Raw genomic sequence first — 230,686 nt, forward strand, 5'->3', positions numbered from 1 at the left:
TAAAAAATTTCGAGGGTGGGGCGGCAGACGCATGTAGACTGCCCTCAAACGGAGGGACGGAAATGTTAAAAAAGAGAGATTTTTCAGATTGTCATCCTCTTTTCGATTTAATGCAGCATCCAGATGTCTTCCCTTTCGTGCGCCATAAAGTACACTCGTATGAAGAGTATGTATTTATCACAAAGCAAACGATGGAAGCAGAGGAAGCAGGTAATCTAATATCAAGGACCATTACCGATGAATGGGGCAGTCCGATTGGAACCATATCATTATTTGATATTGATAATAACGCTGGATTCCTCGGCACCTGGCTTGGCAAGCCCTATCACGGAAAAGGATATAACATCATTGCTAAGGAAGCCTTCTTCAAAGAATTGTTCTTTGAGCTTGGAATAGAAACTGTTTTTTTGCGAATCCGAAAAGTGAATCATCGCTCTATTCGGGCTGCCGAAAAGCTGCCATATGCCATAAAGTCCAATGAAAGCAGACAGCAGATCTATGCTGAGATGAATAGCGAGGGAGAAATTTTCGACCTATACGAGATTCCTAAGGATCTTTTCACCTTATATATCATGAGGAAAGACAACGAGGACGACACCCAGGAGCTTATGGAAGCTTAGTATGAGGGCTGTACTTAACTAAAGTACAGCCCTTTTATTGTCCTCGTACATTTATTTTTAAAGCGCATGTCATATTCTGCTAATTTAACATTTTGTTTTCCTGTATGAATGGTTACAGTGGACTCTTCAAACAACGGCAGCATTATCCTTTTATGATCTTTGTTTTACTGATGTTTGGTTGCAACTTCTTGTTACAATTTAAAATCTTTGAGTGTTAGATAATGATCGGAACAGAGCCAATATACAAAACAGGCAGCCGCTTACCGGCTGCCCCGATTATTATTCATTGATTTTGCTTTTCAATGTACTGTTCATAGAGATTTCGGACAACAAAGGTTTTATAAAGCTCCAGTTTCCTCCTCTCTATTGGATGCTTAGAAATGCCCTCGTGCTTTAATTTTTGAATAAACCAGCCTTTAGAATATTGATAAGCCATTTTTCCCCCTCCTTATCGGTCCAATACACCATATGCCCAGGACTGAGAGGAAATGACTATTTGGCAGATTAATCTGCATTAAATACTACAGTATATGCATGGTCAGCCTTTATCTTTATGTTCTGCCATTATGTTCATGAGCAGTTCATACATCTCGGCCGGCTTTCTAAAAGGCCGATTTGCAGCCATTGCTTTCTTATAATCCTCAGAATGGTTCAGGAGCGTGGCTGCCTCTTTTGAAAAGTCGGTAAAATTTAATTCTTCTTCTATAATCACTCGGCAAAAACCCTGTTTTCTAAAGCTTTCCGCATTAAGTAGTTGATCGCCTCTTGAGGCCTTGGCACTGAGCGGTATTAACAGCATCGGCTTTTGCAATGCCAAAAACTCAAAGATGGAATTGGACCCGGCCCTCGAGACGACAATATCCGCTGCTGCGAGTAAATCAAACAGCTCCTCATGAACATACTCGACTGGGAAATAACCATTTTGGGTTAATTCGCTGCGAACATTCCCCTTTCCGCATATATGAATGATATTGTACTCCTTTAAAAGCTTTTGCAGGTTATCCGTAACCACATTATTAATGGCTACAGCCCCTAAACTGCCGCCCATCACCAGCATTACCGGCTTACGGCTGTTAAAGCCGCACATTCTTGTCCCGTTCTCCCTCTTCCCTTCAAATATCCCCGCCCGAAGGACTGCACCAATATACATCGCTTTGCCGGCTGCCATACCTGCTGCAGTCTCTTTAAATGTGGTAAGCACCTTCGATGAAAAAGGCATTGCAATCTTATTGGCCAATCCAGGCGTATAATCAGATTCATGGATGATGATGGGGATACGAAGCGATTTCGCAGCAATCACGACCGGAACTGACACAAAGCCCCCTTTCGAAAAAACGAATTCTGGTTTTTCCTGCTTCAGGATCTTTCGAGCTTCAAAAATGCCTTTTATTACTTTAAATGGATCCTTGATGTTTTCCAATGACATATACCTTCGCAATTTTCCAACCGACACCTGTTTGTACGGTATATCTGGGAATTCCTTTTGTATAATGGATTTTTCAATTCCGTTACGTGAACCAATATAAACGACATGCCATGAATGTTCCGTGAATTCAGGAATAACCGCGGAGTTAACGGAAACATGCCCCGCAGAGCCGCCTCCTGTGAAAATGACCTTCCGTTTCATAGATTTTACCTCCGCCAAATTGTAATTATTTATACAATTTTACCATATTCATTGATTGCCTAAGTTTGGCAAAAATAGAAATATTCCTTAGTTGTGACAGGCTTCCGAAGGATATGTTTACCAGCAAGAAATATATGGCTCTGAATCTAAGAATTTGTTATTCTTAAAATTCATTAATTTTTATATACAGGAGGTTAACATTTTGCAAAATGTAACAGACTTCATGGACCAAGCCAATTTTTGGCTTCAGCTTGGAGTTTCCATAGCGATCTTTCTTCTGTTTATTTTATTGCGCAAAGCTTTTACAACATACATATTCAAATTCTTATTAGGTATTGCTGAAAGAAGGAAGATTCAAACAGCAGCAAACATACTCCTCGCATTGGAAAAACCATTTCGCTGGCTGATCATTTTGATTGGAATCATGGTATCACTTTATTTTTTCCCGATTGATTTTCTATCAGCGGATATACAAAGGAAAATCTATCGATCAGCATTTATTTACCTCATAAGCTGGGGGTTAATTAATCTAAGCTCCATTGCAAATCTTTTGTTTCCAAAAATAATGCAAAAGCTTGATGTCGATGTCGACCAGATTGTTATGCCTTTTTTCACTAAAATTGCGAAGTTTATTCTTTTCATGTTAAGTGCCAGTATTATTGCCGAGGAATGGGGTTTTAATGTAAATGGTTTTATTACAGGTCTTGGATTAGGTGGTTTGGCTTTCGCCCTTGCTGCGAAGGATACAATCGGAAACCTGTTTGGCGGTATCGTGATTGTCACCGAAAAGCCCTTTACTATCGGGGATTGGATCAAAACTCCAAGCGTGGAAGGCACAGTTGAGGACATATCCTTCCGAAGCACGAAGGTTCGTACGTTCGCACAGGCGCTCGTAACAGTGCCAAATTCTACGCTGTCAAATGAACCAATCATTAACTGGTCCAAAATGGGCAAAAGGCAGATTTCATTCCATCTCGGTTTATCCTATGACACACCGAAATGGAAGCTTGAAAAAGTTATATATGAAATTGAGGATATGCTTATTAACCACGTGGATATCCATCCTGACACAATCCTGGTCAAATTTGACCAATACGGGGATTCCAGCCTGAATGTGTATTTATATTTCTTTACGAATTTAACCGATTTTGCAAGCTATCTCAGAACCAAAGAGGAAGTAAATTTCAATATTATGGAGATACTTGAAAGAGAAAATGTCAGAATTGCGTTCCCTACCCGCACTCTGATCGTACAGCAGGAAAACCAGGAAACGAAAGATGAGATGCATTCCACATCCATCTGAAATTCATTGTAGATTATTTTATTCGGTACTGTGTTATAATGCATTCATCGTTTAAAACTGACTCTACGAGGTATATGATGAATCAAACTAACAGCATAAAAGAAAAGCTCAGACAATTTATGATTATCCTTTTGCCTATACTGGTAACCCAGGTCGGGCTTTTTTCCATGAATTTCTTTGATATTATGATGTCTGGAAAATACAGTACAGGCGATGTTGCCGGGGTTTCAATCGGAAGCTCCATCTGGGTGCCCGTTTACACTGGATTGAGCGGTATACTTCTTGCAATTACACCGATTGTATCCCAGCTGATTGGTGCGAAGAAAAGAGATTCCGTGCCATATTCCGTCATGCAGGGAATTTACCTGGCAGTAGCCATGGCAATAATTATCATGATCGTCGGCTCTTTTATTTTAAATCCTCTATTGAATGGAATGGACCTGGAGGGCAAAGTTCATCAAGTGGCACACGATTTCCTTGTTGCACTTTCTTTTGGAATGATTCCTTTATTTGTGTACAATGTACTTCGTTCCTTCATTGATTCCCTCGGTGAAACTAGGGTTTCAATGGCTATTACGCTAATATCGCTTCCGGTTAATGTATTGTTGAACTATTTGCTAATTTATGGCAAGTTCGGATTCCCCGAATTGGGAGGCGTCGGATCGGGCTATGCATCAGCCATTACATACTGGATCATCACCTTTATTGCCATATTTGTAATCAAACAATTCAGGCCATTTTCCAGCTATCACATATTCAGGACATTTTTTAAGGTATCATTTAAGGAATGGAGGGCGATCCTCAAAATCGGCGTTCCAATCGGCTTTGCGATATTCTTTGAAACAAGTATATTTGCTGCTGTCGCATTGCTTATGAGCAACTATAGCACAGTAACTATTGCTTCTCATCAAATTGCCATCAATTTCGCCTCGCTGTTATATATGCTTCCAATGAGTATCTCAATGGCATTGACGATTGTGGTTGGATTTGAAGCTGGAGCCAAACGTTTAAAGGATGCCCGGGAATATGCCAGACTGGGAATAGGAATTGCGGTAATATTGTCCCTTTTTTGTGCCATGTCCATTTTCTTCTTCCGGGAATATGTTGCCAGCGTTTATACCGATGATACAGAGGTAATGAGGATGACAGCACATTTCCTGCTGTTTGCACTATTCTTCCAGCTTTCCGATGCGATTGCTGCACCAATCCAGGGCGCCCTGCGCGGATATAAGGACGTCAATGTAACCTTTATCATGAGCCTGATTTCTTATTGGGTCATTGGGCTTCCAACCGGTTATGTTTTTGCAAAATATACCGATATGGGTCCTTTTGGCTACTGGCTTGGCTTAATTGCCGGTCTCGCAGTAGGAGCTATAGCCCTTGGAAGCAGACTGTACTTTGTTCAAAATATAAAATACCGGAAAGGCTATCCAAGCTGACAGAAGAGCGGTCTTTCCAATCGAAAAAATTCCCGGCCCATCCGGGAATTTTTTGTATATGCCAGCGTAAACTACCAATATGCTTTGTTTCTTTCAATGATGTGTTAGTTGTGCATAGTTCTATTTGCTTTAACGCAGGTAACGTGAGTCTGCCCCCTGCCGGGCTGTGCCATTCTAAAAGCTTGTACATTGGTTTCTATGCCAATAACACCTGTTTCTCCAGGCCAGAATTGAGGCATTTTGACATTTTGTATAAATACAGTATGGATTAAATAAAGATAAAGAAAAAGACCATACCTGATAGGTCTGGTCCCCTGTATCTTTGATTACTTACCAATGAACATTTGAGTCCAGTAGTTTCCTGAAGCAACATGTCCTACTCCAATGTGAGTGAAGTTAGGATTCATGATGTTTTCACGGTGCCCCTGGCTATTCATCCAAGCTTGTACTACCTGCTGTGGAGAAGTTTGGCCCATAGCGATATTTTCACCTGCATAGCTGTAGCTGATGCCAAATTTCTTCATCATATCAAACGGAGAACCGTAAGTTGGGCTGTTGTGGTCAAAGTAGTTCTTGTCTTTCATGTCCTGAGACTTAATTCCCGCTACTTTGCTAAGCTCATTATCTATTGTAAGTGCCTTAAGGCCTTGCTTTGTACGTTCAGCATTTGTTAAATCAACAACTTGCTTTTCAAATTCACTAACTACAGAGCTATTAGAAGCTTTTGGCTGTGCAGCTGGTGCTGCTGGTTGTTGTTGTTTAGCTGGAGCTGGCTGAGCAGCTGGTTTTTGTGCTGGCTGGGCAACTGGTTTTGCAGAAGCTTGAGGCTGTGCCTGTTGTGGAATACCGTACTGTTTAACTTGTACATTATATTTCGCAAAGAATTGATCTATAATTTTCTGGGCATCCTGTGGATTTGCAGTTTGGTATGTTACAGGCTTAACCTGAACACAATCCATAGAAGCAGCGTCTGCCTGCTTTGCACCTGCTCCTGTTAGAATAATTGCAGCAGCAGCTGCAGCTGATAGAAACATCTTCTTTTTCATTGATGTAATCCTCCCCGTAAATTATTATATAATAGTTTCGAACGAAACTATTTTGTATGTCTCTCTCTCTCTTACAAACTCATAGTAACATAGGTTTTTTGTAATAAAGCGCCCATATCTAACCAAAAGAGTTACCAAGCATCATTACGGGGAAGTTTGCTGCTCCTTCATTCTGGCATAGATGGGCTAAATCCCTGTCACCATTGAGTTCTCTTCCGGTTTGGAGAAAATTTCATTTATTAAGAGTATTTAACTATCATTGGAAACCCACGGTGAGGTTTCCATTACATGCTAGGAAACTACTATTGACAGTTTTTCAACAAGAAAACTTTTGTAATATATATTTCAATAGTGTTACAAGATGTAAGAGATTGTAAAACTCCTTTAATTTATTTCGCAGGTATAAAAGTTTTGGTTGGTCCTTCTGATTCCCTTGGTTGACGAACAAACGATGCATGGCAGGCAGACAGAATCAAATAAATCATGTATTTAATAAAAGGAAGGAGGTTTAGGTCGTCAATACTCCCTGTCCAAATTTGTTTCATTCCACCAAGAATAAGCTTATAATTATTGTTCCTTACCGCGGCGTAATTTCAGAAGAAGCTCCCGGCCCGCTGCAACCATTATCCTCCAATACGATCCCATTCCCAACCCGTTTTCTGATCCGAAATCCACAGACAAAAACGTTCGTAATTAAATGTACTGATTCAAAAAACCTTTCATTGCACATAGTTCTTAGTGGCTTGGCAAACAATAATGTTAAAAAGGAGTGAATATATTGAATCAAGTTTATCGTTGTCCAGCATGCAAGACAAACAGGTCAAAATTCAATATGATTCATCAGGTCGTAACACCAGTCAGAAAGGATCCCCAGACAGGCGCAATTCTTGAGGAATATACAAATGAATCATTGGGACCTTTACATATTCCATATAGAGGGCCAGAATACAGGGTTCAATGCGGAGTTTGCGGAATGGTTGATGAAGAAAGAAGCTTTGTAGCCTTTGGAGCTATGCGCTGACTTTATGTTATACATTAATTTTTCCTGCAGGCCTGGCTGATGGCCTGTACCACCTAACTTTACATAACAAAACCGGGATATATTGCCTTAAACTCTATTGTGACTGGCTCAAGTTCCCGCATGTATGACATCACGCTCTATCAGCGAACTAATTTGGAATAAAAAAGTCCCAGCTCCTCACAAGCTGGGTTTTGTGTTTTACGTTATAGCACATGATGGGCCGGCACATGATTGTGCGACAGCTTTTAATCAAACAAAATCTCTAGATGTTATTTTCCCACGCCTTAAAAATTCGCATTGATCGCAATGATAACAATTGTTGTTCCCCTATTGACCAGAGTTACTTGCTGAAAACTCCAATTGGCGCAGACTGTTAACGATTCCCTCTTGATCCAGATTTTCTCCAATAATGACAAGATTAAGGGGCATTTTCATCTGTTCATTTAAATAGAGCGGCATTCCATAAGTATATTGGAAAAGGTATGGATACTGGGAATGGGTAAATGAAATATATCCTTTCATTCTATAGATACTATCCGGAAGCTGTCTGAGCCAGTTTTCAAAGCCTTCCTGTGATACTGAATGATTAAAGCGGTGTACTATAGTCTGCAGATGCAAATGGTGAACATCCAGCTGGTTATGTACGGATTTTGGCACCATCTGCACTTTTTGTATGGTATTGAGCGATATTTTGGATTGAGTTGTCAGCACACTGAACGCTCTGCTATTGACCGACTGGATACTGTATTGCAGCTCTGCAGCCACTGTGGAAGTAACCAGGTCCTGCTTATTCAGTATTATAAAATCAGCGTGAAGGATCTGTTCCAGCAAGAGCTGCCTTAAATGAGGGCTAAGCTTATGCCTATCCTTCCATCTCAATAAATCAACTACAGTAATGATCCCCTTATATACCAGCCTGTCTGCAAACAATGGAGACATTATGCCATCCAGGACTTCGACAGGATGGGCTGCACCTGTCGTTTCGATATATATGGCATCAAGTTCATTATTTTCCAGCAATTCATGAAGCTGAACCTCAAGTTTGTCCTGGATCGTACAGCAAATACAGCCATCAAACAGTTCTTTTAGAGGGACACTGTCATCGATAAAGCCGCTGTCAATGGAAATGCTGCCCATCTCATTCAGCAGCACCGCTGTTCTCCTTTCAGCTGCTTTTTCCTGCTCCAAAATATTTCTCAGTAAAGTAGTCTTGCCACTTCCAAGGAAGCCGCCCAGAATGTAGATTTCTATCTTATTCATTCAATTTTCTCCTGTACATCCTATGTCTTGTTTTCAATGTTTTGCCTGATACATTTTACATTAGCTTGGATTACATAAATGGCGTTTTCATTATTTGTCGGACAGAAAAGCCGGCATAATGCTGATTCCTCAAAAGGAGGAAAGGAACCAAATCTCCTGGAAAACCCTATAGTTTTGACATGGCCCGCGGGCATTTTAAAAAGCCTCTTCAAATGAAGAGGCTTTTTTGCCGCTTTCTTATCTCCCAGCCTTTTAGGAAAGCTGCCAGAATTAGCACCGCGCCCTGCGGATTGAATCCGGCGAATCAATCGCCCCATCTCACAATGGTATTACGGCCGGTTGCCGGGCTTCATCGGGCTGTGTCCCTCCACCTGCTCACAATAAGAAAATGGATATGATATATATAAAGAAAAGTTATGTCGCAAGTTAGATATTACAGTAACAAATTACTTTGGATTATGACACCAATTCTTGCATCTGTCAATAGTTTCACATGTTTTGGAAAAACTTTCAACTCATAAGCTGGTATTAGGATTTATTGTAGCTAAATATCATCAAAATCCTGAGTTGCAACAACGCCTATGTTAGCACAACTATGTATTGATGTCACCTCGGAAATGAATGCCCTTTTATCAGGGCTAACTCTTAAATAACTCAAGCTTGCTTATTCGATTCACCGCTTCTCTCAAACGCTCCTCGGATGATAGAAGGCCTGCCCTGACATATCCTTCCCCATATTGTCCAAACCCATGGCCCGGAGCCACTGCTACGTGTGCTTTTTCCAGGAGCAAATCGGAAAACTCAGCGGAGGTATAACCCTTTGGAACCTTTAACCAAGCAAAGAATGAACCTGCCGGCGACGTTACATCCCAACCTATCGATTGCAGTCCGTGGATGAATACATTACGCCTGGATTCGTACATATCCACCAGTTCTTCGACACAGCTCTGAGAATCCATCAGGGCGGTCACCGCAGCTTCCTGCACAGCCGGAAATAAGCTGACATAAAGATGGTCCTGCAGCAGCTCTATTGCCTCTATGACGCTTCTATTTCCTACCGCAAACCCAATACGCCAGCCTGCCATATTATAAGTTTTTGAAAGCGTATAAATTTCAATCCCCACTTCCTTAGACCCTTTGGCAGAAAGGAAGCTAATTGGCTTTTCCCCTTCAAACCCTATGGCGCCGTATGCAAAATCATGGACTACACAGATATTATGCTCGGTGGCAATTTCTACTGTTTTAGTGAAAAACTCCTGTGTTGCCACAGCTCCAGTAGGATTATTAGGATAATTGAGGAACATCATTTTAGACATATCAAGGGTTTGTTGACTTAACTTGCTGTAGTCCGGAAGATAATTATTTTCTTCAGTAAGCGGAAGCATTTCCATATTTGCCTGTGCAAGCCCCACTCCGGACCAATAATCCGGGTAGCCAGGGTCGGGTACCAATACTGTATCTCCAGGATTAAGAAGGCATTGCGGCAATTCAACAAGCCCTGCTTTGCCCCCAAACAATATCGCTACCTCTGTTTTCGGGTCCAATTCAACTCCATACTCCCGCTTATAATAAGAAGCAGCGGCTTCCTTTAATTCTGGAAGTCCCTTGAATGGTGAGTATTTATGATTTCTGGGTTCTTCTGCAGCAGCCTGGAGGCTTTTTACTATATGGGAAGGAGTCGGCTGGTCCGGATTTCCCTGGCCGAGATTTATAACATCATTTCCTTCCTCAGAAATACGTGCAACTTTTGCAACAAGTGAGGCAAAAAACTGTTTTGGAAGACTTTTTAGGATCTCAGATTGTTTGAATTCTACCATAATGACACCTACTCTGAAATTTCTTGAAATTCTAGTTACAAATGATATATCGTTAGTTTAACAATGTAAAAGAAAGAAATAAATAATTATGGGACTAATCCTATTATAGCTTTGATTGGTTATAATTCTATTAAGAAATTGAAATCAATCAAAAAAATACGAAAGTCTAGCAAAACCCAATATTAAATGGTTTACCAGCTGCATTACATTTTTTCGCTGGTTAAAAAAGTAGGAGGCTAATAAAGTGAATTGGACGATTGCTTGTATTCAGATGGATATTGCATTTGGGGACCCCCAACAGAATTACAGGAGTGCTGCTGAAAAAATTGAAAAAGCAGCTGAAAGCAAACCGGATATAATTGTACTGCCGGAATTATGGACTACTGGCTATGATCTCGGGCGCCTGGATGAGATCGCGGATAATCAGGCACAGGATACATTGGCATTTCTCCAAGAGGCAGCTTTAAAATATAATGTGAATTTTGTGGGGGGTTCAGTAGCCAAAAAGACGCAAGCCGGTGTGTTTAATTCACTTCTGATTGTGAATCGCCAAGGCATGCTTATTAAGGATTATGATAAACTCCACCTGTTTCAGTTGATGAAAGAGCATCATTTCCTAAAGCCTGGCCAAAAAGATGGTTTATTCAGCCTGGAGGGATATGAATGTGCCGGCTTTATTTGCTACGATATCCGCTTTCCTGAATGGATTCGTTCCCATACCTCAAGGGGAGCAAAAGCCATTTTCGTTGTTGCTGAATGGCCCATGCCGAGGCTTGCACACTGGAAAGCTTTGCTGATAAGCAGAGCCATTGAAAACCAGGCTTTTGTAATAGGTGTTAATCGATGTGGAAGCGATCCTGATAACAAGTTTGCAGGGCACTCCATGATTATCGATCCTTGGGGAAATATCCTTCAGGAAGCAGGAGATTCAGAAGAAATCCTGGTTGGCACCATTGATTTGGCAATGGCGGATGCGGTTAGGAACATGATACCTGTGTTCCAAGATCGCAGGCCTGAGTTTTATTAAATTTTACAGGCAGGTATTAAAAATGCTGATGGCAATAAACATGAATATTACCTGCTTTTGAATGACTTGAAAAATTAATAGGCATGAGCAAACGGTTAACAAAAAGTAAAAAGGAACCATTCTTTACTAAATGAAACGCATCTCCCTAAAGGGCATACTTTTAACCATTCATCTCGCATGTGCCATTCAGCCCTTTGCTTAGGTTAATTTACTACCACTAAAACAGCCTGACAAAGCCATTTCTTTACGAAATGGCTTTATCACAGGTACAGAGAAATGTCTCTGCCTGTTAAACTACTAAATAGATGAACCTAATTTGATTCAGGTCAAAAACTTAACATTATGTCTTTCATGCGCTGGCAGTGCTTTTTTACCTTCATCGGCTCCATGAAGATACTTTGTACCGGACTATTTTTATACCTTGATCGTTATATCATGTCCATAAACGAATGTTTTTTCAGCGACTGTTCTTAGCATAGGGTGCCAGCAACCTGACAAAAAGCCATTCCTGCACGGAATGGCTTTTTTGAAAATTATTTTATCTGTTCATTCAGAACCTGTTCGGCCTTTTTCACTTGGGTATCATTATTAACGATTTTCTTTCGGAGCTCTTCCATCATATTCATGGTGGTGTCTCCTTTAATCGTACCTGAAACCTTAAGTTTATGGTCCTTCTGGAATGTGGACACTGCCTTTTGGGTTGACTCATCATAGAAACCATCTATCTTCCCTGGCTTGTATCCTAAAGCACTGAGCATTTCCTCTGCCGCTTTTACCTCTGATGAAGTAGAAGATACTTTCAATTCATGATCAGGGCTGATATACGGGAGATTTGCATAAGCCGGAAGCGCCACTTTGATATCAGGCTCTATTCCTTTTTTATGAATCCAATTGCCGTCTGGCGTAAGCCATTTGGCAGCGGTGTATTTAAAGTTGGAACCATCTTCAAAGTCCTCAGCCGTTTGTACTGTACCCTTTCCAAACGATTTTTCTCCAATTAACTGTATGCCTGCGGATTCCTTTACTGCGGCGGCTACAATTTCTGAAGCACTGGCACTGCCTTTGTCAATAAGCACAACAGTTGGGAGCTTCAGTTCTCCGTCATTCCTTGATTTAGAGACCTGCTTTTTGCCTTCACGGTCTTCCATCTGCATAACGATTTTCCCATTTGGAACAAACATGCTGGAGATATCTATTGCCTGTTCAAGCAAGCCTCCCGGATTCCCGCGCAAATCGAGAATTAAACCTTTCATTCCCTGCTTTTGCATTTCCTCCAATGCATCGCTTAATTCCTTGGAGGTATTTTCGGAGAAGCTCGTCACCTGAATCTTCGCAACACCATTTTTAAGCATCTCTGGATAGACCGTTTCAATTGGAATTGTATCGCGGACAATAGATACCTTGATTGGATCTGAATCAGTGCCCCTGGAAATGAGAAGTTCTACCTTCGTTCCTTTTTTACCCCTGATAAGCAAGACAGCCTCACTTGAGCTCATACCCTCCAGACTTTTTCCATCCACACTCAAAATAATATCGTTCGGACGAATTCCAGCTTTCTCAGCGGGAGAACCTTTGATTGGAGACACAACCATGATTCTTGAATTTTGCTCCTGAATCTCAGCACCTATGCCTTCAAACGATGATGAAATACTTTGATGGAAGCTTTGTGCTTCCTCTTCATTCATATAATCAGAATATGGGTCATCTAGGGATTCCAGCATCCCGTTGATTGCTCCATTAATAAGGATATTATCATCAACGTCCTTATAATACTGCTTTTTAATCGTATCGTACGTTGAGTACAGTTTATTGAATTCTTCGCGCTGATTGGAGACTGCTGGCGCAATGGATTGGACTTTCTCATCTCCAAATACAAATGCTGCCGTTGTGATTCCCGCGGTTACAAAGATGAGTAGAAAAACTCCCATGATAAACGGGAATTTTTTAATCTTAATAAATTTGGATTCATCACTTGGCTGCTGCTGATTTTCCTCTTCCACCAATATTTCACCACTTTCACAAACGGCTTGAAACAAGCTTGCTTTGAATTTATGTTTATTGTAACAGTTTTCTTTCTGGGTGGAAAATAAAATTTATTTGGGGCAGAGAGCCACCTGCTCTTTGCTATTAAAAAAACACAGCTGCAAAAAGTGTCCGCATCTCCCTGGCTTACAGCACGACTTCAGTCTAAGTTACTCTTTGATCGCCGCTTCCAAAGCAACCTCAATCATTTCATTGAATGTAGTCTGCCTCTCTTCGGAGGTTGTTTCTTCCCCTGTCAATATGTGGTCGCTGATTGTAAGGATAGATAATGCTTTACGGCCAAACTTGGCTGCAAGGGTATACAATGCCGCTGTTTCCATCTCGATGGCCAAAATTTGATATTTAGCCCATTTCTCCAATTCCGCATTATCATTGTAGAATTGATCGGCAGTAAAAACATTCCCCGCTTTTAACTGGAGTCCCTTTTTCAGGCCTGTTTCGTAAGCCTTCTGCAAAAGTTCAAAATTGGCTGTCGGTGCATAATCAACACCGCCGAAGGTCAGCCGGTTCATTTGTGAATCTGTGGAAGCGCTCATAGCGAGAATAACATCCCTTACTTTCACATCTCTTTGGATGGCTCCCGCAGTACCTACCCTTATGAGGTTCTGCACATTGTAGCTCTGCATAAGTTCGTTGATGTATATGGAAATCGATGGTACACCCATGCCTGTACCCTGTACGGAAATGCGTTTGCCCTTATATGTTCCTGTGTAGCCAAACATATTCCGCACTTCATTATATAACTTAGCGTCCTCCAGAAATGTTTCTGCAATATATTTTGCACGAAGCGGGTCGCCCGGCAGCAGGACCGTTTCTGCAATTTCATTTTCTTTTGCCCCAATATGTACACTCAAAGGATTATCCCCCTTAATTCTAATTGATTTCATTAACCGATCTACTATATCATAATGTACCCATAAATGGAAAAACGAACCGTACCGTACCAAGCTTCATTTCGTAAAATGTTACACACCGCTCCATCTGGAACGGTGTGTAACATAGGTTTTATCGATTATTGAAAATGTCAGTAAGGACGGGAACGATTTGTTTCTTTCTTGATACAACGCCTTTTAGCACTGCTGTGTTTTCGGAAAGTGTTACATCGTAGGCCTTTTCTACAGTGGAAGCAGCCTTTCCAAGTGCGAGTGCAGTTGAATCATTCGTAAGTATATCCGTAACTACAAAAAGGAATAAGTCAAGATTCTTATCGGCAATCACAGAGTTAATTTCATCTTCCAGTTCTTGCTTCCGGGAAAGTACTTCCTCAGGGTCGACTGAGTTAACCTGGGCAATTTCCACCTTGCTGTCACCCATTGGGAATTCCTTTGCATCCAGGCTTATTAGTTCTTTAATTGTTTTCTTGCTTAGATCAGCACCTGCTTTTAGCATTTCAAGGCCATACTTTTCACTGTCAACGCCTGCTATGTCTGCAAGTTCTCTTGCTGCTGCGATATCTTCATCAGTGCAGGTCGGCGATTTGAAAAGCAGTGAATCCGAAATGATGGCAGAAAGCATAAGCCCTGCTGTTTCCTTGCTGATCTCTACTTCCTTTTCTTTGAAAAGCTTGTTCAAGATCGTTGCGGTACATCCAACCGGTTCGGCCCGGTAATAAAGCGGATCGCTTGTTTCAAAATTTGCAATGCGATGATGATCAATTACCTCAAGCACCTGAACCCTATCTAAATCATCAGCACTCTGCTGGCGTTCGTTATGGTCAACGAGGATGACTCCCTTGACCTCTGAAGACACTGCTTCCACCAATCTGGGGGCGGATGTATTAAAGTGATCCAGCGCATATTGTGTTTCTGCATTGACTGAACCCAATCGAACAGGCTCTGCCTCAATTCCCAGCTTCTGTTTTAATTCTGCATAAGCAATCGCGGAGCAAATTGAATCTGTATCAGGATTCTTATGTCCAAACACTAAAACTTTTTCCATAATTCTCTCCTTGCATTTTATGTAGTTTTGTCCCTGACTGATGAAATCAGGCATTCTTGTATGCATCCCACTTCATGAAAGTCAAAATTGATGCAATTGTAAGCTTCCAAATGTGAACTGCATGTACCTCAATCACGGCCGCTTGCCGCGTTAACAATATTCTAGCACATAATTTGACAAGATTGTATTTCCGAGTGATTTAGGGAAGCTGCTGCAATTTATGAAATACTGCTGAAATACAAAAACAGCCGTCCTTCGGACAGCTATTTTTACATAAAATTACACGTAGCGGCTGATCAAGTTGTCCAACTTACCTTTTAGTGAAGGGATATCAGATGTATTTATGAAGCTTCTGACAAGTGTTTCATCAGCATCCAATGCCTCGGCGAACAGCCCGGCCAGTCCTTTTGCCCTTCTGTCAACTTCAAAAATAACCTCTGCTTCGTCCTTATTCTTTAAAAAGAACAGAACCTCAAGTTCATCCAGTCTGCCTCGGTAAGATCCCGAATAAGGAACAAATTCAAATTCCTGAACGAATGGCACTTTATTTCGGAAACGGTATGGAGCTTCCTCACAGTTGGCATTCCTTAGCTTGAATCCTAAATCTGCAAGGGCTGAAAAAGTCGCACTGACAAGCTGGTTCGGTTCTACCTTAATGAAATCCTCATCTGTGGGATCAACCGCATTTTTAATGTCAAGCCCCGTACTTACCCATACCTTGGTCTTTCCTGATGTCACTGGAGTCTCAAGCGGGAGAGTAAAAGTAAATGGGATATCCCGGTTCTCATTAGGCTGGATTTCGAATGGTTCATTGATTCTGATTCTATTTATGGCTGCAACCTGATTGAATTTCCGGTCATCATGTTCCTTTACATATGTGGTGTTGATAGTTAGGTAGATTTCATCGACCTTTTGCGGTACAGAACCTCCTTGAACCTTTACAGATCCGTTCACCGTATCACCGGGACGAAATGTGTCTTTCTCCAATACTGTATCAACGGTAGTGCTGCCGATCCCTATGCTAGCCAATACTTTATTGAAAACTGACATTACACTTCACTTCCAATCTTTTTTAAGTGGCTTTGTATGGCTTTAAGTGCCTCTTTGCTATCCTGAAAAGGAGTCTTCGCCTGCAACAACCGTTCAATGATTTCACAGGATTCAATCTGCAATCTTAGCTCTTGCTGCCATGGTCTTTCTTTTAAACTGACTGGTTCATATCCTGAATAAAGGAGGAATAACAGAAAATGTCCGAGCCCATACAGATCGCTCGAATAGTCTACGGGCCTCCTCGGGTCTTCATTCTCGGACACCATTTGTTCCTGTGTTTTTTTTCTGGCAAGCCCGAAATCAATGATATATATTTGTTCACCATCTGCCAGTATATTCGGAATCCTCAAATCCCGGTGAAAAATATTTTTCTCATGAAGTGCAGCAAGTTTAATAAGAAGTTTTTCGGCTATTTCAAAGGATTCTCTTTCATTAAAGGTTTTTCCTTCTTGAAATATCAATTCTTCAAACGTTTTTCCAGATTTATACTCCATAATGAGATAAGCAGTCTTTCCCCAATGGCCGCTTTCTGCAAGACGGGGAAACGCAGGATCGGTCAACTCAGCCAGGAGCTGCCGTTCCGCATTAAATCCCTCCCTTGTCTCTTGAGAATTCCTTCGGAAAAAATTGCTCCTCTTTAGCAAATAATTGCGGCCTGAGTTGCGTTCACTTATTATATAAGCAGTGCCAAAGCTTCCACGTCCTATTTTTCTAATATATTCCCACGGGCTGTTCCTAAAGAAAGAACGGACAAAAAATAAATCATATAAGGGTTCGAGCGGTCTTTTTACAGATATGCCGATTTCATTGAGCCATTGTAGAAACTGCATCGCTTACGAACTGAAGAAGCTGCCCCTGCTTGAGAAAAAGCTTTTCTTGTGTTTCTTTTTATAATGTTTATAACCATAATGGTGGCTTTTCGTATGTTTGTATTTCCAGTCGCTGCTCGAATGCCTGTGTCCATGCCTCCCCTTGCCCAATAACATTTTTAATATTTCTTTTAGCATCGTGCCCACTCCTTTTTTCCTTTGTATTTATCTACGCATACAAAGATAATTAGTTTCAATTTTTTTAAAAAATATAGTGCGTCAACTGTTTCAGAAACTAATCAATGCTGATTGTTTTTGGATTTTGCCAAATGAGTTTCTGTTCTATGGCTAATATAACGATCCATAAACAAAACGACGGAAAGACCCCGTCGTTTGAACATCCATTTTTCATTTTTGTAATAAAAGGGCAATATTCTCTGATTCTTTTATCAAGATGCGCACTACCCGTCAGATTCCTCATCAATGATGCACTTTTCAACGAGGTAATCAAAAGTAATATCGGCGAGGTCCTCTAATTCTACTTCTGTAGGAATATATCCCCGCTTCATCAGCTCTTGAAAAAAGAATTCGGCAATCTCCTCTGTATCTATAAATACCTCAATCTCCCGCATGACATCGCCCCCTTAATAAGGTGTATGAAATCCAAAAACTAAATATTCCATCTAGCTGGGAAAAGCTTTAGAAAGCATGTCTGCATTTTTTTCATTTGGCGTTTTCCGGATTGCCATATATCTCTTTAGCAGCTTTTCTTAATTTTATTAAAGCGAGATTCATGACATGCTTATATTCTATATCACCAAAAAACTCATATAAAATCTTGTAATCATTATAAAGGTCCAATAGACTGTCTATGATCCTCATTCTTTCTTCGAATGTGTAGTCCTGGATTTTTTTCTGTTTAGGTGCTGCCGGAACAGAAGCGGTTCCCGATTTTGCATTTCTTATATCATCTTGAGGCAAAACACCCTGTTTTTTCAAAAACTGCTCAGCTTTTTCGGCCTCCGCAACAAAGGTGAGTTCGTCCTCGTGAGCTTCCAGCCATTCCCCATCTGTTACCCTCGACAACTCATAAATAACATCTTCCCATGCATTCTCTTTATATCTCCAAATTTCCGTCCGGAATCCTACTACCTTAAAGTAATCTTTCCCATACCCCTCAACCTGCACCAGATCACCAAAGAAATACTTATACTGTATGTCTATAAGTTCTTTTTCGAATAGAACCTCTCCTTTATATTCGGATATATGCTGGAGAGTATTCTCTATATACAGGCCTTCGCTGTTATTTACTGCATATACATATGTCCCATCTATATACTTGACGTCGGTAATTTTTCCGACCGTTCCATACATTGTTATGACGACTGTATCACCCTTCTTAAATTTAGGCTCTTTTCTTTTCCCCAATAGAGACATCCCCTTGTTAACGCTCCTGTAAGTTTGATTATGATAGTATATGCAAGCGTAAATATGCAGGTTAATACTAAACTGCCGGCATGTACAATTGTCTAAATGCCAATATATTTACAGGCCTGAATTACCTGTAAAAACCTGTTTTTTGACTGAGAAATAACATTAATCCATATATGCTAAAAATAAAAAAACCGTTCCTCATGGAAACGGCTTACAGACAGTAGACGAACCCGATGAAAAATCGAGCTTGCCTGCTGTCTTTTTTATTTTGTCTGCTAACGATGACGACTATTGGCTGCAGTGAAAGGCGCTTTGGACCAGCTTGTCCCACAGGATCATTTGGTCCGTAAGATGGAAGCATTCCTTCATTTGATCTTTGGGTTTATGTAGGATGTCTGCTTGGCAATCAGTGCCGACCATGTCGTTATTAACTCGCCCCATGTCAAGGCAAGCACGAATAAAGCGCAGTTTTACTCTTCATTCTGAATATAAAGGTCCCAGGCTTTATCAAAAAGAGCCATTGTAGTTATATAATGGCCGTTCATTTCGAGGTACCGGCTTATTTCATCATAGTCTGTCGATTGCTTTGGAAACCCATGGTCCTCATAGGCATCATTGGCAAATGCAGTAATGTCGTCAAGTTTTTTTGGCTGTCTGTATTTCATTAAGAAATGATAAAAAGATTTCATCCCGTTCCTCCCATATTTGTGTATGGCTTTTAATATATCGGATTATAAAACCCTAGTCTAGAATAAACAGAAACAAAAAAATAACCCTGCTGCCGGGTTATTTTTTGCAACTGGCTAAAATATATGTTTCCAGGTTATTATTGCCATCGTCCTGATTTTGAAAGCTCCATAAGGGCCCAGATAATGTTAAACATAAGGACAGCCACCATGATTGGTACTGCCTGCAGCCAATTCTTCCCGTATTTCTCCTTAATTACCCCTGAATAGAATCTACAAAAGAACAAGGTAAACATGGAAGTTACAAGCATAATGATCAGGACCATATAAGACATCCTTCCCTATTTTATCCCGCAACCTCATTGTAATCCATAATAGCGGATATGGAAGCGGGAAAGGATGACTATCTGTGAATCGTTCAGCTAAAATCAAAGTAATTTCGCTTCAGTAACCTTTTTGCAGCCATCAATTCGGCAAAAGTCACCATTTTATTTAGCTTAGATACATCAATTAAGAATAATTGATCTTCAATTCGCTTCACTATCGATTCCTCTTGGTATTCTGCACCGCATGCACGGCATTGAATGGTTGGGGAATCAGCTATTCCGATAGCTCTCGAGCCATCAGGCAGTTCCCAATATACCGTCGATCGTGTCTCGATTGCTTCTTCAGCACTGCACCACTCGCATTTCGGCATGGCGTTCACCCTTTATCACTTTGTTCCCCAGTCTGTGCCTCTTTATTTTGCTGGGCCAAAAATTTCTTTTCTTTTAATGCATCACGTTTTGCCCGCTGATCCTTTAAAGTGGAATGTTGCGGGTTAGTTACATAATCCTTTCGTTTATTCATCCGCTTCAATCCTTCAGGTACAAGATGAAAATTCACGTCATTCAATAAGCCTGATATTCCTGTATCGGAGTTTTTGGATTCCATATCATGATAAACCTTCTTAAAATACTCATCCCCTCTTCCTGGCACATAGTTTTCCGGCTCAGGGTATGTGGTGACCACCCCCTCGAAATTCCGAAGGACTGTCTTTGCCGGAGATTGCGAGATAATATAATTGGGCTGCAGCGAAATCTTTCCGCCTCCCCCGGGTGCATCCACCACAAATGCAGGTACTGCGTATCCTGATGTATGGCCTCGCAGACCTTCTATGATTTCAAGTCCTTTCGAAATCGGAGCGCGGAAATGACCGATACCCTCTGACAGGTCGCATTGATAAATATAATATGGCCGAATCCTTATTTTTACGAGATCGTGCATGAGTTTTTTCATTATCGCTACGCTGTCGTTGATACCCGCCAGTATAACGGCTTGGTTACCGACAGGCACCCCTGAATCCACCAGCATTTCACAAGCCTTTTTTGATTCTTCCGTTATCTCGATAGAGGTATTGAAGTGTGTATTGAGCCATACTGGATGATACTTTTTGAGAATGCTGCACAGCTTGTCGGTTATGCGCTGCGGAAATACAACTGGAGCCCGTGTCCCAATCCTGATTATTTCCACATGAGGAATTTCCCTCAGGTTTTTTAAAATATATTCGAGGATTGTATCATTGATTAACAGTCCGTCACCTCCTGAAATCAGGACATCACGGACAGCAGGAGTTTCCTTGATATAGCCAATTGCAGCATCAAGCTGTTTTTTCGGTACCCCCATGCCAATCTGCCCTGAAAAACGGCGGCGCGTACAATAGCGGCAATACATGGAGCATTGATTGGTAACGAGAAACAACACTCTGTCCGGGTAGCGGTGCGTCAAACCGGTAACAGGAGAATCCTCATCTTCATGAAGCGGGTCCTCCATATCGTATCTCGTTTTATACATTTCTCTTCCGATAGGGACAGATTGCATCCTGATCGGGCAGTTTGGATCATCAGGGTTCATAAGGGACGCATAATAGGGGGTTATATTAAGAGGGATGGTTTTCGTCGAAATCCTGACCCCCTCTTCTTCATCAGGTGTAAGGTTAATGACTTTTTTCAGGTCCTCAGCCGTGCGAATAGTATTTGTCAGCTGCCATATCCAATCGTTCCACTGTTCTTCCGTTACATCCTTCCAAAGCTCTATATTCTTCCAGTGGCGGTCCGGCTTGTATAAGACATGTGCCATTTCAGTTACCTCCCGTACATAGATATCAATATATAATGCAATTGCCATGCCAAAAATGCAGGCAGAATTATATATTATTCGGTTCGGCGAGGCCGGCTGTGTATCCCACTATCTCATTCTTTAAACAAAATGATTACTTAAATTCCTCCAAAAGGTGTTTTTTCATTTTATACTGAAGTGTTTGCCGTGGAATATCGAGTATTTTTGAAGCCTGCAGCACATTGCCAGCTGTCTGTTTCAGTGCTTGAAGCAGCAGTTTCCGTTCAGTTTGCCTTAAGGCTTCTCGCAAGGGAAGAATTACCGGGGGCTTTTTGCCTGATGCCTTGCCAGAAGCATGGAAGAATACAGGGAGCTCGGCTATAGTCAGGAGATCGGTTTCCGCAATATTCATCATGTATTCTATAGTATGTTTCAATTCCCTCACATTTCCAGGCCAATGATAGTTCAAGAAAATAGGGATCACCTGGCTATCCAGCCCTTTAACCAGCTTTCCAAGCATTTCGTTATAACTCTTAATGTAATAGGAAGCCATCAGCTGAATATCGTCTTTTCTATCCCTTAATGCAGGAAGCTCATAGCACATTATATTCAACCTGTAGAATAAGTCAGCACGGAGCTTGTTTTCCCGTAAGGCTTGCTCTGGATGGATATTCATGGCTGCAATTACCCGGACATCCACTGCAGTGCTTTTTGTCCCTCCAATCCTCCGGACAAGTCCATCTTCCAGAACACGCAGCAATTTCGATTGCAGCTCGATCGGCATGGATTGCAGCTCATCAAGGAACAAGGTACCCCCATGTGCCAGCTCGAACAGCCCCTTGCGGTCAACCGCGCCTGTATAGCTGCCTTTCGCTGTACCGAACAACAGGCTATCCAAGAGGGTATCAGGCAGCGCTGCACAGTTTTGGGCGATGAAAGGTGCCCTGCTCCTTAAAGAGTCATTATGGATGCTTTGTACAAACAGCTCTTTCCCGGTCCCGCTTTCACCGTATACCAACACGGAGGATGCTGATCGGGCGGCTTTCTTTCCTTGTTCGATGATCTGCAGAAAATGGGCATCTTTCGTAATGATGTCTGAAAATGTATATTTTGCACCATGTTGTACGAGTGACGGTTCTGACCTTTTTTTGATTGACCCTTCCAGTTCAAGCAGCCGCTTCGAAAGCAGCTTTAATGCGGAAATATCCTTGGCAATTTCGACAGCCCCGATCAGCCTTCCTTCCACATAAATAGGGAGAGTCGTATTAATGGTTTCCACCATTCGTCCGTGTAAATTAAGATAGTTCTGCTCTTTATATGTTATGGCCTGTCCAGTTTTGATTACCTTAAGAAGTGTCGAGGAATGTCCATCCAGTGACGGGAAAGCCTCGAGCAACGGCTTACCAAGTACCTCCTGAACTTCCACTCCATCATGCCTTGCAGCTACCTTGTTGTAAAAAATCGTCATTCCGTTTGTATCTATCACATGGATTCCTTCCTCAATACTCTCAAGGATCGCTTCCATTAATTCACGGGTCTTATTTAGTTCTGTAGGCACCTTTCCACCTCACTTAAAACCTTTTATTCATGTATATGATTAAGTGCCGGAAAGTTGCCAATACTTTGCCCGTTTTTAGCCATCATATATTATGCTTGACCCACACATTCATATCCTCCAATTTATCAAAGATAAAACAGTTATTTGCCAGCCTTCCGGAATATTCATAGCCTAGCTGATGGAAAGCAGCGTTCATGCCAAACGAAAGAGACCTGGCAATGGAATATAAGCAATAGATCTCTTGTTGGTACAAATGCTTCTCCAATTCAGAAATTAAATGCTTCATTAGACCGAACTGCCTGTGCTCCGGCAGCGTGGCACAATCTGTAATTTCTGCGTTATGGTAGCTTGAATTGATTTCAGCAGAGGCTGCACTAATAACTGACCCCTGACACTCGTATACATAAAAAACACTTCCTTGTTTCATACACTTTGTAACATAATGAGGATCATCCATCGGTACCGGATAAACTTGAAAAACTCTCCTATACAAGGAAGCGAGCTTACCGGCATCTTCTTCTTCCGCCTTTCTCTTTGTATACTGGGCAGGTACCTTTGAAAGATCCACGTGTTTTTTCAGAGCTAACACCCGGTCCAGAATTTCATCTTCCATTGCCCAATTTGTGCTATTTCTTCTTTCGTCCACAAAGTATCTGGCAAAGAAATAACAGCTGCTCCCGTAAAAATAATGCTGAATTTCTCCTTCCAAAACAAATCCCCTTCTAATCAAATCATCCACTTGTTCCCTTCGCGCCTTTACGATTAATTTTTCAGCCTTATGTTCCTCCGCGATTTGAACACAATAATTGACGATAAATTCAAATGTTCCATGATAATCATCCAGCCTTACACGCTTATTAAAGGCATCAATAGTTAGGGCCAGCGAAAAACCAGGTTCCTTTACCTGTATATTTTTTATCTGCTCCATAATATCCCCCAATGGCGGTTTTTATTGAAAAAGGGACTGACACTTTATCCCTGTCAGACCCTTCATGTACTTATTTAGTCAAATAGACATGCAGCATTCCACAATCGCTTCCTCCAAAACATCAAAACCTTCTTCAAGCTGGTCGTCCGTAACCACTAGCGGAGTCAAAAGTCTGATAATATTTCCGTATAGGCCTGCACTCAAAATAATCAATCCGTTTTGATGGCACCGTTGCAGAATGTTCTTCACGATATTGGCTGCTGGGCTGTTTGACTCACGATTTTCTACAAATTCCATCGCGCACATAGCCCCAAGGCTTCGGACATCTGCAATCTGATCAATCTGGGATTGGAGGGCCGTAAATCTCTCCTTGAATTTTTGACCGATGCAGTTTGCCCTGTCGAGCAGGTTTTCTTCTTGAATCATTTCAATTACTGCCATAGCTGCTGTACATCCTATCGGACTTCCTGCATAGGTACCCCCAATTTCACCGATGCCTGGGGCTTCCATTATGTCTTCCCTTCCTGTTACTGCGCTTATCGGGAACCCGGCAGCTATGGACTTAGACATGGTAATTAAGTCAGGTATAACATCAAAATGTTCCATGGCAAACATTTTTCCTGTGCGCCCAAAACCCGTTTGTACTTCATCGGCGATGAAAAGAATATCATATTTTTCGCATACTTGCTTTATTCCTTTTATGAAAACAGGGGATGGAATATTGAAGCCACCCTCGCCCTGTACAGGCTCCACGACAAGTGCAGCAACTTCTTCAGGGGATACTTCCGCAAGAAGGAAGGTTTCAAATCTGTTTAGCAGCTCCTCGTCATGTGCTTCTCTTGTTTTGCCGGCCGTTTGATAATTGGGATAGGGAAGCTTATAAGTCTCGGATGGAAATGGCCCGAATCCATATTTATATGGCTTGACCTTGCTGGTCAGCGACATAGCCATGTAGGTCCGGCCATGAAATCCTCTTTCGAAGGAAATAATGCCTTTTCGGCCTGTATATTTTCTGGCAATCTTTACTGCATTCTCCACAGCCTCTGCACCGGTCGATAGGAAAAACGTTTTCTTCCTGTGATTGCCTGGGGTGAGATGATTCAATTTTTCGGCAAGCTTGACATAAGGCTCATACATCATCACATGAAAGCAAGGATGAATGTATGCATCCAGCTGCTTTTTCACCGCTTCTACCACTTTTTTTGGGGCATGCCCTACGTTCAATGAACCGATTGCTCCTGCAAAGTCAATGAAGGTATTGCCGTCCACATCTGTAAGCAATGCGCCTTCACCTGACTCCGCAAACACCTTCGTCGTGTTAAAGGGTCCTCTTGGAATATTGGCATCCTTCCGTGCAAGAAGCGCCTGAGATTTCGGACCTGGTATTTCTGTTTTTATATCAACATATTTTCGTTTCATCTGACCACTCCCATTATGAAACCAGTTATCCCACACCGCACCAAGCAATGATGGTCATTGCAATCACTTCAGCAGCCTGCATCATTTTATCGATTTCAATGTATTCATTGGCATCATGGGCCATTTCCGTCTTGCCGGGACCGAAAACCACTACAGGAGTATTTCCGATATTGGAAAGGTATCCGCCATCCGTTGCCCAGGGCGATGCCTCAATAAGGGGTCTTTTACCAATGATCGCTTCATAATTCTTCGACAAAACCTCCAGTAAAGGATGATTCAGCGGGAGGACACCAGGCAGCCACCGTGCACCGAACAATTCCAGCTCCATGGGTTTTTGCCTGAACCATTCATGCCTACCATTCATCCTTTCAACGCACTCCTTCAATACTGCGATTGCCTGCTCCATACTTTCCTCCGGACCTATGCCGAACCTCCCTTCAATTGTAGCCGTATCAGGAACGGAAGAAGGCCAATCACCGCTTATCACCCGGCCCACATTGATGGGTATCGGCAATGGAATTCCATCGTAAAGCGGATGCTGAATCGCCTGATTTCTAAGTTTCTCCAGTTGCTTTATCTCACTGATTACCTCATAAGCTAAATCAATGGCACTTACCCCCTGATACCTCGTGCCTCCATGAGCGGATTTTCCCTTTACTGTTATCCGGAACCACATCGATCCTTGCTGAAGCGGGAATATTTTCATGTCCGTAGGCTCGGGAATCACGGCTCCATCCGCGGAGTAACCGCGTAAAACGGCTGCCAGCGTCCCAGCTCCCCCGCTTTCTTCCTCAATTACACTCTGGAAAATAATATCCCCTTTCAAAGATATACCGGCAGCTATAATTGCTTCTATTGCCAAAAGAAGGGAAACTGTGCCTCCCTTCATATCTGTTGTGCCCCGTCCGTACACCCTGCCATCTCTTATCACGCCGCTGTAAGGGTCAAACTCCCAATCGTCCAGGTTTCCTTCCGGGACGACATCAACATGGCCATTTAATATAATGGATTTTCCCCCGCCTGTTCCCTTTTTTACAGCCACCAAATTTGGTGTCCCGCTGAAATTTGTACGATCCGAATAAAAATTGGGATGGTTTCGCAAATCTTCATCGCCAATTTCCCATAAATCTATTTCAAGTCCTAATTGCCTGCACTTTTCTACAATAACCGCCTGAGCCTCTCCTTCACTGCCTCTCCTACTTGGCTGCTGGACTAATTTTTGAAGCAGTTCAATTCCTTTGCTCCGCTTGTTTGACAGCACGCTATGGATCCTTTTTTCCTGATCCAAGTACCCTACCTCCTAATCTATAACTTTAAGATTCTCCGATATGACGAAGGAGGCTTCAGTCGTCCTTGCGATATCATCCACGGTATTGGGCATAAAAATGTCAGTCAGGATGAGTCCGCTTGATGCTACAGAAAAAACTGCCTTATCTGTAATGACCATATGTACACACCGTTTGGCGGTCAAAGGCAGACTGCATTTCTTCAGAAGCTTCGGCTGGCCTGTTTTTTCGGTATGATTCATCAAAACGATTAACTTGCGGGCTTTTGCGGCAAGGTCCATGGCCCCTCCCATTCCCGGCACTCTCTTTCCCGGAACAATCCAATTGGCCAGATCACCTGTCTCGCTTACCTGCAAAGCACCAAGAATAGAAACATCGATCAGCCCTCTCCGGATCATTCCAAAGGCGACCGTACTGTCACAATAAGAGCCTCCGCTCCTGATTGTGACCGGAAAACCTCCAGCATTACACAGATTCGCATCCTCTTTGCCTGGTTCAGGGGTCTCCCCCATTCCTAACACACCATTTTCTGCATGGAGCATAATCAAATGCCCTTCAGGGAGATGATCTATAACGAGAGATGGAATCCCTATACCCAGATTGACGAGCATCCTGTCTTTTAACTCCTCGGCAGCACGGCGGGCCATTTTATCGCGCTCACCTATTCCCAGACCCATTTCCAATTGACCCCCTTGGATTCAACAATATAGTCGACAAACGCCCCGGGTGTAATAATTTCTTCAGGATGCAGATCGCCAAGAGGGACAATCCGAACGGACTCCGCTATTGTGATATTTCCAGCCATGGCTGCAAGAGGATTGGTGTTCCGCGCACTTTTATTGAAGACCAAATTCCCAAATGGATCGGTTTTCTCTGCAAAAACAATGGAAACATCTGCAGTCAGGGCAGGTTCAACCAAAAACGTTTTTCCATCAAGGACAACAGTTTGTTTGCCATTATTGACAATTTGCTCATCTATGCCAATATCCGTAAGAATCCCCCCCAGCCCCATTCCGCCTGCGCGCATCCTCTCGACCAGCGTTCCTTGCGGAGAAAATTCTACTTCAAGCTCATGACTGTTCATTAAATAGCCAGCATTGGGATTTGATCCTATATGGGAAACTATTATTTTTTTCGCCCTGCGATTGGTAATCAGCCTTCCAATTCCTATCTCTGGAAAGCCTGTATCATTTCCAATCAATATTAAGTCCTTTACGCCTGTTTCCAGAATGAAATCTATTAAACGAGGAGGATTTCCAATCCCTCCAAATCCTCCGAACATAATGGTCATGCCGTCATAAAACAGATGCTGTAAATCTGATATTTCACTAATTTTATTAAATGGATTTGTTCTCAATTTGTTCACATCCCAGGTCAATGACTCATAAAACTGGACAAATGTTTTGTGAATGCAGTGAGTGTTTGTTCCAGGCGATGTAAAAGGTCGTCTATTTCCTTCGTATTAATCGTTATCGGCGGCGAGATAATAATGGCAGATCCTCCGACGCCGTCTGGTCCTGCAGATGCCGGATAAACCAGCAGGCCGTTATCTGCAGCCATCTGTATAATCAGATTTGTCGCAGCCTGGCCATCATTGAATGGGCGCCTAGTGTCACGTTCCTGCACAAACTCTAACCCAAGCAAGAGCCCTTCACCTCTGATGTCTCCAATAAAAGGAAATCTCTTTTGTAATGTAAGCAGTTGTTCCCGGAGATACTTCCCGGCGATTGCGGCGTTATCTACTGCAGAATTTCTTTGAATATATTCCAGTACAGCAAGGGAAACTGCACAAGACTGAGGATTGGCACTGAAGGTATGCCCTGCCATGATTGTTTTTGACCCCTGCAACATTGGCTCGATTACCCTGTCTGTCACTGCTGCCGCAGCTATAGGTGTGTATCCGCCGCTCATCCCCTTTCCCAAGGCCATAATATCCGGTACAATACCCCAGTGGTCGCAGGCAAACATTTTCCCAGTCCTGCCGAATCCGGTCATTACTTCATCAGCGATAAATAATACATCATATTTTTCACAAATGCTTTTCAGTTTGGAAAAGTAACCTGGAGGAGATGAAATCGCAGCACCCGCCGCCCCAATGACCGGCTCCGCAACAAAGGCTGCCACATTGTCAGGACCGACGCGGCGGATGGCTGATTCTAGCTCATTGGCACAGGCAAGTCCGCATGATGTACTTTCCAATTGATAGGGACATCGATAGCAATATGGCGGGGATACAGCGGGGTATCCCTCCAGCAGCGGCACGAATCTTTCTCGGCGCTGCGGGTGCCCTGACATGGATAGTGCTCCAAGAGTAATACCGTGATAGCTCATCCACCTTGTGATGATCCGATTCTTATTATATTTTCCTTTTTCCTGCCAATGCTGAATCGCAATCTTCAAAGCGGTTTCTGTCGCTTCAGAGCCGCTGTTAACGAAAAAGCTCCATGTTAATTTGCCGTTAGATAATTCTTTAATTTTGGCAGCAAGTGATTCTGCAGCCTCGCTGGTAAATTGAGACCGGTATACGAATGAAACCTGATTTGCCTGCTTGGACATCGCACTGATTATTTCTTGTACGCCATGTCCGATATTAGCTGTTACCGCACCCGAGGAGGCATCCAAATATTCCTTATTTTCCTTGTCATATAAGTAAACCCCCTTTCCATGGCTTACCATAGGGTAGACTCCATCAATGACAGGCTTAATCAAAGAACTCCTGATGCTGGTCATCTGACACTCTCCTTTTTCCTGGAAACAAGCAATATAGTAAAGTGTATGAAGCACTTCTGCCAAACTTTCTTATAAATAAAATTAATGTAACAATTGCCAATTGAAAGCACAGCCTGGAAAGCCGATGTGCAATCATTAAGCTTATAAAAAGGTAATTGATCATTTTTACTTGCAGCATTTTGGACTTCAGTCAAGAAAGTGGACAATAGGCTTTGATTTTATTTTGTTCTAAATCTCTAGCGCATTTCGTTTGCTGAAGGTTTCTGAAAGTGATCAGTCAAAAACCTGACTGTTCACTTCATACCCAAATGGTGAAATTATTAGTTATAAACTAGCTTGCGAAACCCATATTTCTCTCGAATTGATTAGGTGAACAGAAGCCTAAAGTCGAGTGTTTCCTTCTTTGGTTATAAAAACTGCTGATGTAGTAATTGATTGCTTTTGTTGCTTCTGCCCGAGACTTAAAACGTCTTCTATAAATTAACTCTTTTTTAATTGTCGCATGAAACGATTCTATGCAGGCATTGTCGTATGGATTGCCTTTTCTGCTCATGCTGATTTTAACGTTAAGTTCCTGCAGCCTCTCCACATACTGGTTAGAACAATACTGGGATCCTCGGTCAGAATGGTGGATTAATTCCTTTGTAGGCTGCCGCGTCAGGAGCGCCATGTTTAAAGCCTGCAGCGGCAGTTCCTTTTTCATATGGGAATCCATGCTCCATCCCACTATTTTTCGGGAAAACAAATCCATCACGGTCGACAAATAAACCCATCCTTCCAGGGTCCAAATGTATGTAATATCTGCTACCCATATCCGATCCCGCGCTTGCGCACGAAATTCTTGATTTAAAAGATTAGGATAAAGGCGCAAATCATGATTGGAATCCGTGGTCACGACAAATCTTTCTTCCGGGATAGCACGCAAACCTAAATCCTTCATGATTCGGGCGACCGTTTTTTTTGAAATCGTATATCCCCATTCGATTAAATCATGATGGACCCTGGGACTTCCATAAGTTCCTTCACTTTCATAGTAAGATTTTTTTATTTTCTGCTGGATTTCTTTCTTGTAAGCCTCTCTTTCGAGGTCGACCCTATCTTTGTTATCTATCCACTTGTAATATCCACTCTTCGATACTTTTAAGACTTTACACATCATCACCACAGTATGTTCATCCCGATGAGCATAGATGAAACTGTAAATTATGCTTGGTTTTTTGTGAAGATGTGCATAGCCTTTTTTAGAATTTCATTTTCCTCTCTTAACTGCTGAATCTCTTTTTCATGCTGTTTTTGTAGTTTTTTAAGTTCTGCAGGTGTTATATATGTCTCTTTTTCTGTCCCGTTTCTTAATTTCTTCTTATATTCACTAACCCACCTGCGAAGAGTGGGATACGGCACTTCCAGCTCGTATGCTACTTCCCGGGCTACCCGGCCCTCCTCAACCACTAATTTAGCTACATATTCTTTAAATTCCGGATCACGATGTTTCCCCACTCTGAACACGTCCTTTTAATAATTATGTTTATTATAAGTTATCTTTTTTACGTGTCCACTTTTTAGACTAACTTGAATTTTGATATTTTTTTTGGTTTTACATTAATGATTGGTTATATTTCCATATCAGAAAATAAAAAATATACCGGCCTATGCTCCAGCAGGTATATTTCTCTTTCCTATTCAAGTTTCTTTATGCTAATTCAGTGGCGGCTCAAATGGTTTTTATCCGCAACATTACAATTGGATGCTCAGTTTGCGTAGCAGGCACCAATAATTATTAAAAGGATGAACAATACTACGATTAAGGCAAATCCATGACCAAATCCATGGAACCCGTATCCGTAAGCAGGGTAACCGTATCCATATCCGTACATACAATTCACTCCTCTTGCCGTTTTGTAATCTCTTTACATCCATACGATATGAGCAAACGTCTGTCCTGGTCTGTGTATTCGCCTATTTATTAAACATGAAAAAGAGCATCATTAAATCTTCCAGAAAAGGGCTTATAGGAGTATAATGTTTTACTAATGAAATAATTTTAATAAAAATTTAACAATGATAACTGGGGGAAAAAGTTTGAGAAAAAAGGCTATCAAAATTGTCCCATACATCTTAGTCACGTTACTGATAGTCATTTCGGCAATTTTTGCATTCCAAAAGAGCATAAAGACATATGGTTATGATCGAACACTGAACGTATATAAAAAAATAGAACAGCAAAGACCCCTAAAATATGTGGTGATTGGCGATAGTATTGGGAGGGGGGCCGGGGCGGAGCATCCTGACTTGCGCTGGTTTAAAATCCTGGAAAGGAAGATGTTTGCCGAAAGCGGATCGAGAATGGCTGGCGAATACTTTGTACAGAGCGGCGCGACCGCTTTTGAAGGATTGAACAAGCTTTCAAAAGCAGCAATCAATACAAAGACAGACCTTGTTTTTATTGTTTTCGGTGAAAACGACCGAAAGTATATGACTTCTTCCGATTTCAGTATTTTCTACGAATCCTTGATTAGAAAGGCCAAGAGTATTTATCCTTCCGCAGAGATCTTGACAATAACAGAAAGCTGCCTTAAGTACCCCGATTTTGCAAAAGTAATTGCAAGACTATCAGCACATTACCAGGCAGCACATGTAGACATGCGTCCGATTTTTCAAAAATCCGGCTTGCCAGAAAAGGCTCTCACTGCAGACTTGATTCATCCAAATGGAAAAGGGTATCAGTTGTATGCTGACACGGTTTATCGGCGTCTTATGGCAGGTTTAGCCAATCAAAAACAAATTGCGTCCCTTAAGCCATCGCTCAATATAGAAACATTTGAGAAATATGTAACCTCTAATCATTTTCACCTAAATAAGGGTTTTTCATACAAACACGGTTTATTCACGAGCAACCAAAAGGGGAGTGTGCTGGAGGCTGATTTTAACGGCAATATCCTCGGGGTAAAGGTACTGAGAAGCCCGAGTGGCGGAGTGGTGAATGTCTATATTGACGGAAGGTTTAAAACGAAATTGAATACCTGGTGGCCTTTTCCCAGAGAGAGACAGTTATACATTGCAAATGGCCTGTCTCCAGGCAGCCATACTGTCCGATTTGAATTCTTGGGAGAAAAAATGCGGGAGAATCATGCACCTGTTCCTCAAATAAATATTTCTTCTATCATTGTTAATAAATGATAGACCTTAAACTTCTTTCATTAATTTCTGTGCCATTGCCGTTTTCGCGCACTTCATATTTGATTTGATTAAACCCAAGATAAAAACCGCATTTGCGAAAAAACAAACTCCTGATCTTAGGATCAGGAGTTTTGTCTTTTATTTTACTTTAATTGTAAATAAGGTAGTTTCCCCTCTTACAGTCTCTGTTTCGTTCGATGGTGTCATAGTGTCGATCAAGTCCCCATTAGTAAGAATGATGGGAGTAACTGTACTGCTTGCCTTTTCCCTAATAATATCCAGGTTGAATTCCAGAAGCCTGTCTCCTTGTTTTACAGTATCTCCCTGGCTTACGAAGGCTTCAAACCCTTCACCTTTTAAGCCGACCGTTTCCAGCCCAACATGGATTAAAACTTCCAATCCGTTGTCATGTTTTAACCCTATTGCATGCTTGGTAGGGAAAACCTGGACTACCTTAGCATCAAATGGAGCAACGACTATGCCCTCCGACGGGTCGATAGCCAATCCATCCCCCATCATCCTTTGAGAAAATACAGGATCTGGCACATTTTCAAGCGGCACCAATTTCCCAGTAATGGGAGCTGCTATGATTACTTCTTTATTGTTTTTTCCAAAGAGTTTCTTAAACATTGCATTCACCTTTCCAATTCAACTTGTGGACCTCTTTCAATCTTATAATTCAAACAAGTGTTTGTAAGCTCCATACCCTTCTCTTTCAAGATCCTTTGCCGGTATAAACTTTAATGCTGCAGAGTTGATGCAGTATCGAAGCCCATTTGGCCCGGGTCCATCGTTAAACACATGGCCTAGATGCGAATCGGCAGTTTTGCTTCGTACTTCTGTCCGAATCATTCCGAATGATAGGTCAGTGTTTTCTTCTATTTCTTCCTCAGCAAGCGGCTTTGTAAAACTTGGCCACCCGCACGCTGAATCAAATTTTTCCTTGGAGCTGAACAAAGGCTCGCCTGAAATGATATCTACGTACAGCCCTTCTTCTTTATGATTCCAATATTCGTTCCTGAACGGAGGCTCTGTCCCATTATTCTGTGTAACCTCATATTGAAGAGGAGACAGTTTCTTCCGCAGGTCCTCCTTACTTATTTTGCTCATTTTTAGTTCCCCCAATGATTATCTATAAATGCTTGACGGCCTGAACCGATTCTATATCTATTATAATGTTCTGGTTCCTTCTTGTAGTAATCCTGATGATATTCCTCTGCCGGGTAAAACTCTTCTGCGGGCAAAACAGGTGTGACAATGGGCTTTTGGAAACGCCCGCTCAATTGTAATTCCAGCTTGGATTGTTCTGCTATCTTCCTTTGTTCATCATCATGTGCAAAGATGGCAGTCCTGTATGAACTGCCGCGGTCATAGAACTGTCCGCCTTCGTCGGTTGGGTCGATCTGCTGCCAAAATAGCTCCACTAGCTGCTTATAAGAAAATATTTCCGGATCAAAAGTAATTTGGACCGCTTCATAGTGGCCGGTCGTATCTGAGCATACTTGCTTGTAAGTCGGATTTGGCACAGTCCCTCCTGTATATCCCGAAACGACTGAAATGATTCCTGGCTCCTGGTCAAAAGGCTTTACCATGCACCAAAAGCATCCCCCTGCAAAAGTGGCTTTCTTAAGTTCCTTTGCCATTATTGATCCTCCTTTCGCTACTTCACCTCTGTTTTATGAATTTTATCTTTTTTTTCAGGACCTGTAAAATATTTTGCCGGTATTGCCAGCATTTAAACAGGATAAATAAAAAAGCCTCTGCTTTTACATATTATTTACTATACGGTATGTACCCAAGTTCATGGTCATATATTTGTATCATCGATGAACTGTTAGGAGCGAGCAGGCATGCCTTATCTGAACATTGAGAAATACTACCGTAAAGCCTTGGAATGTGATGTGCTGTCTGGCTATTATAAGTACAGCAACCCATCATTATCCCTGCATTATCACGAGAAGCATCTTGCATATTTAAAACAAGCCGCTAGGCAGGCAAGGCAGCAGGTTGCCAGCGGCAGGATACGAATATTGCACTCTTCAAAAACAGCTCCGGGCCAATTGGACATTTATGTAAATGGCAGCATCATGTTTAGCGGCATATCATTCAAGCAGATTACCAGCCCATTGAGCTTGCCAAGGGCTAATTATTTTCTGGAGGTATATGAGGCAGGACAACAAAAGATTAACCTGGCAGCCGCGGCCTTCACTATCCTTCCAGGACAGGAAACAACACTGGCTCTGGCCGGCCATTCAGCCAATTTCAGGATAATGCCGATACAAGACTCTTCAAATGTACCTGAAGGAGAAACAAGAATAAGATTTGTTCACCTGACGCCAAGGTTGGCCACAGTGGATATAGCAGTTTCCGGCGGGGATGTGCTTTTCCATGATATATCCTATAAAGATTGCACAGAATACATGGCACTTGTGCCAATGTCAGCCGATTTAGCCATGCGGCATACAGGGACCAGGGAGGTCATTCTTGATATACCGAGGCAATTATTTAGCCCAAATAAGTCGTATACCTATTACATTATTCCTTCTAATGAATCACCCATTAAAGCAGAAATGATTAAAGCAGAGGCATAATAATAAAAAGCCGGGCATCAAGCCCGGTTTTTCATTGATTCGTTCCAGTTGGCACGTACAACAGGAATCTTATGTCATCATGTTGTAAATCAAATTTTTCTGCCTTAACCCTGATATCGCTTTTCAGTTTCATGTTCTGCAGAGAAATATATACTTGTTCATCATTAGGATTGATATTTACCCAATCTGGCATTTTATACTGCTCATTGATAACCTTCATGACGAATGAGACCGGAATTTTCATCTGGCCGAGCGAAATGGATTTTTGTTTGAGTACCATATCCCCGTTCTTTAAGGCGCGGGGTTCAAAAGTAAGCTTTAAATCCATGTCTTTGCCGAAGGCAGGGATGGTTCCGTATAATTCTACATCATCCGTAAGGAATACTTCATAATGTATTGGACCGGTCATCCCTTCCTCTGCCAAATATTTATTTATCAGTCTGTTCAAGTCCTTTTTATTGGTTTGCACCTTAAATTCGATATCATTTTCCTTGTCAGGTGAAGATGAAATATATTTATTGTCAGCCGGCATGTAGACTAGGATCAGGATCGCCACGACAACCAGCAAATTGATTGAAACCAAAGCCCAAAAAAGGCGTTTCCAATTATGCGCCTTCATCCTTTATTCTTCATCCCCTTTTGCAGTTGCTTCCATCGCCTGCCCATATTGATTTTCATCCATCGCTGTATAAATCCGGCCGGCTATCATTTCATAACCGCGGTCGTTTGGATGAAAATAATCATCGGTAAATAAAAGGTCTTCATCATCCTTCTCGAATATATCGGCAATTTCAATATAATGGGCGTTTTCAACCGAAGAAACGATCTCCTCACTCGCACTGTTCCATTGTGCCATGATCGCATCCATTTCCTTCAGGGAGGACATCCATTTTGAGAAGGGATTGTATACTCCGATCAGGTAGATGGTTGCCCTGCTGTTATAAGAACGGATTTTATCCATGATTTCACTTAATCTTCGTTCATAAGCCACCTGAGCCTGTTCAAACTGTTCATTGGTCAAATTTGTGAAGTTTTGTTTTACGACTTTCATTATATCATTGCCGCCTATTGTAATAACGACAGAATCTGCCCGCCTAATATCTTCTTTAATTTTACTTTTTTCTAATCTGTCTAAAAGCTGACTGGTCGTGTTGCCGCGTACTCCATAATTTAAGAATTCCGCAGAAGCTATCTGTGGTTCTTTTTCAAGCTGTTCCTTAAGGTAAGGCAAATATCCGCCCGAATTTGTGCTGTCACCGACACCCTCTGTTAAAGAATCTCCTATGGACACCACCCGGACAGGTTCCGGAAAGAACGAGGCAGGTACTGACTCCTTCAAAACCAAACCAGTCTGGCCTTTTTTCAGAACGGCTGATTCCCCTGTTAAGGTTCCTTGGGTACAAGCCGAAAGAAAAAGTGTACTTAAAAGAAGATAAATGATTGCTTTTCCCAACTTATTCACCTTCCTTTAATAGTTATATTATAACACGAAATTACATGAAATAGCGGTCTGGATCACTCCATGACGACATAAATAAACAAGGGTTCCTCAAGGGAACATATTGTGATTTTATGTCCCCCTGCTTATCCAATATACAAAGTAAAAACAGGCCAATATTTAGGCCTGTTTTATTTTTGCAGTATATCTATATGTTTGATTATTTCTTCAAAAGGAACATCTTTATTGCCTGGAAAGGCCTTGATCAGCTTGCCGTTCTGGTCAATAAGAAAAAAGCTTGTGCCATGAATAACCTGTGTCTCATTTTCCGGCTTTTTTACGAGAGTCTCAAAGCTTTCTAGGGCAAATTGTTCAATATCCGCTTGCTGATATCCTGTTAGAAAATGCCATTTGGAAAGGTCAGCCTGGAATTTTGAACCATATTCCTTCAATGCTTTCGGAGTATCAATCTCCGGATCTACGGAAAACGAAACAATTTCAACATTCTTAATCCCTTTTTCTTTTAGCATGTTCTGAAGCTTGGCCATATTGGCCGTCATTGGGGGACACACCGTGGCACAGCTGGTAAATATAAAGTCGGCAAGCCATACCTTACCCTTTAAGTCTTCTTTTGAAAAGGAATTTCCATCTTGATCAGTGTATGTAAAATTTTGAATATCCTTATTTTTCGCATCTGGAATTTCATTCGAACCACAAGCCGTTAATAACAAACAGAGAACAATTATCAATGCCGGCATTGCCTGTAATTTATTCATTTTTCCCATCCTTTGCCGAATTATTCATACTTATAATATTCTAGCAGACAGAAGTTTGGGAGGAAACAATTTACTTACCAATTATAAGAATCTTGACAATTTTATTACAAATTTACGAGGTGTATCGATTCATTAAAATATGAAAAACAACATCCCAGGATCTTGTAACCCTCTGCTATTGATTTTTTGCCGCGTTTCTAACCGGTTGTGAAATAGACAAATCAGAGAATGTGGAGAAGGAGCATGCAGAGGAAGCGGATGAAGCGAAAAAGGGGAATGATTGCCATCTGAATGATCCAGCCAGCGACGATACCCAGGAGCTAACAGCATCTCCTGATTCTGTTGCTGCGATTTTTAATGGATAAACATAAAACAAATGGCCAGCCCTCTATGCTGAAGTGCCGAAATATTGAAGTCTTTTGGAAGCGATACCTTTTTATTGCGGATACGGTGATTCAACTTGTCATGGTAATCATTATGATTGCTTCGTACATGAAAGCAGGAAAAACGGTTCCATTGTCTGGGAGGGCCATGGAACCTGCTAAGCTTGCCTGGAGGCTGCGGCTGACGCCATCAGCCAATTCAACAGCGACAAGAGCTAGAAAGAAATAGGTGATTAAATCGTTTCAAAGTATGTAGACAGGTACGCCAGGCCTACACGAATGAAATAAGCGTGAAAAGAGCTTCAAAAAGAAGCACTCCTGCAACGGACAGGAGTGCTTCTAAAGTATTTCCTTTTTGTGCGCTTTATGTCTGATCAATCCCAATAATACATTAATGCCATGGCGCCTTCTCCTGCATGGGTGCTTACGACTGGAGTCGTTGTATCAATCGTTATTTCTAAACTGCCGCAGAATTCCTTTACTGCATCCTTAACCTTTATGGAAAGGTCATGTCCATTTGCATGGGCAATCCCAACACCGCTTACAGTCTTGCCTTTCGTATCTTCTACAAACCGTTTAACGAGAGATTTCACGATTTGAGATTGGCTTCTGGCTTTGGACACTGGATTGAGCACCCCATTTTCCAATGTGGCAATGGGTTTTATATTTAACAGTGATCCAACAAAAGCTGATGCTTTTCCAATCCTCCCTCCTTTCACAAGGTTCTCAAGAGTATCTATGACTATAACCAGGCTGGTCTGCTTCTGTATCTGAGCCAATCTATCAGTGATCTCTTTAACAGACTTACCTTCCTTTGCCATTTTCGCAGCTTCAATGACCTGAAATGAGAGTGCCTTGGAGATGAATTTTGAATCAATCACAGTCACCTTTGTCTCCGACATCGCTGCTGCGCTTTCTGCAGAACGTACAGTCCCGCTCATGCCGCCCGTCATATGTATGGAAATAACCTCGCTTCCATCCTCGCCAAGCCTGTTATATACATCTAAAAAAGTACCTGTCGCCGGCTGCGAACTCTTTGGAAGCTCCCTTGAATTCTTCATTCTTCGCAAAAATTCTTCTCCGTCTATTTCTACTTTATCTAAAAACACCTCATCATCAATAGAAATCGAGAGAGGAATCATTTCAATCTCATACTTTTCTAATTCTTCAAAAGACATGTCCACTGTCGAATCAGTAACGATCTTCACCTTGCCCATCTATGCTTCACATCCCAACTTTACAATTCTATTGTATTATACCTGTAACCGCTTTTATTTTAAACTAAATGTTTCACATTAATATGACGTTTCGCAACGGACAGCCAAGGAAACTATAATTGGGAAAGCCAGGCCCGGAAAGATTAAAAGCGCGGGAGGGAATCAAGGGCAGAAATGCGGCCTTTTCCACAAAAAAAGCCTTTAATGGCGCTGTAATGACAAAACGGTTATATTTTAGAGTCTATAACCGTTCCTGAACACCTTAAAGGACTTCTTATTCCTTATGCATTACCTGTGCGAAGCACCAGTTCAAAAAAAGTTGTTGAAATACCGGCCATTTTAATAAATTCAAAAGATGTTCCCGAAAAGAATACACCGTTATTGCTGAATGAGCGGACTTTTCGCATAGCCTTTTTAATGGTGCAGCTGTGCTTGTTAAATGTTAGTTTTATGCCATGTCCTGACTTTCAAATTCTGCTTCCAGGATGGCTTCACGCCGCTGCTTTCTTTTGAAGACTACCTTGGAAAGGGATATGCTAATTTCATAAAGAAGCAACAGCGGGATTGTGACCAGGAAATCGGACATAAAATCTGGAGGAGTGATTGTAATCGCAATCACTACCAGCACAAAATACGCATATTTCCTGAGTTTCTGCAGCACGAAAGGATTAATGATCCCAATGGAAGTGAGAAACATGGTAAGTACCGGGAGCTCGAACAAGACGGCAAAGGGAATTGTCATATTTAGGACGAAACGAAAATATCTGTCAACGGTGAAGGTTGTTATGAACATGTCCCTCCCAAGGTCCATTAAAAAGCTTAGTACTGTCGGAAATATAACAAAATAACCGAACGCAAGTCCAGCTAAAAAAAGAATAAATAAAGCAGGTATATAAGATAGCGTTGTCTTAATTTCTTTTGGCAGCAATGCCGGCTTCACAAAGAGCCATAACTGAAGAGCGAATACAGGAATAGTCCCTGCTACCGCGATAATGGAGGCAAGCATGAAATAAATCCAAACAATATCGCTCGGACCCAGGACGGTGAGCTTTACGTCCAAGTCACGGACAAACCAATTATAAATATCCTCCACAAATAAAAACCCTAGGATGAAAAAAATCACGAATGATACAGCCGTAATAATCAGCCTTTTTCTCAATTCATCCAGGTGGTCTATGACATTAAGCTCTTTATCTGACAAAATAATCAATCCTTCTCATTTGATACTGGCTTAGTACGAACTTGGATGCAAAAAGGTGCAAGATGGCATTCATCTCACACCCGACTTTTATTTTGCAGCTTTTTTCTTTTCTTCTTCTAAATCGTCCATTACGTCACTAGTAAGTTCACGAGTGGATTTCTTAAATTCCCGCAAAGTCTGTCCCATAGCACGCCCAATTTCAGGCAGTTTCTTAGGCCCGAAAATGATAAGGGCCAATACAAGAATTAATATTAGGCCTGGCACCCCGATATTCGATAACATCAAAACATCCCCTTAGCAGTTATAAATACTACTGTGATTATAATATCATGTGACAAAACAAAAAAGAATTTATTGGCATTTTTCATACAACATACATATTCTAGCAATATTTTCTACAAAATAAAATCCTTTTATCAGGAATGATACCATTATTGTAGCGTAAGGATGGCCAAAGTACCAGTTATATTAATAAATGGAATAAATTGCTGTCTTTGTTTACCTCTACAAACGGGAAAGCCTTTTTTTCCATTCTATTAATGAGCCCGGTATAATCGGAAGGATTTTTCAGTTCGATGCCAACAAGGGCTGGACCGCTGTCTTTGTTATTCTTTTTCGTATATTCGAAGCGAGTGATATCATCCTGGGGGCCAAGCACTTCATCCAAAAATTCTCTTAAAGCTCCTGCACGCTGCGGAAAATTTACTATAAAATAATGCAGCAGGCCTTCGTATAAAAGCGATTTTTCCTTAATTTCCTGCATGCGGCCGATATCATTATTCCCGCCGCTTATGACACACACCACTGTCTTCCCTTTTATTTTTTCCTTATATAGATCGAGGGCTGCCACAGGCAGTGTTCCCGCAGGCTCTGCCACAATGGCATGTTCATTATATAGCTCCAGGATTGTGCTGCAGATCTTTCCTTCCGGCACATCCACAATATCAGAAATATTTTCACGGCAAATTTCATAGGTTTTTTCACCCACACATTTAACAGCTGCCCCATCGACAAATGTATCGATATGGTTCAGCGCCTCAGCTCTGCCCTTTTGAAACGCATGTTTCATAGACGATGCACCGGCAGGTTCTACCCCGATACATTCCGTCTCAGGTGAAATCGCCTTAAAATACGTGGACAGTCCAGCCAATAACCCTCCGCCGCCGATGCCGGCAAAAACATAATCAATTTTTTCGTCACAGTCATTAATGATTTCAACTGCAGCTGTTCCTTGTCCTGCCATAACTTTTTCATCGTCAAAAGGATGGATAAATGTTCTATTCTCCTCTTCCGCGCATTGTTGTGCCTGTGCGAATGAGTCATCAAAGGTGTCGCCCGTCAATACAATCTCAACAAGATTCTTTCCAAATAATTCAACCTGGTTCACCTTTTGGCGTGGAGTGGTAGCCGGCATGAAAATCTTGCCGTGGATACCCAGATGGCTGCAGGCATAAGCGACCCCCTGGGCATGATTGCCCGCACTCGCGCAAACGATGCCTACTTCAGTCTCATTCTTTGTCAGAGAAATCATTTTATAATAGGCTCCCCTAATTTTGAAGGAGCGGACATGTTGAAGGTCTTCCCTTTTCAAATATACATTGCAACCATATTTTTCGGATAAACGATTATTCTTCTGCAACGGAGTATGAGTAACAATATCTTTTAGTTCCTTATACGCAATAAGGATATCTTCGATGGAAAGCCATTTCTTCACAGATGTAGTTTGGTTCATAATTTCCCCCCGGTACAAGATTTAGGATTCTTAATCCGTAAATTATAACACTTTACTCGCACGAATCAACTGATTTTTCTAAATATTCCAATGACACTCCGCTATTTTCCTGTGAAAGCGCAGGTCAAATGATTCAGCTGGATATTGTCCAGTTCCTTCCAGTTTACGCAATGCCTGTCAAAAAAAGAATCATATCCATGCATTAAGAGTTGCATTCCAAACACAAAAAAAGGGCTTATTTCCGGATTTTCAAGCCTGGAAATAGCCTGGATCTGCATGATGCTAGATTGCTTCATATACTATAAAATCGTGGTTATAGATATTCTTCTCATCCATAACACCGTGTACAACAGATTTCTTTACCCAATTCTGTTGATCAAACTCCGGGAAAAAAGTATCCCCCTCAAATTCATGGTGGATTTCCGTAATGTATAAGCGGTCTGCAAATGGAAGGACTTCCCTGAAGATCTCCGCACCGCCGATTACAAAAACCTCCCTGCCGGCTTTTTCAGCAAACAGCTTTATTTCCTCAGTAGAGTGGAGGATGGTGCATCCATCCGCTTTAAAATCTTGCCTGCGGGTCACGATTACATTTTCCCTGCCTGGAAGGATGCGCCCAATTGATTCAAAGGTTTTCCGTCCCATTACTATCGGATGGCCCATGGTTGTTTCTTTAAAATATTTCAGGTCGGCAGGAAGATGCCATGGCAGCTGATTATCCTTTCCGATTACTCTATTTTTATCCATTGCTACCAGCAATGAAATCATAGGCTCACCGCTCCTTTGTTATGACTTAAATTGAAAACATTGTACCATAGAGAACCCTATATTAAAATACGACTTGGAAACAACCAAGTAAGCAATACACGGATTTTGGCTATTCATACATACATTTGTCGGCAAATTTATATATTACACCTTCACCTAGTATGTTATGCTCAAAGCATTCTATTTTTAAGGGATTATTTTTGGCTTTTCCATAGTCACCTTCCCTTTAAAGGAAGGAGGAAAAAGTAATTTTCCATATAAGTTCGTTGCAGATACTTTTAGAAAAGTCTAAGGAATTCACTGAGACTGAAATTATGTACACGATTTCCAGTAATGATCAAAGTGTATTTATCTGCTATTCAAAAACCAACGATGCTTTTCTGATTGTACATCTTGAGAGCTTACAGAAACAAATACACAGCAATGTTGAATCTGCAGCATTAGCGATAGACAATATCCTGAATCGTACTGATTTTATTCATTAAACCTCAACTGGGGTCTTATTTTTTATCTGGAATTTTTTATTTTCTGTTATTTTGCCAGTAATTTTCACTTAAGTAACAGCTCCCCCGACAGGGTAAAAAGACGCTGCCGGGAATTAATAGAGCCCCTCATGTTCAGAAGCTATAATTGACAAAAGACTTTGGCCAAGAACATTGACCATGAGGCATTTTTTTGCTATAAACGAATTTTGCACTTTACCTGCTTATTGTGGAGAATGGGTCCACCATTCCTGTTACAAGCAGCCCGGATACAAGTATCATGAAAATGCTGAAGACGATCATTCCATAGCCAATTCGTTTGTTTGTTTTTAAGGTAAATGCCCCAGCTCCCAAACAAATCAATGCAATCGCAAGTATGATATACTCCAGCTTAATACTGCCATTCGTCAAAGAATGATCAGCTCCTGTATGTTCATTTCCATTCCCCGAAATTTGATTGTCTATAATTCTCGTATTGGCATCGCCGTATAGTTTTATGGCTTCACTTTTATTATTGGTAATCTTATTTTCTTTGAAAACATTATCGTTCACACCGTTCAAAGCATGAATCCCATATCGATAGTTTTGATCTATATCATTGCCGGCAATCGTATTTTCGGAACTATAATTCAGAAACACACCGCTCCCAAAGTTTTGAGTTGCATCATCCTTTATCTTTGAGCCATTTCCCGATATGACGTTGTCACGGACAGTTGTCTTATTCGCATTTCCCAGGAAGACACCGCCTTCTTTATTGTTTCTGATCTTATTTCCGCTGGCATGGATCGTATGGCTATCAACATAAACAAATGCCAACCCATAACCTTCATTGTTTTCCAGAACATTGTTTGTAATGGTTACATTTTCTAGCCTCTTGTCATACGGCGGGTCACGCTCCAGGTCGATGCCAGCGCTTGGCGGCGTTCCATTTGTATTCTTAAAAACACTGTTTGTAACCTGGATATTCCGGCCTGCAACGATGGAGAGACCCTGCCTCCGGTTGTTATCCGCGGTAATTCTATTAATTTTTACACCATCAGGAACATTTGAATCCCGGCTGCTAATCTCAATTCCATCTCCCCAAAAATTTTTGAAGGTCATTCTGGAAATCTCTACATTAGTAGCATGGCCGTATATCTGGATACCGTGTCCCCATTCCCCATCAGTTCCTTCATGAGCAGACCTGTCGCCAACCAAAGTCCCCCCCGAAAATGCAACATTGTCCACATCCCCGAGGAAAAACATCCTGTAGATACCCTGATCATTGGGACGAAGTTCGATAACAGAATCTTCCGCAAGTCTAATGTGAACATTGCTTTTCATAGTCAACGCCGTACCGTCGGTGTCTACAGCAACATCATACGTTCCGGCAGGGATATCAACAATACCGCCTCCTGAACTGGCCACATCATCAATTGCCCTTTGAATGGCATTCGTATCCAACTTTCCATCATTTGGTATGGCGCCGGTTTTTGTAATATTTATATCTGCTGCGTTAACCACCTGGTCATAGGGAATGGCAAAACTAAGAAGCGCAAGACAAAGAGCTATAGGAAGCAGAAACCTATATTTCTTCTTCCTCATATTTTTCATTAATACCGATTCCTCCTTTTCACAGATATTATTTTCTATTATTTAATGGATTTCTATAAGGATTGAACATGAGGTCTTTCCTGAGGAGTATAAGTGATTTTTCCAGTATCAGTACTATTGTGGAAGATAGTTCCTTATGTCTATATTACTATTCTATTTAAAGGGATGAGTACAAAAAAGACTTGTAAACATAATGACCATAAGAAAGTTCTTTTTTTTGTCACATTTAGGTCAGAATCTTTTATAAATTGAAATCCCAAATAGAATAAATGCCTGCCGGATGGTTCCGACAGGCATTCGTTAACTGCTATTAAACTGCGACTGGAGCTTTTATGGGGGGATGAGGATCATAACCGATAACTTCAATATCCTCAATTTCGAAATCAAAAATACTCTTTTTCTCCGGATTCAGTCTTAAACTAGGAAGCGGCCGTGCCTCACGGGACAATTGAGTCTTAACTTGTTCAAGATGATTGGAATAGATGTGCACATCCGCACCTGTATAAACTAGCTCTCCAACCTCCAATCCGCATTCATGGGCAATTAAATGAGTAAGAAGGGCATACGATGCAAGATTGAACGGCAAGCCAAGAAATACATCGTTGGAACGCATATTGAACATACAGCTGAGTCTTCCCTCAATCACATAAAATTGGAAGGAGTAGTGGCAAGGTGGCAGTGCCTGGCTTTTTAGCAGGGATATATCCCAGGCATTGCATATTAATCTTCTTGAATCAGGATTTCGCTTAATTTCTTCTACAATATAACGGATTTGGTCGTAGACTTGTCCGTCCGCCCCTGCCCAGCTTCGCCATTGCTTGCCATAGACATTTCCAAGATCCCCAAATTTATTGGAGAAATGGTCGTCTGTCAGGACTTTCTTCTGATATTCTTCCATTTGTTCTATGTATAATTTATTAAAATCCTCGTCCTGTTGACTTCGGATACCGAAATTGCTCATATCCGGCCCGTCATATTCCTCAGATTCTACCCATTGCTGGAAACCCCACTCATCCCAAATATGGTTATTGTGTTCCAATAAGTATCTGATGTTTGTATCTCCCTTTAAAAACCAAAGAAGCTCAGTGAAAACCAATCGGTAAGCAACTCTTTTTGTAGTTAATAAAGGGAACCCCTCCTGTAAGTTAAAACGCATCTGATAACCGAATGTTGAAATCGTTCCTGTCCCTGTCCTGTCTTCCTTCCTCGTTCCTTTTTCCAAAATAAAACGGCATAAATCAAGGTAGTCTTTGTCTGCTCGATTCACAATAATCCCCCCATGTACATTAACTCAGGCAAAAACAGATATTCCCAATATCATTAAGCTGCTAACAGCTGTTAAAGCCAAACTTTTTTCATTCCTTATCCCTTTATTCCCCACATTATGGGGAATGTATAAAATAAACTTCAGGGACCCGGTCTGCCGGCAGGCGATTTCCGGCTAATCACTGTCAGCTGTTCACAAGGGAAACGCTACCTGACAGATCTTATCGGGTACCCATATCTATCCCTAGTTCAGTTAGAGATTTATTAACACAATAGTTATAGCTCGGTCACGGTGAACTGCTACAGAACGAATTCCAATTGATCCACTAGGGCCCAATGAGTTTCCGGCGCCGACCTAAGTAAACATGTAGTCAAGCTTTTATACTTACCTACGGAAAGAAGATTTTAAAATGATATATGTGGAAGAAACTACATAATAAATATAGCCTAAGAAATGGCTGCATTCAATTTTCTATCTTAAGCCAGCTATAAATGCGTACGTTTCTGGAGCCTTGGTCCGCAACAGTTTTTTAGACCATGGGTTTGCATAATACAGAGCGAAGGTTTCGGCAAAATACTCCTCCGGATAGTTTATAAAATACGTCTGATCAGGAAATAACAGCGGTGCTTCTTGTTGCCATAGTTTTGTAAATTGTGCCCCGCTGCTGATATTTTCATAAACAATACTATCTATCGAATGGGCAACTTCATGGAGTTCAAGCCTTTCTGAGCCATGGCCTTTTCCTCGTTCGCTGGCTCCATTTTTGACTAATACCAGCCTTGAACCGCCAAGTCCAGGCACATCATCCCATGTATGATTTTTTTGCTCGTATCCTCTTGGAATCACTCCTTTCAAATGCCTGGCGGTCCGGTTATCTGTCAGTGGCCCGGTGAAGATTTTAACCTTTACATGGCGGTGGTTCAATTTTTGAAGGAGTGTGGGCGGCAACTTTGAAATGGAATATGCAATGCCAAGGGCAGCTTTCGAATCAAAGGGTCCGCTTGGATATAAAATAAGGTTCTGCACCTGTTCATTATGCTGCAAAAAAGGTTCATTTTTAATCGGGTTTGTATCAGGAAGATTGCCGAAACTGATCCCTTCCTCTGACGCAAATGACAATGAATAAAAGGAAAACAAAACAGTTACAACAGCTATCAGAAACACAAACCTCTTCAAGAACATGGGTGATATACCCTCCCTTCAATTAAAAATGCAAATATAAGTACTTCTTTCAGTATATTAATATATTGATTATAGCATGGAATCTTCTTTTCTTTCGTTGCTGTTAAGACTTAAATTCTGCCATTTCAGACAATCCACAGATCCGCACGCAGTTTGGTCTTTCTTCATATACAATTAATAACCATTTTATTCTCTTGGCAGGTGAAGCATTATGCGATTTATTAATAGACAAAAAATACTGGATGAACATCCTGAGCTTCCTGATGAACTGCATGAGATATTTAGCCATGATGTATTTGTCTACCTGGATCTGCTGCTGTTTTCCCTTCTGCTCGGCTTTCTTTTATATTCTGTATCCCATTCCTTGTGGAAAGCGTGCACGATACCCATCCTGTTTCTGGCCGGCTTCTCCCTTTTGTATAAATCCATCTTTCATAAAAATAAGGGAACCAGCTGAAAACGCTGACTCCCTCTTAATCTCTAATTATGAAATTATTCCGGTTCCTCCCCATGCCGGCGGAGTATTTTTATCCCAATAAATCCTTCCAAGCTCATGATGGGCTATAAAGCCGTCATGATAAGTATGGTAATGAAAATTGAACCAATAACCTTGCTGAGGTGGATTTTCCTGCCTTACATGGAACCTGATCACATCTTCTTTAGTGTCTTCATTATAAATGTGGAAGATTTTTTCCCCGCGCCCTATAGAAGGCTTGGTTGAAATGGCAAGCCTGCTTACATTCTTTTCAGGATATTCTGCAGCAATATTTTCGATTGCTTCTTCCATTTTTGGTAAAATCACATTACGGAATTCATCTTCTATTTTTGGTTTTATCTTTTCGCCAAATTTACGGTAGGAATTTTCTTCCGCTTTCATTTTCATAGTGTATATGAAATGGCCGCTGTCAAAAATTTCCGATTCGAAAAGGCTTTTGTTTTCTCCACTTTGATAAGTCTGTGATAGGTGAGAGTCCTGAATGGAATCCTTTTTGGCGTTCTTGGGAGTTTGTGCTTCGGCAAACCAGTCAAAGTCAGAAGGAGTAACCAGTCCGAAGGTCAAAATTGATATAAGGACAACCAGGCTCTTCTTCCACCAATTTACTTTCTTCATTGCCATGCTCCCTTATTTATTAGTCCGTTCTTGGCCGTCACAGTCTGTTCCATATAACGGCCATTCCTATGAATCTAGTATACATACCTTCTGCAGAAATTACGAATTAATATTACAAAAGGTTTCAAAAAAATAGAAAAGGGATAAAAAAACTAATAGACTTCTTTCACAAGCCAGACTCCGGGACAATGGCTTTTTTACATGCGGGAATACTAAATCATATTCTCAAAATCGACTCTCGTTAAAAATCGGTTTAGTGCATGACATTATGTCATGACTTTTAAAAACCGTACAAGGCAGTGCACATGCATTCAGCAACATTACAATCTTCATCGCCATAACACATACCGCGAAGGAATTTGCATGCATTTTCAAGGACATTGAGTCAGCATTGTCGAATAACACCCCAAGGACATTCGAATACATATCACTGTCAAAAGAAACACCTCAAATCATTTTCGTCAATGTCGCGGCGCCAGCACATAGTAAAAAGTCAGCTCACCGATTAGCCAGCAAAATATTCTTTTTTTTAAGGGAGGGGCAGGAATGGATTGGTCAATCGCAATTGTAATTGGCATATTTCTTATGCTGATGTATTTTGTCTATCTATCGTTTGCCGATTAAGGCACTGTGCACTCAGATTACAGGCAAAAAAATTCCTTGTCATCCGGCTGGTGACAAGGTTTTGTTATTATGCCATCAATTATTCCGAAATTATAAATAGGAGCATAATGAATTTCGAAGTTCCACTTTTAAAATTTACACTTCAATATAGCCATAATGAAATTTGGAGGTTTTACGGACAATTACCTTAAATCCAAACTGATTAAATCTTTCACTTCTGAAGTGATCCTTCAGCACTACACGCTGTCTTGCTACCCTTCTTGCTTCCTGGATTATTTCATCCGTGATTTTGTGGAACGAGGCAAAATATGTAAGTGTCCTTATTCCATCAGATTCCGGTATATTCTCATCAAACATTGGGTCAAAGTATACAACGTCATACTCGTTTTTCCCGCACTTCTTTAGAAAATCCAAATGATTCTCCGCATGAATATGTATTTTTCTCATTGCCTTATCAATTTCCTCATTGCCTGAGCGAAACTCTGATAATCCTTTTTCGACAAGGAATGCGAGAAAAGGATTTTCTTCGACACCGTCCACGCGGCCGCTAACACCCGCAGCAAAGCTGGCCACCATGGCATCCGCCCCAAGCCCTAACGTGCAGTCAAGTACATGGGAACCTTCTGTGATTCCTGATGCCTCAATAAAGGGGTCATCTTCTCCCTTTATCAATCTTTTTATCCTGAGCATACCAATGTTAGGATGGAAGAAAAATGGCTGACTTTCATTTATCCTATATAATTCCAGCCTGTTCCTGCCAGCAACAAGACAATCCTCCTGCCGGCTGCTTTGCAGCTCTTGAATAGATTTCTTATCACGGGGGACAAAATCCACTCCCAGTTTGATCGCTATTTCCCTCGCGGCCCTCATCCCAGCTTCGTCAGTTCGGCCGCCTGTTGTTACAAACACATCAGATCACACCCTGTTTAACTTTTTATAAAAATTGACGTTGGACGATGCAAATATAATCCTCCACATTCTGCCTGCTATTTTGGCCTTGATGTCGAATCCAAGCCTTTCACTGAATACAAAAATTGTGGGTTTCGTAAAAAAGAGAATGCCATAGGACATTCTCCCCTGATCGTTATTATAATTGTTGGAAGGCACTCTCTAGATTATCCATAATTTCTTCCATGGAATGGTCTTCAATATCATGGCGCGGAATGAAATGTACGACTTCTCTGCCTTTTAATACTGCCATCGATGGTGATGAAGGCTCAATGCCTTTGAAGTATTCACGCATTCTTGCAGTCGCCTCTTTATCCTGTCCGGCAAAAACCGTTACCAGATGTTCGGGTTTTTTGTCAGAACGAAGCAAGGCCTGTGTTACAGCCGGCCTGGCCAATCCTGCGGCACAGCCACACACAGAATTGACGACTACCAACGTAGTTCCTTCGGCTGATTCCATGTAATTCTCTACTTCTTCTTCCGTCTGAAGCTCCTTAAAGCCTGCCTGTACTAATTCTGCACGCATCGGCTTAACCATCTGTCTCATGTATTCTTCATATGCCATTGACATAATTATTACCTCCTGATTGTCAGCTTGTATTGATAGGATACTATATACAGGATTTATTGTGCAAAAAACGTGCTTATATTATAAAGGGGAATCTGCAGAAACTCACACTCCCAAAATGTATTGGTAAAACCACATTTGTAAGCCTGTCATGCAGTATCTACTATCTGGAAGGTTATTTTCAGGTCTTCATCAATACATTTAGCGTTTAATCAAAATTAGATATATGAGACATTGGTCTATCATAAGGAGAAAAATTAACACTTCACAGCAATAAAAATTAATATGGCAATCACATTACCGTCTCCCCTGTTCTTTAAAGTCAGCAGACAACAAATTCATATTAGACAACGCATATGCTATACTAAACAAAAAAAACAGGTGGATAATGTAGATGATTCAAAAAAGGCTATCTGATAGTGTAGCAGACGATATCATGTCGATGATTGCTATTGAGAAAAGGTTTCTTCCAGGTGATAAGCTTCCAAATGAAAATGACTTATCAGAGGAATTGAATATAAGCAGAACAACGCTGCGTGAAGCAATTCGAATACTGGTCACGAACGGAATGCTGGAAATTAGACGCGGCAAAGGTACGTTTGTAAAAAAAGATATCGATTTAAGTACTATGGAATCTTTTGATTTTGCTGCGGATGCCAAAATCAATGCAAGAGATTTGTATGAAATGCGCTTAATCTTTGAACCGGAAGCTGCTTATTATGCAACGATACGTGCAAGTGATGCTGAAATAAAGCGCATTCTTGGTTATGGATTACAAATCGAACAAAAAATTCAGCGGAATGAAGATCGGACAGAAGTAGAACAAAAATTCCATCAATCCATCGTAAAGGCCACCCATAATAAATTTATGGAAAAATTAATGCCAGTTATTTATCAAGCCATTAATAAGGGGGTTATCCTCTCAAAGAAAAAGGAACTAGCGATCCTAGATACGGTTAATGATCATAAGATGATTATGGAGTTTATGAGAAGCCGGAATCCTGAGGGTGCGAAAAGTGCCATGAAAATTCACATTTTGCACGCAATGACAGAATTAGGAATTGAATAAGTCCCAATTAAAAACGACATTCTGGTTTCAGCCAGGATGTTATTTTTGTCATACAACTATATTGACGGCAGACAACACACAATATAAAATACATTATACAAATAAAAATACGAGGGTGTGAGTTTGGATGAGAAGAAGTGATATGATTAAAATCGGGGTAGATCGTGCTCCTCATCGCAGCCTTTTATATGCGACAGGTAAAGTAAAAGCCAAAGATTTAGAAAAGCCGTTCATTGGGATTTGTAACTCTTATATCGATATCATTCCTGGGCATGTTCATTTGCGCGAATTTGCAGATGTTGTCAAAGAGGCCATCATCGAAGCAGGCGGTGTTCCATTTGAATTCAATACAATCGGCGTTGATGATGGGATTGCCATGGGTCATATCGGAATGCGTTATTCACTGCCAAGCCGTGAATTAATTGCTGACAGTGCTGAGACTGTTATTAATGCCCATTGGTTTGATGGTGTATTTTATATTCCAAACTGTGACAAAATCACACCCGGCATGTTAATGGCGGCTGTTCGGACAAATGTACCTTCGGTATTCGTTTCAGGCGGTCCCATGGAGGCTGGTACCAGCTCCAGCGGAAAACAGCTTTCATTATCTTCTGTCTTTGAAGGTGTTGGCGCCTATAAGTCTGGTAAGATGACGGAGGAAGAATTTAAAGATATTGAAAATAATGCTTGTCCAACCTGCGGCTCCTGTTCAGGTATGTTCACAGCAAACTCGATGAACTGCTTAATGGAGATGCTGGGTGTAGCACTTCCAGGTAACGGATCCATTGTGGCAACAAGTGAAAAACGTAAAGAATTGATTTATGAGGCAGCAAAACATTTAGTGCGGATGATCGAAGAAGATATCAAGCCCCGGGATATTATCACTAAAGAAGCAATTGACGATGCCTTTGCACTTGATATGGCTATGGGTGGATCAACAAATACGGTTCTCCATACATTAGCGATTGCCAATGAAGCAGAAATTGAGTACAACTTAGAGGAAATCAATAAAATAGCTGAACGTGTTCCTTATCTTGCAAAAATTATGCCTGCATCGGATTTCTCCATGGATGATATCAATAAAGCCGGCGGCGTCAGTGCAATTATTAATGAGTTAACAAAGATCCCTAATGCCATTCATCCAGATCGCATGACCATAACAGGCAAGACAATGGGCGAGTTGGTAAAAGGACATGAAATCACGAATGAAAATGTGATCCGTACAAAAGATAACCCGTACAGTCCAGTAGGCGGATTATCCATCTTATATGGAAATATCGCTCCAGAAGGTGCAGTTATTAAAGTAGGTGCCGTTGATCCTTCCATTAAAGAGTTTGAAGGGGAAGCAATCGTCTTTGATTCCCAAGAAGAAGCGCAGGAAGCAATTGATAACGGAGCTGTAAAAGAAGGACATGTTGTGGTCATTCGCTATGAAGGGCCTAAAGGCGGGCCTGGAATGCCAGAAATGTTAGCACCGACTTCCTCCATCGTCGGCCGTGGTTTAGGCAGTACTGTAGCTCTTTTAACAGACGGCCGTTTCTCAGGTGCATCCCGCGGTATCTCGATTGGACATATTTCCCCGGAAGCTGCAGAAGGCGGGCCAATTGCATTGATCGAAAATGGAGATATCATTGTAATCGACTTGCCAAATAGAACGATGAATGTAAAACTATCGGATGAGGTTTTAGAAGAGCGCCGCAAATCGTTAAAACCTTTCGAGCCTAAAATCAAACATGGCTGGTTAGGAAGATATTCTAAACTAGTAACAAACGCATCAAAAGGTGGTATTATGAGTATTTAAATTTCATATTTTCATATTCACTAAGACTATTAGAAGTGTTATAATGCCAAAAAGACTGCCTTATAGGGCAGTCTTTATTTACTTTCTAGGTGTGTACATTATAGAGCGGCTGGGACACGAGGATAAACATACACAAAAAATATATATTTAATTCGCCGGTTCAGGACTAAATTTCACAAGGGCCTATCTGACCGTTGTCCAAAGAAGTTATCAAGATATGCCAGTTAATTTAGATATCATATTAAAAAAGGAACTTGAACAGAATATCTTTCAAGTAATATCAGGATTAAATTTATGAACAGCTAAAAAAGATTGCCACCATGTTAAGTTGGATGATATACGGAGCTAATTCAATAAATAATATTGGTAATGTAATATGTCATTACTCGGGCGCCTTGTGAACCGCTTAAATGTACGGTTTTTAAGCTCAGGGATAATGGAATTTATGTCCCCTTATGCAAGAAAACAATTTTATCATCGGGATTGAGAGTTGGTTGCTGAGGAAAACGGAAAATTGCGCCGGATTAAATTCAAATATTATACAAAGGTGGATGGCGACCTCACCCGTTACATCCTTTAATGCCGAACATAAATTAGAAATGATTTTTCCGTGGTTGGACAAGAAATAATTACTGAATTTTTTTTGAAATAGTTTCATCAATATAAGGTTTCAATTTTTCTCTAAGAAAAAGACACTGCGAAAAAAAACAGTGTCTTCAACGTTCACATATCAAAAATTATGCTGCCAGGTTGCACCGCTATGGCCGACCCATACTAATCCCCCACACCTTGCATGCATTCTCGTCCTCTATATCCTTTAGGAATTGAACATAGGATTTGCCAATCTATTATTGCTCCTGTCTTGACTCTGTCATTTGTTTCCATACAGAACCTTTTGCTTCTTCCCCGGTTTCAATCCGTTCTATTGCCATCTTTATCTGCATGGCCACTTCAAACTCAGGGTCATTTTCAGCCTGTCTTAAGGCCGGCAGGACACTTTCATCTCCCGATTCATATAAAAACATGGCTGCCCTCCAGCGTACCAGCTTATTTTTATCTGAAAGAGCTCCTGCCATCTCATTCATTGCTTCTTCATAGCCAAGATCTGAGAGGCAATCACCTGCAGTCCGTCTTACGGCAGGATTTTTATCATTCAGTCCCTTATATAGGGCTGGCAGGACTTCTTTATCCTCGATCATGCCCAAATACACCACAGCCAGCCTGCGGATAGAGACCTTTGGATCGTCAAGTGCTTTCATAAGCAATGGTATATCCTCCACAATAGGGTCTTCCATCTGGTCAAGCGCCTGATAGCGTTTTTCCCAATCCTCCTGCTCGAGCAGGTCTGCCGTTAATTTGATCTTTTTGCGTTTATTGGGGACATCATTTTTTGACTTTTCCATTTTGGCCGCTTCAACCAGGGATTTCAGCCGCTCAACTGGATATGCAGCAGCCAATTCTTCTGTTATCTCTGTCCCAATTTCCTCCATATCTCCATATCGGACACCGTAATCCTTCCATTTTCTGAGAAGAACCACGTTGTCATCCTCAAGCTGGGCATCCCTTACAGCATGCAGAAAGTATTCCTGCAGACCGAAACGCTTTTCTGCAGATCCATCGTTCAGCTTGATCTGCATCGGAATCCCTTTAAATTGCTGCACCTGAACATAAACCTCTCCGTAATGGTCGAGCATGGTATTATCTGCGCTTTCCTCTGTTACTTCCCCGAAGCATCTGCGAACCTGGATTAGGATATCCTTCCAGTCAAACTTAGGGTTCCTTTCGACAGCAAGGAAATCCGCCACATGGTATACACCCTTTACACCGTCGATTTTCAAGATATCGCGGATAACAGGGGGAGCCTGTTCAGCCTGTTCCTTTTTGTAGTTATTGCTCTTCCCGGAAGGCAGCTCTTGGGTAAGATTAATCTTCATTGTATTTGGGCTTGGGGTTGGTTCAATTGCCTTGATTTTCAAATCCATTCTCTCCTAACTGCTTGCTTTCCTGTTATAAATAAGCTCGTTCGATAGTCTCATCTTAACATATCCTTACCGCAATGGCATCCTTTACGGCCCTGAAGAGGCAGGCTTGCGCTTCTTGGTACAGCTTTGTTCACCATTATAAATACCGGTCATCCTTCTGCTTTTTCAGCAAGTATCGTCCATCTTTCTATCATGTATTCCAGCTTTTCATTTAGATCCTGTTCTTCCTTCATCAGTTCTTGTGCTTTAGTGTAATCACTGCCCACAGCCGCCATCTCTACTCCAATTGCTGCCAGTCGATCTTCCACCTCTGCCATCTTTCCTTCAATTTCTTCCCACTCCCTGCTCTCATTGTACGATAACCTTTTCTTTTTCGGTTTCTCCGGGGGAGACTTCACAGGTTCAGCTTTCTTTACCGCTGGCTCCTGTGACTTTTCTTTCACTACTGTTTCCTCCAGAAATTCCGAATAGCTGCCATAAAAATGATCCACCTGGCCATGTCCTTTGAATACAAGAAGTTCCCGGCAGGTTTTGTCCAAAAAGTAGCGGTCGTGGGATACAGTAACAACGACACCCGGGAATGATTCCAAATAGTCCTCAAGCACAGTTAGTGTCTGGGTATCCAGGTCATTGGTAGGCTCATCCAAAAGCAATACATTCGGTGCGGACATTAATATTTTTAATAAATACAGACGCCGTTTCTCGCCGCCTGAGAGCTTGCGGATCGGGGTACCATGGCTGCTCATGGGGAACAGGAACCTTTCAAGCATCTGGGCTGCAGAAATGGAGGAACCATCCTTGAGTGAAATGGATTCAGCCGTTTCACGGATATATTCAATCATCCTCATATTTTCGTTCAAGTCTTCATTTTCCTGGGTATAATAGCCAAGCTTAACTGTTTGCCCCTGGTCAAATTCTCCATGGTCCATACTTTCCCTGCCTGCCAAAATATTTAAGAGGGTAGACTTTCCAGTCCCATTATTCCCAACGATCCCAATCCGGTCTTGAGGCTTGAACAGAAAAGAGAAGTGATCCAGGATTTTTTGGCTGCCATATGCTTTTGTCACTCCTGACAGTTCGATGACTTTTTTCCCAAGCCTTGAACCGCTTAGCTCGATATCCAGTTTATCCTGACTGTTTTTTCCTTTCAGACCGGATTCAAGTGTTTCGAAGCGCTGGATCCTGGCTTTTTGCTTGGTGGTCCTTGCTTTCGCCCCTGTTCTGATCCATGCAAGCTCCTTTTTATACAGGCTTTGCTTTTTACTCATGGCGTTCGACTCATTCTCTTCCCTTGCTGCCTTGGCTTCGAGAAAATCACCGTAGTTACCTTTATACTCATATAAGCTCCCCTTGGAAAGCTCCCAGATTTTACTTGAAATACGGTCAAGAAAATATCTGTCATGTGTTACAAATAAAACGGAACGCTGATATTTAGATAGGTAATCCTCAAGCCAGACAATGCTCTGATAATCCAGGTGGTTGGTCGGCTCATCAAGGATCAGCAAATCAGGAGTTTCAATTAGCGCCTTGGCTAGCGCCGCCCGCTTTTTTTGTCCCCCTGACAATTCAACAAGTTTTTTCGAAAAATCAGGTAATCCCAGCCTGGTCAGAATCGCCTTCGCATTGGCATTTACATCCCATGCGCCAGATTCATCCATATTCTGCTGAAGGGTCAATAAGCGCTCCTGGACTTGTGTGTTCTCTGGCTGCTGTTGAAGCTGTAAAAGCGTTTGTTCATAATTCTTTATCAACGAAAATATAGGGGTCTCACTTGCAAACAGGAATTCCAATACATTTAAGTTTTCATCAAATACAGGCGCCTGTGAAAGATAGGAAATCTTATAATCGTTTGGATGGTCCCTTTCCTCTCTATCCCCCTCATCAAGGCCCGAGATGATATTCAATAAGGTAGATTTCCCGGTGCCGTTAACTCCGACAATACCGATTTTGTCACCCTCTGTGATTGAAAACGCAATATCCTTAAACAAGGTTTTTTCCCCTTGTGTTTTTGTCAATTTATCCATGCTGAATACTTTCATAGACGAACATCCCATTCCTTATAAAATTGCTCTAAAAAATTCTTCATATAGTCATGGCGCTCGACAGCAATCTGTTTAGCTGATTCGGTGTTGAGCATTGCCTTTAATTTAAGTAATTTTTCGTAGAAGTGGTGGATTGTTGAGCTGTTGCCCGATCGATACTCTTCCTTCGTCATGTTCTCCCTTACCGGCAGGTCGGGATTATACATGAGATGCCCTTTTTTTCCGCCGTAAGCAAAGGTACGCGCGATCCCGATTGCTCCAATGGCATCGAGCCGGTCGGCATCCTGGACTATTTCAGCCTCTACTGTCGGCAAATCCGCATGCCCCGAACTAAATGAAATGGTTGAGATGATGTCTTCGATTTTTTTGCTGGACTCTACAGGAAACCCTTCACTCTCAAACCAATTCCTCAGCTTCCTCCAGCCGGCCTCTTCCGTTTCATTCAGTTTCCCGTCTGGAATATCATGAAGAAGGGCTGCCATTTCCACAATAAAGAGGTCGCCCCTCTGTTCATTTCGTGCAATATGGAGAGCCAATTTCCTGACCCTGTCAATATGATTCCAGTCATGTCCGCTCGAGTCCTTGCCCAGCTGTTCCTTTACAAACAACTCTGCTCTTTGTATGTAATGAATCATTGAAATCTCCTTTTCGCCATAATCCATATTATTTTACCATGACATACATGGTTTCGCAGAGTATCAAATCCTGGCTGCATATCTGCCGGGTTGGTTGATTCATAGCAGAAAGACGTTTTATGAAAAGATTGGGCTGCTGAAAGAGCAAGCACAGTCTTGCCTTTGTCTCCCTGCCTATAGGATGCAGCTAAAATGAAAAAAGGCATCCATATGATGCCTTTTTATCATGCTGCTACTCTGTGAACCAGCTCAGTCCTAATGTATGGCCGCCTGCGTGAACCCCAATCGCTGTGCCAAGCGGGGCTGTAAGAACATTTATCTCCGGCCTTGCTTTGGATATGGCTTCGCTCCACCTGGCGGTCTGGCCAGGATCCTCCCCGTATAAAAGCATGCATTCTGTGACGATCCCTGCATCGCAAGCATTATAAAGTTCCTGTAAAATAAATTGGCCGGCCTTCTTTTCACTTCTGACCTTTGCCTTAATCTCCAGAGCCCCATTCTCCAGGGCTATGATGGGTTTCATGTTAAGAATACTGCCGAGAAGGTATTTCGTCCCGGAAAGCCTTCCGCTTCTGTGGAGCTGTTCCAGGCTGCCGAACAGCACAAACGTCTTGTTCTTTTCCTTTAGCTGTCCAGCACGATTCAGGGCTTCCTCTACACTTGCACCGCTTTCCAGGTTTTTCATGATGTCCTTTATTAAATGGGTAACAGGAAATGAAATAAGAGCTGTATCCAAAACATGAACAGGTAAATTAACCATCTCCGCAGCCTGTGCAGCGGACACTGCTGTCCCGCTTAGCTTGGAAGATAGATGGACGGCGATGATCCTGTCGTAGTCAGGCTCAAGCTTCTTGTACAGTTGATAAAATGTTCCTACGGAAGGCTGCGAGGTAGTAGGCACGACCTTTTCCTGCCTCATCCTCCGGTATAGTTCATTCGGTTGTATGGTGACTCCGTCCAAATACTCCTTTTCGTTTATGATAATGACAATAGGAATAACATATACATCCTTATTATTTTTCAGATCATCATCCAAAAAACATGTACTGTCCGTAATCCAGGCTATTCGTTCTCCCATACTTCTCCTCCATGCCTAATATTGTCCCACTGATAGATTCTATAACAGTTATTGATTTTCCTTTTATGGCCACAAGAAAACCCACTTTTTGCCAAGTGGGTTAACATTACATATACATTACAACAAATTTTTTATATCATCCGCTATTTCAATAGGCTTAGTCTGGGGGGCATAACGTTTTACTACATTGCCATTGCGGTCCACAAGGAATTTTGTGAAATTCCATTTAATCGCTTTTGAGCCCATAACACCTGGAGCATGCTCTGTAAGATAGGTAAAAAGTGGATGGGCGTCCTTGCCCTTTACATCCACCTTCGCAAACATAGGGAAGGAAACGCCATAATTTAAACGGCAGAAGGCATCTATCTCAAGCTCATCACCAGGCTCCTGTCCCATAAACTGATTACAAGGAAAGCCGAGTACGGTAAATCCCTGGTCCTTGTACTGTTCATATAGATTTTGCAGCCCCATATATTGAGGGGTAAATCCGCACTTGCTGGCAGTGTTCACGATCAAGGCCACTTGCCCTTCGTAGTTCTCGAGGGATATTTCATCCCCATTTATCTTGTTTGTATGAAATTTATAAATGGACATCTTTGATCACTCCCATACACAGATAAGGACATTGTACATTGAGATAGGCATATGCTCCAATTATAAACACTTTCTTATCGTTTATGGAATGATATCCTCCATTGCCTTTAAGGTTTCCACCGTGATTTCGGCAATATGCAGGACATCATCCATCTGTTCCTCGGTTATGATCCTGCCAAAGGACACACTTGCCTTCGTGCAGGAATCAATATTGTTAGACTGATTACTAAATACTTTGTGATTATGTACCTCGACAATCCTCTTGCTCCCCCAAATTTGCTCCAGTAACGAAATAATGTGCAAAATATCCTGGTCATCTTGCTGAAAAGGGACATGAAAAATGATTGAAACCGTACATCCTGCCAACGGATCATGTCGTTCCGGCTGTTTTGACATCAGTTCAGCAGCTAGATTCTCCAGGGAAGCGTGAAGTATTATGCGAGCCTTCACCTGTGCTTGGTGCGCAGTTTTCGTAAGCTCAGCCTCTATCTCAAATGCTCTCGACAAATTGGAAAGGTCAACAATGTCCTTTCTGTCCGTGACAGTAATGTGACCGCCTAAATCCATATCATATACAGCGCCTTCTACGACAACCTTCATATTTTCAAAAGCGGTTGGATCAAACATAGTGGCTCCTCTTTCCTCTTATCGATACTTGTCATTTTTAAAAAAGGCCAGTGGCATTTCCTTGTTCGTCTACATTCATATTCATGGCAGCAGGCAGTTTTGGCAATCCAGGCATTGTCATGATATCGCCAGTTAACGCCACGATAAAGCCTGCCCCAATGGAAGGCTTCAGCTTTCTGACGGACAGGATGAAACCAGTTGGCTTGCCTACCAATGCAGGATTGTCGGATAAAGAATACTGTGTTTTCGCCATACAGACAGGCAGTCCGGACCAGCCTTCCTTATCAAATTGCTGCAGCTGTTTTTTGGCTTCTGGACTGAAATTCACATCCATTGCCCCATATACTTTGTTAGCAATTATCCTGATTTTTTCATCCAGCGGGATATTCAGATCATACAAAGGCTTATATTCAAGTGTATTATTTTCCATGGTCTCAAGCACCTTTGCCGCAAGCTCGATTCCGCCTTCTCCGCCTTTTTCCCACACCTCAGTCAGGGCAAACGGGATTCCATCAGCATTACAAAGCTTCTCAAACAGTCGCAATTCAGCATCTGTATCCGAAACAAACCGGTTCAGGGCCACAACAAACGGAAGGCCGAATGCCTTGATTGTTCCCACATGCTTTCTCAAGTTCTCAAAGCCGGTTTCTAATGCAGTTAGGTTCTCCTGTTTCAATTCTTCTTTATTCAGGCCGCCATGAAGCTTAAGAGCGCGTAAAGTCGCCACGATCACGACTGCCGATGGCTGAATGCCCGCACTTCTTGCTTTGATATGTAAAAATTTCTCCGCTCCAAGGTCAGCGCCAAAACCTGCTTCAGTTACTACATAATCAGCAAGTTTTAGAGCAGCTTTTGTCGCAATAACACTATTGCATCCATGGGCGATATTGGCAAACGGCCCACCGTGAATGAGAGCCGGTGTATGTTCAATGGTTTGTACCAAATTTGGTTTTACAGCATCCTTCAAAAGCAGTGCGAGTGCCCCTTCCACACCCAAATCCTTGACCGTTACAGGAGTTTGGTCATATGTGTATGCAATTACAATACGGGAAATACGGTTCTTTAAGTCTTGTAAATCTTGTGCAAGGCATAGAACTGCCATGATTTCGGAAGCGACACTAATATCAAAACCATCTTCACGCGGTATTCCGTGCACAGGTCCGCCAAGCCCTACAACCACATTCCGGAGAGCACGATCGTTCATATCCAGGACCCTTTTCCAAACAATTCTGCGCGGGTCTATATTCAGCAGGTTCCCTTGATGCAGATGATTATCTATCAGTGCAGCAAGTGCATTGTTTGCAGTCGTGATTGCATGTATATCACCTGTAAAATGGAGATTTATTTCATCCATAGGCAATACCTGCGCATACCCTCCGCCTGTAGCTCCTCCTTTTAAACCCATAACCGGTCCTAACGATGGCTCACGCATCGCAATGATGGAACTCTTGCCTATCTTTCGTAAGGCATCCCCCAGGCCAACCGTTACTGTAGACTTGCCTTCACCTGCTTTTGTAGGATTTATCGATGTAACGAGAATTAATTTCCCGTCTTTTTTTGTCATAAGTTTTTCAAGTGTTTCAGATGATAGCTTTGCTTTATACTTTCCGTAAAGCTCCAATCCTTCTTCATCAATCCCGAGCCTTTCGGCAATAAGCTTGATGTTTTCCATTGGCGAGCTCAAGGCGATTTCTATATCGCTTTTCATTGCAGAATGTAATTTCACTAGTTGAACCTCCGCTTCGTCTGATTTTATCACTTTTACCATTTTAACATGTTACGGCCATTCAAAAACTTAATTATTTTATTTTTGAAAACTGATGATATAACTGAAATTTTTCTATATAATATACCTAATTTATTTTTCTAATTATCGGACAAATCATGCTATTCATGATACAGTTTTGTCACACCGTAAAAAAGGAGGGCTTCTATGCCGATTAAAATTCCAAAGCTTCTTCCTGCCAGGGATATACTTGAGAGTGAAAACATTTTTGTTATGGATGAAGATCGGGCGGGCTCCCAGGATATCCGCCCTTTAAATATCATTATTTTAAATCTGATGCCCGAAAAGGAAAAAACGGAGGCCCAGCTGCTGCGTTTTCTCGGAAACACTCCCATACAGGTAAACATCTCTTTTATGAAGCTATCCACTCATCAATCAAAAAATACCAGCAAACTTCATTTGGACCAATTTTACAGAACATTTTCAGACGTACGGAATAACAAATTTGACGGTCTTATCATCACAGGAGCGCCAGTTGAGACACTGCCATTTGAAGAAGTAGATTATTGGGAAGAGCTTAAGGAGATCATGGACTGGTCCACACATAATGTGACGTCTACCCTACATATATGCTGGGGAGCTCAAGCAGCGCTTTTCCATCATTACGGCATCGGGAAACACGAATTGCCAGGCAAGTGCTTTGGTGTATTTGACCACATAATTCTTAAACCGAATGTCAATCTTGTAAGGGGCTTTGATGAGCAATTTCTTGCCCCGCATTCAAGGCACACAGACATCGACCTTGAAAATTTAAAAAATCACAGCGAACTGGAGATCCTTTCTGAGTCGGCCGAAGCCGGGGTACTGCTGATCGCGTCAAAGGACGGCAAAAGAATCATGATCACAGGCCACCTGGAATATGATGCTGACACTCTCGGGACTGAATATAGGCGCGATCTGGAAAAAGGGCTGCCGATAGAGGTCCCGAAGTATTACTTTCCTGATAATGATCCTGCCAAAAAGCCCATCTACAGATGGAAAAGCCATGCAAGCCTTCTGTTTTCCAACTGGCTCAATTACTATGTCTACCAGGAAACGCCTTATGATTGGAACTAATAAAAATGGCAGCTCAGGCTGCTCACAGAAATGGGAAAAGAGCCTCAAAACTCTTTTCCCGTTTTTAATGATGGACCCATTGGACTCTTTATTTTAATTATTAGGTCATTTTAAATTGTATTGACTGCACCTGAGCAATATCAGGAACCAATACGGCCAGCGCGCGGCAGGTTGATCCATTTTTCCAGGTCGTTTGTACAATCCATGGCAACCGCCGAGGTGCTAACTCACGAAGTTTATCAAGGGATATTATTATTTCGAAATATTTTTAAAGCCCTATCTGACCAAAGCGAGTGGCATTTTTTTGGTCCGCATTATCCTTGTGTTTCCACACGGTAAACTTCCTCAAATGGCTGGACAACCACAAAGCCGTTGCCTTCGAATTTCATTTGTACCGATTCCCCGCTTCCGCGTCCGAAGAATGTCTTAAGCGAAATATCAGTGACAAATTCAGGCTGCAGGCTGCCAGACCAGGCTACCGTCGCATTTGGGTCAGTATATACCGGCTGCCCAGGTTCAACAATAAGTGTCAAAGGCTCATAATGGGATGTAAATGCAACCATGCCTGTACCTTCAAGCCGTACGTTGAACAAGCCGCCTGCAAGCAGCCCTGCAACCTTGCGCATCAGCTTTATATCCCATTTGATACTTGGTTCGAAAGCCAGTAAATCGTTGCCGTTTATAGAGATTGTATCCCCGTTCATCATGAGAATCGAAATCTTCTTACCCTGGTCTGCAAGGTATAGTTTTCCTTTTCCGCTGGCCTTCATTAATGAAGTGCCCTCTCCTGTGAATGCCTTTTTGAACATTTTTCCAATACCATGTTCCAGGATTCCTTCACGTTCAAACTTAACATTCCCTCGATAGGATATCATCGTGCCCATTTTCGCCCAAATCTGCGTTTCCAGATTAACCTCTAAGATCCTGGCCGTTTCCAGTTCAAAAAGCCCCTCGCCTTTATCCTGCTGTTTTGTCTCTTCTATAAATTGTTCAATCCCATGTCTTTTCATGTTTCTAAAGCCCCCTTTTTCTGCAGCATAAACAGCCACATAAATGAAACTGATTGCTGAAGTTCCTTCGGCATAAAACCCAATTTTTCTAAATCTGCGCCATTCTTGCTGACACCTGAGTCACCAATAAGCCTCCAGCCATTTTCAAGTGCAAGCTGTTCAAATTCCCAGGGGAGCATCGAATTCATGATTACTTTCTCCCCATACAGGCGCGGATATCGGTACCTTTTTCTAGGTGCGGCAGTTGGCCCTAGGATGCCGAAACAAGCGTAGCCTCCAGGCTTTACTATTCTCTTAATTTCGCCCAGCGCATCAAGCGGGAATTCTGTCCATTCAATGGAATTGATGGCCATGACAGCATCATAGACAGCGTCTCCAAAGGATAGATGTGCAACATCACCCTGGATAAATGTTACTCCCTCCTGTTCCGCTGCCTTTTGCTTTGCTATGGATATCATTTCTGCTGAGATATCCACTCCCGTAACTTTATACCCCTTCTGTGCAAGCAGTACGGAACCGTAGCCATCGCCGCAACCCAGGTCTGCAACTTTAGCACCTTTTGATACATGCTGCGTGAATAAAGGAACAACCTTTTTACGACTCCCGCCTTCCCACATATCCCGTGAAGAACTGGACCATTTAGCCGAAAAAGAGTCCCATTCCTTTTCTGCTGTTTCATGCCAGTTTGAGCTCATTAGAGTACCTCCAATTATTTATAATATCAGTTGCCGCAAAATGATTTATTGCTGAAGTGACTGCAGCAAAAGTTTTCATCTCTTACACCCAGATGTTCTATGCTTAAAATACGAATGATTGAAACAGAAGTTTCACAATATATAAAAGAGAAAGCTTTTTAAATAAAATATTGAATAACTACAGTTTCGGACTTTTTGAAGATCACCCAGCAATTTTTTGATAGGTAATTCCCCTAGGTGTGTCCAGGCATTATTTTATAATTATATTCTATTAATATGGCGGGGTTTAAATGAAAATTGAAAAAGTGGAGACGTTTCCATTGCTTCATAAACTTTCGAAAGCATATGGAGATGCGAACGGATATAAAAAATATAGATCCTGCTACCTGATCCGCATCATCACTAAATCCGGGATAGATGGCTGGGGAGAATGCACAGATTGGCTTCCTGCAATCCATACCGGATTTCAGGACAGAATTGAGCCCTTCTTAATCGGAAAGCCGGCAACAGATCGCCTCTCATTAGTCGATACGATAAAAAAATGGAACCGGCGGGCAGCCTCAGCAGTAAGCATGGCTTTAACCGATATTGCAGCCAAATATGCCAACATGTCCGTATGTCAATTGTGGGGCGGAGCATACAGGCAAAGCGTTCCTGTGTATGCTTCCTTCCAATCGTACAGCCATAGTGACAAATGGATGACAGAATCTGTTCAGCATGCAGAAAAAAGCATTATAAAAGGTTTTCAAACTATCAAAGTAAAGGTTGGGGGCCGCAAGTTTCAGGAAGATTGTTCCCACATAAAATTCCTTCAGAAATGTGAAGGTGTTCAGCTCATAATAGATGCCAATCAGAGCTATGACATGTCCACAGCCCGGAAGTGGAACAGGTATCTTTCAGATTGGCAAAATATCCTGTGGTTTGAAGAACCGATCCCCATAGACAATGTTACAGAGTATCAGGCGCTCCGTTCCATTTTCGATGTGCCCATTTCAGGAGGGGAAAATGTGCTAAGTGCCAGAAAATTTATCCCGCTGCTACGGCAAAATGCCCTTGATATCATTCAGCCGGATATTGTGCATATGAAAGGAATTGATGACTTTCGTGATGCATTGCAATTAGCCCGCAATTTTGGAGTGAGAGTATCCCCTCATAATTATGACGGCGCCCTGCCAAGACTATATTCACTGTTCTGTATGGCATGCTTGCCGCCTTGGAGCAAAATGGATGGGGAGGATATAGAACCTATGGAGTGGGATGTCATGGAAAATCCTTTCACAAACCTTATTTCAATAACTCCACACAATGGCAGAATATATCTGCCTAAGGGGGAAGGGATAGGGGTTAAAGTAAATATGGACATCGTCAATGCCTATCGATGGGATGGCTCTTTGTATCAAGCATGAAAAAATTCAGAGAATAAGCCTCATGAAGCGCTTATTCTCAGGAATTAGTCCTGTTCCTCCTGGTTCCGCTTCTGTACAGCCTTCAATTCTTCCACTCTTTTGGAGTCTTCTTCAAAATATTGGACGAGGTCTCCGATTCGGTCTATGGCATCCCAACTGAGATGATGTTCAATGCCTTCCACGTCCCGGTATATATTTTCATCCTTTACACCAATCAACTTAAGCAACTGTTCAAGCAGGTCGTGGCGGAACACCAGCCTTTTCCCAATTTTCTTTCCTGCTGGAGTCAAAACAAGCCCGCGGTATTTTTCGTAGATCAAGTACTTTTCCTGGTCAAGCTTTTGAACCATTTTTGTGACGGAGGATGGGTGTACAGAAAGATTTTCCGCTATGTCTGACACCCTTGCGTATCCCTTTTCTTCTATCAATATGTATATTTGTTCTATATAATCCTCCATGCTGGGTGTAGGCATCCGGCATCCTCCATTCAAAACCATTCTTAAGAATCTTACTATATATATAAGCCGTGAACAAGAAGGGCCCGGAAGCCTTGCTGGATTGCCTGCAAAACCGCGCCCTCCCGAATTGTCCGGCATTAAACGAACTTAAATGTCATCCTTCGGGATTGTTCATCCCAGACTAGTGCAGCGTCAAAGGTCTTTTCGCCTTTTGTAAAGCCTTTTATCACATCTGTCTCTCCTGTGTCCAATAGCTTTTTTAGGTTAACCTGAGTTATCGCCTTATTCAAGATTTTTTTCGAGACAGTGAATCCGCATTGAGTTTTGCTATAGCCTGAGCAGCCATAAAATTTTCCTTTATCTATGACCCTGTCTCCGCATAAGCGGCATTTGCCGAAGGATTTATTGCCGGAGGACTTGCCTTTCGAAGATTTCCTCTGGATGGCTGCAGTATCCAATCCGTCAAAATTCCAATCAGAACATCCCTCTACAGCATCAGAAATGATTTTTCCAGCCATCTTTTTTACTGCTTCCATAAATGGGGCAGGAGAGGCTTTTCCTTCCCCTATCTCCCGAAGGCGCTGTTCCCACTTTGCAGTCATTTCAGGCGATGCAAGGATTTTATCCCCTATCGCGGCAATCAGCACCTTCCCCTTGTCGGTTGCGTATACCTGATTCTTTATTACGTTGATATATTTCCGCTCCTTAAGCATTGTAATGATGCCAGCCCTGGTTGCCTCTGTCCCAAGCCCTTCCGTTTTCATAAGGACTTTTTCAAGCTCCTCATTATCAAGATGCTTTCCGGCTGTTTTCATAAGGGTAATCAGCTGTCCCTCCGTATAACGCTTTGGAGGCTGGGTCTTTCCTTCCTTTACATTTACCTTAGCCACCTTGCCTTCTTCCCCATTATCCAAGATAGGCAGAATAATGTCGTTGTCATCCTTGTCTTCCTGGAAAATGACCTTTCGCCAGCCCTCCTTGATTTGCTGCTTTCCCTTTGATATGAATTCGGCGCGGTTTTCTACCAAAGTACTGATTGTCGTATAATCAAAGATTGCCTTATCGTAGTGTGCTGCAATAAGGCGCCTGATGACTAAGTCATATATTTTCCGCTCCTCGTCTGACAACCTGTTCGGATCGGTGACCTGTTCAGTTGGAATGATTGCGTAGTGGTCGGTTACCTTTTTTTCGTTAACAAACCTTTTATTAGTTATGATAGATGGTTGATCCAATGGAAACAACGCTTCATAGGCAGGCAGTCGGCTTAGTTTTTTCATGATTTCTGGGAAGGTTTCCGCTTCCCCTTTTGTCACGTAGTTGGAGTCGGAACGTGGATAGGATACAATCCCTTTTTGATACAGGCTTTGTAAAACGTCAAGCGTTTTTTTTGGAGAAAACTTATACATCTTATTAGCGACTGCCTGCAGTGATGATAAATTGAACAGCATGGGTGGCTGGAATTCTTTTCGCTCTGTAAACACATCGGCCACTTTAGCGTCTTTCCCCTTGCAGAAAGCAGCAATTTTATCGGCCATTTCTTTTGTATCTATCCGTGTATTGTTCTCCTTGTGCCATTTTCCCTCATATTTTTTACCGTTCATTGAAAAGGTTGCAGTAACCTCCCAAAAGGGCTCTGATTGAAACTCCTGTATTTCCCTCTCCCTTTTAACTATAAGTGCCAGAGTAGGAGTTTGCACCCGTCCTGCCGAAAACACATCTGACATGCCTTTGTCTTTTAATAAGATGCTATATACTCTGGAAGCATTCATTCCAACTACCCAGTCTGCGCAAGCTCTCGTATAGGCTTCATAGAACAAGCTCTTCGTTTCCTGCTCGTCCAAAAGGCTTCTAAAACCCTCATAGATCGCCTTTGGTGTGAGAGACGAAATCCAAAGTCTTTTCATAGGTTTATTCACACCGCAGAGATTAATGATATTGCGAATGATCAATTCTCCTTCACGCCCAGCGTCCCCGGCATGAATGAACTCAGAAACCTCTGGTTTTTTTATCAGCGATTTTACTATATTAAATTGCTTTGCTTTCGATTTGGTTACCTCATATTGAAACCGTTCAGGTATGATCGGCATCGTTTCAATCTGCCACTTTTTCCACTCAGGCCGATATGATTCAGGAGCTACCAGCTGGCAAAGATGGCCCACTGCCCATGTGACATAAGCCCCTTTAGGAAAGAGCTCGTTCGGCATGATTTCAATATACCCAGGATGCTTCTTTGTTTTGAACTGGGAAGACAGGGTAGCTCCCTGATCTGGTTTTTCGGCAATTATTAACTTCATCTAAAAATCACCTAATCTTATTAAAGATAAACTACTAAACTATTATAACCTTAAATGACAGGAAAGACTAAATTGATATTAATCCCAGTATGGCATTAGAAAACCGGAAACGCCGCTGTTTAAATGATCCCTCGGCCAAATTGCTGCACGCAATTCGGCAACGCTGAGTAACCCCACACTTGTGTGGCGTGCCCTGGCTTCGTCGGGACTCTTATATCGTTGCGTCGAAGCTAGACATCATTCAAAGTGAAAAGCATACATTTCCATAAAAAAAGAGATGGTCGCCCGTCCATCTCGCTGTGTCTTAAAAGGTGGACACAATTTTTCCTATCCTTAAACCTTTTCGATATGGAGTTCTTTTTCGTCACATAGGTTTACTATACCTCTTTTCGTCATAACAAGTGAGTTCAATGGATCATATCTATTGATCATGACAACTTTCGCAAATTGTCCATCCGTCAGGAGAACGGTTTTACCAACTAGAGTTTCCAGCATTTTATTCAGAAACACCAGCAAGATTCTGGGATCGAATTTCCCGAATGCGTCATTTTTCATTTGACTGATAACTTTGTAAAAAGGTAATGCGTGATGGTATATCCGTTCTGAAGACATGGCATGGAATGCATCTGCAATGGCAGTGATCTTAGAGAACAAATGCAGGTTATTTCCTTTTAGCTTCAATGGATACCCTTCCCCGTTCTCCCATTCATGATGCTGAAGCGCCGTAAGCGGAATGGAAAGCGGCAGATCCGGTTTTTGTTTAAGCAATTCGTAACCGTATATCGTATGCCGTTTCATGTCCTTATATTCTGAGTAGTTGAGCTTTCCAGGCTTTGTTAGAATATGTTGGCTTACTTGTGTTTTGCCAATATCATGCAATGTCGCAGCCAGGTTGAGGTCGGCAAGATCCTTTTTTCCGAGGCCGAGCCATTTGCCTATGAGTACAGAGATAATGCCCACATTGATATTATGACGGTATGTATATTCATCCTTCGATTGTACATGGCTCAACAAAAAGTAAATATGCGGAAGCTCTGCCGCTTCTTCAATAACTGGAAGGATATCGTTTTTGATATCGTTAACAGGAATTCGTTCCGTATCCCGGATTAAAAGGAACATTTCCTTCATGATCCTGACTGCAGCTCCCATTTTCGCACCGATCACTTCCATATTCTCATGCTGATTGGATAATAACTGGTCGTCTTTCAAATAGAATAACGTCTTTCCTTCATTCTCCTCTGCAAGCATGAATAACATCTGATCTATGTCTTCTATAGATAATTTGGAATACATTGTGTTGAAAGCTGGAGAAATTTTGTTCAATTTGTTTTCCCCCATATTCGTTTTTCTTCTTATATATTACCAAAAATACCCATCATTTGGTGATAATCGCTTGAAATATGTCCATTAAACATTCCTTCAAAAACTGACAAAAACAGCATTCCGGAAGTATCCGGAATGCTGGCTCTTACTGCTATTTCAATTTCATTCCTATTTCCTTAATCCGTTCCCCCACGGTACATTGTCTAATACAAAATTTATGCGCAAAACTGCGGCCATTTTCCTTTCTTAACGTACTGTATACGAAGCAGTCCTTGCAGTATTCTTCAAGCACCTGCTCGACTTCAGTCAAAATTAATTTACGGTCCATCTATTTATCTCCTTCTTCTTCGGTTAGGAGCAGTGCACTAGTAATGGATTCGCCATTCAGAGCCTGCGTAGCCAGTTTATCGGCTTCATGATTTTCTTTCCTTGGCACATGCTCGTACTCTGGAATAATGCCAAGCTGTTCTATTTTGGCTTCTATGCGGTCGAGCCACCTGTTAAGCTCCTCCTCAAAGCATGGCCATTCTCCGGAAAGCTGGTTCAATACAACCTGTGAGTCGCCTTTAATCCTCACCTTTTGATGATGCACACCAAGCTCTTGAAGCTGGTTAACCGCTTCATAACATGCGGCATATTCTGCTTCATTATTTGACAAGATCTCGGATAAACTCAGGTTTTTCCTGACACGCCATTCTTTTTTGCCCTGCCTGTAATATATGACTATGCCAATTCCTGTCCTTCCATTTTCCTTTTGGTAGCCGCCATCAAAGTAAACGGTCACATCCTGAGGTTCTTCTTCAATCTTCGTCAATAACTTTTTTAACTCTTTTTTATTCCAGGTTGTTCCTACTTCATCCTTAAACTCTATATTCTTTAGCCGCCCTGTCTTCTCAAGGTCGTCCGCGATCAGCAAAGCCTTTTCTGCCTGAATGAAGTCCGAAGTAAACGCCGCTTCAGGTCTTTTAGAACCCCCATATGTCCATAAGATTAAAACCTTCATATCAATCACCTACTGATAATAATTATCTAAAAAAAATAAAATATGCATTTTGATCGGAAGGACTATTTCAGTTACTCAAATGCAAACGAAAAGTTCCTGACAATAAATTTATAATGTATAATGGAAAGTGCGATTTTCTTTTTGGCGCCCTGCTTAACTGCCCTTATATAAAATGGCATATCAGTTATTCTACTGTTATAACCGATATGGAATGATTTAAAACCGCTTAGTTCATCATACTACTTTTTGATTTTTTGAGAAACGCCGAACCACAGATCAAACAGAAAATAACCGTGTAAAGGGGGACAAGGAATGATTGAAGTGTACATAGACGGAGCTAGTGCAGGAAATCCCGGGCCAAGCGGTGCAGGAATATTCATCAAGGGCAGCGGGTCTGTCGAGCGCCATTCCATTCCGCTGGGCACAATGGAAAACCATGAAGCTGAATATCATGCCCTCATCAAGGCTCTTGAGATATGTATAGAAAAGGGGTACCGCACCGTTTCGTTCAGAACAGATTCCCAGCTGGTCAGCCAGGCAATCGAGAAGGAATTCGTAAAAAACAAACGGTATTCCCCACTGCTGGAAAAAGCAATCGAGTTAAGCGGCAAATTTGATTTATTTTTTCTGAAATGGATTCCGGGCAGCGAAAATAAATCTGCTGATGAATTGGCAAGAAGGGCTATACGGCTAAATGAAGGTGAGCACTCATGAAAAGAACCTACGCTGCAGATCTGACTTTATTGTTTGTAGTATTTATTTGGGGAGCAACCTTTGTGATGGTGCAGAATGCGATTTCTTTTTTGGCACCTTTCACGTTTAACGCTGTGAGGTTTTTACTGGCGTTCATCCTGCTTTCAGCCTGGTATTTGTTATTTGGAAGAGGCTCTAAACCTGTCTGGACGAGAGATCTGGTGACCGACGGATGTAAAATAGGCATATGGCTTTTTCTGGGATATGCATTCCAAACAGTCGGCCTGCTTACTACTACCCCCTCTAAGGCAGGTTTCATCACCGGTTTGAGTGTCGTTCTTGTCCCTCTGTTTTCAATGATGCTGCTAAAACAGAAGCCATCGAAAAATGCACTCATAGGGGTAAGTGCTGCCACCACAGGGCTTTATCTGATGACGGTCGTGGAAAGCTCCACTTTAACCAGGGGGGATTTCTATGTATTTTTGTGTGCCATATCATTTGCACTTCATATCATCATGACTGCAAAATTTGCTTCAAAGCATCCTTCGCTGCCGCTGACCATGGTGCAGATTCTGACAGTTGCATTGCTTTCTGCTGTATCAGGGGTGATTTTCAATGAAAACACATCTGTTATTTTTAATGCCGAGGTCATGTTAAGGACGGAAGTATGGATTGCTTTGACTGTAACATCTGTTCTTGCTACTGCTTTTGCGTTCCTGGCCCAGACTTATTTTCAGGCATTTACTTCAGCCACCCGCGTTGCTTTGATTTTTGCGATGGAACCCGTTTTCGCTGCCATAACGTCGTATTTCTGGGTAAATGAACGACTAACGGCGGCAGCTATTATTGGATGCTTATTTATCTTCGCAGGGATGATCTTTGCCGAGCTGCCGTCAAAGCCGAAATCGAAGAAAAATACCGTACTTTCTAATGAAATATAAAATCAAATGACTCCAGCCGACAGGATTGGAGTCATCATCATTATATATAAGTCCAAAAATATTTAAAGCAGGTTGCGTTCCTTAGCAAATGATTCAGCCTGGGAACGGGATTTCACATTGCCGTGCTTCATGGCTTCGAGCAGTGATACATAAAAGCTGCCATCAAAATGCTTTTGTGCTTTAAGCGTCATTTCAATGGCCATATTCACCAGGAAGTCACTCGCATTTGTGTAATGCTTGCCAAAAAAAATAAACCCGATAGCATCCTCCCCAAAAGTAAAACCCTTGGATTCCAAGTACTCAATATATTCTTCCACTGTCTTCTCCACTGTCTTCTCCACTGTTGTTCACTCACCAGCCCTCATTGCCATTTCCCTCCTCCATATTACCGTAAATCGTACATTTTGCCCATAGCCTTTTCTACAAAACTTGCCAACATAGGTTTCAATTCTATGGCAAAAATTAAACATGGGAGGTGTTTTGAGATGAGCAAAAATAGAAATCGCGGGACAGCGGCCTTCAGCGGAGTTAACCCACAAGGATACACGAACACAACTGAAAGAGTGAGCAATCCAAAAAGCGAGCTGGAAAATAAAGCGAAGAAGGAAAACACACGAAAATAGCACTGGTAAAGGCCGCCAGTTCTCAACATGGCGGCCCAATTTTATATTATATGATTCTCTGCAAGCTTTTAAATTCGTACTCTTTAGCCATTTTTACAACCTTATCCCTGTCATATCTGTAAACAGCATTTTCCAGAGAACAAAAAATGGGTACATCACATTTAATTTCAGCAAGCTTCCTGGAGAGATGGAGCATTTCTACAGCCACTTCGATCTTTGCACGCTGGGCGTTCGATAAAGCATGCAAATTTTCGAGGATTCCATCAATGCTCTCGTACTGGATCAGCAGCTTCAGAGCAGTTTTTTCCCCTATGCCCTTTACACCGGGATAATTATCTGATGGATCACCCATTAGCGCTTTTAAATCGATCATCTGCCGAGGTGTTATTCCTTTCCACTCATAGAACGTATTCGTATCATGGATTTCGTAATTTCCGAACCCCTTTTTCAAGAGCACCACTGAGATGTTTTCATCTAAAAGCTGAAGCATGTCCTGGTCGCCTGTGAGGATGTGTATCTTGCTGTGTGACATGGAAGCCTTTGCGATTGTTCCAATACAGTCATCCGCTTCATATCCGGACAGACCGATATTCGGTATATCGAATGCTTCTACAGCTTCCTTTACCAGAGCGAACTGAGGAAGCATTTCCACAGGCGGCGTTGACCGGTTTGCTTTATAATCCGTAAACAATTCATTTCGAAATGTCTGGCTGCCCATATCCCAGCAGACGGCAACATGCGTCGGTTTAAAATAGTCAACAGCAGTAAGCATGTGTTTCAGAAAACCTTGTACCGCATTTGTTGGCAGACCCTTTGAATTAATCATAAACTGTCCTGTTACCGCCGTTGCATAAAAAGCTCTGAATAATAAGGCCATCCCATCAACGAGCATAAATGTCGGCAGCTGTTTTTCTTCACTCATAATTTCCACACCTCACGAAATACAGCCCGGCAGGCGGGCTGTTAAATGATCTATTTAATAAAAGGCTATTGATTGCAGTTAAAGGGGCTGCGAGCTCCCCTGCGGGGTCTCAAATGTCCCGCTGCCCTGGCAACACTCTTTGCGCCCGAAACGAAGATCAAAAATCATCAAATTGCCAGAAACACTATTACCTATTATATCATATATTCTATACATATAACAGAGCAACCTGGGGGCTTGGTCCAGCTTCCTTATGATGACTCGTTCCTCCCATCTACACTGGCTATTTCGTTTTCATCATGAGAAATCCAATCACTGAAACTTCCTATGTATATTTTCACCTTATCGAAGCCAGCTTCTTTCAGCGCCACAAAATTAGGAGCAGCCGTAATCCCGGAGCCGCAATATACCACAATTTCATTTTCGGCAGAAATATCTTTGAACCTGCCCTGCTGCTCTGATCCTCGTAAATAATGCCCGTTCTTTAGCCCTTGTGTCCATACCTTATTGACGGCACCAGGAATATGTCCTGCCTTTTTATCGATCGGTTCCTCGATTCCCAGGTATCTTTTTTCCTCCCGGGAATCAAGCAAAACCACATTGCCCGGACCTACCTGGCTGATTCGCTTTACTTCTTCATATGAAGCATAAATGGAAGAATCAATTCGAATATCATGTTTTGTGCTGGCATAAACTGGTCTATCATCGTCAGTCGGCAATCCAGCAGCTTTCCAGGAGGATATCCCTCCGTTCAGTAAAAAGCAATTTTTGTGGCCAATATAAAGAAGAAGCCAAATCAACCGGGCCGGACAAGTCCTGCTCCGTATCAAAATAAACCGCGCCTCTAATATGCTCCTTTTCATATTGCTCTTTGCCGAAATCCGGGTTGCCCAATAAAAATCTGCAGTCTGCGAATTTCAGATCGTTATGTGATTTCATTAACGAAACAGCCTCAGAAACTTCTATCAATAATCCCATTCCAGTGCTCCCCTTTCATCTACAAATCGAGTATGTTCCAAATAAGATCATTAAGTCGGTGTTCCATGCTGATACCTTCCGGTAAGTTATTTATTTCAGCCTTTATACCAGTTAAATGTTCTGCAATAATCGTAAAAGTCCTCCTAGAGAAGTCTGATCAGGAATACGATGGTTTCTTTTATAATGAAAATTCATATCCAGCAATTCGCTGATTGGCCCCTTGATCTCTACATGTGCCAGCAGGTCCCTCACCGACAGTGGAGGCAGCTTGCGATGCTGCAGAATGAATAGGCACATTAAGAAACAGCGGCCAGCCTGCACCAGAGTTTTGTGCGATTTTGGATCATTCATATCTTTCTTTTGTAAAAGGGCGATATTCCTGGCTGCCATATTAAAATAGTGCCTGCCAAGCGTCCTAAGAGAATAATGGTCATTGATTACCCCCTTTAAGGCAGCAGTGAACTCATTTTCCGGAAAAAGTTGCTTTGAAAAAAACCATTCATACAATGCAGGATTGCTTTTTTGAAACAGCCTTGCAGTCTTGAAAAGATCCCAGCCCTCTATCTCATGCAAATGATCTGTATAGCTTATTAATTCCTTTGGTGGGTTTATCGACAAATAGGAATGAAGTCTGTTGTATTTATAAATAAATCTTATGTCCTTATCAGACCTATCAGATTGCAAGTGAAAAGAATGGCTGCCGGTTTCAGCAGCCATCAAAATGGAAAGTTCATATTTTTCCTGCAACTCTAATAACAGCGTCTTTGTATCCTTCTTGATAAAGCATATCCTCCTATTCCAGCATCATTTCTATTTCCCGAGAAATCTTTTCATAAAAAGGTATGTCAATCGATTGGCTTAGAACGGAATGCAGGCCTTCGTATATCTCCTCCAGCTCAGCTTCGAAAGCAGACTGGAACCCATTCACATTTTGCGTATATCTTGAACAAAATTCAGTATACATCCTGTCAGCCTGTACAGCTGTGTAGTCCACAGCAGGTTCTTCGAGAGATCCCTGAAGTGCCTCCATCATGCGGATTTTTTCATTCTTTTCGAAAAAGGCCTTTGGGTTCTTAAATAGAGATAGCTCTCCCTTAAAATCTGAGTCGGTAAGCTGCTCAAACGCGGGTACAAATTCCATAGTTTTTTCACCTGGAATTTCATACTCCCGAAGATCAAGGCTGCTTCTGACTTCCTTCAGCTTTTTCAGCATTCCAACCTGTTTTTCCTGTAAAAGCCGTTTAGTGTACATTTCTGTTCTCAATGCGGTGGCCCTCATTTCCTGAGCGAGGTCAAAACCAATAGCCTTTAGGAAATCCATCAAGGCTTTCTTTAGTTCAATTTTGATATCTCTCCCATCGTCCTTTAAAACTGCTGGATTGAATGATTCCTTAAAGAAATCGGAAAACCTGAAGAACACCCTCTGCTTACTATAAAAGGCAAGCTCATCTACTTCTTTTCTGAGGCGCAGGAGATCTGGATCAATGACGATATTATTTACAATATCGCCGACATGTCCCCGCTCAATATCCAGATCCTTTATTGCCTGTTTCTTTTGCTCTTCATCCTGCTTTGCAGTCTTAACGAAATTATCAAGCAGAAGCCTTGTCCTATTTATAGCATTTCGGGCCGCTGTTATGGCAAGGTCTGTCAGATCATCCTCGATGAACCGGTTAAATTGCGACTGGAAGTCATGGATACCGCTATCGCGCAGAAAATGATGTTGGAAAGTTCCCTGTTTAGTTTTCTCCATGAGAGCCCCCTTGCTGGAGAGAGGGAAAAGCTTGGGATGCCTGATCCCAAAACCGCCCAGCTGGCTCTGTACATATTCATATACTTCCTGAAGCTCATCTTTCGTATTTGCAAGATCGACCGCATTTATGATGAAGAACATCTTATCCATTGCAAAAGAATCTTTAACACGTCCGAGCTGGATGAGGAATTCCCTGTCCGCCTTGGAAAATGGGTGGTTATAGTAGGTTACAAACAAAATCGCATCGGCATTCTTGATGTATTCAAAGGCTGCTCCTGTATGGCGGGCATTAATTGAGTCTGCTCCCGGAGTATCAACCAGTACCATCCCCTGCTTTGTAAGTTCGCAGTCATAATATAATTCAATAATGTCAACAAAACACGATTTTGTTTCCTCTGCAGCAAACGCCCTAAAGCCCTCCAGATCTACAATGAGCTCCTTGCCAAGAGAATCTTTCAATTCAGGCAGGCCATAATAAAATGCCTTTAAAAATGACAGGTGTGTTTTTGCCCTGTTTTCGCTTTCTTTGGACTTGATCACTTCTTCAGTCTTTTCCATAGCCCTTTCCAGTGTATCCGCTGACATGTCAAAGGCCGTCAATGCGATCGACGCATCAGCCAGGAGCATATCTGCTGTTTTCAATCTTACTCGTGCAGTTCCATGGCGGTTTTCGGAATCCGAGGCTTTGATGCGATTGATAGCAGCGGTAGTAGGATTAGGAGACACAGGCAACACACTTTCCCCCATCAATGCATTCGCAAAGGAAGATTTTCCGGCGCTGAACGCCCCAAACAATGCAACCGTAAAGGTTTGATTCTCTAGGCGGCTTGCTTTTTCAGACAATTCCTTAGTAAGTGACTGGAATCCCTTTAGTTCTTTAACCTTCAAAGATGTTTCTTTTAGAAGTGATGCTGTTCTTAGAAGCTTTTCTTTACCCGATAAGCCGACATTTTCAGAAGCTGTTTGGGGATTTTGCTTCATTTGCTCATGTTCGATGAACTGATCATCTTCATCATTACTGTGATGTATTTTTTCAAAAGGAAGATTGTCGGTTTTTTTGATAATGACATATTTTTCTTCATTCAGCCAATGGCTGACAAGCTTTTCCGCTGTGCCAGGATCCGTCCAGCCTTCCTCCAGCAGACTGAATAGTTCAGTTTTCGTCTCTATTATTTTGCTATTAAGTTTCTCAACCACTTCAAAGGATTCCTGATAGGAGGAGTAATGTAACAGCTGTTTTTCCACCTGCTGCTTAACCATATCAGCCTGATTTTCCAGGAATTCAATCACCATACCCAGGAATGTTGCTGCTCTGTCTCTAGCTATTCGTTTAATGGCAGTGGCCAGATCATTTGTATAGTTTAAAATAAACTCACCAGTAATATGTGTCTGTGCCTTGATGGAGCCTTCAAACACCGACGGAGAAATCTCAAGGGAAATATCCTGTGCAGCTTTTTCTAGAATCGGATCCTGAATATCCTGCTTTTTCAGGGTATTCACAGCCAGTTCCTTGAGATGCCATTCAAGCTGTGTTTTCGTCTTCTCCTGCAGGTCCTGCACCAATGCGTCCTGCCGTCGGCACCGTTCTTGCTCGGTCTTATTCTTGGAGAATAATAACCCTACTTTAAAGTCCGGCCTTAAAGATTCAAGATAATCTCTCGCTAAATCACGTGTAGCAGCTGGCATGATGTAGGCATTCTTTAAGATTGTTTCGAGCCCCGCTTCATATTCTACTTTCACTGATCCCGCCGCTGCTTCAGCTTTCTCTTGCTGTATTCTAAGCTCTTTCAGCTGAATCTTAAGCTCTGTTTTTTCGCCTTCGGAAAGTTCTGATAATATCCCAATCTTTGCGGCGTTTTCTTCATCCAGCTTTTCCCTCACCCATTGTAAGTGGTTATCAATCAGCCTTTGTGCAGCTAGCACGGCACCTGATCGGTTTTCTTCACGCAGAATGTTCGCTCTATTAATGATGAAATCCCGAAGTCCATTTATCTCATTTAATTCAGAATCCAGGTCTGTCAACGAAGTGTAGAAAATGCCATCTGGGTATACCTGCCAGTTGTGGAATGCCTCGATTACGGATAATCTGAAGTCATCGAAGCTAAGTTCGTTTTCATCGTGTTTATCAATCATATTAATTACTAAAAATACAGGCTTCTTCTCATCGATCAGCTGCTTAGTGAAATGAAAGTTAACTTCAGATTGGACATGATTATAGTCCATAACATAGAATACTGCGTCCGCAAGATGGAGAGTCGATTCCGTGGCAACTCTGTGAGCATCATCCGTAGAATCTATACCTGGAGTATCCAATACGGTGCAGTGTCCAGGCAAAGGAAAATCAGAGGAACTGATGGTTACCCCTGAAATATTCTCCCCATCCTTGCAATAGTTTTTTATCGTTTGAAAGTCATAGGGCGCCGGAAATAGGACTGTATTTTCCGTATAGGAATAAACCTTTGCGTAATCTTCCCCCTTTTGAAGCTTTACCGTATTCGCGCTGGTCGGTATAGGGCTAGAAGGTAGTATTTTTTTTCCCATCAGGTAATTGATCATACTGGACTTCCCTGCGGAAAAATGCCCGCAAAAAGCAATGGAATATTCTTCATTAAAGACCTTTAAGATGAGCTGTTTCATTTTATCAGCGTTATTGTGATCGCCGGCATCCATGAATTTTTGATATAGGTATGATAATTTGCCCAAAAGTTCTTCTTTTGTACTTATATTTAAAATCATTTAAGATATCCCCTTATTGTTCATTCATTGTCAGTACCCCACTATTGTAAACCAATTCTGAATTCTTCTCTATAATAAACGATTAAAAATCATTCCGTCCGTTCTTGTGTTAAAAGGACAAAAAAAATAACCAGGCAGTTCACCTGGTGGTTTGGACAGTCAAATATCTTTCACGCTCCACACTCTTACGTAAATCTGCATCTGCTGATTTGCGCACTGGCTGCTGAATGTTTGCGAATATATATTTTAAACAGAATAAATAGGAAACGACAGTTAATAGAACAAAAATCCATGCCATGTAAAACACCGTCCTTTACAGATCTGTTTCTTCTTGAGAATCGTTTTCATCTACAATTAGAATCATATCATCAATGATAATCATTTTCAATAACTAAACGAAAAGTTAAGATTTTTCTTTCAATTCGAAAATTGTCTCTCCTGCTGCCGTTCCTTCTCATTTGGGTCCATGGGGTTATTATTTTGGCGTTAGCTGTAATGAGGCATCTGTTAAAGCCGTCACTTGTGGAAAGTCAGCCAAATCCCTCCCGCCCTGTGCGCCTGACAATGCTGACGAGCCATGTCCTGTGGGCCTAACAATGCTTACAACCATGTCCTGTAGGCATAGGAAAGCTGATTGCCCGCGCTTCCTGCGAGTTCTGGCAACGCCGATGTTAGCACGTCCATGTGCGCAAAAGAGCCCAAACAATGTTGGACTCTTCAAAAGAAATCAAACGGATCACATATGAAAACAAATATCAGAAGCCGTGAATCGTCATTCCGCCATCGGCAAAAATTGTCTGCCCGGTTATATAACTTGACGCATCTGCAGCCAGGAATACAGCTGGGCCAACAAGTTCTGGAAGTTCTCCCACCCTCTTGAGAGGGGTAACCGCAAGAATTTCGCTGACATATTTTTCATCCTTAAGCAGATTTTCTGTAAGCGGTGTATTAAAGTACCAAGGCCCAATGCTGTTGACCCGGATACCATACTGTCCCCATTCCATTGCCAGAACCTTTGTCATCTGAATCATTGCAGCCTTGGTAGCTGCGTACACTACCCCTGTACGTAAAGCCACTTGCCCGGCAACGGATGCAATCGAAATGATGCTTCCTCCCGATTCTTGCTCTTTCATGACTCTTCCCGTTTCCTGTGACATCATGAAAGCAGATTTAAGGTTGGTATCCATGATGGTTTTCCATTCATCGTCAGTTACTTCCAGCGCTTTTGAGCGAATATTCATTCCTGCATTATTAACAAGGATATCAATTTTTCCAAAGTGCTCAGCTGTATTATGTACTGCAGCCTTTACCTGCTCCCTGTCTGTAACATCTGTCACAGCTATGTAAGCCCTTTGTCCAGCCTGTTCTATCAGGCGTGCTGTTTCTTCCAGGTCGGATTCAGTTCTGGCAAGTACAGCTACATCTGCTCCGGCTTCAGCGAGCCCGATTGCAATCGCTTTTCCAATCCCCTTTCCCGCACCGGAAACGATTGCTGTTTTTCCATCTAAACGAAACGAAGGCAAATACATCTTCAAAACCCCTGTCTGATATATAAATTATGAAACGTATCATTATGTTTACATGTAAAACAATAATTTTCAAACTTCACGTACTGCCCATTTCAAAAAGGAATTCCTAAACAAGAAAAAATTGCCCTCGAAAGGACAATTTTTTCTCTTAATCATTTGTAATATTCTGTTGATTCTGGACATTGATCTTGATCAATTGGAAGTCCTGTTTTCCGCAAATAGGGCAGACAGTCTCTTCATTGTATAAAGTCCTGCAATGCAAGCAATATTTTTTCTCCATCCTGTTCACGATCCTTTACTGGATATTATTTTTATTCTATTCAAGCAGGATGAACATTGTGCCAGTCCTTATATGTAAATTCAGAAATCGGGCATAATCGTAAAGCCTCTACAGCACGGCAAGTATTACTCCTCCTGCTTAATATCAAGCACCTTTCCATTCACATTTCCAGTCGCTCTAATTTATAGACTACTTCTTCTCGTTCATATCAGAGGATTCCTTCAATATTTATCTGATTTAGAAAAAATAAACCAGCCTTATATTGGGTAATATTTACGCTATTTTCGATAGCTGCCCCAAACTTCACAGATAATTCACAAGTACCTCGTCAACATTGTGATAAAAATCACTGTTATATCAATTTTTTACTATTATCATGTTGTTAACACAACGATTGAACAATTTGTGAAGTACAAAAAACCAGCTAGAAACCCGCAAATTGTTTTGTATTATGAGGATGTACTCATATCTTTCATTCATTTTAAGAAAGGAGTGAAACCAATGGCAAGCCCGAAATTAAAAACCAAGACCGCAATAAAAGAGGATGTTCATTCTTCCTTGAAAGGTACTCTTGCGTCTGTTTTTCTGTTAGGCACTATCCTGATTATTACGTGGGTGAGTGTCTACATCTTATTCTTAGATCGCTTATAGAAAGTAGAGGGGAATACTTATGCACATGCATAAACTTGAGAAACTATGGCTGATATTCGGAGTTTGTACGCTTTTGATATTTCTGACAACCCTTGGTGTAAGTGCCTTCTATATGGGAAATAAGCCACCCAGTTGTTTAACCACCATTGACCCTGCAAAGATTGACACGGCCAAGCCATTCGACAAACCGGGCTTGCACAAAGTGGAAGGAAAGGATTGGGAGTATGAACTGGTATTCGTTGCATCCGCTTTTTCGTATAATCCCGCAAAAGTGGAAATCCCAAAAGGGGCCAAAGTAAAAATATTAGCGACAACAAAGGATGTCATCCATGGTTTTGAAGTGGCGGGGACGAACATTAATATGATGCTTGAACCAGGGTTTGTGAGTGAGTATGTTACAACCTTCAACAAACCAGGTGAATTTCTACTATTATGCAATGAATACTGCGGTGTGGGTCACCATATGATGAATTCAAGAATTGAGGTGGTTGAATAATGCTTACATCTATCGCAGCACAAAAAGTTGACCACAAGGACGCCAAGCTTGCAATGGCCCATTTTTATGTAGCTTTCACAGCCCTGGCACTGGGAGGACTTGCGGGTCTGTTGCAGGTTCTGGTCCGTTCTGGAAGGTTCGAGCTTCCAGCTCATATTACCTACTATCAGGTTTTGACCGTTCATGGGGTATTATTGGGGCTTGTCCTGACGACATTCTTTATTCTAGGGTTCCAATTCTCTGCCCTCAGCAGGACTGTAGGATCATTGTCCAAAAAAGCACGCATGTTTGGCTGGACCGGGTTCTGGTTAATGACTATCGGCACAGCTATGGCTGCCGCAATGGTCCTGCTAAATAAAGCTACTGTTCTGTTTACATTCTATGCTCCGCTTCAGGCGCACCCTATATTCTACATCGGGTTGACCCTTATCGTTATAGGCAGCTGGATCGCAGGCGGGTCCATGATTTCTTCTTATATTAGATGGAGGAAGCATAACCCTGGCAAAGTAAGTCCGCTATTAAGCTTTATGGCCGTAGTAAATACTTTGCTCTGGATTGTGGCTTCCATTGGTGTGGCAGCCACCGTGCTATTTCAAATGCTACCGTGGTCACTTGGACTTGTAGACACCATTGATGTTCTGGTTAGCCGTACTTTATTCTGGTATTTTGGCCATCCTCTTGTATATTTCTGGCTGCTTCCAGCTTATATGTGCTGGTATGTTATCATTCCAAAAATCATTGGCGGGAAAATCTTTTCCGATTCCCTGGCACGAATGACGTTTATCCTGTTTTTACTATTTTCAATCCCAGTCGGCTTCCATCATCAGTTAATGGAACCAGGCATTGATCCGGCATGGAAATTCCTGCAGGTTATCTTAACCTTTCTTGTTGTGATTCCATCTCTTATGACAGCATTTTCTTTGTTTGGGACATTCGAAATGTATGGACGGCAACAGGGCGCCAGAGGGTTATTTGGCTGGCTGAAAAAGCTTCCATGGGGTGACGCTAGGTTTACTGTTCCTTTTATCGGAATGGCCGCATTTATACCCGCAGGAGCAGGCGGTATGGTCAACGCATCCAATCAATTGAATCAGGTGGTTCACAATACTATCTGGGTCACTGGACATTTTCATTTAACTCTTGCTACCAGTGTGGTATTAACTTATTTTGGAATTGCATACTGGTTAATCCCCCATCTTACTGGCAGGTTATTGACGAAAAAAATGAACAGGCTCGCAATCATTCAGGGCGTACTTTGGGCAATCGGAATGACATTCATGTCAGGTGCCATGCATGCGGCAGGCCTCCTTGGCGCACCTCGCCGTTCTTCATTCTCGACATATGGGGATTCTGGCCGGGCGCTGGAATGGATCCCTTACCAGATTGCTCAAGCTGTAGGCGGCACGATCTTGTTTATTGCTATAATACTTGTATTAATCATTTTCATTAATCTGGCATTCTTTGCACCAAAAGGCGAACAGGAATTCCCTGTTGGTGAAGCAGCCGATCATGCTGAAAAAACGCCATTAATATTTGAAAATTGGAAACTATGGCTCGGCATAACCGTTGTTTTAATCCTATTTGCCTATACGATTCCGTTCATTGATATGATTCAAAACGCACCGCCAGGTTCCAAAGGCTATAAACTTTGGTAACAAAATGGCTCCCGGATAATAAAATCTGTTGCTAAAATAGCAGCTCTGCTAAGTGAGATTTCTAAGGTATGTTCACCTGACACCAAGAGCATATCATGATGGGAGCTGCTATTCTATTATCTGATTCTGCGAGATAAAAATATCGAGTTACATTGATTGCAGTTAAACAAATCCTATTGTTCAATGCCTTTTTCATCAATTAGACGGTTACATTTTGAAGGTAAGACACTATATGCCGCAGCAGCAGCCAATATGATAATAGCCCCCAACAGCTGCGTTATGGATAGGGTCTCGCCAAATATACATATGCCTAACAGCATTGCGGTTACAGGTTCTACTGTTGATAGGACTGCCGCTTTGCTGCCCTCCAGCTGCCCGAGCCCCCAGGTGTATAGCAGATATGCAAAAACAGTGGAAATTGCCGATAAACCTACAATAGCGATTAAGTTTTTTATTTGGATTACTGCTTCAGCCTTACCCCATAGTTTTGTTAACGGGAGCAGAAAAATAGCAGCAGTAGTGAAAGTATAAAATGTAATCGTATAGCTTCCATACTTCCTTAATGCAAGTTTACCAAATATGCTGTATAGCGCGTAGCCAATTCCTGACCCAATCCCAATTATATAGCCCAGACCACTTCCTGTTGAAAACGGGTTCCCTTTTAGGCCCGCTATTAAAATGATCCCTGCTACAGTACAAGCTAATAAAATGCATTTCCTTGCCGTTACCTTCTCTTTAAAAAACAACGCTGAAAATAGCATGACAAATACTGGGGAAGTGTAGAGCAGTATAACGGCCGTTGATACTGACAGAAGGTTCATGGCGGTAAAATAACACCAGTTAAAAAAAACGATACTGACAATACCGGTCCCAAAAAATAAAGGCAAATCTTTATAGCTTACTTTTAAAACAGTATTCTGCCGGAATATCGATAGAATGAGCAGGAAAGCACAGGAAAACAATGTCCTCAGCGCCACAATTTCCAGCGACGAGAAACCTGCGGAAGACAGGCTGTTTACAAACAAACCGATTATGCCCCATAGGAACGCTGCTAATAAAACGGCTAACACCGGATAATATTTTCTCATATCTATGGCCTTTCTAACAGTAAAGGGGTGATTTCTCACCCCTTCCATTACTCGCTTCTATAATTGGTATACTTTTGAGTATTTGTCTTCCAGATAATCAATTAAGTATTTCGCGTTCAACCCTTCACCAGTAGTGGATTCCAGGATTTCCAGCGGCATTTTCGTTTTTCCGTATTTGTGAATTTTTTGATTGAGCCATTTTCGGATTGGCTCCACATTGCCATCCGCCAATAAATCATCGAAATTTGGCAGGTCCTTTATTATGGTATTTTTAATCTGTGCTGCATACATATAACCCAATGCATATGAAGGGAAATAACCGAAGCTGCCTCCAGCCCAGTGTACATCCTGCAGCACACCTGTCGAATTACTGTCCGGTGTGACTCCCAGATATTCCTGATATTTTTCATTCCATACTCTTGGAAGTTCCTTGACTTCCAATTCCCCATTAAAGATGGCCTTCTCGATTTCATAACGCACCATAATATGAAGGGGATATGTAAGTTCATCAGCATCGACCCTGATTAATGAAGGCTTAGATTCATTGATGGCTTTATAGAAATCCTCTACTTTTACATTTTCAAACTGGCCGGGGGCATATTGGTTGAGCAAATCATAGTTCTTTTTCCAGAAGCTGAAATTCCTTCCAATGAAATTCTCAAAGAAAAGAGATTGGGATTCATGAATTCCCATAGAAGTTCCGCTATCAAGAAGAGTTCCTGTCAGGTCCTTTGCAATATTTTGTTCATAAATGGCGTGACCTGCTTCATGGATCGTTCCAAATATAGCACCCCGGAAGTCATTTTCATCATAACGGGTAGTTACACGGACATCTCCAGGATTTAGTCCTGTTGCAAATGGATGTACCGTTTCATCAAGGCGGCCAGCCTCGAAGTCATAACCTAGCTGCTCCAGGATTTCCAGGCTGAAATTCACTTGTTTCTCCTTCGGAAAATGCTTGTACAAGAATGAAGTCTCAGGCTTGTGTTCGCTTTCTGCTATACGCTGAACCAACGGAACAATCCGTTCTCTCAATTCTCCAAATACCTGGTCTAAAACTTCAACAGTCACTCCGGGTTCATACATATCCAGGAGAGTGTTATATTTGTTACCTTCATAACCCCAATATTCAACAAATTTCCTTGTATAATCCACAATCTCTTCAAGGTATGGCTCAAATAAAGCCCAGTCATTGTTTGCCCTGGCTTCTTCCCATACACTCTCTGCCTTTGATTGCAGTATAACGAAGGCTTTATATTCATCAGCAGGAATCCGTTTATTTCTGTCATATTGTTTTTTGCATTCCTCAACCATCTTATTGGTGATTTCAGAAAGTGAACGTTTCGCCTCCACAGAAGAAAGATTGGCAATAAAAGCAGCCATATCCTCACTTGTCGACATATTAAATACCTCAGCGGACAGCATTCCCACTACTTCAGAGCGCTGTTCCACCCCTTTTTTCGGGGCACCTGTCCGTAAATCCCAATAAATCAAAGAAATCGCTTCTCCATATGCAGCGATTTTTCTTACATAATCAAGGAACTCTTTTTCTAGCTTTTGAATTGTGGCAGTCATAATTTACCCCCTTTTTGATTTCCGAACTTATTTTATCATATAATGAAGTAAATAGATTCCATTTTTTAAATAGTCCTATATTTCAAACAATGGAGGGCGAGTCAATGATTGAACATGTTGGCAGATGTTCAATATGTGGAGAAACCATATTTTGCAGAGACGGATTTCTCGACGGGGTGATAACAGAACAAAGCATCCTTTGTTTTTCATGCGCCGAGCACTCCGAAGAAACAGGGGGATAATGATCAGCAAACTTTGAAAGAAAAGGAGACAAAAAATGAGCAGTGTTATTCCATTGACTGAAGAGTATTTTCGTTCTGCTATAAAGCTGTCCGAATATGCCTTTCAATATTCAGTGCCAGAGGAAAAAATAGAAGAGCGGCTGGAACACCTCAGGCAGAACCACAAACTGTTCGGCGTGGTGCAGAATGGAGAACTGGCCGCTAAGCTTCATTTGATTCCTCTGGAAAGCTTCTTTGGCGCAAAAAAAATCAAAATGGGCGGTATTGCCGGGGTTGCAACCTTCCCAGAATATCGAAGAAAGGGCTATGTCAAGGATTTGTTGACGTATACATTGGAATACATGAATGATAACGGCTACTTAGTTTCCATGCTCCATCCCTTTTCCGTTCCGTTCTATAGAAAATATGGCTGGGAACTATACACAAATAAACTGATAGCAACCCTTAAAAAGCGGGACTTAATTCAAATGAAGCCAGTGAATGGATACATAAAAAGATTTCGAAAAGAGCAGCAGTCGAATGAAATGGAGGCTGTGTACAAGCATTATGCCGCTCAGTTCAACGGCATGCTCAACAGGACTTCTGAATGGTGGAAGAGATCAGTGTATGGCGACCAATTTGCTGCATTATACTTTTCATCAGAAGGTACTCCTACTGGATATCTTTTATATGAAATAAAAGATAACAAGCTTGTTATCGAGGAATTCGCGGCTCTCGATCCAGAAGCCCGTCATGGACTATGGAATTATATTTGTCAGCATGATTCGATGGCAGAGGAAGTCACGATTACCATGCACGAGAATGAGCCGTTGTTATTCATGCTTATGGAGCCTAGAGTGAAAGCAGAAGTGAAACCGTATTTCATGGCCAGGATTGTCAACATTGAAAAATTTCTGCAAGAATACGATTTTCAAAGAATTCATCTTACCAAAGAACTCGTCCTGAACATTACCGACTCGTATGCGGAATGGAATAACCGCAGCTTTGTAATAGGCGCAGGGGGAGTTGAAGTAAGTTTTCACGAAAAGCATCGGGACATTGATTTGGACATCGGGGCGCTGACAACGATTCTATTTGGTTACAAACGCCCATGTGAATTAGCGGCTGCAGGTTTGATTACAGGAGAAAAGGAAAAGATTCAACTCTTTGAGGACATCGTTCCTCTACGCAAGCCATTCATGTATGATTTCTTTTAAGGCGAGGATTAGCAAGCGCCATTTCTAAAAAGCAGGTTATTTTATAGTTACAGAAAAGCAGCAAACAGGATGGTTCAGCTGAAGTGATTCGATAAAGTTTGACACAGGTATTTCAGTAAGCGGCTAACTGGGCATGGACCCGAAATTGTACCGGGCTCATGCCCTTTAGCTTTGCTTTAATCCATTTTGGTTATAGTATTCCATGTATTTTTCCAGTTCCCGTAAAAAGGACTCTACGCTTTCAAATTCCTTGAGGTAAGGAAATTCCCATTGCCGTCATACCAAATAAATTTTCCATAACAGCGTTGTCGTACCTGTGACCTTTACGGGACCTGCTTTGTGTGATGCCCCGTTGATTTAGGGAAAGCTGGTTCTTCATCTGATATGCCAGCCCTGATTTGAATGAATCCGAAAGATCCCCCCACCCGTTAGCCTCTCAAAAGCTTGTTCCAACTTAGTGGAAACCAGTGACGACGTTGATCATGCTCCGATTGTGATAATTTCGCCATTAATTATATCCAAGCTTGGCAATAGGTATAGATTGAAGGATGTCCCATTTTCGTTCATATAATGAAGTACATCCAGTTTATATTGTACGCTGTAAGATGTATAGCGTTTTCCAAAAGCACCTCGCGATCGAACTCATATTAATAAATCCCATTGTGGAATACACCAGAATTAACACCAATTGATTTAGCCACCCATCTGACCCCTTCATTATCAGGTAGATGTCTGTTAACTGCTTGTAATTTTCCTTCCGAAGTAAGTTTGGCCATTAAAAAAACTGCACCCCAATTGTTAGACACATCTAACAATTGGAGATGCAGTTCAATCCCGGCTGTTGCCCTTTTTATTGCTGATTATAGCGATGTGGGGAGTACAGCAAGAATATGATCCAGAACATTTTGAGAAAGATTCTTCTCCGTCAAGATGTGCACGGTTCCTCGGTCCGAAGATGTCCGGATTAAGCGGCCAATCCCCTGCCGCAAACGAAGCAGCATATAGGGGAGGTCGACTTGCTCGAACGGCTGGGCCGCTCCTTGTCTTTTTGCCTCAAATACCGGATCCTTTGGAGGGAACGGCAATGAAAATATAATAACATTGGTAAGAGAATCCCCTGGAATATCCAGGCCTTCCCACAGATGATAAGACAGCAGCACAGATTCCTCTTGTGCCTGGAATTTCTTCACCAAGTCGCTGATTTCTGCCTCGCCTTCAAAATAAAACGGATAAACTGAGGCTGGCCTGTTGGCTTTAAACCATTCAAGGTCCTCCTTGGACTGGAACAGCACCAATGTCCTCCCTTGTGCTTCTTCGATACTGTTAACAGTATATTGCATTTTTGCGAGGCGGTCATTCCGTTCGAATACAGGCATTTTAACCGCCATGTTTTCTTCATAGTCGAATGGCGAATCTACCGAAAAGCTCGTATACGCCTTGATCCCCAGACTTTCTGCAATATAATCGAAAGATTTGTTCTGCGACAGTGTGGCCGAAGAGAAGATATAAGGGATTTTTTTAGAAAAGACCTCCTCAGCAAGAATATCCTTAACCAACCTTGGCATAATTACGAATGTTTTCGAACCTTCGTGATTTTCAAACCAGGTGACAGCCTGTTCATTTTTTAAGAATAGAGCAAGCGAGTAGCCAAGCTGTTCCAGATATTCCTCTGTCACCTTGAGGTCATATTCATTGATCGTATACATTTCCGCTTCAAAAACAAGGCTTTCTTCCAGCTCTTCTACTTTGTTATGAAGCTTTCTCACTGCCTGGATAACTTCTTGATTGACAGGAATCTGAGATCTGTTCGAACCTGACACTTCAACTGCATTCTTCTCCAGGGTATAAAATAAATCTCTGTTTATTTCGATAAGATCTTCAATAATATATAATGTTTCATCCCTGATATCATTTGCCGTCAATGATTCCAAAATTGCTTCAAGAGTCGCTTCACCAATTTTATAGGTAAGTGCCTTCTGTGCAGCAAATTCTAAGAGATGGCCTTCATCAAAAATTACACAGCTATGCTCTGGCAATAGCGGAAGCTGGCCTTCCCGCTTGCGTTTATCCTTTGTCCAAATATGTTCCATAAAGAAGTCATGCGAGCATATGATCAGATCAGTGGATTTACGGTAGTAGTCCCTGGATAATGTCTGACCGCACCGGTGCCGCAATTCGCATGTAAAACAATTCTGCAGCTGGTCCCATCCAACTTTTTCCCAGTCCTCATCACTCACATAAGGATATTGTTTCCTGTCCCCGTATGGACTGTAAGCGGACATGGAGGAATTATCATGGACGAACTTTGGAAGCTCATCATACAGCTGGTCAATAGCTTCCGAATCATAAGTGTTTACAGCATGATTCAGCTTCTGTAAGCAAAGATATTGATCATGATATTTGGCAAGGCGAACATCAACAGAGATGCCAAGAGCCTCTTTGATTTTTTGGATATCACCCTCTTCTTTGACAAGCTGCTCAATCAAAGTCTCATCCGCACAGGAAATTATGGCGGGTTTATTTGTATATCTTGCATAACTAATCGCATAAAGCAGGTATACAAGAGTTTTTCCTGTACCTACTCCTGCTTCGGCAAAAGCAATGTTTTTCTCTTTAAAGGCTTTCTCAAGCTGAAAAGCCATAAAAATCTGTTCATCACGTTCTTCAAAACCCTTTTCCGGAAGAATGTCATAAAAAACATCCCCAATCCACTCAGATAGTTTATCGTAGAAGGAATCTTCCTTTGTTACTTGAAAAGGCAGCGTTTGCAGCATTTATGTCTCCCCTTTTAATTGCATATAGAGCAGTATTCTAGTAAATCAAACCAAAATTTTATTATCTAATAATGACCTTATTATGTCAATACATACAAAAAAACGCCGGCTTTTTCTCAGAACATAGGAATGGATATAACATTCCTGTTCCGAGAAAAAGCCGGGATTTAAACTAGATTTTAATCATCAAGTCCCTTGTCTCTTTGGAGATGAAAGGACAAAGCATCAAAGAGGTTCTTTTCTGCTTCCTTTAATCCGTCCATCCCCTTTAGGTTTTCATCCGTTCGCAATGATTCGTACGATGTATAAAGGGCTCTGGTAATCATTTCAAAATCGAGTAATCTTATGTCCATTGATTTCATCCCCCTCCTATTCCTAAAACAAAGATAAATTTATTATATGCGGAACGGACTCTGGGAATTCCGTAAAAACAATGATAAAACCACTTAGTTGAACACAAATAGACTCAAATCGGCTGAAGCCATTATGCGGTACTCCGCTATCCCTATACTGGAGAGATAAACCGTCAAACACACAAAGCCGGTATGCAATATTAAAACAGGGAAATCATGATTCCAAGCCGGAATGCGTTTAATCCTGCTGAAGGCGCGGCGGCCGTTTTCCCCAGTACTGATAATAATCCGTCCTGATAAATCCGTTAAAGAGCTTACGTTTTTTAGTGGCTTGCTTGCCATAGTGGTTTTCGAATTCAGGGTGGGAGGTAATGATGTATACGGACCAGGTATCGAGCTTTGAAAAGGCTTGTCCCATATCTTTGTACATTTGCTCCACCGCTCTTTTCTCTCCCAACCTTTCTCCATAAGGAGGGTTCCCTACAATCACACCGTATTCCTTTTTGGACGTAATATCTTTGACCTGCATCTGTTTAAATTGAATCAAATCGCCAAGCCCTGCTTCAATGCTGTTTGCTTTTGCAATTTCCACCATCCTGTGATCTATATCATAGCCTGATATGTCAAGGGGCTGATCGTATTTAGCCAGATCCTCGGCTTCAATTCTTGTCTGTTCCCATATTTCATCATCCATCCATCCCCAGCCTTCAGACACAAATTCCCTGTTAAATCCTGGCGCAATATTTTGTCCCATTAAGGCTGCCTCTATTGCTATCGTTCCCGATCCTGTAAAGGGATCAATGAACGGTTTGTCTGGATGCCAATTTGTCAGCATTACCAGGGAGGCAGCGAGCGTTTCTTTCATAGGCGCTTCGCCCTGCCCTGTTCTGTATCCGCGGCGGTGCAATCCTTGCCCGCTGGTGTCGATTGTGATAGTTGCTATATCCTTTAGAAGAGAAACTTCAATTTTGAATAATGCTCCTGTTTCTTCAAGCCAGGATGTTTTTTTGTAAGATTTTTTCATCCTGTCCACAATTGCTTTCTTTACGATGGCCTGGCAGTCAGATACGCTAAATAATGCTGACTTTACTGATTTTCCGCTAACCGGGAATTCTGCATCCTCCGGCAGATAATCCTCCCAATTGAGAGCCTTGGTGTTTTCAAACAACTGATCAAAAGTTGTTGCCTTGAAGTCCCCGACTTTTATTTTTACCCGGTCCGCTGTCCTTAACCACATGTTTGAACGGGCTATGGCAGTGGCATCTCCTCTATACGTGACTCTTCCATTTTCAACTGTACATTCGTAACCAAGATTTCTTACTTCCTTCGCCACCAGCGCTTCCAACCCCATTGCTGATGTGGCTATTAGTTCAAATTGCTTCAAATCTGCACCTGCTTTCATTTAAAGAATGCCGGTTCCCATGAATGAAGTAATGTTGTCAATTCATTCAACGGCACCGGTCTTGAAATATAATATCCCTGTAAAGTATTACAGTTTTCTTGCTGTAAAAATATCATTTGTTTTTTGTTTTCCACTCCTTCTGCGACAACATCCATGCTTAGGCTCCTCGCCATGGTAATAATTGCTTTTGTAATTGCGGCATCTTCTTCATAATTTATGATGTTTTTGATAAAACTCTGGTCAATTTTCAGGCTATCGATTGGAAATCGGTTCAAATAACTAAGAGACGAGAAACCAGTGCCAAAATCATCAATGGCAATCTTTACCCCTAATTGCTTAAGCCTTACCAACCTTCGAACTGATTCTTCAGCATTAGGCATAATCATACTCTCAGTCAATTCCAATTCCAGATATCTTGGATTGATATTCGAATTCTGTATAATTTCACTAATACTCTTGACAAATTCATCCTGGCGGAAATGTATGGCGGAAATGTTTATACTCACCTTCAAGGAAGGAAATCCAGAATGATGGAGCTGACTCATATCCTCACAAGCTCTGGTGCATACCCATTCACTGATTGGAATGATCAATCCATTTTCTTCAGCGATATGTATAAATTCGCTTGGCGGAATAAATCCGTATTCAGGTTCATGCCAACGGATCAAAGCCTCGACCCCGGTTATTTCACCTGTACGGGCATCAGCCTGCGGCTGATAAAAAAGGCTTAATTGATTTTTATCTATAGCTGAATGCAGCCTATTTGCGAGTACCATCTTTCTTGTTTGGTTTCTTTCCCTGAGCCCGGCATGGTAAAATTCAAAATGATTACGCCCCAGCGCTTTGGCCTGGTACATGGCCATATCTGCATTCTTAAGCAAAGAGTGCTGTTCCTTTCCATCAAGGGGATATAGTGAAATGCCGACAGATGCCGAAGCATGGATTTCTTGCTCATATAGCAGAAAAGGAGCTTTCATGGAGTTAATGATTTCTGTTGCCATATTTGCTGCTTCTCTAACATGCTTAATATCGGGGATACAAATGACAAACTCATCTCCACCCAGTCTGCCAATGATACAATCTTCAAACATAGTCTCGAGACGCATGACAAATTGTTTAAGCAGCTGGTCTCCATAGTTATGGCCAAGCGTGTCATTAATTTGCTTAAACCGGTCCAAATCAATAAAAAGAATTGCAAACATCCGATTGTGTTTCTTTGAGTAATGAAGCAGCGCTTCCATCTTCTCATACAGAAAATGACGGTTACCTGCTCCAGTGAGAACATCGAAATGGGCAAGCTTCAGCAATCTTTCCTCTGTCGCTTTCCTTGCACTTATATCCGAAAACACCGCCATGTAATTAGTGTCTCCATCTTCACCGGTAACGGCACTAATGGAAATCCATTCAGGGTATACTTCCCCGTTTTTTCGCTTATTCCAGATTTCCCCTTTCCAGACGCCCTTATCTTCTATGACTGACCACATTTGCTTGTAGAATTCCCGGTCATGCAATCCCGATTGAAGAATTTTCGGTGTTTTCCCAAGAACTTCATGTTCACGATAGCCTGTAACGATTTCAAATGCTGGGTTTACTGAAATTATCCTTTTATCTTTATCCGTATAAAGAATGCCATCGTCAATTGTTTGAAACACCTGATCAGCCAGCCTGTGTTTGATGTTACGGCCAGCGTAATAGGGAAAGGTAGCCAGGTATTCAGTTGTATATGGCAATTCTACAGCCCGGATCGTAAATTGATATGTATATTCTTCCCCATCTAATCCATGTATAACACCAGGTCCTGTCCAATATTCATTCTTATGTATTTCTCCTTTAACTGCAGCAAAGTCAATTTTAAGTGTATCCATCTGCATTCCGGCAAGCAAACGGGCCCTATTTTCTATAATTCTGTTTGCGCCCTTGTTTATTTCCAAGATTATGCCATCGGCTCCTATGATAAAAGCACCTTGATCTATCTGCTGAAATATCACATTGAAGAATTTTAGTTCGCTTTGCCAGTTCAGATTGGGGTTAGCAATCTTCATGTCATGCACCTTCCCAGTTTTATTGAGATAGAAAGTTCTCATTTTATCATAATGTAATTATTTCTTAATCATATGTATAAATTTTGACAACTTTCGCCATAAACAATGAAAGTTCGCATTTATGACATAATTAGCGCAGCATATTGAGCGAATGTTAGAAAAAAGCACGTTCAGGTTTATTGTTGTACCATCAGGGTGCTGCTATGAAGTCAGCTAAAAAGTTTGCATAAACACAAAAAACTCTCCTGTTACAGGAGAGGTTACTTTGTCTTCAATGAGATTATGGAAACGTTCTGTAAGCCATGTTTTGTGCCGCAGTACTGCAAGCGATTTTCATCTCGTACTTTGGTGGTAATCATCTATCTACAGGAACAATTGTTCCTGTCCTTCTCCTCGTTCATTTCCAAGGAGGAAAGCGCCCCTACCATAATTTGGGTTTCTCGCTCGTGGGGTTTACCTCGTTCCACCCTTTTCATTTCTGAAAAGGCTCCGTCACTGTGGCACTTTTATAGGTTTCATGCCATATCCCTGGGGGACTTAGGCATTTTCCCGGCCGTCAGCAGGCTTAGCTGCTGCCCTAGCTTATTTTTTCGCCAGGCACGAACACTACAGGCATCTCAGCCTGTGCGAGCATGGACTTTCCTCTGCAATAAGGATACTGCAGCGATTACCCGAACGTCTGTCATAACATAACTCATTATAGCCGTTTCATTCGTACATAGCAATGGAAAATATAACAAATGCAATATCAATCATACAATTTGCTGCCGAAAACATGCTTCTCCAAGTTGGACAATCTTTTCAATATATCAAAATTTGTGGTACCAGGAGTGACACTTGACACAGGTTGGTTTGGCCTCCTGGAAGCTTCCTCAGCCTGTTTCCTTAAGCGCAGGTTTTCCTGTTTTAGATCCTCAATCTCCTGATGGAATGCTTCATAATCCTTTATAATCAAGTCTAAAAATTGATCTACATCTTCAGGTTTATATCCGCGCATTGCTGTTTTAAAGTCTTTTTCAAGTATGTCCTTCGCCGTCAATTTTATCTTATCAGATAGCATAAGATTCACCTCAATACTTTCACCAAACATTTGATATTATTTTTTCAAAATCTATCCCATTTGTCAATTATAGCTTTCTGTTCCTGCCTCAAAGCTTCAATCTTGCCATTCTTCGGCCTCTGATTCGACAGCCTGCTGTAAATCATCAAAGGTGATAGCCATGATAGGGTAATCATTGCTTTCCGCATATTTCCTGGCTTCTTCCATGGCGTATTTCGGCGACCCTTCTCTTTCATGATCGTAAACAATGATCATCCCGTCACTCTTATGTACCAAAAATACATTTTTTGCCCTCAGCTGCCATGGCCCTTCATATTCTTTTTTTGAAATGGAATCGACATAATCAGCATTGGACAAAATACTGTCATAGAATTCTTTGTTTAACTCGTTCCAGCTTTTTTCTTGCTCTAAGTATGGAGTGAGAACACCAAGCTTAAGTTGGCTGAATTCCTTCTTCAGTTCTATAGCGACCTCCCCGGCCCAAAGTTCCACGCCAAGCTGTCCGGATATAATGACCCATTCGGTGCCCTGTTCAATAAGAGGTACAAGCCTCTGTTTAATTGCTTTCACAATATACCTGATACCTTCATGTTTGTTATCAAAGATTCCTAACTCGAAGGGCTTATAGCCGGTTATATATACGACGTTCAAGTTAATCAGCTCCCCTTACGGATATATGAAAAAACAAGGGCTGAAAAGCCCTTGTCGTTGCTCAAAAGCCAAATGGCGGCCTTGGGCAGCAAGGATTAGCAATCGGTGCAGCTGGTCCGGGTCCTGGGCAGACAACATGTTGTTCATAGCATTCATTTACTACGGAAGCAGTATGCGGGAAATGATGCTGATGAGTGAATATTTGTTTATTTACATTTGTGGTGTGTGATGGATGGATATGCGGAACAACATGTGGGAAAATGTTAGTATTTACAAATTGCTGCGTTGGAGAGACTTGGGCGGGTAAAACCTGGGTTGGCGCTACATTGGTAGGGCCAGCTCCTGCCGGTGATACCATTGGACCTGGGCCAGGGCCAAAGCCTGCCGGTGACACCATCGGGCCGGGACCCATGCCTGCCGGTGACACCATTGGGCTAGGACCCATGCCTGTCGGACCCATCATCGGGCTAGGACCCATGCCTGCCGGTGACACCATTGGGCTAGGACCCATGCCTGCCGGACCCATCATCGGGCTGGGACCCATGCCTGTCGGACCCATCATCGGACCAGGTCCAGCTTGTGCACCCATCACTGACGGGCCTTTGCCAGCTTTCATTTTGGAATATTCCATTTTTAAAGCGTCCCCTTTCTTCATAATGAATGGTTATTACAGTATCAGACTATGAAACAAGGGGTACAGGTGTAATAATTAAATAACCTATTTTATTATAAAAGGGAATAAAAACTATCCCTTAGTGTAGAAAATAGAATGGCAGTGAGACAAACTACAACAAAAAACAAAAATAATATAGCCTTATACATTTTCTCCGCTCCGTTTACTATAATTCTCATACCATTGTACATTTTACACATTTTGTAACACGGATACAATAACACAATTCATCAAAATGATGAAAAAGAAATCATTATTTATCACGACAGGCAGACTACCATATATTCCTGAAATAACATCATTGCATCAAGCTCTAACAGATGTCGTATACTTGCGTTTAATGTGTCATCCCGGCACGGTTCAATTTTCCTCTTAGCCTTTCCATTCTTTTTAATAAATTCTGCTTTACAGAATCTGAAACGGCCTTATCATCTCTTATTTCCAAATAAAACCCGCATATGTTATGAAAAGCCTGCTCAAAGTTTCTGTATTGATGTTCTAAAAGTTTGGCGCATTCTATGATTGCCTCCATTCTCTCTTTTCCGTTCCCCTTTTCCGAAACTTCTTTCCAAATCGCCAGGGCATCATCATATTTTTTTTGCTTCTTGTGGTAGTAAGCCATGGCATGCTTTGCTGATAACCGTTCAGCTTCAGATCCGGCGGACAATACAGTGTCATAGGCATGGTAGGCTTCTTCCTTTTTCCCAAGGTAATCAAGCCACTTAGCAATTTTAAGTGTTTCACTGCCATATCCATCCACCTGCAAAATTTGTTTCGATAAATGGATATAGAGGGTGATTAAGGAAAGAATGTCAGTCTCATTATGCTGGAGAACTCCAAAGAGAATGTCTGGATCCTTCCGTTCCACAAAATCAAAATAGATCATTGGTGCAAGGTAGCCAGGGATGTCATTCTCTCTCTTTAATCCCAGAATTTCTTCTTCTACGGCAGAAAGCTTTACTTTTTCCAGCTGATCTTTCCATAATCTTCTCGAAGCGTGATATAAATCAAAATGACCGAATTCCGGGAGCTTTGGTATATGGTCCCTTATCAGGGTGTGCCTGGTTTTTAACTGCGGCCAATCGAACGCTTTCCCATTATAGGTAACGAGAGTATTATAATCTATTTTTTCAAGAAAGCTTTGATATAGCGGAATTTCGTTTCCGGGCTGCGGCAGCACATGCTGGCGCACAACTACTTCCTCGCCGTCAATAAAGGCATAGCCAAGGAGGAATATGGTATTTCCTACCCCTCCGCCAAGTCCAGTAGTTTCCGTATCAAAGAAAAATAGATCACCTGCTTCTAGCCCCCTTGCAGATAGGGGATGTGCCAGTTCCCCCTGATTCCATAGAGAAACTATATCAACAACTTCTTTAAAACTGTATATTCCATGCTGGTAGTCTAAAGGATAACGTACCTCTCTTATAAAACAGTGGCCGCCGTCAAAGTGATAAAGGGAAGTATGGTTCCTTTCCCATTTGTCAAGGAACGGAATGTTCAGCTCAGCTGACGGAGCCATTGATTCAGTTGTTTTCATTTCTTTATTGGGGTCAAGACTTAAATGGCTTTTCATTCTGCCAAGTTTATTTTTCAAGCTCATACTCCTGCCTCCTGTACCAACCCTACTTGACTGCTACGCCTCCTGTCAGGAAACAAGGCCATTTGCAAACATATCCAGAAGCTTTATAGCATCTTTTTTTGCAGACTGTGAAGCCGTGTCAGTTCCTATGCAAGAAGGGCAGCCGTTTTCGCATTGGCATCGTTCTACCATATTTTTTGTGTCATTCAGTACTGTTTCAACATTTTCATAGACCTTTTCGCTTAGGCCTATTCCTCCTGGGTAGCTGTCATAGATAAAAATGGTAGGACTTTCATTGTGGGCAGCCTTTACCTGGGGATACACATGGATATCATGGGGATCGCACATAACATGCAGAGGCACCATGTAATTCAGCGCATGCGCAGCACCTATGAGCCCTTGCTCCATTCGATTGTCATCCCATTGCAGAATATCTGGCTGAATGGAAAGCATAGCTGCGCTCGTATGAAGCTCGACCTCCGGGAGGGTAATCGGACCTGATCCTATATTATCGTGTGTTTCAAATTTGATCTTTTTGAAGATTGTGGCCATGGCCCGCACAGAAACATCTCCATAGGCGGCTTCATTTGAACGGAAGGATTTTTGTTTATCAACCTCCAGGACGGAAAGCTGCACGGCAAGATTGGCATCTGTGTAATAATCCACATTTACTTCCCGCACATATGCCTTTTTTTCTTCCCAGTCAAGATACTCCACCTGGAACTGGACGCCCTGGTGCAGATAGATTGCTTCATCATGGAGAAGTGTCATGGCACTGAACGTATCCATTTCTCCTATTACCTTATTATCTGGCTGATTTGTCTGGTCAATAATAACCACATTCTCCTGAGAAGCGGAACGCAGACTGATATTATGGGCTGGAAAGGCATCATTCATCCAGAACCACTTGTCCCCATTCTGATGCAGTACCCGCTCTTCAGTCAGGAATTCAAGTACATCCATAATTTCTGCAGTTCCAAACTGATCCCCCGTTTTGAAGGGCAGTTCATACGCCGCACATTTGATATGGTCAACGAGTATGACCAGATTATCGGGATTGATCCGAGCAGTTTCCGGATTTCTGGAAAAGAAATATTCCGGATTCTGTATCATGTATTGGTCGAGGGCACTGGAGCTCCCTACCAGAATGATAAGAGCTTCCCCATGCCGCCTTCCGGCCCGTCCTGCCTGCTGCCAGGCACTTGCAATCGACCCCGGGTAGCCCGTCATGATACATACCTGCAGCTGGCCGATATCTACCCCCAGCTCCAGGGCATTTGTACTTACCACTCCATAAATGCTTCCTTCACGTAGACCCTTTTCAATCTCTCTTCTTTGCTTTGGCAGGTACCCGCCGCGATATCCTTGAATTGATTTGGGACCAAGCTGCTTCGATACCAATTCCTGCAGGTAAGTAAGCAGAATTTCCACTCTTACGCGGGATCGGGCAAATACGATTGTCTGGATTTTATTGCGCAAGAATTCCGCCGCAAGCCTCCTTGCCTCGAGGACTGCACTTCTCCTGATATTTAACGGTTTGTTTACCACTGGAGGATTGTAAAATACAAAATGCTTTTTGCCGCTTGGGGCACCATTATTATCTATTAAAAGCATGTTCGTTTCGGTCAGATTCTCAGCCAGTTCCTTCGGGTTGGCAATTGTTGCAGATGTACAAATAAAGAGTGGATCACTTCCGTAAAAACGGCAGATTCGCTTCAGCCTTCGAATCACGTTCGCCGTATGGCTGCCAAATACGCCTCGATATATATGTAATTCATCTATTATGACGTATTTTAGGTTTTCGAAGAGCGATACCCATTTTGTATGGTGAGGAAGAATGCCTGAATGGAGCATATCTGGATTCGTTATCACAATATGGCCAGCCTTGCGAATTTTTTGCCGTATATTAGAGGGTGTGTCTCCATCATACGTGTAGCTATTTATCTGTACCTCCATATCATCTATCATTTCGTGTAGCTCACTTTTTTGATCATAGCTCAACGCCTTCGTCGGGAAGATATATAGCGCCCTTGTTTTCTCATTTTCCAAAATGGATTGCAGTACAGGCAAATTATAACAAAAGGTTTTTCCTGAAGCGGTAGGTGTAACCGCAACGAAATTTTGCCCGTTTGTAGCAGCCTGAAAAGCGCTCTCCTGATGAGTATAAAGGCCATTGATCCCCCTCTTTTTAAGCGCACCCTGAATACGGGCATCCATATTCGATGGAAATGGCCGCACGTTCGCCCCTTTAGCTTCGATCGTATGCCAATGGGCAATATTATATTTTAAATCTTCATTGGATTTTAAATCAGAAATTATTTCTTGCAGATTCTTTCTAAGCTTCATGTATAACTCACCTCATATCCTATATTTTAACGAATAAACGTTCGTTAAAAAAGCAAAACTTTATTTCCAGGTATTAGGAAACGGAGTTTTGCGACGGATTGATATATAGGCCCCCTACTCTTGGAACATTGTAGATTCAAGGGTACTAAGAACGAACTGCTTTAATGTCTCTGCGATGATCTGTGGTTGTTCCAGCATGCCTATATGGCCGCAGTCTTCCACCAGCACTTCCTGGATATGGTCCGCTTTGGCAGAAAAAGTTTTATCCGGGGATACCACTTTATCCTCTGCTCCGGCTATCAAGAGGAATGGAACAGCAGAATTTCTTAGGATCTCGTTACGGTCTTTCCTGTTTTTCATTGCTTCCAGTGCAGCTATGGCTGCATCGGCATTGGTGCCATACCCTATTTCCTTTGCTTTCGCCACTTTGTAAGCTGTCTCTGGATCATCGGCATTCGCAAATAGCTTTGGAATCAATGTATCAACGAATCTCTGGATTCCTTTCTCACGGATGGCTGCAATGGAATTTGTTCTTCCTGTTTTTGCTTCTTCACTATCAGGGTTAGCGGTGGAATGGACTAAACCTGCACCTTTTAACATATTCTGATATTTTTCTGCAAACGCCAATGTAATATAACCGCCTAATGAATGCCCAAACATAAACACTTTGCCGACTGAAAGCCTGTCAAGTAGCGAACATATATCATCGGCTAGATCTTCAATCTGGAACGTTTCGGACATAATAGGAGATTTACCGTGCCCCTGAATATCAATGGCAATAATCCGGAAATTATCGGTTAATTCGGGGATAACCTTCTCCCAATATCCACTGCTTCCACAAAATCCATGAACCAAAACCAGGGTCTCCCCATTGCCTTGATCAATATATGCCAGCTTCGTTTCTTCTGTCATTTTATCCCCCTCTTTTTACAATAATAATATATAGTTCCCTTACCATAAATCAAACAAACTAGAGTTTGCTCTTGCAAATATCCGATCCGAAAATTGGCCTAAATAGAATGAATGTAAGGTTTTCTGTAGAATGGCTGTTGATATCCTTTGCACCAAGGGTGCTTCTTTGCCATGAACCTCTCAGGAATGCCTGTCACGAGGCACCCGCTTTCCCGCGGAGGCAGCAGGAGCCTCGGTGCATGTGACACCTGCGGGGTCTGCCTATGCCTGCTTTTCCCGCAGGACTTTGAAACGGCTTCCTTGAATATGCCCACGCACGAAGAAAATGCAGCATCATTTACAAGTGGTCTCGCACCTCCTGCTCCAATCAACAGAGCGCAAAAATGTACAATATTTCTTATCACAATTGTAAGGAGCTTTTAAACAGCCATTCTTTAGTTCAACATATAGGTATGCCCTGATTGTAGCAGCGTATTGAAAATTGGATAGAAATTCTTCCTTTTCCGGTACCTGATACTGAATGTATTAATAAAAGCCATTTGCAACAAGGGTCATCCTTTTGCAGCAATCACCTTTTATTTCTGTTTTACATAGGCTATTACATAGCAGAAAATTTTACAGGGAGGAGAGTGCTCTTATGTCATCACCAGAAAAACATGACGGAGCAAAGGGAAGCCGAAAAGAATTAATTACGGAATTTATACAATCAATGGATAGGCTTTTTTCAGAAAGGCCATCTAAGGGTTTGCTTCAGTCTATGAATGACTTTTTTAGTGCCGCGCCGTTTGTAGGCGGGGGATTTTCTGTAGAGACTGAAGACAACCATAAAGAATTCATTATAAGAGCAATCGTTCCAGGTGTTAAAAGGGAACAAATTGAACTTGAGATGCTGCCGCAAGCTGTAAGGATCACTGTAAGCCATTCCGATTCAAATACATTGACTAATTCCGCTGCCGGGTGGACCCAGCATAGCAAAGCCCAATCACGATCATCCAGGATTATCCATCTCCCCGCATCAATTAATGAGAAAGCAATTTCCGCAGCTTTAAAAGACGGAATCCTTCAAATTAGAATACCTAAACTTAAAGGAAAACTGATTGAAATCGATGAATAAACATTTTTATGTTTTTTGGAAAAAATGATTTGTAAAAGCCCATCGTCCCCTTAACAGGGCTCGATGGGCTTTATCGCGTACTAGATTATACCTTTAATATTCCTCCCATGCCTTTGACCATAGCGGACACCTGGTTTACCGTATTCATCACTTGCCCGGCAGTATTAACCATTTTATTGATATCGAATGAACCGTCCTGCGTCTTGAATTGATTCAGGACAGATTGAAAACCACTAGGCTGCTTTTGCATGAACTGCTGCTTTGGATAAGGATTCATGCTCGTAAACGGAGGCCGTTTCTGAATGGGCTGCAGCGGGTTTTCAAATGGGTTAAAGCTATTGCTGGTACCCAATGGCTGTTGCATTGGCATTGGCTGCTGGTAATAAGCGGCTGGGTAGGGAATAGGAGCTGGTTGCTGATACGGCGGATAGGGCATTTGTCCAGCAATGGGATAAGCTCCTCCCATAAATGGCGAAATTTGATTAACACCCATTTGCCGCCATTCACCAGAAGGTCGGGACATAATCCAGTTTTGGTTTTGCGGGCCATGTGGGGGAACCGGATACTGTCCCAGCGGTTGGGCACCTGCCGTGTTCATATTGAACGAGTAAACATCCGGCCAGCCATATGGAAACGGCATGCTTTCATCTCTGGCGCCAGCAGAGTATTTTACAGAAGCACCATTCCCGCGCATGATTGCATCCTGTGTCCCATTTACATTCCCATAATAGTTTTCTTCATCATATGAGCTGTAGCCTTCTGCTTGAGGGTATCCTGATTGATTCATACTCATGAACTTATTCGTCCTCCCGTGACATTAGCTCATATACTATATGAATGGAGGAGAATTTTTGTGTAAGGTTCACGAACCTTGTTGGGCACTGCGCAGTTTCTTTCCTATTTCAATTTCCGCACTTTGCAAAATAAAGGATACTGACTGAACATGGCTTTTAAAACGTTTGTAGCTCGTTTTGGGAAAGAACGCCTGGACAGCCACATCTGAAAGATTTCCCACCGTTTGATCAATCATTTGTGGAAAAAGATGTGGGAATTTTTCTTCGTTTAACCACTCCTTCATATCCTTCCCCCATTGGGCAGCCTCCTTATGGACCTTGTCAGCAAACGGCTTAACTTCAGTATGGAAATCCTTTTCTTTTCCTTCTGTCCTTACGCCTTCATATATTTGATCGGCCTGTTTACAATAATTGATCAGGTTTATCGTTTGTTGATGAATATATGATTTGTCCTTCATTATGAACTCCTTGGCAGTGTAATACTTATAAGTATAAAATATATTATCCTAAAAATCCCTCTCGAGTCCATCTTTTCACATATGGCCCCAAAAACGATCTAATGTTGGGTAAATTAATATTGTTATTGAATCATAAGATTAGAATCCCAACTTCGGATTCAGCGGAATCGGAACTTGGGCAGTGTCATCTTTAAGCATGAACGAGTGTTTTTCAAAATCCTTGATCATCCAATCTGCTTCCGCTTTATCAAAAGATTCCTGCACCCGGTTCACCATCTGAAATTGCTGGCTCCACAATAGACATCGCTCTTGGTTAACAATTTCAACCATGGAATCCTCTATGTTTTCCATTATTAATGCCATTTCATTAAACAAAGCCAGAATTTCTTTATTCATTCCGTTTCCTCCTCTTCCGGTATGGTTAATACTGAACTATATTCTTTGTGGCGTGCATTTTACCTCCAGCGTTGACAAAACTAGAACCATATCAACAAAGAAAGTGATTATCAGATAAAATCCCCATTTGTTCGACAAAGGCATTCCAATATATCCATTTTAATGTCGTTATCCGCCAGACCTATGACTGGTTACCGAAGGACCCCCTTAATCCACTGGGCCGCCCTTATGGAAGCCTGAAGCTGTATTTGCTTCTTCCTATGCCAGGAGTTCAAGAGAGTATTTTTAGGGCATTCCGGAACACTGAACCATTCTGGTTTAATCTCCCTGATTAAATCCCATTGTCCAGATGAAGGAGCCGGATGATTCACGAAGGGATATGTGAGACGTAGAAAAGGGGTATCCCTCCTTTTATAGCAAGGGAAATATCGTTCGTAATCATAGCGTGAGCCCGTCGGTTCAGTTTCAGCTGCAAACTTACAGAAAGAAGGGAATAATTCAGGAGAGAATAGGATAAGCGCGAGCTTTTTACCAAGAGTGATCCTGTCACCAAGATTTTTAAAACGGGACGCTGAAATGCCATATAAATCACCATTTTTCGTAGGGAACAACACAGTGCTGAAATGGAGGTGATCCTGCAAACGAAAAAGCAGGCTTTCAAACACTTGTTCCTTATAAAAATTATTATGTAGAACGGGCTCTTCTATAAGATTTTGTTCATTTATGATCAGAGAATATAACAGCCGCTGTTTGTCCCTTGCTTCCCAAAATTTCTTCCATTCACAGACCATAAAATTTGTGACGGAAAAATATTTGTTTAAGTGAAACAAAGTTTTCCTAAATTTCGTCGAATAATGATAAAGAAGCAATTGCGGATACGCATCTTGGAAAATTAGCCAATTGGCGCGTTCGTATGTGAGAAATAGCCGTTGCCGAAAGTCCTTGCCCATGAGCTTCGGCATCCAGTCTCCTTCAAGGTCGCACATGTTCCATCCTGCATTGCGGGATACCATACCTGCCAAAAATGCCCACATAATTTCCGGATGCAGCTTGAAAAAGCGTTCATAGGCTTTCGTTCTTGAGATATTGTCCCTATTCCAAAAGGCTGTCTCGTCCTTTATCGTAATTATTATGTGTTTTTCTTCCATTGTTATCTGTTCCGCTTCAGAATGCATGCTATAGGTTTACACCGCTCTCACCACAAAATTATCACCCAGACTTTTCCTTAAATGTTATGGTTTAAAGAAAACATTACTTTTATTCACCCATTTGGCTATTTTTTTGCTATCATAGATGAGTGCAAAAAAGGAGGGGGAAAAATGGCTCTTCATTATCCAAATGGACGCAAGTTTGTTCAGGAGCGCACGAAATCCAATACCCAGCAAAACAAGAAAATAAGCTATAGCAACAGGGGTAAAACACTGGAGGACGATTTAAACGAAACAAATGAATATTATCTTGCAAATGGCGTTGCCGTAATCCACAAGAAACCGACACCGGTCCAAATCGTAGATGTGCACTATCCCGCAAGAAGTGCTGCAGTCATAAAAGAAGCTTATTTCAAACAGGCATCAACCACAGATTATAATGGCGTATACAAAGGAAAATATATTGATTTTGAAGCAAAAGAAACCCAAAGCACTACCTCCTTCCCGCTCAAGAATTTTCATGAACATCAGATTGAACACATGAAACAGGTAGTGAAACAGGGGGGAATTGCTTTTGTTATCATTAGATTTTCGGTTACTGATGACATATACCTTATGGAATCGGAAAAACTGAACTATTTTTGGGAAAGAATGTTAAATGGCGGAAGGAAATCGATTACTCATGAAGAAATCGGATCTTCTTCCATAAAATTGACTATTGGATTCCAACCGAGGATTGACTATATTAAAGGGATAGACTCAATATTATCTAAACTAGTCTAGTTGTTTCTTAGAAAGGCAGGTAGCTCGTATGGCTGATAATTACCGAACTAGAGAAGAACGACGCAAACAAGCCGAAGCAAAAAAGAAAAGTAATAAAAAAAGTTCACCAGGTTTATTCAGGAGGATCTTCCTCATTTTAATTACACTAGGTATAGTGGGCATGATAGCAGGCGGAGCAGCCTTTGCTTATTTTATAAGCGACTCTCCCAAGCTGGATGAAAAACTATTAAAAGACCCAGTACCTTCAAAGGTCTATGCCGATGACGGGAAGACCTTAATAGATGAATTAGGACAGGAGCATCGAGACTATGTCGCTTATGAGGATGTCCCTCAGCTGGTAGTCAATGCTTTCCTTGCAACTGAGGATGTCCGTTTCTTTAAACATCACGGAATTGATGTTAGACGCCTTGGCGGTGCGGTTCTAGCAAACTTCACAAGCGGATTTGGTTCTCAAGGTGCCAGTACCATCACTCAGCAGGTAGTAAAGCGTTCTTACTTAACGCCTGACAAAACAATCAAGCGGAAGGTCCAGGAAATGTGGCTGTCCATCCAGCTTGAACAAAAATATACCAAAGAAGAAATTTTTGAGATGTATGTCAATAAAATATTCTTTGCGAATCGCGCAAATGGAATTGCTACTGCAGCGCAGGTTTATTATGGAAAAGAGCTGAAGGAATTAACGCTGAATGAAGCAGCTACCCTGGTAGGATTGCCGCAGAGCCCGAGCAGATATGATCCGTTTAGATATCCTGACCGGGCCGAAAAACGCCGCAATGTCGTTCTTCATTTAATGAATAAACACGGGTTTATAACCAATGAAGAAATGGAAAAGGCACAGGCAGTACCGATTACACAGGGCCTTAAAAAGAAGAATACAGGCCAGACAGACAGCACTCCTTATGATACGTTTATCGACCAGGTAATCAAAGAAGTGGAAGAAATGGGCGATTATAACGTCTTTACGGACGGATTAGAGATTTATACCACTGTTGATGCAGACGCCCAGAAATACGTCCATAAGATGCTGACTACTGATGAAATAATCAAGTTTCCAAGTAAAGAACTGCAAACTGGTATTACTCTTCTCGATACAAAAACAGGAGAAATCAAGGCCATTGGGGGCAGCAGAAATAAAGAATTCAATGGCGGCTTTAACTTTGCCACTGATACGAAACGGTCTCCAGGATCAACAATCAAACCGATATTGGATTACGGTCCTGCTGTCGAATATTTAAAATGGTCCACAGCTCACCAGATTGTGGATGAGCCTTATAAATATGAAAATGGCCAGGAATTAAATAATGCTTCAAGACAGCACTATGGAAAAATGACAATCAGGGAAGCCCTTGGAAGATCCTTGAACATCCCTGCAGTCAAAACTTTTAATGAAGTAGGTGCCGAACGCTCACGGCAATTTGCTGAAAAGCTGGGCATACCTATTAATCCTAAGAGTTTCTTTGAATCGGCTGCAATTGGTTCAGGACTCGAAGTTTCCTCGATGGATATGGCAGGTGCCTATAGCGCATTTGGAAATGGCGGCATATATAATAAGCCCCATTCTGTCAGAAAAATTGTCTTAAGAGATAAAAATACGACAATCAAAAATAAGGTAGCTCCCAAGACTGTAATGAAGGAATCCACAGCATTCATCGTGACTGACCTTCTAAAAAGTGTATTGAAGGAGAGCTACGGAACTGGTGTAGCTGCTAATATACCTGGATTCCCAGTAGCAGGGAAAACAGGGACCACCAACTTTACAGAGGAAGAAAAAGCAAGGCTCAACGTCGAACCCGGTGGAGCTTTAGACGCGTGGTTTGCCGGTTATACGACTAACTATACAATTGGTGTATGGACTGGATATGAAAAGAAAAACAATTATCTTGGAAAATCCTCACAGGCCATACCTAAGCAGGTTTTCAAAAACCTGATGCAGCATGTTTCTGAAGGAAAAGAGACAAAGGACTTCAAGAAGCCTAGCAGTGTTGTAAAGGTCGGGATTGTAAAAGGCTCCGATCCAATTATGAAGGCTAGCGAATATACACCTCAAAACATGATTGCGGAAGAATATTTTGTCCGGGGCACGGAACCGACAAAGGTGACGAAGGAATATGATAAGCAGGAAGGGCCTTCAAACCTTCAGGCACATTACGACCAGCTTGCAGATCAAATAATTGTGAACTGGGAGTATCACGGTGATGGACAGCCTGATTTTGAAGTAAAACTATCCAAAGATGGCGGCCCTGCTGATGTTCTGTCGCAGTCAGCTGTCCAAAAGGTTACAGTTGGTCAGCCTGATCACGGCAGCAGCTATACATTTACCGTAACTGCCATCTTAGACGGCCAGAGAAGTGACTCAGCTACGGCATCGGTAGATATCCCTGCATCAGACACGGGCGATCCGGAAACTGGAAATGATACTGAGAATCCAGAAGACGAAAATTCCGAAAATGACGGAAGCACTCCAAATGATAACCAAAACGGGGATCAAAATGGGGACCAAAACGGTGACCAAAATGGTACTGGTGATGGACAAACAGACCAGAATCCAGGCGATGGTAACAATGGCAACGGAAATGGTAACAACGGCAACAATGGAAATGGTAACAATGGCAGCAATGGAAATGGTAACAACGGCAACAATGGAAATGGTAACGGCAACAATGGAAATGGTAACGGCAATGGAAGCAACAGCGGAAATGATAATGGGGCTGGCAGCGATACTGGGACTGGTGGTGACACCGGTACCGGAGATGGCAGCGGAAATCCTGACAGCGGAAATGATGGCAATCCATGAGACATCAATGGAAACGGCTAAATTGCCGTTTCCACTCCCCGTGTCAAACAAGGTTTATGTTTCTATAAAAAAACGTCCAAGCTTTTCGGCTTGGACGTTTTTTATACCCCTTAGACACGCTTCTTCAATTTTTGCAGTGCTAATGCTTTATAATATAATTTCTCGTATTCCGTAAACAATTCAGCTAATTGTATGAATGAGTGATAGCCAGACGGACGTGAGAGGATAAAGTTGATTCGTTCTTCTGCATTCATAGCCTGTATCTTCATATTGTTCAATTCCTCCTGCCAGAATGAAAGTTTGACAGGGCAGGAATTCATCCAAAATATCGCGGAAAACAGCAGGCTTAACGCATACGTAATGAATTCACGTGTTTGTGTGTTATTATTACGAGCTGAAACTTGTTCAATTCCCTTTTCCCTGGACTTCCTCCACTCATTGAACAAATGGTTAATATGCGTTTCAGGGTGTTCCCAGGGACGGTAAGCCTCTATATGATTCCAGTAAAGGCCTTCATAGGGAAAATAGTCTTCCCTATTTTTGCTTTCATCCCAGATTAAATATCGTTCGCGTGTAAATTTCATTTGAGTCCCCGGATAAAATAAAGGGTGCTTCAGACTATCGGGCACAGAGAAGGTTTCCATGTTACTCACTCAGCAGCCAGCCTCTTCATACGCTTCTGGCCTTCACGACAGAGCTCAAGTAATGGACATACCGTACATTGGGGGTTCTGTGCCTTGCAATGATACCGTCCGAAGAAGATCATCCTGTGATGAGTGATAGACCACTCTTCTTTCGGTACTTTGGCCATCAGGGTCTTCTCGACCTCAAGCACACTGTCTTTCCATCTGCAAATGGCAAGCCGCTTGCTCACTCTTTCCACATGGGTATCAACTGCAATCGCCGGGATTCCAAATGCAACAGAAACGACTACATTAGCGGTTTTTCTACCCACACCAGCAAGCTTAGTCATCTCATCCCTGTCTTGAGGTACTTCTCCTCCATATTCCTCAATAATCATCCTTGATAATTTTTGAATATTTTTAGCCTTATTGCGGTACAGGCCTATCGATCGAATATCGTTTTCCAGCTCTTCAATTGGAACACTGATATAATCCTCTGGAGTTTTATACTTTTGGAACAAATCCTTGGTTACTTTATTTACTAATGCATCTGTGCATTGAGCAGACAGCGCCACTGCGACCACTAATTCAAATGGATTCGAATGGTTAAGCTCACAATGAGCATCCGGAAACATTTCCGCCATCACATCCAGGCATTTTCGAATTTGAGCTTTATTTAACATGGTTGTTCTCCTTTAACTCACTGTTCAAGCCAATTATAGAAAGGGACCTCTTTTCCTGAAACCGCAGGTTCCAAGCGCTTTGTGCGTTTTTGATGCATTCTGAACTTTTGTCCATGGCTTTTAGCTTGTTCGAGCGTTTTAATTCCATTCTTCTTCCACTCAAATAGGATTCTATCGATATACCTAAAGTTAATTTTACCCGAAATCACAGCTTCCCGTAATGCAGCTTTTATAATATCGGGATGGTGGTTATCCTCCATCCACATTGCCAATGTCTCACACTCAAATGGGGAAAGTGGCCTTCCAAACTCACTTTCGAAAACTGTGTATAAGCTTTCCCCCTCAGCCTCGTCCTGAGTCTCCTGCTTTTCTTTTGTCACTTTGAGGAAGCAGTCTATCATTTTACTGTAAAATGGGTCAATTGAATATCTTTCGTGTCGGATGGAATCAGTATATTCCTCCTGGATTTCTATAAACCCTCTTTGTATCAAGCGCTGAATAATAAAAAGGCATTCGGTTTCCTGAAAAGTCATTACCGACGTAAGTTGCTGCGGAGTCGGAAAACCGTTGCCTTTGTCCGTAAAATTTTGTAATTGCAACAGCAGCATGACCTCCTGCTCGTTTAACCCCATGATTTTATAGTGGGATAAAAGGAAAGCCGGAATTGTTATGCTGCCTTCGTTTAACCAGGATAATAACTTGTCTTTCATCATATTATGACACCTCTATATAAGTATAACACGAAACCCTTGCTGGGATTAAGTTGATTTAAATTGAAAGTTTTTTACATCAATATCAAATAGGGAACGCCGGATAAGTGCCCCTTATGATCTTCACATTCCAAACATAAGGAAGGACGATATCCACTGTATGGCGGATACCGTCCCCCTTTTTGCTCATACTTACTTTAGAACACAGTCTGTTTAGAAGGCTCGGGAACGGGATAGTTTCTCGTACATGCTCCATTCCGCTGATCCAGGCCACAGTTCTTTCAAGTCCTAATCCAAATCCGGAGTGCGGTATTCATTCCAAATGCCATTTAAATGCGTCCAAGTTCAATCCATGCTCCTCGATACTCTGGCTCAGCAGGTCAAAATCATGGATTCTCTGTGATCCGCCAATGATTTCCCCTAAGCCTTCAGGAGCAATCTAATCGGCACCAAGCACAACCTCTCCCCGCTCGTCATCAGGCTGCATGTAGAAAGGCTCTAAGGAAGCCGGATATTGGATGATGAACACAGGCTTGTCAAAGCTCTCCGGCAACCGCAGTTTCATGCGGTGCACCGAAATCATCGCCTCAACTAATATCATTAAAACCTTTTTCATCAAGGAATTTACTCGCATCATCATAGGGAATCCGCGGGAAAGGCGCCTTGATATTCCCAAGCTTGGACATACTCATTCCTAACTTATTCCATTCCAGCCGGCATTTTTTTAACACTGACTGAACAATAAATGAAACAAAATGTTCCTGTACCTGTAAGTCTCTTAAATTCATTAAATGCCATCTCCGGTTCAATCATCCAGTACTCGATTAGGTGGTGCCGTGCCTTTGTCTTTTCAGCACGGAAGGTTGGATAGAACGAAAATACTATTCCTAGAGCCATAGCCACTGAGGCATGAGCCACGCTTACTGTCCCCGTCGCCTGGGGATTGACTAAGTTGGCACTTGTACATCGTGTGCGTCGAAGCTAGACTTCAGTCTAAGCTGAAAAAATTATACTTTCTTATCTAATAAAGAAAAGACGGCTTCTTAAGCCATCTTCTCTTTAACGAAGTTATGGATCCGTTTAACCGCTTCTTCTAGCTGTTCCAGCGAGGTTGCATACGAGAGTCGAACATAATCGTTAGCCCCAAAGCCCGATCCAGGTACAACGGCTACAAGAGCTTCTTCAAGCAATGCTGAAGAAAAGTCATCAACTGTTTTGTAACCTGTCATCTCAGCAGCTTTTTTGACATTAGGGAATAGATAGAAGGCTCCCTGAGGCTTAACACATGTAATTCCCGGTATGGAAACCAGCTTATCATGGATAATATTCAGCCTCTGTTCAAATGCGGCGCGCATTTTTTCTACTTCTGTCTGCGGTCCAGCGTATGCCGCAATGGCACCATACTGTGCAGTAGTGGTTGGATTGGACGTGCTGTGGCTCGCCAAATTGGTCATGGCCTTTATAATTTGCTCATCCCCGGCAGCATATCCGATTCTCCAGCCAGTCATTGAATGCGATTTAGATACTCCGTTAATAATGATGGTTTGCTGCTTCAATTCAGGCGATAGCTGGGCAATAGAGATATGTTTAGAATGTCCATAGACCAATTTCTCATATATTTCGTCCGAGATAATTAAGATGTCATGCTCCACACATAATTCCCCTATTGCGCGCAGCTCCTGCTCAGAATAAATCATACCTGTTGGATTGCTTGGAGAATTGATGATTAAAGCCTTTGTTCTGGCAGTAATGCTGTCTTCAAGCTGTTCTTTAGTCAGCTTAAAATCATTCTCTTCCTTACCTTCCACATATACAGGTGTCCCGCCGGCAAGCTTTACTTGTTCTGGATAGCTTACCCAATACGGAATAGGCACTATTACTTCATCATCTTCATCCAATATGGCCTGAAATAATGTATAAAGTGCGTGTTTTGCACCTGAGGCTACCATAATTTCTGAAGATTTATATTCCAGACCCTGGTCATGCTTAAGCTTGGAGGCAATTTCCTCCTTTAGCTTAGGCAGTCCTGCCGATGGAGTATATTTAGTTTTCCCCTCATTCATCGAGCGCACAGCGGCATCGATAATATGCTGTGGAGTGTTAAAGTCTGGCTCACCCGCACCCAGGCCAATGACATCAAGACCCTGTGCTTTTAATTCCTTTGCCTTTGCAGTGATTGCCAATGTTGAAGATGGAGTCAATGCTTGCACACGCCCAGCTAATTTCATAAGATTCGTCCCCCTAATTCTAAATGCTCCTGTAATACTTCAGCCATTCTCCCGATTTAAAATCATAATAGTCATAATTATACCTGTTGGATTTGTCAAGATACGTTACCTCCCAAAGAGGAACGTCCTGCTCCATACCAAGCTTTAAAGAAATAATTTTGGCAGGCTTTAGTTGTTTGTTCGCAATTCTGGTAATCTCAGATTTCGATATCCCGGTATCATAATTTTCAATCACCGGCTGGCTTCCCTTCTTGTTTGGGAGCCAAATGACCTTTTTGGTGCCTTTTTTTGTTTCTCCAACTACTACATTATAAGAATCTTTACCATTATAAACATAAAAATCGTCCATTGTGACAATTCCAGCGGCATCCTTAGCTTCCTTAAATGCTATGTCTGCTGCCTCCTTTTTTGGACCTAATGCATGTATATAAGCAGCGGCTGTGACGCCCCCTATGCAAATCACCAAAGCGGCTGCAAAAATCACCCATTTTTTCAAATTTTACTCACTCTTTCCTATGTACGGTAGATTGTAAATACTGCTTTTTCCTGATTCTCCTTATCCAGGGCAAGACCAAACATCAAATCGCGATCTTTCAGGCTGCGGTTTAATGCATCGACAATTTTGTACAGGTCAGGAGTATTTTGAATTTTTACCGTCGATATAACTTCAATTTTGCTTTCCATCAAAGACTCCCCCTAATTTGTTATGGCAGCAGCGGCTAGCTGTAGGCCTCGCAATGCAGGCTGTTTTCGGTTGGATCATGTGAAAATATTTATCCATCTTTTTCCGAAGATTAAAATTAGCCAACTTATTTTACCATTATAACAGTTTAGCAAGATTCTGATAATATTTTATTCAAGGATTATCTAGTTTATTTCTGCTGATACAAATGGTTATTTATCGGAAAAACCTCGTGGGTCTTTTCGGTAAATTTAGCGGTGATTGTACCCTGTTTGCTAAGCACGTAAACTTTGACCCATTGCTCATGAAGCTTTTCAAGCAGTCCAGCAGACTTCCTTGAATTCCGGTTCAACACCACTGTCTGCGGGTCTATTTGCTCGATTGTTTCCACTGTCAAAGAGCCTGGGTCTGCCTTAATCATATTCGTATGTTCATGAGCAACTCCCTCGACCAACTCAGCAGACACCTTTGCAGATGAAGTCAGATAAAGCAAACGATTTTCTGCGACCTTAATAATTAAATCCAGCCCGTTTTCCTGGCTGTCATCCTCATGGATAACCTGGAAACCCACCTTCTCAGAAAATATCTCCTGTGTTCCAGTTTTCCATATTTTCACCGATGTACTATTCAAGTCGTCAAAAAATCCTCGATTATTTTGGTACAGCGATTTTCCTGCTACTACAAAAGGTATATTATAATCAGAAACTGCCCATTTAACGTTATCCGCAATCGTCATGTTAAATTTTGTAAGGACCAAGACATCGATTTTTTCCACACCATAAAGCTTCAGCCATCTGGAAAGTTCCTTTTTCGACTTATCTGTTCCTGTATCTATCAAAATGGCGGTTCCATCCCCGCTCAGAATGAGGGTGGCTTCACCTTCCGATAAATCAAAAAAGGTAACTGAGTATTCCTGCTCCGATAAATTTAGATCTATCTTTTTAATTTCATCAGGAACCGAAGCCGTTTCATTAAGGGAAAATAAACTTAAAGCCAGCCATACCATAAGAAGCTTCACAATAAACCCTCCAAATAGAGCTATATTGTATATATTTTCCCTATCTTATCTGTTAATTATTCCCTCTGCATTTTTATTCTTTGGTCATTATATTTACTGATCATTCCGGTCAATCAAGCCACCTTTTAATAGTGTCTGCTAAATGATAAAGACCGACCTCTTCCCATTGCACAGCAGGTATAGCAGCAACGAATTCCTTTCCGTATTTGGCCGTGTAGATTCTACGGTCCAGCAATAAGAGCACCCCTTTGTCCTTATGAGTCCTGATCAGTCTGCCAAAGCCCTGGCGAAACCTTAGAATTGCCTCCGGGAGCGAGTAATAGGAAAATGCATTCTTTCCATGCTGTTCAATGAGTTTGTATTTCGCCTCAGCCACAGGTTCATCAGGCGGAGAAAACGGAAGCCGGACTATCACAAGGCAAGACAGGTCTTCTCCAGGTATGTCTATTCCCTCCCAAAGTCCAGCTGTCCCAAATAAGACGGCTTTATCGAGAGTGCGGAAATTTTTCAGCAGTCTCGCCCTTCCTCCCCCTGTTACCCCCTGGGCAAGTAGCGTGAATTCCTCCAACCCTCCGTCATCCTTCACATTTTGGTAGGTCATTCTAAGCAATTCATGTGAGGTAAACAAAATCATCGTTCTGCCCCGAGCTCCCCTTGCCGCCTGTACAATATGCTGTGCAGCTGCTTTTGAAAAGGCCTCCGGTGCAGCAATTTGTATATCAGGCATGTCTTTAGAAACAATCACTTTTGCCGACTTTGAAAAGTCGAAGGCCTCTGGATATACAACCTTTTTAATATGCGAATCTGAGATACCGAGCTCACTCATGAAATATCTGAATGAATTTTTGACACTAAGGGTTGCGGAAGTCATTACCACACTTTTTTGCCCGGCAAAAAAGGTTTCCCAAACAATCCTTCCAGCGGCAGCCGGCTGAGAGGAAATCGAGATGCCGTGATGGGGAGCTGCTCGCGTATATTCAAGCCAGTATACGGAACCACTGTCGGGACTAATAAAAAATTCATGTATTGTCCTGCTTATTTTCTCCATATGTCTTATTAGGGCTTCCACTTCATTAAGAAAGAACATTGCGTTTTTGCCCAGCCCATCTGCTTTCTTAAGAAGCACCAGTCGGTCATCCAGCCCTTGGCAAATGATGCCTATAAGCTCGACCAGCCTTTCTGCCATGATGGAGAGTGTACTCATGCCGTTGCCGAGTGCCTCTAACGGAATCCTTTGTGGAGCAGTGGAAGCGGTTAGTGCATCAGCCTTTGCCGCGAGTAAATAGAAGAATTGCTCAAATTCATAGTGAAAATCTGAAATGGACCTTTCGATCGACTTTATATTTAGGCCATCGTCAAGCTTGCGTTCCCGGCATATTTTTTCAATGCGGTACAGCATAAGCTTTTGTTCATATGTACCAATCCTATTAAATAAGGTTTTTACTGAAATATAATCCATCTTTGCACCCATGCTTCTTGCCGCTGCTCTTTCAAGCTGATGCGCTTCATCCAGCACAAGATATCCTGACTTAGGGATAATTCCTTCATTGGACAGGATATCGGCCATTAAAAAGGAGTGATTGGTTACTATGATATCAGCTTTATCGGCCACACCTTTTGCTCTTTCATAAAAATCGTAAGAAATCCACGGCTCTTGAATATCTGAAAACATTAATCTGTCACTTTGCAGCCGCTCCCAGAATAGCTGCCCGCCGCTTCCAAGGTTTAATTCATCCTTGTCACCTGTCTCTGTTTCTGTAAGCCATACCAGGATCTGCATCTTGGCAAGGGCGGTTTCATAATTATCCTCCTTTTGCCTTAGTGCCAGTTCAAATTTTGCAAGGCTGAGATAATTAGCTCTTCCCTTCAACAAAACAGCCCTAAATTCAAAGGGGACCATAGATTTCACCTTTGGAACCTCTTTATGGATCAACTGCTCCTGCAGCTGAAGAGTATATGTAGAAATCACTACTTTGGCTTGGTATTCCCTTGCAAAAAATACTGCCGGCAACAAATAACCCAGCGATTTTCCAATGCCTGTCCCTGCCTCGATCATTATCGGCTCTTTATTAATAAAAGAATCAAAAACCTTGTCCATCATGTCCAGCTGTGCCGGCCTGGACTCAAGGTCCGCATAAGCTTGTGTCATCAGACTCATTTTATCTTTGTGGTCATAGGGGTAAGGATATGAACCCTCACTATATGTACGATTGTTAGTCACTCTCCGTAATGCAAGCCCGCGAAATATTTCGATTTCCGGCCTGTGATATTCTGGTTGGCGCAGTCTTTCCGCAATACACTCATCGAGAAGGTCAGATATTTCACTCTTCAATGAAAAAGAAAGCTTATACAAACGCTTCAAGGTAATAAGAGGGAGCCGCAGCATTTTTTTCTTTAGCTCCATGAACAACAACGCTGTAACATACGCGTCGCTATCCGCGCGATGTGGCCTTTCATGCTGCAGATTCTCCTCCTTGGCCAGTTGATTTAATTTATATCCATCTGATGTCGGCTTCATTATTTTACTTAATTCCACCGTATCGATCGTAGAGCCATAAAAACCCTCAAAACCGCAGCGCTTTAGCTCTTCCTGCAAAAATGACAGGTCGAAAAGGACGTTATGAGCAACAAAACATGCATCTGCGAGGAATTCGGCAATCCTGGGAGCTACATCCTCAAACTGAGGTGCGTGCTTCACCATTTCATTATCAATCCCGGTAAGCTCTTCTATAAATAAAGGGATGTCCTGTCCCGGATGGATAAAAGTGGAATACTCATCAACTATCTTATCACCTTCAATCACGACCCCGGCGAATTGGATAATCCTGTCCCCTTTCTTAGGGGAATTCCCTGTTGTTTCTAAATCTATTACTACATAACGCTGTGACATACTGAAAACTCCTCAAAAATGCTTACTCTTCTTCTTAGCTTCTTATACCATAGCCTATTTTATGATTAAAATAAACAATGCGATTCAAAAGAGGGCTTTTGTACGTGAAAACCATAAATGGAGCCTTAATCTGTGCATTGTTTTAAAGCCTTAAAACGGCCTCTCGCACAAACAGAAAAAGCCCCTCGAATTAGGGGCTTATTGCTTTTACATGATAGTAGCCTCGGGCTCCTCGGCAATGAGTTCGACAATATTATTGAACTCATCCATAATCGCTACCTTCGGCTTATGCTCTCTTACCATATCCTCTGGAAGCATGACATAAGAAATAATTATAACAATATCGTCTGGCTGCACCAATCTTGCTGCAGCTCCGTTCAAACATACAACCCCGCTGCCTCTTTGGCCAGGAATGATATAGGTTTCAAGCCTGGCACCGTTATTATTATTAACAATGGCAACCTTTTCATTCGGAAGCATTCCCACGGCATCCAGGATGTCTTCGTCAATTGTGATGCTGCCCACATAATTCAAATTTGCCTCTGTCACACGGGCACGATGTATTTTTGCATTCATCATAGTCCGAAACATGTTTATTTTCCTCCTTGAATTTTCCAATCACTCATGATTGGACCGAACAGTTCTTGAAAAACTCTCCATTAATGTATTCCATCAATTAATTGTAAGCGTCATATTATCAATCAATCTGGCTCTGGTGAACTTCACGGCCAATGCGATGATGATCTTTCCTGTCAAATGCTTAAGCGGGCTTAATTCTGGATATGAATAAATTTCTATATAATCTATCTGGCCGCTTGTATGTCCTTCGATATATTCAGTCATTAGTTTGACAATTTCCACAGGGTTCCGGCTGCCTTTTTGGATTTGTTCCCTTGCAAGCTCCAAACTTTTGTAAAGCTCCTTCGCTTGATCTCTTTCTTCTTCCAGAAGGTATACATTCCGTGAGCTTTTAGCCAGGCCGTTTTCCTCGCGGACAGTCTCCACTGGAACCAATTGAATATTAAAATTAAAATCCCTTACAAGGGCGTCCACCACAGCCACTTGCTGGGCGTCCTTCATTCCAAAGTAGGCTTTATCAGGCGCAATGATGTTGAATAGTTTTGTCAGGACAGTGGCCACTCCGTCAAAATGGCCAGGTCGTTTTCTCCCGCACAATACATCAGTCCTGCTTTTCACACGAACAGAGACAGATGGTTCGTCATGATACATTTCCTGGACCGTAGGAAAAAAAATATAATCCACACCCGCTTCTGCTGCTATCTTCTCATCCCTGTCCATATCCCTTGGATACGTATCAAAATCTTCATTCGGGCCAAATTGGGTAGGATTAACAAAAATGCTAAGGACAACTATATCATTCTGCGCCCTGGCATTCATAAGCAGTTGCTGATGCCCTTCATGGAGATAGCCCATTGTAGGGACGAACCCAACTGTCTTTCCCTGCTGTTTCTGCTCGATGATAGTATTATGCATTTCCTTCACGGTTGTAATAATGTTCATGCTTTTCCTCCATAAAGTGCAGCAATTTCTTCTTCATTCATAGTAAAGGAGTGTTCCCGGCCTGGAAATTGTATGGATTTCACTTCCTGTACATATTGTCCGATTGCATTTGATATCAGACTGTTAGCATCACCATAGGTCTTAACGAATTTGGCTACCCGGTCCACGCCATAATTCACCAAATCATGGTACACCAGGACCTGTCCATCAGTACCGGACCCGGCCCCGATTCCTATCGTTGGTATCTTCAAGGCTTTAGTGACCATTTCAGCTACTTGATATGGCACACATTCCAACACCAGTGCAATCGCTCCTGCTTCCTCGCACTTGACAGCATCTTCCATAAGCTTTCGCGCTGCTTCAGCATTTTTCCCCTGAACCTTATAGCCACCAAGAACGCCCACAGATTGCGGAGTTAAGCCTAGATGGGCAACTACAGGGATGCCAGCTTTGGTCATGGCTGCTATTTTCCCGATAACATTATCTGCACCCTCAACTTTTACTGCGTCAGCTTGTCCTTCCTGAATAATTCTCGCAGCATTTTTTAGCGTTTCATCCATCGAAAGATGATAGCTCATAAATGGCATATCTGTAATGGTAAAAGTACCCTTGGCGCCACGAACCACAGCTTTCGTGTGGTGGATCATATCGTCTATAGTTACTGGTACAGTGGATTCGTATCCCAGTACCACCATTCCAAGGGAGTCCCCTACAAGAATCATATCCACGTCTGCGTGCTCTGCTAATTTTGCACTTGGATAATCATATGCGGTCAGCATTACGATCTTTTCACCGTTTTGTTTCATTTTCATAAATTTCCCTGACAATTTCATAGTTTTCCTCCTTTTTCATAGAGGGAGATGAAAAAATCATACCAATCCTATTATGCTGAAACGATTTGGGCTAAACCAGCTTTTATTTCACTAGTTTCTCTTGTAAATAATAAAAATATGATTGGTTCCTGAGAAAATGAAAAAAGGCCGGCCAAAATGTCGGATCATATTTTTAGCAGCATCGTTACTTAATTGGCTGTAAATGGTAGATCCTTTGATTGCCTGGCCGGCCTTTGTGCACATCTCTAGTTTTTCTCATCCCTCCGTCCCCGTCCGTATGGATCAAGGCAGAAATATATTTTTTAAAATTATAAAAGATTACAGGGTGCAGTTCTGTTCGATACTGCCCAAAAAGATTATAACAATTTCACCCTAAAAATACTATTACTATCTACTGTGAAGAACAAAATTATCATAAAAGGAAACTATTGAGGGATTTCAATATCGGCAGAATAGATGGAATGTACATGCCCTTTGCCGTCCTCCAAAAGCAGGACACCTTCGTCTGTAATTCCGAGGGCCGTGCCATATAGAGTTTCTGTCAGGGTAGAAGCCTTAATTTGCTTTCCAAGGCTTACTGCATAGCTCTCCCAGAGGAGCTTGATCGGCCCAAACCCTTTTTCTAAATAAAGATCATAAAGAGTTTCCATTTTTACAAGTGTCTGCTGGATTAACTCCGCCCTTGAAATCCGTTGGCCGCTTTCTATGAAGAGAGAAGAAGCTTTCTGATTTAGTTCCTCCGGAAAATCTTGTTCCTGCTGATTTACATTAATCCCGATCCCTGTAATAACCGAATGAATTCTGTCCGCTTCTGCCTGAAGTTCAGTCAGTATTCCCGTCACTTTCCGTCCATTTATTAAAATATCATTAGGCCATTTGATGCCTGGAAGGAGTGAGGTCACCTCTTCAATGGCTTGTACAACAGAAACTGCGGCCAACAGTGTAAGCTGGGGAGCCTGCTGAAAAGGTATATTAGGCCTTAAAATCAGGCTCATCCATACTCCTGTATACTTTGGTGAATACCAGGCCCTTGTAAGCCTTCCTTTTCCGAGTGATTGTTCCTCAGCTATTACAATGGTCCCTTCGGGGGCTCCTTCATTTGACAGCCGGTGGGCAATTTTCTGTGTGGAATCCACCGTCTCCTGATAATGTATCTTTTGCCCAAGCCGATGGGTTTTTAGACCCAGCATAATTTCGTTCGCAGTCACTTTTTCCGGTGCAGAAACAATACGGTAACCTTTTTTTCTAACTGCTTCTAGGACGTACCCCTCATTTCTCAGATTCTCGATATGTTTCCAAACAGCGGTTCTTGAACACCCGATGTGTTCAGCGATTTCCTGGCCGGATATAAATTCCCCTCCCGCATTGGTGAATGCTTGTAACAGCTTGCTTCTTACATCCGTCCGCAAAATGAAAGCCACTCCTTTATTTCCTCTTTTTCGTTGGATACCCTTGCATTTAAGATGCCTTCAATAATAAATTGAAGTTCGTCCTTTACCCATGGGCCTGGCTGCCTCTTATACCATGACAAAAGGTCCGAACCATTGACGGCTAATTCTGACATATTCTTTAGCGGCAGCCTGGAAAACCATTCCCTGACATATGTTTCGTTTTCCCTCGTATCTCCGCCTTGAACAAGATCGAATACTTTAGCTGATTTCACAGCAAGCTCCCCGGCATAAAACAGGGGATGCTTTTCCTTTAATGCAATTGGCCAGTTTCGGACTAATGTTGTGATGCTCTGGATTTCGCGAATCTGTTTCACGGGCATTTTCCAGGCTCTTAAAAATTTTTCGATATCCTGTTCCTCACTAAACACCATTAATAAGGCCCAGAGCTCGGTCGTACTACCCGCATTTTTCAATGGTAATTTGGCAAAGTTTTCGAGTGAGTCGCGCATACGGGCCAATCCGGGAAGGTACTTAAATAGGCCGCACTCTGCCAACAGATGAATTGCTTTATTTATGCTGATGCCAGTTAACAGCTTTTCAAATTCCGTGTAAATCCTTTCAACTGCTATGTTTTTCAGCATATAGCCATTGTTTTGCAATGACTCAAACGTCTCCTTATCCAGTTCAAAATCAAGCTGGCTGATGAAGCGGACAGCCCGCATCATTCGAAGGGCGTCTTCACGAAATCGTTCATCCGGATCCCCTACAGTTACAAGAAGGCGGTTGTGGATATCCTTTCTCCCATCCATCGGGTCAATCACTTCACCGTTCGATTTCATGGCTATGGCATTTATCGTAAAGTCCCTGCGTTTTAGATCTTCTTCAAGTGAACGGACAAACTCGACATGGTCCGGCCTTCTAAAGTCTGAATAACCACTTTCTGTTCTGAAGGTAGTCACTTCATATGATTTTCCGCGGTGTAAAACGATGACTGTCCCATGCTCAATGCCTACATCCACAGTTTTTCCGAAAATGGCTTTGACTTCCTGAGGGGTGGCGGAAGTCGCTATATCCACATCGTGAATAGACTTGTTCATTAGATAATCCCTTACAGAACCGCCTACGAAGTAAGCTTCATATCCGGCTTTCTCGAGTAATTTGATTATCGGCACTGCTTGAGCAAATAAATCATTCATACCGAAACCCCTTTAGTCCATTTGTGGAGTAAGCAGTTCATAATACAATGCTTCGTATTGCTGCCTTATAATATCTGAGCGAAATTCGGACTTGACTCTCTCTAATCCTGCCTTGGATAGCCTGTCATGCAACTGTGGATCCGTAAGAATGTCAAGAGCCCTTTCGGCCACTTGCTCAACATCCCCCAAATCGCATATAAAACCGGTGACCCCATCATCAATAACTTCCGGTATGCCCCCTATATCCGTTCCTACACAGGGAACACCGCAAGCCATCGCTTCCAAGAGGACCAGGCCAAAGCTTTCTTTTTCAGATAGAAGTATCATTATATCGCTAATGGAATATAATTCGGCAAGGTTATCCTGTTTTCCCAGAAATACAACGTGATCCTTGATCCCTAGCTCGTTCACCAATCTATTTACCAGTGTCATTTCCGGGCCGTCTCCGACGAGAAGCAGCTTGGAAGGCACTTTCTTTGAGGCAAGGTGAAAAGCTTTCACGACATCCTGTACACGTTTTACTCCCCTGAAATTGGATACATGGATAAACACCTTTTCATGGTCCAAAATTCCATATTCACTTCGAAGATGGTAGGAATCTTGCTTTTGATATACGCGTTCGTCGATAAAATTATAAACCGTCCGTATCTGCTTGTCCGGCGCTATGAGATCATTCGTCTGCCCTACCAGTGCCTTTGAAACAGCAGTCACCATATCAGACTTTTCGATGCCAAATTTAATCAGGTCATTCAATGATGGGTCATATCCAAGTACTGTAATATCCGTACCGTGCAGGGTTGTTACAATTTTTACGTTTGATTCTGCCATCTGCTTTGCCAGTATAGCACATACGGCATGGGGAATCGCATAATGCACATGGAGGATATCCAGCTCCTCCCTTTTGATGACATCTGCCATTTTACTCGCCAATGCAAGGTCATATGGAGGGTACTGGAATACCGAATACGAATTTACTTCCACCTGATGATAATATATATTTGGATACATCCTGTTAAGGCGGAATGGCAGGCTGGATGAAATAAAGTGAATTTCATGCCCGTTTTCAGCAAGAAGCTTTCCAAGCTCAGTGGCAATCACACCTGAGCCGCCTACAGTCGGGTAACACGTAATGCCGATTTTTAATTTCATATAATTTTATTCTCCTAATAAATCGCGCGAAAGAAGGATGGGTTTCTTGGAGAGGAAACCTTCTGCATACGAGACTCCTGCTTCAGTTCCAAACAGCCTCTCCCTTGCTTCCACTGTTTCTATGTAACCATTTACAAGCGGTGTATCGACACCACCCGCACTTTTAACAAACTGGCTCTTGTAAGCTCTTAGACTGTCCAGTTTTCTATCAATGGTCTCAGTAATATCAACTACAAAATCAGGTTTATGAAATCCATTGATCATATAATAATATAAGCCGTCCGCTTTATGGGGCTCCATGTCTCTACCCGTGCCATACTTGCGAATGCCCGCTGAAAATGCGGCTTCTTCCACGATTCTCGCACAATTGCCATGGTCAGGATGGCGGTCCTCTAAAAATGGGGCAAATAATAACCGCGGTTTATATTCCCTGATGACATCCACTACTTCATCGACTAACTCCTTTGAAAGGAATAGGCCCCTGTCAGGCATGTTTAGTGTCACCCGCTCCACACCCAGTATGTCTGCAGCTCTTTTGGCCTCTTCCTTCCTTAACTTCACAGTGCCGTTAGAAGATAGTTCAGCATTTGTAAGTTCACAAATCATAATTCTTTTTCCCATTGCCGCATACTTTGCAAGTGTTCCACCCATGCCAATTTCTACATCGTCCGCATGGGCGCCGAACGCCAAAATATCAGCCTTTTCTTCCATTATCTTCACCTTGTTCCCCGATGATTTTCCGCCAGTCCATCAATCCCTGCCCCATCCCTTGTACCAATACTTCTGCCGTCCCCATGTTTGTCGCCAAAGGAACACAATACACATCTGCCACCCTGATCAATGCTGACACATCGGGTTCATGAGGCTGTGCAGTGAGCGGATCGCGGAAAAATATAATAAGATCAAGTTCGTTTCTTGCAACCATTGCACCGATTTCCTGATCTCCTCCGAGCGGGCCTGATTTAAAACGATGGACATTCAATGAAACCTCATCTTGTATTCGTTTCCCTGTTGTTCCCGTTGCGAAAAGCTCATGCTGTGCAAAAATGCTCTTATAGGCCATTACAAACCTGATTAAGTCATCCTTCTTATCATCATGGGCAATTAAAGCAATTTTCATAGGCCCCTCCCTATCGTTTACCTTTTATGTGAAACTGGTGAATATGTAAAAAGCTCGGGATAGATCCAACTTTCTTATTCCATGATATTTTCCAGTCCATATACCAGCACTTGGAGTTTCACGACCGCTTCCACTGCAAGCTTAACCCCGGACATAAACGATGCACGGTTAAAGGAATCATGCCTGATTGTCAGCATTTGTCCATCTGCTCCAAACATTACCTGCTGGTGCGCAATCAATCCAGGAAGACGGACGCTGTGTATACGCATCCCGTCCACATTCGCCCCTCTTGCTCCGGCTAAAATTTCCTTCTCATTAGCATGTCCCTGAACCTTTGGATCTCTGATATTTTTGATCATATCCGCGGTTTTGACTGCAGTGCCTGATGGTGCATCAAGTTTTTGATCATGATGAAGCTCAATGATTTCCACATCCTGAAAATACCTGGCTGCCATTTGTGAAAATTTCATCATTAAAATGGCTCCTATTGCAAAATTGGGAGCAATGATACAGCCAATTCCTTTTTCCTCCGTCAATGCGGACAATGTTTCCAGATCCTCAGGTGAGAAACCCGTAGTGCCAACAACCGGCCGGATTCCATGCCTTAAAGCGGCCGTTGAATGAAACATTCCAACCTCCGGTGTAGTTAAATCGATAAGGACATCCGCTTCCACTGCAGAAAAACATTGTTCCGCATCAGTAAACACCGGTGCGTCAATTCCTTGAAAGCCCTCTATATTAGACAGATTCTCTCCCTCATATTTCCTATCCAGTACAGCTGCCAATTCAAAGCCAGCAGTATCCTGTACCAGTTTGACTGCCTCTTTCCCCATTCTCCCCCTAGGTCCTGCTACAATGATCTTGATGTTTTCCATTTTATTCTTCCCCTTCTGCATTATTAGAAATCTTGGTCCATCTATCTTTATCACGCGTTCTAAATTTTTCCATGACAGAATCATGAGCCTGCTGCAGGTCAATACCAAGAGAGTTTGCGAAACAAATGATCACAAACAGCATGTCACCGAGCTCTTCTTCAACAGTGTTTTCCTTCTCTGTATTCTTCTTGGGTTTTTCACCATAAAAATGATTTACTTCTCTTGCGAGCTCCCCCAATTCTTCTGTCATCCTTGCTAGCATAGCAAGCGGGCTGAAATATCCCTCTTTAAACTGACTAATGTATTGGTCCACTTCTTTTTGCAATTCCTGTATCGTTTTTTGATTGCTCAATATCATCATCCCTTTACTGATCTCTTTGTGCAATAAAAAGTTAGTCTTTTTGCCGACAAAAAATGCTCGGCCCTTTACAGGCCATCAAATGAAAAATAAACCCGTCACCCTGAGAATTTATTTTCTTCCTTTGTCCAAAGCCTATCCAGCGAAGTATTTCAATAGATTCGGAAAAACTCCCTAAGATTTCCGCGCCATCTCGATGTAACGCTGGTAAATTTCCTAGAGACTGTGTATTGTCAACGCAGCTGAACGTTTCGCCACAATGCAATGCAACAGATATAAGGTGTTATCGACAGTGTTAACAACCCAAAATGTAAAATCAATATGTATAGGCTGAAGAGCTACGCCAGACGAGCCAGTGTAATTAGGGAACTCTCTAGTCGTTATTCTCCCTCATGTTAGCTAAAACTTCAACGATTGACAAATTATTTACCCGGAATCGCTCTGTTGCGGCGGCATGTCAAATTCTTTATAATAATCTTCATTGAGGGTCGGGATTTGACAGCACGGCACAACATTGGGAGGTTTTAATAGAATGTTCTCAGAAATCAGACTAAAAAATGTACTATTCATCATCTTGGGTTCCGCGATTTTTGGTTTCGGGCTCATCCACTTCAATATTCAAAACGATCTGGCCGAGGGAGGCTTCACTGGTCTTACCTTAATCATTTATCAGCTGACCGGCTTGAATCCCTCGTACTCCAACCTGTTGTTAAATATCCCGGTGTTCTTTATCGGATGGAAATATCTAGGCAGGATCACCTTTATTTATACGATACTAGGGACAGTCGGCCTTTCCTTTTGGCTATGGATTTTTGAAAGATATCAATATAACTTTTCACTTGGACATGATTTGATGCTTGCCGCATTATTTGCAGGAGTCAGTATTGGAGTAGGACTTGGAATTATTTTTAGATTCGGCGGAACCACCGGCGGTGTAGATATCATAGCAAGGCTTGTCCATAATGCTGCTGGATGGAGCATGGGAAGGACCATGTTTTTATTCGATGCAGTTGTGATTACTCTTTCTATTATTACATACCTTAATCCTCGCGAGGCAATGTATACATTGGTGGCCGTTTTTATAGGGGCGAGAGTCATCGACTTTATGCAGGAAGGTGGCTATGCCGCCAGGGGAGCTATGATATTTTCTGATAAAAACACTGAAATAGCAGATAAAATCATTAAAGAGATGAACCGTGGCGTGACCGTCTTAAAGGGATATGGCGCATTCACCAAGACGGAACGGGAAGTCCTGTACTGCGTGGTTGGAAGAAATGAAATTGTCAGGCTGAAAAATGCGATTACCTCTGTGGATCCGCATGCATTCGTATCTGTCAGTGAAGTCCATGATGTGCTTGGTGAGGGATTTACATTTGATGAAAATAAAAATCCTATACAGCGATGAAAAAGCAGCTCCGGCTGCATTTCTTCAGAATGTAGATAAAAGGGATCCGGAATGAAACATTCCGGACCCCTTTTATGATTACAATAGTTATTTCAAGTAAAAAACCCCAGACTTCATTAGCAAATGAAAGCAAAAACTGTAGCAATTTGAGTTTTGACTACAGTCTGAATCAGCTCCTCATCGGGAGCTGATTTTTATTCGTTTAAATATGGCCTAATCTTCGTTTCTTGTCATGCCTGTATATATAAGAATAAGACGAACCAATTCCAGAACAGCTACTGCAGCAGCCGCTACATAAGTCATTGCGGCAGCATTAAGAACTTTTCTGGTCTCTCTTTCTTCATCCTGCCGGATAATGCCAAGTGAAACCACTTGGTCCATAGCCCGAGAAGAGGCATTAAATTCAACTGGCAAGGTAACAACTTGGAATAGAACAGCCCCCGCCATAAAAATTATACCGAGCAATAACATGCCTGACATTTGCGCAAATATGCCTATCATGATTAATACCCATGAAAGATTAGAACCAATATTAGCTACAGGAACAAGTGAATGGCGCAAACGCAATGGCCCGTAGTTCTGAGCATCCTGGATGGCATGCCCAACCTCATGTGCGGCAATCGCAGCACTGGCCAATGACTGTCCATGGAAGTTTCCTGAAGAAAGCCTAACCGTTTTGCTTCTTGGATCATAATGATCACTCAGAAATCCCCTGGTTTCTTCTACCGTCACATTGTACAGGCCATTGTCATCAAGAATTTGCCTTGCGGTTTGTGCACCGTTCCTGCCAGAAGCTGACGGCACTTGGGAATATTTATTATAGGTGCGTTTAACCCTGATTTGGGCGTAGATTGGAATTAATATGATGATCGCCATGTAGATAAGATACTGCATATCTTCCTCCTAGGTAGGTCTATTATTAGGGTTATATATGGACTTTCGGCATAACATTCCATTACTCAGCCTTTCCAATGCTCTTTTCCTTGTCACCTTGATATTTTCTCCAGCCAACATAAGATAAAGTCAATATGATAATACTCCCTGTTGAAATAATCATCCACCAAAGTGAAGGGTCTGCCTCATCTTCATTCATCTCATCAAAAATTGACTTCAAATCTTTTTGCAGAGCATACAGCTCAGACCGGCTATCCTTATGAAGGAACACCTCTTCACTGTTTTGGTTAATATATTCTAGCCGGGCATCAAGCTTTTGGATCTTTTCAGGTGCCAGGTCAATCATCAGGCTGGGATAAATCATCTCGTATTGCGACAAGAGTTTATTGAACCCGTCGTTAAACTTTTGGGGATCGTTATTCTGGACAGCTTCTTTAGTCTCGCTGAACGTGGACATAATCTGGTCCTCCATCTCCGTCCATAGCGGCTGATGAGTGGATTTAATCGCATCCATGACAAGCCTGAATTTTGTAACAGCATTGACCTTTTGCATTTCGGCAATCCCGTTGTTCTTTACTGCCTGGAGGGCGTCATTATGTGCAACTGTGATGATTCTAAGCTCATCCATATTAAATGCATGCTGTGCTGCCGAGACCTTTAAAAACCTTTCCGCAAAAAAATCCAGCATCTTTCCAGTATCTTCATATCTCTTCATTTTTGCCATCCGGAGTGCTTCATCAGAAATTTCATCCAGCTGTACTAAGATGGAAGAGGTTTCCGCATGAACTTTAACAAAAGAGAATGTAAACAAAACGATGGTAAATAAGAGAACCCTTTTAAACATACACTTGTCCCTCCCCATATCTCTACTACAAAATATGAGGAGCACACATACAGTAGACCAGTGCCAAGGAAATTTTTACAAGGACAGGGTCAAGCGTTTTTTCCTTATACCGAAGTAATACCCTAAAAATATAGAAATAATGCTAAGCCAGAAGGTAAAATACCCAATATTGTTCATATACTGCATCAAGCTGCCATACTGCGGCATCATTTTATAGACATAGTCTATAATATCATTATGCAGTGTCCAAACACCTGCCGCGGCTAAATGCCAGTATTTCATGCGGTAAAAAGGAGAATATAGCAGCCCCTGAAGAGCCATGGCCGCATGGGATGCGATCAGCATATAGCCTTCCCATGGCAAATAACCCTGTGTATACAGTGTTAATAGGTTCATCACAACAGCCCATATCCCATATTTAAATAAGGTAATAACCGCTAGGGCCTCTATAAGTCCCCAGCTTTTCTTCATCAGAAACGCACACACGACAAATACGAAAAATAGGCTGGCAGTCGGGCTGTCCGGTACAAAGGCCAAAAATATGCCGGGAGTTTCTTTCAATTGATAACCATACCAGTAATATCCGTAAATAGTACCTATGATGTTGACAATGAGAAGCAGCCAAAGAAAGCTGCGGCTAGATAGTGTAGCATATATCATTTTCATCTATGTCCCTCTTCTTTTTCAGCATAACTCCATTCTATCGATATAAGAGCCAATAACCAACTCTTTTTCACTTTTTGTATACGGAACGCCATAAAAATCAACTGGACAGCGCTCCTTTATAAGCTTCATTCCTTATTCTAACTAAAGGGTTAGCCAAAAAGGGATCTGCCCAGTTTAACTGGAATGCTTGAACTACTTTTGCAAAACGGAAGTGCCTTGGTCCGAAGGGCCCTCGGCACCTGGTGACGGGTAAGCTAAGTGTGTCACCTGAAAACCAGATAAACCCTTCATAAGTGGAAACTCGGCTATGTGCGCCACACGTGGAAGATTAGCTAAGTTCTGTACCATCCTGTGACAAGGCTGATTGACCCCGCCTCCGTGGAGTCCGGCAATGCACGACCTACATCTTTAGGCCTGGCAATGCCGACCTCATTTCCTGTGTGGCCTGTGACTGGCCATACATCCTGTGGGTCCTGTCGGAGTCGCCACTTGTTTTTCGTGTACGCCGAAGCTAGACTTCAGTCTAAGGGCAAAAATTATACTTTCTTATCTGACAAAAAAAACTGACGAAGAAACGTCAGTTTTTCTACCCATCATTGAGATTTAGCTCCAGAAATAAATTCAGCGAGTACTTTTAATTCTTCTTCAGTACCTTTAAAAACTCCTGGAGGCATGTTTCCTTTACCTTTTGTAGCAATCTCTGCTACTTCTTCAGGCTTCAGGCCATTATCTAGGAGCTTTGGAGCTGCGGTGCCACCAGTTAGCTCAGCACCATGGCATCCGGCACAGCTGGCTTTGTAAAGCTTATAGCCATCACTATTCTTGTCAACATTGTTTTTTGCAATGGCACCTTGTTTCTTCGCTGCCTCCCAGTCATGGTGAGCCACTGACTGCCATGTCAGGAACACGATTGCCGCAAGTGCCAAAAGCATGAAGCCTGTTGCAAACGGGCGTTTAGAAGGACGGCGATGAGGGCCCCGGTCTATGAACGGTGCCAGCAGCAGCGCTCCAAATGCTAAGCCCGGCATTACTAGAGCACCAATTGCATTGTATGGACCGGACGCATAAGTATATTTCAACAGCTGGTACAGAAACAGGAAGTACCAGTCAGGCAGCGGGATATAGCCTGTGTCAGTTGGGTCCGCCATCTTTTCAAGAGGCGACGGGTGGGCCACTGTTAAGCATAGATAGCCGATAAGGAACACCGCTCCAACCATCCATTCCTTTAAAAGGAAATTGGGCCAAAAGGCTTCCGTTTTACCTGGATATTCTGAATAATCCTTTGGAATATTAGGTTTGCGTTCCGCAGAAACACGTGAGTCCCCCACAAATTTCATACCTTTTCCACGATGCATCGAACGATTCCCCTCCTTTATGAAAAGGTTATTTAAAAGTTAGTATTTTACTAGATATTAAAGCGGTCCGGAAATACCCTGTTTACGGATCATTAAGAAGTGGGCCGCCATCAAACCGATTAACGCTCCCGGAAGGAAGAATACATGAATCGCAAAGAATCGTGTAAGCGTCTGCGCACCAACAATGGTTGGATCTCCGGCAAGGAGAGTTTTAATAGCAGTTCCGGCGAAAGGAACGGATTCAGCTATTTGCAGTCCAACCTTAGTCGCAAATAGCGCTTTCATATCCCACGGCAGTAAGTAACCAGTGAAGCCCAATCCAAGCATTACGAAGAAGATCAATACTCCGACAATCCAGTTTAGCTCACGTGGTTTTTTATATGCTCCCTGGAAGAACACGCGTAAAGTATGTAAGAACATCATGACAATAACAAGGCTGGCTCCCCAGTGGTGCATCCCGCGGACAATTTGCCCGAATGCTACTTCATTTTGTAAGTAATAGACAGATTGCCATGCATTTTTAATATCAGGTACGTAATACATGGTCAGGAACATACCTGATAAAATCTGAATGACTGTGATAAAGAATGTTAGTCCGCCGAAGCAGTAAACAAACGCTGAAAAGTGATGTGCCGGGTTTACGTGTTCAGGAACCTCATGGTCGGCAATATCCCGCCATAATGGGGTAATATCTAAACGTTCGTCAACCCAGTCATAAATCTTGTTTAACAATTATTACGCCCCCTTCTGCGGTTTTGCTGGACCTATCTGAAGAATCCCGTCTTTTACCTTGGTTTCGTACTTATCCAAAGGCGAGATTGGTGGAGTGCCTGGTACATTCACTCCATCTTTCGTATATCTTCCGTAATGGCACGGACAGAAGAATTGGTTAGGATTTTCCTTGTCGGCATTCCAGTTGACCGTACAGCCCAGGTGCTTACATACAGGTGATAAGGCTACAATGTTATCGTTATCATCTTTGTAAACCCAAGCAGAACCGGTTTGTTCCGACGTATACCATGCATCTTTCTGTTCGAAAGTGAAGTCTACACGTACAGGTTCCGAAGAAAGGTCGTCCACTTTCTGCTTGGTAGCAACAAAATCTCCACCGCCACCAGCCTTTAATACGGGATCGACCGCAAATCTAACCATTGGCATTAACATGCCGGCTGCCATGAATCCGCCTACACCGGTGAGAGTGTAACTAAGGAACTGACGTCTTGAAACATTATGCTTGCTCATGCATTTTCCCCCCCTCTATCACTGAACTGAGTCCAACCGGACAAATCATTTGACAAACACTATAAAACTAGGACATTACAATGATATATCAATATTTGACTAAGGTCAATATTCTGTTAATTCTAAAAGATGGCAACTATGTGGCATTTTTTATAAACTTCAACCATCAATTCATGTCATTTGCTCCACATTTTGGAGAATACATCAGATAGCTGCCGTACCTGATCATTTACCAATGTGCGTGCCTGATCATCAGCCAAATGTTCCAGCGGCATTGAGGGGATCCACAATAAAGAGCCGCCAAGCACGCCTTCATGCCTCTTCCATTCAATATCTGAAGTGATGAACAATACATGCTTAAATCCGGAGGCTTCCTGCTTCCAGCTGCGAACCAACCCCAACTTGTCCTCTACTGGACTGCTTGAAAGGTAGGATAGCTGGGGCATCAGCAGTATCCTTCCTCTGAATTGCTGTTCAACTGACATAGTCAGTATATTGATAAAATTATGGATGGAAGCTGACTGCTTCATATCCTGATCTATCGATACAGGGATCAGGGGAATCATTATTGTATCGATATATTCCTTTGCTTGATTGAATGCATCAATTTCCTTGGGTGTCCAACGCATTTGCTCCAACTCCTTCTAACTGCTTGTAATCCGTTTACATTTTACCATTTTTCCATCTTGAATAATAACTATCTATTAATCGAAGGGCCGCATTAGTTCCCAAATAAAAAACCTTCCCGAACGGGTAAGGTTGAAAAATCAATATTAAGATTGTTTTAATCTGTTCAGCTGCTCTGTCAGCTTCATGAATGCCTGCTCATCGTTCCTGTCCAACGCTTCGTCAATCTGCCCCATTATTTTATCCCTTTGATAGGTTTGCAGGGACTTAGCCAGAAATTGTTCAGCAATAATTTTATCCTTTTCATTGGTTCTTATGCTCTTCGGCATGAAAGGGTTCTCTTCCAATACTGCCGCATATTGATAGGATGCATATGCAGACTTAAAGTTTAATTGGATATAGATTTCTTCTTCGCGATTCAGCCTGATGTCATGGAATGACTTTTCTGCATCAGTCGTCATGATGTTCGATTTGTAAAATCTGAATGGGGCTTCGTCCACACAATGCGTAGACATGACCAATCCCCGCGGACAATATTGGGCATTCTCTACAAAATGCACCTTCTTCATTAATTGATCATGGCTCATCAGATAATTAAGTATCCAGACACATTCCCTTCTTTTCAACTGGTAATGATTTAAAAACCAGCGTATAAAATCTTTTTTCTCATTAACAGATACAGGGGCAGCCACCACGAGATCCCTCCTCTGCTTATTTTTTGTCCCTAGCGGCTCATAATGAAAGATTTGGATTTTCATCCAGACGTTCTAATACCAGGATATACTCTTCGTTTGCAGGATTTTCTTGGAGCAACTTACTAAATATTTCTCTAGCAGTATGTCTGTCTCCTTCTTCTAGAAGAAAGAAACCGTAATCCTCAAGAAATTCTTGGTTGTTGTTAAAAGAATTATATGCTGTTTGGTAGTGCTTTAATGCCTCTTCATACTGTTCTAATTTTTGCATGCTGACTGCGGACATCCATTCGAACTGAGGATCGTCTTCGCCGTATTTTTTGATATTGTCTATCGTTTCCAATACATCTTCAAATCTCTCCTCATGCATAAGGAGTTTCATAAGCGTAAGTGCTGCCTCTAGGTAGCCCGGATCAATCGCTAGGGCCTCCCGGAAAAATGACTCTGCTTCCTCGGTCAAGCCATGTTTCAGGCCAACCTTTCCGCCGTAAAAATAAAGCTCCTTGTTGTATTGGTCGTATTTAATGCCTTGTTTAACAATTTTCAAAGCATTATCCAGGTCCTCCAATTGCTCATGAGACCTTGCCAAATATATATACAGTGAATGATATTCAGGGTCTAATTCCTTTAATTCGTCAAATTTATTGATAGCAGTCTCGAATTTCCCCGCCTGATAAGCCGTCAAGCCATATTCAAACAAAGTATTTATTTCCAATTTCTCGTTTATTGCAGCTTCATAGTAGTCAAGTGCATCCTCGAATTGTCCTGAGGCACTAAGCGCTTCAGCAATTCTTTGATCCAGGTTTATCCCCCCGATCTCGCGATGCTCCATTCGAACTTTCTTATAGCTGCTGACGGCATCCAGATCTCTTCCCTGCTGGAAATATAGTTCCCCAAGAGCAAAGTCTATCAACAGCTCATCCGGCAATATATTTTTAGCCTGCAATAATTTCCTCTCACTGACCTCATCCATGCCCTGCATTTGGTATAGATCTGCTTCCAATAATAAAGCACTCGGGTACATATCATCTTCAGGACTGATTTGTTCCAGGGTCAGCATTGCTTCATCCTCCTGGTCCATGTCAATTAAAATTTCAGCCAGAGATAAAATTAACTCTCCTTCTCCCGGATACATAGCCAAAAGATGCTGGAAGAGATCTTTCGCCTCCTCCATAAATCCAAGCTGCATCATTTCCTCTCCAAGGAGCAGTATATCTTCTGCTGACTCAGAAGCTTTGACTCGTTTTATATGAATATTAGCCTGATCCAGATCACCTTTTTTAAGGTGCTCCAATGCCTTTTCTACCGTACTCATTTGGCCATTCCTTTCTGCCGTTATTGCTATCAAGTGTTTTCGGTGCTAAAAACCCGAATTCCATCTGTCCTTGTTTTTATGTTCTGGGCATTGTGAATTCTCCCAGAAAGCCTTGTTCTTCGGACAGTAACAATAAGTTTATCATATCCCAAGCAGTCTTTGCCATTAAGTAAACCTGCTGTGTTTTTTCAAATTATTAAGTTATAATTTATTTCTCCGCTGGCCTTCAAATCTCCTTTTTTTGATAAATTCCATAATTAATTTTAGCTATTCTTTATTCTTGTCTGTATCTGTACTCTACCTTATGCATAAGTTCCCTTTTATTCTTGTCTACCCTTCATAATAAATGAAGTGTTTTTAACAGAAGACGGCTGGAAACTTGGGTGCACGGATATGAATATTTAATCATATGAATAGCCAATGTTTAAACAAGCGTTAAAAGAACTGAAAACTTGAAGTTTGTTTACGGTGTCGAGATTAATCGATGTCCCTCCATTCTGACACAGCGAGTTTCAAAAACACATATCGGGCCAAGCTGGGTATTCTCACGCAAAGCTGCCCCGGAGCCCAGGTATAAACCAAGATTTCATCAGTGGGGCAGCTATGCTTTTTACAGCAGGACCTTCCATAAGATGACTTAAGAAAGCCTATGACACTCTGGCAAAATTATGTCCAAGATTACAACAGGCTGGAACAACAAAAAACCGGGATACCCCGGTTTATGATTGTGTCAGTATAGACAGATGTTCGAAGAATTCAGGATAGGATACGTCAATAGCAGAAGGATTTTCAAGCTCGATCTCTCCTTCGGCTACCAGGCCAGCAATTGAAAGCATCATACCGATTCTATGGTCTCCATGACTTGATACGGTGCCGCCATGCAGCTTTGTTTTTCCTGTGATAATCATACCATCATCTGTTCCTTCAATGTTCGCTCCCAATTTAGTGAGCTCATGGACTACTGTATCTATACGGTTTGTTTCCTTCACCTTTAGCTCAGCTGCATCGCGGATCACCGTCTGTCCCTCCGCCGCTGTAGCAAGAAGTGCAATGATCGGAAGTTCATCTATGAGGCGCGGGATTATATCTCCCGAAATTTCTGTACCTGTTAACTTAGAAGTCCTGACTGTAATATTGCCTGCAGGCTCGCCTTCAGTTGTCAATACATCGACTGTGATATCCGCACCCATCTGCTTCATGACATCTATGATTCCTGTGCGGGTCTCGTTTAAGCCGACATTAAGAAGTTTGACTTCACTATCAGGAGTGATCGCCGCAGCAACCATAAAGAAAGCTGCCGAAGATATGTCTCCCGGCACATTGATATGAGTTGCACGCAGTGCTTGTTTGCCTTTTACCGTAATGGTATTGCCCTGCCGTTCTATTTTTCCGCCAAAGGATTCAATCATTTTCTCTGTATGGTCCCTCGTTCTCGCTGGTTCAACTATGGTTGTTGCTCCCTCAGCCTGCAGCCCTGCCAGAAGGATGGCAGATTTAACCTGAGCACTCGCCACAGGCAATTCATAGCTAATCGGTTTTAATGTCCCGCCTTTAATTTTTAAGGGAGTGAATTCACCGCCATTTTTCCCGTCAATCTCGGCCCCCATTTCTCTTAATGGATGAACGACCCTTGTCATCGGCCGTTTCGCAATGGAGCTGTCACCCGCAAGGGAGGCCTCAAATTCCTGTCCTGCCAAGATTCCCATAAGGAGGCGGATTGTCGTTCCAGAATTCCCTACATCCAATACCCCGTCTGGTTGTTGCAAACCATGGAATCCCTTCCCTGATATACGTACAGTCGGTCCATCTTGACTTATATCGACTCCAAGCTGCTTAAAACAGGAAATCGTGCTTAAACAATCAGCTCCGGGAAGGAAATTACTAATGGTCGTTTCCCCTTCAGAAAGGGCCCCGAACATAACAGATCGATGGGAGATTGATTTATCCCCCGGTACAGATATAGACCCGTTCAGTGAGCTTATACCCGTTTGTAAAGCAACGCTTTCCATAAAATCATCCTCCGGTAACATAAAGTGAGCTGTCAAGAAATAACAGTTTCATATCTAGTATAATGTTTGATACATTCTTCAGCCTTGCTCCGATCAGCATCACTCTGGAAGCTGACCACCAGCACGCCGTATATCTCGTCTTCCCTTGTTTCCAAGATCCTTATATTCGTAATGCTAATTCCTTCTTTCGCAAAATATCCGGTAATTTCGGAAATAACACCGGGATAATCCGGAACGTCTATATACAAATCGTAAAACGCAGGTATTGCGCCTTTAGAGTGAACCGGCAGCCCATCCCTGAAATCTTTTGCACTTTGAAAGAAATCCAGAATGGCTTTGCTATCTTCTTCTGACATAATAGCCTTGATTCTCTGCATCTGGTCAATCCACTCGTCCATCAACGATATAAGTATTTCCTTATTTTGAAGAAGGATATCCTTCCACATTACCGGCGAGCTGGAGGCAATTCTGGTAATATCTCTAAATCCTCCGGCTGCCAGTCTGGGAATTAGCTCATTTTCGTTATTATAGAGTTTGGCCTGATGAACCAGGCCTGAGGCAATAATATGGGGAAAGTGGCTGACCACCCCCGTCATAACATCATGCTCTTCCGGTGTGACAATAAGGAAATTAGCTTTTGTCCCTTTCAGCCATTCTTTTAATATCTCTACATTTTGAGGGCTGGCCGCTCCATTTGGAGTAAGAAGATAAAATGCATTTTCAAACAAATGGGGCCTCGATGCACCTGCCCCGCTCTTATGCGATCCAGCCATTGGATGGCCCCCAATGAAACAGATACCCTTTTCCGTCAGGCAGTTCGCAGCATCCATAACGGTTTTTTTGGTACTGCCGACATCTGTGATGATCACTTCAGGCTTTAATTGGATATTTGATAAAACTGCCAGGACTCGCGTGGATTCATTTACAGGAACTGCAACGATAATTAAATCCGCATCCTGAGCTCCCTCTTCCACTGTAGGCACTGTAGACTCAACAATCCCCAGCAACTTTGATAATTGGACATTTTGTTCACTGATATCATAACCAATCAGCTGTGCATCTTTATGCGCATTGCGAATAGATAATGCAATCGAACCGCCAATCAAGCCAAGGCCTATGACAAAAACCCTTCCTTTCAATATGCCTCTCTCCCCGCAAACGGGCTGAATCTTAATTACAGTTCCACCCTTTGTTGTCTATTAACTTTTAGAAATTCTTTCATGAGTTCAATGATTCCGGCATTTTGTTCTTTAGAGCCGACTGTGACACGTACGCTCGTTGGAAACCCTAGCTGGCTTCCGGATCGCACGATATATCCTCTTTCAAGCAGGAATTGGAAAACAAGATTCGAATCCACTTTAAAATCAATCAGGATAAAATTCCCCTGAGATTCATAATAGTCCAGGCCTTCCTCTCTACAGAAGTCATAGTATTGGTTTAAGCCTTCTCTATTAGCTTTCTTTGCTTTTTCTACAAACGCCTGATCAGAGATGGCTGCTAATGCCGCCACTTGTCCCAGCGTGTTCACGTTAAATGGTTCCCTTGCAGGCTCTAGTTTCTGAATGATATCTTCACCAGCCGCACCATACCCCACCCTAAGGCTTGCTAATCCATAAATTTTTGAGAAAGTGCGCAGTACAATCAGGTTAGGATAATTGTTTAGCCAAGATATGGTATCCGGATGATCAGCTGCTTCGACATATTCATAATAAGCCTCATCCAGAACGACAAGAACATCATTGGGGACATTGTCGAGGAATCCGGCCAATTCCCGATTATTGATATATTTTCCTGACGGATTGTTTGGCGTACACAGCCATACTACAGCGGTGTTTTGATCAATAGCATCCAGCATACCGGCAAGATCGTGTGAACCAGCTACAAGTGGAACTTCCCTGACTTCGGCACCTTCTATCACCGCATTATGGCGATATTGAGGGAAAGTCGGAGTAGCCATTACCGTGTTAGTACCTGGTGACAAAAGACTTCGGGAAATAATCTGGATTAGTTCATCAGATCCATTTCCAAAAATCAGTTGGGTTTCTTTTACATTTAGATGGTCTGCTACACCAGTACGCAATTTTGCTGCATATCCATCAGGGTACAAGGCGAAGGAATCACCCACAGCAGCTACGGCTTCCTGTACCTCTGGTGAACATCCAAAGGGGTTTTCATTGGAAGCAAGTTTGGTAATATGCTCTAATCCGTATTGTTTTTTAACGTCCTGGATCGATTTCCCCGGCTGATATGGTTTTAATGTAAGAATGGCTTCTTTCCATTTCATCATTTTCACCCCTATTTGGATTCATCGCTTTAAAGCGGCAAAGTATATAATTGATTATAACATAATATTTCTTTATTTTCTGAAATAAGTACAAAAAAAAATTTTGATGGCACGTTTTATTTTATCATTATTCCGCATTTCGAATTGCACAAAAACCCTTCGGTTGGGCACTTTTCATTTTGCCGTTAGATCCGGCCTTAGAACCACAGCCCGCTCCTGATATACATGTTGTATGTCTATCTGAGATTTATCTGTATTTAAATGGAGCATGATGCGAATGCAGCCTGCAAGTGAACCAGGCACAGGGATTTCACGCATACACATCACCGGTACGTGAGTCCATCCCTCAATTTCCCGCAGCGCTTTTGCTGGAAAGACTGAGGTTAAATCTTCTGTTACTGATATAAATACTGAAGCAACCTGCTCGGGAATAATTTCATTTTCTGCAATTATACTGGAAAGCAGTATCCTTGTCGCTGAGACTATCTCTGCTTCTTCATTTTTTTCGACAGTTGTGGCTCCCCGGACTCCTCTGATCATATTATCCTCCATATCTAAACATTTTTCAGCTGAAAGTCTTCATAAGTACATCAAACGTAATACGTCCTTAATATCATGATCTGCAATCTCTGTCGTGATCGGCGCACCTATTTCCTTAAGAAGTACAAAAGTCACCATGCTGCCAACGGATTTTTTATCTTTCTTCATTAGTGAAATAAGACCATCACAATCTAAATCTTCTTTTATTTGAATATTATAACCCAGACTCTGAACCCATCCGGTAAACTTTTCCATATCAAAATCAAGCGAGCATTCTTTCATGCTAAGACGAAGAGCATAAACCAAACCGACCATTACTGCTTCCCCGTGCGGGAATTCACCGTATCCCATCATAGTTTCAACGGCATGTCCGAGTGTATGTCCGAGATTCAGATAGGCGCGTACCCCGGTTTCCCTTTCATCTTCGCTTACAATAGCCGCTTTAATTTCAATCCCCTTTTTAATCATATGAAGCAGATGGTTTTCGCTAAGCGCCTGTAAATCCTTTATATTTTCTAATAGCCAGCTGTAAAAGGCAGGATCCTGAATCAACGCTTCCTTGACAATCTCAGCGAATCCCGACCTTAGCTCCCTTGCGGGCAAAGTACGGAGGAAATTTATATCATAAAATACTGCTTCGGGCTGGTAAAACACACCTATCATATTTTTTCCTTCGGGATGGTTGATTGCTACCTTACCGCCAACTGCGCTATCATGTGCAAGCAGGGTAGTCGGAATTTGCAGGAAAGGAACGCCCCTCATGAAGGTAGCAGCGACAAAACCCGCCAGGTCCCCGACCGCTCCCCCTCCCAATGCCAATACCATGGAATTCCGGTTTAAATTCTGTGACAGAGCATAGCTATGGGTGTCATAAAACACCTGAAATGTCTTTGCATGCTCTCCTTCCGGGGTTATATACTCAATGACGGTCTTTCCCGTTTTTTCGAGCACATTCTTTACAGCGGGTAAATGGAGGGCTGCAACTGCCTCATCGGTAATGATTAGAATTTTCCCGATTTTTTCATACTGCTTTACTATAAAATCCGGCAGAGACTCTATGATATTCTTGCCGATGAATACTGGATAAGTTTTTGAAGCAGCGGATACACTAATCGTTTCCATTTTCTAAAACTCCTTTATATCTTCCCTGTAAGCACGCACAGCCTCCTGGAGCTTATCAAATTGATCTGAAGGGAATTGGTCAACGATGGCTGCCGCAAGTTCCCACGCTATTACTGCTTCAGCGACAACCGCAGCTGCAGGTACAGCACAGCTGTCCGAACGTTCAATGCTTGCAGAAAAGACTTCCTTCGTATCAATATCCACACTTTGCAGCGGCTTATATAATGTTGGGATTGGTTTCATTACTCCCCGTACAACAATCGGCATACCAGTCGTCATACCGCCTTCCAGACCTCCAAGGCGGTTGGTTTTGCGATAGTAGCCTCTGTCTTGTTCCCAGGCAATCTCATCATGCACTTCACTTCCGAAGCGTCTCGCAGCTTCAAAACCTATACCAAATTCAACGCCTTTAAACGCATTAATACTGACAATCGCCGCTGCGAGCTTTGAGTCCAGCTTCCTGTCATAATGTACATAGCTTCCTACTCCTGCAGGCATGCCCTCCACAATGACTTCGACAATGCCGCCGATTGAATCGCCATTTTTCTTTGCCTGGTCAATAGCATCCATCATTTCCTGTTCTACATTGCTGTCAAAGCAACGGACAGGTGAAGCCTCCGTTTTTTCCTGCAATTCTTTAATGGAGGTATATTCTGCAGCTGCGGCGTGGATACCGCCAATTTCCAAAACATGAGACGCAACCTCTATTCCCAGCAGAGAAAGAAGTTTTTTTGCCATGGATCCAGCTGCGACACGTACCGTAGTCTCTCTCGCAGATGAACGTTCCAGCACATTTCTAAGGTCCCTATGTCCATATTTCATACCGCCATTCAAATCTGCATGACCCGGTCTTGGCCTTGTAATCTTTCTTTTAACTTCTGCCGCTTCTTCTTCTGAAATAGGTTCGCTCCCCATCACTTTTGTCCAATGGGTCCAATCTTTATTTTCAACGACTAGAGCAACAGGAGACCCTAGTGTATAGCCATGCCTGATACCTGAAGCTATGAATGCCTGGTCTTTCTCAATCTGCATTCTTCTGCCCCGTCCGTGTCCCTTCTGCCTTCTTGCCAATTGCTCATTAATATCGTCGCTTGAGATTGGCATTCCTGCAGGCAAACCTTCTATAATTGTAGTAAGCTGCGGCCCATGTGATTCACCAGCTGTTAAATATCTCATATTCTCTGCCTCCGTTTAAACCATTAAAGGATTTATGTATCAATATACCATACATGGAACCTTTGTGGGTATAAGAAAAACAACATTGCAAGCCAAAAACTGTTACAATGCAAAAAAGCCCGCATGAAGCGGACCATCAAGACGATCTTATATAAGGAGAACCGTGTTACACTTTCTTGTAGAAGAAAGTATCTTCCGTCTCCAGGCTATACTGACCCGGGTTAAAAATTTGCTCCGTACTCCCTACAAAAAAAGCTCCTCCCTCTTTTAATGCGCCGCTGAACTTAAAATAGAGCTGGCTCTTTGCCTCTTCGGTAAAATAAATAAGTACATTCCTGCAGACTATTAAATCATAACTATTCTCATATTTATCTGCCAACAAATTATGCTTACGAAAATTGACAGTCCTTTTGATTTCATCTGAAAGCTTGAAGTAGTCCCCTTCTTTTGTAAAATATTTCGCTTTCATATCTGCAGGGACCTCATTTAAAGACCGTTCAGGATAGATGCCTAGCTTTGCTCTGGCGATTACATTCTCATCTATATCTGTAGCAAGTATTTCAATCTGGTTTAACGGAACGTGTCTGGACAGAATCATGGCAATAGTATAAGGCTCTTCTCCTGTGGAACACGCCGCACTCCAAATCTTCAGTCTTCTAGTGGATTTCAGCAGTCTAGGGAAAATTTTCTTCTCCAGTACTTCCCATCTGGAAGCATTTCTGTAAAACTCAGATACATTTATAGTCATCCTGTCCAAAAACTCATTCAGTACTTTATTGTCCTTTTCAATGGCCTTGAAATAATCCATAAAACTGCTGTAGCCTTTTTTTTCATAAAGTGAGGTAAGCCTGCGCTTCATTTGAGCTTCCTTATAAAGAGCCAAATCTATACCTGTAAACCGTTTAATTTGGCTAATGAAATTCTGATATTCGTCTTGAGGCATAAATACGTCTCCCATGCATTAAATTCCAAATAACTAAGCTTTCGATAAGTATATCGGAAAAATGGGAAATAAGTTTGCAATTTAATTAAAATTTTTTTTGGCTGTTTCATTTAATTAGAGAATGGAAGCAAGGCGATACTTACTTTCGCTGCTTTAAATTGAATAAGGTGGCCAATGGACCTGACGTGGGGCAACTCCCTGGTCTAAAAAATAATATGCTAAGGCTTGAATCCATACCTCTTTTGGCGCTACTAAACCAAAGGCGGACACAAAAGGGGTTCGGAATGCTCCCATTCCGAACCCCTTTTTGTCAACAATCTGAAACTCCCAATTCGCGAATTCTGCTATAAATCTTCTAAACTTAGTAAACCCATTCTGCGATTAATTTAGAATAATCCACTAACTCTTCTTCTTTAAAGAATAGCCCAATTTCACGTTCAGCACTTTCAGGTGAATCCGATCCATGAATAACGTTTTTTCCGACAGTTACTGCAAAATCACCGCGGATTGTAGCTGCAGCTGCGTCTTTAGGGTTTGTAGCACCCATCATTTGACGTGCAGTGGCTATGACATTTTCACCCTCCCATACCATTGCAAATACCGGTCCGGAAGTAATAAAGTCTACCAACTCACCAAAGAATGGACGTTCTTTGTGTTCTCCGTAATGTTGCTCTGCCAATTCTTTCGAAACAGACATCAGTTTTGCTCCAGCTAGACGGAAGCCTTTCTTTTCAAAGCGAGCTACGATCTCACCAATCAAGCTGCGTTGTACCCCATCAGGTTTTACCATTAAAAATGTTTTTTCCATTATGGCCCACTCCTACTGTAATTTATATGATTTACCTTATTAAGACAATCCTCAAAAATAGTACCACTATTCATGATATTTCGCAAGCAGCTATGAAAGGGTTTTCTTTTTTCATCACTTATAAAACCAGGGCACTTTAATAAAAATTTGCGTACACCTGAATTCGTGCCTGCAGCTGTGCTGGAGATATACTGTTAGTATTTTCTTTTCCCTATGAATTTTGCAATTTCATATAAGGTCTTCTTGGCTGAATTGGCCGGCAGTTCGTTTAATGCTTCAAAGGCCTTCTCCAAGTATAGTCCTCCAAGAGCTGCCGCCCTTTCTATTGCACCGCTTGCGGTAATATCCTGTATGATGGAAGCCATCTCATCCTTTGGTATATCCTCATGTACTTGTACAATTCTTGACTTTATTTTTGGGTCCTCCATTGAGTACAGAACCGGCAGCGTAATGTTTCCCTGTCTCAGGTCACTGCCAGCAGGTTTTCCCAGTTCCTTTTCGGAAGCAGTAAAGTCAAGGATATCATCTGTAATTTGATAAGTCATGCCGACATAATAACCAAATTCAAACAGCTTTCTATGTATTTTTTCATCCACTCCCACTGAAATGGCACCCAACTGGCAGCTGGATGCTATCAAGAGGGCCGTTTTGCGTTTTATTCTCCGCAAATAGGTTCTTAGATTCTGTTCAAAATTGTACTTATCCTTGATTTGCTCAATTTCACCCTTCGTAAGCTCCACCATCGTGTGTGAGAGGAGCTGGTGTGCCTGGGGGTCATTGATCTCCGTTATCACTTCAAGTGCCCGGGCAAAAATATAGTCGCCCGTATACATAGCAATCCTGTTGTCCCATTTCGATTTTATCGTTGGGGCCCCCCGGCGTAGATCTGAATCATCAATGACATCATCATGCACCAGTGAAGCCATATGAATCAGCTCTAGAGCAACCGCTGCTTTTTTTACAGCATGAATATCATATTGGCCAAACTTTGCAGCAAGCAACACAAGAACCGGGCGTATCCGTTTGCCCCCTGATTTCAGCAAATGGAGGGATGCTTGTCTTAGTACGGCTGAATCCGCCTGAATGGCAGCTTCCAATTCTTTTTCTATTAATTGCAGGTCTGTATTCAAGAACGAATACAACATTTTCAGTTTCATACAAATCCACCCAGCCTAGTTTGCGTTAATGATTATGGACGTTTGGCCTTCATGCCAAAATGCGAGGCTGCCACTCCACCGCTATGAGCTTTATAGCTTACATTATGGAAGCCGGCTTCCTCAAACATCAAAGCCAGCTGCTTCATGCCCGGGAAATCACGGGCTGATTCCTGAAGCCAGGAATATTCATCATAGCTTTTGGCAAAAAGCTTGCCAAACACTGGCATAATAAATCGAAAATAAAAGTAATACATTTGCTTAAATCCTACCAGGGTAGGCTGCGAGGTTTCCAGACAAACAGCCATGCCGCCCGGCTTTAATACCCGGTGCATTTCTTTTAAAACCTGTAAATAGTCAGGTACATTCCGCAGCCCAAACCCGATGGTGACATAGTCGAAGGAATTTTCCTCAAAAGGAAGCTCCATGGCGTTGCCATGAATGAGCGAAACATATTGATCAAGCTTTAATTCACGCACCTTTTCCTGCCCGATTTTAAGCATGTTTTTGCTGAAATCCAGACCGACCACCCTGCCTTCAGGCCCGGTTTTCTCCGCAAGCGCAATAGTCCAATCAGCAGTGCCGCAGCAGACATCCAGAGCGCTTGACCCTTTAGGCACATTCATTCTGCCCATGGTATATTTGCGCCATTTAAGGTGCTGTTTAAAGCTAATCACAGAGTTCATTTTATCGTAGTTGTCATATATTTTTTCGAATACTCGATGAACTCTTTCCTCTTTAGTTTGTTCCATTGTTCACCCTTCTTCCGCTAAGGAGTTGGCTGTCACTGCTGTGATATCCAAAACGCTTGAAATTCTTGATCGTAACATGCAATTTTGAAGCGGCATTTGCTCTAAGGCATTTTTCACAGAGTTTTGCGCATATAATATACATTGGTCCAGTTTATTCAGCAGGAAATCTATTTGCTCTTTGGATAATGCGACATTCTTGTCCTTCTTTGGAAAGGATATCTTTTTTAGTATTTCAAAAATAATGGATTGGCCGCTTTCCATGTATTGTACTTTTTCTGTATACAAACGATTCAGCAATAGAAGTTCGGTTGATATTTCCTTCCAGCCGGCCAGATTGAACCAGTCCGCCACGTGAAGAATCAAGGATGCTTCAATTTTGCGTATGCTGTCCATGACACTTGCCAACTCATCCATTGACTTTTGATACAATAAAATTTTATGTTCATTTATATCCTTAATGGCACTAGCCAGAACCCGAACCAAAGATATATTTCCTACCCTGGATAGCAATTGGTAATATAGGCCGCTATAGAAATCCCCAGCTAGCACTGTAAGCTGGAGGTCCTTCTGTTCATTTTCGTCTTTGCCTTCAAGCTCCAGATTATTGACGTTTTCATGGATATCGAGCGCCATCTGGATCAGCATGGTTGATAATATATATGTTTTTCGTTGTTCATCCGTAATCTCTAATTGATTAAACAAACTCAATAGAAGCAGCAGCTTATCCTCGTCAATTTTTGGGACCTCCAAAAATTCATTCAAAAAAGGATGAAAGGCACTGGTTTTTATCAATTCTTTTAATTCTGTCAAAGAAGTATTTTTGTTCATCAATTGAGATCACCCTTAAATACCCGTAATGGTTTACTTTTCTGCCCGTTTGGCAGATTCCCGTTTAAAAGCACACATCATTATAACATAAAAACACTGGGAGCGTACTACATTAAGGCTGCAATTAGACTTTTCAGTGCATATCCTGCCTAATCAGGCAGGAATTCTCACTTTTCAGCCTGTCCCTTTTTGGATGAGCTTTCTACCTCACCATAAGGGGAATATATTTTTGCATTACCCCGAATCTTAATCGCAGATGTATGCTCTGTAAATTGGGCAATCATGACCTCGCCTGCATCAAGCTTCTCAGAATGATGGAATCTTGTATCGGTGCCCCTGGTCAGCCCGATCACATTTACACCATCCTCCACGGCTTTTATTATTACAAAATCCCGAAAAATCTTTTCATCCATGCTATCACCCGTATTTTCATGTAATTAATGTTACAGTAATTATCCTTTAATAAAAGACAGGACTTCAGACCTGGTCCTTGAATCTTCTGCGAAAACGCCCCTTACTGCAGAAGTGACTGTTTTTGCGCCCGGCTTTTTGACCCCGCGCATTGTCATGCACATATGCTCTGCCTCTACAACTACCATTACTCCATGCGGTGATAGTTGCTCCATTATAGCATTGGCAATCGTGGAGGTAATTCTCTCCTGAAGCTGCGGCCTTTTCGATACAGCCTCTACCGCCCTGGCAAGTTTGCTTAAGCCCGTTACCTTTCCGTCTTTAGGAATATAGGCAACATGGGCGTTCCCATAAAAGGGGACAAGATGATGTTCGCATACTGAGTAAAAGGGTATATCTTTTACAAGCACCAATTCTTCATGATCTTCTCCGAATATAGTTTCAAAATATTCCTTCGGATCCTGATTCAATCCCGAAAAAATCTCTTCATACATTCTTGCAACCCGTTTTGGCGTATCCAGAAGTCCTTCTCTCTCTGGATCTTCGCCTACTGCTTCTAAAATCATTTTGACTGCTTCCTCTATTTTAGCATGATTCACCTGTGGCATTCATTTTCCTCCTAAGCAAGCCTACTCATGTATGTAAATTATATGGACATGTCTTTATATTAGCATATTTACTTCACAAAATCTCAATGGCTGGTCAATAAGGGCACGAAACAGCCAATTCGAGAGTGTAAGTGGAATTAGATTAATCGAATTACGTGAACGTAGAAATCTAAATAGGTTATTCCTGCTCCACCCTCAAGCAGAGGTCATAGTACCTTATCCCACTCGTGATGGTTAAGAGAAGGACTGAACAATTAGGAAGAACGAGAACTAGGCATATAATTCCTGGTAAGAAGCAGACAACCCATGAAGTCCCCAGTGGAATCCGACTTAGTTTTGTAATGTAAACTTATTCCAGGGTACCTAGCTTTATATGAAGTTCGTGTTCCTCAGACCGGAGTTTTGCCGCTCGCTTCCTTCAGATTCCGCGTCAGCACGGATTGCGTTAAGCTAACCACTACTACCGCCTTCATGGATCGCAACTTAGACTCTATAGAGTGCACCCATGCCGGGCCCACATTAAAAAAAGGCCACGCATAGCGTAGCCTTTTTGGTACTTTAAATCTTAAATGCTCTGTATGTATTACTTTACAGCATCTTTAAGTGCTTTACCTGGTTTGAAAGCAGGCACTTTGCTTGCAGCGATTTCGATTTCATCGCCAGTTTGCGGATTGCGGCCTTTGCGGGCTGCGCGTTCGCGAACTTCAAAGTTACCAAAACCGATAAGCTGTACCTTATCACCATTTTTCAAAGCGTCTAAGATTGTATCAAAAACAGCATCAACAGCTTTCGTTGCATCTTTCTTGGAAAGCTCTCCTGTTTCTGCAACTGCGTTAATTAGTTCTGTCTTGTTCATGCCATTCACCTCCTCCCAAAGGATTTTTTTATAAAAAATCAATATTACATACTTTATAATAGTGATTTGTTACCGGGGGGTAAAATTTTTTCTTTGTCCCAATTTGAAACGCGAAAATGTCCACCTTTTTACGAAAGGAAAAAATTTCTAAAAGGGTAAGAATGGCGTCACAATGCATTTTCTGTAAGTAGATTATCACAAAAGACGTTCCGTTAGCAAGAGAATTAAAAAAATAATGGGCATCATTTCTCAAAAAATACATATATTAATTAATTATTTTGCCTAAATAAGAAATATCATTGTTTTTGTAATGGCCTATCGCCAGCATTGCCTTTCCCCTCATTCCACTCACAATATCTTTAAACCTATATTATGATACAATAACAATCCAGCAGTTCTCTTCTTTACGAATAAAGGAAGATTATATTTGCTAACTGTTTGCTTCATGGATTTTTAACCATATTCCATAGTGGTCCACTCATAAGCACCGCAGAAGAATTGTTTTACGGCTGGATAGTAAGTTTAACACCCCAAAAGCTTCTATAACAGCGATAAACCACTATTTATGCACCCTATTCATTCCTTAGATCCAAAGGGCTTCACTGTAAATCAGGAATAAAATCCGCATCGCTATTCTCATATTTTGATAGATAGAGGCTCCCATGACATACACAAAAAAGAACCAATCCCCTGTTATAGTGGATTGGTCAAGGCATTCTATAAAATGATCGCGATTAAACCACCGGATCCCTCATTAATTATTCTCTCAAGTGTTTCCTTCAGCTTGTAACGTGCGTTTTCTGGCATCAGGGATAGCTTAGCCTGAATGCCTTCCCTTACAATTGAACTTAAGGATCGGCCGAAAATATCGGAATTCCAAATTGAAAGAGGATTATCCTCAAAATCCTGCATTAAATAACGGACCAGTTCTTCACTTTGTTTTTCTGTACCAATAATCGGCGCGAACTCAGATTCGACATCCACCTTGATCATATGGATGGAAGGCGCGACAGCTTTTAGCCTTACACCAAAACGGGACCCCTGCCGTATGATTTCCGGTTCATCAAGGCTCATATCGGCCAGGGATGGAGCCGCAACACCATACCCGGTTTGTTTTACCATCTTCAAAGCATCTGAGACCTGGTCGTATTCTGCTTTAGCGTGAGCGAAATCCTGCATGAGTGAAAGCAGGTGATCCTTCCCCCGTATCTCAACCCCTACAATTTCCTTTAATATTTCGTCATAAAGCTCATCTGGGGCATAGAGATCGATTTCCGCTACTCCCTGGCCCATTTCGATGCCAGCAAGGCTGGCTCGGTCGATAAACTCAAATTCATTAAAATGTCCTACTACCCTATCAACATCTCTTAGGCGTTTGATGTCCTTTACTGTTTCCCGCACAGCTTCCTGGTAGCTTTCACGAAGCCAATGGTTTTCCTTAAGCACCATTACCCAGCTAGGCAGATTGACATTCACCTCTAGAACAGGGAATTCATATAATGCTTCGCGGAGGACATTTAGAACATCGGATTCACGCATGCTCTCAACACTCATTGCGAGCACCGGTATATCATATTTTTCCTGAAGGCTATCCCGTAAGGCCAATGTATCCGGATGATGCGGCTGCACCGAATTCACAATCATGATGAATGGTTTGCCCACTTCTTTTAGCTCATTGATGACTCGCTCTTCCGCTTCGACATAGTCAGCACGTGGAATTTCCCCAATTGACCCATCAGTGGTAATGACCACCCCCAGCGTCGAATGATCTTGGATAACCTTGCGGGTCCCTATTTCAGCTGCTTCATGGAAGGGAATCGGTTCTTCATACCATGGAGTGTGAATCATGCGCGGACCATTTTCATCCTCATACCCCTTTGCTCCCGGGACGGTATAACCTACACAATCAACAAGTCTGATATTTACATCAAGCCCCTCAGCAACATGGATGGTAGCTGCCTGATTAGGGACGAATTTTGGTTCTGTAGTCATGATTGTTTTTCCTGCCGCACTTTGCGGGAGTTCATCCTGTGCCCTGGCACGGTCGGCCTCTGTACCAATGCCAGGAATGACAACCAATTCCATAAACTTTTTTATAAAAGTAGATTTACCGGTCCTTACTGCACCGACTACACCTAGGTATATGTCGCCACCGGTTCGTTCAGCAATATCTTTAAAAATATCTACCTTTTCCAAGGTATCCCCTCCCGATATTAGAGTTCCTGGGATAACATCATCCATTTTTTTGACTCTAGGACAATATATATTTATGATGTTGTCCTAAAAAAATATTCCTATTATTTTGTGCAGGTACCTCCTAATTTAGTTATCTTAAAAAATCTGCCGCACCGCCGGCAGCTGCTTTATATAAGGGCTGGTATTATAGAAGTTATGGATATTCAATGGAATAAAGAAATAACCCTTCCCCTACAATATATTTCGCAGGAAAAGGGTTATGACTATTTTATAAGGAATACAGGCATTTTGGTTTTTTCATCGACTGTATAAGGAAGCGAATAGGCTGGCACAAAATCCGAGCTTTCGGTAAGGAGTCGGCGAATATCCTCCCCAGGCTTGAACTGATGCTTTGTTTTCTTGAGCGCCTTCATGAGGTCGGGAGTATAGTCTATAAAAGCTTCAGCCTCGTTGTTCACCACTATATGAAGCATATTGTCAGAATATGGACTCCTTACTACAGGCGCGTCTTTTAAACCCAGCTTTTTATAATCCAGGGTGAAAACAGTATCCGCCAGCCGTTCCTTGAAAGGGGGGTAGCCGTTATTCTGTCTGTATGCCATTACACGCAAATTATAGTCCTGAAGCTGCTGTGCAAGCCTGATATCGAAAATCTTGACCTTCGGATTGGTCTCCTCGTCAATGATTACATATTGAAAGACACCCCCCGATTCATATGCGTTGCCAGGCGGCTCAGCCATATACCTTGGCGCTATCTTAGAGAAGTCTACCAAATGTTTTTGGTAATAAGGTGTATCTCCGGGCTTCGTCTTTATTGGGAGGATCCCCCCCTCTTCTTTCTGAAACTGCTCAACCGCATTTTGGACAGATTGGATTTGTGCTTTATAGGGAACCTGATTTTCCGCTTTCTGTTCCTTTGGATACATGCAGCCCGACAGGATAATGGCTAGGATTATATATAACGTCGCTAGTTGTATTTTTTTCATGAGAATCCACCGCCTACGAATCTGTTGGTCCGCTCATAACTACAAAAAAGATAATGAGGCCCGCCAATATCATTAATATGTATGCAATCACAGCGGTAATTGCTTTCAAAAAACCTCTTAATTTATATCTGCTAAGATAAATTGTGATAATCGAGATAAACATAAACGCCATCGCAGCCAGCGATATCCACATTTTTTGCAAAGCTGGTGTCAAAATAAGCACTCCTTTTTCTGTATAATCAAAAGAAAATAAAAAATCAGATGAATCCGACACATATTATAACATAAGCATGGAATACAATATATATAGCAATATACAGAAAAAGAAAACAATAAAAAAACAGAAGATACCAAAGGATATCTTCTGTGATTTTGACTAAATCCCCCAAATTGCCAGGTCAGATTACTAGTTTACTACATTGCATTTTATGCGGGCTCTGACCATCACGCATCGTCTAATGCCCAGTTTCTCAAAAAATAAGGCCATGGAAACGAAGCTGCCCATATCCAGCATATGCATACAATGGTGATACTGTGATTTCTGTATCAGTCGCTCATCCGTTCATCCAGGATATTGATGAGATCTTCCATTTCGTGTGTCTTGCCGCGGCTCATCAAAAGGTCAACTGAGTCCTTTACATTTTGTCCCTCAAATAATACTCCGTATAAGGCCTCTGTAATCGGCATGGTGACTTCATACTTTTTCGCCAGCTGATATGCAGCCTTTGTTGTTCTTACTCCCTCAACTACCATGCCCATCTTGTCCAGTACCTCTTCAAGCTTTTGGCCTTTTCCGAGCATATTGCCAGCTCTCCAATTACGCGAGTGGACGCTTGTACATGTAACAATCAAGTCGCCGATTCCCGTCAAGCCTGAGAATGTAAGCGGATTGGCGCCCATTGCTGTCCCCAGGCGGGCAATTTCCGCGAGCCCCCTAGTAATCAAGGCTGCTTTTGCATTGTCGCCGTATCCCAGCCCGTCTGTAATTCCTGCCGCCAATGCAATGATATTTTTCAATGCACCGCCAATTTCGACTCCGATCACATCCGGGTTCGTATAAACACGGAAATTTTGATTCATGAATAGATCTTGGATTTTTTCGGCCGCATCCATATCCCTAGCAGTAACAGTGACCGTTGTTGGATGTCTCAGGCTGACTTCTTCTGCATGGCTTGGGCCGGATAACACCACGACTTCCTGCAGCAGCTGCTTCGGCATTTCTTCTTCGATCAGCTCTGAAATTCTCATTAATGAGTCCGGCTCAATGCCTTTGCTGACATGTACAATCGTCAGAGGATTCTTTGCGACGTCCCTGATTGTACCTATTACTTGCCGGATTGCTTTTGTCGGCACCGCAAGAATCACAGTATATACTCCCTCGAGAGCCATGCCCAGATCAAAAAATCCTTTGATTCCTTCAGGAAGCTCTATGTCCGGGAGATATTTCTGGTTTCTATGTGTCCGGTTAATTTCATCTATTTGTTCTTGTTTATGTCCCCAAAGCCTGACATTATGGCCATTATCCGCAAGCACCATAGCCAAAGCTGTTCCCCAGCTGCCTGCTCCAAGAACCGTAATGGTCTGTCTATGTTCCTGCATACTTAGCATCCTCCCCTACTTTCTTTGTCTTCCGAAGATTTTAATCGGCGTTCCTTCAAAATTGAAAGCATCCCGGATCCTGTTCTCCAAAAATCTTTCGTAAGAAAAATGCAGCAGTTCAGGGTCATTGACAAATACCACAAATGTTGGCGGCTTTACAGCTACCTGAGTTGTATAGTAGATTTTCAATCTTTGTCCATTATGGGTTGGAGTTGGATTCATTGCTACCGCATCCATAATTACTTCATTCAGGACATTGGTTTGGACACGAAGTGCATGCGCTTCACTAACTCTGTCGATAACTGGTATCAATGTATGTACACGCTTCTTGGTTTTTGCTGACAAAAACACAATCGGTGCATAATCAAGGAACTGGAAGTGTGCACGGATGCTTTCTTCAAACTCTTTCATGGTTTTTTCATCTTTTTCGATTACATCCCATTTATTGACGACAATGATGACACCCCTGCCAGCTTCATGGGCATAACCGGCAATTTTTTTATCCTGTTCCCGGATTCCTTCTTCCGCATTAATCAATACCAGAACGACATCGGATCGCTCAATGGCACGCAAGGCGCGAAGCACACTGTATTTTTCGGTTGTTTCATAAACCTTTCCCTTTTTCCGCATACCTGCAGTGTCAATTATGACATATTCCCTGCCCTCAATGGTCAGCATGGAGTCGATCGCATCACGCGTGGTGCCCTCAATATCGCTTACTATAACACGTTCTTCACCGAGCAAAGCGTTGACGAGTGAGGATTTCCCCACATTCGGACGCCCAATCAAACTGAATTTGATTACATCCTCATCATATTCTTTTTCCTCATATTGAGGAAAATGCTTTGCTACTTCATCAAGCAAATCTCCCAATCCAAGACCATGAGAACCGGAAATGGGGAATGGTTCCCCGAACCCCAGAGCATAAAAGTCATAGATTTGATCCCGCATTTCTGGATTATCTACTTTATTTACAGCAAGAACCACTGGTTTTTTCGATTTATACAGGATTTTTGCCACTTCTTCGTCAGCACTTGTAACTCCTTCGCGGCCATTAGTCATAAAGATGATGACATTCGCCTCATCGATGGCAATTTCCGCCTGCTGACGAATCTGCTCAAGAAACGGCTCATCACCGATATCAATGCCTCCTGTATCTATGATATTAAACTCATGTGCAAGCCATTCCCCCGAACTGTATATGCGGTCTCTAGTTACACCGGGAACATCCTCCACTATTGAAATACGCTCCCCAACGATCCTGTTGAATATCGTGGATTTGCCTACATTCGGCCTACCAACTATTGCTACTACCGGTTTTGGCAATTTAGTCCGCCCCTTTTTCTTTTGTAATTCTATGGATACATGAATTCATTTATTTTACAATCTGATCAGCTGTATGAATAAGTATGTCATTTTTCCATAAAGGCATAGACAGCACGCTTGCTATCCTTCTTCGTCTGCACTGGCATGATCCAGCAAATAAACTTTATAATCTCCATGCGTAAAGTTTTGCCAAACAAAGCTTCTCGCGCCGCTAACTATCATATCGTACCAAATTTTATCACAATCAACAATGATTGTGTTATAGGGCTATTTCATTTCGACTGCTCTGTCCTTCCTCTGATATTCGTTTGAAATGCATGCCTTATTGATTTGCAGGAGACCAAGAAACTCTTGCCGTTTTTTAAAAAAATGGCAGCAGCATCATGCACTAATGTTTTACAATTATATAAACTTCTTCGCTCAAAAGGTGTGCGATTCCGTCTAAAATGGCTTCTAGACTGGCGGCAAAATGGTCCATCTCTTCCCTGTTATCGCAATGAAATACTCCGATTCCGGCAGGAACCTTTTTGGGATTAGTCGTTACCACGGCAAGAATAAATTTTTCAATATCCATCAGAATTTACCTTTCTTCTTAGCTTCACCCGGCATTCGGATAGCATTCTCAAGTGCAGGAACATTTCCAATCACATCGATCACGCGGTTAATATTCCTGTCCAGTGGCAGCACGAAAATTCCTGCCTTGCCATCATCCAGATCCAGCTTGGCTAACGGTACAAGGGACGGTGTACCAGAATCTCTTACAACCCCCATAGCGACGGTTACATCATGCAGGATAGCCTGGCGCTGGCCTAAATTTGAAATCGTTACACGCGCATTTTCATTTTTCGGTAATAATATGAATCCCATTCCATATTTCAGAACTTCCTTCCTTCTCTCCGGATGGCCAATATTCATGATATATATATTGCCGACGTATAATCCGGGACCATCAAATCGAGGCTCAACATATTCGATATCAACAATATCCTTGAGTCTGCTGCCAGCCATAAGCCATCGGCAGAGGAAAAATGCTCCTACGAAAACAAGCACTGCTATCCATTTATTTGCTAATATATATCCTGTCGTTACCAGAAAGGCCGTTAAAATCACCAAATAATTTCTGCCCTCGAATGCAATAGCAATCCCTTCAATGTATGTTTTCCCTCTTTTGACCAATTCAACTTCATCCAGTTCGGCCAATGTATTTCTCTCCATATTCCTTACATCCCTGAACTGTGAGGCAGCAAGTGCAAGAAAGGTGACAGCTGTATAGTCTTTTTCCAAAATGGAAGGAAGGACGATGGTTCCTAAACCTGCCGCGATAAAGCCCATTCCAATATGAATTATTTTTCCATGCAAATATGTCGGATACTGCCGATAGTCTGTACGCAGCATGACCAGCCTCATGATTGTGCCGGCAATTACACCAAATAATATGGGATAGGAATATTCAGTCATATTATACTTGACGCTCCTTTTGTCCAAATCTTAACAAAGCCTGTGTATGCAACACACGGCTCACTGTTTCCAAAGATGTCCATCCTACATTTATTAATATAGCCACCATGGCAGTATCCAGCCAGGCGTGAGAACCGGCTTCATAAGGCATGGAATTGAAAACCAAAATGCCGGCAAAAAGGCAATCTCCTATAATCAGAGCAATCAGTATGCCGGTGAACCGTGTTCTCCAGTTGTCAAATAACAGGACAGCAACATAATTTATTAGTACACCAAGCAAAGCTGCAGGGCTCACTACAAGCCATACCGGATCGAGCATTGAAAAAAGCTGAAAACTTGTGAGACCAAGGGCCAATATTGCACTTCCCAGAATTAAATACGTCAATTTCCAAACAGAAAGCTTCCGATGATAGTAGAAGCAGAAAATCAATGTATAAATGCAAGCTAAATTTATCTTAAAAGAAAATAGGTGCAGTTTATATGTAGAAAATAAAATGACAGCCAATATATGAAACAGAAAGGGATAACGGAATTCTGTCTCTTTTGGGACAAAAAACATGACAAGCACCCACGCAATCCATAATATCCAGTAAAAAAACAGTCCATCCATAATATGTCCTCCCAATAGAAACATTATGTCTGTTTTTTTCTGTAATTAAACTCACAAAAAAGTTCCTTTTAAATAACGACCCTCCATTTCCAAAAAATCAACAAAAAACCGCCTGGTTGAGAATGGCCAACCGGGCGGTTTAAGATGTATGAATTCATTTTAAAATTGGGCTGTCCTGCAGGGCAGCGGAAATGTGCAGCATATGAATAAGTTAAATGAAGCAGCGTCGGTTATTTAAATTTCTTCAATTGCTCCCCGATCATATCCCCAAGCTGGAATCCGCTTGTTTCTTCAGGAAGTTCATAGTTCGAATGATTGCTCGCCTGAGGTTCTTCAAGATCTTTCATGCTTAATGATAGACGCTGGTCTTCCTCATTGACATCAAGAACTTTGACTTTAACGGACTGGCCTTCCTTTAACACTTCTTGCGGAGTTGCAATATGCTTGTTGGATATTTGAGAAATATGGACCAGACCCTCTACTCCAGGGAAAATTTCCACAAATGCTCCAAAGGAAACCAAACGTTTTACAGTTCCCTCAAGTACAGCCCCTTTAGGAGCTTTTTCTGAAACACCAGACCAAGGTCCAGGGAGTGTTTCTTTGACAGAAAGTGATATTCTTTCATTGTCCCGGTCCACGGATAGCACTTTTACGGTCAGCCTGTCGCCTTCCTTAACTACGTCGGAGGCTTTTTCCACATGCTGATGGGATAGCTGTGAAATGTGGACTAGTCCATCTACGCCTCCGATGTCTATGAAAGCACCAAAATCTGTAATCCTCTGAACGGTGCCCTCTAGAACCTGGCCGGCTTGGATTGTATCAAGAATTTCAGCCTTCCTTTTGTTCTTCTCATCCTGTACAACAGCACGGTGTGATAAAATTAAACGATTTTTTTCTTTATCAAGCTCCACAATTTTGAAGGTCAAAGTTTTATTCTTATAATCTGAAAAATCCTCTACAAAATGATCTTCAACTAAAGACGCAGGAACAAATCCCCTGACGCCAAGGTCCACGACCAATCCGCCTTTAACTACATCTTTTACTTCTGCTTCAAACACTTCCTGTGTTTCAAATTTCTTTTCTAATTCGTCCCATGCCTTTAGTGCATCAATTTTACGCTTTGAAAGAATAAGAGCTTCCTCTTCCACTTTGATTACTTCGAGCTCAAGTTCGTCTCCTTCAGAAATGGCGTCCGAAGCCTTCTCTACATGCAGGCTGGAAAGCTCACTGATCGGGATGATCCCATCTGTTTTGCTATTCTCTACGTCTACTATTACCTGTTTTTCTTCTACCCTCGTGACTTTGGCCTTTACCTTGTCACCTACCTGATAATTGTTTACTTCCACTTGGTTCATGTCTTCTGTCATTACGAACTCCTCCTTAACCCATGACTGCTCGGCAGAATTTCTCTTTTTAACGGCACATTGCATCAGAGATGCAATGTATAAGCCTTTATAAGAGTGAATTGCTAATGGTTTGAATATTCATTCATAATTCGGAATAGTCCCCTTTTTAATAAATTCTAATAAATCAGGGAAATTGTCAAGCAAGAAGGATTATTTATTTCCATAAATTAACTTTCTAATTTCTTCCATTATTATTTTTGTCGCCTCATCCGCTGAAACCTTTTCTTCCCGGTACTTTTCAAAATCGATTGGGTCTCCATACACCACTTTTACTGTGCCAAAAAGCTTATAAGGACCAATAACCGCACAAGGGACAACCACCGCTTTGGACCGTAAGGCAAAAAAACCGGCTCCAGCAAGGCCCTCACCAAGTTCTCCCGTTTTGCTCCTTGTCCCTTCAGGAAACAGCCCCATAACATTTCCTTCTTTTAAGGCACTCAAGCCCTTCCGTAATGCTTCTCTGTCACTCATTCCCCGTTTAACTGGAAATGCATTGACCTTTGGCAGAATACTTTTCAATATAGGAACACGAAAAATTTCTTCCTTGGCCATAAAGTGAATATCCCTCGGGGATGTGATCCCAACCGCCAATGGATCCAGGTTATTAATATGGTTTGCGCAGATAAGGACAGGACCTTCTTTAGGAAAGTTTTCCCCTCCTATTCTTTTAACCCGGTAAAGAGGAGTTAAAACTCCTTTTACAATTCCTTTGGCAAATGTATAAAACTTCAATATTATCTTGTCCTTTCTTCTATCAATGACATGATCTTTTCAGCCACTTGTTGTATGGACAATGATGTTGTATCGATCTCGATCGCATCTTCAGCTTTCCTCAATGGGGCCACTTCCCTTTCGGAATCCAGCTTGTCGCGAAGTGATATTTCTTCTTTTAGCTTCTCTATATCAGCTGGGAATCCTTTATCGACGTTTTCTTGGTATCTTCTATGAGCCCGCTCTTCGACCGAAGCTATTAAGAAAACCTTTACTTCAGCATTTGGCAGCACATGTGTACCTATATCACGTCCATCCATTACCACTCCGCCTGATTCAGCAATGCGCTGCTGGCGCCTCACCATCTCCTCTCTAACGGAAGCATGCTTTGATACCTCAGAAACTGACCGTGTAACTTCATTATTTCTGATTTCCGTTGTGACATCTCTGCCATCCAGGAGTACAAACTGGCCTCTTTCACTTGGCAGAAGAGCAATGTCTGTGTTCTTCAGCAAAATATCCAGCCCGGATTCGTCTCCCAAGCTCACACCCTCTTGGATTGCCTTATATGTTAATGCCCGATACATAGCTCCTGTATCAACATATATGTAATTGAATTTCTCTGCTACAATTTTTGCAACCGTGCTTTTTCCTGCGGCAGCAGGTCCGTCGATTGCTACTGAAATCTTATTAGTCATACATCCTCCCAAACTTGACAATCCTATTATGCATTTCCTGTTTGCCACGCATTATTTAGCCTTGACGTTTCAGGAAGCAGCGGATATATTACGCATACCCGCTATCTCTGAATACAAGATTTGCATCTTACTTTTTTGCCTAATATATACTCTGTCGCCCTGGTACATTATTTAGACCGGTTCCTTTTTGTATACGGTTATAGTTTATCACAAAATACATCATTTTTATGAAAAAAAAGTTCATAACGGTAAGCTAATCTACTTTCAATTAAATACGTTCAAGCACCCTGAATGAGTGCTTTTAGGAATGCTGATTCTTCAATAGAAAGATAGAGAAAAATAAACTTCCTTTATTGAATCCGGCAACTTTACAGGATTAAGAGCTGGCGGCTCCCTCATCAAATATTCATAAATCGTCATCCATTTGAGTTAGAAGCGTTCGGCATAGCCTGCCATAAGAGCCCTGTATATCTTATCCAACATAAAAAAGCGGTGAATCACCGCTTCATGCTGTGGCCATTGAAGGTTTCGATAATTTTTGTATAATTATCGTCATTGACGCCCTCATATTGTGTTAGTTTTTTAAATTCAAACATAGTTTGATTGTGAAATATTATTTGGAAAATTACTAAACAAATAATCTGTATGACAACCAGCTTAATGATGATGCGTTCGAACGAGTCCATTTTAAGCCCTTCCTGTCGTTGTTTATGTAATCAGGATTCATTGTCCTGCGAATCCGGCCGGAAAATGATCCATTTAACATTATGGGAAAAATGGGCTGTTTTTAATCAGTGTAAGAAATCCTCTTTATCATTTCAAAGTACAATATTTTCACATTAAAGGTGAAAATCATTTACCAATGCCTTTTTTCTTCATATCAAGCTGCCTTTCAAATATTACTCTTATAAGCGCTTGGCGGTCTCCCTCACTCATTTCGAGAAATTGGACAGATAGCTTATTAAAACGATCCGTATGTTCACTGATTCTTATCACTTTACACTTTATTCGCTGATAATGTATTTCTCCTGTCTTAAGAGACAGAGCAAACCAAATATACAAATTCGATACATTGGATAAATCAATGTGAAGCGGGATTCTTAACGCTGCTCCTCCCGCACTGATATCCTCTGTTATTGCCCTGAAGGGAGTAAAATCATTGAAAATAGGATGTACAGCACTATCAATCGGTGTCTCAACTCTGACGAATTGCCGCCTTTGAATTTTCACAAAGGTCTCGATTGGAGGCAAGGCAAGCTGTACCATCGCAATCTCCGCCTTCACCCGCCCCAATACTTCAGTATCAAAAATATAGACGGCATGTTCTTCATCGAAATATGTAGCTTTTAATTGTATGCCATCCAGTAGAAAGGCTATTTTTCCCGTTTCCGTATTTATCGGATAATCAATAAAGATATTATTATGATCAGCCTCGACAACCATAGCTTTGTACTGTTCTGGTTTCGCTGAGTATTTTGCTTCAAGAAGCAAGGTGTGCCCCACTTTTATCATCGCCAACATCTCCAGGTGATATTTCCTATATTTTTAGGTGTCAAATTGCCAGCTTTTTTGACAAAATCTATATAATTTATATTATGACATGGAATAAAAAAAAGGAAAAGTACTATCATGTACCTTCCCTCTTCATTAAGAATTGATTGTCGGCTGGCCCTATAACATTCTATCGTATATGGGCTCAGACTCCTTAAGCTTTTCCACTTTTTCTTCCTGGCCAGTATTAGCGTCTATGAATATCCGGTATGTATCTTGATCGATCGTACCCAAATATTCATAGCATAGTACTTCTTCACCTGATTCGCTTCGTATCAACGCTTTTCTTTCTTCTTGAATATTCACCTTAGGATTGATTTTTTTCCTTGCCTCCTGGGAACTCAGCTTCGCCTCCCCAATTTTCCGCAGTTTATGGGACTTAAGAAATTCATCTGCGGAAAAACCGACTACACTTCCGTCATCAAGCGCAATCTGGACTTTTACTGCATCTGGATAAACCCTCACTCCATTTACCGTTGTAACAAAGTTGAAGAGACCGGTATTATCATACTGTGTGCTTTCAAATAAATCGAGGGAATCAAAATTATTCTTCTTCAAAAATGAAGCAGCCCTGTTTGAAGCTTCATTCAAGCTTATTTTTGCAGAACCAATATCTCTCGTATTTTTGTACCAGATTGGATAGCCCCCGACTTTGGTGATATCCATATTCACTTCACCATTTTGGCCCTTTTCGGACATACTGACGCTGTAAAATCCAAAGTCCGAACCTTTGCGGTTTGAGCTGGCTTTTACATTTTCGGGGTGCTGTATGCCGGCATATTGCTTCGCTTTTTGGATGGCTTGCTTCCTGGTAATTTTAGCTCCCTTTAGATTTTCATAATTCTCCTCTTTTTGTTGACCAGTAGTGAAACGAGGGTCACTATTTCTTGTTTCAGCGTAACCGCTAACCCTTTTCTCAACTGCCTTAAAGCCGTCAATAATGGTATTGTCCGAGTTTTGGTCATTTGCAGCTAAAGCTGTATCGACATCCATCCAGCGAAGATCGTTTTTAATGACCTGATATTGAAGCTGGCGCAAGTCATCCTGGACATCGGCAGACTGCTTATAAAGCTGCTGCAGCCTGGCATATTCCTTGGCGCTTAAGGGCTCCTTTTCCAGGTCCCTTACGGCTGTGTTATAACTAAAGTTTCCGATATCTGACAGAAATTCCTCCGTCTTATTGAACTCCATCAGTGCCAATGGCAGCTGTCCCACATCCATCCTTGCTTCGGAGGAAATCCTCCAAACATCCGTGAGAGCCGGGCTTAATGAATTTCTGGAGTTCATCGCAAGTGTGTTTCCTATATTGTCATGCAATACATCCATCTGGTAAGACAAGTCATGGAAGGCACGCTGATAATTATTTTCCGCCTGGATTAATACAGCGTTCTTTTCCTGACGTTCCTGATAACCCCAATACGAGGTGCCTATGACTGCCAATGCGAGCACGACTATTGCTATATTTCTAATCAAATGGGCTCACCCCTTATTCACAGAAAATATGTTTGCCGATTTTTTTTATTTGCGGCCTTGTCCAAATCCATCCGCTTGTTGCAGTGTCAGGGTTGAAATAGTATGTGGCATTACCGGTAGGATCCCAGCCGTTAATCGCATCTATCACAGCCCTCTTGGCCTTATCATTCGGTGTCAGCCAGATCTGGCCATCCGCCACTGCAGTAAATGCACGAGGCTCAAAAATTACACCCGATATCGTATTTGGGAATGATGCATGTTCCAGCCTGTTTAGTATGACGGCAGCTATAGCGACCTGTCCGATGTATGGCTCTCCGCGCGCTTCTCCGTAAACAGCATTCGCGAGTAAACGAATATCGTTTTGAGAATATCCTCCCGGAACATTTGCTGCCGTAACATTTCCTGCAGGCCTTCCGGTGCCAGCGTTGTTACGGGTGCGTGCTGCCTTTCTGCCAGCGGTCCTTGCCGGCTGCTTTCTTGGCTTTATTTGCTTGTTAATATCGACGCCACCATAATAGGTAAACTGATTCCCTTTACTAATTTGCTCATGTACAAATTTTGCGTTAAAATTTGAGGCGCGTGCCAATTTAATTTTTGTGCCATATCCAGCGAGTCCATCAACTGGAAGGCCAAAATCGTTTTGAAAATTGCGCAAAGCCCAATATGTGCCCCATCCAAAGACACCATCAATTCTGCCGTGATAGTAACCTATATTCTGCAGTCTGGCTTGGAGTTCTATCACATCATCACCAATCGCCCCTCTTTGGATTACCTGCGGGGTAAAAGCATGAGCTTCATTTCCAACAGGGATGACACACAATAAAGCACCTAAAATGACCGTCAAAAGTTTGTTTTTTGACGAAATCCCTTTCATCATAGACACTCCCTCTTTTCTTATATTGACATTATCCCTATTTTCTTCTTAATAGGTATTTTTATTCCACTTGGCTAAAAAATTTCGCTGTTCGCACCCTGCCAGAATTAAGAATTTCGAATCAAATCAAGCAAAAAAAAGAAGCCCGAAGGCCGCCCTCAATTTGCTACATTGTTTCTGATGCATGAAAATCTGATAAAATCCGAGCACTTTTAACTTTCTTTAAACCAAGCCACCACAGAAAGACCATAAAAGGCATGATCCAATAAAGCCAGAACTCCTGGGTTAATAATATATAATCATACACGCCATGCAGCAGAAAAGGAACAAACAAGGAAAGGAATACAAATTTATTTTTATTCTGCGTGGTAAACTTCCCTTTCCCCAGATAATATCCCATTATAACGCCGAATAAAGCATGGCTGGAGACAGGAAGAATGGCTCGTGATATTGCATGTTCTACCCCATTTGCGACTAAATACAGTATATTTTCCATGGTAGCAAAACCAAGCGATACGGCTGCTCCATATACAATTCCATCATATGGCTCATCGAAAGCGATATGGGGGTAGATGGCGAAAAACAAAAAGAACCATTTAAAAAATTCTTCCAAGAAGGATGCCCATAAAAAAGCATTCTCCCATTCTCCTTGAAGAATATGTTCAGTTTCTAAGACATATTGAAGGAACATAATTGGAAAGACGAGAAACACACCAAATAAGAACGCTTTTATAACAACTGAAACGGGTTCAGTTTGATAGTAGTCTTTTAGATAAAAGTAGCTGAGTAAGGCCAATCCAGGCGCAATACCAGCTGATAGTATGACCAGCATTGGCTGACCTCTTTTCTTTCGTTTTATTTAATCGTATCATGGAATTAGAAAAAAGGAAATGCATGAGTATATAAGTTATCCATTCTAACTACATCGGGGGTTTTTAAACTTGAAAAAGAGAATCTTGGTCATTCATACAGGGGGAACCATCTCCATGATGGAGGACAGGGTGAGCGGAGCCGTAAATACAGTTAAAGAGAATCCTATGAAGCATGTTACCGGGGATTTTGAAGATTTAGCAGATTTAGTCATTGAGGAGCCATTCTCTCTGCCATCTCCCCATATAACTGCTATAGAAATGCTTGAACTAAAAAAGATCATCGAACATCGAGCAACGAGAGAAAAAATCGATGGTGTGGTAATCACCCATGGAACCGACACCCTCGAAGAAACTGCCTATTTTCTTGATTTAACTTTGAAGACAGATATCCCGGTTGTAATGACGGGAGCAATGAGGTCCAGCAATGAGATAGGCTCAGACGGCTTATACAATTTTATTTCGTCCATTAAGGTTGCCTCAAGCGATGAAGCGAAGAACAAGGGTGTTCTCGTCGTATTGAACGATGAAATCCACACGGCTAAAAATGTCACAAAAACTCATACCAGCAATGTCTCAACCTTTCAAAGTCCTCAATATGGACCAATTGGGATTGTGACCAAAAGGGGCATCCTGTTTCATCACCTGCCAGTCACAGATGAACAATATGATATCGAGACCATCCAAAAGCATGTGGCCCTATTGAAGGCACATGCCGGGATGGACTCCTCGCTTCTTTTTGCGTTGAAAGAGATGAAAATAGATGGTTTGGTCATTGAAGCTCTCGGACAGGGCAATCTTCCTCCCCAGACAATTGATGGTGTAAAAGACCTGTTAGACGCTGGAATACCCATTGTCATTGTTTCTCGCTGTTTTAATGGAATAGCACAGGATGTATATGGCTATCTCGGAGGCGGAAAGTATTTAAAAGAGCTGGGAGTCATATTCTCCAATGGGCTGAACGGCCAAAAAGCACGGCTAAAATTATTGATTGCCCTTCATTCGACCCCTACTCAGCTAAGCTTACAGGAGGTTTTCTCCAAATAGGAAGTCCTGCATGCATTTGTAGGAGGAACGTAAAGAACCAAAGGGCAAAATATCTCAAAAACCTAATACACCCAGCTTATTGAAAAAGCTCATTCCTATGAAAAGGAATGAGCTTCTTTCATTATTGTTTCGATAAGATATCCTTAGCAATCAAGCCTCCGTGGAAACGGCCATTTTCGATGAATATTTCATTTGCATTATTTCCAGCCGCAATCACTCCAGCTATATACAAACCTTTCACATTCGTTTCCATGGTTTCCGGATTATAATGAGGTCTTCCTTCCTCTTCAATGCTCACACCCATTTGTTTCAGGAAGTTATGGTCAGGATGGTAACCAGTCATCGCAAAAACAAAATCGTTCTTTAAAATGTGTTCTTCATTGTCTGTGTGAAAAATTATGCTGTCCTCTGTTATTTCGTCAACCTCGGCATTAAATACCATATTAATGGTCCCGTTTCTTACATGGGACTCAAATTCAGGAAGGATCCAAGGCTTAATGCTTGCCGAATATTCAGATCCCCGATAGAGAACCGTTACCCGTGCACCCGCTTTTACCAGTTCCAAAGCGGCATCGACACTGGAATTTTTACCGCCTATTACGGTTACATCCGTATCAAAGTATGGATGCCCTTCTTTAAAATAGTGAAACACTTTCGGCAGGTCCTCCCCTTTTATATCCATATAATTGGGATGATCGTAATAACCAGTCGCAATTACGGCATGAGAAGCTAGGTATTCCGCTTTTGATGTAGCGACCAAGAAACGTCCATCTCCCTGCTTTTCTATTTTTCCCACTTTTTCAAATTTGTGTATACGCAGGGATTTTCGTTTGACAACCTCCCTATAATACGCCAATGCCTGGTTCCTTACTGGTTTTCTATTTTCTGTTATGAACGCGATATCCCCTATTTCAAGCTTCTCGCTGGAACTAAAAAAAGTTTGATGTGTAGGGTAGCGGTATATGGAATTAACAATATTCCCCTTTTCAATAATCAGTACATTTTTTCCTGCTTCCTGCAAAGCAATCGCTGCAGATAAGCCGCATGGGCCGGCCCCCACAACAATCACGTCTAACGTATTCATTATGACACTCCCCCTGGTCCGCCTTTACTGTTTAGTATTATAATCATTAGCTTCCTGTGTATATAACATCCATCAAAAACACTTTTCTGGGTTATTCATTCTTTTATATTAAAAATCTCCTATCAATAAATGATAGGAGATTTTTTTATTATATTCAATGAAGAAGCCTTGTTAACAGCCTATACCTAATTAAATCCATCCTCTAAATCGGGATGCTTCCGCCATTTTTCTGACACCGACCATATAGGCAGCCAGGCGCATGTCCACCCTGCGAGTCTGTGAGACTTCATAAATATTATTAAAGGATTTTACCAAAATTTTCTCTAGTTTATCTTCCACTTCTTCTTCAGACCAGTAATAGCCCTGGTTATTTTGGACCCATTCAAAATATGAAACAGTAACACCGCCGGCGGATGCCAGAACGTCAGGTACAAGAAGGATTCCCCGGTCGGTAAGAATTTTGGTTGCTTCAAGTGTTGTTGGTCCGTTTGCAGCTTCCACCACAATTTTCGCTTTTATGTTATGGGCATTATCTTCCGTGATCTGATTTTCTATTGCAGCCGGAACTAAAATATCGCATTCAAGCTCAAGGAGCTCCTTATTTGTAATAGTATTTTTAAACAGCTTCGTAACAGTCCCAAAGCTATCTCTTCGATCCAATAGATAATCAATATCCAAACCTTCGGGATCATGCAAGGCACCATAGGCATCGGAAATCCCTACGACTTTCGCTCCGGCATCATGCATGAACTTAGCTAGGAAGCTGCCTGCATTTCCAAATCCCTGAACAACTACCCGGGCTCCCTTTATCGGAATATTTTTCTTTTTAGCTGCTTCATTTATACAGATGGTAACACCTTTTGCCGTAGCCGTTTCCCGTCCATGTGAGCCTCCAAGTACAAGCGGTTTGCCCGTAATGAATCCCGGTGAGTTAAATTCATCTATTCTGCTGTACTCATCCATCATCCAAGCCATGATTTGGGAATTTGTGAACACATCAGGCGCAGGAATATCCTTTGTTGGCCCAACGATTTGGCTGATGGCACGGACATATCCACGGCTCAATCTCTCCAGCTCACGGAAAGACATAGTACGCGGATCGCATACTATACCGCCTTTTCCTCCTCCATACGGCAGGTCCACTATTCCGCATTTCAAGCTCATCCAAATCGAAAGTGCTTTCACTTCACGTTCAGTTACAGATGGATGGAACCTGATTCCACCTTTTGTTGGCCCGACCGCATCATTATGCTGCGCTCGATATCCTGTAAAGATTTTTACTGAACCATCATCCATTTTTACAGGGATTTTAACGGTCAATAAACGTAACGGCTCCTTAAGCAGTTCAAATACCTCTTCCGGATATCCGAGCTTATCCAACGCTTTATGTATAACAGTCTGAGTCGATTTCAGCACATCATGCTTGTCTTCTTGGTTAGTATGGTCAGTACCTTTTTCGGCTACCATCTGTGTACCTCCTAGAATTGTTAATAGGTTATGGGTCACCCTACCATGACATAGTATACACCCTTGATGCATATCTGGAAAGCAGAAATGTTGCAAAATTCCCTATTTATCATTATGGTGTAAGCGCTTTATTTACCTTCGGTGATTTGCCGTTAAAACAAGGTCTGTCCTCTGCTGGGGACAGACCTGAGCCAAATGCCCCGTCGCTGGCCCCTGGACTTTTACTTGGAGAAATGCATGGGAAGCAGGATGTGAGCTGTATCCTCAATGATTAAGCGGCCGTATTCATTCAGACGGTGTATGGTCAGAGTGGAAACCGAGCCGTATTCCGCAGCCAATGAAATAACCGCATCATACATTTGCTCCGAAACGCCGGCGATCAGCAAGTAATAGCTTTCCTCGTATCTATAAAGGGAAGACTTCTCTATTTTATATTGTTTTAAAGAATGGCATAGCTGAATCACATCTTCCAATTCCATAAATACATACAAGATGTGTGGATGATCACCAATCCTGACCTGTAAATCTAAAAATTCCTCATCAAGATCCTCAATGACTTCCTCTTCTTCTTTGGTAACAATAATGATGAGTCCCTGTGCTTGTAAAGAAAAGATTTCTATCGCAATGGAGCCGCTCATCTTAAAGCTCATTTCCGCACATGCTTCCTCTATCATTTCCTGGAAAAGCTTGTGCACCTTAAGCGAATTGCCTTTTATATCTTCTTTCGTTAGTCCCCTGTCAATTAAATCATCAAAGGTTAAGAAAATTTTTATTTTATTGTTGGTTAATCGCTCAAGCTTCATGAAAAAATGCCCCCTGGAAACCATCTTCATACATCATATGAATAGAGGTTTCCAGAGTGCATATCCTTTACAAACAGTATGAATACAAAATTGTATAATAGTAGGGATCACCAATTGCAGGAACGGCTTCAGTAGCCATAGATCCGCAGCCATTCCCTCCATTCGCGCTCAGTATTCCCTACGAAATAGCTGTCGTCTACGGAATATCGCTTTAAAGAATCCCCATCTATAGAAGAGCCTCCTATGCCAAATTCTACATCGGGATACTGGTACGCATGATTGGAAAGCCATTCACTGACTCGCCCAAGACTCTCCCTTAATGTACAGGAAAAAAACACAAACCCAGGTTTTACGGTATCTATTACTACATGGACATCCTCCTCAGCAATGCTTGGTCCTAAATAAATGACCTCCATCCCTTTCCTTCTTAGGAAAATCGTGAAGATGATAAGTCCCAATTCATGCCATTCTCCTGGTGCACATACCGCAACAGCTTTAGGCAGGAGATTGTTAGCTGGAATAGTATGCATGATAAAGCTTATGCGGGCCCTAAGAATGGATGTCGCGAAATGCTCATGTGCGCTGGTTATTTTTCCGGATTCCCAAAGATGCCCGATTTGAACAAGAATACTGCCGACAATATCGGTTACAGCTTTTTCAATTGTATAAAAACTAAAAGCTTGGTTAAGGAGCATATGGGCCTTTGTTTCATTAAATTGCAATAGAGATTCCAGGATTGCGGCGGCCAATTGGGCAGTCTGGTCCCCTTCTATATCGGTATTGATTTCATCCTCATTTTGATGATTACTGCTGCTTTCCAGCAAATTTACCGCCTGGCTGATCGTGAAACCCTGATTGATTTTATTGGTTAGCCATTTTAATGTTTTTACATGATCTTCGGTATATAGCCGATGCCCGGATTCATTTCTAACCGGAGCAATAATTTGATAACGCCTTTCCCAAGCCCTTAATGTACCCGGCTGTATACCAAGAAGTTTTGATACCGCCTTAATATTATATTTTCCTGCTTGCATTTTTTGATATAGCCTCCATTTACCGGCTTGAAACTATTGTTATTCTTGTCTTGCAAATTAATTTCCTTCTATATATAGGTAATAGTACCTGACTTAAATATTCCCATTGCGTTAAAAGACTAGTTCTTACTCTGAAGGACACTATTTTTCAATGTTATGATATGTGTTTCCGGAAGAGCCCCCAGCCGAAACGGCAATGTGGTAGTGCCATATCCGTTGCTGACAAGCTGAACGCTATTTTGCCGTTTTCTTATTCCCCCCAGGCTGTACGGCCCGATACCGAAAAATCTTATCTGGCCGCCATGAGTGTGCCCGCTTAATATTAATGGAATTTCGTGATTCACGCCAGCCTTGTGTATAATTGCCGGATTATGGCTTATAAGTATCCGAAAAGACTCCTCATCTGCATCTGCCACTGCAAGGTCAAGCCTGTCCCGTTCCAGGCCAAGGTCATCTATGCCCAGCAAAGAAATTTTTTCTCCTTGACCGGACTCAAACACAACTGCTGTGTTATCCAAAATCTTCACACCATTTTTTAACAGTATTGCATCAAGCATATGATAATCAGCTTCATAGTCATTATTTCCCCAAACAAAGTATACTGGTCCAATTTGTTTAAGTTTTAAAACATTCTGTTCAACTCTGTCAAGCGGAACCTTCTTTTCTGTTAAATCCCCGCCAACTACAACCAGGTCCGCCTTGCCTTTCGCTTCCTGTATTATTTGATCCGAAATGGAGCGTTTGTGGATATCCGAAATAAAGAAAATAGTAAGTGTGCCGAAGCTTTCGGGAAACTCATCAAAAAATAGGTCATGATCGATAACTCTATTAAGAAAAGCGTTCCTTATCATAAATCCTATAAATAAAAGGCCAGACAAAATGATAACGGCTAATATAGTAACCATTGAAACCTCCCAGGGCCGGCATTGTTTTTTACTAGTTATGGACCAACGGACGCTTGACGCTCGGGGCCATAAGCCGCCCTGCTGCTGTGGCGGCTGGGCGAGCGCCGTCTGCCTTCTTATATTTTAAGGACGCTGCCGTAAATCTACTGAAATAATACCATATATTATCGAAAAACAGAAAAGCAACAGAGTATTCAGATCACCAAGTTTCCACAAAAAAAAGAAAATGATCAGTACCAAGCAGCATATACCAACCTCGATGATATCCTTCCGTTTCGTATATAATCCTGCAGAAATTTTTTTTATGCCGTCCTTAATTAAGCTTGCCAGATTTATGAAGGCTATTACAAAGGCTACTGCTGCGGCGAAAAAATGGACTGGGTCCAAAATTAAACTTACTACGAATCCATATAGACTGAGCGAGGGTGATACAGGCATCCATTCTATGTATAGGTAGCCCGCTGTTCCGCCCAGCATGAGCTGGACAATTTTTTTGACCATGCAAAATCCCTCCCATAAATTGTATGAGAGGGATTGTATGTACATTCTTATTAATCCTCGGTCAAACTTAGAATTCTGAAACCGGCATTTTCCAGCTTCTTCAGAAATTTATCGAGATTCGGCTTCTTTTCAACCTTCATTACGATCCTGCGTACCAGTTTATCAGTCTCATCAAAAGTCACTAGCGAAATAATATGTTCATGATAGTGGTGGGCGATTTCAGAAAGACGGGCAATCCTTCCCTCTGTTTCCACCGAAGTAAACGCAATCCTTACACCTGGCCTGTTAACGCCAAAGGCGCTCTGGAATGTCTCGACAACATCGCTTCTTGAAACTATTCCAAGGAATTTTCCGTCATCGTCCACAACCGCAAGGATTGGAAAGTCTTTTAAATTGATTAGTGTTTTTTCGAATATTTCGTCGCCTACTAAAACGTCGTCTTGATGGGTCGCAATATCCGAAGCTCTGGTTGATTGAAGATATTCATCCCTGTCAGCTGCTGTATCGAAAAAATGTTTGTATATCCCATATCTGGTAACAACGCCTGCATACTTTTCGCCATCCAATACAGGCAGCCCATCTACCTGATGCTTTTCGAGCTTAGATAAAGCCGTTGCCAGGCTGTCTTCCTTTTGTACAGTAAAACAGCTGTATTTGGGAATCATAATACTTTTCACAAACATATTCATCACTCCAAAATTCATTTTAGAGATAATTCGACATTTCCAGACCGTTCCCCTTCTTTTTCGCCTCGCTACCCCAATTTTTTATTTGTTTTCATGATATAAGTTAATATCATAATTTTTCTTCATCATTTCAAATACCTTATGCCGGTTCTTCCACTCTTCCTTTTGCTTCCATAAATCCTTGCTGCGATCTATGATTTCGCATCGCAGCCCATGAAACTCCTTCTCGGCTTTGTCCCTTTGTTTCTTAAGTAAAATCATGTAGCTATATACTCCCACTGTAATAAGAAGAAATAAAAAATGCATCGAATTGTTAACAAAGACACTAAACATGGCAAAAAAAGAGTATGAATAAGGGACCGCAATGTAGAAATATAAATATACAAGCAGCATGCAGGATAGTGTCATAGCAGCCACAATAGACAGGATATGCTTCTTTTTTAAAGTTTCGAATTTACGTTTCCTAACCACCACGTTTTGTAGCATTTGCCTGGTTGCCTGATCTGTATGTTCATCTAACAGGATTATTGCAGGTTCCATAAAACTCCTCCCTTGTCTCATACTCACCCATATATATGTTTGAGAATCATATTTTATGCCTTAAATAAAAAAAACCCCTCCAGGCTGCACCAGGAAAGGGTCCATTTTCATTTTGGAATTGGAATGATTAAACGCTGCCCCGCTTCTATTTCATTGCCTTCAAGGTTGTTCCACTTTCTGATGAGCGGAATGCCTTTTTGTGAATTATAATATTTCATTGAAATCCTAAAGATTGTTTCCTTGGGCTGGACAGTGTGATAAATAAGATTATAATCATTGATATCCATATCTTCGGTCTGCGGGGAAATGGATGTATTGTCATCAGCATCTTGTTTTTCCTTGTTTTCCTCCGCTCTGCCACCTTGTGCCCCGGCGTTTTCTTCCGAAATATCAGATATAGACCCAGCTTCCGATTCAGCTGTATCTTCCTTGGTATTTTCTTCCTCAAGTATTCCGGATACTGATGCCATGGCAGGAATACCTGATTCGGTCTCCACTTCTACTAGTTCATATGGGTTATCTTGTTTATCTTGCTCTAATAAACGCTTCCCCTGAGAATGGGAATACAGAGCATAGATGGTCAATGGCAATAGAATAAAAAAAGCGGATAGCAGCTTAAGCAATGGAAATTTGAATTTAGATGCTCTCTTTTTCTTTTTGTTGCGGCGGTTTTCACTTCGGCTTGGCAATTCCCCCCTTAGCTGTCGGTCCTCTTCCTGGCCCGCCTGATTAATCTTCTCAAAATCCATGCAGTAAACCTCTTTCTATCAATTTAATTATAACTTTCTTTCCCCTTTTTTCTTTACAATAACTCCCAACACAAAATCAATTACGAAATGCATAAAAATTGTGACCAGCAAATTGTGAGTCCATTCATATATCATTCCTATAAGGAAACTTAGCAGCATTACATTAAAAAACAAAAACCAATTGAATAAATATCTGTAATGAACCATTGCAAAAATAAGACTGGCCCATAATAGCCCAATGTGAGTTTGGATTACCCCTCGAAAAAGAACTTCTTCACTTATAGCCACAAGCAACGCAATCACAAAAATCATTGGATATGTGAGACTTGTAAAGATTCTTTCATTGATTCCTCCATCATCCTGCACAGAGGGCGGCAGTACCTTCATGAAGAATACGTCCAGCAGCACTACCAGGACACCGGCAGTGCCGCCAACTAGAAATATATCCTTATTGAACTGAAATAAATCAGTAAAAGAAGATATCCCATCAAATAAAAAGAAACCTAAAACACTGGCTGCCGCTATAACCAAAAACTGTGTTGACACTAAGCTAAACATCAATTCGCGATCCGTTAATTGTTTGATTATTACTGCCTGTTTATTCTTCATGTTTTTGTTCTCTCTTTTTTACAAGTATATTTTCTAGGTCCTGTCTCCAGCCCTCGTAAGTTAGTTTTATGGGTGTACGGTCAGCCAGTTCAGATATTGATGAAAATAATCCCTCTCCCAGACCACACCGGTCGCAGCAGAACTTTGGTCTTGTTATTGCTTCTTTCTCTCCAAAGTGAAGCAAAACCCCTTCTCTTCTGCAGGAATTTGCAGTAAGCCATTTTAAAAAACCTTGAAGCTGTTTGTTTTTATAAGCAATCCTCTCTTTTACATAATGTTTCATGGCCTCTATTATTTCTGCCATACTGAGATTTGTACGATTGGACGAAATAAAAAAATTCATGAATCTCCATTGAGTTTCAGACAGCGAATATTGACCGTAAATAATCTCATGTACATTCTTTGGAATCCTGTCCAAATCAACTTTATTTAAGGCAAGATACGCGAGAACAGATTCGATTTGAACATCGGTCGGCAGCTCCTGTTCCATCAAAAGAGCTGGCAATCCTTCATCCCCTGCACAATACAACAGGACAGCAATACTTTGTTTGCCATCCCTCCCGGCTCTCCCTATTTCCTGCAAGTAGGATTCCATACTGGAAGGAAGGTGGAAATGAATGACAAATCTCACATCTTGTTTATTGATACCCATTCCGAATGCACTGGTTGCACAAATAATGCGAACCTGCCCAATAATAAACTGCTGCTGTATCAGCATCCTTTGTTCAGATTCCATGCCTCCATGATAGAACTCGACATTTGGGATTCCGCTTTCCTGTAAAAAAGCAGCTGCCGATTCTGCTGCCTTCTTGCTCGAGAAATAAATGATTCCGGAACCATCCAACTCCCGGGCCATTTCCAGCAGCCTATCCTGTTTCTCTTGATGACTCTGGCATATTTCAATACTGAGAGCAATATTTGCACGATCAACAGAGGATATAACCTGCTCGACATGTTCAAGACCAAGTTTGGAAATGATATCTAAACGGACCTCCTCGCTCGCCGTAGCGGTCAGAGCCAGGGTCAATGGGCAGTTAAGTTTCTTTCGCACCTCTCCCAAACGCAAGTAATCAGGACGGAAGTCATACCCCCATTGTGATATACAGTGTGCTTCATCTATAACAAATAACCCAATATCCAGTCTCTGTATGGCAGCGAGTACATGGTCTATGGACAGCATTTCTGGAGAAACAAAAATAAACCGATATTTATGGAGTTCCTCCAAGCCCCTCCTTCTCTCAGCAATGCTTAAAAAGGAATTTAAGGCCAGGACACTTTTTTCCCCCATTACCTTAAGGTGTTCTGCCTGGTCTTGCATAAGGGACAGAAGCGGTGAGACAATGAGGGCAGGCTTTGACATCAAATAGGAGGGCAGTTGATAACAAAGGGATTTACCTGTGCCCGTGGGCAGCATTCCCAGAGTATGGCTTCCTTTAAGAACAGATTCGATAATCTCCCGTTGCCCGGGGCGAAATGACGTATATCCAAAGTATTTATACAGTGCTTCCTCAAGATTCATTCGAATCACCAGCCTTTGCAAGCACTAGCCGGATTTGGAAGAAGCTTACATTATATCCAGATAGCTCTTCCTTTATTGCCTTCAACTTTTTTGTATTTAACATTTTAGATGTCTGTTCTATTTCAAGAGATATGCTTTCTGACACATAATCATCGATTGGAAATTCCTTGTCTGCCAGCACTATTTCTACCAGATGGTCTTCAATTGTACTGACCTTTAAGTTTCGCATTTTTGCTATTTGTTCCAGATTCATTCCTTGCTTCAAAAATTCCATTGTCGCTTTTGCTGAAACAGTTAAGGATCCGCCAGATGTATCTAAATTTGAAGCCAGGGAACATAGATAGGGATATCGTCGACTATTCGCGGAAGACTCGCTCAGAATAAAATGGATAGTATCCTGAAACAAATAACGAACATATAATATATCGAGCATAAATTCCTTGGCAATCTGTTCGTAAGTTTTTCCAGCCCGATTATATCCACTCAACCGCCTGACAAATATAGAAGACTGTCTTGGATCCAAATTATCCAGCAGTTCGGCCAGCTCGGAAAAAAACAACCCAGAAAGTTCTGTTCTAGAGCCCTTATAAGCAATTAGATATCTGCGTACCCAATCCTGTACCAAGCCATTCCTCTCAATAGGATAAAACCGATTTTCCCTGTTAATAATATTAGATAGAGACTGGATCATTAAATTCAGCCTGCCCCAAAAAACGGGAGCTGCATTGATATAGTTCCATCCTTGAAGATGTATGGGGTAGGGATGCTCTGAAAAGAATCTGTACATTTCCACCTCTCCAGCCGAGGTCAGGATATATTGGTTTTCTTTTGTTACCGGTTCTATCAATGATGCTTGTTGTAGATGCAACACACTCTGTTCCAGAGTCTCCCTATTCAACGTTAAATAAGACCCAAAAAGATCGGTCATATTGAACAAGTGAGAATCCTGGATCGTTTGGGACGATTTTTTCCCCTTTAATAAATGGTAAATTGCATATATGGAACGCTCTCCATTCAGCTGTTTCATACAATGAAGAACTAAAGCGTCGAAAAATCGGTTAAGCATTCGATCACAACCCTGGATCTATAATAATGGTACTGATAATTTTGCGAATCCGTTGCACGGCGTGGCAAAGCTGGTCTAAGTTCGAGCCTCCAGCAATAACTTTTGCTGCATACCTACATTGTAGCAGATTGCTGAAAAAATCAAGGGAAATTATCGAGAAGTGTATATTTATTAACCCTTTTTTGTCTGTATTGTCACATTTTTATTGTTGCCAATCCCTTGTTTCGATAAGGATTCTCATTACATTTTTATTGAAAAGTTTATACATGAGCTTTACAATAGGAACATGTACGAGAAATTCCATGTTGCTAGTGGGAGTAAATCGTTGTATTGGGAGGGGATCAGATCATGGCAAAATATACAATCGTTGATAAAGACACTTGCATCGCTTGTGGTGCTTGCGGCGCAGCTGCACCGGATATCTATGATTATGATGATGAAGGCATTGCATACGTAACACTTGATGATAATGAGGGAATCGTTGAAATTCCTGATGTGTTATTAGATGACATGATGGATGCATTCGAAGGGTGTCCGACAGACTCAATTAAGGTTGCTGACGAACCATTTGATGGCGACCCAATGAAATTCGAATAAATAATTGGGTTAAAACCATCTTCCTTGGGAAGATGGTTTTTTTTTGTACAGCAAAAAACCGGAATCCGTTAAAGGGACTCCGGCACTTTCATTTGCATAGTTCATCAACTTGAAAATTCATCATTCATATTTATGCATTATTATAATGTGATTGTTTTTTTAACCACGGCTGCAGCTGCACGAACATCAGCATAAACACGACAGTTATTACAATTCCTTTTATTACATTAAACGGCAGGATTGCCATAGTTACCATTTTAATAGTTTCCGAACCCGTCATTCCCTCTGCACCCATGAAAATGGTATAAGCGGGAAGGAAAACGAAATAATTCAAGAGACTCATGAGGATGGCCATGGTCATAGTTCCTGCTGCCAAGGCAATGGTCATGCCTTTCTTTGAACGCATTTTTTTATACACAAAGTATACGGGCAGCACGAAAACAATGCCTGCCACAAAGTTGGCAATATGTCCTACTGGAACACCAGTAGGGCTTCCGGTCATGAAAAAATCTAAAAGGTTCTTAATCAACTCTGTGATAATTGCTGCCCCCGGACCAAATATCAGTGCAGCAATCAATACTGGCACTTCACTAAAATCAATTTTCAAAAAAACCGGAAAACCTGGGAATGGAAAGTTCAAAAGCATCAGCACATAAGAAATGCTTCCAAGCATCGCCAAAATGACTAACTTCTTAATACGGTTGTTCTTCATTATGTTCGCTCCTTCTTTTTCTGATCTACCGTGAAAAAGAGGATATATTCCAGTTTCGAACATATAGCTATCCCTATATCGGTCAAGCAATATACTGTCCGATATCCATAGGCATAACCTCAGCAATAAAAAAACCCCGAAATCTAAAAGAATTCGGGGGAAATCGCGGCATGTTCAAATAAACGCGTCACATTCTTAGTTTAGACACTGTTACACTGCTTCTTCTGAAAATCCAAAAAATTTGCTCTATAGACCGGCAAACCATCTGAAAAACCAACGGGCGTTTTCGCCAGTAAATACTAGGGTTCGCTGATACTAGTCTTATCCCATCCAGGCTGATTGCCAGGATATCGCTCTCCAATCAAATATCACTCAATGCAAGTGCGACTGATGTTCAAGTAATACCGCAAATTTTTTACATTTCAATCCATTAGCAGTTCATTTACAGCGCCTGCTTGCAAAAAAAGAATGCACGCTTCTGGAACCTCCATCTTCTCCCATCCAGACTATACTGTCGGCTTTGGAATCTCACCAAATCCTGCCCCGTAAGGCTCGCGGGCTTAGAAGTTAATACCTCATCACCGCCGGTGGGGAATCTCGCCCCGCCCCGAAGATAGATCTATTAAATTATTGTACTACATTTTTATTATATCAGATTTTAGCAGTCTTTTGTAAAAAATTGCTCAACTAATTAAAATACTAAGAACGCCAAATCGTGTGGCAACGCTGACTGACCCCACGTGTATTTAGGGGTCCGGCAATTCTGGCTGACCTCACCCTTGTCATTCCTTTCAACGATGAACAACTTCTTTATGACATTACAATACGGATGATTGCTCATCCATCTGGGTACAGTATTGGCAGACCTGAATTCAAGCGGATTTCCTTCATGCTGTGTTTTTTCGACATCAATTCTTAACAATCCAAAACAGACAAGAAAAAATATTCGGTTTTTTTCTCCCCCCCTTGAAAGTTATTGATAAATCAGAACTTTCGACGAAATGCAGCCAGAAAAAGCTCTTGTTAAACCGCTTTCATCCCTTAATGTGAAATTGACAGTTGCTCTGCTTCTTATGTACAATTAACTGAAATTTATGTATATTCTAAGGCAGGTGTGAATGATGTTTCGTATATTAGTAGCGGATGCCATCAAACCAGAAGGATTAGGTCCCCTTCTCGATGCTCCTAATATTGAATTGCTTCAAAAAACTGTTGAAGAAGCAGAAATGGATTTAAAAGATGTAGATGCAATCCTCGTAAGAAGTGCCACAAAGGTAACTGAGGATCTCATGTCAAAAATGCCAAACCTTAAAATAGTAGCCCGTGCCGGTGTCGGTGTGGATAATATCGATGTACAGGCTGCGACAAGGAGAGGTGTAGTGGTCGTGAATGCACCTGACGGAAATACAATTTCCACCGCAGAGCATACCTTTGCGATGATGGCTTCTTTGATGCGTCATATTCCTCAAGCCTATTTTTCCATTAAACAAGGCAAGTGGCAACGTGCCGCGTTTACAGGAACTGAACTTAGAGGAAAAACGCTTGCTATTGTCGGCATGGGAAGGATTGGAGGCGAAATTGCCAAGCGAGCGAAAGCCTTTGAAATGGATGTTATTGTTTTCGACCCATTTTTGACCGCGGATCGCGCCAAAAAATTGAATGTGACACTCCTTCCATTGGATGAATTGTTAACAAAGGCAGATATCATTACTGTGCACACTCCGCTGACCTCTGAAACAAAAGGGCTTTTAAATAAAAGTAATATGCAGACATGTAAAAAAGGTGTATACATTCTAAATTGTGCCCGCGGCGGCATTATTGATGAAGAGGATTTATACGAGCTGCTCCTTGAAGGACATATTGCGGGAGCCGCATTGGATGTTTTTGTAGAAGAACCTGCGGTTGGGAATAAACTGCTTGAGCTGGATACCGTGATCGCCACACCTCATTTGGGTGCTTCAACAAAAGAAGCTCAATTAAATGTAGCTACCCAGGTAGCACAGGAGGTACTGACTTTTCTTGCAGGCAATCCTGTTTCCAATTCTATTAATCTTCCAGCTATTTCCAAAGAGCTGTTTGAGCAGGTCCAGCCTTATTATCAATTAATTAAACAAATGGGCTCCATAGTTTCTCAATGCGTAAAAGAAGGGGTTCATGAAATTTCCGTAACCTATGCAGGAGAAAACTTAAACTTTGATACCAGCCTGCTGACAAAGAGCCTTATATCCGGTTTTTTCAGTTCAAAACTTGATGTTCCGGTAAATGAAGTAAACGCATTGGTAATAGCAAAGGAAAGAAGCATTACAGTAGGAGAGAAAATTTCCTCCGAAACATTTGGATACTCAAATTGTATAACTGTTACTGTAAAAGGGGAAAAACGGCAATTTGACATCCGTGGTACATATGTAAATAATTATGGTTCAAGAATTGTGAGTTTAAATGGATTTGATATTGATTTCCACCCGGATGGCAACTTCCTGTACATTCAGCATACTGACCGCCCAGGGGTTATTGGCAGGGTAGGGAAAATCCTGGGTGATCACGATGTCAACATTGCAACGATGCAGGTTGGACGAAAACAGGCAGGTGGAGAAGCAATCATGGTTCTTTCATTCGATAAACCATTAACAGATGATATGCTTCAAAAGATAAACCATTTAGACGACATTACTTCCCTTTATAGAATATCGTTATAAGGAAAAGACATCTTATTAACTTGTTTAAATCCCGCAAAAAAGGCTCCATAAAATTGGAGCCCTCATATTGTTAAAAAAGGGGCTCGGAATGGAAACATGCCGAACCCCTTTTGTCATCCCATTGTTTTTTATCAAAAAGAGTCCAGGATTCAAGTCTTGGGCACTCGTTTTTAGACCATAACTGGTCCTCCCAAGGTACAATGGGAAATCAAGGTCTGCTTCCATCTTATTAACCAAGTGATTCTGTGGGATAAGCTGGCTCATGGCCTTTCGAATGAGGCGTCACCATTATTGCGTTATATACTGTTTGAAGAGGGAGGAAAATGAAAAATGAATATAATATGAAAATCTTTTTCTCAAAGGGGCACTGACGGGCTATGCATGAAAAATATCCGTGCTCATAATACTTGTTCAACAATAGTGGCATAAAAGATTTCTCAAAAAAAGAGGAAATTATAAAGGATTTGTTTGGTACTTTAGGTATGAGGGGTATTATGGAACACAATTTTCATTGCGGCTTGGGCTTCAATATCCACATGATAATTCTGGCTCGCGTGACCATTGGGGGATGATTCAATTGTTGCTGCTGGTTTCTGTTGTTACAAAAGATGTTCCAGCCAAAACAGTAGTGGCTGGAAATCCAGCAAAGATACTAAAAAGCATCTAACTATTCTATTATTACTTGACTAATTAGAGGTTATTTCTGGATAAGAAATCTTACGACGACTGTCGTTTACTGGTTGTCAAATTAGCGAATTAATTCGCATAGTAGATAGCAGGAGCAAACTTTTTATTATGTTTTCACTAATAGAGCTCTCATTGATTTTTCGGTATTGGAAATCTTCATAATTTCCTTTAAATGAAAAAGCAGAGCGAATTCATAAGCGAATTACTCTGCTGCGTGCGCACCTTTTTTATATATTTTTAAAACTGCAGGTACCTCAAATGAAAACGAAGCTCTCTAATTATTCATTCATATAGTCTAGAATCCCGGCTGTTTTATCCCAGCGGCATTTCCTTCCGTTCCCCTTTATTAAAGGTAAGAAGCGACGAATAGCCAACCGAACGTGCTAACTCGACTGCAGAATCAAATTCCCAGCCTACATGCTCCGGAAAGTGTGCATCCGAAGAGAGTACAATCGGTATATTTTTTTCTTTGCACATTTTTAATAACCCGGGTTCGGGATACAATTTTCCAACCGGTTTTCGAAGCCCTGCAGTGCTTATCTCGACACAGGTTTTTGAATTTTTCAGTGCTTCGGTTGCCCGGTCATATTGCTGAAGGATGAATGATTGATCAGCAGGAACATAGTTGAAGATTTTCACTAAATCTATATGCCCAATGATGTCGAACAGGTTCGATTGTGCCAATGTTACTACTTGATCAAAATATTTTTCATAGGTTTCATAAAGATCTCTTTCATCCCACAGGTGCTTAAATTCCTTCAAATCGATTCCGAAATCATCGACCCAATGAATGGAGCCGATCACGTAATCAAATTGGTAGCTTTTAATAAACTTCTCCATTTCTTTATGCTTGCCTGGTGTATAATCCATTTCAATGGACATTTTTACGTCTATATTTTGATTCCAGGCTTGATGGAATAGCTTTACATAGTCATTCATATCATAATATCTTCGTGGATTTACCCAATCATTCTGTAAAATATCTGCCGTTTGATAAAAATGATAAGCATGCTCGGAAATTCCAAAACTCTCAATATGTAATTCCTTGGCTCTATCAGTAAATTTAGTTAGATAATTCAATGTTAGAGTGCCAGTTTCTAAATGATTATGATAATCTGTAAGCATGTCATAGCCTCCTTTATTCCTTTAATTATACAAAGGAGTGAAGTTATGTTGCAATACAGAATTATCTAATATATCCATGAGATATGACACGCAAAATATAGCATCCATGTATAGGGGCTATGAACCGTGCCATATGGCAGCCGTGCCATTTTCTATCGAGATAATAAAAGTCCCTGTAAAGGTTATTGCCTCTGCATCAGCATGTCCACTTGTTCCACCTATAAAGAGCAATCCAATACATAAAGCAATAATCATGACAATTAAGAACCTTCTTCCGTAATCCCTCACCATTTTTCCTCCTGCATTCTCTATTCTGGATTCGACTTTTAGAGTATATGTGGGTGCCCTGATACACATTCCTCCGCTTGGTAGATGTTTCACTTGCTAGTTACCTGCAATACACATATAAATAATTATTCCTTGCGCAAAAATTTGGGCCGCTTAGACCAAAAGATGGTGACAGTGATGAGAAAGAATGAAATGATGTACATCATCGTTCCAAACATTTATAGCATAGCCACATTTTAAAAGTGAATTTTGTGAACCTTTCACAAAGGAAACATCCCCGAACTCTGCAATCCTCTTTTGTACCCAAAATGAAAAACTGCCCGGTCAGGGCAGTTTTACGAATTATTTCCCAGTAATAAGGTTTGGGGCAACTGGTACAGTAATTTCATTCGTCAGGTCAAAGGATCCAATCGATTCTATGGGTGGATTCTTGAATAGGACCGTTTCTTTTCCAAAATCCTTTGCAGTCAATAGAATAGCTTCAATGGCTACCGGCAAAGCGTCCACGTTTTCTACAGCGCTCTCTGGAGACAGGTCAATGATTAATTTATTCCCGTCCTCTGTCACCGCATTCCATACAAGTTCAGATGGGATCGAAGCTAAAATAGTTTGCTGCCCGTCTGGGTTTGATTTCATTGCAAGCATTGCTTCTTCAGGTGTATTGAATGAAATATTCGAAGGGACAAGGAGGCCTGGGGCATCTTCACTAGCCTGGTAGACGTAAAAGGCTTTTTTTTCTTCCTTTTCAATCCATCTGTCTGTTACTTGTCCCAGGTGTGGAAATTCAACATCCAGCTGTCCATCAATGGAAAAGGTTACCGATTGTTTGTCAGTATATTTTAAGCTCTGCTGCAAAGCAGAAAATATTTGTGAATCATATTGAATCGATGTACTATTTGCTGGAAAATCCACTATGACGTGCCTTTCATCCGGTTCGGTAGTAATTTTGACGTCGGGTGGAATCGGATTTGAGATTCCATAAGCTTTCTCGTTTACATAAGAGGACAATTCATTTAGCCCGGCAACGTTTTCTTTTGAATCCACACTATTAGCAGCTAGCGATAATGGTATATAATAATTCGCCTGGACATCTGTGACCCCCATATTAATAATGGGTTGTTCCTCTTTGCGATCAGGGTAAACAGATTCTGCATAACTTGTCACAACCCTTGCCTTAATGACATTTTCTTTATTATGCGGCTCTTCTTCCGCAATAGTAGGAGTTTCACTTTCTGCTGGAGTAGATTTTTCATTTGTATCCTGGTTATTTTGAAGCGGCTTTTCCTTAGTTTTTCCCGTTGTACTGCCAGCTTCTTTTTTTGATTGTTCAGTGATGGTGGTTTCAGCCGTTTTATCGAACCTCACAAATTCACTTTCGGCGCTGGACGATTCTGTTGTTTCATTCTCCATAAAGTATGGAATGGATAAAGCAGCGAGAACGAATGCGGCTGCTGTGGAAGCCGCCATTGGAACCCATCTGTGCCGCTTTTTCTGCTTATTCACTCTGTTTTTTATATTGTTGAAGATCTGCTCGGGAGATCGATTGTCTTCTATTTTCGGCAGTTCTTTGAGCAGCATCTGTAATTCATCTTCATTCCACCGGAATTTTTTCAAAGGAATATTCCTCCTTTCCTGCATGGTCATCCATAATCTTCTTTATTGCCTTTAATGCCCGATGCTGGGTTATTTTAACCTTGCTTTCGGTCCAATCCAGCACCAAGGCGGTTTCTGATATCGTGAGTGATTGGATATAACGCAGGACAATAACAGACCTTTGATCCATAGAACAATAGTCAAGGGCTTTGTAGATTTGTCGAAGATTCTCATTTTGCACCGCAATCTCTTCAGGCAGCACTCCAGGATCGCTAATTTGATGGTTATCCCAATCAAAATTTGAAAATAGCCTTTGCTTCCATGTCCTTTGTTTCCTGAAATGATCGATAGCCGCATTCCTTGCGATGGAAAACAGCCACGTTTTTTCACTGCTTTTTCCCTCAAAACGCCCATAAGCCTTTAAAACTTTTATATATACCTCCTGGGATAAATCCTCAGCGAGTTGCCGATCTTTCACGAGATATATCAAAAATTGAAATAAATCCTGATGATATTTGTCATATAATTCCTGGAAAACGGAGTCCACGTTTTTCCCACCTCCGTCTAATTCATTAGTCGTTTGTTTTACATAAAAAGTTACACCTTAACTATAGTGGTTTTACATAAAAAAAGGAAGGGGATTCCTCCCCTTCCAGAAAAATAACAAACGTATGGTTGTTTCTTATGGAACAAGATTTTTTAACATGTCTCTTCAATATTATTCCTATTTCAGCATTTTTCGTGGAAGATTGAAGGTGAATGTGGTACCCTTGTCCACCAGGCTATTTACAGTGATATATCCTTCATGGGCGTCAATAATATTTTTGGCGATAGCCAGCCCCAGCCCAGTTCCGGACCCCCTGGTTCTAGCCTTATCAGCCTTATAAAACCTTTCAAATACAAATGCAAGGTCTTCTTCAGGGATGCCCGATCCTGAGTCTCTCACTTCAAACACGAGTCCAAGCCGGTCATCTATCGATTGTACCACTTGTACCTTTCCTCCCTCAGGAGTATGGCGGATCGCGTTGTCGATCAGGTTAGTAAGAACCTGTTCAATACGGTCAGGGTCAAATTGCCATTGAACATGGTTATCCTCCATGACCGCATTAATCTGAATATCTTTCTCTTTTGCAAGTCCTAAAAATTTATTTGTAATCCTGCTTAGATAAGGTCCCAATTCAATGCTGTCATAATTTAGGGTAATGTGCCCTGCTTCCATACGCCCAAGGTCAAGCAAGTCATTAACAAGCCTGCCCATCCTTAGGGATTCATCATATATGACCCTGGCCATCTCTTTCTTTTCTTCATCGCTGCCGGCGATATCATCCAGTATGGCCTCACTATATCCCTGAAGCATTGATATAGGGGTCCTTAATTCATGTGAAACATTTGCGATAAAATCCTTTCGCAGCTTATCAAGTTTACGTTCTTCCGTCATATCCCTGATAATGGCCACAGCCCCGCGTATATTATCATTGGTATATAACGGACTCACAATTAAGACCCAATCATGGCCTTGAAGCGTTATGCCTCCTACTTGTTCACGCCCCAGCCTTTCTGTTTGATCAAATAAACTCATCAGTACTAACGGAACTGTATCCCCATCTTGATGAGTGTAGCCTTTCTCAAAGTGCCAGCTTTGCAGAAACCTTTCAGCTGGAGGGTTGGTCTCAAGAATTGTCCCATCTTTATTGAAGGTTATGACTCCATCGGCCATGCTGCTAAGAATGCTTGATAGATGTTCCTTCTCTTGGCTAAGGGCGTTCATATTGAAATTGAGCTGCTTTCCCATTTGATTGAATGCGGTTGCAAGCTCTCCTATTTCATCCTGGGTAAGGATTGGTACTTTGGTATCAAACTTTCCTCTTGCGACCTCGAACGCGGCTTCCCTCATTTTCCTTAATGGAGAGGTGATCCTGGTTGAAAGGAAGAACGCAAAGATCGTAGTCAATATAATTGCTACACCTGCAGCAAGCAGAATGAATTTTGTTGCTGAATGTGTCCCTTCTTCCATGGATTCCAAGGTTTGGTACAGGAACAGCTCTTCCTTTTTTCCATGATGATCCAATGGAAGCCCTACTACGATCGCGGATGAATATTGATTCACGGCATTAGTCAAGGGCAGCTGCATTTCTTTTACGACTGGTTTTCGATCTAAAAAAACGGATTGCAAGTCATCGTCTTCTCTCAGAAATCTTGGCGTTACCCGGGAATCCGGTGTTTCATCAGTGGAATATACAACATGTTCATTGCTGATTACCAGCATTTTGGTATCCTTGCCCACCATATCTCCGGCAATTTGCAACGAAAGTTCACTATCATTATGAGCTTTAAGAATTTGTACAATTCTATTGCCGCTATTCGATAAATCCTCTTTAACCTGGTCCATTTGAAAGTTTTGAAAAAATTCCACCAGTAAAACGGTCAAGATCAGCAATACGAACGAAACAAGGAAAAGAATCGTAATCCAAAGCTTCCCTACAACACTTCGCCAAAGCATCAGTCGTTGCTGACTTCGAACTTATAACCGACACCCCATACTGTCACGATCATCTTTGCGGCATTTTCAGAAATACGATTTAGTTTTTCACGCAATCGTTTTACATGGGTGTCAACTGTTCGAAGATCTCCAAAGAACTCATAATGCCATACTTCTTTTAAAAGCTGCTCCCTGTCAAAAACTTTATCTGGTGTTTTAGCAAGGAAGTAAAGTAACTCATATTCCTTCGGTGTCAGGGAAACTTCTTTCTCATCCGCTGTTACTCTGTGAGCATCATGATCTATGGTCAAATGCGGGAAGACAATCACATCTTTTGATGCTTTGTCCGTACTGATAAAGCTGGCCGCTGAAGAACGGCGCAATAAAGCTTTTACCCGAAGCACCACTTCTCTGGGGCTGAATGGCTTAACAATATAATCGTCTGTGCCGACTTCAAAACCTTGCACCCGGTTTATTTCCTCTCCTTTTGCCGTAAGCATGATAATAGGAGTTGTCTTCTTTTCCCTTAGCTCCCGGCAGACTTCAATCCCATCTTTGCCAGGCATCATAATATCGAGAAGAATTAAATCATAATCGTTTTCTAATGCTTTGCTTAAGGCTTTATCACCATTTTCAGCCTCTTCTATAACGTAATTCTCCCTTTCAAGATACATTCTCAATAGACGGCGGATCCTTTCCTCATCATCTACTACCAGGATTTTTACTGCATTTTCCACCTTAACCCCTCCTAAAATCTATATTTTATTCTGCAGATTCGAAACATCCGGTTACCATTGAGGCAACAACGTAGTATGTCTGAACAATGATAGAAATGGTACATAAAAGGGCAGGTCAGCTCTAGTTTTCCGCAAGCGCAAGCTTTGTATGAACGCGGAAAAAGCAACCTTGCCCTAATAAAACATCATCGAAAAATTTGTACCTATGCATACGAGTGAAGGCCGGCGAGGATTAAATTAACGGCAATCAGGTTAAACATAATAATACCGAAACCGATCACTGCTAACCATGCTGACTTGTCTCCATGCCATCCCCTGGATAATCGAAGGTGCAAAAACGCTGCATAGAATAAAAAGGTTATCAATGCCCATACCTCTTTCGGGTCCCATCCCCAAAATCGAGTCCATGCAATCTGAGCCCAAATCATGGCGAAGATCAACGCACCTAAAGTAAAAACAGGGAACCCTATAAGTACTGATCTATAGCCAATTTCGTCGACCAGGTCAAGATTTACATTTTTCACAAGAGGCTGCAGCGCAGCGGAAATTCTTTTCCTTAAAATAATCCTTAAAATAATATACAGAATAGCTCCCCCAGCCAATGACCAAATGACCGTATTCAACTTTTTTGCATTAATTATGGCCGGCATCTCGATAAGCGGCTGCGATTTCCCTTCAGTCAAAAGCTCCGCATCGTGAGGGCCTACAATCGCCGGTAAGGTATACGTCATTTTTACCGCCTGGTCCCGCTTATCGGTCCAGTTGAAGTCAGCATTATATCCAATAGCTGAGAAAACAGAAGAAACTAAAATGAAACCGAGAGTCACTACCAGCATGAACATGGTCGTTTCAAGCCAGAAGGTACTCTTATTCTTCTTCGACTGGTCCACTGATTTAAGGAGGTAAATGATACCTGCTACAAAGCTGATAGACAGGATCGCCTGTCCAGCAGCGGCTGTTGTCACATGGATATGCAGCCAATCGCTTTTGAGTGCAGGGATAAGAGGGGAAATGTCCCTCGGAAACATGCTTGCATAGGCAATCAAAAGAACAGCGACTGGCATTGCAAACAATCCTAATGCAGGTGTCTTATACAGCGAGTACATGATGATAAATGCTGCAACGATCATCATTCCAAAGAATGTAGTAAACTCAAACAGGTTGCTAACAGGCGCGTGTCCGCTTGCTATCCAGCGAGTAATAAAATATCCTAATTGGGAAATGAACCCTATAACTGAGACGGTTAACCCAATAAGTGCCCATCTGTTCTGCTTGTTTTCTTGTCCTCCACGTTTATCCTTTATTGCGCCACCAAAGAAAAACATAGCGATAAGATATAATATAAATGCAATATATAATAAGTTGCTGCTAAGCTGAACCATATTTTTTGTCTTCCCCCTTTGCGAAGGATTTCTCCTCCTGAAGCTGGTCGATGGGCTCATTAATTCCAGTATCCTTAATGATTGCCGTGATATCACGCTTCAACCCATGCCAGTTTTTATTTGTATGTCCGGCAATCCAAATTTCTCCATCCTTCTTTCGAAGCCAGATCCGTCTATGATTCCAGTATGCTCCCTGGACTACTCCCACCATGAAAATGGCACCTCCCAAAGCAAGCACCCATAATGTCAAATCCTTCCTGACCGTCAAGGCTGTAACGTTTCTGGTCTCAATTCCCGCAAACGCCAATTTATATTTGTTTTCTCCCAATGGCTCCAGTGTCTGTTTAATCGCCACAAAGCTTACTTCCCCCTTGGGCTTATCGGGACTGAACAGTTTAAAGATGAATGCGGGATTGTTCGGGATTCTTGAAATTGTGCTTGGTTGTCCATCTTCATCAAATTTGAAATCCGGGAAATAGCTCATCAATTCTACTGAATATCCATCTTTCAATTTATAAGTCTTTTGAGGATCATATAAGTCTACCGTCAACTGGCCAAATTGCTCTTGTGTTTTTTTATCTATGAAATTGAATGACATCTTATACAGTTCATCCAGCTTGTAATCCACCTGGTATAACGCATAATGGTCTTGTTTCAAAGGCTGATTCACCTGAATGCTATGATCCTTTATCTTTTTAAGCTCCGGTTTTTCTCCTGGAAGCGCTCCCCCTTCTGTTCCGTATAATGTCACATCAGCCTGATAGTTTTTGGCTATCGCCCCTACCCTGTCAATAGCAGCAGCGAAATTCTCTGAATCTTTCTCTTTATCATAAACTTCCACGAAGAACTTATTATTCTTCAAGTAATATTCTCCATTGGTGCCAGGTATGGCCTTAGTCTCCCCTTCTCTCAGCCAGAGAACCTTATCAACGTACATGCCGGGAATGAAACGGAGCATGCCGCCAATCAGGAATATAATTAAGCCAATATGGTTGACATAAGGGCCCCACCTGGAAAAGCGGCCTTTTTCGGCCAGGATGTTACCGTTTTCTTCACGAATTTTATATCTGCGTTGTTTGAGTCTGTTTTGGATAGAGTCCCAATCAACAGGTTTAACTGACATATCTGTGGTTCCGAATATCCTCTGTCGTTTTAAGAAGCCTTCATGCCTCATGATCCTCTGTTTCTTCAGAGACCGATACAATGGAAAAAAACGGTCAATACTTGCAATCAGGATAGACATGCCAATGGACGCAATCAGAATAAGGTACCACCATGAGCTATACAAATTGTGGAAACCAAGTAAATAATATGCCCTACCAAGCCAGCCATATTCCTGTTCATAATATTCCTCTGCAGGTATAGTTGGCGGTATGTACGCTTCCTGGGGAAATATCGTTCCGATTGCTGACGCCGCCAAAGTAATGACAATAAGCCATACACCAACTTTTACGGACGAAAAGAAGTTCCAAATCTTATCGATAATAGATTTATTATAGGTTTGCGAACGTCTGGCACTGCCTTCATAGCGCATATCGATGAGTTTTTCTGCGCTCCGTGATTCATCAAGCAGCCTTCCGCATGATTCACATAAAACTGTGCCATGAGGATTTACCTGTCCGCATTCACATTTTATATCATTCATTTATAAAACTCCCCAAGTTATGGTGTTATTCTCTCCATCTGTTGCTCTATAAAGTTTTCGGAGAGTGATCCCGTCAGCATATCGACGATCTTCCCATTCTTATCAATTAAAAACGTCACTGGAAGCGGATCCACCCCGTAAGCTGTCTGAACTTCTCCCCTGTCTATCGCAACGGGAAACGTCAAATTGTACTTATCTCTAAAACTCTTTACAGCATATTCAGATTCGTCTGAATTTACAGCCAGGATTTGTACCCCTCTGTCCTTGAAGGCTCTGAACTGATTTTCCATATAGGGCATTTCCTTTTCACAGGGTTTGCACCAGGTACCCCAGAAATTCAGGAATACTCCCTGCCCCCTGTAATCCGACAGCTTGTGCTGCTTGCCCTCCAAATCCGTCAGGACGAAGTTTGGTGCTATAGCCCCTTTTTTTGCAACCTCGTTCTTTTCCTTCATAAAATTGGCATAAAGAGTATAAATCAAAGCTGCACCTAGTAATGAGAGGATGACGGCTCTCAAAACAAGGCGTCGCTTCTTTTTATCCATAAAAATCCCCCTAGTTCCCTTCTTTCGTCGTCCCTTCATTATACCATTTAACATCTTGCCGACATTGTTTTTATTTTTGAAGGTTATGTGACAATCTTTACCTTTTCTGTCCAGTATTTGCCAGAGCCCTTAACATTTTTACCTCGTGAGGAGTGAGTTCCCTCGCTTCCCCTGCAGACAGTCCATGGAGGTTTAAGAACCCATATCTTTCCCTTTTAAGCTTGATTACTGGGTGTCCGATTGCCTCGAACATTCTTCGCACCTGTCTGTTTCTCCCTTCGTGAATGGTAATTTCAACGATGGCTGTTTGCTTGCTTTTGTCCACCGATAACAATTTTGTCCGAGCTGGTGCTGTTTTTCCATCTTCCAGCATAATTCCTTTTTCCAGTTTTCGAAGGCCTTCACGCATCGGGATGCCTTTTACCTTCGCTACATATACCTTGTCCACTTCATGTTTTGGGTGCATCAGACTATTGGCGAATTCACCGTCATTTGTCAGGATGAGGAGCCCGGAGGTATCATAATCAAGCCTTCCCACAGGATATATTCTTTCTTTTACCTCTGGGAAGAAATCTGTGACAACCTTTCTGTTCTTATCGTCCGATACTGCAGAAATAACGCCCCTCGGCTTGTAAAGAAGGAAATACACCGGGATTTCTTTATCAAGCGGAATCTCATTTACCTCCACTTTGTCACTCGGTCCTACTTTTGTGCCCAATTCCTTAACCACTTTTCCGTTTACCTTTACTTTTCCTTCCGCGATTAATTCCTCGGCCTTCCTTCGGGAAGCAATTCCTGAATGTGCGATCACCTTTTGCAGTCGTTCCATTTATATTCCACCTTTTCATTTCCATTTTGTCATGTTAAGCATAATAATATCAATATATCGTCCTTAACGATGTTTAATGTGGCACAAATACAGTTACCATATTGTTATTGTAGACTATTGTCTGGGAAATAAATCTAATCCTTTGTTTCCTTTAAGAGTTTACCATAGTATTATTTTCCTCACCAAAATTTAGTATTTTCTGACTTCCGGTACGATTTTCAAAACGAAAAAGAGACAGCCCCTGCTGCCTCCCCTTTACATCAGCCAGTACCGAAAACCAGCGTTACGACCGCTATTGCTGCGACGATGCCGACTAAGTCGGCGAGCAGCCCAACCTTTAATGCATCTCCCATCTTCTTGATTCCAACCGCCCCAAAATAAACCGTCAGTACATAAAAGGTTGTATCTGTGCTTCCCTGAACAACGGCTGCCAGCCTGCCGATAAAAGAATCCGGCCCGTATACAGAAATCAGGTCGCTTGTCATGCCCAGGGCTGCAGTACCAGATATGGGCCTTATTATGGCAAGGGGAACAATTTCCGGGGGAACATGCAGCAGTTCCAGTAGTGGACGCAGGAAATCGACTATAAAGCCGAGAGCCCCTGATGCCCTAAAGACTGATATAGCTACGAGCATGCCTACCAAAAAAGGGATGATGGAGAAGGACATTTGAATACCTTCCTTCCCTCCCTCGACAAAGGTTTCATATGTCGGAAGACGTTTATAAGTTCCATAAATAATGATAAAACAGATTATTAATGGAATCATCCAAATAGAAACTGTGGTCATCCATTGCATTACTTCACCCCATTGCGGCTTCTCTTATAGTAAAAGTACCGATCAATAAATATAGCTGCAACTGCGGAGATGGCTGTGGCCAGAATAGTTGGAAACACAATGTCGGTCGGCGACATTGATTTATGGGTGATCCTGATGGCTATAACGGTTGTCGGAATAAGGGTAATGCTTGATGTATTTAGCGCCAGAAATGTAATCATTGAACGGCTAACGACACTCTTTCCCTCATTTAGCTGTTTTAGCTGCTCCATGGCTTTAATACCGAGCGGTGTTGCTGCGTTTCCAAGTCCAAAAAGATTGGCCATCATATTAGACAGTATGTATCCCATCGCAGGATGGTTTGGCGGCACCTCAGGAAAAAGGCGTATAACAATTGGACGGAACAGGGAAGAGAGTTTCTCAAGCAGACCGGAATCCTGGGCAATTTTCATTAAGCCCAGCCAAAATACCAGAATGCTCATTAATCCAATACAAAGGGTCACCGCGTCTGCTGCACTTTGGAACAATGCCTTGTTCACCTGGTCCATTGTCCCGTTTGCCATGGCAAATATTACACCAATGACAGTCATTCCTACCCAGATGTAATTAACCATGCTATATACCCATAAACACATTAAATGTTTTTTTCCAAACGGAATACAAGGATGGCTGGGACAGCGTTACTTTTTCTTTTTGTCTTTTGTAAAAGATATAACGCGAGCCAATTTTTTCGTTATCCAGATAGATTTCTGCAATCCCCACTCGCTGCGGTATTTCACCATCCTTGAGCCAGTTCTTGCTCGGTTTAAGCAGCTTTAGCTTAACATGGACCATCTCTTCCTCATTAATTTCCTTGTTCAATGGATAATCAAATGAATTTTTTATATATGCTTTGCCTTTGTATGGCTTCTTTTTAACCTCTTTGAGCAAGCCCTCTGGAAGGATTTCGGTATTCTGATAATCTTCGAACGCCGACTCATACATTGAAATATGATCGTTCCAGTCATCCGAAGCATTGAGCGTTACAGCTATCAGATCCAAACTGTTCTTAGAAGCTGTAGTTACCAATGTACGCTTCGCCAGCTTCGTGTATCCTGTTTTCCCACCGGTACAATATTTATATAATTGAGTAAGAAGCCGGTTTTTGTTTCTCCAAACATAATCCCAGTCTTCAATGGAATTAGAAGTGCGATGAACTTTGGCGCCAGTGATTTTCCGATAATATTCATTATTCATGGCGTAGCGTGTAAGCAATGCCATATCATATGCCGTTGAATAGTGGTTCTTTGTGTTATCCAATCCGTGGGGGTTGGAAAAATGCGTATTATTCATCCCGATTTCTTCAGCTTTTTGATTCATCATCCAATTAAAGCCTTCCACACTGCCTCCGACATATTCAGCAATAGCCACCGCTGCATCATTTCCGGAGCGAAGCATAAGGCCATAAACTAAATCTTCAAGCTTCATTTTTTGGCCGTGCTTCAAATATAGCGACGAGCCCTCTGTGCCGATAGCTTTGCTGCTTATGTTTACTGTTTCCTCCATTTTACCTGATTCCGCAGCAAGCACTGCCGTCATGATTTTAGTAATGCTTGCTATCCTGCTTTTTTTGTTGGCATCCTTTTGGAAAATGACTCTTCCGCTCCCCTGTTCCATTAAAATGGCACTTTTTGCGCTTAGCGATAAATCATCTGCCTTTGCTTTTTCAGGAGTCAGAAAAAGCAAAAGCAGCACTGAGAGTACATATGGAGAAATTTTATATATGAATTGCAAAGCATTCCCCTCATCCCTAATTTGTTTTGTACAAGTGTATGCTTAAGGACGAGGGTTATGAATAAAAGTTGCTGGGCAGCCAATCGCAGTATAGGTGATCCAATAGTCTATTTCCAAAAACAAAAGACAGCCGCATATGGCTGCCTGTCATCTTATTATTGAGATTGCATCATTTTTGTTCGATAGTCGGTCTCGTAGAATTCAAGGTCTTCACGTACTGCCTGGAAGCTCGCTTCCAGATCCTTGACGATGTTTGACAGGCTCTCTGGAACCTCTGAATGGAATTTGATCGAGTTTCTTCCAGTATAGGCCGAGCGGCTATCCTCATACCACCTGTCAGACTTTGGGGAGAAATATTCTTCTATACATTGATGATAAATACGGTATAAAGTTCTCTCTGCTGCTGCCTTATGGAATACCTCATTTTTCAGCACAATCTGGCAGGCTTCCAGCCCCTCTTCACAATTAACAAGAAGCCTTCTTAAGCTTGAAAGAAGCCCTTTATAGTAACCGCTGTCACCGTTCTTTTCTTCCTGCAGCCCGCTGTACGTAGTTTCATTCAAAAACTCTTCTAACTTATTTACCGTATATACTAAGAAATTTCTTACTTCCTCAAGCTGAGTCCTTACTAGAGTATTACCCAACCATGAACCCTCCTCATTTAATTAGCGTTAACTGCATCAGAAAACTCGGATAGTGATATGAGATCAAATGAATTATGCTTTTCCAAACGTTCGAATAACACTTCAAGCTTTTTAAAATCAATGCCCTTAAATAGAGAGGCGAACTCCTTGCCGTTACTAATATATACCCTTTTACGATTGCGGAAACCCGGATTTTTGACCATCCAGACAATCGCTGCTATATCATGCAAAAAAACGTTTCTTCCCTCGGCTATAAATAATGGATTGCTGCTGTAGGGAGTGAAATTCCGCAATTGTTCATCGAAAAAACGAAGGTACAAAACAGATAACGTTCTTTCCTGTCCGTCGTCCACATACGTAACCTCCGAACGATTGAAATAATCTTCCGGTGAATTTGACGCCGATTTCTCCAACAGGATTCCCCTGCACAAGGTAATCAACAAGCGCAGCCCTCCAGACATTCCATTACTTTTGGTAAAAAGGATTTTGCAGGCAATTATTATTCAGTCACTTGATGTGTACTCCATATACATCAGGCTTGCTGCTTCCCGTGTATCGGGCGCGCTGACTAAACATTCAACATCTCTTCGCTTGCTCTTTTGTTCCTTTGGCCTACCGGTACATCTATGCAGTTACTACTTAGAAAGGCACAATATTCCTTACTTAATATATTATCACAATTCAGAATTATATGTTATTCGATTGTTTCCTGAAATTTACCAAAGAAAAGATCTGCTTCTCCAGTTTCAAATTCTTCTTCATCTCCTTCATTTAAAGGAGGAAGCTCTTTAATCGATTTCAATCCAAAATAATCCAAGAACTCCTTTGTGGTGCCATAAAGATATGCCCTTCCAGAGCCTTCTGCCCTTCCCACCTCTTTGACCAGAACCTTTGAAATCAGGGTTTGCAGCGGACGTTCTGTTTTAACTCCCCTAATTTCCTCAATTTCAGTTCTCGTTATAGGCTGCTTATAGGCGATGATTGCAAGAGTTTCCAGGGCAGCCTGAGACAGCCCATGGGAGGAAGGTGTTTCAACCAGCCTTTTGAGATAAACAGAGTGTTCTTTCTTAGTCGCAAGCTGGTATACTCCAGCGACCTCTATAATCTGTATCCCCCTGTTCTCGGCTTGATAATCTTCAATTAGGGATTCCATTAAATCAACGGCCTGTATATCCGTGATTTCAAGAACTGCTGATATTTGTTGTAATGACAGGCCATCATCGCCTGCAGCAAATAACAGCGCCTCCAATATACTTTTCCAATTAATAACTTCCAACTGCTTCTACACCTTCCTTGGCGGTAACAAGAATATCCGAGAAATTCCCATCCTGCTCGACCAAAATTTCATTCAGTTTCATTAGTTCCAGCACTGCCAGGAAAGTGACAACCATATGTTCTTTATCATTTTGAGGAAAGAGGTCAAAAAAGCTTCTCCTGCCCTTAAACATCTTAATGTCTTCCAAAATTTCATTCATACGTTTTTCAATCGATATTTCCTGGCGTGTTACCTTGGTAAATAACGGCTTTTGCAGCTTTTTACGCCTTAAAAGCTTTTGGAATGCCCCCAGCATATCAAATAGGCTGACGTTCAAATCTATCTTTGCATGCTCCGCTTCCCGCATAAATTCAGCCAGGTCGCTAGGCGGTCTAGTAAATATCAGGCTGCGTTCTTCCTCAAGATTCTTCAATTCAGATGCGGCATTCTTATATTTTCGATATTCAAGAAGGTTTTTGACCAGCTCATCACGGGGATCCTCTTCATATTCCATACTCTCGTCATTATCCATCAAATCATCATCATGCTTTGGAAGCAGCATCTTGCTTTTAATCGCGAGCAAGGTCGCTGCCATAACCAGATACTCACTCGCGACATCCAGCTCCAGCTCCTTCATCGCATGGATGTACCCCAGATACTGCTCAGTTATTTCTGCCATAGGAATATCATATATGTCAATTTCCAGCCTATTGATCAAATGAAGGAGAAGATCCATTGGTCCTTCAAAAGCATCAATTTTTATATTGTACATTGCAAAAAACCTCACAAATAATCCAAATGCTTTAGCCGCGCAGATTGCGGCTATACATAGTATAGAGGATTAATAGCCTTTATCCAATAGATATCTGTGTTTTTTGCGCGTGCAAGGCTGAAACGCAGAATAAAATATGCATATATAGGCTTGCGCCCTTGCCATTCATGGGAATTACCATAAGCTGAAAGTGTAATGAGTTAGCATTACGCGGAGGTTTACTAATATGGGAGATAAGAGCATCGGCTAAGGCGCAGCATCGCTTAAATCCTTTTATAATACACATGAGATGGTTACAACTGGCTGTGCCTTTATCCTCACACCGATCACAACACATTTGGCAGGCTGGACTTTGCGCTGGCCTGCCCCTCTTTTTCATGAGTAAACTTGTAGCTGGAAACAAATATATCGACCCGGTTCATTGCGGGTATGCTACAATATTGTTATCTATGTAAAGGAGTGAAGCTCCCTTGAACAATTACCCGGAAGCATACATAGCATATTTAGTCCATTTTCATGGTGATAGAGATTATTTTGAATGTCATGAAGTGCTTGAGGAATATTGGAAGGAAGAAACACCCCAGGAAAGAAATTCACACTGGGTGGGCCTTATACAAATCGCTGTCGCCCTTTACCATTTTCGGCGAAAGAATATGAACGGCGCATTAAAAACAATCAATAAAGCCCACTCATTGCTCATCAATAAGAAAAAGGAAATAGATGAATTGGGCATTGAGCATTCCAGGCTGTTACATATTTTGAATGAAATAGAGGATCGTATGAAAAAAAAACTGCCGTATGAGAGCGTGAACCTGCCGTTAAACGATCCTGGCCTGGCTGCTGTGTGCAGGCATCGCTGTGAATCAGAAGGGTTTGTATGGGGAGGGAGCAGCAATATGGGCGCATCCTCATTGGTCAATAGGCATAAGACCCGTGACCGTACTGACATCATCCTTGAAAGGGAACGCCAGCTGCAATTGCGTAAAGAAAAACCTTATCCTTGATATTAAGGATAAGGTTTTTTTGTCAGTCCCCTGCCGAAACGGATCCCGGGGAAATATTGCATTTGTCGCAGAATGAAGCTGTGTATTCATTTGGTTTTAATATTTTATCAGGATAAACCTCTTTAAGAGCGAGCACCATGCTTTTACCTACCCCTTGATGACGGAAAGAAGGATTCACCGAAATATGCTGTATGGTAATCTCAGAATCACCAGAAAATTGGACTCCGATCAGCCCGATAATCTCATCGTCTTTCCAAAGGAATAATTGCTGGTCTTCTTCAAGTTCATAGGCTTTCATGGTTTGCTGCAGCTTTTTTATATCCTTCTCATTCGGCATGAACGATAAAAGGCCCATAGCGAACTTTTCATAGTTTTTTTTATACTTGATTAACATAAATAATCCCTCGTTACGAAATAACGTAGTATTTTTCCCGTTTTAATTCTATTATCATACAGAACTTTACAGCAGGTTTCAACCTGCCTGCCGCAAATGAGAATCAGGCAATGAACCGCCAATATATGATTCCCCATACTACAGCTATGGCTGCCAGGATCAGGAGCAGGGTTATATTATTTTTTTGCATGTTTAAGCCTCTTTCATTGAACAGGTAGTACAATGACTTTATTCTACTATAAATGAACCAATTCTGACAAATGCGCACATAACCATTTTATTTCCATCATAATGATCTTGCAGCCAGAACTAATCAAAAAAGACTATTACATTTATACCACATTATTTATCTTTGAAACTATCATTAATTTGTGGTTATACTATAGCAGGTGCCTTTCTTGTCGATACAAGGCTTAATAAGTTTGCCGGGAAACATTTGATGCACGATGTATGCCTCCAGAGCTGCTTTTTCAATGGACCTGACAGCACCATTAACACAGATTTACAAAAATTTGCTACCAATACTGCCATAGGAGGTAACGTAATGCCGAAAAGGATTCTAAAAACTCAGTGGATTCTGCTAGGCCTGCTTCTATTTCTATTAGTCCCAATTAAAGCTTTCGCCGATGCTGCTGTTGGACAGATGACCGTCACTCTTGGCGAAAACTTAACTGAAGAACAAAAGAAAATGCTTCTTTCGGAAATGAATGCTCCTGAGGAAGCGGAAATCCTGACAGTTTCCAATGAAGAAGAACATAAATATCTTGGAGATTATATTCCCAAACGGTTAATCGGAACAAAGGCTTTATCCTCTTCCGCCATCACTCTTGAGAAATCGGGTACAGGGCTGAAAGTGGACTCTAAAAATATTAACTGGGTAACCGATGAAATGTATGTGAACGCATTGGCAACGGCTGGTGTTAAAGATGCATCAGTTTATGTCACGGCCCCTATACCGGTTTCCGGGACGGCTGCGCTTACAGGTGTCATTAAAGCTTATGAGCTTTCCACCGATAAAGTGATCCCTGAAGATGTGAAACAAGCAGCGAATGAGGAAATGGTAACAACGGCTAAGCTAGGGGATGAGGTTGGATCGGACCAGGCTGCAGCCCTGATGACAAAAATCAAGGAAGAAATGGCAGCTAATCCTCCAAAAACAGACGCCGATATTCGTGCCATCATCGAATCCGCAGCCAAGGATCTGGGCATCACCCTTACAGATGAACAGCTTCAAAGCCTGGTTGACCTTTTCAAAAAGCTCAAGGACCTGAATATAGATTGGAACGCCGTAGGCGGCCAATTAGACAAAGCAAAAGAAAAGGTAACTGCTTTCCTGAAATCTGAAGAAGGCCAGGGATTTCTCGACAAGCTGAAGGACTTCTTCATAAGCCTTATCGATGCAATTAAAGCCCTGTTTTCCTAACGCACATTGATTTGCGTTGCCAAGCCGTGCACGACGCAGGGTCACCCAGCGCTGCCACACTCTGCAGCTTTCTCAGCTGACATTCTACACGTGACGAACTTAGCCGGGTGATCCTCGACGCACATGGATGTGCTAACATGGGCGTTGTCAGGCTCACAGGATGCGGGTCGTCAGCGTTGCCGCACGACATGGCGTTCTTAGCTGACCTTCCACACGTGACGAACTTAGCCGATGATCCTTTATACAAAAAGGGAAACCGCAGCAGCGATTTCCCCTTTTTTAATTCTTGTTAACAGTTTCTTTTAATGGCAAATCAAATTGGACAAGGTCTGCATAGGTTTCACGCCTGATGACCAGGCGTGCTTCGCCGCCCTCAACGAAAACGACTGCCGGACGAGGAATTCTATTGTAATTATTTGCCATGGAGTAGCCATACGCTCCAGTACAGAATACAGCGAGAATATCTCCTCTTCCTGCTTTTGGAAGCGGAAGATCCCAAATGAGCATATCCCCGCTTTCACAGCATTTTCCGGCAATTGAAACTGTCTCCTCGACTTCATCAAGGGGGCGATTTGCCAATACAGCTTCATATTTTGCCTCATATAATGCCGGGCGTATATTATCGCTCATCCCGCCATCGATAGCCAGATACTTTCGCACTTCAGGAACTTCTTTTTCAGAACCTACTTTATAGATGGTGGTACCTGCATCGCCAACAAGAGATCTGCCCGGCTCAATCCAGATTTCCGGCATCAGAAGCTCTGAATCCTTGATTTGTTTTTTTACCTCAGATACGATTTCTTCTACATACCGAGAGGCAGCGAGGGGTGTATCCTCATGGGTATAACGGATCCCAAAACCTCCGCCAAGATTGAGAACCTTAGGCTGGTAATTGAAGGATTTATTCCATTTTTTTAATTGGCTGATGATTTTTTGGGCAGCCAGGACAAATCCGGTTGTTTCGAATATTTGTGAACCTATATGGCAGTGAAGCCCAAGCACTTCGATCCAATTACTTTCTAGTGCAGTCTTTAAGGCTTCTTCCGCTTGCCCATTGACAAGACCGAAACCAAATTTGGAATCGTCTTGTCCTGTTAAAATATAATCATGAGTATGTGCCTCAATCCCCGGAGTCACCCGAAGCAGGATTTTTACCTTTTGGCCTTTTTCCAGACATATTCTTTCAAGCAAATCCAGTTCAGAAAAATTATCTACCACTATACAGCCAATTTGATGTTCCAGTGCCATTTCCAGCTCTTCGACACTCTTGTTATTGCCATGGAAATGAATTCTTTCCTTGGGGAATTCAGCCCGCAACGCAGTATATAATTCTCCGCCCGATACTACGTCCAGCGACAGGCCTTCTTCCTCGGCAAGCTGTATCATCGCAACAGAGGAAAATGCTTTGCTGGCATATGCAACCTGCGCTTTTACACCCATCTGTTCGAACGTTTCTTTAAAACCGCGGGCCCGCTCCCGCATTAATTCGACATCATATATATATAAAGGTGTCCCATATTTTTCGGCCAGTTCAATCGTATCCACGCCGCCTATTTCCAGGTGCCCCTTTTCATTTACTCTGCTTGTCCCATAAAAATGCATTTTGCTTTCCCCTTCCCGGAATACGTGCCGTACTTTTAAACAAATAAGGCAGACCTGCAGCCGAAAAAATCCCGCGTCTGTTGGTCAGCCTGCTACTTTTCTTATTTTATTATCAAAAACTTTATTTTTATGACTTTATTAATGATTAAAACAAAAATATCATATCTGTTCATTTACTTCAATGTTTTATTTCGGCTGCCTTTTACTGTCTCCAGGATTAACTATACTGGGTCTAAGGGTTCTGCCAGCTATAGGTTTCCTGATCAAAATATGGGAGAATGCCCGTGGATAAAAAGGAATGAATGGCCAAAGGTACGGAGTATTCAAGCTTTTTAAACTCGCAAGATACAGGATATAAATCGTACTCCCGATGATAAGCCCCGGAGCATGGAAAAGGGCTGTAAGAACAAGCAAGATAAGGCGGGCCAATCTATTTGCGAGGCTTAGCTCGAGACTTGGCGTAGCAAACGTCCCAATGGTTGCCACTGCCACATACAAAATGACTTCCGGAATAAATAATCCTACATTTATTGCGATCTCACCGATCAGTATCGCAGCAATTAATCCCATCGCAGTTGATAATGGCGTCGGTGTATGGATTGCCGCCATTCTAAGGAATTCCATACCAAAATCGGCGATGAAAATTTGGACTACAGCCGGAATACTGGTTTCCTTTTTAGGACCTATGAATTCCAGCCTGTCCGGCAGCAAGGAAGGATCCAATACAAATAAAAGCCAATAAGGCAGAAGAAACACAGAAGCCATGATCCCGAGAAATCTAACCCAGCGTATCAGCGTACCAACAGCTGGGGACTGTCTGAACTCCTCGGCATGCTGCATATGGTGAAAAATGGTTGTCGGGGCAATCATTACACTTGGTGATGTATCGACATATAGGATTACATGTCCCTCCAGCAAATGGCTGGCGGCTACGTCCGCTCTTTCCGTATATCGAACCTGTGGATATGGGTTATATCCCTGAGAGACAATAAATTCTTCTATCTCCTTGTCTGCCATTGATATTCCGTCAATTTCGATATTTTCCAATTCTTTCTTCAAAATTTTCACCAAATTGGGGTCAGCCACATCCTTCAGATAGGCAATTGCTACATCTGTTTTGGACCTCTCACCAACCTTGACCATTTCAAACCGGAGCCTCTCATCCCGAATTCTGCGGCGTGTAAGGGCTGTGTTGACTGCAATACTTTCTACAAAGCCATCCCGCGCCCCTCGAACTGTCTTTTCTGTGTCAGGTTCCTGCGGTGATCTGGCCGGATAACTCCTTGCGTCCACTATGAATACCGTATCACTGCCATCTATTACAATAGAAACCAGCCCGGATAAAACCTGGTCAACCATCTCGTCCATGGTTTTCACCTCTTTAACTTGCTGGTGAACGATTCGGTTCCTCACGATTTCAGGAAGCTTGGAAGCATTTTGCTGGTTGTCATTTAGCGATATTAAATTTTTTATGATTGGAATTAAATTGTCGGTAGCTACAAGTCCCGTTACAAAATAAACGTGGATTTCCTTCTTCAATACCATGATCTTTCGGACACCAAGATCAAAAGTAACTCCTAGCCCCACATTTTCCTTCATATAATTTTCAACATCATATATGCTGCTAGGTATCGGTTTCATATTGTCGCTGCTTTGTGTCGGCATACCTTGCACTCCTTTCCAGAATAAGCTCGACTGCTAATTTCGTAATCGGTGCTCCTACCCGGTAATCATCTTTCTTTGCCATTTTTCCAATATCACCTACCCCTACAACGATAGGGGCATTAAGCTGATCCACGCAATAAACGGTGTCTCCTGTAATCCGACCCACTTCTTCGTACTCAATTGAGCCATCTTTATCCACGCCATAATGAGTCAGTTCACCGTTTTGATCGATACACACATCCACCTTCGTCCATTCGGCATGCCTTGTATGCGAGGCAACTGCTATAATTCCCAATACCTCAATATCCTTGTGGCCTGATACATAGCGCATCGCTATTTCTCCAGGTCCCTCTCCAACCATTCCGCTGTCATCAAACATAACAAGAACAGGGTCGTATGGACATTCCTTGATTAGTGACACTATCTCACGGCCTGTCAGCGGGGATGGATTGCCATGGGAAAGGGAAATACAGCGGCCGCCTACTTCCCTGGCTGTAATTTCGACTGCCCTCCTCGCATATTCATCACCATCTGTGATAATAATGATTTTTCTTTTAGCTGCCATAAATGCATTTTCCTTTCACGCCTGAGCCCCAAATACAGCACTCTCTAATTGAAGCATGGTATGTTACATGTGCTCGAAATAAATCCATTGGAACAATGACCCGGCAATCTTTCCCAGAACGATCGCCATTAATAAATAAACGATTTTCTCCTGAATCCCTATTCTTTTCGACAGTATCGGAAAAACATTCAAAACTTCCGTAAGAGCTGCCGCAAGCATCCCGTTAAATATGCCATCCGCCAGGCCAATCGGTATCAATAATGCTTTGTGCATATACAGGATATTATTTTGCAGGCCAATCCAGCCACCAGCCACCGTCCCCATGACGATCGCCAGCTCGTAATGATGGATCATTTTCATGGTCTTCGTAAGCTGGGTGAGCCTTGGGATTACCCTTAACACCGTTAGGAATGCCACAAATCCCGCGCCTACCGCCAGACCGCCAGCAAAGCCGACAAACAGGCAGAAAACAATCCTACCGATCATCAAGCCGCCGGATACTTTCTTTGTTTTCAGTCATAATGACATAGCGGTCGAGGTCTTGCTGGTAATTGAACATTTCTACTTCTAAAGGGCTGGGCTCTTCATTAAAACGTTTTCTGAAAAAATGGTTAAAAAATAAAATCATTCCCAGACCAAGACCCAGGCTATAAGGGATTTGTATCAAGAGAGGCTTACTGTCCTCTCTTCCAGTAATAATTTTGAACAACTTTTGATGCACTTCCAGCATACTGACGTCTACATGAAAGTTCATGATTGTTATGGCAGCTCCTATAAACAAAAGCAGCCAAACAAGAATAAAAAGAGGCCAGGATACTTTCCCTCGAGATAATATGACTTCCATGATTGTTTGGGAAGGTCCAACTGACTGAATTTCAACATTAGGATATTCAATTCTGATTTCCTCAATCATCTGTATCAAATCTGCGACGATGATGTTATTATCCTCTTTTGTGACCCTTAAAATAATCATCTGTCCAATGCCCCTGGCAACTTTGTCCGGGCCAATTATTTTTGCGATGTCGCTGACCTTTACCAATTGATCCGGCCTAACTTGGACACGGTGCCGCATTCTGATATACACCAGGTTTTCCATTCCGTCACATCCCGTACAACAAATTGCTTTCTTGTTAGTATGTATTGGCATATCCTTCTACATGCAAATCAAATAAAAAAAGTGTGCCGCAGCACACTTTTTAACAATCCCGGCATAAGGGATATTTAATTTTTAATGAGTTGGAAAGAAAATCATTTGCAACAGGAATATAACTCCAAAGAAATAAATCAGCGGATGGACCTGACTAGCTTTTCCGCTAAAAATTTTCATAAGCGGATACGTGATAAATCCGATTGCAATACCAGTAGAAATACTGGATGTCAATGGCATTGTCAAGATTATGATAAATGCCGGGAAAGCTTCATCGAATTCTCTCCAATTAATTCTTGCGAGACCCTCCATCATAAAGCAGCCAACAATGATCAGTACTGGTGCCGTAATCGCAGGGAGTGAAGAAATCGCAGAAATAACTGGTGAAAAGAACATAGATAATGCAAATAAAGCGGCAACTACAACAGATGTAAGGCCTGTTCTTCCGCCAGCCGCAACTCCTGTGCTTGATTCTACATATGCTGATGAAGGACTTGTACCGAACAAGGAACCAACAGTGGTCGCGACTGCGTCTGCAAGGAACGCCATCTTGGCCTTTGGAATTTTACCATTTTTCATTAAACCAGCCTGCTCGGTTACGGCAATCATGGTCCCTGTCGTATCAAACAGTGTGACCAAGAGGAACGCAAACACTACAGCATACAAGCTGTGAGAAAACACACCTGAAATATCAATATCAAAAAAGACCGGTGCTGGCGGGGCGGAAACAATCTGGCCGTTAAACTTTAATAATCCCATGAAATATCCAATTACTGCCGTAATCAGCATTCCAAAGAACAAAGCTCCCTTAACATTCCTTGCCATTAAGATGAGTGTAATAAAAAGGCCTACGATTGCAAGGACAGTTCCCTGTTCATGCAGGTCACCCAGTGATATAAGCGTTGATTCGTTTGCAACCACTATCCCGCTGTGATTCAAGCCAAGGAATGCGATAAATAACCCAATTCCAGAAGTGATGCCGTACTTTAGGGACGGAGGGATCGCAATGATGATGGTTTCACGAAATTTGGTTACACTCAAAACAATGAATAAGAGGCCTGCAATAAATACAGTGCCAAAAACGATTTGATAGGATAGCCCTTGCGCACCAACTACACTTGCAAAATATGCATTTAACCCCATACCGGGAGCTATTGCAATAGGCAGTTTAGCAAAGAAACCCATGATTAGTGTTCCAATGATCACTGAGATTACAGTAGCCATAAATACTTGTTCAAAAGGTACTCCTACAGATGATAAAATGGCCGGATTCACTATGACGATGTAGACCATAGTCAAGAAGGTGGTAATCCCGGCAAATACCTCTGTCCGGGCCGAACTTCCATGTCCTTTTAAAGAAAAATATTTTTCAAACATGATGTAAAACCTCCACATAGGGTTTAAAACCGAATAAATAAAACAACCTTTATTATAATATTCGTTTTTTCAACATGTTTCAACTAAAACTAAAGATTTCTATTATTATTTTCGGTTATATATCAGGTGGCAACGGATTCATGCTACATATTTCCTTTGCCAAAAAAATACACCTCCAATTTGTTAGCTAGTACTAACTATGGGGTGCAATTTCAACTTGAGCTTCATAACAATATTTTTCTTCCAATTGATACCGTTAAAAGATCGTTCAGTGTATAGTGAGACTAAAATTTTCTGCCATTAGCTTCCTGGACACTAAAGTAACCCAAATTTATCACCATGAGGAAGTAACCTCCTAAAATCCCGGCCGCAAATGCTTCCATGGCCATATGGTGCTCCAGGTCGTAAAGAATAATAGCTCCTAAGATCGCTGCGGCCGCCCGGTTGGCAAACCCTAATGACGGCATCCTTTTGCCTTCCTGGATCCGCTTTTCCATTTTCATTATTCGGCGACCTAATATCCACATGCAGTATAAACTAACCAGGACTCCTATGGCCGCTCCTAAAAAATGCGGAGAGAACGGAGTTAAGTACCACCCGCCTGTCAACAATGGAAACACGACAACTAATATTTGTTTTATGAATACCTTAAATGCTATGCCAATCATGCTGCTGCTCCTCTTTGTCTTTGTATGTAACAATAGTATATTAATATATTATATCCATCAAATGTCTGATACCTATTGGAAGCATTTAATATATAAATTGTGAAGGTTTCGTGACAATAAGAGTAAGGATTCATCTTTGAAAACGTTTTTTTAAAAAAGTATACACAAAACCAAGTACAATAAAAGAGGGAAGCCATCCTTATGGCTTCCCTCTTTTATTCTGTTTGTTAGGCGCTGAATGAAAAAAAATAAACACATGAACTATTGATTCATGTGTTCCTTCATTTGCTGCAAGATCTTCTTTTCAAGCCTTGATACTTGAACCTGGGAGATTCCAAGCCGCAGGGCGACCTCTGATTGGGTCTGGTCTTTATAGTACCTCAGATAGACGATAAGCCTTTCCCTTTCATCCAGCTCCAATATGGCTTCCTTTAAGGCCATCTTGTCAAACCACTTGGTATCATTTGTATCAGCAATCTGATCAAGCAGGGTAATAGGATCCCCATCATTCTCATAGACAGTCTCGTGTATGGACGAAGGACTCCGATTTGCTTCCTGGGCCATGATAATTTCTTCTGGGGATACCTGCAGATGGTCCGACAATTCTGTGATAGTAGGGACCCTCCCGTAAATCTTGGAAAGCTCTTCTTTGGCCCTTCTTATTTTATTGGCCATTTCCTTTAAAGAGCGGCTCACCTTTACAGTTCCGTCATCGCGAATAAAACGCTGGATTTCACCGATGATCATGGGAACAGCATAGGTTGAAAATTTAACCTCAAATGAAAGATCGAATTTATCGACCGATTTTAGCAACCCGATACAACCGATTTGATACAGGTCATCCGGTTCATAGCCCCTGTTCAAAAAACGCTGGACCACCGACCAAACCAACCTTAAATTGGATTTTACGATTAAGTCTCTTGCTTCCTGGTCCCCATTCTGGCTGCGCCGGATCAGATCCCGCAATTCTTCGTCTTTTAAATGGACCTGGCTTTTATTGTTTTTAACCTCCACATCCATATGCAAAACTCCCTTAATTGCACAACGCTTTGCTTTTTGTTAAGTGCTTTTTTAATCGAATGATTGTACCTTCACCCTTATGCGAAATTACTTTCATTTCATCCATAAAGTTTTCCATGATTGTAAAGCCCATTCCAGATCGTTCTAGGTCAGGCTTTGTCGTATAAAGGGGCTGAACCGCCTCTTCGACATCGTCGATTCCCACCCCTTCATCGCGGATTGTCATTTCAATCATGTCATTTTCAATGGCCACGGATATATGAACAACGCCATTCGGATCGTTTTCATATCCATGGATGATGCAATTCGTGACTGCTTCGGATATGACAGTTTTGATTTCTGTCAACTCATCCAAAGTCGGATCAAGCTGTGCAATAAAAGCCGCAACGGTGATCCTCGCAAAAGACTCATTCTGGCTCAATGCTGAAAATTGCAAATCCATTTTGTTTTTCATTCCTAAGCAACCCCCAATCTTCGTAAAGCGTTTTTTTCGGATGGCTCTATCTTAATAATCTTAAACAAACCCGACATTTCAAACAACCGCTTTACAGAGGGGGAGATTGCACATACCACCATCTCGCCTTGTGATTCTTTTATTTGTTTATATCTGCCTAAAATTACCCCAATTCCTGAGCTATCCATAAATGTAAGCTCTTCAAGGTTCAAAATAATATGCTTTATGCTGTACTTTTCGATTGCATCAGTTGCATTTTTTCTCAGTTCTTCGGCCGTATGGTGATCCAATTCACCACTTAGCCGAATACAAAGCACCGAGTTCTTTGCCTCCATGCCAATGCCAAGACTCACAATTTACAGCCCCCTTCTCTGTCGTATAGTGAGTCAAATTCTATTTTGCCGATGCCATTTCCTTCATCGTGACAAAACTAGTGGCTATTCGATGAATCTAGAAGCAATATTATGGTATTAGACAACGTGACTTACCTGGATTGTGTAAACATGCCAAAAGCCCGTTTATACATATTCCACCATGTAGCCTTTTTAACATCCTGGCTGGCAATGATTGGCGAAGAGGATATAACCCTTCCGTCTTTCAATAATTTAAGTTCTCCTATTTTGGCACCTTTTTTCACGGGTGCCTGGAGGTTTTTCTTCATCTCGACTTTTTGGGTAAAATCCTTGATCGACCCGCCTTTTTTGGTAAGTACAGAAATTGGTTCACTCGTTACTCCCATCACTTCTTTGCGGCTCCCTTTGCTGACGGATACACTCCTTAAATCGACGCCGCGTTTATATATAGGATGCGTCTGGTATTGGGAAAAAGCAAAATCCAGCATTTTTGTTACTTGCGCATTCCTTGCTTTAGGATTTGGCGCTCCCATTACCACCGCAATCACACGCATATTCCCCTTTTTGGCGGTAGCAGTCAGGCAATACTTGGCTTCGCCGGTAAACCCAGTCTTTAACCCGTCGACGCCTGGATAGAACTTTACAAGCCTATTGGTGTTGACAAGCCAAAATTTTTTATCTGTGTCTTCTCGTAAATACGCTTCATATGTCCCAGTGAAATTAGTTATTTTATCGTATTTCAATAACTCTTTTGCCATGATTGCCATATCATGTGCTGTGCTGTAATGGTCACTGACGGGTAATCCAGTAGTATTCTGAAATCTCGTATTTTTCAAGCCGAGCTGCTTGGCCTTTTTGTTCATTCTTTCTACGAAGGCTTCTTCTGACCCTGCCACTCTTTCAGCCATTGCCACAGAGGCATCATTACCAGACCCGATTGCAATGCCCTGAAGCAGATGCTCGACTGTCATTTCCTCGCCTGGCTCCAAAAAGATTTGGGAGCCTCCCATTGAAGCCGCATATTCGCTGGTACGTACCTTTTCCTGCATCTTTAAGTTGCCTTTTTCCAGTTCCTCCATAATTAAAAGCATGGTCATAATTTTCGTCATGCTTGCCGGAGGAAGCCGTACATCTGAATTTTTTTCGAACAAAACCATTCCCGTATCACGTTCTATTAAGATTGCCGATTTTGCCTCTTCAGCTAGTTTTAAACCCTTTTCCGCCGCTGTAGCATTTGGTACAATCGTAGCTGTTGTAAACAGCATGACAAAGCATATTGCCAGGAATTGCTTCATATCCAACCCCTCCTAATTATTCATTCCATAAATAAGTGCAGTGTAAAGCCGGCACTTTGGAACAAAGAGTAGTATTATTCGCCGGTAAAATGCATTCAATTAGCGTGACAGAATTGATTTTGGGCGAAGGTAACATGTTATAACTCCATGATTTCCAATTAATCCAAATTTATACAAATACATTTTTACATTTACTCGGTTTTCCCAATCTGCCAGCCCGGGTCAAATAGTTATGTCGTAGAGCATCTCTTCGCCACAGCTTTCAACTACGCTGACTATTAGTCTACGATGGAGTTTCAGAGTCAGGCTTTATATCAATTTATATGCATGAACCTTACTCTTCTCCTGGATATGCAAGATTACCAAGACAAAAGAACAGCCTGCCAGACCGTACTGAGAACTGCACTATTTTTGAACAACTTTTTTTTGCTCATAAAAAAACTGGTTCCGGAAGCTTGTCCGGAACCAGTAGCATTATTTCGGCTAAATCATTATTTCTTTATAAATCAATGTTGGTTTTTTTGGTTTTTCAGCTGTAATTTTTATGTTTTGATAAAGCTTTTCCTTAACCTGGCCGATCTCTTCAAAATTGCTATATATTGTGACGAGTGATTCTCCCTTTGTCACCTGGTCACCGATTTTCTTTCGCAAAACAAGCCCTACGGCAAGGTCGATTTTTGATTCTTTTGTGGCACGGCCGGCTCCCAGGAGCATAGCAGCCGTTCCCACTTCGTCTGCAACTATTTCTGCCACATAACCATTCTCCTGTGCTTCAAGCTCGAAGCTGTATTTCGCTTGGGGCAATTTTCCCGGATCATCTACAACCGAAGCATCTCCGCCCTGTGCAGCAAGGAAGGTCCTGAATGTTTCAATGGCAGAGCCGTCTTTTATGGCGTTTTCCAGCATCTCACGGGCTTCAGCCAAAGAACCCGCTTGCTTTGCCAAATACACCATATAGCTGCCAAGTGTCAGGGAAAGCTCTGTTAAATCCTCCGGACCTGCTCCTCTTAAGGTATCAATCGCTTCCTTTACCTCTAAAGCATTACCGATTGCAAATCCAAGCGGCTGGCTCATATCTGAAATAACAGCCATGGTTTGCCTGCCTACATTGTTTCCTATTTCCACCATAGTCCTGGCCAGTTCTTCGGAATCATCAAGCGTCTTCATAAAGGCACCGGCCCCAGTTTTCACATCAAGGACTATGGCGTCCGCACCAGCTGCAATTTTTTTGCTCATAATGGAGCTCGCAATCAGGGGTATACTGTTGACTGTTGCGGTCACATCCCGGAGTGCATACAGCTTTTTATCGGCAGGCGTTAAATTTCCGCTTTGCCCAATTACTGCCAGTTTGTTTTTATTCACTAGACTGATGAACTCTTCGTTTTCAATTTCCACATGAAAGCCTTCTACCGACTCAAGCTTATCAATTGTTCCCCCGGTATGTCCCAATCCTCTGCCTGACATTTTTGCAACCGGGACACCTACTGATGCCACAAGCGGTCCCAGCACAAGTGTGGTTGTATCGCCAACCCCGCCTGTACTATGCTTATCGACCTTTATGCCTTCGATGTTTGACAAATCAATAATATCTCCGGAATTAACCATTGCCATAGTTAAATCCGCACGCTCTTGCCCTGTCATGCCCTGAAAAAAGATAGCCATGGAAAGAGCGCTCATTTGGTAATCGGGTATGCTCCCATCTGTAAAACCATTTATTATAAACTGGATTTCCTCGTCAGCCAGTTCGAAGCCGTCGCGTTTCTTCTCGATTAAGTCCACCATTCTCATTTCGTATCCCCACTTCTATATCATCTTTACAATATCTTTTACGAAACTTAAAAACGTGCTCTTCACTTTCTCGGTAGTCTCGATTACCTCATCATGTGAAAGCGGCTGGTCCAATATACCGGCAGCCATGTTGGTTATACAGGAGATGCCTAATACCTTCATTCCCGAGTGTCTGGCCACGATTACTTCCGGTACGGTAGACATCCCGACAGCATCGCCTCCAAGAACCCTTGCAAGCCTTACTTCAGCCGGTGTTTCATATGTCGGCCCTGTGTTCCCCACATACACGCCTTCCTTTAAGTCGATATTATGGTTTTGTGCCGCTTCCTTTGCCACGGATCTCAATTCACGGCTGTAAGCTTCCGACATATCCGGAAATCTAGGGCCAAACCTTGCCTCATTGCTGCCTATCAAAGGATTAGTGCCCATATTATTGATATGATCCGTAATCAGCATAAGGTCTCCCGCTTTGAAGCTTTCGTTGACTCCGCCCGCCGCGTTGGTGACGATTAAAGTTTCCACTCCAATCATCTTCATCACCCGAACAGGAAATGTAACCTTATCCATTGTGTAGCCTTCGTAGAAATGGAATCTCCCCTGCATGGCGACTACCTTTTTTCCACTAAGGTCCCCAAGTACAAGCCGGCCGGCGTGGCCTTCCACTGTTGATACAGGAAACTCCGGTATTTCCTCATACGGAATATACACAGCATTCTCGATCTCATCGGCCAGGATTCCCAGGCCTGAGCCCAAAATCAAGCCGATTTCAGGCCTCCCTTTTAATTTTTTTTCAATAAACGAAGCGGCATTTTCTATTTTTTCATACATGTTCAATAAAACTCTCCTTATTTAATATCGCCTAAAAAACTCTTGCCGTATGATGGCATCTTTACATTGAAATTTGCTGCCACAGTAGCGCCCACATCTGCAAAAGTATCTCTGACAGGCAGCTCTTTCCCTTCCTGATAACGTTTCGAATACACCAATAACGGCACATATTCACGCGTATGGTCTGTTCCGTGGTGCACAGGATCATTTCCATGGTCTGCAGTAACGATCAATAAATCATCTTCTGTCAGTTTGTCGAAAACTTCCGGCATACGGGCGTCAAATTCCTCAAGAGCCTTGCCATAGCCCATTGGGTCGCGGCGATGCCCATACAATGCATCAAAATCCACAAGATTGAGGAAGCTCAGTCCTGTAAAGTCCATATCCAGGGTTTGTAGAAGCTTATCCATCCCATCCATGTTCGATACAGTCCTTAATGATTCCGTGACACCTTCCCCATCATAAATATCCGAGATTTTTCCTATGGCAAGAACATCGAATCCTGAATCCTTCAACTCGCTCATGACAGTTCGATTAAATGGCTTTAATGCATAATCATGACGGTTAGGAGTACGTACAAAGTTCCCCGGTTCACCCTTGAAAGGGCGGGCAATGACGCGTCCCACTTTAAATTCATCAGCCATTGTGATTTCCCTTGCGATTTCACATATCCTGTATTGTTCCTCCAGAGGAATAATATCTTCATGGGCAGCAATTTGAAGGACGGAATCGGCAGAGGTGTACACGATCAGCGCTCCAGTCTTCATATGTTCTTCACCCAATTTTTCAAGTATTTCTGTGCCGCTGGCAGGTTTATTGCCGATAACGCTCCTTCCAGTTTTCGCCTGGAGTTCCTGGATCAGCAGTTCAGGGAAGCCATTTGGAAAGACCCGGAAAGGTGTACTGACGTTTAATCCCATGATTTCCCAATGGCCGGTCATTGTATCCTTGCCTCTGGAAGCTTCCTTCATTTTCGTATAAAAAGCAATCGGCTGCTCAGCCTTATTGATTCCTTTAATTTCACGCATATTGCCCAATCCCATTTTTCCGAGATTCGGCATGTTCAAGCCATTCATTTTCTCCGCAATATGTCCGAGAGTATCGGCTCCTTCATCTCCAAACAATTCGGCGTCTGGAGCTTCTCCAATGCCAACAGAGTCCATCACAATTAGAAATATACGTTTAAAAGAATTTTCCTTCATGCTATCCCTCCTAAAATAGTAAAACGCTTGCAAATGCCTATAATGAATAATTTTACCCCTAATAAATTCAAATAATCTTAAAAATTATGTATTAATGTCAGAAGTCTGACGTCTTTATTGTAAACTATGCATGAAGACTTCTACAAATAAACAATTCATCAAGTTGCGAATGAAAGATTTTCAAACGCAATAAAACGACATAAGCTGCCGTTTATATGCCGATCGTTATTTATTATATAGAAGTCTCATGCTGTATATAGACCGGTAAATTCACGGGCACGCCGAATCATCATAGAGTAAGGACTATGACTTCTGACAGTCAGTTTATATACTCCTTCTATTATTCTATCAAGCTCTTGGATGAAACTTCGTGTATACATCCTTCAATCTTACATTTGTTACATGTGTATAAATCTGAGTGGTTGAAATGTCTGCATGTCCCAGCATTTCCTGCACCGCCCTCAAATCCGCTCCATTCATCAATAAATGTGTTGCAAAAGAATGCCTTAGCGTGTGAGGTGTCAATTCCTTTTCAATATTGGCATCCCTTGCAAGACCCTTCAAGATTTTCCAGAAACCCTGCCTCGTCAATCTATTGCCGTGATGATTCAAAAACAGCGCATCGGATTTATGTTTTTTGCTGACAAATTTTGCTCTTCCCTTTACCAAAAAGCTTTCTATGGCGTCCAAAGCTGTTTTACCAATCGGTATGATCCTTTCCTTGTTTCCTTTTCCGACACAGCGCACAAATCCCATTGTCGCATGGACATCGCTGACATTAAGATTAATCAATTCGCTGACACGCATTCCTGTTGCATATAGCAGCTCCAGCATCGCCTTGTCCCTATATCCATATTCATCTCTAAGAACAGGGGCATCAAGCAATGCCTCCACTTCTTCCAGACTAAGCACTTTTGGCAAAGACCTTTCCTGCTGAGGCGTTTCAATGTGAACGGATGGGTCCTGGTCACATATCCTTTCGCGAATCAAGAATTGATGGAAGGATCGGATCGAGGCAATATGGCGGGCAAGCGTCCTGGACGATTTTCCCTGTTCCTTTAAATGCGCTAAGAAATGAACAATATTGACCCGGCGGCAATCATTCCATCCAGTCAACTGTTCCACTCTTATAAGATAGGCCATATATGACTTTAGGTCTCGTTCATAAGAAATAAGTGTATTTTTAGCTAGTCCTTTTTCTACTGTCAAAAAATGGATAAAGTCTCTAAGCTGGTCTTCCATATATCATTACTCCCCGTTTGTATAGAAAAGCATCAATCTATTGAACCACGCAGTTCCGTCTGTTTCTACCGACTTGGTCACCTTTACTGCTGTTCCTTTTGGTTGATCATAGCGATGATAATCCTGATATTCTTCATTTAACCATATCATCCCGATATAAAAAAGAACAGTAAAGCAGATAAACAGGATTAACACTTTAGCTGTTTGGGCTATTAATTTAATAGATGATTTCATTATACTTTCCTCCATGCATAAAGCGAAACATTTCCGCATGTCAAACAGGACCCATTTAAAAAGCACTGCTCGCGGTTATTTCAATCTATGCCAGAAAAGACAAGTTTTATACATCAAACTTATCGTTTGCCTGAGGAATTAGAACATAACTTTTTCTTAGGATTTCTAATGATGGCTTTGTAAACCGCGCAGTGCCAATCTCGGATTGAAGTTGCCCACATTGACAGAGCCATTATCTGTTAACTCCGTTTTTTCGCGCCTTATACGATACCACATAGCACTTTCGCTTCATATTCGGGTGAATATAAAAAAAGCCTTTCCACTAAGGGAAACGGCTGAAAATTATTCTTCTTCTGTTTTTTGTTTTTCCTGACATCTATGGCAAATGCCATGAAACGTTAATCTATGGTCTTTTATTTTAAAGTTCCAATCTCTTTCAACAATTGCTTCGACATCTTCCAGAAGGTCTTCCTGAATCTCATCAACCGCTCCGCACTCGATGCATACCAGGTGATGATGGAAATGCGCGGCACCTTCCTGCCTTAGATCATAACGGGAAACTCCATCCCCGAAATTGATCTTATCCACAATTTTAAGTTCAGTTAGCAGTTCCAAAGTCCGATATACAGTTGCCAGGCCAATTTCCGGCGATTTTTCTTTGACGAGGAGGTAAACGTCTTCTGCGCTTAGGTGGTCCTCTTCATGTTCCAGTAATACGCGGACGGTTGCTTCTCGCTGAGGCGTGAGTTTATAGCTAGACGAGTGCAACTGTTTTTTTATTCTATCAATTCTGTTTTCCATATCACTTTCCCCTCCCGCGCCGCTATCTTTATCATTATATCAAATGGCGATGCATAGTCAAAATACATTTATTCTAAGGAAGTTAAAATATTATTTCTTAAATAATAATTATTATCATTGACCGAGATAGCTGACAACCCCTTTCATAAGGGAAGGTGAAATATAAGCTTCAATTGCACCTGCTGCCGCCAAAAATAGAATCGACAACCCGAGTGTCAATATATATCGGTAAATACTCGGTTTTAATGGCTCTCTCACCTGCCTGAGGAAAAGACGGCGGATCATCTTGACAGACAAGGAGACAGCAAACGCGGCGATTATTATAAACACCGGCACAATAAAGATATTTTGCGGCAATACCGACACGAATGAGAGCAGAAATCCATTCCAGCCCATCTGATTTACTAGAAAGCCGACAGTAAAGCCGACTACCATTCCTTTTAAGAATAATAGTATTAAAATAATCGGAAGGCCGACGATGGATATACCAAGAATCCAAATGAAACTGATATACTTTAGATTATGACTCAGGCTCTGGGTGAACATTTCATGGTCAGAGGCTATTTTACCTTGCGATACCTGTCCAAAGAATCGGGATAAATAATAGAATAAATCTTCCTTTTGCGTATAGCTTAGACTATTCACCAGTATAGCCCCAAATACCACTCCCATCAGGAACAGGACGGTAATAAACATATATAACGATGAATTTTCATATATATGCCGTGAAGCCGCATTTTGAAATAAAGTCACCTTCTTCATCCTTGTAACCCTCCCGTTTCTCATTAGTAGATTCTATTAAATTCCCGAACTGATTATGACCAGATTTTAGATCAACGGAAATTTACGCTGTCACAGGCATCAATCTATGTTATAATCTTCCAATATTACATAGGGGGATAGAATGATGAATCCGATTTTAAAGGAATTTCCAGAGAGAATCGAGACTGAACGGCTTTATATACGCGCATGCCAGCCGGGCGATGGAAAGGATGTATTTGAAGCCGTCAATTGTTCACGGGAAGAGTTAAAACAGTGGCTCCCCTTCGCCCAGAATGCCCAGACTGAAGAAGAAACGGAGGCTGGGGTGAGGGATTCCTATGCACGTTTTATAAAACGCGAGGATTTCAGGCTCCACATTTATCGAAAAGAAGATGATGTTTTTATCGGATCGACCGGCCTTCACCGAATCAATTGGAATGTCCCTAAATTTGAGATTGGCTACTGGGTTGACTCTAGGCATGGCAAAAAAGGTTACATAATCGAAGCCGTTGAGGCACTTACGGACTTCGCCTTAGATTATTACGGAGCAAACAGGGTAGAAATCCGCTGTGACCCCGACAATATAAGCAGCCGAAGAATACCTGAGAGACTGGGTTTCACACTGGAGGGAATTCTTTGGAATGACAGCATTAGTCCGGATGGGAAATACGTACGCCACACATGTGTATTTGCAAAATATCCCGAATAATTAACAAAACGGCGACACGCCGGGATTATTCCAGGCTGTCGCCGTTCGAATGTGTTTTAATTCTTCCATATTTGCCGCCTCCGCCCACTTCAATCTGAAGTTCGCCATTCCTAGCCAGATCGATATATTCCGCTACCTTTTCAGGCACCACCTGTTTAAGCAGTTCCTTAGGTGTCCGATGGATGATATCCATTTCCGTACCAAATGTTTCAAGCAGCCGTTCCATTGTTTTTGGGCCCAATCCTGGTATAAAATCTAGCGGAACCTGATGAATATATGGCGGCCTTGCCCGTTTCTTGCCAGAACCCTCCATCCGGGCCAGTTCGGCTATCCGCCTGGATACACCCTTAATGATTTTGTGGCTGCCGCATGCCAGGCATACGGCTGCAGGAGCAGTCATTTTATGGCTGCAGGCGGCACATACGGTTTCGTGGTATTTACCTAATCGGGGATTTAAACCATAGTTCACTGAAACCCTTCGACCGTCCATTTCCTTCAAGGCCATTTCCAGTTCACTAAAATTGGCCTCCTCCAACCGAAACTCCTGATATTCCCTGGCTATTTTTCCAAGCGAGTGAGCATCTGAATTACTCAGGAAAACATAATCATCCAACTCTGCGATTTGTCGGGCCATTTCGGTATCAGAGCTAAGACCAAGCTCAATTCCGTCAATTAACTCCGGGTTAAAAACCTCCCGCAGACTTTTTTCTACCCCTTTGCCGTAGAGGCTTTTAAAAGGTGTAAATACATGAGCCGGAATAAACAGCCCTCCAAAATGCTTGACCTTCTCCTGGAGCAGCCTGCCTTCACAATATATTCTTTGTGAGCTTAAATGAATATTGGTGACATAGCCGGCCATCCAGCCGGAAAAAGCTCTCATTGCATCTATTGTAGGGAAAAAGGCTAGTATATGTATCGGTCCATGGCAGTATTGATCATTAATCTCTATTTCTGATCCGGGAATCAGAACAGTCTTGCCAAATTGTAATCCTCCCCTTGGATGCTCGGTGAGCTTGCCTTCAGAAATCAGATTTTCCAATTCTTCCAGTACTTCCGGAGAATGGCAGTCGATAATGCCAATCATATCCAACCCCTTCCGCCGGCTCGAAATTTCCAGGATGTTTTGCAGTGTCAGGGTTTTGGCGCCAGTTATTTTTACGGCCCTTCCGCTGCCGGTACGGCCGATATGGATATGCAAATCGGCGAAATACGAATTCATGTTAGCGGTTCAGCGCCTTTCTAAGCTGCATGAACTGTACAGCATATGCGGTTTTGGCATCATATATTTTCCCCATTCTCACATACTCTTCTGCCTCATCCAATGTAAGTTCCAGTACCTCGACAAATTCATCGTCATCGCCGGCAGCGGCATTCTCCTTCTTTACAAGGTCTTCTGCAAGGAAAATATGAATCAGTTCATCAGCGAAGCCCGGTGAGGTATAAAAAGAAATAAGGTGTTCCATTTTTTTACTTTCATAACCCGTCTCCTCCTCAAGCTCCCTTGCCGCACAATATAGGGGCTCTTCCCCTTTTTCCAGCTTTCCGGCCGGAATTTCCACCACACTCCGTTCCAGCGGCTTTCGATATTGCTCGACCATGATCATTTTATTGTCAGGCGTGATTGCAATTACCGCCACGGCACCAGGATGCTTCACAATTTCCCGCTTTGAATGCTTTCCATCCGGCAGCACAACTTCATCCACCTGAAGCGAAATCACTTTCCCGGCAAAAACCTTTTCCGATGAAATTGTCTTTTCCTCAAACTTTTTCATACATCCCACTCCTTGTTCTAATAAAAGCATCATTGTTCATACATTTTACCATACTAAGACTTGCCTAACCATTTACGATGGTTGGGCAAGTCCATCGGATTGTTACGAACAGTTACGCTTCTTGATATGCCCTCCCTTACTGTCCGTTATTCCGGGATAAGACTGGCCTTACCATTTACGAGGGTTAGACCAGTCAATCGGGGTGTTATTCAACTTACAAAATGTCTGGAGGAATAAACGTGAAGGTTTATGTTTTGGATAATGGTTTCGTAATGGCCGGCAAAGCCTGGGAGATTAGAAATAAATTACGGGAATTAAAGAATAAGTATGGGTACGTCAGTGAGTGGATCAACGCAAGACCAAAGCCCGATTCACCGCAAAACCTTACTCGTATCAAATAGTAATCAATCCTTTTGCAGTTATGGGCCGGTCTCCCTTACAATAGAATGCATAACAGAAAAAGGAGACGGTTATCTTGAGAAAAAGAAAGCTGGGCAATTCTGATTTGTATGTTACGGAGATAGGACTTGGGTGCATGTCGCTTGGCACGGATGAGACAAAGGCTGCCAGTATCATTTCTGCCGCCGTTGATGAGGGGATCAACTATTTTGATACAGCCGATTTATATGATTTTGGCCAAAATGAAATAATCGTAGGCCAAGCATTGAAATCAGTCCGAGATCAGGTAGTGATAGCGACAAAAGTAGGAAACCGCTGGAATGAAAGCAAAGACAGCTGGAGCTGGGATGCATCAGGCTCATACATAAAGACAGCCGTAAAAGACAGTTTAAGGCGGCTGGGGACGGATTATATTGACTTATATCAATTACATGGCGGAACCATTGAAGATAATATAAGCGAAACAATCGGGGCATTCGAAGATCTAATAAAAGAAGGCTATATCCGCTATTACGGCATTTCTTCCATTCGGCCAAACGTGATCAAGCAGTATGCAGAAAGGTCATCCATCGTTTCAAATATGATGCAATACAGCCTGCTCGACCGCAGGCCGGAAGAATGGATCCCCCTGCTTGAGGAAAACCATATTTCCCTTATAGCAAGAGGACCTGTTGCAAAGGGCTTGTTAAGTGATAGATGGTTCGATAAAGCTGCCGGATCTGTAAAAGAAAACGGCTATCTTGATTATAGTTATCAGGAGCTGTCCGAATTGCTTCATGCCATTCAGGACAAGCTTTCACCTAGGCATATGAATGAAACAGCACTGCAATATATCCTTTCTCATCAAGCGGTAGGTGCTGTAATCCCTGGAGCAAGCTCTGTGGAGCAGCTTCGTGAAAATTGTGCCGCCGTCAGCAGTGAGCCTTTATCCAGCCAGGAAATCGAGCTTCTGAAGCAGCTTGCGAAAACGACAGTGTACGAGGCCCACAGAAATTAACTTTGCAAAAATCGTTCATCCCAGCTTCAAATGATATACAAAAGAATCCGGGGAATGCACCTTGAAATCCATTCCCTTTGTGCGGCCTTTATTCGAGGATGCAAACCTTAAATGTCCTCAAATAAATAATCGCATTTTCATCATGTAATATACCCAAGGATGCTGGAAACGAGCCAAATATGACCTCTCCGGGTGAGACCGGAGAGGAAGCTGTCTTATGCCTGTCGCGGCCGGGCGAGCGCATCCCGTTTTTCTCTACTGCCAGTTTGCAGGAAAGAGCCCATTCTCGATGCTTAGCCACCGAACGGGAACGGTCACTGGTTTCTTAGATTATCGGGCAATGAATATAATACTGGGGTAACCATATATAAAAAAGATGAAGCCATATGCAACAGCTGCCCAAGAATTCATCTTTTACAGACGTTTATTTAAATTTCCTCCAATCCATGCCGCTCTCATTTAGCAATTCTTCAAAGGATTTATTTTTCTCTTTCAGCCGTCTTTCCTCTTTCTTTTTCGCTTCTTCCGCTTCCTTTTTTGCTGATTCCTCGTCAGCAAGCTGTTTTTGTGTTTTTCGCAGCTGTTCCATAATGTCTCCCTTGACTAAATCACCCAGCTTCAAGGAATCATCATTTGTCCGCTTATGGCTGGCTTGCTGTACATTTTTTTGTTTTTTTCCTTTATTTTTCATTAAGAATTCCTCCCTGCTCCATACTTTTATTATAGCATTGAATCCCTCCTGAGGCGGACTGGTATGTTTACCGATTCATTTTTCATGTAAAATAAAAACTAACTGCGAAAGAACAGGACGTGATGGCATTGAGAAGGAAGCTGCTTATTTTATTGGGAAGCACACTTGTGACGTTTTTAGGAATTGGCGTATATTTTTCGAATCGAATCATGTACATGCGTAAAAAGAAGGATGATTTTATCCGCAATCGGGAAATCTCTGCGAAGCGCCTGGTTGAAGATGATTATGATGCACTTCCAAAAGCCGAGCACTGGGTAAATTCCCCTTCAGGCTATAAACTGAAATGCCTGTTTGTAGAACCAAATAAATCTAACAAATGGATTATCATATGCCATGGTGTAACGGAAAATAAAATAAATTCCATTAAGTATATGAATTTATTTTTAAAACGAGGCTTCAATGCCGTCATTTATGATCATCGCCGCCATGGTGAGTCCGGCGGAAGAACGAGCAGCTATGGCTATTATGAAAAACTTGATTTAAAGGCTGTCGTCGATGAATTAAAAAGGCTTAAAGGAACGGACATACTGCTTGGCATTCATGGGGAGTCCATGGGTGCCGCCACCTTGCTTCTTTATGCCGGGTCCATCGAAGACGGGGCTGATTTTTATATAGCTGACTGTCCATTTTCTGATTTCGAGCAGCAAATCATACACCAGCTAAAACGGGAGTTGCCGCTGCCCCCAAAGATGATACTCCCGATTGGCGATGCATTTCTTAAATGGCGTGATGGCTATCGAGCACGGGAGGTATCACCTATCCGCCATATCAAAAACATTAAAAACCCGGTCCTGTTCATTCACAGTGAACCCGATGAGTTCATCCCTGCTGAAATGACAAAGGAGCTTTTCCGGGAAAAAGAGGGGCCTAAACAGATCTATCTGCCTTCCATTGGCGCGCATGCCCAATCCTATAACGAAAATGCAGGCGAATACGAAAATGTCATTGACCGTTTTCTGACTGAACTTGTTTACCCGAAGGCACATAAAAAAGCGAAAGCGCAATGACCCTCTGCTAAATACTGCCACATGTTGATGGTCAGCTAAGAACGTGTGGCAACGCTGACCGGCCCCAATCCTGTGGGGCCAACTCTGACTGTCCCATATCGGGTCGGTTCTGGCGACGCCGGCACTTGTACATCGTGTACCTCGAAGCTAGACATCAGTCTACCTGAAAAAGTTATACTTTCTATTAAATAAAAAAGCCGCAATTCTTTAAAACGTTTTGCGGCCTTTCTCATTGTTATTTTGCTGAAACGACGCCATATCGCCCTTTTCCTATCCGGTTTTGAGGGTGTGAGCCCTGAAATAAATTTGACATAATAGCGCTTACACTGCACAGTATCGTAATATCAGATTCCCCCGCATACCATCAACATTGTTAGAAATCTTATCCACAAGTGTTGGCGTCAATCCGTCTTACAAATCCACCCGTCTGGGAACCTCCGTAAATTTGCTTCCCCTTTTATATTCCTCCTAAAAAATTTGAAAATTCTACTCGCTGCATTTACGATAGGTGTATAGCGACAAAAAATATGAAATGAGGGATGCTTAATTGTCGAAGGTACAAATCAAGGTAAACGATAACGGATCGCTTAGAGTTTCAGGAGAAATAGAACTTCTGGATGGCGAAGGGAATGTGATTGAGACAAAACCGGTGTTCTCACTGTGCCGCTGCGGCATGTCACAAAACAAGCCGTTTTGCGATGGCTCCCATAAAGGAAATTTCCAATCACAAGTAAGGGTCGCTAAAAACGAAGAAGGCTTGTAACCACAGGCGTATACAGAATTTTGAGGCTGTCCTTTCCCTTTGAAAGACACAGCCTTCAACCATTATCAGCCTTCAGTAAGCCGCACATCCGAAATATCGGCTATCCGTATATAATGCGGCTCATTAAACTTGTCAATGATATGCAGCTTTTGCTGCAGTTCATTATAATAATGGATCTTTCCAATCAGCAGCTGATGCCGCTTGTTTTCATAATAAATAATCGTTACAGCAGCACCTGTTTCCATCGCCTCTCCTATTGCGGCGTTCATCTCCTCCAGCTGCTGTTCGTCTAAAATCCTCTGTTCCTCAAACGTATCTTCGTGCGCCCAGTCACGGAGCATTTTCACATGTTCCGGCAGCATCATCGATGTCCATTTGATGCGTCCCCGATCTCGTATCATGGTTAAGTCCCTCCTTAAAGCGCGCATGTAAACCTCTTAACCGCCCTGACTGCGGTACATCTATTCTTTTTTGCCTCAACTAGCCCGTTCAGGCCGGCTCTGTCAGGAAGTCATCTCCTTAGGACTTATGCCCTCCAACAAGTTTGCTGCGATAAACTGCCGTGCCTGCGCCCGTATAGGACACAGCGCGAAGGAGCGCCTTGGATCCGTGTCTCCGCCGGATGCCGTCGACTGTATATCCAAGCTTCCTTTGCTTCCAGCGTGACGTATCGAAAAGCGTAAGCTGCATTTCGTTATCATCCACAATGTTAGAAAGTGAGATGGATATGCTCCTCACTGTTTTTGGCACGTAATTTTCCCGAAACAGCTCCAGGCAGATACGATACAATTCCATCGTAATATTTGTAGGCTCCTGGATGGAGCGGGATCTATGAAATCCTCCGCCAAATTCGTCCTGGCTATAGCCTATGCCAAGGCTGATCGTTCTTCCCGCTTTACGATGAGCGCGAGCCCTTCTTGCCACCTCCTCGCACATTTCCAAAATGACATGTTTTACTTCCTCCTCCTCTTTATAATCCCTCAGCAGAATCTGGCTTTTCCCAAAGCTGATTTGTCCCTCCATAATGGGGGCACCAATATCGGAAAGGTCGATTCCCCAAGCATGGTGGTAAAGCTGGTTCCCCATGATTCCAAATTTGGCCTCCAGCTTTTCAAGACTGTAGCTCGCCAGCTGCCCTACAGTAAAAATCCCCATGCCATTGAGTGTTTTTTGCACCCGTTTTCCGATTCCCCACATCTTATTAAGGGGAGAAACCGGCCAAAGCTTCGTCTTCACATCCGCATATGTCCACTCTGCAATCCCTTCCGTTTTCGCTTCTAGATCAAGGCAAAGCTTTGCAAGCAGCATATTAGGGCCAATGCCGATTGCACAGGAAAGCTGGAATTCACGCTCAATTTCATCCTTAATTTTTTCGGCGATGGTACGGGCATCTCCCCATAACGGATGGGCTCCATCTACTTTAATGAAGCTTTCATCCACACTGTACACATGAATCGCTTCCTTAGGCACATATCGATGAAACAGCCGGGTAATTTCAGTGGAAACGCGTAAATATGTGGCCATTTTGGGTTCGACCACTAAAATGCGGGGATCCTTGGGGATTTCAAACATTCGTGAACCTGTCTTAATGCCAAAATCCTTTTTCAGTCTGGGAGACGCAGCAAGCACCACACTTCCTGAACGCTCTGTATCGCCAACTACTGCCAAATAGCAGTCCAACGGATTCAGCCCATGCATCACGGCCGAACAGCTGGCGTAGAAACTCTTCATGTCGATGCACAAAATATGGTGGTTTGGCATCATGCTGTAGTCGACCATCTGATTGTCCTCCAGATAAGAATATATGTTCGTTTTTTTATTATACCCATATCTTAATCGAATATACGTTCTCATTCAATGGAAAAATTATTGCGTTATTCTACATTTTGATTTACCTGCCGTTAATCTGGAAAAATATCTGGAAAAATAGCGGAATCTATTGAATAATATTCCTCCGTTACCAAAAATATATTACAAAACTATTAAATTTTATATTGATAAATTAAAATCACAGACTTCATTCCTTATCGCAACATGAATACATGTAAAAAAACAGATTAAATTCCCATTTCCATCATAGACTTAAGACGCATTTTTTGTAATCTAAATGTAAATAAAAATGAGGTTTTTTGTCATAAAGATATTGTAATATATCAATATTGAAGATAAATAGTTAGCAAGATTGCTAATCCAGGAGGATCCCGTTAAACATGAAAAAATTAATTGCCACTGCCGCTATCGCCTCGGCATTTATGTTATCCCCCCTTCAGACATTTGCTAATATCGGTGACCAGACACTGCGTCCGACACAAACACATACTGATGTCCGACAGTTGCAATCATTGCTTAAAATAAAAGGATATTTTACATACTCGGGTTCACTTACGACTTACTATGGAACAAACACAAAAAGTGCGGTCGTTAAGGTCCAGCGTGCGAAAAGTTTACCTGCAGATGGTGTTGCCGGACGAGCAACCTTTAATTCCTTAGGAGTTTACAAAGTAAATGTCCCTACCCTGATCAGTTATGCAAAACAGCAGCTGGGTGTTCCGTATAAATGGGGCGGTACAACTCGTGCAGGCTTTGACTGTTCTGGGTTCATCTATTATGTATTCCAGAATTCACAGGGAATAACCCTGCCAAGAACTACATCCCAGCTATATACGAATGTAGGATTAAAGGTGTCATCCCCGTCGGTTGGAGACCTTGTATTCTTTAACACTTCAGGTTCCGGTGTATCCCATGCGGGAATTTACATTGGAAATGGCCAATTCATAAACTCCTCTTCTTCCAAAGGCGTCAGTATCGCCGATATGGATAATCCGTATTGGAAAGCTCGCTACCTTGGTGCGAGAACATTATAACCCGTATAAAAGCACAGACGCCTGGCAGATGCCAGACAGCGCCTGTGCTTTTTTAATACCTTGCTATTATAAAATTTCGGACAACGAAGTCTTAAGGCCTGCCCTAAAATCGTTTATTGATATCAAAAGATCTTCGGATTGCATGCAACAATAAGCTCTCTCCTATCGTCATATCATTGCAAGTAAAACAAGGTGATTGGGGGATTTGAATATGAAAAGGTGCACAATTAAGATGACTGCCTTATCGATGGGCCTTGCAGCAGTGCTAAGTTTCTCGAACGGTGCGGATGCCGCCATCAGTAAATACACAATTAAAAAAGGTGATACATTAACTGAACTGGCTCACCTACATGGCACATCAACGGCAGCATTAAAAAAAGGAAATAATCTAAAATCTGATACCGTTCACATTGGGGATACACTGAAAATGGTCAAATTCGTAACAATAAAAAAAGGGGATACATTATACAGTATCGCCCGGCAACATGGCATGAGTCTTGACGAGTTGAGAACGCTGAACAAATTGAAATCAGACACCAACCGGCCCGGACAGTCTCTGCTTGTTTCCATCAATAAAAGCACAGGAAGCTACGATGTATCGAAAATCCCTGTTTCCCTGACAGTTAAGGCTGATTTCAGCTACAGCAAAGAAGAACCTGGTAAATATATTTTATTGAATAAGAAGGATGGCGATTATTTTGTGCGCATCGAAGTATTAGATTCAAACGCGTCCATTGCAGCCATCAAAAAAAACTCGTCTGACTACTTGCAATCCACAGGCAAAGTAACTGAGATCAAAACGAATAATGGCCACCCCTTCTATAAAGGGGCAAGTTTCTTCCTTCACTCACATAACAGCAGGATCGGCCAAAATATAGTGGTGAAAAGGGTGGATGGCAAACTGGTCCGCTTCACCCTGCATTACCGCAACATAGAAGAATCAGAGGGAATTACCATGAAAATGCTCTCCATGCTGCAGACGGCCAGGTTGAAGTGAGAAACTGCCGGCGGTGCAAGCTGCTGCAGACTATTGGTTTCCCTCTCACCCACCGCACCATCTAAAACTATCTTTTGTTTCCGCAGAAATAACCATAACTCCATATACAGATAAATCATAAATAAACAGTCCCCTTCTAAGCCTGGAAAGGGGACATCTCTTGATTAACTTAAGAGTGAAACAGGACCTCGTAGGAATTCGCATCTACTGTTACCACGAAAGCAGCATCAAGATTGGAGCGATCCATCATCTCTATCCAGTAAACCCCCTGATCCTGTAAATACGAACACTTCAAAACCATAAACTGCTGGCTATCAGCTTTTTTGGCAGCATTAATCGCTGCAGTGATAGCCTTCTGCTCCTCTAATGAGCTGATATCAGTCTGAATTTCAATCAGTTTTGCATCAGCCTGGGCCGGCATTGATTCCTTCATGTCTCCGGAATACCAAACCTTCGCTTTCATTCCAATTTCCAAGCTTGAAATATCTAAATTATGTCCTGCAGAGTCTTGAATATCAGTCCCTTTTTTTATCGAATACATGGTATTTTTGACCAGGATTTGTTTTTTATCAGCGATAACCGTAATGAATCCGTCTTCTCCCTTTGAAACCTTCACCTTGTGACCTGATACACCCTTACAACCGGCCAGCAGAAATAACATAACAATGAAGTGCATTATGACCTTGAAATTCATTTTAGGATCCCTCCCGCCTAATTAGACGGCAATAAGCCAAGCCCGGTTACACCTTGTAAAACGAACATCATTGCTATTCAATATATAGGATGAAAAAGGAGAGAGATGGACTAGCAACGGTAAACATAAAAAAATCCTTCATGCAGCCATGAAGGATCACTTTTTAAAGAAAGCCTTTTTCCCAAGCGTTTCGACCACGCCTGGAAACAATGTATAAAAAACACTGCCTGCACTCATCCAGCGAGGGAGGTTGATTTCCCGTCTTTTTGTTAGCATCGCCGAAACAATTTTCTGCGCGACATATTCCGGCTTCAGCATGAACTTTTGAATATTGGAAACATAATTCCCAGATTGGTCCGCAATATTAAAAAAATTTGTTTCTATCGGCCCGGGATTAACCGTCGTCACATATATCCCCTCATCCATCAGCTCGAGACGAAGGCTGTTGGAAAAGCCCAAAACCGCATGCTTGGTTGCAGAATAGACACTTGCCCGTGGAGTGGCAATCTTTCCAGCCTGGGAGGCTATATTGATAATATGTCCGGATCTTCTCCTTTTCATCGCAGGCACAACCATGCCCGTACAGGCGATAAGCCCAATCACATTTACATTAAACATGTCCTTTGTTTCTTCAATATCAGCTTCATGTAAATCTTTAAACAAGCCGAATCCGGCATTATTAACGAGTACGTCAATATCTCCGATGGTTAATGCTACCTTATCAAACACTTCCCGGACCTGCTCTGTATCGGACACATCCAGTTTGAATGCGTATGCCTCTGTACCGTGCTCCCGCTTTATTTCCGCTACCAGATGCATCATTTTTTCCACACTGCGTGCCAATAGCACAACCCTCGCACCCTGTTTTGCTGCGAGTAAGGCCACCTCCCTGCCTATTCCGCTGGAAGCTCCTGTAATGACGATATTTTTACCCTTCAACCTATTCACAGCTCTCACTCCATTTTATTGCGCAAAATAAATAATTGCTCCAGATGATTCCTCCCTTTTAATTTCCCCTAAATCCTCCAGGTAGTCAAGCTGGCCGACGGTTTCGGAAAGCGTCAGGCCAAGCTCCTTGTCATAGACCTTAGGGAAAAGCTGTCTGCATATTTCAAATCCAGTCGCAGGCCTGTCCAGGATCATTCTCTTAACATGCATGGCTCTTTCATGCTGTTTGGCAAACCTTTGGCCAATCAGCGAGGGTACATTATTTAGCTCGTTGCCATGTCCTGTATAAACGGTGGAGATGGGATAATCGAGCCATTTTTTCAGAGAAGCGTTGTATTGCAGCAACGGTTTAGGCCGTGGTTCACCTTTGTGTACCGGCGGCTCCATCAGCGGATTTGGTGAGATCCTCTCGAGAAGATGGTCCCCTCCAATCATCACCCCATCTTTTTCACGGTAAATGGATATATGGCTTTGTGCATGCCCAGGTGTCTCAATTACCGTCCAATCCACAAGACCCGGGATTGTATCGCCCTCACTAAGATTCGTTTTCAGATGTCGCTGGCCAATATATTTAGCGGTTTTTCGAAATTGGCTGATCATCGGCGTATATTCTTCAGGTACGCCCAGGACGCCGGCAAACTCACGGAAAAATTGGTCATGATGATTAATAAACTCCTCACTAATTGCCAGAAACCTCTGATTAAGCCTATGCCCCAAAACAGGAATACTTTCGTCAAAGAAGTCAAGTCCCCCGGAATGGTCCGGATGGTGGTGTGTTAAAACAACCTGCTCGATATCCTGAAGCCTCAGGCCTAATTCATGCAATCGCTGGTCCAAGACCTCCATGGAGCGGCTGGATTTAATCCCTGTATCAATTAATGTTAGGGCATCCCCTTTTACGACAAAAACATTTACATCTCCGACTTGGTAAGGAGTTGGTACTGAAATCTTTGCTATGCCTTCATTCCATTGCATCATTTATGCCACCTTAATATTATAGTTATATAAAAACCTGTGGATTTTATTGACTGTTCTCCTTTTTTCAACTAAACATAGTTTTTTCGGATTCACAATCAATTAAAAAAGATTTTGCCAGTATTTTTGATTGATTCATAAAAAAGGCATACACACTATAAAATGAATGCTCATTCACATTTTT

Annotated in this window: 231 protein-coding genes, 1 other RNA gene, 4 pseudogenes and 2 riboswitches; of the genes and pseudogenes, 38 read left to right on the forward strand and 198 right to left on the reverse strand. The window is 42.0% G+C overall.

All coding sequences use genetic code 11. The features are described from left to right. The first annotated feature begins 62 nt into the window (after positions 1–62). Positions 63–620: a GNAT family N-acetyltransferase gene (locus V1500_RS17360; RefSeq protein ID WP_409301163.1), complete on the forward strand. Its 558-nt coding sequence runs from the start codon at positions 63–65 to the stop codon at positions 618–620. A 283-nt stretch (positions 621–903) separates the two neighbouring features. Here the strand turns inward: V1500_RS17360 and V1500_RS17365 are convergent, their stop codons facing one another. Beyond that, positions 904–1,056, reverse strand: a complete 153-nt coding sequence (locus V1500_RS17365) for a DUF2639 domain-containing protein (RefSeq protein ID WP_409301164.1) — start codon at positions 1,054–1,056, stop codon at positions 904–906. A gap of 102 nt (positions 1,057–1,158) precedes the next feature. Further along, positions 1,159–2,247, reverse strand: coding sequence for an undecaprenyldiphospho-muramoylpentapeptide beta-N-acetylglucosaminyltransferase (locus V1500_RS17370; protein WP_409301166.1), 1,089 nt, complete (start codon positions 2,245–2,247; stop codon positions 1,159–1,161). Positions 2,248–2,470: 223 nt separating this feature from the next. Between V1500_RS17370 and V1500_RS17375 the strand changes: the two genes are divergently transcribed. Next, positions 2,471–3,550 (forward strand): mechanosensitive ion channel family protein, encoded by a 1,080-nt coding sequence (locus V1500_RS17375; protein ID WP_409306026.1) that lies wholly within the window; start codon positions 2,471–2,473, stop codon positions 3,548–3,550. Positions 3,551–3,627: 77 nt separating this feature from the next. Then, the gene (locus tag V1500_RS17380; RefSeq protein WP_409306027.1) at positions 3,628–4,989 is read left to right on the forward strand and encodes an MATE family efflux transporter; all 1,362 of its coding nucleotides are present in this window, start codon (positions 3,628–3,630) and stop codon (positions 4,987–4,989) included. Positions 4,990–5,315: 326 nt separating this feature from the next. On the opposite strand, the gene V1500_RS17385 is transcribed toward V1500_RS17380, so the two are convergent. Beyond that, positions 5,316–6,035, reverse strand: coding sequence for a CAP domain-containing protein (locus tag V1500_RS17385; protein WP_409301167.1), 720 nt, complete (start codon positions 6,033–6,035; stop codon positions 5,316–5,318). A 769-nt stretch (positions 6,036–6,804) separates the two neighbouring features. Here V1500_RS17385 and V1500_RS17390 point away from each other — a divergent pair. Further along, positions 6,805–7,056, forward strand: coding sequence for a DNA alkylation repair protein (locus V1500_RS17390; RefSeq protein WP_409301168.1), 252 nt, complete (start codon positions 6,805–6,807; stop codon positions 7,054–7,056). A 327-nt stretch (positions 7,057–7,383) separates the two neighbouring features. Here the strand turns inward: V1500_RS17390 and V1500_RS17395 are convergent, their stop codons facing one another. Continuing rightward, positions 7,384–8,316 (reverse strand): CobW family GTP-binding protein, encoded by a 933-nt coding sequence (locus V1500_RS17395; protein WP_409301170.1) that lies wholly within the window; start codon positions 8,314–8,316, stop codon positions 7,384–7,386. Positions 8,317–8,550: 234 nt separating this feature from the next. Then, positions 8,551–8,703, reverse strand: a riboswitch (SAM riboswitch). A 251-nt stretch (positions 8,704–8,954) separates the two neighbouring features. Further along, positions 8,955–10,133, reverse strand: coding sequence for a pyridoxal phosphate-dependent aminotransferase (locus tag V1500_RS17400; RefSeq protein ID WP_409301171.1), 1,179 nt, complete (start codon positions 10,131–10,133; stop codon positions 8,955–8,957). A 244-nt stretch (positions 10,134–10,377) separates the two neighbouring features. Between V1500_RS17400 and V1500_RS17405 the strand changes: the two genes are divergently transcribed. After that, the gene (locus tag V1500_RS17405) at positions 10,378–11,160 is read left to right on the forward strand and encodes a carbon-nitrogen family hydrolase (protein ID WP_409301172.1); all 783 of its coding nucleotides are present in this window, start codon (positions 10,378–10,380) and stop codon (positions 11,158–11,160) included. A gap of 533 nt (positions 11,161–11,693) precedes the next feature. On the opposite strand, the gene V1500_RS17410 is transcribed toward V1500_RS17405, so the two are convergent. From V1500_RS17410 to V1500_RS17510, 21 genes are all read right to left on the reverse strand, one after another. Then, positions 11,694–13,160 carry a S41 family peptidase gene (locus V1500_RS17410; protein WP_409301174.1) on the reverse strand — a complete coding sequence of 489 codons (1,467 nt, stop codon included), beginning with the start codon at positions 13,158–13,160 and terminating at the stop codon, positions 11,694–11,696. 192 nt (positions 13,161–13,352) lie between these two features. Further along, positions 13,353–14,057, reverse strand: coding sequence for a purine-nucleoside phosphorylase (deoD, locus tag V1500_RS17415; RefSeq protein ID WP_409301176.1), 705 nt, complete (start codon positions 14,055–14,057; stop codon positions 13,353–13,355). Positions 14,058–14,208: 151 nt separating this feature from the next. Continuing rightward, positions 14,209–15,141 (reverse strand): manganese-dependent inorganic pyrophosphatase, encoded by a 933-nt coding sequence (locus V1500_RS17420; RefSeq protein ID WP_409301178.1) that lies wholly within the window; start codon positions 15,139–15,141, stop codon positions 14,209–14,211. Between the two features lie 279 nt (positions 15,142–15,420). Then, a complete protein-coding gene (locus V1500_RS17425) occupies positions 15,421–16,191 on the reverse strand; it encodes a sporulation protein (RefSeq protein WP_409301180.1) in 771 nt (256 codons plus the stop codon). After that, positions 16,191–17,021, reverse strand: a complete 831-nt coding sequence (locus V1500_RS17430) for a serine/threonine protein kinase (protein WP_409301182.1) — start codon at positions 17,019–17,021, stop codon at positions 16,191–16,193. The genes V1500_RS17425 and V1500_RS17430 overlap by 1 nt, the downstream gene beginning before the upstream one ends. A gap of 440 nt (positions 17,022–17,461) precedes the next feature. Beyond that, a complete protein-coding gene (locus V1500_RS17435; RefSeq protein WP_409301184.1) occupies positions 17,462–17,632 on the reverse strand; it encodes a YozD family protein in 171 nt (56 codons plus the stop codon). A 91-nt stretch (positions 17,633–17,723) separates the two neighbouring features. Further along, on the reverse strand, positions 17,724–18,428 hold the full coding sequence (locus tag V1500_RS17440; protein ID WP_409301186.1) for a hypothetical protein: 705 nt from the start codon (positions 18,426–18,428) through the stop codon (positions 17,724–17,726). A gap of 476 nt (positions 18,429–18,904) precedes the next feature. Further along, positions 18,905–19,123 carry a YozE family protein gene (locus V1500_RS17445; RefSeq protein ID WP_409301187.1) on the reverse strand — a complete coding sequence of 73 codons (219 nt, stop codon included), beginning with the start codon at positions 19,121–19,123 and terminating at the stop codon, positions 18,905–18,907. 137 nt (positions 19,124–19,260) lie between these two features. Next, positions 19,261–19,446: a hypothetical protein gene (locus tag V1500_RS17450; protein WP_409301189.1), complete on the reverse strand. Its 186-nt coding sequence runs from the start codon at positions 19,444–19,446 to the stop codon at positions 19,261–19,263. 92 nt (positions 19,447–19,538) lie between these two features. After that, on the reverse strand, positions 19,539–19,817 hold the full coding sequence (locus V1500_RS17455; RefSeq protein WP_409301191.1) for a YokU family protein: 279 nt from the start codon (positions 19,815–19,817) through the stop codon (positions 19,539–19,541). A 5-nt stretch (positions 19,818–19,822) separates the two neighbouring features. Beyond that, entirely contained in the window at positions 19,823–21,238 is a 1,416-nt protein-coding gene (gene ablA, locus V1500_RS17460) for a lysine 2,3-aminomutase (RefSeq protein ID WP_409301193.1), read from the reverse strand. Positions 21,239–21,371: 133 nt separating this feature from the next. Further along, on the reverse strand, positions 21,372–22,742 hold the full coding sequence (locus V1500_RS17465) for a sigma-54 interaction domain-containing protein (RefSeq protein WP_409306028.1): 1,371 nt from the start codon (positions 22,740–22,742) through the stop codon (positions 21,372–21,374). Between the two features lie 115 nt (positions 22,743–22,857). Further along, complete coding sequence (gene ablB, locus V1500_RS17470) at positions 22,858–23,703, reverse strand: putative beta-lysine N-acetyltransferase (protein ID WP_409301195.1); 846 nt, start codon at positions 23,701–23,703, stop codon at positions 22,858–22,860. Between the two features lie 78 nt (positions 23,704–23,781). Then, positions 23,782–25,122: a 4-aminobutyrate--2-oxoglutarate transaminase gene (gene gabT, locus V1500_RS17475; RefSeq protein WP_409301197.1), complete on the reverse strand. Its 1,341-nt coding sequence runs from the start codon at positions 25,120–25,122 to the stop codon at positions 23,782–23,784. A gap of 25 nt (positions 25,123–25,147) precedes the next feature. Further along, the gene (locus tag V1500_RS17480) at positions 25,148–26,410 is read right to left on the reverse strand and encodes a peptidase (protein WP_409301199.1); all 1,263 of its coding nucleotides are present in this window, start codon (positions 26,408–26,410) and stop codon (positions 25,148–25,150) included. Positions 26,411–26,422: 12 nt separating this feature from the next. Further along, positions 26,423–27,085, reverse strand: a complete 663-nt coding sequence (locus V1500_RS17485) for a 3-oxoacid CoA-transferase subunit B (RefSeq protein ID WP_409301200.1) — start codon at positions 27,083–27,085, stop codon at positions 26,423–26,425. Then, positions 27,070–27,699 carry a CoA transferase subunit A gene (locus V1500_RS17490; RefSeq protein ID WP_409306029.1) on the reverse strand — a complete coding sequence of 210 codons (630 nt, stop codon included), beginning with the start codon at positions 27,697–27,699 and terminating at the stop codon, positions 27,070–27,072. The genes V1500_RS17485 and V1500_RS17490 overlap by 16 nt, the downstream gene beginning before the upstream one ends. Before the next feature lie 83 nt (positions 27,700–27,782). After that, complete coding sequence (locus V1500_RS17495) at positions 27,783–29,138, reverse strand: aspartate aminotransferase family protein (RefSeq protein ID WP_409301202.1); 1,356 nt, start codon at positions 29,136–29,138, stop codon at positions 27,783–27,785. A 331-nt stretch (positions 29,139–29,469) separates the two neighbouring features. Next, on the reverse strand, positions 29,470–30,345 hold the full coding sequence (locus tag V1500_RS17500) for an IS3 family transposase (protein WP_409305893.1): 876 nt from the start codon (positions 30,343–30,345) through the stop codon (positions 29,470–29,472). Beyond that, complete coding sequence (locus V1500_RS17505) at positions 30,342–30,635, reverse strand: transposase (RefSeq protein ID WP_409300131.1); 294 nt, start codon at positions 30,633–30,635, stop codon at positions 30,342–30,344. The genes V1500_RS17500 and V1500_RS17505 overlap by 4 nt, the downstream gene beginning before the upstream one ends. A 251-nt stretch (positions 30,636–30,886) precedes the next feature. Continuing rightward, complete coding sequence (locus V1500_RS17510; RefSeq protein ID WP_409301204.1) at positions 30,887–31,012, reverse strand: YjcZ family sporulation protein; 126 nt, start codon at positions 31,010–31,012, stop codon at positions 30,887–30,889. Between the two features lie 205 nt (positions 31,013–31,217). Here V1500_RS17510 and V1500_RS17515 point away from each other — a divergent pair, with 205 nt between their 5' ends. Next, positions 31,218–32,315, forward strand: coding sequence for a GDSL-type esterase/lipase family protein (locus V1500_RS17515; RefSeq protein WP_409301206.1), 1,098 nt, complete (start codon positions 31,218–31,220; stop codon positions 32,313–32,315). Positions 32,316–32,453: 138 nt separating this feature from the next. On the opposite strand, the gene V1500_RS17520 is transcribed toward V1500_RS17515, so the two are convergent. From V1500_RS17520 to msrA, 3 genes are read right to left on the reverse strand one after another with little or no spacing between them, the layout of a single operon-like run. Next, on the reverse strand, positions 32,454–32,945 hold the full coding sequence (locus V1500_RS17520; RefSeq protein WP_409301208.1) for a PTS glucose transporter subunit IIA: 492 nt from the start codon (positions 32,943–32,945) through the stop codon (positions 32,454–32,456). 42 nt (positions 32,946–32,987) lie between these two features. Beyond that, positions 32,988–33,425 carry a peptide-methionine (R)-S-oxide reductase MsrB gene (msrB, locus tag V1500_RS17525; protein ID WP_409301210.1) on the reverse strand — a complete coding sequence of 146 codons (438 nt, stop codon included), beginning with the start codon at positions 33,423–33,425 and terminating at the stop codon, positions 32,988–32,990. A gap of 2 nt (positions 33,426–33,427) precedes the next feature. Further along, the gene (gene msrA / locus V1500_RS17530) at positions 33,428–33,958 is read right to left on the reverse strand and encodes a peptide-methionine (S)-S-oxide reductase MsrA (protein ID WP_409301212.1); all 531 of its coding nucleotides are present in this window, start codon (positions 33,956–33,958) and stop codon (positions 33,428–33,430) included. A 207-nt stretch (positions 33,959–34,165) separates the two neighbouring features. On the opposite strand from msrA, the gene V1500_RS17535 reads away from it, so the two are divergent. Further along, the gene (locus V1500_RS17535) at positions 34,166–34,906 is read left to right on the forward strand and encodes a DUF4397 domain-containing protein (RefSeq protein ID WP_409301213.1); all 741 of its coding nucleotides are present in this window, start codon (positions 34,166–34,168) and stop codon (positions 34,904–34,906) included. Between the two features lie 31 nt (positions 34,907–34,937). Here the strand turns inward: V1500_RS17535 and V1500_RS17540 are convergent, their stop codons facing one another. From V1500_RS17540 to V1500_RS17550, 3 genes are all read right to left on the reverse strand, one after another. Next, positions 34,938–35,525, reverse strand: coding sequence for a YpmS family protein (locus tag V1500_RS17540; protein WP_409301215.1), 588 nt, complete (start codon positions 35,523–35,525; stop codon positions 34,938–34,940). Between the two features lie 3 nt (positions 35,526–35,528). Then, on the reverse strand, positions 35,529–36,359 hold the full coding sequence (locus tag V1500_RS17545) for an SGNH/GDSL hydrolase family protein (protein ID WP_409301217.1): 831 nt from the start codon (positions 36,357–36,359) through the stop codon (positions 35,529–35,531). Between the two features lie 176 nt (positions 36,360–36,535). Further along, a complete protein-coding gene (locus tag V1500_RS17550) occupies positions 36,536–37,120 on the reverse strand; it encodes an SCO family protein (protein ID WP_409301219.1) in 585 nt (194 codons plus the stop codon). A 230-nt stretch (positions 37,121–37,350) separates the two neighbouring features. On the opposite strand from V1500_RS17550, the gene V1500_RS17555 reads away from it, so the two are divergent. Both V1500_RS17555 and V1500_RS17560 read left to right on the forward strand, forming a co-directional pair. After that, on the forward strand, positions 37,351–37,485 hold the full coding sequence (locus tag V1500_RS17555; protein WP_409301221.1) for a hypothetical protein: 135 nt from the start codon (positions 37,351–37,353) through the stop codon (positions 37,483–37,485). A gap of 54 nt (positions 37,486–37,539) precedes the next feature. Further along, positions 37,540–37,665 (forward strand): PCYCGC motif-containing (lipo)protein, encoded by a 126-nt coding sequence (locus tag V1500_RS17560; protein ID WP_409301223.1) that lies wholly within the window; start codon positions 37,540–37,542, stop codon positions 37,663–37,665. A 212-nt stretch (positions 37,666–37,877) separates the two neighbouring features. Here V1500_RS17560 and V1500_RS17565 read toward each other — a convergent pair whose 3' ends face one another. The 9 genes from V1500_RS17565 to V1500_RS17605 form a co-directional block, all read right to left on the reverse strand. Next, positions 37,878–38,720 carry a DegV family protein gene (locus tag V1500_RS17565; RefSeq protein WP_409301225.1) on the reverse strand — a complete coding sequence of 281 codons (843 nt, stop codon included), beginning with the start codon at positions 38,718–38,720 and terminating at the stop codon, positions 37,878–37,880. 274 nt (positions 38,721–38,994) lie between these two features. Next, the gene (locus V1500_RS17570; protein WP_409301226.1) at positions 38,995–39,096 is read right to left on the reverse strand and encodes a hypothetical protein; all 102 of its coding nucleotides are present in this window, start codon (positions 39,094–39,096) and stop codon (positions 38,995–38,997) included. A 72-nt stretch (positions 39,097–39,168) separates the two neighbouring features. Then, a complete protein-coding gene (tatC, locus tag V1500_RS17575; protein ID WP_409301228.1) occupies positions 39,169–39,921 on the reverse strand; it encodes a twin-arginine translocase subunit TatC in 753 nt (250 codons plus the stop codon). Between the two features lie 87 nt (positions 39,922–40,008). After that, positions 40,009–40,203, reverse strand: coding sequence for a twin-arginine translocase TatA/TatE family subunit (locus V1500_RS17580; protein ID WP_409301230.1), 195 nt, complete (start codon positions 40,201–40,203; stop codon positions 40,009–40,011). Between the two features lie 181 nt (positions 40,204–40,384). Next, the gene (gene ilvA, locus V1500_RS17585; RefSeq protein WP_409301232.1) at positions 40,385–41,653 is read right to left on the reverse strand and encodes a threonine ammonia-lyase IlvA; all 1,269 of its coding nucleotides are present in this window, start codon (positions 41,651–41,653) and stop codon (positions 40,385–40,387) included. A 282-nt stretch (positions 41,654–41,935) separates the two neighbouring features. Beyond that, the gene (locus V1500_RS17590; protein ID WP_409301234.1) at positions 41,936–42,421 is read right to left on the reverse strand and encodes a dihydrofolate reductase; all 486 of its coding nucleotides are present in this window, start codon (positions 42,419–42,421) and stop codon (positions 41,936–41,938) included. A gap of 698 nt (positions 42,422–43,119) precedes the next feature. Next, on the reverse strand, positions 43,120–44,496 hold the full coding sequence (locus tag V1500_RS17595) for a right-handed parallel beta-helix repeat-containing protein (RefSeq protein ID WP_409301235.1): 1,377 nt from the start codon (positions 44,494–44,496) through the stop codon (positions 43,120–43,122). A gap of 310 nt (positions 44,497–44,806) precedes the next feature. Next, positions 44,807–45,763 carry a thymidylate synthase gene (locus tag V1500_RS17600; RefSeq protein WP_409301236.1) on the reverse strand — a complete coding sequence of 319 codons (957 nt, stop codon included), beginning with the start codon at positions 45,761–45,763 and terminating at the stop codon, positions 44,807–44,809. 471 nt (positions 45,764–46,234) lie between these two features. After that, entirely contained in the window at positions 46,235–46,945 is a 711-nt protein-coding gene (locus V1500_RS17605) for an anthrax toxin lethal factor-related metalloendopeptidase (RefSeq protein ID WP_409301238.1), read from the reverse strand. Positions 46,946–47,156: 211 nt separating this feature from the next. Between V1500_RS17605 and V1500_RS17610 the strand changes: the two genes are divergently transcribed. Beyond that, positions 47,157–47,402 carry a hypothetical protein gene (locus V1500_RS17610; protein ID WP_409301240.1) on the forward strand — a complete coding sequence of 82 codons (246 nt, stop codon included), beginning with the start codon at positions 47,157–47,159 and terminating at the stop codon, positions 47,400–47,402. Positions 47,403–47,429: 27 nt separating this feature from the next. Here the strand turns inward: V1500_RS17610 and V1500_RS17615 are convergent, their stop codons facing one another. The 3 genes from V1500_RS17615 to V1500_RS17625 form a co-directional block, all read right to left on the reverse strand. Continuing rightward, positions 47,430–48,056 carry a YpjP family protein gene (locus V1500_RS17615; protein WP_409301241.1) on the reverse strand — a complete coding sequence of 209 codons (627 nt, stop codon included), beginning with the start codon at positions 48,054–48,056 and terminating at the stop codon, positions 47,430–47,432. A 759-nt stretch (positions 48,057–48,815) separates the two neighbouring features. Then, positions 48,816–49,589, reverse strand: a complete 774-nt coding sequence (locus tag V1500_RS17620) for a class I SAM-dependent methyltransferase (protein WP_409301243.1) — start codon at positions 49,587–49,589, stop codon at positions 48,816–48,818. A gap of 178 nt (positions 49,590–49,767) precedes the next feature. Beyond that, a complete protein-coding gene (locus V1500_RS17625) occupies positions 49,768–50,199 on the reverse strand; it encodes a BrxA/BrxB family bacilliredoxin (protein WP_409301245.1) in 432 nt (143 codons plus the stop codon). Between the two features lie 391 nt (positions 50,200–50,590). On the opposite strand from V1500_RS17625, the gene V1500_RS17630 reads away from it, so the two are divergent. Next, positions 50,591–51,265: a FadR/GntR family transcriptional regulator gene (locus V1500_RS17630; RefSeq protein WP_409301246.1), complete on the forward strand. Its 675-nt coding sequence runs from the start codon at positions 50,591–50,593 to the stop codon at positions 51,263–51,265. 127 nt (positions 51,266–51,392) lie between these two features. Continuing rightward, entirely contained in the window at positions 51,393–53,066 is a 1,674-nt protein-coding gene (ilvD, locus tag V1500_RS17635; protein WP_409301248.1) for a dihydroxy-acid dehydratase, read from the forward strand. Between the two features lie 848 nt (positions 53,067–53,914). On the opposite strand, the gene V1500_RS17640 is transcribed toward ilvD, so the two are convergent. From V1500_RS17640 to V1500_RS17670, 7 genes are all read right to left on the reverse strand, one after another. Continuing rightward, a complete protein-coding gene (locus V1500_RS17640; RefSeq protein WP_409301250.1) occupies positions 53,915–55,042 on the reverse strand; it encodes a conserved virulence factor C family protein in 1,128 nt (375 codons plus the stop codon). Between the two features lie 155 nt (positions 55,043–55,197). Further along, on the reverse strand, positions 55,198–57,087 hold the full coding sequence (locus V1500_RS17645; protein ID WP_409301252.1) for an ABC-F family ATP-binding cassette domain-containing protein: 1,890 nt from the start codon (positions 57,085–57,087) through the stop codon (positions 55,198–55,200). Continuing rightward, positions 57,084–57,725, reverse strand: a complete 642-nt coding sequence (locus V1500_RS17650; protein WP_409301254.1) for an HD domain-containing protein — start codon at positions 57,723–57,725, stop codon at positions 57,084–57,086. Before V1500_RS17650 ends, V1500_RS17645 begins: the two co-directional genes overlap by 4 nt. Before the next feature lie 232 nt (positions 57,726–57,957). Further along, positions 57,958–58,803 (reverse strand): DegV family protein, encoded by an 846-nt coding sequence (locus V1500_RS17655; protein WP_409301255.1) that lies wholly within the window; start codon positions 58,801–58,803, stop codon positions 57,958–57,960. A gap of 117 nt (positions 58,804–58,920) precedes the next feature. Then, positions 58,921–59,397, reverse strand: a complete 477-nt coding sequence (locus tag V1500_RS17660; protein ID WP_409301257.1) for a glutathione peroxidase — start codon at positions 59,395–59,397, stop codon at positions 58,921–58,923. A gap of 81 nt (positions 59,398–59,478) precedes the next feature. Further along, positions 59,479–60,024, reverse strand: a complete 546-nt coding sequence (locus V1500_RS17665; RefSeq protein WP_409301259.1) for a hypothetical protein — start codon at positions 60,022–60,024, stop codon at positions 59,479–59,481. Between the two features lie 37 nt (positions 60,025–60,061). After that, positions 60,062–61,750, reverse strand: coding sequence for a formate--tetrahydrofolate ligase (locus V1500_RS17670; protein WP_409301260.1), 1,689 nt, complete (start codon positions 61,748–61,750; stop codon positions 60,062–60,064). A 207-nt stretch (positions 61,751–61,957) separates the two neighbouring features. Here V1500_RS17670 and metA point away from each other — a divergent pair, with 207 nt between their 5' ends. Beyond that, entirely contained in the window at positions 61,958–62,866 is a 909-nt protein-coding gene (gene metA / locus V1500_RS17675; RefSeq protein WP_409301262.1) for a homoserine O-acetyltransferase MetA, read from the forward strand. Positions 62,867–63,180: 314 nt separating this feature from the next. Here metA and V1500_RS17680 read toward each other — a convergent pair whose 3' ends face one another. Further along, positions 63,181–63,876 carry an AIM24 family protein gene (locus V1500_RS17680; RefSeq protein ID WP_409301264.1) on the reverse strand — a complete coding sequence of 232 codons (696 nt, stop codon included), beginning with the start codon at positions 63,874–63,876 and terminating at the stop codon, positions 63,181–63,183. Further along, entirely contained in the window at positions 63,873–64,571 is a 699-nt protein-coding gene (locus V1500_RS17685) for a class I SAM-dependent methyltransferase (protein WP_409301266.1), read from the reverse strand. The genes V1500_RS17680 and V1500_RS17685 overlap by 4 nt, the downstream gene beginning before the upstream one ends. Positions 64,572–64,861: 290 nt before the next feature. Here V1500_RS17685 and V1500_RS17690 point away from each other — a divergent pair, with 290 nt between their 5' ends. Next, on the forward strand, positions 64,862–65,977 hold the full coding sequence (locus tag V1500_RS17690; RefSeq protein WP_409301268.1) for a mandelate racemase/muconate lactonizing enzyme family protein: 1,116 nt from the start codon (positions 64,862–64,864) through the stop codon (positions 65,975–65,977). A 44-nt stretch (positions 65,978–66,021) separates the two neighbouring features. Here V1500_RS17690 and mntR read toward each other — a convergent pair whose 3' ends face one another. The 5 genes from mntR to V1500_RS17715 form a co-directional block, all read right to left on the reverse strand. Further along, on the reverse strand, positions 66,022–66,450 hold the full coding sequence (mntR, locus tag V1500_RS17695) for a transcriptional regulator MntR (protein WP_409301269.1): 429 nt from the start codon (positions 66,448–66,450) through the stop codon (positions 66,022–66,024). A 122-nt stretch (positions 66,451–66,572) separates the two neighbouring features. Further along, the gene (locus V1500_RS17700) at positions 66,573–68,729 is read right to left on the reverse strand and encodes a DNA topoisomerase III (RefSeq protein ID WP_409301271.1); all 2,157 of its coding nucleotides are present in this window, start codon (positions 68,727–68,729) and stop codon (positions 66,573–66,575) included. 333 nt (positions 68,730–69,062) lie between these two features. Beyond that, positions 69,063–70,052 (reverse strand): HD-GYP domain-containing protein, encoded by a 990-nt coding sequence (locus V1500_RS17705; protein ID WP_409301273.1) that lies wholly within the window; start codon positions 70,050–70,052, stop codon positions 69,063–69,065. Positions 70,053–70,203: 151 nt separating this feature from the next. Then, complete coding sequence (locus V1500_RS17710; RefSeq protein WP_409301275.1) at positions 70,204–70,380, reverse strand: zinc-finger domain-containing protein; 177 nt, start codon at positions 70,378–70,380, stop codon at positions 70,204–70,206. Continuing rightward, entirely contained in the window at positions 70,381–71,055 is a 675-nt protein-coding gene (locus V1500_RS17715) for a reverse transcriptase-like protein (protein ID WP_409301276.1), read from the reverse strand. 312 nt (positions 71,056–71,367) lie between these two features. On the opposite strand from V1500_RS17715, the gene V1500_RS17720 reads away from it, so the two are divergent. Continuing rightward, positions 71,368–71,769: a reverse transcriptase-like protein gene (locus V1500_RS17720; RefSeq protein WP_409301278.1), complete on the forward strand. Its 402-nt coding sequence runs from the start codon at positions 71,368–71,370 to the stop codon at positions 71,767–71,769. After that, positions 71,766–72,689: a DMT family transporter gene (locus V1500_RS17725; RefSeq protein ID WP_409301280.1), complete on the forward strand. Its 924-nt coding sequence runs from the start codon at positions 71,766–71,768 to the stop codon at positions 72,687–72,689. Before V1500_RS17720 ends, V1500_RS17725 begins: the two co-directional genes overlap by 4 nt. A gap of 62 nt (positions 72,690–72,751) precedes the next feature. On the opposite strand, the gene V1500_RS17730 is transcribed toward V1500_RS17725, so the two are convergent. Next, positions 72,752–73,018: a DUF6123 family protein gene (locus V1500_RS17730; RefSeq protein ID WP_409301282.1), complete on the reverse strand. Its 267-nt coding sequence runs from the start codon at positions 73,016–73,018 to the stop codon at positions 72,752–72,754. Positions 73,019–73,174: 156 nt separating this feature from the next. On the opposite strand from V1500_RS17730, the gene V1500_RS17735 reads away from it, so the two are divergent. Continuing rightward, entirely contained in the window at positions 73,175–73,312 is a 138-nt protein-coding gene (locus V1500_RS17735; RefSeq protein WP_409301284.1) for a small, acid-soluble spore protein L, read from the forward strand. A gap of 46 nt (positions 73,313–73,358) precedes the next feature. Here the strand turns inward: V1500_RS17735 and V1500_RS17740 are convergent, their stop codons facing one another. The 6 genes and pseudogenes from V1500_RS17740 to V1500_RS17765 all read right to left on the reverse strand — a co-directional run bounded on the left by V1500_RS17740 (position 73,359) and on the right by V1500_RS17765 (position 81,230). Further along, on the reverse strand, positions 73,359–74,234 hold the full coding sequence (locus V1500_RS17740) for a 5'-3' exonuclease H3TH domain-containing protein (RefSeq protein ID WP_409301286.1): 876 nt from the start codon (positions 74,232–74,234) through the stop codon (positions 73,359–73,361). Positions 74,235–74,485: 251 nt separating this feature from the next. Next, positions 74,486–75,173, reverse strand: a pseudogene (locus V1500_RS17745) (sulfurtransferase). 150 nt (positions 75,174–75,323) lie between these two features. Continuing rightward, positions 75,324–75,959, reverse strand: a complete 636-nt coding sequence (locus V1500_RS17750; RefSeq protein ID WP_409301288.1) for a DNA polymerase beta superfamily protein — start codon at positions 75,957–75,959, stop codon at positions 75,324–75,326. Between the two features lie 46 nt (positions 75,960–76,005). After that, complete coding sequence (locus tag V1500_RS17755; RefSeq protein WP_409301290.1) at positions 76,006–79,701, reverse strand: dynamin family protein; 3,696 nt, start codon at positions 79,699–79,701, stop codon at positions 76,006–76,008. A gap of 139 nt (positions 79,702–79,840) precedes the next feature. Further along, positions 79,841–79,999, reverse strand: coding sequence for a hypothetical protein (locus tag V1500_RS17760; RefSeq protein ID WP_409301292.1), 159 nt, complete (start codon positions 79,997–79,999; stop codon positions 79,841–79,843). A 457-nt stretch (positions 80,000–80,456) separates the two neighbouring features. After that, positions 80,457–81,230, reverse strand: coding sequence for an SDR family NAD(P)-dependent oxidoreductase (locus tag V1500_RS17765; RefSeq protein WP_409301293.1), 774 nt, complete (start codon positions 81,228–81,230; stop codon positions 80,457–80,459). 781 nt (positions 81,231–82,011) lie between these two features. Here V1500_RS17765 and V1500_RS17770 point away from each other — a divergent pair. The 3 genes from V1500_RS17770 to V1500_RS17780 are packed head-to-tail and all read left to right on the forward strand — an operon-like array spanning position 82,012 to position 84,312. Next, on the forward strand, positions 82,012–82,161 hold the full coding sequence (locus V1500_RS17770) for a cytochrome c oxidase subunit 2A (protein WP_409301295.1): 150 nt from the start codon (positions 82,012–82,014) through the stop codon (positions 82,159–82,161). A gap of 19 nt (positions 82,162–82,180) precedes the next feature. Continuing rightward, a complete protein-coding gene (locus V1500_RS17775) occupies positions 82,181–82,657 on the forward strand; it encodes a cytochrome c oxidase subunit II (RefSeq protein WP_409301297.1) in 477 nt (158 codons plus the stop codon). Continuing rightward, the gene (locus V1500_RS17780) at positions 82,657–84,312 is read left to right on the forward strand and encodes a b(o/a)3-type cytochrome-c oxidase subunit 1 (protein WP_409301299.1); all 1,656 of its coding nucleotides are present in this window, start codon (positions 82,657–82,659) and stop codon (positions 84,310–84,312) included. Before V1500_RS17775 ends, V1500_RS17780 begins: the two co-directional genes overlap by 1 nt. 173 nt (positions 84,313–84,485) lie before the next feature. On the opposite strand, the gene V1500_RS17785 is transcribed toward V1500_RS17780, so the two are convergent. Together V1500_RS17785 and V1500_RS17790 are read right to left on the reverse strand one after the other, a co-directional pair. Next, a complete protein-coding gene (locus V1500_RS17785; RefSeq protein ID WP_409301300.1) occupies positions 84,486–85,400 on the reverse strand; it encodes a DMT family transporter in 915 nt (304 codons plus the stop codon). Between the two features lie 57 nt (positions 85,401–85,457). Then, entirely contained in the window at positions 85,458–86,975 is a 1,518-nt protein-coding gene (locus V1500_RS17790; RefSeq protein ID WP_409301302.1) for a carboxypeptidase M32, read from the reverse strand. Between the two features lie 277 nt (positions 86,976–87,252). On the opposite strand from V1500_RS17790, the gene V1500_RS17795 reads away from it, so the two are divergent. Continuing rightward, positions 87,253–88,413 carry an enhanced intracellular survival protein Eis gene (locus V1500_RS17795; protein ID WP_409301304.1) on the forward strand — a complete coding sequence of 387 codons (1,161 nt, stop codon included), beginning with the start codon at positions 87,253–87,255 and terminating at the stop codon, positions 88,411–88,413. Between the two features lie 112 nt (positions 88,414–88,525). On the opposite strand, the pseudogene V1500_RS17800 reads toward V1500_RS17795, so the two are convergent. The 12 genes and pseudogenes from V1500_RS17800 to V1500_RS17855 form a co-directional block, all read right to left on the reverse strand. Beyond that, positions 88,526–88,953: pseudogene (locus tag V1500_RS17800) on the reverse strand (IS3 family transposase); the annotation flags it as partial. A 320-nt stretch (positions 88,954–89,273) separates the two neighbouring features. Continuing rightward, a complete protein-coding gene (locus V1500_RS17805) occupies positions 89,274–91,187 on the reverse strand; it encodes an ATP-dependent DNA helicase (RefSeq protein WP_409301306.1) in 1,914 nt (637 codons plus the stop codon). Between the two features lie 179 nt (positions 91,188–91,366). Next, complete coding sequence (locus V1500_RS17810; RefSeq protein WP_409301308.1) at positions 91,367–91,540, reverse strand: hypothetical protein; 174 nt, start codon at positions 91,538–91,540, stop codon at positions 91,367–91,369. Positions 91,541–91,778: 238 nt separating this feature from the next. Continuing rightward, on the reverse strand, positions 91,779–92,891 hold the full coding sequence (locus V1500_RS17815; protein ID WP_409306030.1) for a class I SAM-dependent RNA methyltransferase: 1,113 nt from the start codon (positions 92,889–92,891) through the stop codon (positions 91,779–91,781). Positions 92,892–92,938: 47 nt separating this feature from the next. Next, entirely contained in the window at positions 92,939–94,984 is a 2,046-nt protein-coding gene (locus V1500_RS17820) for an EAL domain-containing protein (protein WP_409301310.1), read from the reverse strand. Positions 94,985–95,275: 291 nt separating this feature from the next. Beyond that, positions 95,276–95,663: RNase P RNA component class B (rnpB, locus tag V1500_RS17825), an RNA gene on the reverse strand. 69 nt (positions 95,664–95,732) lie between these two features. Then, positions 95,733–96,044: a cell division regulator GpsB gene (gpsB, locus tag V1500_RS17830; RefSeq protein ID WP_409301312.1), complete on the reverse strand. Its 312-nt coding sequence runs from the start codon at positions 96,042–96,044 to the stop codon at positions 95,733–95,735. A gap of 96 nt (positions 96,045–96,140) precedes the next feature. Beyond that, positions 96,141–96,695, reverse strand: a complete 555-nt coding sequence (locus tag V1500_RS17835; protein WP_409301314.1) for a DUF1273 domain-containing protein — start codon at positions 96,693–96,695, stop codon at positions 96,141–96,143. A gap of 61 nt (positions 96,696–96,756) precedes the next feature. Further along, complete coding sequence (locus tag V1500_RS17840; RefSeq protein ID WP_409301315.1) at positions 96,757–97,326, reverse strand: CotD family spore coat protein; 570 nt, start codon at positions 97,324–97,326, stop codon at positions 96,757–96,759. 379 nt (positions 97,327–97,705) lie between these two features. Then, positions 97,706–98,968, reverse strand: coding sequence for a ribonuclease H-like domain-containing protein (locus V1500_RS17845; protein WP_409301317.1), 1,263 nt, complete (start codon positions 98,966–98,968; stop codon positions 97,706–97,708). A 45-nt stretch (positions 98,969–99,013) separates the two neighbouring features. Beyond that, the gene (locus V1500_RS17850; RefSeq protein ID WP_409301319.1) at positions 99,014–101,293 is read right to left on the reverse strand and encodes a DEAD/DEAH box helicase; all 2,280 of its coding nucleotides are present in this window, start codon (positions 101,291–101,293) and stop codon (positions 99,014–99,016) included. A 114-nt stretch (positions 101,294–101,407) separates the two neighbouring features. After that, a complete protein-coding gene (locus V1500_RS17855) occupies positions 101,408–102,205 on the reverse strand; it encodes an alpha/beta fold hydrolase (protein ID WP_409301320.1) in 798 nt (265 codons plus the stop codon). A 637-nt stretch (positions 102,206–102,842) separates the two neighbouring features. Between V1500_RS17855 and V1500_RS17860 the strand changes: the two genes are divergently transcribed. After that, complete coding sequence (locus V1500_RS17860; RefSeq protein ID WP_409301322.1) at positions 102,843–103,319, forward strand: Hsp20/alpha crystallin family protein; 477 nt, start codon at positions 102,843–102,845, stop codon at positions 103,317–103,319. Between the two features lie 85 nt (positions 103,320–103,404). Here V1500_RS17860 and V1500_RS17865 read toward each other — a convergent pair whose 3' ends face one another. The 4 genes from V1500_RS17865 to V1500_RS17880 all read right to left on the reverse strand — a co-directional run bounded on the left by V1500_RS17865 (position 103,405) and on the right by V1500_RS17880 (position 106,115). Further along, complete coding sequence (locus V1500_RS17865; RefSeq protein ID WP_409301323.1) at positions 103,405–104,112, reverse strand: YppG family protein; 708 nt, start codon at positions 104,110–104,112, stop codon at positions 103,405–103,407. A 69-nt stretch (positions 104,113–104,181) separates the two neighbouring features. Then, positions 104,182–104,571, reverse strand: a complete 390-nt coding sequence (locus V1500_RS17870) for a YppE family protein (RefSeq protein ID WP_409301324.1) — start codon at positions 104,569–104,571, stop codon at positions 104,182–104,184. A gap of 138 nt (positions 104,572–104,709) precedes the next feature. Then, positions 104,710–104,967, reverse strand: a complete 258-nt coding sequence (locus V1500_RS17875) for a hypothetical protein (RefSeq protein ID WP_409301326.1) — start codon at positions 104,965–104,967, stop codon at positions 104,710–104,712. 191 nt (positions 104,968–105,158) lie between these two features. After that, a complete protein-coding gene (locus V1500_RS17880) occupies positions 105,159–106,115 on the reverse strand; it encodes a DUF2515 family protein (protein WP_409301327.1) in 957 nt (318 codons plus the stop codon). A 171-nt stretch (positions 106,116–106,286) separates the two neighbouring features. On the opposite strand from V1500_RS17880, the gene recU reads away from it, so the two are divergent. Further along, positions 106,287–106,898 carry a Holliday junction resolvase RecU gene (gene recU, locus V1500_RS17885; RefSeq protein WP_409301328.1) on the forward strand — a complete coding sequence of 204 codons (612 nt, stop codon included), beginning with the start codon at positions 106,287–106,289 and terminating at the stop codon, positions 106,896–106,898. Between the two features lie 28 nt (positions 106,899–106,926). After that, entirely contained in the window at positions 106,927–109,692 is a 2,766-nt protein-coding gene (locus V1500_RS17890; protein ID WP_409301329.1) for a transglycosylase domain-containing protein, read from the forward strand. A gap of 110 nt (positions 109,693–109,802) precedes the next feature. Here V1500_RS17890 and V1500_RS17895 read toward each other — a convergent pair whose 3' ends face one another. The 19 genes and pseudogenes from V1500_RS17895 to V1500_RS17985 all read right to left on the reverse strand — a co-directional run bounded on the left by V1500_RS17895 (position 109,803) and on the right by V1500_RS17985 (position 126,963). Continuing rightward, positions 109,803–110,276, reverse strand: a complete 474-nt coding sequence (locus V1500_RS17895; RefSeq protein WP_409301330.1) for a YpoC family protein — start codon at positions 110,274–110,276, stop codon at positions 109,803–109,805. 65 nt (positions 110,277–110,341) lie between these two features. Then, positions 110,342–110,998 (reverse strand): endonuclease III, encoded by a 657-nt coding sequence (gene nth / locus V1500_RS17900; protein ID WP_409301332.1) that lies wholly within the window; start codon positions 110,996–110,998, stop codon positions 110,342–110,344. 17 nt (positions 110,999–111,015) lie between these two features. Then, a complete protein-coding gene (locus V1500_RS17905) occupies positions 111,016–111,711 on the reverse strand; it encodes a DnaD domain-containing protein (RefSeq protein ID WP_409301334.1) in 696 nt (231 codons plus the stop codon). Between the two features lie 202 nt (positions 111,712–111,913). Further along, positions 111,914–112,614, reverse strand: a pseudogene (locus V1500_RS17910) (amino acid--tRNA ligase-related protein); the annotation flags it as partial. Positions 112,615–112,751: 137 nt separating this feature from the next. Continuing rightward, complete coding sequence (locus V1500_RS17915) at positions 112,752–113,936, reverse strand: pyridoxal phosphate-dependent aminotransferase (RefSeq protein WP_409301336.1); 1,185 nt, start codon at positions 113,934–113,936, stop codon at positions 112,752–112,754. Positions 113,937–113,955: 19 nt separating this feature from the next. Further along, positions 113,956–114,432, reverse strand: coding sequence for a DUF5590 domain-containing protein (locus V1500_RS17920; RefSeq protein WP_409301338.1), 477 nt, complete (start codon positions 114,430–114,432; stop codon positions 113,956–113,958). Between the two features lie 17 nt (positions 114,433–114,449). Beyond that, the gene (locus tag V1500_RS17925) at positions 114,450–114,620 is read right to left on the reverse strand and encodes a YpmA family protein (protein WP_409301339.1); all 171 of its coding nucleotides are present in this window, start codon (positions 114,618–114,620) and stop codon (positions 114,450–114,452) included. A 188-nt stretch (positions 114,621–114,808) separates the two neighbouring features. Next, positions 114,809–115,636 (reverse strand): hypothetical protein, encoded by an 828-nt coding sequence (locus V1500_RS17930; RefSeq protein ID WP_409301340.1) that lies wholly within the window; start codon positions 115,634–115,636, stop codon positions 114,809–114,811. Positions 115,637–115,745: 109 nt separating this feature from the next. Further along, complete coding sequence (dinG, locus tag V1500_RS17935; RefSeq protein WP_409301341.1) at positions 115,746–118,526, reverse strand: ATP-dependent DNA helicase DinG; 2,781 nt, start codon at positions 118,524–118,526, stop codon at positions 115,746–115,748. Positions 118,527–118,733: 207 nt separating this feature from the next. Then, entirely contained in the window at positions 118,734–119,117 is a 384-nt protein-coding gene (gene panD / locus V1500_RS17940; RefSeq protein WP_409301342.1) for an aspartate 1-decarboxylase, read from the reverse strand. A gap of 81 nt (positions 119,118–119,198) precedes the next feature. After that, complete coding sequence (gene panC / locus V1500_RS17945; RefSeq protein ID WP_409301343.1) at positions 119,199–120,047, reverse strand: pantoate--beta-alanine ligase; 849 nt, start codon at positions 120,045–120,047, stop codon at positions 119,199–119,201. Then, entirely contained in the window at positions 120,044–120,880 is an 837-nt protein-coding gene (gene panB / locus V1500_RS17950) for a 3-methyl-2-oxobutanoate hydroxymethyltransferase (RefSeq protein ID WP_409301344.1), read from the reverse strand. Before panB ends, panC begins: the two co-directional genes overlap by 4 nt. Before the next feature lie 425 nt (positions 120,881–121,305). Then, on the reverse strand, positions 121,306–122,289 hold the full coding sequence (locus V1500_RS17955; RefSeq protein WP_409301346.1) for a biotin--[acetyl-CoA-carboxylase] ligase: 984 nt from the start codon (positions 122,287–122,289) through the stop codon (positions 121,306–121,308). Beyond that, positions 122,274–123,467, reverse strand: a complete 1,194-nt coding sequence (locus V1500_RS17960) for a CCA tRNA nucleotidyltransferase (RefSeq protein WP_409301347.1) — start codon at positions 123,465–123,467, stop codon at positions 122,274–122,276. The genes V1500_RS17955 and V1500_RS17960 overlap by 16 nt, the downstream gene beginning before the upstream one ends. Positions 123,468–123,479: 12 nt before the next feature. Further along, the gene (gene bshA, locus V1500_RS17965; protein ID WP_409301349.1) at positions 123,480–124,616 is read right to left on the reverse strand and encodes an N-acetyl-alpha-D-glucosaminyl L-malate synthase BshA; all 1,137 of its coding nucleotides are present in this window, start codon (positions 124,614–124,616) and stop codon (positions 123,480–123,482) included. A 6-nt stretch (positions 124,617–124,622) separates the two neighbouring features. Further along, positions 124,623–125,327, reverse strand: a complete 705-nt coding sequence (gene bshB1, locus V1500_RS17970; protein ID WP_409301351.1) for a bacillithiol biosynthesis deacetylase BshB1 — start codon at positions 125,325–125,327, stop codon at positions 124,623–124,625. Beyond that, complete coding sequence (locus V1500_RS17975) at positions 125,311–125,736, reverse strand: methylglyoxal synthase (RefSeq protein ID WP_409301353.1); 426 nt, start codon at positions 125,734–125,736, stop codon at positions 125,311–125,313. The genes bshB1 and V1500_RS17975 overlap by 17 nt, the downstream gene beginning before the upstream one ends. Positions 125,737–125,810: 74 nt before the next feature. Further along, positions 125,811–126,611, reverse strand: a complete 801-nt coding sequence (gene dapB, locus V1500_RS17980; protein WP_409301355.1) for a 4-hydroxy-tetrahydrodipicolinate reductase — start codon at positions 126,609–126,611, stop codon at positions 125,811–125,813. A gap of 1 nt (position 126,612) precedes the next feature. Further along, on the reverse strand, positions 126,613–126,963 hold the full coding sequence (locus V1500_RS17985; RefSeq protein ID WP_409301357.1) for a nucleotide pyrophosphohydrolase: 351 nt from the start codon (positions 126,961–126,963) through the stop codon (positions 126,613–126,615). A 538-nt stretch (positions 126,964–127,501) separates the two neighbouring features. Here V1500_RS17985 and V1500_RS17990 point away from each other — a divergent pair. Then, a complete protein-coding gene (locus V1500_RS17990) occupies positions 127,502–128,374 on the forward strand; it encodes a YitT family protein (protein ID WP_409301359.1) in 873 nt (290 codons plus the stop codon). A gap of 213 nt (positions 128,375–128,587) precedes the next feature. Here the strand turns inward: V1500_RS17990 and V1500_RS17995 are convergent, their stop codons facing one another. The 39 genes from V1500_RS17995 to prsW all read right to left on the reverse strand — a co-directional run bounded on the left by V1500_RS17995 (position 128,588) and on the right by prsW (position 165,220). Continuing rightward, positions 128,588–129,268: a zinc metallopeptidase gene (locus V1500_RS17995; RefSeq protein ID WP_409301360.1), complete on the reverse strand. Its 681-nt coding sequence runs from the start codon at positions 129,266–129,268 to the stop codon at positions 128,588–128,590. 61 nt (positions 129,269–129,329) lie between these two features. Then, positions 129,330–130,112, reverse strand: coding sequence for a sporulation protein YpjB (gene ypjB / locus V1500_RS18000; RefSeq protein ID WP_409301362.1), 783 nt, complete (start codon positions 130,110–130,112; stop codon positions 129,330–129,332). Positions 130,113–130,187: 75 nt separating this feature from the next. Then, a complete protein-coding gene (locus tag V1500_RS18005) occupies positions 130,188–130,778 on the reverse strand; it encodes a DUF1405 domain-containing protein (protein WP_409301364.1) in 591 nt (196 codons plus the stop codon). Between the two features lie 593 nt (positions 130,779–131,371). Continuing rightward, entirely contained in the window at positions 131,372–132,133 is a 762-nt protein-coding gene (locus V1500_RS18010) for a c-type cytochrome (protein ID WP_409301365.1), read from the reverse strand. A 57-nt stretch (positions 132,134–132,190) separates the two neighbouring features. Beyond that, positions 132,191–132,865: a menaquinol-cytochrome c reductase cytochrome b subunit gene (qcrB, locus tag V1500_RS18015; protein WP_409301367.1), complete on the reverse strand. Its 675-nt coding sequence runs from the start codon at positions 132,863–132,865 to the stop codon at positions 132,191–132,193. 3 nt (positions 132,866–132,868) lie between these two features. Further along, on the reverse strand, positions 132,869–133,375 hold the full coding sequence (locus V1500_RS18020; RefSeq protein ID WP_409301369.1) for a ubiquinol-cytochrome c reductase iron-sulfur subunit: 507 nt from the start codon (positions 133,373–133,375) through the stop codon (positions 132,869–132,871). Positions 133,376–133,551: 176 nt separating this feature from the next. Then, entirely contained in the window at positions 133,552–134,004 is a 453-nt protein-coding gene (locus tag V1500_RS18025) for a YpiF family protein (protein ID WP_409301370.1), read from the reverse strand. A gap of 144 nt (positions 134,005–134,148) precedes the next feature. Continuing rightward, complete coding sequence (locus V1500_RS18030; RefSeq protein WP_409306031.1) at positions 134,149–134,694, reverse strand: ReoY family proteolytic degradation factor; 546 nt, start codon at positions 134,692–134,694, stop codon at positions 134,149–134,151. Between the two features lie 40 nt (positions 134,695–134,734). Beyond that, on the reverse strand, positions 134,735–136,009 hold the full coding sequence (locus tag V1500_RS18035; protein ID WP_409301372.1) for a tetratricopeptide repeat protein: 1,275 nt from the start codon (positions 136,007–136,009) through the stop codon (positions 134,735–134,737). Positions 136,010–136,728: 719 nt separating this feature from the next. Beyond that, a complete protein-coding gene (gene aroA / locus V1500_RS18040; RefSeq protein ID WP_409301374.1) occupies positions 136,729–138,018 on the reverse strand; it encodes a 3-phosphoshikimate 1-carboxyvinyltransferase in 1,290 nt (429 codons plus the stop codon). Positions 138,019–138,050: 32 nt separating this feature from the next. Continuing rightward, positions 138,051–139,157, reverse strand: coding sequence for a prephenate dehydrogenase (locus V1500_RS18045; RefSeq protein ID WP_409301375.1), 1,107 nt, complete (start codon positions 139,155–139,157; stop codon positions 138,051–138,053). Between the two features lie 35 nt (positions 139,158–139,192). After that, a complete protein-coding gene (hisC, locus tag V1500_RS18050; RefSeq protein WP_409306032.1) occupies positions 139,193–140,302 on the reverse strand; it encodes a histidinol-phosphate transaminase in 1,110 nt (369 codons plus the stop codon). A gap of 174 nt (positions 140,303–140,476) precedes the next feature. Continuing rightward, entirely contained in the window at positions 140,477–140,842 is a 366-nt protein-coding gene (aroH, locus tag V1500_RS18055; protein ID WP_409301377.1) for a chorismate mutase, read from the reverse strand. A gap of 39 nt (positions 140,843–140,881) precedes the next feature. Next, a complete protein-coding gene (gene aroB, locus V1500_RS18060) occupies positions 140,882–141,964 on the reverse strand; it encodes a 3-dehydroquinate synthase (RefSeq protein ID WP_409301378.1) in 1,083 nt (360 codons plus the stop codon). A 3-nt stretch (positions 141,965–141,967) separates the two neighbouring features. Beyond that, positions 141,968–143,140, reverse strand: a complete 1,173-nt coding sequence (gene aroC / locus V1500_RS18065) for a chorismate synthase (protein ID WP_409301379.1) — start codon at positions 143,138–143,140, stop codon at positions 141,968–141,970. A 166-nt stretch (positions 143,141–143,306) separates the two neighbouring features. Next, positions 143,307–144,083 (reverse strand): CheR family methyltransferase, encoded by a 777-nt coding sequence (locus tag V1500_RS18070; RefSeq protein WP_409301381.1) that lies wholly within the window; start codon positions 144,081–144,083, stop codon positions 143,307–143,309. Between the two features lie 361 nt (positions 144,084–144,444). Continuing rightward, positions 144,445–144,891 carry a nucleoside-diphosphate kinase gene (gene ndk, locus V1500_RS18075; protein ID WP_409301383.1) on the reverse strand — a complete coding sequence of 149 codons (447 nt, stop codon included), beginning with the start codon at positions 144,889–144,891 and terminating at the stop codon, positions 144,445–144,447. Between the two features lie 194 nt (positions 144,892–145,085). Next, positions 145,086–146,048: a heptaprenyl diphosphate synthase component II gene (gene hepT, locus V1500_RS18080; protein ID WP_409301384.1), complete on the reverse strand. Its 963-nt coding sequence runs from the start codon at positions 146,046–146,048 to the stop codon at positions 145,086–145,088. Between the two features lie 32 nt (positions 146,049–146,080). Then, positions 146,081–146,797 (reverse strand): demethylmenaquinone methyltransferase, encoded by a 717-nt coding sequence (locus V1500_RS18085; RefSeq protein WP_409301386.1) that lies wholly within the window; start codon positions 146,795–146,797, stop codon positions 146,081–146,083. A 3-nt stretch (positions 146,798–146,800) separates the two neighbouring features. Then, positions 146,801–147,625, reverse strand: a complete 825-nt coding sequence (locus tag V1500_RS18090; RefSeq protein ID WP_409306033.1) for a heptaprenyl diphosphate synthase component 1 — start codon at positions 147,623–147,625, stop codon at positions 146,801–146,803. A gap of 167 nt (positions 147,626–147,792) precedes the next feature. Further along, on the reverse strand, positions 147,793–148,038 hold the full coding sequence (mtrB, locus tag V1500_RS18095) for a trp RNA-binding attenuation protein MtrB (protein WP_409301387.1): 246 nt from the start codon (positions 148,036–148,038) through the stop codon (positions 147,793–147,795). 39 nt (positions 148,039–148,077) lie between these two features. Beyond that, the gene (gene folE / locus V1500_RS18100; protein ID WP_409301388.1) at positions 148,078–148,644 is read right to left on the reverse strand and encodes a GTP cyclohydrolase I FolE; all 567 of its coding nucleotides are present in this window, start codon (positions 148,642–148,644) and stop codon (positions 148,078–148,080) included. 583 nt (positions 148,645–149,227) lie between these two features. Continuing rightward, complete coding sequence (locus tag V1500_RS18105) at positions 149,228–149,500, reverse strand: HU family DNA-binding protein (protein ID WP_409301390.1); 273 nt, start codon at positions 149,498–149,500, stop codon at positions 149,228–149,230. A gap of 717 nt (positions 149,501–150,217) precedes the next feature. Further along, the gene (gene spoIVA, locus V1500_RS18110; protein ID WP_409301392.1) at positions 150,218–151,696 is read right to left on the reverse strand and encodes a stage IV sporulation protein A; all 1,479 of its coding nucleotides are present in this window, start codon (positions 151,694–151,696) and stop codon (positions 150,218–150,220) included. Between the two features lie 263 nt (positions 151,697–151,959). Continuing rightward, a complete protein-coding gene (locus tag V1500_RS18115; protein ID WP_409301393.1) occupies positions 151,960–152,682 on the reverse strand; it encodes a hypothetical protein in 723 nt (240 codons plus the stop codon). A gap of 13 nt (positions 152,683–152,695) precedes the next feature. Next, entirely contained in the window at positions 152,696–152,896 is a 201-nt protein-coding gene (locus V1500_RS18120) for a DUF2768 domain-containing protein (RefSeq protein ID WP_409301395.1), read from the reverse strand. Positions 152,897–153,228: 332 nt separating this feature from the next. After that, positions 153,229–154,281, reverse strand: a complete 1,053-nt coding sequence (locus tag V1500_RS18125; protein WP_409301397.1) for an NAD(P)H-dependent glycerol-3-phosphate dehydrogenase — start codon at positions 154,279–154,281, stop codon at positions 153,229–153,231. Positions 154,282–154,296: 15 nt separating this feature from the next. Continuing rightward, complete coding sequence (der, locus tag V1500_RS18130) at positions 154,297–155,607, reverse strand: ribosome biogenesis GTPase Der (protein ID WP_409301399.1); 1,311 nt, start codon at positions 155,605–155,607, stop codon at positions 154,297–154,299. 388 nt (positions 155,608–155,995) lie between these two features. Next, positions 155,996–156,181, reverse strand: coding sequence for a capping complex subunit for YIEGIA (locus V1500_RS18135; protein ID WP_409301401.1), 186 nt, complete (start codon positions 156,179–156,181; stop codon positions 155,996–155,998). Then, positions 156,181–157,065, reverse strand: a complete 885-nt coding sequence (locus V1500_RS18140) for a YIEGIA family protein (protein WP_409301403.1) — start codon at positions 157,063–157,065, stop codon at positions 156,181–156,183. Before V1500_RS18140 ends, V1500_RS18135 begins: the two co-directional genes overlap by 1 nt. A 1-nt stretch (position 157,066) precedes the next feature. Further along, on the reverse strand, positions 157,067–157,675 hold the full coding sequence (locus V1500_RS18145; RefSeq protein WP_409301404.1) for a hypothetical protein: 609 nt from the start codon (positions 157,673–157,675) through the stop codon (positions 157,067–157,069). A 230-nt stretch (positions 157,676–157,905) separates the two neighbouring features. After that, the gene (gene rpsA, locus V1500_RS18150; protein ID WP_409301406.1) at positions 157,906–159,042 is read right to left on the reverse strand and encodes a 30S ribosomal protein S1; all 1,137 of its coding nucleotides are present in this window, start codon (positions 159,040–159,042) and stop codon (positions 157,906–157,908) included. 189 nt (positions 159,043–159,231) lie between these two features. Next, entirely contained in the window at positions 159,232–159,813 is a 582-nt protein-coding gene (locus V1500_RS18155) for a lysophospholipid acyltransferase family protein (protein ID WP_409301408.1), read from the reverse strand. A 2-nt stretch (positions 159,814–159,815) separates the two neighbouring features. Continuing rightward, positions 159,816–160,490, reverse strand: coding sequence for a (d)CMP kinase (cmk, locus tag V1500_RS18160; RefSeq protein ID WP_409301410.1), 675 nt, complete (start codon positions 160,488–160,490; stop codon positions 159,816–159,818). Positions 160,491–160,987: 497 nt separating this feature from the next. Continuing rightward, positions 160,988–161,176 carry a YpfB family protein gene (locus tag V1500_RS18165; protein WP_409301412.1) on the reverse strand — a complete coding sequence of 63 codons (189 nt, stop codon included), beginning with the start codon at positions 161,174–161,176 and terminating at the stop codon, positions 160,988–160,990. Between the two features lie 166 nt (positions 161,177–161,342). After that, positions 161,343–162,002 carry a flagellar brake protein gene (locus V1500_RS18170; RefSeq protein WP_409301414.1) on the reverse strand — a complete coding sequence of 220 codons (660 nt, stop codon included), beginning with the start codon at positions 162,000–162,002 and terminating at the stop codon, positions 161,343–161,345. Between the two features lie 159 nt (positions 162,003–162,161). Further along, positions 162,162–163,514, reverse strand: coding sequence for a germination protein YpeB (gene ypeB, locus V1500_RS18175; protein ID WP_409301415.1), 1,353 nt, complete (start codon positions 163,512–163,514; stop codon positions 162,162–162,164). A gap of 13 nt (positions 163,515–163,527) precedes the next feature. Next, on the reverse strand, positions 163,528–164,391 hold the full coding sequence (sleB, locus tag V1500_RS18180; RefSeq protein WP_409301417.1) for a spore cortex-lytic enzyme: 864 nt from the start codon (positions 164,389–164,391) through the stop codon (positions 163,528–163,530). A gap of 163 nt (positions 164,392–164,554) precedes the next feature. Beyond that, complete coding sequence (prsW, locus tag V1500_RS18185) at positions 164,555–165,220, reverse strand: glutamic-type intramembrane protease PrsW (protein ID WP_409301419.1); 666 nt, start codon at positions 165,218–165,220, stop codon at positions 164,555–164,557. 154 nt (positions 165,221–165,374) lie between these two features. Here prsW and V1500_RS18190 point away from each other — a divergent pair, with 154 nt between their 5' ends. Further along, a complete protein-coding gene (locus tag V1500_RS18190; RefSeq protein ID WP_409306034.1) occupies positions 165,375–166,304 on the forward strand; it encodes an asparaginase in 930 nt (309 codons plus the stop codon). Between the two features lie 121 nt (positions 166,305–166,425). On the opposite strand, the gene V1500_RS18195 is transcribed toward V1500_RS18190, so the two are convergent. The 12 genes from V1500_RS18195 to V1500_RS18250 form a co-directional block, all read right to left on the reverse strand. Beyond that, positions 166,426–167,388, reverse strand: a complete 963-nt coding sequence (locus V1500_RS18195; RefSeq protein ID WP_409301421.1) for a YpdA family putative bacillithiol disulfide reductase — start codon at positions 167,386–167,388, stop codon at positions 166,426–166,428. Between the two features lie 189 nt (positions 167,389–167,577). Continuing rightward, complete coding sequence (locus tag V1500_RS18200; protein WP_409301422.1) at positions 167,578–168,855, reverse strand: Glu/Leu/Phe/Val family dehydrogenase; 1,278 nt, start codon at positions 168,853–168,855, stop codon at positions 167,578–167,580. Between the two features lie 221 nt (positions 168,856–169,076). Then, complete coding sequence (locus V1500_RS18205; protein WP_409301424.1) at positions 169,077–169,658, reverse strand: adaptor protein MecA; 582 nt, start codon at positions 169,656–169,658, stop codon at positions 169,077–169,079. Between the two features lie 128 nt (positions 169,659–169,786). Continuing rightward, on the reverse strand, positions 169,787–170,692 hold the full coding sequence (locus V1500_RS18210; protein ID WP_409301426.1) for a MerR family transcriptional regulator: 906 nt from the start codon (positions 170,690–170,692) through the stop codon (positions 169,787–169,789). 119 nt (positions 170,693–170,811) lie between these two features. Further along, positions 170,812–171,597, reverse strand: coding sequence for a metallophosphoesterase (locus tag V1500_RS18215; protein ID WP_409301428.1), 786 nt, complete (start codon positions 171,595–171,597; stop codon positions 170,812–170,814). A gap of 123 nt (positions 171,598–171,720) precedes the next feature. Then, positions 171,721–172,098 (reverse strand): hypothetical protein, encoded by a 378-nt coding sequence (locus V1500_RS18220; RefSeq protein ID WP_409301430.1) that lies wholly within the window; start codon positions 172,096–172,098, stop codon positions 171,721–171,723. A gap of 50 nt (positions 172,099–172,148) precedes the next feature. Beyond that, on the reverse strand, positions 172,149–172,781 hold the full coding sequence (locus tag V1500_RS18225) for a CBS domain-containing protein (RefSeq protein ID WP_409301432.1): 633 nt from the start codon (positions 172,779–172,781) through the stop codon (positions 172,149–172,151). Positions 172,782–172,865: 84 nt separating this feature from the next. After that, the gene (locus V1500_RS18230) at positions 172,866–173,324 is read right to left on the reverse strand and encodes a YpbF family protein (protein WP_409301433.1); all 459 of its coding nucleotides are present in this window, start codon (positions 173,322–173,324) and stop codon (positions 172,866–172,868) included. Between the two features lie 107 nt (positions 173,325–173,431). Continuing rightward, complete coding sequence (locus V1500_RS18235) at positions 173,432–174,073, reverse strand: LysM peptidoglycan-binding domain-containing protein (RefSeq protein ID WP_409301435.1); 642 nt, start codon at positions 174,071–174,073, stop codon at positions 173,432–173,434. A gap of 27 nt (positions 174,074–174,100) precedes the next feature. Beyond that, on the reverse strand, positions 174,101–174,682 hold the full coding sequence (locus V1500_RS18240; protein ID WP_409301437.1) for a lysostaphin resistance A-like protein: 582 nt from the start codon (positions 174,680–174,682) through the stop codon (positions 174,101–174,103). Then, on the reverse strand, positions 174,672–176,201 hold the full coding sequence (locus V1500_RS18245) for a RecQ family ATP-dependent DNA helicase (protein WP_409301439.1): 1,530 nt from the start codon (positions 176,199–176,201) through the stop codon (positions 174,672–174,674). The genes V1500_RS18240 and V1500_RS18245 overlap by 11 nt, the downstream gene beginning before the upstream one ends. After that, a complete protein-coding gene (locus tag V1500_RS18250; protein WP_409301441.1) occupies positions 176,191–177,267 on the reverse strand; it encodes a helix-turn-helix domain-containing protein in 1,077 nt (358 codons plus the stop codon). The genes V1500_RS18245 and V1500_RS18250 overlap by 11 nt, the downstream gene beginning before the upstream one ends. A 348-nt stretch (positions 177,268–177,615) precedes the next feature. Between V1500_RS18250 and V1500_RS18255 the strand changes: the two genes are divergently transcribed. After that, a complete protein-coding gene (locus V1500_RS18255; protein WP_409306035.1) occupies positions 177,616–177,864 on the forward strand; it encodes a ferredoxin in 249 nt (82 codons plus the stop codon). A 130-nt stretch (positions 177,865–177,994) separates the two neighbouring features. Here V1500_RS18255 and V1500_RS18260 read toward each other — a convergent pair whose 3' ends face one another. After that, on the reverse strand, positions 177,995–178,576 hold the full coding sequence (locus tag V1500_RS18260; protein WP_409301443.1) for an ECF transporter S component: 582 nt from the start codon (positions 178,574–178,576) through the stop codon (positions 177,995–177,997). Between the two features lie 485 nt (positions 178,577–179,061). Next, positions 179,062–179,195: riboswitch (FMN riboswitch) on the reverse strand. Between the two features lie 502 nt (positions 179,196–179,697). On the opposite strand from V1500_RS18260, the gene serA reads away from it, so the two are divergent. Together serA and V1500_RS18270 are read left to right on the forward strand one after the other, a co-directional pair. Beyond that, positions 179,698–181,272 (forward strand): phosphoglycerate dehydrogenase, encoded by a 1,575-nt coding sequence (gene serA, locus V1500_RS18265; protein ID WP_409306036.1) that lies wholly within the window; start codon positions 179,698–179,700, stop codon positions 181,270–181,272. A gap of 582 nt (positions 181,273–181,854) precedes the next feature. Next, positions 181,855–181,939: pseudogene (locus tag V1500_RS18270) on the forward strand (sugar O-acetyltransferase); the annotation flags it as partial. Positions 181,940–182,271: 332 nt separating this feature from the next. On the opposite strand, the gene V1500_RS18275 reads toward V1500_RS18270, so the two are convergent. The 17 genes from V1500_RS18275 to V1500_RS18355 form a co-directional block, all read right to left on the reverse strand. After that, positions 182,272–183,084, reverse strand: coding sequence for a histidinol-phosphatase (locus V1500_RS18275; protein WP_409301445.1), 813 nt, complete (start codon positions 183,082–183,084; stop codon positions 182,272–182,274). A 117-nt stretch (positions 183,085–183,201) separates the two neighbouring features. Then, positions 183,202–183,465, reverse strand: coding sequence for a hypothetical protein (locus tag V1500_RS18280; RefSeq protein WP_409301447.1), 264 nt, complete (start codon positions 183,463–183,465; stop codon positions 183,202–183,204). 249 nt (positions 183,466–183,714) lie between these two features. Further along, the gene (locus V1500_RS18285; RefSeq protein WP_409301449.1) at positions 183,715–184,986 is read right to left on the reverse strand and encodes a GerMN domain-containing protein; all 1,272 of its coding nucleotides are present in this window, start codon (positions 184,984–184,986) and stop codon (positions 183,715–183,717) included. Further along, on the reverse strand, positions 184,964–185,512 hold the full coding sequence (gene sigX, locus V1500_RS18290) for an RNA polymerase sigma factor SigX (protein WP_409301451.1): 549 nt from the start codon (positions 185,510–185,512) through the stop codon (positions 184,964–184,966). The genes V1500_RS18285 and sigX overlap by 23 nt, the downstream gene beginning before the upstream one ends. A gap of 177 nt (positions 185,513–185,689) precedes the next feature. Continuing rightward, positions 185,690–187,468: an ATP-binding protein gene (locus V1500_RS18295; protein ID WP_409306037.1), complete on the reverse strand. Its 1,779-nt coding sequence runs from the start codon at positions 187,466–187,468 to the stop codon at positions 185,690–185,692. Next, positions 187,465–188,181 (reverse strand): response regulator, encoded by a 717-nt coding sequence (locus V1500_RS18300; protein ID WP_409301453.1) that lies wholly within the window; start codon positions 188,179–188,181, stop codon positions 187,465–187,467. The genes V1500_RS18295 and V1500_RS18300 overlap by 4 nt, the downstream gene beginning before the upstream one ends. A gap of 203 nt (positions 188,182–188,384) precedes the next feature. Further along, the gene (gene ccsB / locus V1500_RS18305) at positions 188,385–189,563 is read right to left on the reverse strand and encodes a c-type cytochrome biogenesis protein CcsB (protein ID WP_409301454.1); all 1,179 of its coding nucleotides are present in this window, start codon (positions 189,561–189,563) and stop codon (positions 188,385–188,387) included. Then, positions 189,550–191,208: a cytochrome c biogenesis protein ResB gene (locus V1500_RS18310; protein ID WP_409301456.1), complete on the reverse strand. Its 1,659-nt coding sequence runs from the start codon at positions 191,206–191,208 to the stop codon at positions 189,550–189,552. Before V1500_RS18310 ends, ccsB begins: the two co-directional genes overlap by 14 nt. A gap of 17 nt (positions 191,209–191,225) precedes the next feature. Continuing rightward, positions 191,226–191,753 carry a thiol-disulfide oxidoreductase ResA gene (resA, locus tag V1500_RS18315; protein WP_409301457.1) on the reverse strand — a complete coding sequence of 176 codons (528 nt, stop codon included), beginning with the start codon at positions 191,751–191,753 and terminating at the stop codon, positions 191,226–191,228. 97 nt (positions 191,754–191,850) lie between these two features. Further along, entirely contained in the window at positions 191,851–192,582 is a 732-nt protein-coding gene (gene rluB, locus V1500_RS18320) for a 23S rRNA pseudouridine(2605) synthase RluB (protein WP_409301459.1), read from the reverse strand. A gap of 260 nt (positions 192,583–192,842) precedes the next feature. Continuing rightward, entirely contained in the window at positions 192,843–193,379 is a 537-nt protein-coding gene (locus V1500_RS18325) for a spore maturation protein (RefSeq protein ID WP_409301461.1), read from the reverse strand. Continuing rightward, positions 193,379–193,972 carry a nucleoside recognition domain-containing protein gene (locus tag V1500_RS18330; RefSeq protein WP_409301463.1) on the reverse strand — a complete coding sequence of 198 codons (594 nt, stop codon included), beginning with the start codon at positions 193,970–193,972 and terminating at the stop codon, positions 193,379–193,381. The genes V1500_RS18325 and V1500_RS18330 overlap by 1 nt, the downstream gene beginning before the upstream one ends. A gap of 1 nt (position 193,973) precedes the next feature. After that, positions 193,974–195,131 carry a D-alanyl-D-alanine carboxypeptidase family protein gene (locus V1500_RS18335; protein ID WP_409301464.1) on the reverse strand — a complete coding sequence of 386 codons (1,158 nt, stop codon included), beginning with the start codon at positions 195,129–195,131 and terminating at the stop codon, positions 193,974–193,976. A 155-nt stretch (positions 195,132–195,286) separates the two neighbouring features. Next, complete coding sequence (locus tag V1500_RS18340) at positions 195,287–195,775, reverse strand: DUF3907 family protein (RefSeq protein WP_409301466.1); 489 nt, start codon at positions 195,773–195,775, stop codon at positions 195,287–195,289. 17 nt (positions 195,776–195,792) lie between these two features. Next, positions 195,793–196,218: a hypothetical protein gene (locus V1500_RS18345; RefSeq protein WP_409301467.1), complete on the reverse strand. Its 426-nt coding sequence runs from the start codon at positions 196,216–196,218 to the stop codon at positions 195,793–195,795. A 251-nt stretch (positions 196,219–196,469) separates the two neighbouring features. Continuing rightward, positions 196,470–197,051 carry an SMC-Scp complex subunit ScpB gene (scpB, locus tag V1500_RS18350; protein WP_409301468.1) on the reverse strand — a complete coding sequence of 194 codons (582 nt, stop codon included), beginning with the start codon at positions 197,049–197,051 and terminating at the stop codon, positions 196,470–196,472. Then, on the reverse strand, positions 197,038–197,802 hold the full coding sequence (locus V1500_RS18355; RefSeq protein WP_409301470.1) for a segregation/condensation protein A: 765 nt from the start codon (positions 197,800–197,802) through the stop codon (positions 197,038–197,040). The genes scpB and V1500_RS18355 overlap by 14 nt, the downstream gene beginning before the upstream one ends. A gap of 470 nt (positions 197,803–198,272) precedes the next feature. Here V1500_RS18355 and V1500_RS18360 point away from each other — a divergent pair, with 470 nt between their 5' ends. Next, complete coding sequence (locus V1500_RS18360; protein WP_409301472.1) at positions 198,273–198,806, forward strand: DUF309 domain-containing protein; 534 nt, start codon at positions 198,273–198,275, stop codon at positions 198,804–198,806. 22 nt (positions 198,807–198,828) lie between these two features. Here V1500_RS18360 and V1500_RS18365 read toward each other — a convergent pair whose 3' ends face one another. Continuing rightward, positions 198,829–199,200 carry a GNAT family N-acetyltransferase gene (locus V1500_RS18365; protein ID WP_409301474.1) on the reverse strand — a complete coding sequence of 124 codons (372 nt, stop codon included), beginning with the start codon at positions 199,198–199,200 and terminating at the stop codon, positions 198,829–198,831. 544 nt (positions 199,201–199,744) lie between these two features. Between V1500_RS18365 and V1500_RS18370 the strand changes: the two genes are divergently transcribed. Continuing rightward, entirely contained in the window at positions 199,745–200,623 is an 879-nt protein-coding gene (locus tag V1500_RS18370; RefSeq protein WP_409301476.1) for a DUF1002 domain-containing protein, read from the forward strand. A 279-nt stretch (positions 200,624–200,902) separates the two neighbouring features. Here the strand turns inward: V1500_RS18370 and lysA are convergent, their stop codons facing one another. From lysA to spoIIM, 18 genes are all read right to left on the reverse strand, one after another. Further along, on the reverse strand, positions 200,903–202,225 hold the full coding sequence (gene lysA, locus V1500_RS18375; protein WP_409301478.1) for a diaminopimelate decarboxylase: 1,323 nt from the start codon (positions 202,223–202,225) through the stop codon (positions 200,903–200,905). Between the two features lie 186 nt (positions 202,226–202,411). After that, a complete protein-coding gene (locus tag V1500_RS18380) occupies positions 202,412–203,890 on the reverse strand; it encodes a spore germination protein (protein WP_409301480.1) in 1,479 nt (492 codons plus the stop codon). Continuing rightward, entirely contained in the window at positions 203,850–204,455 is a 606-nt protein-coding gene (locus V1500_RS18385) for a stage V sporulation protein AE (RefSeq protein WP_409301482.1), read from the reverse strand. The genes V1500_RS18380 and V1500_RS18385 overlap by 41 nt, the downstream gene beginning before the upstream one ends. A gap of 63 nt (positions 204,456–204,518) precedes the next feature. Then, positions 204,519–204,941: a stage V sporulation protein AB gene (locus V1500_RS18390; RefSeq protein ID WP_409301484.1), complete on the reverse strand. Its 423-nt coding sequence runs from the start codon at positions 204,939–204,941 to the stop codon at positions 204,519–204,521. Beyond that, a complete protein-coding gene (locus V1500_RS18395; RefSeq protein WP_409301485.1) occupies positions 204,931–205,551 on the reverse strand; it encodes a stage V sporulation protein AA in 621 nt (206 codons plus the stop codon). The genes V1500_RS18390 and V1500_RS18395 overlap by 11 nt, the downstream gene beginning before the upstream one ends. Before the next feature lie 132 nt (positions 205,552–205,683). After that, entirely contained in the window at positions 205,684–206,979 is a 1,296-nt protein-coding gene (locus V1500_RS18400; RefSeq protein WP_409301487.1) for an NCS2 family permease, read from the reverse strand. A gap of 284 nt (positions 206,980–207,263) precedes the next feature. Further along, positions 207,264–207,647 carry an ATP synthase subunit I gene (locus V1500_RS18405; RefSeq protein WP_409301489.1) on the reverse strand — a complete coding sequence of 128 codons (384 nt, stop codon included), beginning with the start codon at positions 207,645–207,647 and terminating at the stop codon, positions 207,264–207,266. A gap of 261 nt (positions 207,648–207,908) precedes the next feature. After that, entirely contained in the window at positions 207,909–208,667 is a 759-nt protein-coding gene (sigF, locus tag V1500_RS18410) for an RNA polymerase sporulation sigma factor SigF (protein ID WP_409301490.1), read from the reverse strand. Positions 208,668–208,680: 13 nt separating this feature from the next. Continuing rightward, complete coding sequence (spoIIAB, locus tag V1500_RS18415; RefSeq protein ID WP_409301492.1) at positions 208,681–209,121, reverse strand: anti-sigma F factor; 441 nt, start codon at positions 209,119–209,121, stop codon at positions 208,681–208,683. Between the two features lie 2 nt (positions 209,122–209,123). Beyond that, a complete protein-coding gene (gene spoIIAA / locus V1500_RS18420; RefSeq protein WP_409301494.1) occupies positions 209,124–209,474 on the reverse strand; it encodes an anti-sigma F factor antagonist in 351 nt (116 codons plus the stop codon). 131 nt (positions 209,475–209,605) lie between these two features. Then, positions 209,606–210,769 (reverse strand): D-alanyl-D-alanine carboxypeptidase family protein, encoded by a 1,164-nt coding sequence (locus V1500_RS18425; RefSeq protein ID WP_409301496.1) that lies wholly within the window; start codon positions 210,767–210,769, stop codon positions 209,606–209,608. 483 nt (positions 210,770–211,252) lie between these two features. Then, complete coding sequence (locus tag V1500_RS18430; protein WP_409301498.1) at positions 211,253–212,557, reverse strand: pyrimidine-nucleoside phosphorylase; 1,305 nt, start codon at positions 212,555–212,557, stop codon at positions 211,253–211,255. Positions 212,558–212,572: 15 nt separating this feature from the next. Beyond that, positions 212,573–213,385, reverse strand: a complete 813-nt coding sequence (locus V1500_RS18435; RefSeq protein ID WP_409306038.1) for a purine-nucleoside phosphorylase — start codon at positions 213,383–213,385, stop codon at positions 212,573–212,575. 17 nt (positions 213,386–213,402) lie between these two features. After that, positions 213,403–214,587, reverse strand: a complete 1,185-nt coding sequence (gene deoB, locus V1500_RS18440) for a phosphopentomutase (protein ID WP_409301500.1) — start codon at positions 214,585–214,587, stop codon at positions 213,403–213,405. A gap of 348 nt (positions 214,588–214,935) precedes the next feature. After that, on the reverse strand, positions 214,936–215,829 hold the full coding sequence (xerD, locus tag V1500_RS18445; protein WP_409301502.1) for a site-specific tyrosine recombinase XerD: 894 nt from the start codon (positions 215,827–215,829) through the stop codon (positions 214,936–214,938). Positions 215,830–215,835: 6 nt separating this feature from the next. Next, entirely contained in the window at positions 215,836–216,063 is a 228-nt protein-coding gene (locus V1500_RS18450; protein WP_409301503.1) for a YqzK family protein, read from the reverse strand. A gap of 342 nt (positions 216,064–216,405) precedes the next feature. After that, positions 216,406–216,864, reverse strand: a complete 459-nt coding sequence (locus V1500_RS18455; RefSeq protein ID WP_409301505.1) for a Fur family transcriptional regulator — start codon at positions 216,862–216,864, stop codon at positions 216,406–216,408. Positions 216,865–216,978: 114 nt separating this feature from the next. Next, the gene (spoIIM, locus tag V1500_RS18460; RefSeq protein ID WP_409301506.1) at positions 216,979–217,626 is read right to left on the reverse strand and encodes a stage II sporulation protein M; all 648 of its coding nucleotides are present in this window, start codon (positions 217,624–217,626) and stop codon (positions 216,979–216,981) included. 145 nt (positions 217,627–217,771) lie between these two features. Between spoIIM and V1500_RS18465 the strand changes: the two genes are divergently transcribed. Then, a complete protein-coding gene (locus V1500_RS18465; RefSeq protein ID WP_409306039.1) occupies positions 217,772–218,335 on the forward strand; it encodes a GNAT family N-acetyltransferase in 564 nt (187 codons plus the stop codon). A gap of 25 nt (positions 218,336–218,360) precedes the next feature. Here the strand turns inward: V1500_RS18465 and V1500_RS18470 are convergent, their stop codons facing one another. Both V1500_RS18470 and V1500_RS18475 read right to left on the reverse strand, forming a co-directional pair. Next, on the reverse strand, positions 218,361–219,554 hold the full coding sequence (locus tag V1500_RS18470; protein WP_409301508.1) for an endonuclease Q family protein: 1,194 nt from the start codon (positions 219,552–219,554) through the stop codon (positions 218,361–218,363). 1 nt (position 219,555) lies between these two features. Then, positions 219,556–220,107 (reverse strand): NUDIX hydrolase, encoded by a 552-nt coding sequence (locus V1500_RS18475; RefSeq protein WP_409301510.1) that lies wholly within the window; start codon positions 220,105–220,107, stop codon positions 219,556–219,558. A gap of 239 nt (positions 220,108–220,346) precedes the next feature. Between V1500_RS18475 and mciZ the strand changes: the two genes are divergently transcribed. Both mciZ and V1500_RS18485 read left to right on the forward strand, forming a co-directional pair. Then, the gene (mciZ, locus tag V1500_RS18480) at positions 220,347–220,508 is read left to right on the forward strand and encodes a Z-ring formation inhibitor MciZ (protein WP_409301512.1); all 162 of its coding nucleotides are present in this window, start codon (positions 220,347–220,349) and stop codon (positions 220,506–220,508) included. 74 nt (positions 220,509–220,582) lie between these two features. Next, on the forward strand, positions 220,583–221,503 hold the full coding sequence (locus V1500_RS18485) for an aldo/keto reductase (protein ID WP_409301513.1): 921 nt from the start codon (positions 220,583–220,585) through the stop codon (positions 221,501–221,503). A gap of 424 nt (positions 221,504–221,927) precedes the next feature. Here V1500_RS18485 and V1500_RS18490 read toward each other — a convergent pair whose 3' ends face one another. Continuing rightward, positions 221,928–222,194 carry a YqkE family protein gene (locus V1500_RS18490; protein ID WP_409301515.1) on the reverse strand — a complete coding sequence of 89 codons (267 nt, stop codon included), beginning with the start codon at positions 222,192–222,194 and terminating at the stop codon, positions 221,928–221,930. Positions 222,195–222,322: 128 nt separating this feature from the next. Here V1500_RS18490 and V1500_RS18495 point away from each other — a divergent pair, with 128 nt between their 5' ends. Both V1500_RS18495 and V1500_RS18500 read left to right on the forward strand, forming a co-directional pair. Then, positions 222,323–223,261: an alpha/beta hydrolase gene (locus V1500_RS18495; RefSeq protein ID WP_409301517.1), complete on the forward strand. Its 939-nt coding sequence runs from the start codon at positions 222,323–222,325 to the stop codon at positions 223,259–223,261. 547 nt (positions 223,262–223,808) lie between these two features. Continuing rightward, positions 223,809–224,024 (forward strand): CDGSH iron-sulfur domain-containing protein, encoded by a 216-nt coding sequence (locus V1500_RS18500; protein ID WP_409301519.1) that lies wholly within the window; start codon positions 223,809–223,811, stop codon positions 224,022–224,024. 65 nt (positions 224,025–224,089) lie between these two features. Here V1500_RS18500 and V1500_RS18505 read toward each other — a convergent pair whose 3' ends face one another. Both V1500_RS18505 and V1500_RS18510 read right to left on the reverse strand, forming a co-directional pair. Next, positions 224,090–224,425, reverse strand: coding sequence for a YolD-like family protein (locus tag V1500_RS18505; protein ID WP_409301520.1), 336 nt, complete (start codon positions 224,423–224,425; stop codon positions 224,090–224,092). A 118-nt stretch (positions 224,426–224,543) separates the two neighbouring features. Further along, complete coding sequence (locus V1500_RS18510) at positions 224,544–225,803, reverse strand: DNA polymerase thumb domain-containing protein (protein ID WP_409301521.1); 1,260 nt, start codon at positions 225,801–225,803, stop codon at positions 224,544–224,546. Positions 225,804–226,234: 431 nt separating this feature from the next. Here V1500_RS18510 and V1500_RS18515 point away from each other — a divergent pair, with 431 nt between their 5' ends. Both V1500_RS18515 and V1500_RS18520 read left to right on the forward strand, forming a co-directional pair. Then, positions 226,235–226,888, forward strand: coding sequence for a C40 family peptidase (locus V1500_RS18515; RefSeq protein WP_409301523.1), 654 nt, complete (start codon positions 226,235–226,237; stop codon positions 226,886–226,888). 211 nt (positions 226,889–227,099) lie between these two features. After that, the gene (locus tag V1500_RS18520) at positions 227,100–227,885 is read left to right on the forward strand and encodes a LysM peptidoglycan-binding domain-containing protein (RefSeq protein WP_409301524.1); all 786 of its coding nucleotides are present in this window, start codon (positions 227,100–227,102) and stop codon (positions 227,883–227,885) included. Positions 227,886–228,054: 169 nt separating this feature from the next. Here V1500_RS18520 and V1500_RS18525 read toward each other — a convergent pair whose 3' ends face one another. The 3 genes from V1500_RS18525 to V1500_RS18535 form a co-directional block, all read right to left on the reverse strand. Then, complete coding sequence (locus tag V1500_RS18525; protein WP_409301526.1) at positions 228,055–228,579, reverse strand: DUF3221 domain-containing protein; 525 nt, start codon at positions 228,577–228,579, stop codon at positions 228,055–228,057. A 156-nt stretch (positions 228,580–228,735) separates the two neighbouring features. Then, the gene (locus V1500_RS18530) at positions 228,736–229,527 is read right to left on the reverse strand and encodes an SDR family NAD(P)-dependent oxidoreductase (RefSeq protein WP_409301528.1); all 792 of its coding nucleotides are present in this window, start codon (positions 229,525–229,527) and stop codon (positions 228,736–228,738) included. 15 nt (positions 229,528–229,542) lie between these two features. Beyond that, positions 229,543–230,505 (reverse strand): MBL fold metallo-hydrolase, encoded by a 963-nt coding sequence (locus V1500_RS18535; protein ID WP_409301530.1) that lies wholly within the window; start codon positions 230,503–230,505, stop codon positions 229,543–229,545. Positions 230,506–230,686: the final 181 nt, after the last annotated feature.

Source organism: Peribacillus sedimenti (assembly GCF_046237635.1).
Taxonomy (GTDB): domain Bacteria; phylum Bacillota; class Bacilli; order Bacillales; family DSM-1321; genus Peribacillus; species Peribacillus sedimenti.

What these genes read in the sequence shown, in the direction of transcription:
- V1500_RS17360 (WP_409301163.1), top strand. Translation starts at nt 63, where the DNA reads ATGTTAAAAAAGAGAGATTTTTCAGATTGTCATCCTCTTTTCGATTTA.
- V1500_RS17365 (WP_409301164.1), bottom strand. Translation starts at nt 1,056, where the DNA reads ATGGCTTATCAATATTCTAAAGGCTGGTTTATTCAAAAATTAAAGCAC.
- V1500_RS17370 (WP_409301166.1), bottom strand. Translation starts at nt 2,247, where the DNA reads ATGAAACGGAAGGTCATTTTCACAGGAGGCGGCTCTGCGGGGCATGTT.
- V1500_RS17375 (WP_409306026.1), top strand. Translation starts at nt 2,471, where the DNA reads ATGGACCAAGCCAATTTTTGGCTTCAGCTTGGAGTTTCCATAGCGATC.
- V1500_RS17380 (WP_409306027.1), top strand. Translation starts at nt 3,628, where the DNA reads ATGAATCAAACTAACAGCATAAAAGAAAAGCTCAGACAATTTATGATT.
- V1500_RS17385 (WP_409301167.1), bottom strand. Translation starts at nt 6,035, where the DNA reads ATGAAAAAGAAGATGTTTCTATCAGCTGCAGCTGCTGCTGCAATTATT.
- V1500_RS17395 (WP_409301170.1), bottom strand. Translation starts at nt 8,316, where the DNA reads ATGAATAAGATAGAAATCTACATTCTGGGCGGCTTCCTTGGAAGTGGC.
- V1500_RS17400 (WP_409301171.1), bottom strand. Translation starts at nt 10,133, where the DNA reads ATGGTAGAATTCAAACAATCTGAGATCCTAAAAAGTCTTCCAAAACAG.
- V1500_RS17420 (WP_409301178.1), bottom strand. Translation starts at nt 15,141, where the DNA reads ATGGAAAAAGTTTTAGTGTTTGGACATAAGAATCCTGATACAGATTCA.
- V1500_RS17425 (WP_409301180.1), bottom strand. Translation starts at nt 16,191, where the DNA reads ATGTCAGTTTTCAATAAAGTATTGGCTAGCATAGGGATCGGCAGCACT.
- V1500_RS17430 (WP_409301182.1), bottom strand. Translation starts at nt 17,021, where the DNA reads ATGCAGTTTCTACAATGGCTCAATGAAATCGGCATATCTGTAAAAAGA.
- V1500_RS17435 (WP_409301184.1), bottom strand. Translation starts at nt 17,632, where the DNA reads ATGCGGGAGATTGAGGTATTTATAGATACAGAGGAGATTGCCGAATTC.
- V1500_RS17445 (WP_409301187.1), bottom strand. Translation starts at nt 19,123, where the DNA reads ATGAAATCTTTTTATCATTTCTTAATGAAATACAGACAGCCAAAAAAA.
- V1500_RS17450 (WP_409301189.1), bottom strand. Translation starts at nt 19,446, where the DNA reads ATGGTCCTGATCATTATGCTTGTAACTTCCATGTTTACCTTGTTCTTT.
- V1500_RS17455 (WP_409301191.1), bottom strand. Translation starts at nt 19,817, where the DNA reads ATGCCGAAATGCGAGTGGTGCAGTGCTGAAGAAGCAATCGAGACACGA.
- ablA (WP_409301193.1), bottom strand. Translation starts at nt 21,238, where the DNA reads ATGGCACATGTCTTATACAAGCCGGACCGCCACTGGAAGAATATAGAG.
- V1500_RS17465 (WP_409306028.1), bottom strand. Translation starts at nt 22,742, where the DNA reads ATGGAAGCGATCCTTGAGAGTATTGAGGAAGGAATCCATGTGATAGAT.
- ablB (WP_409301195.1), bottom strand. Translation starts at nt 23,703, where the DNA reads ATGGAGCAGATAAAAAATATACAGGTAAAGGAACCTGGTTTTTCGCTG.
- gabT (WP_409301197.1), bottom strand. Translation starts at nt 25,122, where the DNA reads ATGAAACGAAAATATGTTGATATAAAAACAGAAATACCAGGTCCGAAA.
- V1500_RS17485 (WP_409301200.1), bottom strand. Translation starts at nt 27,085, where the DNA reads ATGGGTCTGGGAATAGGTGAGCGCGATAAAATGGCCCGCCGTGCTGCC.
- V1500_RS17490 (WP_409306029.1), bottom strand. Translation starts at nt 27,699, where the DNA reads ATGACCATTATGTTCGGAGGATTTGGAGGGATTGGAAATCCTCCTCGT.
- V1500_RS17495 (WP_409301202.1), bottom strand. Translation starts at nt 29,138, where the DNA reads ATGACCAGCATCAGGAGTTCTTTGATTAAGCCTGTCATTGATGGAGTC.
- V1500_RS17510 (WP_409301204.1), bottom strand. Translation starts at nt 31,012, where the DNA reads ATGTACGGATATGGATACGGTTACCCTGCTTACGGATACGGGTTCCAT.
- V1500_RS17520 (WP_409301208.1), bottom strand. Translation starts at nt 32,945, where the DNA reads ATGTTTAAGAAACTCTTTGGAAAAAACAATAAAGAAGTAATCATAGCA.
- msrB (WP_409301210.1), bottom strand. Translation starts at nt 33,425, where the DNA reads ATGAGCAAAATAAGTAAGGAGGACCTGCGGAAGAAACTGTCTCCTCTT.
- msrA (WP_409301212.1), bottom strand. Translation starts at nt 33,958, where the DNA reads ATGGCAAAGGAACTTAAGAAAGCCACTTTTGCAGGGGGATGCTTTTGG.
- V1500_RS17535 (WP_409301213.1), top strand. Translation starts at nt 34,166, where the DNA reads ATGCCTTATCTGAACATTGAGAAATACTACCGTAAAGCCTTGGAATGT.
- V1500_RS17540 (WP_409301215.1), bottom strand. Translation starts at nt 35,525, where the DNA reads ATGAAGGCGCATAATTGGAAACGCCTTTTTTGGGCTTTGGTTTCAATC.
- V1500_RS17550 (WP_409301219.1), bottom strand. Translation starts at nt 37,120, where the DNA reads ATGAATAAATTACAGGCAATGCCGGCATTGATAATTGTTCTCTGTTTG.
- V1500_RS17565 (WP_409301225.1), bottom strand. Translation starts at nt 38,720, where the DNA reads ATGGGCAAGGTGAAGATCGTTACTGATTCGACAGTGGACATGTCTTTT.
- V1500_RS17580 (WP_409301230.1), bottom strand. Translation starts at nt 40,203, where the DNA reads ATGTTATCGAATATCGGGGTGCCAGGCCTAATATTAATTCTTGTATTG.
- ilvA (WP_409301232.1), bottom strand. Translation starts at nt 41,653, where the DNA reads ATGAACCAAACTACATCTGTGAAGAAATGGCTTTCCATCGAAGATATC.
- V1500_RS17590 (WP_409301234.1), bottom strand. Translation starts at nt 42,421, where the DNA reads ATGATTTCATTGCTGGTAGCAATGGATAAAAATAGAGTAATCGGAAAG.
- V1500_RS17595 (WP_409301235.1), bottom strand. Translation starts at nt 44,496, where the DNA reads ATGAAAAATATGAGGAAGAAGAAATATAGGTTTCTGCTTCCTATAGCT.
- V1500_RS17605 (WP_409301238.1), bottom strand. Translation starts at nt 46,945, where the DNA reads ATGTTCTTGAAGAGGTTTGTGTTTCTGATAGCTGTTGTAACTGTTTTG.
- V1500_RS17610 (WP_409301240.1), top strand. Translation starts at nt 47,157, where the DNA reads ATGCGATTTATTAATAGACAAAAAATACTGGATGAACATCCTGAGCTT.
- V1500_RS17615 (WP_409301241.1), bottom strand. Translation starts at nt 48,056, where the DNA reads ATGAAGAAAGTAAATTGGTGGAAGAAGAGCCTGGTTGTCCTTATATCA.
- V1500_RS17625 (WP_409301245.1), bottom strand. Translation starts at nt 50,199, where the DNA reads ATGTCAATGGCATATGAAGAATACATGAGACAGATGGTTAAGCCGATG.
- V1500_RS17630 (WP_409301246.1), top strand. Translation starts at nt 50,591, where the DNA reads ATGATTCAAAAAAGGCTATCTGATAGTGTAGCAGACGATATCATGTCG.
- ilvD (WP_409301248.1), top strand. Translation starts at nt 51,393, where the DNA reads ATGAGAAGAAGTGATATGATTAAAATCGGGGTAGATCGTGCTCCTCAT.
- V1500_RS17645 (WP_409301252.1), bottom strand. Translation starts at nt 57,087, where the DNA reads ATGAAAGTATTCAGCATGGATAAATTGACAAAAACACAAGGGGAAAAA.
- V1500_RS17650 (WP_409301254.1), bottom strand. Translation starts at nt 57,725, where the DNA reads ATGATTCATTACATACAAAGAGCAGAGTTGTTTGTAAAGGAACAGCTG.
- V1500_RS17655 (WP_409301255.1), bottom strand. Translation starts at nt 58,803, where the DNA reads ATGGGAGAACGAATAGCCTGGATTACGGACAGTACATGTTTTTTGGAT.
- V1500_RS17660 (WP_409301257.1), bottom strand. Translation starts at nt 59,397, where the DNA reads ATGTCCATTTATAAATTTCATACAAACAAGATAAATGGGGATGAAATA.
- V1500_RS17665 (WP_409301259.1), bottom strand. Translation starts at nt 60,024, where the DNA reads ATGTTTGATCCAACCGCTTTTGAAAATATGAAGGTTGTCGTAGAAGGC.
- metA (WP_409301262.1), top strand. Translation starts at nt 61,958, where the DNA reads ATGCCGATTAAAATTCCAAAGCTTCTTCCTGCCAGGGATATACTTGAG.
- V1500_RS17680 (WP_409301264.1), bottom strand. Translation starts at nt 63,876, where the DNA reads ATGAAAAGACATGGGATTGAACAATTTATAGAAGAGACAAAACAGCAG.
- V1500_RS17685 (WP_409301266.1), bottom strand. Translation starts at nt 64,571, where the DNA reads ATGAGCTCAAACTGGCATGAAACAGCAGAAAAGGAATGGGACTCTTTT.
- V1500_RS17690 (WP_409301268.1), top strand. Translation starts at nt 64,862, where the DNA reads ATGAAAATTGAAAAAGTGGAGACGTTTCCATTGCTTCATAAACTTTCG.
- mntR (WP_409301269.1), bottom strand. Translation starts at nt 66,450, where the DNA reads ATGCCTACACCCAGCATGGAGGATTATATAGAACAAATATACATATTG.
- V1500_RS17700 (WP_409301271.1), bottom strand. Translation starts at nt 68,729, where the DNA reads ATGAAGTTAATAATTGCCGAAAAACCAGATCAGGGAGCTACCCTGTCT.
- V1500_RS17710 (WP_409301275.1), bottom strand. Translation starts at nt 70,380, where the DNA reads ATGGACCGTAAATTAATTTTGACTGAAGTCGAGCAGGTGCTTGAAGAA.
- V1500_RS17715 (WP_409301276.1), bottom strand. Translation starts at nt 71,055, where the DNA reads ATGAAGGTTTTAATCTTATGGACATATGGGGGTTCTAAAAGACCTGAA.
- V1500_RS17720 (WP_409301278.1), top strand. Translation starts at nt 71,368, where the DNA reads ATGATTGAAGTGTACATAGACGGAGCTAGTGCAGGAAATCCCGGGCCA.
- V1500_RS17725 (WP_409301280.1), top strand. Translation starts at nt 71,766, where the DNA reads ATGAAAAGAACCTACGCTGCAGATCTGACTTTATTGTTTGTAGTATTT.
- V1500_RS17735 (WP_409301284.1), top strand. Translation starts at nt 73,175, where the DNA reads ATGAGCAAAAATAGAAATCGCGGGACAGCGGCCTTCAGCGGAGTTAAC.
- V1500_RS17740 (WP_409301286.1), bottom strand. Translation starts at nt 74,234, where the DNA reads ATGAGTGAAGAAAAACAGCTGCCGACATTTATGCTCGTTGATGGGATG.
- V1500_RS17755 (WP_409301290.1), bottom strand. Translation starts at nt 79,701, where the DNA reads ATGATTTTAAATATAAGTACAAAAGAAGAACTTTTGGGCAAATTATCA.
- V1500_RS17760 (WP_409301292.1), bottom strand. Translation starts at nt 79,999, where the DNA reads ATGGCATGGATTTTTGTTCTATTAACTGTCGTTTCCTATTTATTCTGT.
- V1500_RS17765 (WP_409301293.1), bottom strand. Translation starts at nt 81,230, where the DNA reads ATGTATTTGCCTTCGTTTCGTTTAGATGGAAAAACAGCAATCGTTTCC.
- V1500_RS17770 (WP_409301295.1), top strand. Translation starts at nt 82,012, where the DNA reads ATGGCAAGCCCGAAATTAAAAACCAAGACCGCAATAAAAGAGGATGTT.
- V1500_RS17775 (WP_409301297.1), top strand. Translation starts at nt 82,181, where the DNA reads ATGCACATGCATAAACTTGAGAAACTATGGCTGATATTCGGAGTTTGT.
- V1500_RS17780 (WP_409301299.1), top strand. Translation starts at nt 82,657, where the DNA reads ATGCTTACATCTATCGCAGCACAAAAAGTTGACCACAAGGACGCCAAG.
- V1500_RS17785 (WP_409301300.1), bottom strand. Translation starts at nt 85,400, where the DNA reads ATGAGAAAATATTATCCGGTGTTAGCCGTTTTATTAGCAGCGTTCCTA.
- V1500_RS17790 (WP_409301302.1), bottom strand. Translation starts at nt 86,975, where the DNA reads ATGACTGCCACAATTCAAAAGCTAGAAAAAGAGTTCCTTGATTATGTA.
- V1500_RS17795 (WP_409301304.1), top strand. Translation starts at nt 87,253, where the DNA reads ATGAGCAGTGTTATTCCATTGACTGAAGAGTATTTTCGTTCTGCTATA.
- V1500_RS17805 (WP_409301306.1), bottom strand. Translation starts at nt 91,187, where the DNA reads ATGCTGCAAACGCTGCCTTTTCAAGTAACAAAGGAAGATTCCTTCTAC.
- V1500_RS17810 (WP_409301308.1), bottom strand. Translation starts at nt 91,540, where the DNA reads ATGGACATAAGATTACTCGATTTTGAAATGATTACCAGAGCCCTTTAT.
- V1500_RS17815 (WP_409306030.1), bottom strand. Translation starts at nt 92,891, where the DNA reads ATGGGGTTGGAAGCGCTGGTGGCGAAGGAAGTAAGAAATCTTGGTTAC.
- V1500_RS17820 (WP_409301310.1), bottom strand. Translation starts at nt 94,984, where the DNA reads ATGAAGATTGCTAACCCCAATCTGAACTGGCAAAGCGAACTAAAATTC.
- gpsB (WP_409301312.1), bottom strand. Translation starts at nt 96,044, where the DNA reads ATGCTATCTGATAAGATAAAATTGACGGCGAAGGACATACTTGAAAAA.
- V1500_RS17840 (WP_409301315.1), bottom strand. Translation starts at nt 97,326, where the DNA reads ATGGAATATTCCAAAATGAAAGCTGGCAAAGGCCCGTCAGTGATGGGT.
- V1500_RS17845 (WP_409301317.1), bottom strand. Translation starts at nt 98,968, where the DNA reads ATGAGCTTGAAAAATAAACTTGGCAGAATGAAAAGCCATTTAAGTCTT.
- V1500_RS17850 (WP_409301319.1), bottom strand. Translation starts at nt 101,293, where the DNA reads ATGAAGCTTAGAAAGAATCTGCAAGAAATAATTTCTGATTTAAAATCC.
- V1500_RS17855 (WP_409301320.1), bottom strand. Translation starts at nt 102,205, where the DNA reads ATGACAGAAGAAACGAAGCTGGCATATATTGATCAAGGCAATGGGGAG.
- V1500_RS17860 (WP_409301322.1), top strand. Translation starts at nt 102,843, where the DNA reads ATGTCATCACCAGAAAAACATGACGGAGCAAAGGGAAGCCGAAAAGAA.
- V1500_RS17865 (WP_409301323.1), bottom strand. Translation starts at nt 104,112, where the DNA reads ATGAGTATGAATCAATCAGGATACCCTCAAGCAGAAGGCTACAGCTCA.
- V1500_RS17870 (WP_409301324.1), bottom strand. Translation starts at nt 104,571, where the DNA reads ATGAAGGACAAATCATATATTCATCAACAAACGATAAACCTGATCAAT.
- V1500_RS17875 (WP_409301326.1), bottom strand. Translation starts at nt 104,967, where the DNA reads ATGAATAAAGAAATTCTGGCTTTGTTTAATGAAATGGCATTAATAATG.
- V1500_RS17880 (WP_409301327.1), bottom strand. Translation starts at nt 106,115, where the DNA reads ATGGAAGAAAAACACATAATAATTACGATAAAGGACGAGACAGCCTTT.
- recU (WP_409301328.1), top strand. Translation starts at nt 106,287, where the DNA reads ATGGCTCTTCATTATCCAAATGGACGCAAGTTTGTTCAGGAGCGCACG.
- V1500_RS17890 (WP_409301329.1), top strand. Translation starts at nt 106,927, where the DNA reads ATGGCTGATAATTACCGAACTAGAGAAGAACGACGCAAACAAGCCGAA.
- V1500_RS17895 (WP_409301330.1), bottom strand. Translation starts at nt 110,276, where the DNA reads ATGAAATTTACACGCGAACGATATTTAATCTGGGATGAAAGCAAAAAT.
- nth (WP_409301332.1), bottom strand. Translation starts at nt 110,998, where the DNA reads ATGTTAAATAAAGCTCAAATTCGAAAATGCCTGGATGTGATGGCGGAA.
- V1500_RS17905 (WP_409301334.1), bottom strand. Translation starts at nt 111,711, where the DNA reads ATGATGAAAGACAAGTTATTATCCTGGTTAAACGAAGGCAGCATAACA.
- V1500_RS17915 (WP_409301336.1), bottom strand. Translation starts at nt 113,936, where the DNA reads ATGAAATTAGCTGGGCGTGTGCAAGCATTGACTCCATCTTCAACATTG.
- V1500_RS17925 (WP_409301339.1), bottom strand. Translation starts at nt 114,620, where the DNA reads ATGGAAAGCAAAATTGAAGTTATATCGACGGTAAAAATTCAAAATACT.
- dinG (WP_409301341.1), bottom strand. Translation starts at nt 118,526, where the DNA reads ATGTCACAGCGTTATGTAGTAATAGATTTAGAAACAACAGGGAATTCC.
- panD (WP_409301342.1), bottom strand. Translation starts at nt 119,117, where the DNA reads ATGTTTCGGACTATGATGAATGCAAAAATACATCGTGCCCGTGTGACA.
- panC (WP_409301343.1), bottom strand. Translation starts at nt 120,047, where the DNA reads ATGAACATTATTACAACCGTGAAGGAAATGCATAATACTATCATCGAG.
- panB (WP_409301344.1), bottom strand. Translation starts at nt 120,880, where the DNA reads ATGAAATTGTCAGGGAAATTTATGAAAATGAAACAAAACGGTGAAAAG.
- V1500_RS17960 (WP_409301347.1), bottom strand. Translation starts at nt 123,467, where the DNA reads ATGAATGATTTATTTGCTCAAGCAGTGCCGATAATCAAATTACTCGAG.
- bshA (WP_409301349.1), bottom strand. Translation starts at nt 124,616, where the DNA reads ATGAAATTAAAAATCGGCATTACGTGTTACCCGACTGTAGGCGGCTCA.
- bshB1 (WP_409301351.1), bottom strand. Translation starts at nt 125,327, where the DNA reads ATGGAAGAAAAGGCTGATATTTTGGCGTTCGGCGCCCATGCGGACGAT.
- V1500_RS17975 (WP_409301353.1), bottom strand. Translation starts at nt 125,736, where the DNA reads ATGAAAATTGCTTTAATTGCCCATGATGATAAGAAGGATGACTTAATC.
- dapB (WP_409301355.1), bottom strand. Translation starts at nt 126,611, where the DNA reads ATGGAAAACATCAAGATCATTGTAGCAGGACCTAGGGGGAGAATGGGG.
- V1500_RS17990 (WP_409301359.1), top strand. Translation starts at nt 127,502, where the DNA reads ATGTTCTCAGAAATCAGACTAAAAAATGTACTATTCATCATCTTGGGT.
- V1500_RS17995 (WP_409301360.1), bottom strand. Translation starts at nt 129,268, where the DNA reads ATGCAGTATCTTATCTACATGGCGATCATCATATTAATTCCAATCTAC.
- ypjB (WP_409301362.1), bottom strand. Translation starts at nt 130,112, where the DNA reads ATGTTTAAAAGGGTTCTCTTATTTACCATCGTTTTGTTTACATTCTCT.
- V1500_RS18005 (WP_409301364.1), bottom strand. Translation starts at nt 130,778, where the DNA reads ATGAAAATGATATATGCTACACTATCTAGCCGCAGCTTTCTTTGGCTG.
- V1500_RS18010 (WP_409301365.1), bottom strand. Translation starts at nt 132,133, where the DNA reads ATGCATCGTGGAAAAGGTATGAAATTTGTGGGGGACTCACGTGTTTCT.
- V1500_RS18020 (WP_409301369.1), bottom strand. Translation starts at nt 133,375, where the DNA reads ATGAGCAAGCATAATGTTTCAAGACGTCAGTTCCTTAGTTACACTCTC.
- V1500_RS18025 (WP_409301370.1), bottom strand. Translation starts at nt 134,004, where the DNA reads ATGCGTTGGACACCCAAGGAAATTGATGCATTCAATCAAGCAAAGGAA.
- V1500_RS18035 (WP_409301372.1), bottom strand. Translation starts at nt 136,009, where the DNA reads ATGAGTACGGTAGAAAAGGCATTGGAGCACCTTAAAAAAGGTGATCTG.
- aroA (WP_409301374.1), bottom strand. Translation starts at nt 138,018, where the DNA reads ATGGAAAGCGTTGCTTTACAAACGGGTATAAGCTCACTGAACGGGTCT.
- hisC (WP_409306032.1), bottom strand. Translation starts at nt 140,302, where the DNA reads ATGAAATGGAAAGAAGCCATTCTTACATTAAAACCATATCAGCCGGGG.
- aroH (WP_409301377.1), bottom strand. Translation starts at nt 140,842, where the DNA reads ATGATCAGAGGAGTCCGGGGAGCCACAACTGTCGAAAAAAATGAAGAA.
- aroB (WP_409301378.1), bottom strand. Translation starts at nt 141,964, where the DNA reads ATGGAAACGATTAGTGTATCCGCTGCTTCAAAAACTTATCCAGTATTC.
- aroC (WP_409301379.1), bottom strand. Translation starts at nt 143,140, where the DNA reads ATGAGATATTTAACAGCTGGTGAATCACATGGGCCGCAGCTTACTACA.
- V1500_RS18070 (WP_409301381.1), bottom strand. Translation starts at nt 144,083, where the DNA reads ATGCCTCAAGACGAATATCAGAATTTCATTAGCCAAATTAAACGGTTT.
- ndk (WP_409301383.1), bottom strand. Translation starts at nt 144,891, where the DNA reads ATGGAAAAAACATTTTTAATGGTAAAACCTGATGGGGTACAACGCAGC.
- hepT (WP_409301384.1), bottom strand. Translation starts at nt 146,048, where the DNA reads ATGAAACTGAAAATGTTGTATTCGTTCTTGAATACAGACCTGCAATTA.
- V1500_RS18085 (WP_409301386.1), bottom strand. Translation starts at nt 146,797, where the DNA reads ATGGAACAAACTAAAGAGGAAAGAGTTCATCGAGTATTCGAAAAAATA.
- V1500_RS18090 (WP_409306033.1), bottom strand. Translation starts at nt 147,625, where the DNA reads ATGAACAAAAATACTTCTTTGACAGAATTAAAAGAATTGATAAAAACC.
- mtrB (WP_409301387.1), bottom strand. Translation starts at nt 148,038, where the DNA reads ATGGATGAAAAGATTTTTCGGGATTTTGTAATAATAAAAGCCGTGGAG.
- folE (WP_409301388.1), bottom strand. Translation starts at nt 148,644, where the DNA reads ATGCCACAGGTGAATCATGCTAAAATAGAGGAAGCAGTCAAAATGATT.
- V1500_RS18105 (WP_409301390.1), bottom strand. Translation starts at nt 149,500, where the DNA reads ATGAACAAGACAGAACTAATTAACGCAGTTGCAGAAACAGGAGAGCTT.
- V1500_RS18115 (WP_409301393.1), bottom strand. Translation starts at nt 152,682, where the DNA reads ATGAAAAAAATACAACTAGCGACGTTATATATAATCCTAGCCATTATC.
- V1500_RS18125 (WP_409301397.1), bottom strand. Translation starts at nt 154,281, where the DNA reads ATGCAGGAACATAGACAGACCATTACGGTTCTTGGAGCAGGCAGCTGG.
- V1500_RS18135 (WP_409301401.1), bottom strand. Translation starts at nt 156,181, where the DNA reads ATGGATATTGAAAAATTTATTCTTGCCGTGGTAACGACTAATCCCAAA.
- V1500_RS18140 (WP_409301403.1), bottom strand. Translation starts at nt 157,065, where the DNA reads ATGACTGAATATTCCTATCCCATATTATTTGGTGTAATTGCCGGCACA.
- V1500_RS18145 (WP_409301404.1), bottom strand. Translation starts at nt 157,675, where the DNA reads ATGGATGGACTGTTTTTTTACTGGATATTATGGATTGCGTGGGTGCTT.
- rpsA (WP_409301406.1), bottom strand. Translation starts at nt 159,042, where the DNA reads ATGACAGAAGACATGAACCAAGTGGAAGTAAACAATTATCAGGTAGGT.
- cmk (WP_409301410.1), bottom strand. Translation starts at nt 160,490, where the DNA reads ATGACTAATAAGATTTCAGTAGCAATCGACGGACCTGCTGCCGCAGGA.
- V1500_RS18165 (WP_409301412.1), bottom strand. Translation starts at nt 161,176, where the DNA reads ATGGACTCGTTCGAACGCATCATCATTAAGCTGGTTGTCATACAGATT.
- V1500_RS18170 (WP_409301414.1), bottom strand. Translation starts at nt 162,002, where the DNA reads ATGATAAAAGTGGGGCACACCTTGCTTCTTGAAGCAAAATACTCAGCG.
- sleB (WP_409301417.1), bottom strand. Translation starts at nt 164,391, where the DNA reads ATGATGAAAGGGATTTCGTCAAAAAACAAACTTTTGACGGTCATTTTA.
- prsW (WP_409301419.1), bottom strand. Translation starts at nt 165,220, where the DNA reads ATGCTGGTCATACTATCAGCTGGTATTGCGCCTGGATTGGCCTTACTC.
- V1500_RS18190 (WP_409306034.1), top strand. Translation starts at nt 165,375, where the DNA reads ATGATGGAGGACAGGGTGAGCGGAGCCGTAAATACAGTTAAAGAGAAT.
- V1500_RS18195 (WP_409301421.1), bottom strand. Translation starts at nt 167,388, where the DNA reads ATGAATACGTTAGACGTGATTGTTGTGGGGGCCGGCCCATGCGGCTTA.
- V1500_RS18200 (WP_409301422.1), bottom strand. Translation starts at nt 168,855, where the DNA reads ATGGTAGCCGAAAAAGGTACTGACCATACTAACCAAGAAGACAAGCAT.
- V1500_RS18205 (WP_409301424.1), bottom strand. Translation starts at nt 169,658, where the DNA reads ATGAAGCTTGAGCGATTAACCAACAATAAAATAAAAATTTTCTTAACC.
- V1500_RS18210 (WP_409301426.1), bottom strand. Translation starts at nt 170,692, where the DNA reads ATGCAAGCAGGAAAATATAATATTAAGGCGGTATCAAAACTTCTTGGT.
- V1500_RS18215 (WP_409301428.1), bottom strand. Translation starts at nt 171,597, where the DNA reads ATGGTTACTATATTAGCCGTTATCATTTTGTCTGGCCTTTTATTTATA.
- V1500_RS18220 (WP_409301430.1), bottom strand. Translation starts at nt 172,098, where the DNA reads ATGGTCAAAAAAATTGTCCAGCTCATGCTGGGCGGAACAGCGGGCTAC.
- V1500_RS18225 (WP_409301432.1), bottom strand. Translation starts at nt 172,781, where the DNA reads ATGTTTGTGAAAAGTATTATGATTCCCAAATACAGCTGTTTTACTGTA.
- V1500_RS18230 (WP_409301433.1), bottom strand. Translation starts at nt 173,324, where the DNA reads ATGGAACCTGCAATAATCCTGTTAGATGAACATACAGATCAGGCAACC.
- V1500_RS18235 (WP_409301435.1), bottom strand. Translation starts at nt 174,073, where the DNA reads ATGGATTTTGAGAAGATTAATCAGGCGGGCCAGGAAGAGGACCGACAG.
- V1500_RS18240 (WP_409301437.1), bottom strand. Translation starts at nt 174,682, where the DNA reads ATGAAGAATAAACAGGCAGTAATAATCAAACAATTAACGGATCGCGAA.
- V1500_RS18245 (WP_409301439.1), bottom strand. Translation starts at nt 176,201, where the DNA reads ATGAATCTTGAGGAAGCACTGTATAAATACTTTGGATATACGTCATTT.
- V1500_RS18250 (WP_409301441.1), bottom strand. Translation starts at nt 177,267, where the DNA reads ATGCTTAACCGATTTTTCGACGCTTTAGTTCTTCATTGTATGAAACAG.
- V1500_RS18255 (WP_409306035.1), top strand. Translation starts at nt 177,616, where the DNA reads ATGGCAAAATATACAATCGTTGATAAAGACACTTGCATCGCTTGTGGT.
- V1500_RS18260 (WP_409301443.1), bottom strand. Translation starts at nt 178,576, where the DNA reads ATGAAGAACAACCGTATTAAGAAGTTAGTCATTTTGGCGATGCTTGGA.
- serA (WP_409306036.1), top strand. Translation starts at nt 179,698, where the DNA reads ATGTTTCGTATATTAGTAGCGGATGCCATCAAACCAGAAGGATTAGGT.
- V1500_RS18275 (WP_409301445.1), bottom strand. Translation starts at nt 183,084, where the DNA reads ATGCTTACAGATTATCATAATCATTTAGAAACTGGCACTCTAACATTG.
- ccsB (WP_409301454.1), bottom strand. Translation starts at nt 189,563, where the DNA reads ATGGTTCAGCTTAGCAGCAACTTATTATATATTGCATTTATATTATAT.
- V1500_RS18310 (WP_409301456.1), bottom strand. Translation starts at nt 191,208, where the DNA reads ATGAATGATATAAAATGTGAATGCGGACAGGTAAATCCTCATGGCACA.
- resA (WP_409301457.1), bottom strand. Translation starts at nt 191,753, where the DNA reads ATGGATAAAAAGAAGCGACGCCTTGTTTTGAGAGCCGTCATCCTCTCA.
- rluB (WP_409301459.1), bottom strand. Translation starts at nt 192,582, where the DNA reads ATGGAACGACTGCAAAAGGTGATCGCACATTCAGGAATTGCTTCCCGA.
- V1500_RS18325 (WP_409301461.1), bottom strand. Translation starts at nt 193,379, where the DNA reads ATGCAATGGATGACCACAGTTTCTATTTGGATGATTCCATTAATAATC.
- V1500_RS18330 (WP_409301463.1), bottom strand. Translation starts at nt 193,972, where the DNA reads ATGGTTAATTACATCTGGGTAGGAATGACTGTCATTGGTGTAATATTT.
- V1500_RS18355 (WP_409301470.1), bottom strand. Translation starts at nt 197,802, where the DNA reads ATGTACAATATAAAAATTGATGCTTTTGAAGGACCAATGGATCTTCTC.
- V1500_RS18365 (WP_409301474.1), bottom strand. Translation starts at nt 199,200, where the DNA reads ATGTTAATCAAGTATAAAAAAAACTATGAAAAGTTCGCTATGGGCCTT.
- V1500_RS18370 (WP_409301476.1), top strand. Translation starts at nt 199,745, where the DNA reads ATGCCGAAAAGGATTCTAAAAACTCAGTGGATTCTGCTAGGCCTGCTT.
- lysA (WP_409301478.1), bottom strand. Translation starts at nt 202,225, where the DNA reads ATGCATTTTTATGGGACAAGCAGAGTAAATGAAAAGGGGCACCTGGAA.
- V1500_RS18380 (WP_409301480.1), bottom strand. Translation starts at nt 203,890, where the DNA reads ATGCCGACACAAAGCAGCGACAATATGAAACCGATACCTAGCAGCATA.
- V1500_RS18385 (WP_409301482.1), bottom strand. Translation starts at nt 204,455, where the DNA reads ATGGCAGCTAAAAGAAAAATCATTATTATCACAGATGGTGATGAATAT.
- V1500_RS18390 (WP_409301484.1), bottom strand. Translation starts at nt 204,941, where the DNA reads ATGATCGGTAGGATTGTTTTCTGCCTGTTTGTCGGCTTTGCTGGCGGT.
- V1500_RS18395 (WP_409301485.1), bottom strand. Translation starts at nt 205,551, where the DNA reads ATGGAAAACCTGGTGTATATCAGAATGCGGCACCGTGTCCAAGTTAGG.
- V1500_RS18400 (WP_409301487.1), bottom strand. Translation starts at nt 206,979, where the DNA reads ATGTTTGAAAAATATTTTTCTTTAAAAGGACATGGAAGTTCGGCCCGG.
- V1500_RS18405 (WP_409301489.1), bottom strand. Translation starts at nt 207,647, where the DNA reads ATGATTGGCATAGCATTTAAGGTATTCATAAAACAAATATTAGTTGTC.
- sigF (WP_409301490.1), bottom strand. Translation starts at nt 208,667, where the DNA reads ATGGATGTGGAGGTTAAAAACAATAAAAGCCAGGTCCATTTAAAAGAC.
- spoIIAB (WP_409301492.1), bottom strand. Translation starts at nt 209,121, where the DNA reads ATGAAAAACAAAATGGATTTGCAATTTTCAGCATTGAGCCAGAATGAG.
- V1500_RS18425 (WP_409301496.1), bottom strand. Translation starts at nt 210,769, where the DNA reads ATGAAGCAATTCCTGGCAATATGCTTTGTCATGCTGTTTACAACAGCT.
- V1500_RS18430 (WP_409301498.1), bottom strand. Translation starts at nt 212,557, where the DNA reads ATGAGAATGGTGGACTTAATCGAGAAGAAACGCGACGGCTTCGAACTG.
- V1500_RS18435 (WP_409306038.1), bottom strand. Translation starts at nt 213,385, where the DNA reads ATGTATGAAAAAATAGAAAATGCCGCTTCGTTTATTGAAAAAAAATTA.
- deoB (WP_409301500.1), bottom strand. Translation starts at nt 214,587, where the DNA reads ATGAAGGAAAATTCTTTTAAACGTATATTTCTAATTGTGATGGACTCT.
- xerD (WP_409301502.1), bottom strand. Translation starts at nt 215,829, where the DNA reads ATGGAAGACCAGCTTAGAGACTTTATCCATTTTTTGACAGTAGAAAAA.
- V1500_RS18450 (WP_409301503.1), bottom strand. Translation starts at nt 216,063, where the DNA reads ATGAAATCATCTATTAAATTAATAGCCCAAACAGCTAAAGTGTTAATC.
- V1500_RS18455 (WP_409301505.1), bottom strand. Translation starts at nt 216,864, where the DNA reads ATGGAAAACAGAATTGATAGAATAAAAAAACAGTTGCACTCGTCTAGC.
- spoIIM (WP_409301506.1), bottom strand. Translation starts at nt 217,626, where the DNA reads ATGAAGAAGGTGACTTTATTTCAAAATGCGGCTTCACGGCATATATAT.
- V1500_RS18465 (WP_409306039.1), top strand. Translation starts at nt 217,772, where the DNA reads ATGAATCCGATTTTAAAGGAATTTCCAGAGAGAATCGAGACTGAACGG.
- V1500_RS18470 (WP_409301508.1), bottom strand. Translation starts at nt 219,554, where the DNA reads ATGAATTCGTATTTCGCCGATTTGCATATCCATATCGGCCGTACCGGC.
- V1500_RS18475 (WP_409301510.1), bottom strand. Translation starts at nt 220,107, where the DNA reads ATGAAAAAGTTTGAGGAAAAGACAATTTCATCGGAAAAGGTTTTTGCC.
- V1500_RS18490 (WP_409301515.1), bottom strand. Translation starts at nt 222,194, where the DNA reads ATGAAAAATAAAGGAAAAAAACAAAAAAATGTACAGCAAGCCAGCCAT.
- V1500_RS18505 (WP_409301520.1), bottom strand. Translation starts at nt 224,425, where the DNA reads ATGATACGAGATCGGGGACGCATCAAATGGACATCGATGATGCTGCCG.
- V1500_RS18510 (WP_409301521.1), bottom strand. Translation starts at nt 225,803, where the DNA reads ATGGTCGACTACAGCATGATGCCAAACCACCATATTTTGTGCATCGAC.
- V1500_RS18515 (WP_409301523.1), top strand. Translation starts at nt 226,235, where the DNA reads ATGAAAAAATTAATTGCCACTGCCGCTATCGCCTCGGCATTTATGTTA.
- V1500_RS18520 (WP_409301524.1), top strand. Translation starts at nt 227,100, where the DNA reads ATGAAAAGGTGCACAATTAAGATGACTGCCTTATCGATGGGCCTTGCA.
- V1500_RS18525 (WP_409301526.1), bottom strand. Translation starts at nt 228,579, where the DNA reads ATGAATTTCAAGGTCATAATGCACTTCATTGTTATGTTATTTCTGCTG.
- V1500_RS18535 (WP_409301530.1), bottom strand. Translation starts at nt 230,505, where the DNA reads ATGATGCAATGGAATGAAGGCATAGCAAAGATTTCAGTACCAACTCCT.